We start from the raw sequence: 227,914 nt of genomic DNA, 5'->3' as shown, positions 1-227,914 counted from the left end.
AGGTCTCCATCGTCACGCCGTTCACGCTGGCGGGCGCCATGGCGCCGGTGACGATAGCCGGCGCGCTGACGCTGCAGAACGCCGAGGCGCTCGCCGGCATCGCCTTCGCGCAGATCGTCAGGCCCGGCGCGCCGGTGGTCTATGGCGGCTTTACGTCCAATGTCGACATGCGCTCAGGCGCACCTGCCTTCGGAACGCCGGAATACATGAAGGCCGCCCTGGTCGGCGGCCAACTCGCGCGGCGCTACCACCTGCCCTACCGCTCGTCCGGGGTCTGCGCCGCCAACACGGTCGACTACCAGGCCGCGCTGGAGACCACCCTGTCGGAATGGGGCGCCATCAATGGCGGCGCCAACATCATCAAACATGCCGCCGGCTGGCTGGAAGGCGGCCTCAGCGCCGGTTTCGAGAAATTCATCACCGACATCGACCTGCTTCAGAAGATCGCCGAATACCTGACCCCGCTCGATGTCTCCGAGGAAGCCCTTGCCGTCGACGCCATCCGCGAAGTTGGACCGGCCGGACACTTCTTCGGCACCGAGCACACCCAGGCCCGCTACAAGGACGCGTTCTACGCCCCGATCGTTTCCGACTGGCGCAATTACGAGACCTGGGCGGAGGCTGGCAGCCCAACCGCCTATGACAGGGCCAACATGCTCTACAAGAAGGCGCTCGAAGCTTATGAGCAGCCGCCGCTCGACCCAGCCATCGACGAGGAGATCTCCGCCTTTGTCGACAGGCGCAAGGCAGAGGGCGGCGCCCCGACCGATTTCTAAATTTTACCTCAGACACACGAAAAGCCTGCCAATCGAGAGCGGGCGGTTCCGGAGCGATTTTCATGAAAACCCACACCCAGGTTGTTGTCATCGGCGGCGGAGTAGTCGGCTGCAGCGTGCTTTACCACCTGACCAAGCTCGGCTGGAAAGACGTCACCCTGGTGGAACGGGACGAACTGACCTCCGGCTCGTCCTGGCACGCCGCCGGCGGCTTCCACACGCTCAACGGCGATCCGAATGTCGCCCAGCTGCAGAGCTACACCGTCGATCTCTACAAGGAACTGGAAGAGATTTCCGGCCAGTCCTGCAGCCTGCACCTGACCGGCGGCGTCATGCTGGCCGATACGCCCGAACGCATGGACTTCCTGCGCCTGGCCCAGGCCAAGGGCCGTTATCTCGGCATGGACCTGGAGCTGATCTCTGTGGCGGAAGCCAAAAAGATGTTCCCGATGCTCGACGAGAAACACTTCATCGGCGCGCTCTGGGATCCGATTGAGGGCCATCTCGACCCGTCCGGCACCACCCACGCCTATGCCAAGGCCGCCCGTGTCAACGGCGCCACCGTCTACCGGCACACCAAGGTGGAAGAGCTGGTGCAGACGCCCGACGGCACCTGGGACGTGATCACCAACAAGGGCACGATCCGTGCCGAGCATGTCGTCAATGCCGGCGGTCTGTGGGCCCGCGAATGCGGCCGCATGGTCGGCATCGAACTGCCTGTGCTTGCCATGGAGCACATGTATCTCCTGACAGACGAAATGCCGGAAGTCGTTGCCCACAACGAGGCGACCGGCAAGGAACTGATCGGCATTCTCGATTTCGGCGGCGAGATCTACACCCGCCAGGAAGGCAAGGGCATGCTGCTCGGCACCTATGAGCAGAACTGCCGTCCCTGGAGCCCGCGCCAGACCCCCTGGGATTTCGGCCACGAGCTGCTGGCGCCGGATCTCGACCGGATCGCGCCGGAGCTGGAAGTCGGCTTCGAGCATTTCCCGGCCCTGCAGAATGCCGGCATCAAGCAGATCATCAACGGCCCCTTCACCTTCGCGCCCGACGGCAACCCGCTGGTCGGCCCGGTGCGCGGCCTGCAGAACTACTGGGTCGCCTGCGGTGTCATGGCCGGCTTCAGCCAGGGCGGCGGTGTCGGCCTGACGCTCGCCAACTGGATGATCAACGGCGATCCGGGCTACGACATCTGGGGCATGGACGTCGCCCGCTACGGCACCTGGGCGACGCTCGCCTACACCAATGCCAAGGTGCAGGAAAACTACCGCCGCCGCTTCCGCATCCGCTTCCCGAACGAGGAATTGCCCGCCGCAAGGCCGCACCAGACCACCCCTCTCTATGACCGCATGCTGGCGCAGGGCGCGGTCATGGGCGACAGCTGGGCGCTGGAAACCCCGCTCTGGTTCGCGCCTGAAGGCGTCGAGGCCAAGGACGTCATTTCCTTCCATCGCTCCAACGATTTCGAGCATGTCGGCGCTGAATGCCGGGCCGTGCGCGACAGCGTCGGTGTGACGGAGACCGCCAACTTCGCCAAATACGAAATCACAGGTCCAGGCGCCGAGCAGTTCCTGTCTCACCTGATGACCAACACCATGCCAAAGATCGGCCGCATCATCCTGACCCCGATGCTGAACGAGAACGGTAAGTTGATCGGCGACTTCACCATCGCCCGCACCGGCGAACAAAAGTTCTACATGTGGGGCTCGTCCCAGGCCGAGATCTATCACATGCGCTGGTTCGAGAAACATCTGCCACAAGACGGCTCTGTGACGCTGCGCGCGATTAATCTCGGCTGGGTGGGCCTGTCGATTGCCGGCCCGAATGCCCGCAAGGTACTGGACAAGATCACCGGCGAGGACGTTTCGAATGAAGCCTTCCGGTTCATGGATTTCCGCGAGATGGACGTCGCCAACGCCCCCTGCAAGGTCAACCGGATCACCTATACCGGCGACCTCGGCTACGAGCTCTGGATGGCGCCGGAATACCAGCGCCAGGTCTATGACGCACTGATGAAGGCGGGCGAAGAGTACGGCATCGTCAATTTCGGCATGCGCGCGCTGCTCTGCCTGCGCCTTGAAAAGAATTTCGGCACCTGGTTCCGCGAGTTCCGGCCGATTTACGGCCCGTATGAAGCCGATCTCGGCCGCTTCGTGAAATTGTCGAAGGAAAGCTTCATCGGCAAGGACGCCGCCCAGAAGGAATTCGACGAAGGCCCGAAACGGCTGCGCGTCAGTTTCATGGTCGATGCCGGCGACGCCGACGTCATGGGCGACGAACCGATCTGGCATGGCGGCAAGGTGATCGGCTGGATCACCTCCGGCGGTTTCGGCCATCACGTCAACACCTCGCTCGCCCAGGGTTATGTGCCGGCTGAGCTTGCCAGGGATCTCGGCGACGGCGCCTTCGAGATCGAAATTCTCGGCGAACGCCGCAAGGCAACCATCAATCCGGAACCGCTGTTCGATCCGAAAGCGGAACGCATGCGCATGTAACAACCGTCCTGAGAGTCTGGCCCAAAAATGAAGTCGAAATGGCATGAGAAATGGCGAAACACCGATAGGAAGGGTGCGCGGAGCGGGCTTATTGCCCGGTCAAGCGCGCTGACGACACGGGGTGAGGCCATTTTCATGTCCTTCGGATTTGACCGACTTGGTATTCCTCTGCGTCGCGAAAGGCTTGAAAATGAACCACATTTCCTGCGCTTTCGCTCCTAGATGAAGACCAAGTCGCCTCAAACCATTTCAGCTTCATTTGTGGGCCAGACTCTCAAGAAGCGGCACCACAAGGGAGGAGTGTGGGCAGTCATGAATACGGAACATTTTGGCCGCCACCGGCGCAAGATCATGCCCGCGGTTCTGCCCGCGCATCCCGGAGATCTTGCCGATTACGAAACCCTCGCCGCCTATGCGATGGAAAAGGCAACGGTGCTCAACCGGCATGTGCTGGGCTATGGCGAACTGGCCGAGGCGGAATGGGCGGCGCTCGGCCTCGGCGCGCCCGACCTTGACACCATCCGCGCCTATCGTCTGCAGCGCATCCGCAGCCAGCTCGACCAGCGCGGTCTGTCGGCCGCGATCCTGTGCGATCCGCTGAATGTGCGCTACGCGACCGACGCCACCAACATGCAGATCTGGTCGACCCACAATGCCGTGCGCTACACATTCGTGGCTTTGGACGGTCCTGTGGTCGCCTTCGACTTCCACAATTGCGAGCACCTCGCCGCGCATAATTTTCTGGTCGACGAGATCCGCCATGGCGTGCCCTGGTTCTATTTCGAGGCCGGCCCGCGCTCACAGGAACTTGCGCAAAAATGGGCCGACGAGCTCGCCGACCTCGTGAAGCAATACGGCGGCGGCAATCACCGCATCGCCCTCGACAAGGCCCGCCGCGAAGGCGTCGCGGCACTGGAAGGCCATGGCATCTCGATCCATGACGGCGAAGAGGTGATGGAACTGGCCAGGGCGATCAAATGTCCGGACGAGATCAAGGCCATGCGCCGCTCGATCGCGTCCTGCGAAGCCGCCATGCACGAGATGGAAGCCGCGCTTCGCCCCGGCATGACCGAATGGGATCTCTGGGCGCTTCTTCATGCCGGCAACATCCGCCGCGGCGGCGAATGGATCGAGACCCATCTGCTGTCATCCGGTCCGCGCACCAATCCCTGGTTCCAGGAGGCCTCCGCCCGGGAGATCCAGAAAGGCGAGCTGGTGGCGTTCGACACCGACCTGGTCGGGCCCTACGGCATGTGCTGCGACATTTCCCGCACCTGGCTCTGCGGCGACGGCGTGCCAACCAACGAACAGCGCGTGCTCTACCAGATGGCGGTCGACCAGATCGAGGCCAATATCGGCATGCTGGCACCCGGCAGAACCTTCCGGGAACTGTCACACGATGCCACCAGCTTGCCGGATGAGTATCTCGCCAACCGCTATTCCGTGCTCTTCCACGGCGTTGGCCTGTGCGACGAATACCCGGCTGTGCCCTACCCGGCCGACTGGGACGCCGGCGGCTATGACGGCCTGCTGGAACCGGGCATGGTGGTCTGTGTGGAAAGCTATGTCGGCCGACACGGCGGCCACGAGGGCGTCAAGCTGGAGGAACAGCTGCTGATCACCGAGTCAGGCTACGAGCGGCTGAGCACCTATCCCTGGGATGCGCGGCTGATGGGCGGAGTGGTGCAAAGAGGCGAGCGTCCTACCAAGCTTCCTCGTCCTGCCATGGCTTGACCATGGCATCCATGCCGTTGCCTTGCCCCGCGAAAGGCATTGCGTGGGGCGACCGAAACGGCATGGATTGCCGGGTCAAGCCCGGCAATCACGAAGTGGTCGGGATTTCGCGCGGTGTCGGTGCCTCCCCGGTCCCGGCTCGCGCTGCGCTTGGCCGGGATGACGGTGGAAAGGCTTGGGCCTGTCTGCGTCAGCTTTTTGGGCCTATTTCAGCCGGATGATCTTCGCGCCGAGCTGGCGGGCGTAGTCGCCCTGGCTGAGGATGACCACGTTGGTCTCGGTGACCTCGGTCTGTTTCAGCTCCAGCGGGGTCTTGCCGTCCGGATTGACGATCACCTTGCGGGTCGGCGGCAGGCCGCGGAACACCAGCACGCCGGCTTCCTTGGTGACGATGGCGCCATAGGGCTCGTCATGGACGATGCGGGTGGTGCCGCTTTCGGCCTGTGCAGCAGCTCCGAGCACAAGGCTCAGACCGGCAGCCGCCAGCAGGGATGCGCAGATCGTTTTCATGGTCCGTCTTCCTGTTAAGACTTCATTTACCATGAATCGTAACCGCTCGTTAACTTTTGCGCCAGCCACCGCGTGACCGGCATCCCCTGAAAGCAAAGTTATGGTTAACGCGTCACAGGCTTCGTCCCGCGATGCGCGCCGGCTCGACAGCCGGCGCGCATCTTGTTCGGTGCAAAGAGACTTCAGGCTGCCAGTTTGGGATGGATCTCCACACCCTTTTCGACGAAGTCCGCATTCGCGGCGAGCAGCCCCGCCAGGTTCTCCCGGAATTGCATTTTCATCAACGGCACCATCAGCCGGCCGAGCGGCCCGAATTTGGGCGTGAACTCAAAGCGCATGGTCACGCGGCTTTCGGTCGCCGACAGGGCCTCGAAATCGAGCGTCACCCGCGCCTGCTTGAGCGGAACATTGGCTTCGAAAATATCGACCACCATGTGTTCCTCGGGCCTATAGCCGATGATCCGTTCCTTCAGATAGGTCTTGCCGTCGACATGCCTGCAGATCCGCTCGGCACCAAGACCTGAGGCAGCGCTTTTCGACAAGAGCGGCGACTGATGGATCACCGGATTGAACCGGTAGATTTCGTCGAATTGATCCCAGCTCCGCCAAAGCTCGGCAAGCGGGGCGTTGACGGTTCTGGACACGACCAGTTCAGCCATGATGACTTCCTCCTCCTGAAAAACCTCAAAGACGGCGCAGCCAGTCGGCAATGCCCTGGCCGATGACATGCGGATGTTCCTCTTGCAGGAAATGTGTGCCGGCGCCGACAAACCGGACTTCCAGGTTCGGCACGTTTGCGCTCAGGTACTCGACAACCGGCTTCGGCGCGATGGCGCCCGGCTCGCCGTAAAACATCAGCTTCGGGATTGGACTGGACAGCAGCCAGGCGCCATTGTCGGCGACCTCTTTGACCACACCGGCCGGCTTGCCGCCGATCGGCACTTCCCGCGGCCAGGCGAGCACCGGCTTCCGGCTTGCCGGGGTCGGGAAGGGGCGCCGATAGGCGTCCATTTCGGCTTCCGTCATGTTGCGCATGACACCCAGATTGGGCAGCACGTTTTCGACGAAGAAGTTCTTTTCCAGCACCAGCTCCGCGCCTTCATCGGTGTGCATCAGCCGGAAGAAATCCGCGATCGGTTCCGGCATGGCTTCATAGGACGGCGCTGGCATCGCCGGCGGCACGATGGCCTCCATGAAGACGAGACCGGCAATCCGGTCCGGATTGAGGCGCGCATAGCGCATGCCGAGCGCGGAGCCCCAGTCATGCACTACCAGGATCGCGTTGTTGAGATCCAGCTGATCCAGGAACGCATCGAGATAGGCGGCGTGGTCGGCGAAGCTGTAGTCGATATCAGGCTTGCCGCTGTCACCCATTCCGATCAGATCCGGAGCGATGGCACGATAACCCACAGGCAGATGCGGCAGCACGTTGCGCCAGAGGTAGGACGACGTCGGATTGCCGTGCAGATAAACGACCGGCACTCCCGCCCCCTCGTCGACATAGCTGATCGTTGACCCGCGCACCGCCGCCTCTTTCTTGGCAAACGGAAACTCCGCGGAAATCGGCACGCCGTAGGGCGCATTGGTCCCGGTGTCGGAAGCAGCCGTTTGCGCAAGCGCCGATACGGTCGGGGTCAGCGCGGCTGCTGCGGCCCCGGCAACGACGCCTTTCAGCAAGCCGCGCCGGTTGGTCTTCAGGTCTGGTCGGTCTGTCATCTTCAATCCATCTCGCTCTTGGGCCGGCGGACACCCGCCTTTGCTGAATTGGTGGATTGAATTTGAATTGGGAATACGCTGTTCTTGGCAGGGGTGGATTGAAATCAATCCACCTTCATTCGCGTGAATCCGGCAACAGTGAGCCCTATGAAAAAGACCCTGGACTGGGACCATCTGCGCATCTTCCTGATGGCCATGCGCACCGGCAGCTTCCGGAAGGCAGCGGAGAGACTAGGGGTCAACCATGGCACCGTGCACCGCGCGATCTCGGCCCTGGAAACAGATCTCGGCGCCCGGGTCTTCGACCGGACAACCAGCGGCCTTCGACTGACACAGTCGGGCGAAAGCCTGATCGGGCCGGCGGAAGAAATGGAGGCGCAGGCGAACAGCATTTCACGCAAGCTCTTCGGCCTTGATCTCAAACCCTCCGGCACGATCCGCCTAAGCCTGCCGCCGGCGCTCTCCCATGGCCTCCTGTCCGACATGCTGTGCGGCTTCACCGAAGCCTATCCGGAAATCTCAGTCCATACGATCGCCACCAACCGGATCTCGGATCTGCGCCGCCTGGAAGCGGACGTGTCGCTCCGGGTTGCCCGGACGGTCGACGAGGACGTTTACGGCCGCAAGCTGGTGAAATTCGTCCAGGCGGTCTTCGCGTCGCCCGGCTACCTGAAACGCCATCCCGACCTCCTGGGCTCACAAGGCATGGGTGCGCATTGGATCGCCTGGAGTGAGCACCAGGACTGGGTGGCGGTCAGCCCGTTCCCGAAGGCTGCCGTGCGCCACGTTCTGCCGGAGATTTCCATGCAGATCGAAGCCGCGGCGAAAGGGCTTGGACTGATCAAGATACCCGCCTTTGCCGGTGACGTAGACCCGCGCATTGTCCGTGTGCCGGACGTTCCCGTTCAGAGCGGGTATGACATCTGGATCCTTTATCACGGTGATCTGAGGCGCGTCGCCCGCGTGCGGGCATTTGCCGATTTCGCAATCGACTATTTCAAGCGCAACAGCACACTGTTTACGGCCTGACCCTCACGGTCAGGCCTGCACGCCGAGGCCCAGTTCCTTGAAGAATTCCTCGACATGTTCGGCAAAGGCATGGGTCGCCTTGCCGGCCTTGCCGCTTTCGCGCATGACGATGTGATAGTCGCCGATTTCGGGCAGGCCGTGACGCGCGTCAAGCACCTGCATCGGCGAAACCACGACGCTGGCCGGAAACGGCGCCACCGCAAGATCCGCCAACAGGGCAGCTTCCTGGCCGGCGCTGTGAAAGCTCGTATAGGAAATCCGGTAAGGCTTCTGGGCATCGTCCAGGGCAATGCGCGCGGCGCGCCGCCAGGGGCAGCCGGGCGTCGACACCGCCAGAGGCAGCGGGTCGCGTTCATAGGCAATGCCGCCCTCCAGACCGACCCAGACCAGCGGTTCGGTGAAGACGATCTCCCCGCCCTTGGCAAGACCGGTATCGGGCCGGGCCGTAAACAGGGCGAGATCCAGCTCGCCCTTGCGGATCTTCTCGTCCAGCATCGGGCTGCCGTCCAGATGCACATCCACGTTCACGCCCGGATGGGAGCGGGCGAAGCGGGACAGGATGTTGGGCAGAAAGCGCGTGCCGAAATCGGACGGCGCACCGAAACGGACCTCACCCTCGACATCGGGGTAAAGGAACAGGCCGACGGCTTCCTCGTTCAGCATCAGGATGCGCCTGGCGTACCCCAGCAAGGCTTCGCCCTCCGGCGTCAGCCGCACGCTGCGCCCTTCGCGCGCAAACACGGAAACCCCCAGAATGGTTTCCAGTTTCTTGATCTGCATGGAGACGGCTGACGGCGTCCGGCCGATCAGCTCCGAAGCCTTTGAAAAACTGGACGTTTCCGCGATCACAACGAAGGTGCGGTAAAGTTCCAGATCGATTAGCGGAATGCCCGCTCCTGGCAGTTTCTGCAAGGGATCACCCGACTTGAGTTCAGTTCAATTTTTTTGAACGACTAGATGAATACTATTCGTTTGATTGAATCGCAAAAAACGCCCATATGAGCAGCAACAGGCCCTGATTTTGAGCAGGGCCCACTCATTCTTCACAATCGAACAATTCAGGATCGGGATCGCCATGACCTATCTTGCACAAGCTCTCGGCACCAACCTCATGGGTGTTGTTTCCGGCCACACGGCAGCAGAACTGGCCCGCATGAACCAGGCTCTCCGCCTGCGCGAGACCGCCAAGGCCCGCAAGACCGGCCGCTAACAAAGCCTTTCGAGAGGTGCTTTAGGCCGTTAGGCGAGAGCCGGATAGCCCATCTCGGCCGCCTGCCGCTCCATGGCAAGGATGCCGTCATAGGCGCTGACGTCAAGTTTCGAAAAGCCGCGAATGCCCAGGCGTTCGCGGCTTTTTGCCGTTTCCGGCGCAGCAAAAACCTGCGCCACCGTCTCGCCGATCCGCGCCACTTCCGCGTCCGAAAACCGCAGCGACGTGATCAGCGGCAGCCCGGGCGCGGACGCCGTTTCACCGATTGACCTGAGATCTGCGGCCAGGTCGGGACATTCCCGGCAAGCCAGACCCCAGCTCACGGCGTCGATCGAGGCGATCTCCGCATCGCCGGCCGCGACCATCTTCATCGAATTCAGATGACCGCCGCTCTCGATCACATCCGAGAAGAACACCGTGCCCCTGCCGAGCCGCGCAATCGCGTGACGGAACGTGTTCATGCCGGACTGGCTGTCGGAACTGTTGAAGGCCGCCCGCCGGCCGCGCAGATCCGCCAGCGCCCGATAGGAACTGTTGCGGCGGACAACCAGCTGGCTGCAGTAGTTGGGACCCCGGCAGCCCGGCGCTTCGTAATGCGGGGTACCGATCAGGCGCACCTTGCCGGCAAGCGCATGGGTCAGGGGATAGCCGCATGTCTGGGTCAGAAGAACGTCCGGATCGCTCCAGACTGCGACGATTTCCGCCTCCTCGCTCCGCTCGCGAAAGGCCTTGTCTTCGATCCCCAGAACGGCGGAAAGCGCGCCTTGCAGCGCGCTCTCCAGGTCCGCGGTGGCGTCACGAACTTCCGGCCAGTCATACATCGGCAGACGGACCGGCAGATAGGACCGTCCCGTCAAGAAACCGCCTTTCCGGCTGTTTGCAGCGCGGCCGTTTCCCGGCGCCGGGTCGGATGCGCCACCGGCTCCTTCACCTTGAAGAGATACTGCTTCGCCAGGGCAAAATAACTGGAGAACACATAACCTTCATTGCGCTTCTGCCAGTCCGCGCGGGCCGCGCGGTAGATGCCGGGCAGCTGGTACCAGGGTGTGCGCGGATTGGCGTGGTGCACCACGTGAAGGTTGTTGTTGAGGAACAGCAGCGAAAAGATCGGACAGAACTCCACGATGATCGACCGGGCTTCGGCCTGCTCATGTGCGCGATGTTCGGCAAACGTGCGCAGCATCAGCATGCTCATGGCCGGATAGGACACGCACAGGAGATAGAGCCACAGAGGGATGCCGCCAACAAGAGTGATAAAGGCGATCACCGGAACGATGCCGGCCAGATGGTGCAGCCAGGCACGCATAACAACCCTGTCGCCGTTCGCCATCATCCGGAATTCAGCGCCCAGGAAGCCGACCATCGACACCGCCGGCCCGAGCATAAGACGGCCGAGCAGGGTGTTGTTGAGTGTCAGTACGAAGCGGATCGGTGCCGGCAGGTCCTGCCAGTCGGCCCAGGCCAGATAGAAGCTTTCCGGATCGTCGTACGGGTCCGTCAGACGGTCATTGTTGTGATGGCGCAGATGCAGCGACTTGAAGCGGCGATAGGGGATCCACAGACCAAGCGAACAATAGACCAGGGCTTCGTTGACCGCCGGGCTGCGGGTCGGGTGACCGTGCAGGACCTCGTGCTGCAGGGAGGATTGCAGCGTGACGGACAGCGCCGCCAGCGGAAAGACCACATAAGGCCCAAGCTCGGAATAAAAGCCGATCAACAGCATCCAGGTTACCGACGTGGCCAGTATGAGGGCCAATGTCGGCCATTCGCGAGGTATTGCGCGTGGCACGAAGGTCTCCAAATATTTGATAATACGGTACAAACCGAAGGACTGGCATGAGTATGACCGGCAGGTGAACCGGGTTCAATTTGAGACTTGGGAACAAATTCCACATGAGTTATCAAATTCAACAGATTGTTGAACTTTGAAAACTAACTTTGATTTTTATAAACATTTGAGATGGTATTCCGGAGCTGCACCGCCTTTCGATGGACCGGCGAACCGGACCTGTTAAAGCCCTGAATTGTCGTTGACCGGCCGCTTCCCGGAAAGCGTGTCGTCAGGACCCGCTAATCGCCCTTGGTCGAATCGGCAAAAACGGGGTAAGCAACCCGGGCACTCTTTGAAGGAACCTTTCCGTGGCCTGGTCCCCCCAACAAGATGACGCCCTGCAGCAAACCGCCGACTGGCTGAAGCGCGGCGACCGTCAGGTGTTCCGCCTGTTCGGCTATGCCGGCACGGGCAAGACCACGCTGGCACGGCATCTGGCCGAGGGCATTGACGGTGACGTCTGTTTCGGCGCCTTCACCGGCAAGGCCGCCCATGTCCTGCGCCAGAAGGGCTGTGAGGACGCCGGCACCATTCACTCGCTGATCTACCGTCCCCGCTCCGCCAAGGAGGAAGAGGAGACGGACGATGACGACGAGGACACGGGTCCGCAATTCGCCATCAAGCGCGACAGTGCCGCGGCGACCGCCAGCCTGATCGTCATTGACGAATGTTCCATGGTCGACGAGGAACTCGGCAAGGACCTCCTGTCCTTCGGCACGCCGGTGCTGGTGCTGGGTGACCCCGCCCAGCTTCCGCCGGTCAAGGGCGGCGGTTTTTTCACCGAGGCCGAGCCGGACGTGATGCTGACCGAAGTCCACCGCCAGGCGCAGGACAACCCGATCGTGCGCATGTCCATGACCATCCGAGACGGCGGCCAACTGGATTACGGCACCTTTGGCGAGAGCAAGGTCATTCACCGGCGCGAGATCGACAAGGACCAGATCCTCGATGCCGATCAGGTTCTGGTCGGGACCAACAAGACCCGCCGGCTTTATAATGGCCGCATCCGCGAGTTGAAGGAATTCGACACGCCGATGCCTGCCGTCGGCGACAAGCTGGTCTGCCTGCGCAACGACAAGACCAAGGGTCTGCTCAATGGCGGATTGTGGACGGTCAAACGCCTGCGGCCACCGCGCGGCAACACGCTGCGCTTCGATGTTGTCTCAGAGGACGAACTGTCCCGCACCGCCGTCAAGGTCCGGGTGCTGCCTGCCATGTTCGAGGACGGCGCGGAGGCCATTCCCTATGCCATCCGCCGCAAGGCCGATGAATTCGACTACGGCTACGCGCTGACCGTGCACAAGGCGCAGGGCTCGCAATGGGACAATGTGGTGCTGTTCGACGAGAGCTGGGCCTTCCGAGAGCACAAGAGCCGCTGGCTTTATACTGCGGTCACAAGGGCCGCCGAGCGGATCACTGTCGTAAGATAGGCGCGTTGCGCTCAGGCTCAGAAAACCCCGTCAGCTCGTCGCGCAGAGGCAACGCCTGCAGCCCCGTTTCCACGAAGGTTTTCAGGTCTCTCTCGCTGCAGCCGCCACGCCCGAGCAGGGCAATGGCCGAGAACTGGCCATCGAGAAAGGTCGCCACCCGGTCGATATCCGCGTCGTCGCGCAATTCACCCGCATCGGCAGCCTTCCGCAGGCGCTCACGGATGGCCGCGTAGCGGGAGTCCTTGAGACCGTGCACGACTTCCCGATGGCGCTCCGGGCCATAGGTGCAGTCCACCAGCGCATTGACCAGGAAACATCCTGCCGGCGTGTTCTGATCGAGGGTCAGATCGGCAATCGCGCCCAGAAAATCCCGGAAATCCTCGACAACGGATTTTCTGGCTTCCTTGAGCCGGGCGAAAACCGGCCCGCCATAGGTTTCGAAATAATGCAGAAGCGCTTTTTCAAAGAGGGCTTCCTTATCGCCAAAGGCGGCGTAAAGGCCGGGCTTGGCCATGCCGGACACTTCCGCGAGGTCGCTCATCGAGGTGCCCGAATAGCCGTTCTGCCAGAAGGCGACCATAACCGACTGCAGCGCGTCTTTGGTATTAACTTTTCTCGGCCGACCTCGTGCCATCGGTCTGTCCTCCTTCAACAAACCGTATGCCCAAGACCAGAAGGTGATTGAATAACCCGTGCCTGAGCGTACCCGCAGCGACTTTATCTTGTGTGCCAGCTTCCCACTCAGGCACCATACATCAAAACAATAGCGATTTCATCTGAACGCGAAATACGTAATTTGTTGCACATCGTTCACAAACTCGCCCTCTTTCAACTTTGAAGTGTATATCAACCCGATCTGATTGGAAAGATTTCCGCGTAAAGGTTTTAGGGTCAGGACTCTAGATTGGTCTCTTCGCAAGGTTCCTGCCGGCAGCTGACTGCAACATCCGCGATCAAATGCCAGTGGAAGGACGCATACGATCTCTTTTCCGCCCGATTGAGGGGGATTATCGTCTGCGGCTCAGAAGTCACCATTGAAAGCACCTGCGTATGGCAAGCGTCTCCACCTCCGACCTGACCTCCTCGACCCAGAAAGCCGCGTTGAGCGCGGAAACGGCGCTGCGCATCGCGCATCGGATCGCCGATGAAATCGGCTGCAAGGCCGGGCAGGTCAACACCACCGTGCAGATGCTCGACGAAGGCTCGACCGTGCCTTTCATCGCCCGCTACCGCAAGGAAGCGACCGGTGGCCTGGACGACAGTCAGCTGCGCAAGCTGGAAGAGCGGCTGATCTATCTGCGCGAACTGGAAGACCGGCGCACCGCCATCACAAAGTCGATCGAGGAACAGGGCAAACTCACCGACGGCCTGACAAAAAGCATCCAGGCGGCGGAGACCAAGTCCCAGCTCGAGGACATCTACCTTCCTTACAAGAAGAAACGCCGTACCAAGGCCCAGATCGCCCGCGAAGCCGGCCTGGAACCGCTTGCGGACCTGCTGCTCGCCGACCCGTCAAAAGACCCGGAAACGGAAGCAGCCGCCTATGTCGATGACGGCAAGGGCATTGCCGACACCAAGGCGGCACTCGACGGAGCCCGCCAGATTCTGATGGAACGCTTTGCCGAAAATGCTGAACTCGTCGGCCGCTTGCGCCGCCATGTCGAGGAACGCGGTGTTGTCCAGTCGAAACTTATCGACGGCATGGCCGAAAAAGGCGCTAAATTCGCAGACTATTTCGACTATTCCGAACAATGGTCGAAGATCCCGAGCCACCGGGCGCTTGCTCTTTTCCGGGGCCGCAACGAAGGCATTCTCTCAGTCGACCTCACCGTCGATGCCGACGATGTCTCGCCGGTTATGCCCGCCGTGAAGATGGTCGCAGATACCTATGGCCTTGCCGACCGCGGCCGGCCGGCGGACAAATGGCTGATGGACGTCGCCCGCTTTGCCTGGAAGGTCAAGCTGGCGCTGCATCTGGAACTCGACCTGATGGGCGTGTTGCGCGACAAGGCCGAGGAAGAGGCCATCCAGGTTTTTGCCCGCAATCTCAAGGATCTCCTGCTCGCGGCGCCGGCCGGGGCCCGCGCGACGCTCGGCCTCGATCCGGGCATCCGCACCGGCGTCAAGGTCGCCGTGGTCGACGAGACCGGCAAGCTGGTGGACACCGCCACCATCTATCCGTTCCAGCCGCGCAACGATGTCACCGGCTCCCGGGCGACACTGCTGGCGCTGATCGCCAAGCACAAGGTCGGCCTGATCGCCATCGGCAACGGCACGGCCAGCCGCGAGACCGACAAGCTCGCCGGCGACGTCCTCACCGACATCCCGGCTGGGCAGCGTCCGGTCAAGGTGATCGTCAACGAGGCCGGCGCCTCCGTTTATTCAGCGTCCGAGCTGGCCGCGAAGGAAATGCCGGATGTCGATGTCTCCCTGCGCGGGGCCGCCTCCATCGCCCGCCGCCTGCAGGATCCTCTGGCGGAACTGGTCAAGATCGAGCCGAAATCCATCGGCGTCGGCCAGTACCAGCATGACGTCAACCAGAGCAAGCTTGCCCGTGCGCTCGATGCCGTGGTCGAAGACGCCGTGAACGCGGTCGGCGTCGATCTCAACACCGCCTCGCCGGCGCTCTTGTCGCGAATCTCCGGCCTGTCGGACAGTCTTGCCAAGGCCGTCGTGGAACACCGCGAGGCCATCGGCCGCTTCGACAGCCGCTCGCAGCTGAAGGAAGTGCCGCGTCTCGGCGCCAAGGCGTTTGAACTCTGTGCCGGCTTCCTGCGCATCACCGGCGGCAAGGAGCCTCTCGACACCTCCTCCGTGCACCCGGAAGCCTATCCGCTGGCCAAGCGCATCGTGAAGGCCTGCGGCCGCGACCTGCGCCAGATCATGGGCGATGCCTCCCTGCTGAAAGGCCTGGAGCCGGGTGAGTTCACCGACGAGAAATTCGGCCTGCCAACCGTGAAGGACATTCTTGCCGAACTGGAAAAACCCGGCCGCGACCCGCGCCCGGAATTCAAGACCGCGGCGCTTCAGGACGGCGTTGAGGAGATCAAGGACCTGAAACCCGGCATGAAGCTGGAAGGCACGGTCACCAACGTCACCAATTTCGGTGCCTTCGTCGATGTCGGCGTGCACCAGGACGGCCTGGTGCATGTCTCGCAGCTCGCCGACCGGTTCGTCGACGATCCGCACAAGGTCGTCAAGGCCGGCGACATCGTCAAGGTGACCATCCTGGAGGTGGACGTCGCGCGCAAGCGCATTTCCATGACCATGAAATCCCAGGCCGATTACCAGGGTCAAAGGGAGCGTGGCCAGCAGCAGGATCGCGGTGGTCCAGGCGGTCGCGGTCCGGGTGGCAAGGGGCCGGGCGGACGTGGCCCCGGCGGCAATCCCCCGCGCGGTGGCAAGGGCGGCGCCCCCAAAAGCTCAGGTGGCGACGGCGGCAACAACGCCATGGCGGCGGCGCTGGCAGCGGCAATGAACAAGAAGCGCAAGTGATTTAGGCGAAGACTTCCGTGTCGACGACCGGGATCTCTCCGCGTTCGCGCAGGTCTTTCAGGTAGGCTCTCGCGAAAATCACATAGAGAACCGCTTCCCCGATAATGCCGAGTGCATTCGAAACGATCACGAGCAAGAAACTGAAGGTGTCGATGCTGCCAGCCGGTGTCACCGGCTGCAGCATCGTTGCGCCAAGAATGCCTTCGGCAATCATGAAAGGCACGAAATATCCAAGAAATCGCGGCAGCATGTAACCGCTTTGGCGTACCGTGTTGCACAGTCCTGCCCAAATCTGCCTTTGTTTGCCAACAATCTGCGCAGGCAACACTGTTCCAAAAAAATAGCTTGGGATGAGAATCACCAAAAGAGCGGACAGGAGAAAAGTGGACAGCCAAATTCCCTGATCTTGTGCTTCCGCAGAAAGCGAGCCGTAAGTCTCCGTCACGAGATAGATGCCGACTAGCACGATACCAAATCCGAGCAGGACGTAACGCAATGCAAAGCGCACAAACATCCTCAAATTTATTTCGCCTTGAGCCACCCCCAGAACTGAGCAAAAGAAGAAAAAACTGAAAATTGCTCCAAATGGCGCGTAAAGCAATAAAGTCGCCAAGTTATCTGGAAACCACGTCTCTACAATTGAAACCGCGCAATTCAACCCGAAATAGGCAAAAGTGAGTAAACGCAGTTCATTCAGAGTTTTGAAGCTTTGAGAAAACAGATTTCTGTTTTGATCCACGAGATCCATTCAACCTACTGATATTTTTACCAGTTGTTTGCCGCAAATTTCGGATGATTGCAACTCCAGCGGCAAGGGCGGCGCCCCAGGAAGCTCTGGCCGAAACGGCCGCAACAACACCATGGCGGCCACCCTGGCCGCGGCAATGAACAAGAAGCGGAAATAGAGCCTTTTCCGCTTAGATTGGAGCATTCTGTGTACCGTCCGGCGCGCGATTCGCGCGGAGGGAAACGAAGCCCTTAACAGAGCTATGGGCAAGCGGCCCGACAAATCAGGCTCCGCCGGACGGAAACCCGCAGGGCGGCGCCCGTTTGGTCCAATACCGTCCGGCTTCGCATCGACTGTGCGGCCAGCACGGCCTTGGTCAAGCCCCTCGGCCTTGAACCAAACCGGCTCCGGCAGAGTGCTTCAATCGAACCGGGAAAGTCTCTAGATAAACCGCCGGGGTCGACGCGATGCACTTGACCGGTCTCAGGAGCATTTTTCCTTGATCTGGCCAAGTTGCCCCCGGCCGCGCTTCAGCGCATAAGGAACCTTTCCGCTCGACAGCCGGAACAGGTCGCCTTTGCACGTCGACTTTGCCATCCGTTGCAATTTTGCCTTCGACTTGCAGTTCCAGTCACCAAGCTGCTTGTTCTTCACGGGGTCATAGGTATTGGCGGGATAACGGAAACAGATATGGCTTCCGCCGGAACTGTTTTTCCACTGGCCCCGAACACTGCGCGAGTTTCCCGGATACCAAAGGTAGGAACGACCACCGCGCGCATAGTATTCAACTTGAATACCGTGTCCTCCGCCATAGAAGACTAGCGTCCGGCCGGAAAACTCCAACGGCTGGGAACTCGCCGGTGAGAACATAAGAAAAACGGCAATGCAGAAAAACAGAATTCGAACTGTCACTGAAAACACCTCACATAATCCAGGATAAGCAACCAAAATTGCATAACAAACGCGCATCACGGGCTCAAGGTGCAGCCCGGCCGTTTCGGGGCGATTTTGAGGGCAAACTTGGAGAGATGGAGAGGGTTAAGTTGGCGATAGCCCGGCAACGGTTGTAAACGTCGCCGGGCTGCCCGTCACTGATACTCGTAACAGGTGTCGCTGCCCCAGGGCGCTTCGATGTAGACCTGTGCGCCCTTGCTGTGGATCGTATACGGGCCATCCGAATAGCGGGCACCCGACCCCGAGACGACCTGATCCAGCCTGTGGAGAGGAGCTCCGTCCATCGAAAAGGTCAGGTGACCGTTGCCGCTGTTCACGTAGTTCACGATCAGGGGAATACCTTCGGTGCAGGTGTATTTGACGGTGAGCGCGTTTTGCCCGGCCGGCTGCGGAAGTTCGCCGCCCGTTACCGGCTGGCCGCCGCGCGCCGGAAAAGCGTCCGTGATCGCATAGAGATCCGACTTGGGCCCGTTGCCCTGTCCATAAAGGACCATGCGCCGGTGCAGGTCCAGCTGCAGCGTCACGTTGCGGGACGCATCGTGGAGATAGACGGACCACTCGTCCCGGCCGAATTCCTGAAAATGAAAGCCGATGGTGCCATAGACATCCGTCTCCTGCCACTGGCCGCCACCGACATTGACAAAGCTGCCAGCCGAATGCCGGACGACACCGACATTAGTGCCATTCACCCCCGCGGTTGCCGGCGGCTGCACAGGGGGCTGCTGTCGCGGAGGACTGCCGACCTGAGGGCGCGGTGCACAGACCTGATAGATTCCCGGATAGGGACGCTCCGAGCAGAACAGTCCGCCCCAGTGGTATCCGGTCTGGCCATTCCGGTAGCGGATCTGGAACCATTCGTAACCGTTCATCATGACCCCGGTGCCGGAAAGGATCAGGATGGAGTCGCCCTGGTAAAGGCTGCCGCTCTGGCCATATTGAACGCCGGGACCACTGCGGACCTTGCCACCGTAGGATTGCCCGCTCTGGGGAAAATCAACGTCCGGAGACGCCAGGGACGCGGATCCCGGCATAAAGACAATCGCCACTGCGAGAAGAACTGCAAACCGTTGCATCTAAATACCTGCACTATTGAAACACGTGAAATCGAAATCCGGCTTTTTGCCTGATGCACTTTTCAGTTGCGGGGGTTACGATAGGTCATATGAACCGAGAATGAACGCTTCTTTCCGCTCTTCCGACGAAAGAATAATATGCCGGTGCCAGGGACGATGTAAGCGTCGCGCCTGCGGTACACCGAGAACCTGGCGTCAAGAAACACAAGTGCAGGCGATTTTGCTGCTTGCCATCCAACGTTCCGGAATAGTCCGGCAAGACCTGAAGCGTGACGATCACCCGTGCCCACTGCTCTTGTCTGGTCAAAACTGCCCCTCTGGTAAAGTGCGCGAACTGCTTTAACTTCATAGAAAAGAAGCATGGTCGAGGATCGGCAGATGCCGCAGAAAGATCAGGAAGAGCTCTGGCCCAAGCAGGACATCGAGTCCGGCACCCTGACAGCGCTTGCCCATCTCTACCGGGCGGAAGTGTTCCGCAGCACCCATTGGCGCACCCGTCTCGACAACACCACCAACTGGGCCGTGGTCACCACGGGCATTGCCCTGTCGGCAACCTTTTCCAACATCGACGCCTCGCCGCTGCCGATGGTGCTGGTTGGTCTTCTGGTCACCGTGTTCCTGATCTTCGAGGCGCGGCGCTACCGCTATTACAACATGTTCCGAGCCCGGGCGCGGCTGATGGAAACCGACATCTATGCCCCGATCCTCTATGGCCGGAAAGTGCCCTGGAACAGCGAATGGAGCCGGATGCTCGCCGACGATTACGAGATGCCCCATTACCATATCAGCCTGGCGCGGGCGGCAGGCCGCCGGCTCAGGTCGAACTATTCCTGGATCCTTGCCATCCAGGCGGTCGCATATTACGGCAAGATCGCGATTCATCCCGAACCGCTCGTCAACTTGTCCGAAGCCTTTTCGCGGGCCGCCATCGGCCCGATCCCGGGCGAGCTGGTCATGCTGGCCGGCATCGTCTTTCATTTGAGCTGGGTGATCTTCGCAATCGTCACCCTGCGCCTCGACAAGGCCTATCGCGAGCAGCGCAAGTCGCCAATGCAGGCAATTTGAGGCAGCAGAGGTCAGGAAAACCACATTCGTCGGCCATTGTGACACCCTCACCGCCGTCATTCCGGACGCAGCGAAGCGGAGATCCGGGACCGGGGAGCCTCAGTCTATCGAGTGAAATCTGCCGTTGAAGGCGAGGGTCGTGGCTCCCCGGTCCCGGCTCGCGCTACGCTTGGCCGGGATGACGATGGAAAGGGTATTGGCGGGGGCTGGCCTGCGTCCTTTTCAAAACCGATCCGCGCGAAAAGGCGCCGGATCGATCAATGGGCCTGTGCCGTCGATCATGTCGGCGATCAACTCGCCGGTGACAGCGGACTGGGTCAGGCCGTGATGGGCATGGCCGAAGGCATAGAAGATGTTCGCGTGACCGGATGCCGGGGAAATCACCGGGAGGCTGTCGGGAAGAGAGGGCCGGAAGCCCATCCAGCGCTTGCCGCCCTCGGTCTTGAGGCCTGGATAGAACAGCCGTGCCTTGGCAACCATGGCATCGACCCGTTTCCAGTTCGCCGGCAGGCTCAGGCCGCCGAATTCGACCGCCCCGCCGACCCTGAGGCCGGTTGACAGCGGAGACATGACGAACCCGTGGCCGGGCAGCATGATCATGCGCTTCACCGAAACACCGGGCTCCGGCACCGTTATGTTGTAGCCGCGCTCCGTGTCGAGCGGGATCCGGTCACCGAGCTGCCCTGCCAATGCCCTCGACCAGGCACCGCAGGCGATGACGAGACATTCGACGTCAGTTCGACTGCCGTCTTTCAAAAGAAGTTCGCAGCCGTTTTCCCGAGGCAGAATCTGCGCCACCTCGCCGGTTTCAAAATGCACGCCCTGGCTCTCCAGCCAGCTTGCGATTGTCAGGCACAGCTGTTTGGGCTCATCCACCTGGATCCAGCCGGGCACCAGAGCGCCGCCGACCACGCGCTCCGACAGGTCCGGCTCCAGCTCCCGAAGGCGCGCCGCAGTCAGTTCTTCGACCTCGATACCGTAGCCGCGCTGCTCGGCCCAGCCGCTTCGAGCATCCGACAGCGAAGCGTCTGTGTCGAAGAGCTCAAGGCAGCCGTCCCGGCGCACCTGGTTGTGGGTACCCGATGCCCGCCATAGGTTTTCCCAGGCCGGCAGCGCCGCACCGTTCAGTTCCACCAGCGCCTCGGTGCTGCGCGCCACCCGTTTGCGGCTGGACGCCGCCAGGAAGCGCAGCATCCAGGGAAGGATGGCAAGCGCATAGGCGGGCCGGATCGACAGGGGGCCAAGCGGATCGGCCAGCCACTTGATCGCCTGTTTCCAGAGACCGGGCGAGGCCATGGGCGCCACATCCGTCCAGGCGATGGCCGCCGCGTTGCCCTGGCTGGCACCGGCCGCCGGACCTTCGCGGTCCACAATGGTAACGGCGTAGCCGCGCTGCACCAGGCTGGCGGCCGTGGCCAGACCGACCACGCCGGCCCCGATGATATGGACATGTCCCTTGCTCATGATTTCCGAAAAGGTTCCTGCGAGGCTGACGCACCGTGGCGTGTTGTTGGCGCGCTGGTGGCGGATTGCGCTTCGGCCGTTGCCAACTCTGGCGGCGGCCCGCTCCATTCTGATGCCACAGGAGCCGGGCTCGTTCCAAGCGACAAAGTCTGATATATCAGAGATACATTTTAATAAGACAGAGCGGCTGTTCCATGCCAAGCGACCTCAGTCAATCCGCGCAGGCATATCTGCGCCTGGAAGAAGAAATCGTCACCTTGCGGCTGAAGCCGGGTGAAGCCGTCACCGAGGTTGGGCTGACCAAGCGCACCGGCCTCGGCCGGACTCCGATCCGGGAGGCCATCCAACGGCTCAGCTGGGAGGGGCTGCTTTCCATCCGGCCCCGCCTGGGCATCATAGTCGCGGAGATGAACCCGTCCGATTTCCTGAAGGTTCTGGAAGCCCGGCACGGACTGGAGCGCCTGGTCGCGGGTCTTGCCGCGCGGCTCGCCAGCAAGGACGACCGGCGCACGCTGGAGGCCTGTGCCGAGGATATGCGCGAGGCCGCCGCCCGGTCCGATGTCGAAGACTATCTGCGCCACGACAAGGCCTTTGACGACGTCGTCTCCGAGGCCGCCTGCAATCCATTCGCCACCAAGGCACTTGCGCCGCTGCAGACCCAGAGCCGGCGCTTCTGGTACCGGCATTTCGGCGAGGCAGACCTCAATCCGGCGGCCTGGAGCCATCTGGAAGTCATGCGTGCCGTCGCCAATGGAAACGAACACGCGGCCAGCGAACATGCCGACAACCTGATGCTTTATCTCCGCCGCCAGGCCACCAGCCTGGTCAGCGGACCGAGGTAGCGGCAGAGCGCGACGCGGTTTCGCTGCGGGTCTTCAGCAACCAGGTGAACAGGACCAGCGCAATTGCGGCGCCGATGAACTCCGCGACGATGAACCCCGGCAGATCGACCGGACGGATGCCTGCAAACGTGTCGGTGAAGGCACGCGCAATCGCGACCGCCGGATTGGCAAAAGAAGTTGAGGCGGTGAACCAGTAGGCCGCGGTGATATAGAGCCCGACAAGCCACGGCACGGCCTCGGCCTTGAAGCGAATGCCGGCAAGGATGCTCGCCAGCAGGCCGAAGGTTGCGACCACTTCGGCCACCCATTGTGCCTCGCCCGTGCGCACGGTCGTCGAGGCCTGCCAGACCGGCAGCTCGAACATGACATGAGCCGTCAGTGAGCCGCAGATGCCGCCGAGAATCTGGGACGCGATATAGGCCCCTGCAACGGCAAGTCCGAGTTCACGTTTCAGCCAGAAGACAAAGGTCACCGCCGGATTGAAATGCGCACCCGAGATCGGCCCGAGCATGGTGATCAGCACCACCAGGATGGCTCCGGTCGGAATGGTGTTGCCGAGCAGCGAAACAGCAACATCGTCGGACAGCTTGTCGGCCATGATCCCCGAGCCGACAACCGTACCCACAAGCATGGCGGTTCCGAGCGCCTCGGCAACGAGCCGGCGGGGCAGAGTGAAATCAGACATTCGAAGGATCCTGGCTGTCGGCATTGGCGCCAATGGCCGCGAGCCGCGCCTTGCCGTCCTCTGCGGTGAATACACTGTCGCCAAGCTCGAGCATCGCATTGATGCGGCGTTCCAGGCGTTCATAGGCAAGGTCGAAAGCCGCCGCTCTTGTGGCGTCGTCGCCCTCGACCCCGGCCGGATCCGGGATACCCCAATGAACCACGAGCGGGTGTCCGGGCCAGATTGGACAGGATTCCCCGGCCGCGCTGTCGCAAACCGTGATGATCAGGTCCATTTTGGGTGCGTCGAGGCCGGAAAACTCCTCCCAGCTTTTGGAGCGGAGGCCGGATGCCGGCAGGCCGTGGCGCTCCAGGCAGGCGAGCGCATCCGGGTTGACCGTGCCCCGCGGTGTCGACCCCGCCGAATAGCTCTGAAACCTGCCGTGCCCGAGAAACCGGATCAGCGCCTCTCCAAGGACCGAACGCGCGGAATTGGCCGTGCAGACGATAAGTACATTACGCATGTGAATTGAGCCCCACCATCGATCGCGCCGTCAGCACGATCCTTCCGTGTCGCAGATTTTGCCTGCCGCGATGCTGGCGATCGGAGCGCACAGCTCCGGATTGCCGCCGCAGCAGTCTTGCAGCAAATAGGTCACGAGAACCTGCATCGTCTGCAGGTCCGCGCGGTAACAGATCGAGCGCCCGTCCCGTTCGGCATGCACAAGGCCGGAGCGGGACAGAGCGCCCAGATGGGTCGACAGGGTATTCGGACGCACCTCAAGCGCATCCGAGATGGCGCCCGCGGTCATGCCTTCTTTTCCGGCTTTCACCAGCAGGCGAAAGACGTCGAGGCGGGTTTCCTGACCAAGGGCTGCCAAGGCGTTCAGGGCATCTTCTTTTTCCATAATTCGAGAATACTCGAAATAACGAATAATACAACCCCGCCCCTGAACTTTCACCCAAAAGAAAGGCCCTGCTCCAGGGGAACAGGGCCTTTGCTTCAAGCAGAGCTTTCCGAAACGGCTTAGGCGGCCTTCGCCGCCAGACGCTTGCGGATGCTCTCCACATCCGCCTGCGGCGTCGCGGCAAACAGAGTCTTGGTATAATCGTGCTTCGGGTTTCCGAAGACCTCGTCCCGGGTGCCGTATTCCACCACTTCGCCGAAATACATCACCATCACCTTGTCGGCGATGTAACGCACCACAGACAGATCGTGAGAGATGAAGACATAAGTGAGCCCCATCTCCTCCTGCAGGTCGGCCAATAGGTTCAGGATCTGTGCCTGGACGGAGAGATCGAGCGCGGAGACCGGTTCGTCCAGCACCAGCAGTTTCGGCTTCATCATGATCGCACGGGCGATTGCGATGCGCTGGCGCTGGCCGCCGGAGAACATGTGCGGATAGCGGCCGTAATGTTCCAGCTGCAGGCCCACCTTCTCCAGCATCTGCAGGGCAAGGTCGCGGCGTTCCGCGGCCGGCATGTCGGTGTTGAGCAGCAGCGGCTCTTCCAGCACATGTCCGATCTTCTGGCGCGGGTTGAGTGAGCCGTAGGGATTCTGGAAGACAATCTGCACCTTCTGGCGCATTTCCTTCGAGATCCCGGTCTTGGAGATATCCATCGACAGGCCGTCGATTTCGATCGAGCCCGACGTCTGAGCGTCGATCATGGTCAGCATGCGCGCGAGCGTGGACTTGCCGCAGCCACTCTCGCCGACCACGGCCAGTGTGGTGCCGCGTTCCACGTCCAGGTTGACGCCCTTCACGGCCGTCAGGGTGGAGGCCTTCTTGAACATGCCACCCTTGATGTCATAGGTCCGGTAGAGATCGCGGACCTTGAGGATCACATCGTCTGACATTTAAAATCCTCCCGCTTCGGCATAATCGCTGACGGTCGGCAGCCGGTCGCCAGTAGCATTTTCCGGCAGGGCCGAAAGCAGGGCCTTGGTGTAGGGGTTCTGCGGGTTCTCGAACAGATCGAGCACGCCGGCCTCCTCCATCTTGCGGCCCTTGTACTGCACGATCACGCGGTCGGCGGTCTCGGCGACAACGCCCATGTCGTGGGTGATCATGATCAGCCCCATGCCGCTGTCCTGCTGCAACTGGACCAGCAGATCGAGGATCTGCTTCTGGATGGTCACGTCGAGCGCGGTGGTCGGCTCGTCGGCAATCAGGAGTTTCGGCTCGCAGGCAATCGCCATGGCGATCATCACACGCTGGCACTGGCCGCCCGACATCTGGTGCGGAAAGGCATTGAGACGTCCGCCCGGATCGGGAATGCCGACGGATGTCATCAGTTCGACGATCCGGTCCTTGATCTGCTTGCCCTTCAGATCCGTGTGCACTTTCAAGGTTTCGCCCAGCTGGAAGCCGACGGTGAAACACGGATTGAGGCTGGCGATCGGCTCCTGGAAGATCATCGAGATGTCTTTGCCGATGACCTTGCGCCGCGCCTTGGCGGACAGGGTGCGAAGGTCAAGGCCCTCGAAATCCATCTTGTCCGCCGTGATCGTCGCGGTGTCCGGCAGAAGGCCCATGGTCGCCAGCATGGCGACGGACTTGCCGGACCCGCTCTCGCCTACGATGGCCAGGACTTCGCCCGCGTCGACCGTGTAGTCGACCCCGTCCAGGGCCTTGAAAGGGCCTTTGGCGGTGTCGAACTCGACTTTCAGGTTCCTGATTTCAAGAAGCGACATGGGCTCAGCTCCTCTTCAGCTTGGGATCGAGCGCATCGCGCAGGCCGTCACCGACCAGGTTGATGGCCAGAACGGTGATCAGGATGGCGAAACCCGGGAAGGTCACCACCCACCAGGCGCGCAGGATGAATTCCCGTGCCTCGGCGAGCATCGTGCCCCATTCCGGTGTGGGCGGCTGCGCGCCCATACCCAGAAAGCCAAGGGCGGCCGCGTCCAGGATGGCGTTGGAGAAGGACAGCGTCGCCTGCACGATCAGCGGTGCCAGGCAGTTCGGCAGGATGGTCTTGAACATCAGCCGCATGTGGCCGGCACCGGCCACCTTGGCCGCGACCACGTAGTCGCGCGACCGCTCCGACAGAACTGCCGCACGGGTCAGGCGCACGAAATGCGGTTGCAGGACGATGGCGATCGCGATCATTGCGTTGATCAGGCCGGGCCCGAGAATAGCCACCAGCACCAGGGCGAGCAGCAATGACGGGAAGGCCAGGATGATGTCCATCACGCGCATGATGAACGTATCGACCGCACCGCGCGTGTACCCGGCAACCAGGCCGAGCACGATGCCGCCCACCAGGGCGATGGAGACAACGACGACACCGATGAACAGCGAAAACCGCGCCCCAAAGATCAGGCGGGAAAGGATATCGCGTCCAACCGCGTCGGTGCCCAGAAGGAACGCGGCCTTGCCGCCATCCTGCCAGACCGGCGGCACCAGGAAACTATCGCGATACTGGACGTCGGGATCATGCGGCGCGATCAGGGGCGCAAACACCGCCATCAGCACCAGCAGCACGAAGATGACGAGGCCGAGAACGGCTCCCTTGTTCTGCGAGAAATAGTACCAGAACTCGATCAGCCGCGCCTTGGTGGCGTTGCGGCTTTCCTCTTCGAGCTTGGCGGTATCGGCCTTGGTGGCCGGGGAGGTATTTGTCATGTCTTATACCCTCGGCTCAATTGTGGCGGATGCGCGGATTGATCAGGCCGTAAAGCACGTCCACGATCAGATTGACCAGCATGATGATCCCGGCAATCATCAAAAGCCCCCCCTGAACCACGAAATAGTCGCGACGGGAGATGCTGTCGACGAGCCATTTGCCGATGCCTGGCCACGAAAAGATGGTTTCGGTCAGAATCGCACCGGCAAGCAGCACTCCGACCTGCAGACCGATGGTGGTGATCACCGGTATCAGGGCGTTGCGCAAGGCATGCAGGCCAATCACCGAGCGCGGCGGCAGGCCCTTGGCCCGTGCCGTGCGCACGTAGTCCTCACCGAGAACTTCCAGCATGGCCGACCGGGTCTGGCGGGCAATCACCGCGAGGGGAATCGTCGCCAGCACGATCGACGGCAATACCAGGTGACTGACCGCGGATGCGAAGGCGCCCTTTTCCCCGGAGAGCAGACTGTCGATCAGCATGAAGCCGGTCACGGAGGGAAAGAAATACATCAGCGAGATGCGCCCCGAGACCGGAGTCCATTGCAGGATGCCTGAGAACAGGATGATCAGCAGCAGGCCCCACCAGAAGATCGGCATCGAATATCCTACCAGCGCGGTGCCCATGATCGCCTGGTCAGCGACAGAGCCGCGCTTCACCGCGGCGAAGATGCCCGCCGGAATACCGATGCAGACCGCCAGGATGATGGCGCACAGCGCCAGCTCGGCGGTTGCCGGAAACAGCGTCATGAACTCGTCGAGAACGGGCTTCTTCGAGGCAAAGGATGTACCGAGATCGCCCTGAAAGACGCCGAGAACATAGTCGATATACTGCTGCCACAGAGGCTTGTCGAAGCCCATCTGCGCCATCAGTTCGGCCTTGCGCTCATCGGAGATGCCGCGTTCGCCTGCGAGCAGGTCGAGCGGGTCACCGGGCAGCAATCGGATGAAGGAGAAAGCAACGAGAGTGACGCCGATGAATGTCGGTATCAACAGGCCCAGACGGCCTAGAAGGAAACGGAGCATGTCAGGTTCCAGATACGAAGAACCAGTGGATACCGTCACTCAAACGCAAGAGCATCCACCGGTCTGAATGGTTGAAGGCGCCGGCATCGCTGCCAGCGCCTCCTTCAAGTTAGGCGGAATTACTCCGCAATGTCCACGCCGTCAAACCAGTGACCGCCGAGCGGGTCCATGACGTAGCCGGTGACCTTGGAGGACATCGGCATGAAGACGACGGAGTGAGCGATGGTTGCCCACGGAGCTTCTTCCTTGAAGACGACCTGCGCCTCCTCGTAGAGCTTGGTGCGCTCTGCCTTGTCGGTCACGGCTTTGGCCTTCTCGATCAGAGCCTGGAAGTCGTCGTTGCACCACTGCGCGCGGTTGGAACCGCCGACGCCATCACAACCGAGCAGAACGGCCAGGAAGTTGTCCGGGTCGCCGTTGTCGCCGGTCCAGCCCAGCAGCACGGCACCGTCACGATCGACATCCTTCGAACGGGAGAGGTATTCACCCCACTCGTAGGAAACGATCTCGACATTGACACCAACCTCGGCAAAGTCGGCCTGAATGACTTCCGCCATGCGGCGGGCATTCGGGTTGTACGGACGCTGCACCGGCATCGCCCAGACCTTCATGGACAGGTCGGACACGCCGGCAGCGGCGAGCATTTCCTTGGCCAGTTCCGGGTTGTAGTCGTCGTCCTCGATCGCGTCGTTATAGGACCACATGGTCGGCGGGATCGGGTTCTTGGCAGCCTGGCCGGAGCCCTGGAACACGGCGTCAAGGATAGCCTGCTTGTTGATCGCGTGGTTCAGCGCCTTGCGGACTTCCTTCTTGTCGAATGGAGCCACTTTGGTGTTGTAGGCGAGGTAACCGACGTTCAGACCCTGCTGCTCAAGGAGCGTCAGGTTGCTGTCAGCCTTGATGTCCGCGATGTCGGCCGGTGCCGGGTACGGCATGACATGACATTCGCCGGCTTTCAGCTTCTGCAGGCGGACAGCTGCGTCCGGGGTGATCGCGAAGATCAGGTTGTCGATGGCTTCCTTGCCGTTCCAGTAGTCGGCATGGGCGCCATAACGGATCACGGCGTCTTTCTGATAACCGACGAACTTGAACGGACCGGTGCCGACCGGCTGCTGGTTCAGCTGTTCCTTGGTGCCGGCAGCTTCGAGCTGAGCGGCATATTCAGCGGACAGCACGGACGCGAAGTCCATCGCCAGGTTGGCGATCATCGGAGCTTCCGGGCGGTTCAGCACGAACTTGACCGTGTAATCGTCGACCTTGACGATTTCCTTGATCAGGTCCGGCATGGACATGCCGTTGAAGTATTCCCAAGCGGTGCCCGGGGTATACTCGTGCCACGCATGGTCTTTCTTCAGCTGGCGATCGAAGGAAAAGACAACGTCGTCGGCATTGAAGTCGCGGGTCGGAGTGAAGAAGTCCGTGGTGTGGAACTTCACGCCCTTGCGCAGGTTGAAAGTGTATTCCAGGCCGTCTTCGGAAACTTCCCAGCTTTCGGCCAGGCCCGGAAGCACTTCAGTGGTGCCGCGCTTGAACTCGACAAGCCGGTTGTAGAGCGGCTTGGAGGAAGCATCAAACGTGGTGCCGGCGGTGTAGAGTGCGGTGTCGAAGCCTTCAGGCGAGCCCTCGGAGCAATAAACCAGGGTTTTTGCAGAAGCGCCGGTTGCTGCAATCACAGCAAGGCTGGCGCCAAGAAGGGTTGCCTTCAAGGTTTTTTGGAAATTCATCAAACTGTTCTCCCCTTGATGAAGAGCCAGGGCTTTGCATCGTTGGATCGTGCAAAGGAGTTGAGCCCAAGCCAGCGCAAACTAAGGCGTTTTTTTGGCAGAAAATCAACTGCCAACATATTTCTAATTTTGGGCTGGTTTTGAAATATTTTTGCTAGGTAAGAGATGCTGCCGTAAATTTTTAACGCAATGCGGTTTAATTTCTGGAAACAAATACCGCAACGGCAGCAATTTCCAAGCTTTCTCTAACCACCTGAAAACAAAAGGCTCTCGCAAATACGAGAGCCTTGTCAATATTCAATCCTGCGTGGTGCGGGTTCGTTTGACGGCATCCTGCCACCCGGCCAGCAAGCGGGAGCGTTCACTTTCTTGTAAGCGCGGTTCGAAGCGCTTTTCCAGTTTCCATTGGGACGAGAACGCGTCCGGCCCGGGCCAGATGCCGGCCCTGTAACCGGCAAGCCAGGCGGCACCGAGCGCCGTCGTTTCCGCGACGGTCGGCCGATCGACCGGCGCGCCCAGAATGTCGGCCAGAAACTGCATGGTCCAGTCGGACGCGGTCATGCCGCCATCGACGCGCAGCACCGGATGCCCGGCCTCCGGCCAGTCGGCATGCATGGCCTTAATCAGGTCGCTGGTCTGGAAGCCGACGCTTTGCAGCACCGCCCGGGCGATTTCCTTCGGGCCGGTATTCCGGGTCAGGCCGAAAAGGGCACCGCGCGCATCCGCATCCCAATAGGGTGCCCCAAGGCCGACAAAGGCCGGCACCAGATAGACGTCCTGATTCGGATCGGCCTGTTCGGCAAGCGACTGAGATTCGCCCGCAGACTCGATCAGGCCGAGCCCGTCGCGCAGCCACTGCACCGCCGCCCCGGCCACGAAGATCGAACCTTCCAGCGCATAAGTGGTCTGGCCGCCGAGCCTGTAGGCAATGGTGGTCAGCATGCGGTTGCTTGAAGCGACAGGCGCCTTGCCAGTGTTCATCAGGGCGAAACAGCCGGTACCGTAGGTGGACTTGACCATGCCAGGCTGGAAACAGGCCTGACCGACGGTCGCCGCCTGCTGGTCGCCGGCGACGCCCAGGATTGGGATCGCCCGGCCGAACAGCCCCACATCCGTCTCGCCGAAGTCATCGGCGCTGTCCTTGACCTCCGGCAACAGACTCAGCGGAATGTTCAGGTGCCGGCAGAGCTCTTCATCCCACGCATTGTCGTGAATGTTGTAGATCAGCGTCCGGGAGGCGTTGGTGGCGTCTGTCGCATGAACCTTGCCGCCCGTCAGATGCCAGATCAACCAGGTGTCGACCGTGCCGAAAGCCAGCTCGCCGCGTTCGGCGCGCGCCCTCACCCCGTCGACATTGTCCAGAATCCAGGCAATCTTTGTGCCGGAAAAATAGGGGTCGAGCAGAAGACCGGTCTTGGCAGTGAAAGCCGCTTCCAGGCCGTCGGCGCGCAGCTTCGCGCAGGTCTCCGACGTGCGCCGATCCTGCCAGACAATGGCTTCATAGACAGGTTCCCCGGTCGACCGGTCCCAGACCAGAGTGGTTTCACGCTGGTTGGTAATGCCGATGGCAGCGACACTCGCGCCACCGTCAGGTGCCTTTGCCAGCGCCTCGCGGCACACGGCCAGCGTGCTGGTCCAGATGTCGGACGGTGAATGCTCCACCCAGCCCGATTTCGGAAAATGCTGCGGAAATTCCTGCTGCCCCACACTGATGGGCTGAAAATCTTCCCCAAACACGATCGCCCGGCTGGATGTCGTGCCCTGGTCAATCGCCAATACCCCTCCGGACATGGCGCACCTCCCGTTTTTCTTGTCTTGTCATGGAAACTGCCGGCGATGCCGGCAGGTCTCGTGGTCCCGTTACTAAAAACTATGCCGCAGCGCCGGTCTGCTCCGCAAGATAGCCGGTCATATACGTCTCCAGGTCCGCCGCCTCCTCGCGGCTGAGCCGCAGGCCCAGCTTGGTCCGCCGCCACAGCACATCGGCGGCCGAGCGCGCCCATTCCCGGCTGATCAGCCATTTCACTTCTGCTTCATAAAGATTGTAGCCGAAGCATTTGCCGAGATCGTCCAGGCTGGCGGCTTCCCCAAGAATGAACCGGGCATCGGTTCCGTAAAGCCGCGTCAGGCGTGTGGCGAAAACAGCAGGCAGGAAAGGATAGTCTTTCTGCAGAGCTGCGACCTGCTCATCGAAGCCGGTCACCTTGAAATCGCCGCCAGGCAAAGGCGCATAGGCGGTCCATACGCCCCGCTTGAACGGCAGGAACGGCTCCAGCTTGGCCAGCACCTGCTCGGCGAGCTTGCGATAGGTGGTGATCTTGCCGCCGAAAACCGACAGGACGGCGGGTGTCTCCGCGCCTCCGTCCAGCTCCAGAACATAATCCCGGGTCGCGGCCTTGGCGTCCTTGGCGCCGTCGTCATAGAGCGGACGCACGCCGGAATAGGTATGCACCACATCGGCCGGCGTCACCGGCTTTTCCAGATATTCGCTGACCGCCTTGCAGAGGTAATCGATCTCGTCCTTGGAGATTTCCACCTTGCCGAGGTCGTCGGTGAAATCGACGTCCGTGGTGCCCACCAGCGTGAAATCGGTCTCGTAGGGGATCGCGAAGACAATGCGGCCGTCGCCATTCTGGAAAATGAAACAGCGGTCATGTTCGAACAGGCGCGGCACGATGATATGGCTGCCCTTGACCAGGCGGATCCTGGAGGTGTTGTTGGAACCGACCACGCCGGTCAGCATGTCGGCGACCCAGGGACCGGCGGCGTTGACGATCGCCTTTGCGGTAACTGTGCTTTCTTCGCCCGTTGAAAGGTTCCTGAGAACAGCGGTCCAGTGCTCGCCGTCCCGTCGCGCGCTGACACATTTGGTCCGGGTCTTGATGTCGGCGCCGCGGTCAGCGGCGTCGCGCGCATTGAGCACGACCAGGCGGGCATCGTCGACCCAGCAGTCGGAATACTCGAACCCCTTGTGAAACAGCTGCTTCAGCCCTTGCGAAAACGGCGCCTGGTCAAGACGCACGGTTTTCGTTGCCGGCAGCAATTTGCGACCGCCCAGATGGTCATAAAGGAACAGGCCGAGACGCAGCAGCCAGGCCGGCCGCAGATCCTTGTGATGCGGCAGGATAAACCGCAGCGGCCACGCGATGTGAGGCGCCATCCGCCACAGCACTTCACGCTCTTTCAGCGCCTTGCGGACCAGGTCGAACTCGTAATATTCCAGATAGCGCAATCCGCCATGAATGAGCTTGGTCGAGGCCGAAGACGTCGCCCCCGCCAGATCGCCCATTTCCACGAGCATGACCGTCGCACCGCGGCCAACCGCGTCGCGTGCAATACCCGTCCCGTTGATGCCCCCACCAATGATCAGAAGATCGTAATCAGCCGCCATACCCAGACTCCGGCTTGTGTGAAATCGCGCGCTTTGCTTTGAAATGAAAATAAAACGAAACTTTACGAAATTCAATCAACAAATGCGCCTCCCGGAAACGAAATCACCCCGGCCCCGTCATCGAACAGGGATCCGGGGTGACACTACAGGAAAGCTGCCACGAATCCGGCTTTGTCAGTTTTCTCCGTCGTCGGCTGGCGCGTCGTCGGCGATTTCCGTTGCGCTGGACGGCAGATCCTTGCGCTGTTTCGCTTTTGCCTGCCCTTCCACGAATGGCGGTGTCGCCGCATGGTATGTGACCTGCGGGAACGGAATTTCGATGTTGCGCTCGTCAAAGACCTGTTTGACGAATTCGTTGTACGCGCGGCCCACGCTCCACTGGTCGCCCGGCAGTGTCTTGATGCGCCCGCGGATATCGATCGAACTCGCGCCGAAATTCGTCACGCCATGCATTTCGAACTCGCCGATGATCTTCGGTCCGAATTCGGTTTCCTGGAGACGCCGGAAGGCCTCCAGCATTGCGTCCTTGGCCTCGCTGATGCTGGTGTCATAGGACACCCCGATCAACGCGACATGATAGGAGAACCCGCGCATGAAGTTGGACACCATGTCGACGGACGAAAACGGAATAATGTGGGTGGTACCGTCGATGTCGCGCATCCGCACCGACCTGACCGTCAGGCCCTCGACCGTCCCGGTGATGCCCGCAACGGTAACCACATCACCTTCGTTGATGGCGTTTTCGATCTGGATGAACGCCCCTGTGATGATGTCCTTGACCAGCGTCTGCGCGCCGAAGGAAATCGCCAGGCCGACAACACCGGCACCGGCGATCAGCGGTCCGATATCCACACCGATCTCCGACAGCGCCAGCAGGGTGGCCATGACGATGATCACGACCGTCGAGGCATTGCGGAACAGCTGGAACAAGGTTCGCTCACGGGCTGTGACAATGTAACCGGAACGGGCCTGCAGCCTGAGATCGACCCAGGACATCACCGCCAGCCACACCGTGAAGGCCACCAGCAGCACAAGGAACGCCGACCCGTAATTGCTGAGCAACTGCACGCCGGCTTCGCTTGCCAGCCAATCCAGCAGGCCGAGAACACCCCAGATTTCGAACAGCAGCAGCACCGTGACGAGGAAGACCGCGAACCGGATGATTTTCAGCAGTCGTGGCACAAAAGCATTCAACCTGTGCTGCAGCGCAGGCAAGGTCTTGTTGAGTTCCTCAGGCAGACGGATACCGCCCTTGATGGCCTTGGTCATCACAAGGGAGATCACCATGCCGCCCATGATGGTCAGAATGGAAAGACCCGTGGCGCGGATGATGATCGTGGTCGCATCGAAGGGACGGGTCACCCAGATGATGAACACGGCCGCGACATACCCAAGCGCCGCCAGATGCCACAAACGCCCAGCCACGGCCAACGCCTTGCGGGCGAGCGCACTCTGCAAATGCTGTGCATAGTCGTTGGCACCATCATGCACCCGTTGCCGGTTTCGCAGCACCAATACGACCAGATAGATCATGCCCAGCAGCACGACAATGAAGCGCAGGGCGTTGCCGAGCACGAACGAGACCGCAACATTGGCGATCGGAACCGCCAGGAAGACACCGTAGATGAGCCAGTACATGAACAGCCGGAGACGGCGGTACCAGTAAAGCGAACTCTCATCGGTGAAGGGCAGCAGACGCAGTTCGGGGCGCCCGGGCGCGAAGATGAAACGCAGGGCAACAAGGGCGACGCCGACGATGAAGAAGGCGTTCAGCGCAAGGCTTTCCTGCAGCGTGACACCGGAATCGAACCCGCCGTAACTGAGAAGCGCCGCGCCGTTGCCGACCGCCCAGCCGATGCCCACCGTGATCCCGTCGACCACTGAGGTCAGAATGAGAATGAAGGCACGCATGAAACCGCCGCCGTAACGCGCATAGACGGACATGCGCGGATAGAGCAGTTTGGCGGCGACCTGGCTGAGCAGGAACCCGGCATAGGCGGCAATCAGGACGAAGATCACCTGAACCACGATTTCCCGGGCACGGTCCCACTTGATCGGGATTTCGCCACGCGCAACCAGCACCAACCCGTTCAGGGACCGCATCGCCTGCTCCAGAAGGTAGCCGGTGTCGTCGACCAGGGTCCTCGTGTATTCGCCGACCCGAAGCGCGAAATTCTCCTGCAGCGCCGGCTGCGCCTGATCCTGACCCGGCGTTTCGGATGCCGCCGTCGCATTGGCGTCTCCTACCTGACCGTCCGACGCGCTTTTTTTCAAGAGCTCCAGGAACGCTGCACGGCTCTCGGGATCGTTCAGAACCTTGATCAGCGCTTCGTTGGCCCGCTCGATCTGTTGCGAGGAAGAAGACCCGGCGGACGCCTCCGGAGCGGCGGCCTGCTGCGCCAATGCAGGTGAAGCGAAGGCAAGAAGAAGCGCCACAAGGGCAAAAAGGCTGCTGCGAAAAGGGATCATGTCCAACTCATTCCGGGTCACTGTCGCTCGGGCAAACCGCCCTCGCCCGGACAATATGGAAGAACCGGCACGGTTGGAAAGGTCAGCCAGTCAACTTCGTGGATTTTTGCACCGCACAAAGAACTCTCGAACAAAAACCGAAGTTTTCATCAATCACATAATATGTAGCAGCGGATTCTTTCGCACTTATCAACTGAAACTGCAAAAATACGCAAGGTGACGCGGCGACATCACTGTTGTGAGTAACGTAATAATAACAATATGGGCGTCAGGTAGAATTCACGAGGAGGAAGGATGCCGCGGTCCTTGATCAAACTTGCCCTGGAAGGGACGGACGAAGCACGCCGGCGCCTGTTTGCGCAGGTGAGCGAGCTTGTCGTTGCCAACCTTGACCAGCGCACCGACCGCGAGCTCGCGATCTTCTCCGAGGTGATCATCAAGCTCTACAGCGTCGGCTCCGCAACCGACCGGGCGAGACTGGCGCAGAAGCTGGCCGCACAGCCGAGCACCCCCGTCGAACTGGCTCGCCAGATCGCCAAGGACGAAGTCAATGTGGCCATGCCAGTGCTCGCCCATTGCCCGGTCTTTACGCAGGAAGATCTGCTCGATTTTGTCGAACACCTTTCCAATGCCCATTTGCAGGTGCTTGCCCGCCGCACGGACCTGTCACCGGAAGTGTCGGATGTTATCGCCGAACGGGGGGACCGGCCGGTCCACCGCATTCTGGCCGGCAACCGGGAAATCCGCCTGTCGCGGGACGCCATGCTGAAGCTCGTGAAATTCGCGACAGAAGACCCGGTGTTGCGCGAGGATCTCTGCCTGCGCACGGATCTGTCTCCGTCCGCCTGCCGTACGCTGCTGCCGCTCGTGGACGATGACACCAAGAAACGGCTGCATCGCATCATTGAAGGGGCCTTGTCCCAGGAGCAGCTTGACCAGATTGCCCGCCTGAAAGTGCTCAGGCGCGAATTCGGCGATGCGCTTGAAAACACCGACATGAGCCTGCTCTGGCGGGAAGCCGAGCGGTCAGAGATCACCGTTAACGAGTTGATGATCCTGCTGCTGCAGGATGGCCGCTTCAACCATGCGATCGAATTGCTCAGCGCACGCGGCCGCACCGCACAGAAGTCCCTGAAAGACGCCGTCTATAACGGCAAGCAGGATCTGGTTCTGAGGTCTGCCGCAAAGGCCGAGCTGGAACTGTCGACCTTCGCCCTGTTCGCGAAACTGCGCTGCGACCATCTCAAGGTCCCGGCGACACAAGGTTCGGAATGGACGGCTGCATACAAGAAGTTTCTGGAAAGCCACGCCGTCACCAAACAGTCCCGCTGCGGCGATTTTCAGGCCAACCGGCGCACGAAGAAACCGCGCCAGGCCGGCAGCCGGGGCGCCGGCCTGGCGGCGATCTGACGGAAGCCGGTCTTCCGGGGTCAGTGTCTGGAACAGAGCGCAGCGGCGATGGCGGTCGACAAGGTCGCGGCGGCGTAGAACCACAGCCCCGGCAGGATTGCAGCGGCGGCTAGACCGCTGGTCTTTGCGGCGAACAGCACCAGGGCCACCAGCATCACATCCAGCATCGACCATTTGCTGACCATCGACAGCAGCGCAAGCGAGCGGGTCTTGGCACCGCTGAGCACCGCCACATGGATCAGCAGGATCTTGAGAGCGGGAAAGCCGATAGAAAACAGGGCAACGATGGCGGCCAGAGCGGCGTCGCCCTCAAGCCACAGGCCCTGCACCATTTCGATCAGGGTCGGCCGGTCCTCCAGGAAATAAAGGCGCTCAAACCGCATCAGCGGCTGGGTCAGCCCGAGCGCGAAGGAGAAGGTCGAAAGGGGGAGCAGCAGGGCCAGAAATAAACGCATGAATTCTGCCGGGTGGGCCTTCGATCTGTCGCATGTATGACAGAGCACCGGTCGCGGTGCCCGTCTGTCGTTCCCTATAGCATTCTGGTCTAAAAGCACAAAACCTGACCGCCGGAAGCTACGGTCAGGCATATAAGACTGCAATCTGTCCCGCGCCAGTCCCGCAACCGAGACCAGCCGAGTTTCTTTAGGGGCCGCGCTTGTTACCGAATGCGCGCCCTGGCGGCGACTTCGTCGAGCTGATCCTGTTCGGCCATTTCCTGAGCGGTGCGTTCACGCTGCTGGTCGCGCTCTTCAAGCTGCTCGAACTTCTTCAGTTCCTCAATCGCTTCACTGAGCTCGTCCTGGGCACGCTGGAGCTGGTCGTCCAGCTCATGGGCCGAATTGCGCAGATTGTCGCGCCGGTCCGCCGCGGCCTTGGCGAAGGTCGGATAGGCAAAATGAGTGACATCCGTAATGCCGACACGTTCCTGCTCGGATTTGATCTGATCGTCGAGCTCATCCGCCATGCGATGGAACTCGGCAATCATGCTCTCGATCTGAGCGAGCTGCCGCCGTTTTTCGTCAACTTGAAACCGCTTCAGACGGATCAAACTGTCTCGGGTTTTCATTACTCAATACTCCCCTAACACGGGCAGTCTACCCCGGAGTCATTTCCAAAAGGTTGGCAAGTTGCTGATACCCGTCAGAAAGTGACGTTGCTTCGTCTTTTCCCTGATTGAGGAAATCATCGATCATTTCAAACCGGTAGATCGCTTCATCCACCGTTGGATCGGAGCCTTTTCGATAAGCGCCCAGCCGGATGAGTTCTTCCATATCCGTATAGGTAGACAGCAACTGCCGTGCCTTGCGCAGGACCGGCAGATGTTCGGGCGGCACACAGCGCGGCATGGTCCGCGACACAGACTTGAGCACGTTGATCGCCGGGTAGCGCCCCCGTTCGGCAATGCCGCGCTCCATGACGACGTGCCCATCAAGGATACCGCGCACCGCGTCGGCGACCGGTTCATTGTGATTGTCGCCTTCGACCAGAACCGTGAACAGACCCGTGATCGACCCGGCCCCCTCCTTGCCCGGTCCTGCCCGCTCCAGCAGACGCGGCAATTCGGTAAAGACGGTCGGCGTATAGCCCTTGGAAGTGGGCGGCTCGCCCACGGACAGGCCGATCTCCCGCTGCGCCATGGCGAATCGGGTGACCGAATCCATCATGCACAGCACATTGTTGCCTTCGTCACGGAAATGCTCGGCGACCGTCATGGACAGGTAGGCGGCCTGGCGGCGCATCAGCACGCTTTCATCGGAGGTCGCCACGACCACAACCGAGCGCTCAAGGCCCGATTCTCCCAGATCATCCTCGATGAATTCCTGGACTTCCCGGCCGCGCTCGCCGATCAGGCCGATCACCGCGACGTCGCATTTGGTGTTGCGCGCCAGCATCGACATCAGCACCGACTTGCCGACACCGGAGCCGGCAAAGATGCCCATGCGCTGACCTTCGCAGCAGGTTACGAATGTGTTGAGGGCCCGGACACCGAGATCGAGCGGCGGCCCGACTCGTTTACGTTCGGAGGCCGGCGGCGGTGAACTTCGCAATTTGCGAGGCACTCCGCCATTTGGAAGGTCTCCTTTACCATCAATCGGTTCACCATGTGCGTTTACCACCCGGCCGAGCCAGGCATTGGCCGGATGCACAACGCTGTCGCGCGAAGCGATCACCGCCTTGCAGCCCATGCGCACCCCTTCGAGGCCGGAAAACGGCATGCACAACGCGTGACCGTGGCGAAAACCGACAACTTCCGCAGGGACCTTGGGGTTATCCTCACCGCTGTCGATCAAAAGCCGGGAGCCCACACTCATCTCGTGAATGGGTCCCGCTATCTCTACGAGAAGGCCCTGAACCGCCGTAACCCGGCCGTAAATTTCGGTCGGCATCAGCGAATCAATCTCGGCGAAAAGCGCCTTCACGTAAATTTCCTTTCCCCGTTAACGGATTCGGTAACTGTTCGTTTACGACTCTGGTTAATCTTAACCTTTGGAAGGCTGACAAGCGAGAGCCATTTCGAAGTCAATACGGCTTTGTTGAAAGGAATCTGAACGGAATCGGTTAGACCCGTTTCTTAAAGTTCAACATTAAGATTTGTGAATCCGGTTTTTTTCTGGGGATTCAACAAGTTGGCTGTTGTTCACAGTTTCCTCTCTTCGAAGCTTGCCGTTACGAATCAGAATTTGTTAACCATTAACCGATAGCTTTGAGTCGGGGTTAATTCAGTCCTTCGTAGCAGGCACCGACAGAGCCGTTGCGACTTGCCCAGGAAAGGCAGAACAAGGGGATTGGCATGCGTGTATTGTTGATTGAGGATGACAGCGCCACGGCGCAGAGCATCGAGCTGATGCTGAAGTCCGAGAACTTCAACGTCTACACGACAGATCTTGGCGAGGAAGGCATCGACCTCGGCAAACTGTACGACTACGACATCATCATGTTGGATTTGAACCTGCCGGACATGTCCGGTTACGAGGTTCTCCGGACGCTTCGCGTTTCAAAGGTCAAGACACCGATCCTGATCCTTTCCGGCAACGCGGGCATTGAAGACAAGGTGCGCGGCCTCGGCTTTGGCGCCGACGATTACATGACCAAGCCGTTCCACAAGGACGAACTGGTCGCACGCATTCATGCGATCGTCCGCCGCTCCAAGGGCCACGCACAGTCGGTGATCGTCACCGGCGACCTGAAGGTCAACCTGGACACCAAGACCGTCGAAGTCGGCGGCCAGCGCGTTCACCTGACCGGCAAGGAATACCAGATGCTGGAGCTGCTCTCGCTGCGCAAGGGCACCACGCTTACCAAGGAAATGTTCCTGAACCACCTTTATGGCGGCATGGACGAGCCGGAACTGAAGATCATCGACGTCTTCATCTGCAAGCTTCGCAAGAAGCTGGCGGCGGCCACCTCCGGCAAGAACTACATCGAAACCGTCTGGGGCCGTGGCTACGTGCTGCGCGAGCCGGACGTCGAGGCCGCCGCCTGATAGGTACCGGCGTCTTCGAACACATCAAAGCCCCGGCACTGCCGGGGCTTTTTGTTTTGAGCGTTTGTCTGGATCAGAGCGACAGCTGGTAGGACGCCGGCACGTAGCGGAAGCCCTCGCCGGCGGTCTCCACATATCCCACCGCCGGGAACGGCATGTGGTAGCCGACAAACGGAATCTTGTCCGCGGCCAGCATGCTGAACACCGACTTGCGGGTGGCGGCAGCCGCCTCCTTGTCCATGTCGAACCGGACTTCCCAGGTCGGGTGCGCCAGCGACCAGACATAGTGGTTCGCGGTATCGGCGGTCAGCGCGAGCTGCTTGCCGCCGTCCTCAAGCATGTAGATCATGTGGCCTGGCGTATGACCGTTGGCGGCCAACGCGGTGATCCCGCCAGTGACAGAACCGCCGTCGCCCAGGAAGGTCATCCTGTCGGCAAGCGGCGTCACGTTGGATGCCAGCAACTTGGTGACGCCGTTGGCCTCCTTGTCCATGGCCGCCCAGAAGTCGTATTCCTTCTGACCGGTCACGTAGCGCGCGTTCGGGAAAGTGGGTGCGCCGCCTTCCATCAGACCGCCAACATGATCCGGATGCATGTGGGTCAGGACAACAATATCGACCTGCGAGGGCGAATAGCCCGCGGCTTCCAGCGCGGACCGCATGTTGCCGCGCGCCGGACGTGCGCCTTCGCCATTGCCGGTGTCGAACAGGACCAGTTCGCTACCCGTGTTGACCAGGGTCGGTGTGAAGCTGATCTGGAAATTGTCGTTCGGCAGGAAGTTTTCCGCGTTGGTGGCAGCAAACGTATCCGCATCCACATTCATGGCGAAGGTTTTTTGCGGCTCCTGCAGGGACACGGCGCCGTCATGGAGCGTCGTCACTTCAAAGCCGCCGACCGAATAGCGGGCCACCGGCGCCGGCAGTGCCCCCTGTTTTTCAGCCGCGGCATGGACCGGCAGCGTACCGGCAAGACTTGCTCCGGCGAGCGCTCCACCAGCCCCCAGAAGCGCCGCGCGGCGCGTCAGTTCAACTTTAATCTCGGTCATGTTCCCGCTCTCCGATTATCTATTTGTTTCGCCGATAGGTCAGAAAATCGATTTTTCCGCTCTAGCACCTCGCCTTGAGAGATGGAGCAGATGCCTCTCCCGGCAAGGTTCCAAGGGGCCTTATCGGATAAACTTCTGGAGAGGGAATTAAGTTAATGAATTCAATAACCTGAAAGAGACAGCCAACCTCAGCGCTATCGAGCGGGGCATCACGAATTCGTGAACAAAAAAGGCGGCCGGAGCCGCCTTTTCAAATCCGCTTGAGCACAGCCTTAGCGCCTCAGGCCAATACCGCCACCGGCGCCGGCGCCGACAGCCACGCGCGGGCTGGAAACGGTACCGGTCGATGCCTGCACGGCCTGCTTCTTCTGGAACAGTCCGCGCTTTCCCGCAACCGGCTTGAAGGCATCGGTCAGACCGACGACCGTTTCGGCCGCGCCGAGCACCAGATAACCGTCATCCGGCAGTGACTTGGCAAGGCGGCCGAGGATCTCGGTCTTGGTCGCCTGGTCGAAATAGATCAGCACGTTGCGGCAGAAGACGATGTCGAATTCGCCAAGATGGGCGAAGCTTTCCAGGAGGTTGAGCTTCTTCCATTCGATCATCGCGCGCATGCCGGCATTGATCTGCCACATGTCGCCCTTTTGCTCGAAATATTTCAGCAGCATCTGAATCGGCAGGCCGCGCTGGACCTCGAACTGGCTGTAGAGACCGGTCTTGGCCTTCTCGAGCACTTCCTGACTGAGATCGGTGCCAAGGATCCGCGTCCGCCAGCCCCCCATTTTCGCGGCGTCTTCCTTCAGGCAGATCGCCAGGGAATAGGGCTCCTGGCCTGTGGAGGCGGCCGCGCACCAGATCTTCAGCTGCTTGCGTGTCGCACGGCTTTGCAGCAGCGCGGGCAACATGGTTTCCTTGAAGTGGTCGAACGGCGTCTTGTCGCGGAAGAAGAACGACTCGTTTGTCGTCATCGCCTCGATGACATCCGTTTCAAGCGCCCGGTTGGTACCGCGCTGCAGCTGCTGGATCACCGCGCTGAGCGTTTCCAGCTTGGAACTGCGTGCGATCGGCAGCAGACGGCTTTCGACCAGATATTGCTTGTCGTTCGAGAGGACCAGGCCGGACTTGGTCTTCAGGAAGTTTTTCAGGAACTCGAACTCGCTTGGGGTCATCTTGTGTTCCCCTTCAGAACGCGCGAGATCTTGGGTCCGATCTCCTTCAAGGGTAGAATGTCGCAACACATGCCTGTCTGCGCGGCGGCGCCCGGCATGCCCCAGACAACGCTGCTGGCTTCATCCTGCGTGATCACGCTGCCGCCACCGGCCGCGATGGTCTTCACACCGTCAGCGCCGTCGTGGCCCATGCCGGTCAGAATGATGCCGAGGGTCGCCGAGCCATAAGCCTTGGCGACGCTATCGAACAGAGGATCGACGGCGGGTTTGCAGAAATTCACCGGCGGGCCATCCGTCAGACGGATTTTCACCGCACCGGCATCCTTTTCCACGATCATGTGCCTGCCGCCCGGCGCGACATAGATATTGCCGGGTTTGAGCACTTCACCATCCTCGCCTTCCTTGGCCGGGCGCAGGGCGGCTTTGCCCATATGCTCCGCCAGAATGGCGGTAAAGGTCGGCGGCATGTGCTGGGTGATGACGACCGGGACATCGTTCATGGCCGTACCAACTTCCTTCATCACTTCCTGCAGCGCCTGCGGACCGCCGGTAGACGACCCGATGGCCAGAATCCGCGGCCGGGCCGAGGAATAGGGGCGCGTCTGGAATTTCGGCGCAGCCGCGGCTGCCGGCTGGGCAGCTCCACGAAAGCTTGCGCGTGTATCTGTTGCCGGGCGCGCGGTGACGGGCCTGACCGGCTGGGCCGTCCGGCCGGCGTTGGTTTCCGCACGCATGGTCCGGGCCGGTCCGCGCATGCGGATGGCGCGGGCGCCGAGCGCCTTGACCTTCTCGACGAGTTCGCGGCGGAAATCGATCGAGGTTGTCACTTCCGACGTGGATTCAGGCTTGGGCACATAATCGGCAGCGCCGAGCGACAGGGCCTTCAGGCTGATTTCCGCGTTCCGGCGGGTGAGCGTCGACGCCATGATGATGACGAGATCGCGCTTCTTGGCGAGCATGAGCGGCAGTGCCGTCATGCCGTCCATTTCCGGCATCTCGATATCCAGGACCACGACGTCGGGATTGCTTTTTTCGATATCTTCGACGGCAAGCTTGCCGTTGCGTTGCGAGCTTACGACTTTCAGACTTTTGTCTTCACCGAGCCAGCGTGTCAGGAGTCCGCGGATGACGACTGCGTCATCGACGACCATGACCTTGATGGGATCGCTGCCCGGACTCGTGCCCGCGGTTATACTTCTTTGCGCAAACGCCATTTAGACTGCCCAACTCGATACTAGATGAGACCGACTTCCTGAAACTTGGCTTCGACGATTTCGCGATCGAACGGCTTCATGATGTATTCGTTCGCCCCGGCGCGGATGGCCCGTGCAATGTGGGCGACGTCGTTTTCGGTGGTGCAGAACACGACGATCGGGTTTTCACCACCTTCTTCCGCACGCAGGCTGGTCAGAAATTCCAACCCGTCCATCACCGGCATGTTCCAGTCCAGCAGGATGGCGTCCGGCATGGTTTTCCGGCATTCGTCAAGCGCCTGTTGGCCATCTTCAGCTTCGGTGATCTCGAAATTCATGTCTTCGAGAATTCGGCGGGCGACCTTACGGATGACGCTTGAGTCATCTACTACAAGGCACTGTTTCATCAGGCGTAACTCCACTTAGGCGGCCGTTTCGGCCTACTTATGCTGCAGCCATGGGTTCGGTGAACATCGAGCCAAGCAGGCGATCCACATCGAGAATAACCATCAACTGGCCCTCCAGGCGGTGCACACCGCCGGAAATCTCAGCCCAGCGGCGATCCAGGTTTGATGGATTGGGCTCGGCCGATGCGGACGGCAGCGTCAGAACTTCGCCAACGGTGTCGATGACCAGACCGTAGCTTTCCTGCTTGTACTCAATGCCCACAGCCATCATCTGCCCATCTTTCAACGGAGGCAAGTGCAGACGGCGGCGCATGTTGATCGCCGTGACGATCCGCCCGCGCAGGTTGAGCACACCCTGGACCTCAGGCGCCGACTTGGGCACCCGCGTCACGCTTTCCGGCACGAACACGTCATGGACCTGGGAGATCGGCAGGCCGAACAGCTGCCCCCCGATCACGACGGTCACATACTGGATCATGTCGCTGGCGGTTTCCTGATCGTCAGGAAGTTTGTGTTCCAGCACACTCATGCTGCAGCTCCCATTTCACCGGAGAAGACATCTTTCAGGGCCGCAATCAGACCCGGACGGTCGAACTTGGCGACATAGTCGTCAAAGCCCGCCTGGCGCCCGCGCTCGATCGAGGCCGGCGTCACCATGGACGACAGGGCCAGGACCGGGATGTTGCGGAACCGCGGATCGCGGCGCAGCGATTCACAGAACTCGAAGCCGTTGATTTCCGGCATTTCGATGTCGCTGACGATCGCATGGAACTTGTCGCCGTTTTCCAGAAGCTCGAAGGCCTGCTGCGGACCGACACAGGTGGTCACGTCATAGCCCGCGGCTTTCAGGACCGGTGTCAGCATGTTGCGGAAGAACGAGCTGTCATCGACGAAGAGAACTTTCTTCGTCAGCGACGCAATGTCCATTTCCTTGCGCATGAACCAGTCTTCGAAGGCCTGCGGCAGGTAGAAGCCGAGATCGATGATCTCCGTCGCCCGTTCCTTGACCACAGCGGAGCCGAGAATACCCGGACGTTCCGAACCGACCTCGATGTTCATGCGGTCCTCGACAATGTCGACGATCTCGTCGACGACGAGGCCCATGGAGCGGCCGGCATCCGAGAACACCAGCATCGGCTGGGTGCCTTCGGTCTTGTGGCAGTCGCCCTCGTTGACATAGACCAGCGGCATCAGAGCACCGCGGTACTGGACCAGGTCGCGGCCGTTGGAGCGCTCGATCTTGGAGACCTCGAACTCTTCCAGGCGCGTGACCAGCGACAGAGGCACCGCTTTCGGCTCCGGCGCACCGGCGCGGAACAGAAGCAGCGAGATAGCGTTCTGGCCGGTCATGGCTTTGCGCTGCAGGTCCTCTTGTTCGTCTTCCTGGTTCTCGGCAACCGCGCTGGATGCATGGCTTGCCATGGCGCTGGCGATGCCGTTCGGATCGATGATCATGATCACCGAGCCGTCGCCCAGGATGGTGTTGCCGGAGAACATGTCGAGCGCACGCAGCATGGTCGACATCGGCTTGACCACGATTTCCTCCGTATGGAAGACACCGTCGACCACAACGCCGAAGGTCTGGCTGCCGACCTGCATGACAACGATGAAGCCGTTGTCGGAGTCGATCGCCTTCTCCACGTCCTCGCCTTCATAGATGTCCAGCAGCTGGGACAGGTGCACCAGCGGAAGCAGCTTGTTGCGCAGGCGCAGGACCGGCGTGTCCTTGATCCGCTCTATACGGTGCTCGGAATTGGTCTGCACCCGGACCAGTTCCACCACGGAGAGCTGCGGGATCGCGAAGCGGTCGCCGCTTGCCTCGACGATCAGCGTCGAGACGATCGCGAGCGTCAGCGGGATCTTGATGATGAAGCTCGAGCCCTTACCCGCAGTGGAGCGCAGGTCGACCGTACCGCCGATCAGCTCGATGTTGTTGCGGACCACGTCCATGCCGACACCGCGGCCGGACACGCTGGTCACCTTGGCGGCGGTCGAGAAACCGGCGGCGAAGATGAACTTGTGGATCTGCGCGTCCGTCATCTTGTCGACTTCGGCTTCGCTCGCCAGGCCGCGCTCGACGACTTTCGCCTTCACCCGGTCGACATCGATGCCTTTGCCGTCGTCGCGGACCTCGATGATAATGTGGCCGCCTTCATGGTAGGCCGCAAGGGTGATGGTGCCCTTCTCCGGCTTGCCGGCTGCGCGTCGGTCTTCCGGACGCTCCAGACCGTGGTCGGCGGAGTTGCGCACCATATGGGTGAGCGGGTCCTTGATCATTTCCAGGACCTGGCGGTCCAGTTCGGTATCCGCACCGATCATTTCCAGATCGATCGGCTTTTCCAGTTCCTGGCTGAGATCGCGCACAATCCGCGGCAGTTTCTGCCAGGCGTTGCCGATCGGCTGCATGCGCGTCGCCATGACGCCTTCCTGCAACTCGGCCGTCACATTGGACAGGCGCTGCAGCGGCACCTTGAATTCGCTGTCTTCATGCCGGCGGACGATTTCCAGAAGCTGGTTCCGGGTCAGCACGAGTTCCGACACCATGGTCATCAGATGTTCCAGCGTATCGACCGCAACACGGATGCTCTGGTTGGAAACTCCGCCACCCTTCTTCTTCTCGGGATCCTTGGCGTCCTTGACCTCGGTCTTGGCCTTGGCCTCAGCCTTGGGAGCCGCTGCGGCGGGAGCCGGCTCGGGCTCGATGTCTTCAACCTCGTCGTGAGCTTCGTCTACATCGATGAGCTCCGGTTCGGCCACTTCAACTTCGATCTCGGTTTCCTGGAAAGCCCGTTCCAGCTCGTCCAGGGAAACTTCACCCGGCCGGAGCGGACGTTCAAGCGCCTGGTCCGGTACGTTGATGTCCGGCTCCACCTCGGCAGCTGCTGCAGCGGGCTCTTCGGCAGGCGCGTCTTCCACGGCCTCCGCCGCGGGCGCTTCCTCTTCACCGCCGCCGGCCATCGCCGCATCCGCTTTCGCGGACATGTTTTCCAGCTTGCCGATCAACTCGCTGTCGTCACCTTCCGGCTCTTCGCCCTCGGCAGATTCCAGCTCGTTCAGAATTTCCTTGATCTGATCGATCGAGATCAGGATCAGCGACACGGCTTCCTGCGTCACAGGCGCGCCGTCGCGGAATTTGCCCATCAGCGTTTCGGCAGCGTGTGCAATGCCTTCTAGCCGGGGGAGACCAAGGAAACCGCAGGTGCCCTTAATGGTGTGCACCAGACGGAAGATGTTATCTAGAATGGTGGCGTTGTTCGGTTCCTGCTCGAATTTTACGAGCTCAACGTCGACAACATCGAGACTCTCGTTCGTCTCGGTAATGAATTCCCTGAGGAGGTCGTCCATGGCCTGCTCTCACCCGACTTGTTACTGGTTCCGCATCCCGGAAAGGATGTCTGGACCGAGAAGTCCATGAGAGCAGGTTGACCTCAAACAGTTAAGATACGCTGAAACAGCCGGAGACTTTTGATGACCCGATTTAGTCTGTCGGCAGGGCCGTAATTTTTACCAATTCTTCTTGTTTATCTATTGTTAATACCATGCCACTTTCACGTGCAAGCAGCAAAGTATAAATCGGCTGAACCGAATGGGCGTCGACGCGCTCCGGCTCCTCTCCGCCCAGAGTTTCCTTCATGCCGAGCGGTATGCGGGGGTTCAGCCCGCTGGCGTGAAGCGTAAAGGACGGCGACTGCGGCTCGCCTTCCATCTCGACCCGGATCTCGCCGCCGCGCGGCACACACTGATTGGCGATCAGAATGAGGTTAAGAAGCAGCTTTACGTAGTTCTTCGGCATCAGATGCCGGGTCAGTTGCCAATTTAGATCGGATTTTTCGTTTTCCATAAACCCGGTCGCAACAACCTGGGCATCGCCCAGGTCGATCTCGGCACCGGCCGAGCCTGCGGCACCGAATGCCAGCCGGGCGAATTGCAGTTTTGCCGAGGCCTGGCGAGCGCTCTTGCGGATCAGATCCATGGCGAATTCGCGCATGTCCTCCGATCCCTCTTCGTCGAGCACCTCTAGCCCGTTTGTAATCGCGCCGACTGGCGAGATGATGTCATGGCAGACACGGCTGGCCACCAGAGCGGCTAGATCAAGAGAGGAAAGCTCTTTAAGTGCGGACATGGCGGTGTTGGGCTCTTGTTGAGGATCTCGGCTAATGCTGATTCGCAGCGTTCCGGCAAGGGTTACACATCAGCAAAGCCGCTGCCAAGGCGACGCGGGGCCGCAACGCACGGTCATCCAGATGAAAGTTTCCCGGGGGAAGGCCCGAATTCAGCTCAGCGGATCGGCACGCAGCCGACCTTGCCGGCATTTTCGTCGGCCAGCTTGACCAGATTGGAACCGTTGACGACGAACAGGAACCGGTTGACCACCGAGTGGAAGAACACCAGGCGGCCATCGACAACCGCATAGATGAACGGATTGCCGGCCGTCGCAAAGCCCTCAGACAAGGCATAGCCGCCACAGCCGGCGAACATGGGCGCATAGGCTTCCGGATCGCGGGCGAAGGCCGCCATATTGCCTTCATTGACGAAGATCCACGCGCCGCCGCCCCATTTATACTCATGCTCACGCTTGCCCTTGCGCGGCTGGCCGTCCACGAAATAGCTCACCGGATCGTGACCGCCGATGGCATAGCCGGTGATCGGATCCGGCACAAAGACCTTGGGACGCGCGACGACTTTCCCCGCCAATACACAGAATAGCAGGATCAAAACGGCGGAAAGACACATCCTTGTCTTTTTTTCAGGCCAGCTTTGCATTGAGTCGGCTTATGTAAGATGCAAGATGACATGCGAATCAGCATGATATTGCGTCAGTTTAACATTGCGCTCCGACGAAGCCGCAACAGTTGGCGGTTCCGAACCTGTTTTGGGGAGAATTTGAATGACACAAAGTTCCTGGCGCGTTGCGTCTCTTTTTTCGGCCGCGTTCCTCGTCCTGTGTGCACTTGTCCTCTCCAGCCCGTCCCTCGCCCAGCAGTCCGGCAACGAACCCATTCCGCCGAACGCGACTTACGGTGAAGACGAGATCGTCAAAACGGGCCACCAGTTTTTCGGCTCGGTCTCCGGCGGACTTGCCTCGGTCGTCGAGAAGGCCTTTTCAAGATATGGCGAACCCAATGGCTATATCCTCGGCGAGGAAGGCTCCGGCGCGTTCGTGGCGGGAGCGCGCTATGGCGAAGGTCATCTCTACACACGCAACGCCGGCAACCACAAGGTTTTCTGGCAGGGGCCGTCCGTCGGCTGGGACTTCGGCGCGGATGGAGCCCGGGTCATGATGCTTGTCTACAATTTGCCGACGGTCAATTCGATCTATGACCGCTTTGCCGGCATAAACGGCTCGGCCTATCTGGTCGGCGGTGTCGGCATGACCGTTCTTTTGAAGAACGAAGTCGTGCTGGTGCCGGTGCGCGCCGGAGTGGGCGCGCGGCTCGGCATCAACATGGGTTATCTGAAGATCACCGACAAGGCGACCTGGAATCCGTTCTGAGGGACAGATGCAACCGGTCGGACAGAAGAGGGTGAACCTGTAGAAATGACGAGACTTGGCGTCAGGCCGGCACTCGTCTAATGATGAAGCGTGGGTTTTGGACCTGAACGGAGCCGGATTTGATTGAAGCAGCGATGTTTGTGGTTTTGGGATTTTGCACGGCCGGGCTGATTGGCCTGGCGATCCTGCCCGCATTCTATCGCCGGGCCGCCCGCCTCACCGAAGAAGCTCTGCGCGCCGTAAACCCGTCAAGCTATGCCGAAGTCAGAGCCGCGCAGGATCAGGAACGCGCCCGTTACGCCGTTGAGCTCCGCCGCGTGGAAACGCGGCTGGACAAGGAACGGGAAAAGGCGGCGAAGTTCCATCTCGAAGCCTCACAGTTGCGCTCCGAAGCCGAAGCACTGAAAAAGGAGCATGAAAGCCAACTGGCCGAATTGCATGCGAAACTGGCGGCGCAGTCGAGCGACCAGCATGCGGTCGACATGCTCTCCGCCGAAATCAAGACGCTGAAGGAAAAACTGTCGGAGTCCGAAAAGGCCCTGGCGGCCAGCTGGACGAAATCCGACGAAGCGCCCTCTTCAAGGGATGAGGTGTCCGCGGCCAGCGAGGCGGACGACGAGCGCGATTGGCTGCCGGCGACGGACACAATGGCGCTGGCCACCATTACCGGCCTGGAGGCCGAGGTCGCCACGCTCAAGGCCAAGCTTGCGCGCTATGAACCGACCGTTGCCAGCGAAGTGGAAGCCACGCTCAAGGATGCGTCCAAATCCCGTCTCGCCGAGCTGGAAGCCCAACTCGTCGACACCGAGAGCAAATACGTCGCCGCCCAAGCCGAAGCGACCCGTCTGTCGCTGCTGCTGGAAGCCGCCGGGTCCGCCGCGGCGAAACCCGACAAGCACCTGGAAGAAAGACTCAAGCAGCTGTCCGGTGAAATCGCGCGCCAGCAATCCGCGCTTCAGGAAAAGGAACGGGTGCAGAAACGCCTGGTCGGCCAGGTGCAGAAATTGCGCGCCGATCTTGAAGTCACTCCGGAGTTGAAAGACCTGCGCAGGGATTTTCGGGCCCTGTCGCAAAGGCTGTCGGCTGCAAGTTCGATCACGGTCACGCCTGTCACCGCCTCGCCTCCGCCGCAGGAACTCAGCCCCCAGCGCAGTGGACAAGCAGCGACCCAGCAAAAAACCGAGGCTTCTGCGCAGAAGGTGAATGGAGCACGACCTGTCGCCACGCCAAGCCCGGAACAGCGACCCGAAAGCCAGGTGCCTGTCGCCGAGTTTCAGGACCCGGGCCAGGCAACCCCGCAGAGCCCGGCCCAAACTTCGGCTAAGTCCGCCGACATAGCCTCGGCTGCCGAAGCACTGGTCAGCCGCATCGTGGCGTCCAGCCGCAACAAGTCAAAGAGCGCAGTCGACAGTGACGCGGCTCCGGCCGCGGCTCCTTCCAAACCCGACACCGGCACACCGAAAAAGTCCAAGTCGGCAAAACAAAAAAAGCGAGATGTGGCTTGATCCGGGTACGCCCCGCCGCTCTACTGGCCGGACCGAAAAGCGCATCCCCCGAATGTGAATCAGAGCAATTTCCGTAGATGTTGATTGAACGCCACAATGCCATCCTGGAACTGGCCCGCCAGCTCGGCCGGGTCAGCGTAGACGACCTCGCCAAGCGGTTCGATGTCAGTCCGCAGACCATCCGCAAGGATCTCAACGAACTGTGTGAGCGGCGCCTTCTGGCCAGAACCCATGGCGGCGCGCTCCTGTCATCCGGCATCGAGAATGTCGGTTACGAGGCACGCAGGATCATCTCCAGCCGGGAGAAGGCGGATATCGGCGAGCAGGTCGCCGCGCTGATCCCGGACAACGCATCCATCTTCATCAACATCGGCACGACCACGGAAGCCGTCGCCCAGGCCCTGCTGCAGCATCGCGGGCTGATGGTGATCACCAACAACATCAACGTCGCCAGCCTGATGCGCGGATACTCGCAGATCGAAGTGGTCATCGCCGGTGGTGTGCTGCGCCATTCGGACGGCGGCATCGTCGGCGAGGCGGCCGTCGATTTCATGCGCCAGTTCAAGGTGGATTTTGCCGTCATCGGCGCCTCCGCGATCGATCCGGACGGCTCTCTGCTCGACTACGATTATCGGGAAGTGAAGGTCACCAAGACCATCATGGACAATGCCCGCCATGTCATTCTGGCCGCCGACAGCACCAAGTTCGAGCGTACGGCGCCTGTCCGCGTCGGCCACCTTTCCCAAGTCAGCACCTTCGTCACCGACCATTGTCCGACACCGGGCTTTGCCCAGATTGCTAGGGACGCGGAGGTCAAGCTGATAGAGACGGGACTGCAGGAGCGCGAGGACATCGGCTGACGGTGCTTGGCCGCGAACGGTCCATGACAACCTGTGGAAAGGTTGTAGAAATCTTGTGCACAATCTTTGGAAAAGAATGGCACGCCCAACGGGACTCGAACCCGTGTTTCCGCCGTGAAAGGGCGGCGTCCTAGACCGCTAGACGATGGGCGCGCGGTGCTCGGAGGCGTCTGCCTCTAGCCGAGGTCCGTGCGTATACGGCTGCTCGGCTAAAGACGCAACCCCTATTTTTCATTTTTTTGACATCGGCCCCGAAAACACGCTGCCGCCGGCAAGATTTCCAGCGGAAAACGCGATGTCGCTATCGAGCGACAAAGTCGGTCCGGCCGAGCTCTTTGCCTGTCACCGGATCTAACCGCAAGAGGGCAGTCTTGCTGCCTTCACGCACGAGAACCAGCAACATGCCTTCGCCCGTGCTGACCTGCAGGATGTCTGCATCAGCGCCGACAGCGATCGTCGCGGCAAACGGCGCATCCGACAGATCACTCTTGTTGCTATTGATCTTGTAGAGAATTGCTGCAAAGACAGCGATAAAGCCCGCGATCATGACGAGGGAAGAGCCGAGCAACAGGCGCTTCAACTTTGCCTGGATACGTTGGGCTTCCGGATCGAGCGGCGCCTCACCCGGCCCTCCATCCCGATTTTCAGGTTGTGACATGACAGACAATTCCCTCGATGATCCGGCCGAGCAGGACCAGGATTTCACGTTAACAGTTGATGCAGCCGATGCCGGGAAACGGCTGGATGCGGTTTTGGCGGCGCATCTGGACGCCCTCAGCCGCAACAGGATCCAGTCCCTGATCAAGTCCGGAGACGTCACCGTCGGCGGCGCGAAAATAGTGGAGCCGAAATACCGGGTCAATGAAGGTGATGCCTTGTGCCTCACTTTACCCGAGCCGGAAGACCCCGAACCGCAGGGCGAGAACATTTCGATTGCCGTGGTCTTCGAGGACGAGCACCTGATTGTCGTCGACAAGCCGGCCGGCCTCGTTGTTCATCCGGGCGCCGGCAACTGGACCGGCACGCTGGTCAACGCCCTGATCCATCATTGCGGCGACAGCCTGTCGGGCATCGGCGGCGTCAAGCGCCCCGGCATCGTTCACCGGATCGACAAGGACACGTCCGGTCTGCTCGTGGTGGCCAAGACCGACCAGGCCCACAAGGGCCTCGCCGCGCAATTTGCCGACCACGGCAAGACCGGCCCTCTGGAGCGGGCCTATTCCGCTCTGGTATGGGGAACGCCCTCGGCGCTCAAGGGAACCATCAACGCCAATCTGGCCCGGTCTCAGGCAAACCGGCAGAAAATCGCCGTCGTCAAGACAAGCGGCCGCCATGCGGTCACGCACTGGCAGGTCAAGGAGCGCTTCGGCAATGACGATCAGCCTGCCCTCGCCTCCTTGATGGAGTGCCGCCTGGAGACCGGCCGCACGCACCAGATCCGCGTGCATATGGCCCATGTCGGTCACCCGCTGATTGGCGACGACGATTACGGCGCGGGTTTCAAAACCAAGGCCAACCGTCTGGACGAGCCGCTCAAGGGCCTGATCCAGGGCTTCAACAGGCAGGCGCTGCATGCCGGTCTGCTGGCGTTCGAACATCCGGCAAACGGTAAGACTTTGCGCTTTGAGAGCCCATATCCGGCTGATTTCGCAAATCTTTTGTCAGGATTACAAAAATTTTAGGATCAGTTTCCGATTTCCTGTCATGTAATTGGCCAATTTGAACCTATATTAGGTGCCTTGTGTGCCTGAACGGACACTATTCTGCGTCCGACCTTCCTCCCAAATGGCTTGCTTGCGTATCTCTGCGGGGCAGCGGGAGGAATTGGAACGCAAACTTGACGAAAGGGGGTGCATCACATGGCCCAGAACGTACCGACGCTCACAGCCGGGGAAGGCGGTCTCAGCCGCTACCTGGACGAGATTCGCAAGTTTCCAATGCTGCAGCCGCAGGAAGAATACATGCTCGCCAAGCGCTACAAGGAGCATGAGGACCCTGAGGCCGCCGAGCGGCTGGTGAATTCCCACCTGCGCCTTGTTGCCAAAATTGCCATGGGTTACCGCGGCTACGGCCTGCCGATCGGAGAAGTCGTCTCCGAGGGCAATGTCGGCCTGATGCAGGCGGTCAAACGCTTTGAGCCGGACAAGGGCTTCCGGCTCGCGACCTATGCCATGTGGTGGATCAAGGCCGCCATCCAGGAATACATCCTGCGCTCCTGGTCGCTGGTCAAGATGGGCACCACCGCCAACCAGAAGCGCCTGTTCTTCAACCTGCGCCGCCTGAAAGGCAAGATCCAGGCACTGGATGAAGGCGATCTGAAACCGCATCAGGTGACCGAAATCGCGACCAAGCTCGGTGTCAGCGAAGAAGAAGTGATTTCCATGAACCGCCGCCTCGGCGGCGATGCCAGCCTGAACGCGCCCGTGCGCGCGGAAGCCGATGCCGGCGAATGGCAGGATTGGCTGGTCGACGAAAGCGACAGCCAGGAAACCATGCTCGCCAAGCAGGAAGAGCTGGACCTGCGCCGCAAGATGCTGAGCGAGGCCATGGATGTGCTCAATGAGCGCGAGCGCCGCATCTTCGAGGCCCGCCGCCTTTCGGAAGATCCGATGACGCTGGAAGATCTGTCCGGCGAGTTCGGCGTCAGCCGCGAGCGTGTCCGCCAGATCGAGGTCCGCGCCTTTGAAAAGGTGCAAAAGGCCGTGCGCAACAGCGCCCGTTCGCTGGACCAGCAGCCGTCGGCCTGACGCATTCTGTACCGGAAAAACAAAAAACGCTGGAGCCTCGGCTCCAGCGTTTTTTGTTTTTGGGAAGCCATCCCTCAGTACGAATCTGACTTAGCGGATCTCGACCGCGTAGCTGTCTACCCGCGGCACCTTGCTGATCAGGCCCGCTTCGGCCATGAACTCGGCGAAGCGCTGGTAGCGGCCTTCGTCCAGGGCGGCCGGACGCTTGGCGAAACGCGGCAGCGTGTCCGCCCAGGCGCGCTTGTTCAATTCGTCATTCAGATGCGGATAGGCCTCGATGAAGGCGTTCCAGGCCTCGTCCGGATGGTTGGTCAGATAGACGGTGGCTGCCTCGACCGCCGCCAGGAACTTCTTGAACCTCGGGTCGTCGGTCTTGTCCTTGTTGACCACGTAGATCAGCTCGTCGAACACCGGAACGCCGTTTTCTTCCGGGAAGAAGGCCTTGCCCGGCTTGCCTTCGATCTCAAGCTGGGTCAGCTCGAAATTGCGATAGGCACCGATCACCGCATCCACCTGGCCCGACAGCAGCGAGCCGGACAGCGCGAAATTGACATTGACCAGCTCGACATCGTCCATGGTCAGCCCTTGGGAGCGCAGCATCTGGCCGAGCATGGCGTCCTCGAAACCGGACACCGAGAACCCAATCGTCTTGCCTTTCAGATCCTTGAGCTCCTTGATGGGACCGTCCTTCAGAACGATCAGCGAATTGAGCGGCGTTTCCACCAGCGTGCCGATCCACTTCAAGGGAAGTTCTTCCTCGATCTGGGCGTGCAGCGTCGGCTGATAGGACACAGCGATATCGCCCTGCCCCGCCGCCACCAGTTTGGGCGGCATCGCGGGATCGGCCGGTTCGATGATCTCAACATCCAGACCTTCCGCCTCGAAGAAGCCCTTGGCCTGAGCGGTGACCAGCGGCGCATGGTCCGGGTTGACGAACCAGTCCAGCAGCAGGGTCAGCTTGTCGGCCGCATGGGCCGGGGCCGAGGCCAGCAGGCCGGCGGCAAGCGCGAGGGAAAGGAACTGTTTTTTCATGGACGTCCTCCATTGGGCAGTCGTCAGGTGACGGCCTGCCAGGGCACTAGATATTGGGTGAGACGATTGACGACGAAGCGCATGATCAGCACCATCGCCGCCAGAAGAATAAGGGCCGCGAACATCAGGTCCGCCTGCATGCGGTTGCTGCTCTGAAGCATGATGAAAGCAAGGCCGCCCTTGGCGCCGGCCCATTCGCCGATGATGGCGCCCATGGGCGCGAACACCGCGGCAACACGCAATCCCGAGGCAAAGGCCGGCAGGCCGGACGGCAGCCGGAACAGCCACAATTCACGCAGCCGCGACACACGGTAGAGCCTGGCCAAATCGCCAAGCCCCGGATCGAGTCTCTGCAGACCGTCGAAAAAGGTCGATGTCACGGTGAAGAAAATCACCAGGATCACGACCACGATCTTGGAGGCAAGACCATATCCGAGCCACAGCACCAGGATCGGCGCGATGGCGAAGACGGGCAGGGCCTGGGTGACGAGGATCGGCGGCATCGCCAGCCGGGCGGCAACAGGGAACAGCCACAACATCACCGACAGCGCGGCCCCGGCCAGGGCGCCGAGCCCAAATCCAAGCACCGTCTCGTAGGCGGTGATCCCCGCGTGCTGAAGCAGAAAACCGGCATTTTTGACGAAGGCGGCGGCGACCCGTTCCGGACCGGGCAGGATATAGTGCGGGGTATCGAACACCACGACGATCGCGGCCCAGAGTGCAACGGCAAGCGCCAGACCCGCTAGGGTCCTCAGGAGCGGCATCAGGAAAGGCATCATCGTTCCCGGCCTTTCTGCCCGCCTCTTTTGGCGGAGGCAGGGGCAGGACCTGAAAACGGCACCGACATCAACTGCCGCAATGGCAGATAAAAACGCATAGGATCTCCCGTCTTCGGCCAAGGCCGAAAGTGACACTGGAGATCCGGGAATAGGCTAAAGGTTTCCGTCCCTTCGCCGGCATGACCCGGATCAGGTTCTAAGGGTTCGGCGGTTGCCATCTCAGTTCCGGATACCGGAACACCCCTCGGACCAAGCGGGACCATGCCTTCTTGAGCGGAAAAAGGCAAGCCGCTGATTTGCGGCTTTTTCAGTTTTACGGAGAGACGTTACGGCTCAGAGCGTTTCACGATTAGACTGAAGCCTTCTGTTTGACGTCCGGCGAGACGCATGCGCGGAGGGTTGCGAAACCCATAGCGGGGCTATGGGTGAGCGGCACGACAAAGCAGACGTCCGCCGAACGCGAACCCGGAGGGCCGGGCCGGTTTGGTCCAATGCCGTCGGTCTTTGTCTCGACCGTGCAGGCAGCACGGCCTTCGACAAAGCTCTCGGCCTTGAACCAAACCGACCACGGCAGAAGGTGTCAATCTAACCGCGAAACGCTCTAACCGGCTTGCCAGGCGGTGATGGCCTTCTCGACGGCGTCCTCACCGGCGGCGCCTTTTTCGAGGGTCAGGATGCCGCGCTTGCCGTTCTCATAGAGCATGGGAATGTCGATCCAGCCGCGTTCGCGCAGGAGCGCAAGATTGCGTTGCTGTTCGTTCGGCAGGCTGGACAAGGCGATCCAGAAGAAGCCGGGCGACACTTTCACGGAGGCTCCGATCAGGGCGTCGCCACGGGCTTCCTCGGTCGGCTTCATGACCAGACCGGGCACGTTCACGACATCGCCGGCGGCAAAGCTTTCCGGGAACTCGTATTTGATCTCGACCAGATGGCTCGCCGGCAGCGAGGTGTCGTCATTCGGCTTGATGCGGATATCGACCTTGACATCCCGTTCCGGAATTTCGATGGCGGCGGTCAAAACGGCCTGAGATTCGCCCTCGAGATTGGTTTCCTCCTCGAGGGACCAGACAACAGCACCCTGAGCTGCAGTCCCCGCGCCACCGGCTTCCTCGCCTTCCTCGTAGAGGATCGAGCGTTGCACGCTGTTGTCCGTCGCAACAGCCGTATCGGACGGTGCGGTTTCCTCGGGCGAGATGGCGGCAAGATTGTCTTCCGGCACGGCGACGGGCGGTTGTTCCGGCACCGCCGGCGCACCGTCCGGAGCGGTTTCGCTGCCAGCCGAACTGACAATCGAAGGCTGCGTCGGCACTACGGGCTCGGTCTGCGGCGTGATCGTCGTCGTCGTCACCGTCCGGGCATCGGGGGCGACCACATCACCAGTACCGTCATTGAGCAGTCTGTCCGTGTTCTTGGAGGTATCCTCCGCAGGCGTATCGGTCGCCGGCGCGGCCGGCTCCGGCTGCGTGTCTGGCTGAAGGGCCGTTGCGGTCTGCGTATCTTCGGCCGGTGCGGACGGACCGGAATCGGCGGTCTGGTCTCCGGACGGCAGCAGGAAATAGGCGCCAGCTCCAAGAAGCAGGACCATCAGCACGGCAGCCGCAGCAATCAGCGGGATCTTGTTACCGGAGGATTTCTCCCGCAAGGCATCCGACGCGCTCGGTTTCGACCGGCGGCCGCGGCCGGTTTTCTTGGCCGCCTGGTCCGGTTTGTTTTCGGCCTGCAGCCCGCTCCCCGTCGCGTCCTCCGCGATGGTCGCCGTTTGCGGCTCCGGTTCAAAAAGACCGTCATCCGCCTTGGCCGGGCTGCCGAAAGCCGGCTCCTGCCGGACAGGCGCGGCTTCGACGGCGGGTTGCTCTGCCCTGGGCTCGACCGCATCCCGCGCATTTTGCGTTGCCTGACTGGCGGCCGATCCCAGTGTTTCGGCTTCCGCAAGCGTGTCTTTCAGGGGAGACGGAGTTGCCTCGGCGGGTGCTGCGGCGGCCGGTTGTTCAACGACAGGCGCGGGTGCCGGTTCGGGCGCGGCCGGTTCGGTCTCTGAAACGGGAGCGGCAACCGTCGGAGCCGGTTCAGGCGCCGGAGCCGGCGGCTCGGGTTTCACGACAGGCGCCCCAAGGCCCAGGCTCTCGCGCGCGGCTTCGGCCTCGACCTTGCGGATGGCTTCTTCCAGGCGCAGCTGCTCCGCCGTGATTTCGGACGGAGCCAGCGGCGGTTCGTAGGCTTTCAGCTGGTTGACGATGGCATTGCGGGCACGGCTGTAGACGCTCCGTCGCGCAGCACCATTGTTTTCAGGCAAAGACGCGATCGTTTTCTTCAGAATTGAATAGTAATCAGCCATCTTCCTGCCTACCGGCCGACTGTAAGGAACTGGTACGCGGCCTGAAAAGTCCATACGGTCTCAGGCTTATATCAAGTTTTCGATGAACGGTGCGAATTCTTCAAGGCGTTTGCACCGGCAATCGTCCTTACAGCACTCCTTCCTACTAAAATACAGTCAAGCGGATCTCAAGCGATCCCCCAATGGTGATTGTGCGCCGAGATGATTCGCAGCGCACAGCCGTATTTCTTAATATTGGCCTTTAAAAGACAAATATCTCAATCCTGGAAGGGATTCTGCACAAGAATTGTGTCGTCCCGCTCCGGGCTTGTCGACAGCAGCGCAACCGGCGCACCGATCAGCTCCTCGACGTGACGGACATATTTGATCGCCTGTGCCGGCAGATCCGCCCAGGTGCGGGCACCTTCGGTAGATTCCTTCCAGCCCGGCAGGCTTTCATAGATCGGCTTGACCCGCTCCTGCGCGCCCTGGGACGCCGGCAGATAGTCGATCTTTTCGCCATCCAGCTCATAGCCGATGCAGATCTTGATTTCGTCAAGACCGTCGAGGACGTCCAGCTTGGTCAGCGCAATGCCGTTGATGCCGGACGTGCACACCGTCTGGCGCACCAGCACCGCATCGAACCAGCCGCAACGGCGGCGGCGGCCGGTGACGGTTCCGAATTCATGTCCGCGCGTTCCGAGGAATTCCCCGACCTCGTCGTTCAGCTCGGTCGGGAAAGGACCTTCGCCGACGCGGGTCGTGTAGGCCTTGGTGATGCCGAGCACGTAATTGACCGAACCCGGGCCAAGACCAGAGCCGGTAGCGGCCTGGCCTGCCACCGTGTTGGACGAGGTCACGAACGGATAGGTGCCATGGTCGATGTCCAGTAGCGCACCCTGGGCGCCCTCGAACAGGATCCGCTTGCCCTGACGGCGCAGATCGTCGAGCAGATACCAGACCTTGTCCATATAGGGCAGCACCTTGTCGGCGACGCTGGCCAGCTCGTCATAGATCGCTTGCGCGGACACTTCTTCCTGGCCCAGACCGCGGCGCAGCGCGTTGTGATGGGTCAGCAGCCGGTCGATCTTGGCCGGCAGGGTCGTGAGGTTCTTCAGGTCCATCAGGCGGATCGCCCGGCGGCCGACCTTGTCTTCATATGCCGGACCGATACCGCGTTTGGTCGTGCCAATCCGCGTGCCGGTGTTGGAATTCTCGCGCAATGCGTCAAGTTCGCGGTGCAGGGACAGGATCAGGGTCGCGTTCTCCGCCACACGCAGGCTTTCCGGCGTGACCACCACACCCTGTTTTCCGAGCCGTTCGACTTCGTCGGCCAGCGCATGCGGGTCGAGGACGACGCCATTGCCGATCACGGACAGTTTGCCTTCGCGGGCAACACCGGACGGCAGCAGCGACAGCTTGTAGCTGACGCCGTCAATGACGAGCGTATGACCGGCGTTGTGTCCGCCCTGGAACCTTACGATGACATCGGCCTGTTCCGACAACCAGTCGACAATCTTGCCCTTGCCCTCGTCTCCCCACTGCGAACCGACAACAACCACATTCGCCATTTAGACTTCGCTCTCCTGAAGCAGCTTCCCGGCAGCCCGGTTTCATGACCAAGGCGCCAACACGACAAGCCCCGGCAACCGGACCGGGGCAAACGGCGCGGACTATAGACAGGTTTGCGAGCGCAGGCGAGTCTCCCCGCGCGATTTGAGACCCGCGCAGAGGATTTTTTTGCGCCCGTCTCCGCAGCTTGCGACAAATAACCGCCGCAGCCACTTTCCGGACAGACTCCGCTCCTGTCCGGCTCAGCGCCTCCACGATTGCGGACCGGGGCGCCGGTTATTTGTCTGGCGGCCTTTCGTCCTCCGGCCGGTCGTTGCGGGCAAGCCGGAAAATCATTGGCGACGTCCTGAGCAACCAGACGAAACGATGGCGCCGGTCCGCCGGCACGGCTTCGCGAACGAAGATCCGGACCAGGATAAAGACAACCAGCAGCAGATGCAGGCTCGCGGTGTAGACGAAGAATGCAGACGCCCCGTAGCCGGCCATCACCACCGACGCCAGGAACGGACCCGCCATCGCACCGACCCCATAGGCCAGCGTCAACCCCGCGACCACGTCGACAAACTGACCCGGCTCGGCATGATCATTGGCATGGGCCGCACAAAGCGAATAGAGCGGCAAGGCGAAGCCGCCGAACAGGAACACGCCGGCGAACAGCTCAAAGCGCCCCGACGATCCGGAGATGAACAGGCAGGACAGACCCGCCCCGACCGTAAAGACACTGAGCACCACGCGCCGGTCGAACCTGTCGGAGAGCCATCCGGCCGGGAACTGGAACACGGCCCCGGCAAAGACCCAGATAGCGATGAACGCGGCGACCGTTTCGAGGCCCAGACCGACCTCGTCCACATAGATCGGCCCAACCATGCGGAAGGCACCGTTGGTAAGACCGATTGTCAGGGCGGTTACCAGGGCAACCGGCGACACCCGCCAGAGCATCAGTGGATCGATGAGCCGGGCGGGCGGCGCCTGCGGATTGCGCTCGCTGGTCAGCGAGATCGGCACCAGGGCAAGACAGAACAGGATCGCCAACACGATCAGGATGTCGGGTCCGAGCGGCCCGAAGGCGGGTAGAAGGAACTGGCTGCCCATCACGGCCGTCATGTCGACGATACGATAGACCGACAGAATCCGCCCGCGCGAGGCGTTCGAGGCAATGGAATTGAGCCAGCTTTCCAGCACCATGGTGGTGCCGCAAAACGCCGCGCCGCCAACAAGCCGGATCAGCATCCAGCCCCAGCCCGCGGGCGTGAACGAAATGGCCAGGACGGCAATGGCGCTGATGGCCGCCAGCGTCGAGAAGACGCGGATATGCCCCGCCCGCGCGATCAGGAACGGCGTCAGCAGCACGCCCAGGATCATGCCGCCGAAATAGAAGGATCCGAGCAGACCGACCATCGCATCGGACAGGCCCTCGGTTTTTGCCCGCACCGAAATCATCGTGACGGCAACCCCGTTCGCGCCCAGTAGACAGGCGGCGGCGACCAGAAGCGGGGTCAGGCGTCCGGCGAGCGGTCTTGTTGCCACGGCCGGGGCAGGCTGGGTCATGGGTAAAGAACTCTTGGAAACGCCGAAGCAACCCCTCCGGCGAACCCTCAGCCTTGCCGGACAAATGCCGTCGCGCAAGTCCGTAACGCTCGCTTTTCGGGTGTCGTCCACGCTGGCGTGGTGTTATCCGAAGAGACTTCGAAACCGGAGACAGGAAATGCCACTTAAAAACTGGATCATGCTTGCGGTGCTTGGCGCTATCTGGGGTGGATCGTTCCTGTTCGCCAAGGTTGCCGTTGCCGAGATCCCGCCGCTTGTCCTGGTGTTTTTGCGGGTGTCGATCGCCTGCGCCGTGCTTCTTGCGGTGCTCTGGTATCGAGGTCTGCTCGGCCGCCTCGAAGCGCGTCTCGCTGCCCCGTTCCTGATCATGGGGTTCCTGAACAACGCGGTACCGTTCTCGCTGCTGTTCCTGGGTCAGACCGCGATCGGCGCAGGTCTGGCTTCGATCCTGAACGCCACCACCCCGGTCTTCACCGTCATCGTCGCCAGTCTCCTGGTTCGCCAGGAAACCTTGCGCGCCCACCGTGTCGGTGGCGTCATTCTCGGGGTCGCCGGTGTCGCCGTGATGCTGTCGAGCAGCCTGTCGGGCCTGGCGACGGATCCGGTCTGGGCACAGCTCTGCTGCCTGGGCGCCGCCATCTCCTATGCCTGCGCCGCAACCTTCGCCCGGCGCTTCAGGGACGTACCCGCGCAAGTGGCGGCCACCGGCCAGCTGATGGGCTCCAGCCTGATCATGCTTCCCGTAGCGCTTTATGCAGGCGCGAACTGGTCGCCCCTGGCACCGAGCCTGACCGTCTGGGCCAATGTGATTGCACTTGGAATTCTGGCGACCGCCCTCGCCTATCTGATTTACTTTCGGCTGCTGTCGGAAGCCAGCGCGACCAATGCCTCACTGGTCACGCTGATCGTTCCGGCCAGCGCGCTCTTCTTCGGCTGGCTGATCCTGGGCGAAAATCTCAGCCCGCTGCAGTTCGGCGGCTTCGCGATCCTGTTGATCGGACTTGTCGTTCTGGACGGCCGGATCCTGAAGTGGCGGGGACAGAGCCTCGCGTGACGGCAAGCCCGGCGGCAGGCTGTTCGCCGCCGGGTGCCTGTCCGGCGCTCAGAATCTGAGCGCCTTGACCTGCTTGACGTGGCTGACTGCTTCCAGGCGGTTCATGACCTCGACCGGCACTTCACCATCGACTTCAACCAGACAGATCGCATCGTCGCCCGCGGCCAGGCGGCCGAGATGGAACGTTGCGATATTGACGCCGTTGTTGCCGAGTTCCATACCGAGATGACCGATGAAGCCTGGCTTGTCCTCGTTGGTGATATAGAGCATGTGGGAGCCGAGCTCGGCTTCCATGTTGATGCCCTTCACCTGGATGATGCGCGGTTTGCCGTCGGCAAAGACAGTGCCGGCAACGGAGCGCTCCTGGCGTTCGGTGATCACGGTCAGGCGGATATAGGTCTCGTAGGCGCCCTGCTTTTCGCGCCGGATCTCCTCGATCTTCATGCCGCGCTCCCTGGCCAGGATCGGCGCGGAGACCATGTTGACCGTCTGCAATAGCGGGGTCAGCAACCCGGTCAGCGCGGCAGAGGTCAGGGCCTGGACATTCATCTCGGCCACGGCACCGGCATATTCCAGCCGCACCCCTTCGATCCCGCTTTCGGTCAACTGACCGGCGAAGGAGCCGAGCTGTTCGGCGAGACGCACGAATGGCGCCAGTTTCGGCGCTTCTTCCGCGGAGATCGACGGCATGTTGAGCGCGTTGCGAACGGCACCGTCGAGCAGGTAGTCGCACATCTGTTCGGCCACCTGCAGAGCGACATTTTCCTGCGCTTCCGCGGTGGACGCGCCAAGATGCGGTGTCGATACGAAGTTGGGCGCACCGAAAAGCACGTTCTCCCTGGCCGGTTCCTCGATAAAGACGTCGAAGGCAGCGCCCGCCAAGTGTCCGGTCTCGAGCGCGGCGCGCACCGCTGCCTCGTCCGCCAGACCTCCGCGCGCGCAGTTGATGAGGTAAGCCCCCTTGCGCATCTTCGCGATGGCGTCCGCATTGATGATGTTGCGGGTCTTGTCGGTCATCGGCGTGTGCAGCGAGATGAAATCCGACCGGCACAGGAGCCCGTCCAATTCCACTTTCTCAACGCCGAGCGCGACTGCCCGTTCCGGGGTCAGGAAGGGATCATAAGCGATCACCTTCATCTTGAGGCCAATGGCCCGGTCGGCGACGATTGAACCGATATTGCCGCAACCGATCAGCCCGAGCGTCTTGCCGGTCAGCTCCCGGCCAATAAAGCGGGATTTTTCCCATTTGCCGGCCTGGGTCGAGGCATCGGCGGCCGGGATCTGGCGGGCCACCGCCATCATCATCGAGATTGCGTGTTCCGCGGTGGTGATGGCGTTGCCGAACGGCGTGTTCATCACGATGATGCCGCGCGCGGTTGCTTTCGGGATATCGACATTGTCGACGCCGATCCCGGCCCGGCCGATCACCTTGAGCTTGTCCGCCGCGGCGATGATCTTCTCCGTTGCCTTGGTGGCGGAGCGGATTGCCAGGCCGTCATACTGGCCGATGATCTGAAGAAGTTTTTCCTTGTCCTTGCCGACATCCGGCAGGAAGTCCACATCGATGCCGCGATCCTTGAAGATCTGTACGGCTGCGTCCGACAACTTGTCGGAAATCAGTACCTTGGGAGCCATTTGAGCCTCTCCTTGAACAGTCACTACGACCGGGCGGCGGTCCGCCCGGGATGGTTTTGTTTTTGGAGAAAATGCTCAGGTGGCCTGAGGCAGTTTCGCTTTCTGGGCCTGATAGGCCCAGTCGAGCCAGGCGGTCAGGGCCTCAAGATCGGAGGCCTCGACCGTGGCACCGGCCCAGATCCGCAAGCCGGACGGCGCATCGCGGTAGGCGCCGATGTCATAGGCGACACCTTCCGCATCGAGCGCACCGGCAAGACCCTTGGCAAAGGCGGCCTGATCGTCGGCGCTGAGCGCCTGGATGCCGGGATCCGTCACCTTGAGACAAACGGATGTGTTGGACCGGATTGCCGGATCCTCAGCAAGAAAATCCACCCAGTCCGTGCGCGCGACCCAGTCAGCCAGAACCTTGAGATTGTTGTCCGCACGGGCGCGCAGTGCCGTCAACCCGCCGAGGCCATCGGCCCATTTCAGCGCGTCGAGATAGTCCTCGACACAGAGCATCGAGGGCGTGTTGATGGTCTCGCCCTTGAAAATACCCTCGATCAGCTTGCCGCCCTTGGTCAGGCGGAAGATCTTCGGCATCGGCCAGGCCGGCGTGTGGCTTTCGAGGCGCTCGACGGCGCGCGGGCTCAGGATCAGAACACCATGCGCGGCTTCCCCGCCCAGCACCTTCTGCCAGGAGAAAGTCACCACATCGAGCTTGTCGAAGGCAAGATCCTGGGCGAAGGCGGCCGAGGTCGCGTCGCAGATCGTCAGCCCCTCGCGGCTGGCCGGGATCCAGTCGCCATTCGGCACGCGCACGCCGGACGTGGTACCGTTCCAGGTGAAGACAACGTCATTGGCGAAATTGACCTCGGAAAGATCCGGCAAGGTGCCGTAAGGCGCTTCCAGCACCCGGGCATTGTCGAGCTTCAGTTGCTTGATCACGTCGGTGACCCAGCCGGAGCCGAAGCTTTCCCAGGCCAGCATGTCGACGCCACGGGCGCCGAGCAGCGACCACAGAGCCATTTCCACGGCGCCTGTGTCGGAGGCCGGCACGATTCCGATCCGGTAGTTCGCCGGAACGTTCAGGACTTTGCGCGTCAAGTCGATGGCTTCGGCAAGTTTTGCCTTGCCAGGCTTGGCCCGGTGGGACCGGCCGAGCGGCGCATCGGCCAGTTGGTCTAGCGACCAGCCGGGACGTTTGGAACAGGGACCTGAAGAGAAATTGGGATTGGCCGGACGCAGGTCCGGCTTCGCGGTAAGCTCAGTCATATGTATCTACCCTCACAGATAGGAGCCCCTCGTTGGGGAGGGGTGGCCCACCTATGGGAATAAGGCGTTCCTGACCTTTGGTCAATTCAAATTCGGTAGGAACGCAAAAGGCCGGTCGAATGACCGGCCTTTCCGTCTAGCTGATCGGAAGATCAGAAATTGCTGGTGATCGGGCCCTGCGGCTCGTAATAGACCGGACCGGCCGGGGCCGACGTGGTGTTGAAATTGTAGCGCACGCCAAGGCGGATCTCATGGGCGGTCAGATCGTCCCATTCGACTCGGGTCTCTCCGGTGCCCGCGTCATGCAGCTTCACAGTGGCCGCATCCCCAAGGTCACGATACTGGTAGCCCGCGTCGATCGACCAATTGTCGTTGACGGCATATTCGGCACCAGCCATCAGCGCCCAAGCGAAGTTCCACTCGCTGTGTTTGCCATCGTAGTTGGTGCGGCCGGTACCGCCCGGGTTGATCGAATAGGTGTTGTCGGTCGTCACGTAAGACGCACCGATACCAGCACCGACATAGGGTGTGATCCGGTTCCAGGTGCCGAGATCGACATAACCGTTCAGCATGACGGTCCAGACGTCGACATCCGTGGACTCTGTCGAGAAACCACCCGTACAGGTTCCGCAGACCGCGTAGCCCTTGATGTTGGCCGAGGTTTCGTAGTCCAGCGTCACGTCCGTGCGCAGGTAGTTGTTGATCTGGTAACCGACACCGACGCCGACCATCCACGCATCATCCATGGACTCACGCTGGAACCGCAGATCGCCGATCACCGGATCGTTGAAGCTGCCGCTCGGATCGTTCCAGAATTTGTAGCCGATATCGCCGCGCAGGTACAAACCACCCGCCACGGGAACCTGCGGCACATGTTCGATGACCGGGGTTGGCAGATCCGCAGCGAAGCCCGCAGTGGAAAGCACAACAGCAAAGCCGGTCAAAGACAAACGCTTAAAGAAATTGTCCATGTCCTCGTCCTCTTCCAGTGAGCGCCCGCTTAACCAATGGTCGGACACATCAAACTTGAAAGCATACTGAGGGGAATTCATTAATTGTGACTTAACTCTGTTCTTTAACCCCGTTTTTTTACCTTAAGAAAGGATTAACAGAACTCGGCCTGTTTACCTGACATTAAAAAACCGCCCCTTCCGGGACGGTTTCCTGCAAGTATTTGTCAGATTTTATGCTGCAGAGCTTGCGACCACGCCGGCAATGTCATTGACCACCTGCTTAACGAGATCGGCATCGTCACCTTCCGCCATGACTCGAATCAACGGCTCCGTGCCCGACGCCCGGATCACCAGGCGGCCGGAACTCCCGAGACGGGCTTCGCCATCCTCGATCGCCGATTTAACAAGATCTTGCTCCAGGGGAGCGCCGCCCTTGTATCGCACGTTTTTCAGGATCTGCGGTACCGGCTCGAACCGGCGGCAGACCTCCGACACGGGCTTGTCCTGATCCTTGACGCAGGCCAGAACCTGCAACGCGGCGATCAGGCCGTCGCCGGTGGTGGCGAAATCGGACAGCACGATATGGCCGGACTGCTCGCCGCCGACATTGTAACCGTTGGCACGCATATGCTCGACCACATAGCGGTCGCCGACCTTGGTCCGGGCCAGACCGAGACCGAGATCCTGAAGATACCGCTCCAGTCCGAGATTGGACATCACCGTTGCCACGATACCCGGTGCCGACAGGCGGTCATGGGCCTGCCAGGATTGGGCAACCACCGCCATCAGCTGGTCACCGTCAATCACGGCACCGTTCTCATCGACGATGATCACCCGGTCAGCATCACCGTCCAGCGCGATGCCGATATCGGCGCGCACTTCATGGACCTTGCGCGACAGGGCACCGGTCGACGTTGAACCGCAGTCCTGGTTGATGTTGAAGCCATCCGGCGTCACGCCCATGGTGATCACATCGGCGCCCAGTTCCCAGAGCGCTTCCGGGGCCACCTTGTAGGCCGCGCCATTCGCACAATCGATAACCACGCGCAGGCCTTCCAGGCTCATTTCACGTGGCAGAGTACGCTTGGCGAATTCGATATAGCGTTGCTGGGCGCCGTCGATGCGTTTCGCGCGGCCGAGATCACGTGTGCCCGCCAGACGCGCGCTCACGTCGCTCTCGACGAGTCCCTCGATGGTCTTTTCGATCTCGTCGCTGAGCTTGAAGCCATCCGGACCGAAAAACTTGATGCCGTTGTCCTGGTAGGGATTGTGGGACGCGGAAATCATCACTCCGAGATCGGTGCGCAGCGACCTTGTCAGCATGGCCACAGCCGGTGTCGGCATCGGCCCGAGCAGGAACACGTCCATGCCGACGGAGGTGAAGCCGGCAACCAGCGCGGTTTCCAGCATGTAGCCGGAAAGACGCGTATCCTTGCCGATCACCACCCGGTGCCGGTGCCCGCCATTCTTGAACACCAGCCCGGCGGCCATACCCACTTTCAGGGCCATCTCGGCTGTCATCGGAAACTTGTTCGCCTGACCGCGAATTCCGTCGGTCCCAAAAAACTTACGCATCAATCATGCCTGTCCGGGTTTATTCAGTGCGCCCTTATTAGCGCAATTGAAGCCAATAACGATTCAAAATATGTGAGCAATTGTTACCATTCACAGGCACGTCCGATCAGCTGGAACGACAGAAGCCCGGCACAAGCCGGGCTCCTTTTCGTCAAATCGGCGCTGATCAGGACGGCTGGGGTTCCATGCCGCCGCTGGCTTCGTCGCCGCCGCGTTTGGCACCGGCGGTCGGAACCGCGGAGGACCGTCCGACCGGCTGGTCGTCGTCGGTGTCGCGCACCGGTGGCTTGCCCTTGAGGAGATCCTTGATCTCGTCGCCCGAAAGCGTCTCGTATTCGAGCAGCCCCTTGGCGATCGAATGCAGCTCGTCCTCATGGTCGCCCAGGATTTTCTTGGCAGTCTCATAGCCCTGGTTGACGAAGGACTTGATTTCCGCGTCGACGATCTTCTGGGTTTCGTCGGAGACATGCTGGTTCTTGGCAACCGAGTGGCCCAGGAAAACCTCTTCCTGGTTTTCGCCATAAAGCAGCGGACCGAGCTTGTCGGACATGCCGAACTGTGTCGCCATTGCGCGAGCCAGCTTGGTGGCCATCTGGATGTCACCGGACGCGCCGGACGTGACTTTCTCGTAGCCGAAGATCATTTCCTCGGCGACACGCCCCCCCATGGCAACGGCCAGATCGGCCTTGCACTTGGCACGAGTCAGGGACACCTGGTCCTTCTCCGGCAGGCGCATGACCATGCCGAGCGCGCGACCGCGCGGGATGATCGTCGCCTTGTGGATCGGGTCGGAGGCTTCCTGATGCAGGGCGACCAGAGCATGACCGGCTTCATGATAGGCGGTCAGTTTCTTTTCTTCCTCGGTCATCACCAGGGTGCGGCGCTCCGCGCCCATCATGACCTTGTCCTTTGCGTCCTCGAATTCGGCCATGGTGACCAGACGCTTCGACCGGCGGGCGGCCAGCAGCGCGGCTTCATTGACGAGGTTCATCAGGTCGGCACCGGAGAAGCCCGGGGTGCCGCGCGCGAGCGTCCTGACGTCGACATCCGGCGCCAGCGGCACCTTGCGCATATGCACCTTCAGGATCTTCTCGCGACCGGTGATGTCCGGGTTCGGCACGACGATCTGGCGGTCGAAACGGCCCGGACGCAGCAGCGCCGGATCGAGAACGTCCGGACGGTTGGTGGCAGCGATGATGATGATGCCTTCATTCGGCTCAAAACCATCCATCTCCACCAGCAGCTGGTTCAGGGTCTGCTCGCGTTCATCGTTGCCGCCGCCGAGACCGGCGCCGCGGTGACGGCCGACCGCATCGATTTCATCGATGAAGATGATGCAGGGCGCGTTCTTCTTGGCCTGTTCGAACATGTCGCGGACACGGGACGCGCCGACACCGACGAACATTTCCACGAAATCCGAACCGGAAATGGTGAAGAATGGCACATTGGCCTCACCGGCCACCGCACGGGCGGTCAGCGTCTTACCTGTGCCCGGAGGGCCAACCAGCAGCACGCCGCGCGGAATGCGGCCGCCGAGGCGCTGGAATTTCTGCGGGTCGCGCAGGAATTCGACGATTTCCTGGAGGTCTTCCTTGGCTTCGTCGATGCCGGCGACGTCCTCGAAGGTCACGCGGCCATGGGCTTCCGTCAGAAGCTTGGCCTTGGACTTGCCGAAGCCCATCGCCTTGCCGCCGGAGCCTTGCATCTGGCGCATCACGAAGATCCAGATGCCGAGAATGATCAGCATCGGCAGCCATGAGAACAGGGCGCCCAGAAGCGGCGAGCTTTCCGCCGGCGGCCGGGCGTTCACCAGGACGCCTTTCGAGCGCAGCTCGGGCACATATTGCGCCCCGTCCGGCGCATAGGTCTGGAAGGCACCGCCGCTGTTGTAGATGCCGGTGATCTTCTGTTCCTGGATTGTTACGGATCTGACTTCGCCATTATCGACCTGCTTCATGAAGTCCGAATAGGCAATGTCATTGGTCGCACCATGCTGTGCCGGGCTCTGAAACAGCTGGAACAGGGCGATCAGCAGCAATGCGATGATCACCCAAAGAGCAAAGTTGCGAAAATGTGCGTTCATTTCGTTTCCTTAACCGCCCAACGCGACTTAACTCACGCGGTCTCTTTTCGTTACAGCGAACATAGGTCGCCGAAAGGCCGCTGCCAAGGCGGTGCGCCATAGTTGCGCAGATGCGCTGACTATTTTGTTAAGCCCGGACCTCTATCAGAACTTCCCCACGGGGAAAACTCTAGTTTTCTCCAGGGCCGTTCCCATCGTCTACATAGTTACCGGGCAATTTAGCTTGGAATGGCAGGCGCTCCAATTCCAATTCCTGAAAACTGCGGGAAGTGCTTAGGTCGATATCGGTAGACAGGAAGGGAACCAGCAGCACATCCCCACCCGTCCACACAACCGGCGCGCAGTGAAAGGCTGCTTTTGGCCAGCCCGTCGGCCAATCGACCTGTTTCGACGTGAGCGGCGCCGCGATCATCGGTCCGAGACAAAGACTTTGCGGTTCACCGCTCTCCAGAGGTTGGGGCACCACATAGCTGTAGCGATCGTCCCAGATGCCACTGCCGCTCAGGCCGGACAGTGTTTCAGGCGGTCTGCGTCCCGGCTCTTTCCAGCAGGTGAGCACCGAGGGTCCGCCATCGAACATCGCGCCGCACAGCGTCAGCCGGCACGGCCGGTCGCCGGCAAGCATCCTGTCCAGGCCGGCAAGATTGCGCAGCCTGGGGCGCGGCGCCTGGCCGGTCACCCGGGACATCATCCAGGACAACATCCTCAGCCGGAGCTCTTCGGGCAGGGAGCGGAAGACCAGACGGTCCAGTTTCAGAGGCCCGGCCGGGTGCTCGACAAGATGTTTTTGCATCAGATCGTGCAGAATCGCATCCAGCGCCTCGTCCGCCCGGCGCATATTTGCAGCCGTCCCGGCAAGCCGGTCCGCGGTCAAGCCTTCCTGCGCCAGATGCGGCAAGAGCTGTCGCAGCCGGCTGCGCTTGTATTTCCTGTCGCGGTTGCTCGGATCGGTACACCAGGTCAGGCCGCGCGCGCGAAGACTTGACTCAAGTGCGTGTTTCGAAACGGACAGAAGCGGCCGCACCAGCCGCAGGCCTTCCGGTCCGTCCAGCTCATCCGCCGCCATGGCGCTCAAGCCTGCGACCCCGCTGCCGCGGGTCAGTCTGTCCAGAAAGGTCTCGGCCTGGTCGTCCAGATGATGGGCGAGCAGCAGCGCCTCCGCGCCGGTGTCCTTCATATGCGCCGCCATCAGCCGGTACCGGGCGCGGCGCGCCTCTTCCTGCACATTGCTGGCAGGCTTGGGACCGGACCAGTGCAAAACCGCGCTGGACAGGCCGAGGTCTTTCGCCGTGGCGGCGACAAAGTCAGCCTCGGCGGCGCTTTCCGTCCGCAGGCCATGATCGACCGTAAGGATGTCGATCCGGCCGGGCCAGGCCCGGCGCGTTTGCCATTCGGCCAGGAGCACCATCAGACACAGAGAATCGGCACCGCCCGAGACGGCGACAGCCAGTTGGGAAAAGGATTTCAGCCGGGAAAAGAGAAAATCGACGTGATCGTCCGGGAGCCCGTCAGGCTCGACCGGATTGTCAGGAACATTGGGCACGGCGGCGTTCATCCCGGGCCTGGGTCAGAACGGCGGGCGCGGCATTCGGAAACTTGTTCAGGAGTTCGGAAAACGTGGCGCAGGCTGCCTCGGCTTCCCCCAGGCCGCGCAATGACATGCCGAGCTTCAGGAGACTGTCCGGGCTTTTTTCGTTACCGGGATGCTTGGTGTAGGTCTTCAGGAAGGCATCGGCCGCTTCGCGGTAATTCTGCTGGGCCAGCAGGCTTTCGCCGAGCCAGTATTGCGCATTGGCCGTAAGCTGGTCGTCCGGGTAATTTTCCAGGAAGGTTCTGAAGCCGTGCTCTGCCCCGGCATAATCCCCGTTGACCGCGAGGGAATAGGCTTCGTTGTAGTCCGTCTGCGGATCGCCGCTGCCGATGATGCCGGCAATCTGGTCGTCGTCAGTGGCAAGGCCCGGGTCCTGTGAGAACGTGTCGCCGGTGCCCGGCACGTTTTCAAGCCCGTTGGCCAGCGCCGACAGGTCGATCGGACCGTCCGTCGGCAGGCCATTCTCGTAGCCGCCAGACTGGTCCCAATTAGCATCGCCGGATCCGTCCGCGGGCAGCTGGGCGAGCTCGCCGCCCGGTGCCACCAGGCTCCCCGACTGCGGCACGCCATTGGCGTCGAGGCCCGGGGCGCCCGACCCGGGCGCGATGTCGGACCGTTTGCCCGGGGTTCCCCCTTCCAGCTGCTGGAAGCGGTATTCGTTGTCTTCCTGCATGCGGCGCATCTGGTCCTGCATTTCCCGCAGCTGGAACGACAATTGTTCGATCTGGCCGGTGAGCGCCCGGATCCGTTCTTCCAGCTGACTGATGCGCACGGCGGATTCGTCGTTGCGGCGGCCAAACAACTGGGCTTCGGACGGTGTGGCCGCGGCGATCATGACAATCGCCAGAACGAGACCTGCCAGTCCCTTGAAAATGTGCATTCGTTCCTCCGGTTCGGAAACTCCGTGAACGCCTTGCCCACGGTTCCTTCCGCATGAAGTCTTATCATGACCGGCTATCTACTCAAGTGCAGAAGAGCGCTCCGACTTCGGCCAAATTTTGACGTTTCCGAATGAAAACGAAACGTTTTTGGCACGCCCAATGCCAATCCTGCCGTCATTATTCCGAACGCGGCACAGCGAAGATCCGGGGTCGGGGCGCCAGAGGCCCGCGGAAAGAGCGCACTTCACGACACAGAGATTTCTGGCTCCCCGGGCCCGGCTCGCGCTGGCCTGGCCGGGAAGACACACTGAAGGACTGAACAAAAAAGGCCGGGCTGTTTGCCCGGCCTTCTTCTGCACTGAGTTTTGACGTCAGTTCGTGGCGTTGTTCAGGACCGTCACGGCGCGGCGGTTCTGGGACCAGCAGCTGTTGTCGTTACAGACCGCGACCGGCCGTTCCTTGCCGTAGGATATCGTCCGGATCCGGGAGGCATTGACGCCCTGCGACACCAGATAGTCGCGGGCGGCCTGGGCGCGCCGCGCGCCAAGCGCGATGTTGTACTGGCGCGTGCCGCGCTCGTCCGCATGGCCTTCGACGGTGATCGTGTATTGCGAATACTTGTTCAGCCACTGTGCCTGTTTGGCAAGGGTTGACTGGCCCTGCCCGTTCAGCACGGACTGGTCTTCCTCGAAGAACACCCGGTCGCCGACATTGACCACGAAGTCCTGGCCGGTACCTGGTTTCACATTGCCCACCGGCCCATCGGTCCGTGTCTGGGCACAGGCCGCCAAAAACAGCACGGCAAAACAGACCGCGATCCAACGCGCGCCGGCCACCGCATTTACTCGTTTAAACATTCCAGTCTCCTAAACCCCAGCCCGCAAACCCTGGTTCCGGACCACCCGGTTCTTGGTAAACGCTTTCTAGCCAAAACCGGTAAAAAACGTCTTTTCAAAGATGGTAAGCGAAATCTTAACACGGCGCCCGATGCGCCGTGTCCCCGTTTTCGAAATTCTAGTCGATCAGCGGCGACCAGGACGGGTCCGATGCAAAGGCGGGCGTTGCCAGCCGCTGCTCGTTGTACCCGGTCAGGTCGACCGTCCAGACCTGCGGACCGCCATTGGCGCCCGGCGTGTCGCGGAAAAACACCAGAACACGGCCGTTGGGCGACCAGGCAGGACCTTCATTGTGATAGCCCTCGGTCAGGATCCGCTCGCCCTTGCCGTCCGGCCGCATGACGCCGATCATGAACCGGCCCTGATGCTGTTTGGTGAAGGCGATCAGATCGCCGCGCGGCGACCAGACAGGTGTGGAATAGCGGCCGGGCCCGAAGGAAATCCGCTGCGCCTCACCACCGCCCGCGCTCATCACGTAGAGCTGCTGGGTGCCGCCACGGTCGCTCTCGAAGACGATCCGGGCGCCGTCCGGCGAATAGGACGGGCTGGTGTCGATCGCCGCCGTGTTGGTCAGACGCGTGGTCCGGCGCGAGCGCAGGTCCATCTTGAAGATGTTCGCATTGCCGCCCTGCTGCAGGCTCATGACAACGCTCTGACCGTCCGGCGAGAACCGGGGCGCGAAGGTCATGCCCGGGAAATTGCCGACGATTTCGCGCTGGCCGGTTTCGATGTTGAGAAGATAGACGCTCGGATCGGCCCCGCCATAGGACATGTAGGTGATTTCCTGGCTGGTCGGCGAGAAGCGCGGCGTCAGCACGAGATCGTCGCCCCGGGTCAGGTAACGCACATTGGCGCCGTCCTGGTCCATGATCGCCAGTTTCTTGACCCGTTTGTCCTTCGGACCGGTTTCATCGACAAATACGATGCGGGTGTCGAAATAGCCCTTTTCACCGGTCAGGCGCTCATAGATCGCGTCGGCGATGATATGCGCCAGGCGGCGCCAGTTTTCCGGCGTGGTGTAGAATTGCTGCCCCAGCATCTGTTCGGACGCGAACACGTCCCAAAGGCGGAACTCGGCTTTGAGACGCCCATCCGGCTGCTTGATCACCGTTCCGGTCACCAGCGCCTGGGCGCTGATCTGGCGCCAGTCGCCGAAGCGCGGCGTCGAATTCACACTCATGTTCTTCTGGATGAAGCTGGCCGGATCCAGCGGCCGGAACAGGCCGGAGCGCTTCAGGTCGGCGGCGATGACATTGGTCATGTCGCTGGCCAGCTTGCTGTCGCCGCCTTCGGCGGAAAAGGAGGGCAGCGCGATCGGCAGCGGTTCGATATTGCCCTGGGTGATGTCGATTTCGACCAGCGCCGCGGCCGGCTGCACTGAAAAGACAGCCAGGATCGCGGCGACAAAAGCGAGCCCCAGCGCCTTTCGGCCTGCAAGAACAGAAAGTCTTTTGAAAATTCCGCGCATGAGCAAAACAGCTCCCTTATCGACTTGGGTCCGGTTCGACCGGACTATCCCCCGAGCATCTCCCTCGGGTCAAAATTGATGATCACTTCCTGCCATGCCTCATACTTGGCAATGGGCAGAGAATATGGCTGGCAGCGCATGATTGCACGTGTCGCACTGCTTGCGGCGGCCGAGAACGCCGGGTTGCCGCTGGAATTCAGGATCTCGGGTGCGCCCGTGACCTCCCCGTTCTGGGACAGGTTGAAGCGCACGCGCACCTTCAGGTCTTCCGCGCCGACGGCGCCGACGGGCGGGTTCCAGCACTGGGAGACCTGGCCCCGCAGGGCGTCCAGTTCCGACTGGGTCATGCGGATGTTCTGCGCACCGCTGCGCGAGCCGAGCGACGCCGGTTGCTCAGAGGCGTTGCCGGCCTGTTTCGCAGGATCCGTCTTGTTGAGGAGGGCCGCGATCGTTTCCGTGTCGAGATTCTCTCTTGGCGGTTCCGGCGTCCGGCGCGGCGGCGTCGGCTTTGAGCGCGGGGCCACACTGGTGATGATCGGCTGTGGCGCGGGGGCCGCTTGCTGCTGCGGCGCAGGTTCCGGGGCCGGTTCCGGCTCGGCGGCCGGCGCGGGTTCCGCGGCCGGTGCCGGTGCGGGTGCCGGCTCGGGCTCTGCCACAACAGGGGCAGGCTCTGGTTCCGGAGCGGGCGCGGGCGCAGGCGTCGGAGCCGGAGCAGGTGTCGGCGGCGTCGGCTGCTGAACCTGGCTGTCGCCCGGCTTCTCCGCGGGCTCAGGCGGCTCCTCCGCCGGTGTCTCGCTCGGCTGAACGGCGGCGACATCGCGTATTTCGGCGGTTTTCTCGCCAAGGCGCAACTGCGTGAATTCCTCGACCGGGATCAGGTCGACCGGCAGGGATTCCACCTGCGGCACGGTAAAGCTCTCCGCGTCCGGAAAGGCGATCAAGCCCCAGAGCAGGAGGGCCGAATGACCGGCCAAAGACGCGATGAGACCAGCGCGCATGACGCTTTACGAGTCCCGTTCTTCCAGAGTGACCAGACCGAGCCGCTTGAACCCGGCCGCGCTTATCCGGCCCATGAGACGCATCATGGTGCCGTAATCCGCATCCTGATCGCCGCGCACATAGATGCGTTCCTCGTAGCCGTTCTCGGCAATCGCCTCGAGTTTCGGCACGATTTCCTCGATCGTGATCGGCGTATCCTGAATGAAAATCTCACCGGCGGAATTCACCGAGATCGTGATCGGCTCCGTGTCGCCTTCCAGCGCCTTGGCGCGCGTCTCGGGCAGATCGATCGGCACGCCGACCGTCAGCAGCGGCGCGGCAACCATGAAGATGATCAGGAGCACCAGCATGACGTCCACGAAGGGCGTCACGTTGATTTCGCTCATCGGCGCATGCCGCCGCCGGCGCCGTCCGCGGCGCCCGCCTGCTTGCCCGGAACCGACCTGCATGGCCATGGTCAGCCCCTCTCGTCGATCTGGCGCGACAGGATGGCCGAGAATTCATCGGCAAAGCCTTCCATCCGGGCCACGGCCTTGGCGACATCATTGTTGAACTTGTTGTAGGCGATCACGGCCGGGATCGCGGCGAGCAGCCCCAGCGCTGTTGCGAACAGGGCTTCGGCAATGCCCGGCGCGACCACGGCCAGGTTGGTGCTTTCCGACGCGGCAATCGCCTGGAACGCCGTCATGATGCCCCAGACCGTGCCGAACAGGCCGATGAACGGCGCCGACGATCCGACGGTTGCCAGGATCAGCAGCCGGTTTTCAAGCCGCTCGGCCTCGCGCTGGATGGTGACATCCATCACCCGGTCGATACGCTGCTGCAGGCTGCCGATTGCCGGGCGCGCGCCTTCATGGCTGCGCTTCCACTCGCGCATGGCCGCCACGAACAGCGCCGCCATGGAATGGTTCACCCGGTTGTGCAGCGTGTTGTAGAGCTCTTCCAGAGACTGGCCGGACCAGAACACGGTCTCGAACCGGTTCATCTGCCGCCTTGTGCGGCCGACCAGCATGACTTTGTCGACAATAATCGCCCAGCACCAGATCGAGGCGCTGAGCAAGCCAAGCATCACGATCTTGACGACGATATGTGCCTGCCAGAACAGCGCAAAAAACGAAATGCCGCCGTCCGGCGCTCCCAATGTCGATTCGACAAGTGTTTCCATAAGTTCAATGACCCCTGGGTCGGCTGCCGCGGAATGCGTTCAAGGTTCAAAAACGGCAGCGAGGAACCGGAATCGCTCGACCGGTTCTTATGACCAGTCGCCTCTCTGACGTTTGAATTTGTCAAAACTGGGACGTTTCCTGCTGAAGAAAGCCCCACACTAAAGGAATCAATTAAGGTTACTGCAAGATTAACGTCGAATTTTGTTTTGAAAGTATTTTACGTCCGTCAAGCGGCCTGCCCGCCATTTAAGCGGGCAAGGTCTTCAATTGTCGGAACTTTCTCCCGGTGCATGGCTCAGAAGTTTTTCCGATAGCATCGGCGGCAGCCGTGTCGGACGCCCTTCGGACGTGATCACCGCAACGGTCACCGCGGCGGAGACCAGCAATTCGTCGCCCCGGTGGATCAGCTGGTCGAGCCGGATTCGCGCGCCCTTGTATTCGGCCAGGCTGGTATGCACCTCGAGGACGTCGTCGATCCGGGCCGGTTTCTGGAAATCCAGCGTCATCGAGCGGACGGCGAAAGCCAGTGTGGCGCCGTGGGTGCCGGCGGCCATCTCCGCGTGATGGATGCCCATCAGGCGCAGGAAGTCGGAGCGGGCCCGCTCGAAGAAACGCACATAGGCGCCGTGATAGACGATCCCGGTAAAGTCGGTGTCCTCGTAATAGACCCTGACGGGGAGAACATGCCCCCCCTCTTCCAGGCGCCCCGACAGATCCGGCCAGTCAGACATGATGAAATCCCGTTTCAAGACAAGAAAAGGCCGCCCGGTCTTACGACCGGACGGCCCGACTGTTCCATACCTATGAGCGCGGTCAGGCGGCCGCAACCTCGGAGAGGAATTTCTCGACGGAAGCGCGCAATTGTTCGGCCTGCTGCTTCATCTCGATCGTCGCCGTCAGCATGTCGCCGACCGCCTGCGAGTTTTCCGCAACGCCTTCATTGAGCGAGGCCACCGTGTTGGCGACGCTGCGCGTGCCTTCTGCGGCTTCGGCAACGTTGCGCGAGATCTCGCCGGTCGCCGCCCCCTGCTGCTGAACAGCATCGGAGATAGTGGCCGTGTAGGAATTGACCTCCTCAACCGATTCCGACACCCGGGCGATCTCGTCGACCGCTTCGGTGGTGGACGCCTGGATCGCCGCGATCTGGGCGGAAATCTCTTCGGTTGCCTTGGCGGTCTGCCCCGCCAGCGACTTCACCTCCGACGCAACGACCGCGAAACCCTTGCCGGCATCGCCGGCACGAGCCGCTTCGATGGTCGCGTTCAGCGCCAGCAGATTGGTCTGTTCAGCAATCTCGGAGATCAGAGACACCACATCGCCGATCTTGTTGGCAGCTTCCGCAAGGCCGGAAATCTTGGAATTGGAGCTCTGCGCCGCGGTCGTGGTCTGGGCCACGATGGAGGCCGTCGTCTCGACCTGCCGCGAGATTTCCGAAATGGAGGCGTTCAGCTCCTCGGTGGCCGAGGCCACCGCCTGGACGTTGGAGGAAGCGTTTTCGGAGGTGGACACCGCCGTCCGGCCCTGCTCGGAAGCCGACGCAGAGCGCTGGTTGAGCGCGGAGGAGACATCCTCGACCCGGGCGATGTTGGTTTCCACCAGTTCGAGCACGGTCTGGGATTCGGCCCGGAAGGCGGCAATCAGCGAATCGATCAGCTTCTCGCGTTTTTCGCGGGCAATGTGACCCACCTTGCGTTCCGACGCCAGGCGTTCGCGCTCGACCGAATTGTCCTTGAAGACCTCGATGCATCTTGCCATGCGGCCGATCTCGTCATGCCGCTCAGTCGCCTCAACCGCAACCTCCAGGTCGCCGTCGGCGATCTTGCGAGCTGCCTCGGACAGACGCTCCATCGGAGCGAACATGCGCCGGGTCACCCACCAGATAAGGCCGACGATCGGCACCAGGCAGAGGAAACCGGAAATGACCGCACCGTAGGTGATCCGGTCCGCGGCAGCGGACAGTTCCGTCTGTTTCACCGCGGCAATCACACCAAAGGGCGCGCCGATAAAGGTGTTGCTGGCTTCAGCGAACCGGTAGACACCATCGTCGAGCTGGATCAGGCGATCATCTACCCGGATATCGGTCATGGCATGGACGGCGGCAGCCTCTCCGCCATCGCCGAGCTGAACCAGTTTACCGGCCGCATCTTCGAGAAAAACCTGCTCGCTTTCGCCAAGCCCGGTCTTTTCGTTCAGGAGCACCGCCAGGTGCTTCATGTCGACGGTGAAGGCGACCGCACCGAAGAACCGGTCGAGATAGAACACCGGCGCGGCAAGCACCGCCGTAACACTGCCGTCGTCGGAGGTCACAAAACCGGAGGAATAGATCTGCCCCCCGGCCAGCGTTTCCGCCTTCGAAGCTGCGAACAGCTTGCCCATGGCAATCTGGACCGGGTTACCCGCGATTTGCGCATCGTCCACGTGGAAACCGAATTCAGGCCCCTTGCGGTAGGTGTAGGTGATGAAGCCTTCCGGATTGGCGAGCGCCGCGTCCGAGAACAGACCCTGGCCGATCAGATCCTGATAGATCGGATGCACGACCTTGTGGTTGTTCACGTAATAGTTGGATTCCGCAGGCTCGACCAGGAGATGCCGTTCGTTCGGGTGCGGATTGTCGTCGACAAAGATCTTGCGCAAAAGCGCCGTCTGGCCTTCTTTCAGGTTTTTCCAGCCGACCATGGTCTTCATCAGGCTGTCCTTGGCCCCTTCCAGGGTGACAAAGAAGGCCGCGCTGTCCTTGACCTGCCCAAGCGACAGCTCAAGCACCTTCTGCTTCGCCTTGGTCGCGCTCTGCAGTCCGGCATCCGCCTGGCCGTTGGCCACATCCCGGGAAATGATTGAAGTCACGGTTACGATGGCAACGCACATTGTCAGTGCGCCCGCCAGAAACATCAGAGCCAGTTTAGAAGAAAGCCGCTTCCGCATGGTGTCCCCCACATAGTTAACGGGACAATAGGCGCGGATTCGCCAATAAATGCTTAATCGCTCAACAAGCCTGGCCAGTTTTTACGAGGCGGTCTTTTATTTGCTCTACGGAAGCCTAATCACTGTCTGAAAACAAACCCATTTGCGGCGCGTCCGGCCGTGCCGGCGCCGCCAGGCCGAGATGCTCGAACGCCATCGGGGTCAGGATGCGGCCGCGCGGGGTCCGCTGCAGGAAACCGTTCTGGATCAGATAGGGTTCGACAATCTCTTCGATGGCGTCCCGCGGCTCCGAAAGCGCCGCGGCGATGGTTTCGATGCCGACCGGGCCGCCGCCGAAATTGACGGCGATCTGATTGAGATAACGCCGGTCGAGACTGTCGAGGCCAGCGCCGTCGACTTCCAGCTGCAACAGCGCCTTGTCGGCCAGCGCCCGGTCGACCCGTTCGGCGCCGTCGAAAACGGCAAAGTCGCGCACCCGCCTGAGCAGGCGGCCGGCGATGCGCGGCGTGCCGCGCGAGCGCTTGGCAATCTCGCGGGCCCCGTCTTCCGCCATGCCGATGCCGAGAATCGAGGCGCCGCGCTTGACGATATGTTCCAGCTCCGGGACCGTATAGAATTGCAGCCGCACCGGAATGCCGAACCGGTCGCGCAGCGGCGTCGTCAAGAGGCCGAGCCGGGTCGTCGCCGCCACCAAGGTGAATTTGGCCAGGTCGATCTTGACCGAACGTGCCGCCGGGCCTTCGCCGATGATCAGGTCGAGCTGGAAATCCTCCATTGCCGGATAAAGCACTTCCTCAACCGCCGGATTGAGCCGGTGGATCTCGTCAATGAAGAGCACGTCACGCTCTTCCAGATTGGTCAAAAGCGCCGCCAGATCGCCGGCCTTGGCGATCACGGGCCCGGACGTTGCACGAAAATTGACGCCAAGCTCACGCGCCATGATCTGGGCCAGCGTGGTCTTGCCGAGGCCCGGAGGCCCGACGAACAGGACATGATCGAGCGCCTCGCCCCGTGCCTTGGCCGCGCCGATGAAAACCTTCAGATTGGCGCGCGCCTGGGCCTGGCCGACAAAATCGTCCAGCGCCTGGGGGCGCATGGTGCTGTCGATTTCATCGCCGCGGATCTCCGGCGTCACGATACGGCTGTCATCAGACATAACTTACGACCACAAACAGAAGCACCAGAAGCCCCAGGGAATAGGCCACACGAAGCGCATAGAATTTCTTGTACTGGCGCAGCACGAACGGATCGTCCGTCTCGATTCGCCGGCCATTCATCGAGAACGGCCGATCACCCACTGCCTGGCTGAACCGGTGATCGAGATACATGATACCGCCGAGACCAAGCGTCACAAAGACAATCGCGATGACGGCGTAGGTCACGGCGATCATGCCGACAATTCCTTAAGCCCCAGGCGGATCAACTGTTCCGTGGTTGCCTCCTCGCCGGCGGATTGCATTGCCTTGGCCACCGCCGCGCTTGCTTGCGCCTGGGCATAGCCGAGGTTGGTCAATGCCGAGACGGCCTCGGCAACCGGCCGTGCGGCCACGTTGTCGGCCACATTCTGCGAGACGGCAATCGTGCCGGCATCGACCGTCGCAAGACCCGGCGCCTTGTCCTTCAGTTCGGCGACGATGCGTTCGGCAACGCGCTTGCCGACCCCGGGCGCCCGCGTGATCACCGCCTTGTCGCCAAGTGCGATGGCATTGGCGACTTCGCTCGCCTTCAGGATCCCAAGAATGCCGAGCGCGACCTTGGCGCCGACGCCCTGCACGGTCATCAGGATGCGGAACCATTCACGCTCCGCCTCGGCGGCAAAGCCGTAAAGCCGGATCATGTCCTCGCGCACAATGGTCTCGATGAAGAGCACCGCCGCTTCACCGGCCCGTGGCAGCCCTTGCAGGATACGTGAGGGGCAATGGACCTGATAGCCGACGCCGTGCACGTCGAGGATCACGTGATCCTCGCCATAGCTGTCGACCGTGCCTTTGAGTTTTCCGATCATGCAACACCCATTGCAGCCAGCCGCGCTGTCCCGCTCGCCCGGTGCTGGGCATGGCAGATGGCGATCGCCAGCGCGTCCGCGGCGTCGTCCGAGTTGAAGGTCGCCCGTGGCATCAGAACCTTGACCATCGCCCGGATCTGTTCCTTTTCCGCATGGCCTGTGCCAACCACGGTCTTCTTGACCAGGTTCGGCGCATATTCGGCCACCGGCAGACCGGCAAGCGAGGGCACCAGAAGCGCGATGCCGCGGGCCTGCCCCAGTTTCAGCGTTGCTCCGGCATCCTTGTTGACGAACGTGTGCTCGACCGCCGCCTCGGCCGGATCGAAGCCGCGCACAACCTCGCTGAGGCCGTCATGAAGCTGCACCAGCCGCTCGGCCAAGCTCTTCTTGTTGTCGGAGGTCACGGTGCCGGAGGCAATGAAGGACAGCCTGTTGCCGGCCGCCTCGATCATGCCCCAGCCGGTGCGCCGCAGACCCGGGTCGATGCCCAGCAATCGAATCGCATGTGTCATGGAACAAATCGGTAACAAAACTTCCCCGTTGACGCCAGCCAAAGCGCGGCTTACCACCGGAAAGCCTGTCCATAACATGCCAGAACGGCAGGTCTCGCCGGCACTCCAAGGCCTATCCCACGCTCGGCCGGCCGCCTCACCATCGGGCGGAGCCCTCGTCCAGCCGCACACCCGAAAGCCCATGTTCGACATCTTCAGCTCGTTTCCGCCCTATCTTCTTGTCTTTCTCGCGGCTGTCCTGTTCGTGGCGGGCTTCGTGCGTGGCTTTTCCGGATTTGGCGCAGCGATGATCTTCATGCCGGTGGCAACCAGCGTCATGGTGCCGTCAACGGCGGCGGCCGCGTTCCTGTTCGTTGACGGCATCGTCGCGCTGCCGCTTGTCATCCGGGCGTTCCGGATCTGCAACTGGTCGACGGTCCTGCCGGCGGTGCTCGGCTCGATCGTGTTCGTGCAACTGGGGGCATGGCTGTTGGCAACCTCGGACGTGCTTGTCCTCAGATGGGCGATCTTCATCATCGTCACCGGCCTGTTGCTGCTGCTGATTTCCGGTTGGCGCTACCAGAGCAAGCCCACCAAGCCGGTCTCCTTCGGCGTCGGTGCGGTCGCCGGCATTCTCGGCGGCGTATCCCAGGTCGGCGGTCCGCCCGTGGTCGCCTTCTGGCTCTCCAGCGCAAGGGAACCCGCGATTGTCCGCGCAAACCTGATCGTCTTCTTCGCGCTGGCCAGCATCGGCACGTTCGTCGCCTACACCCTGAACGGCTTCTTCACGCTCGAAGTCCTGCACCTTTTGGTGATGGCCATCCCGGTCTATGCGCTGGCGATTTTCCTCGGCTCCAACGGCTTCAAAAAGGCCGATCCCGGTCTTTACCGCAAACTGGCCTACGGCCTGATTGCCCTCGCCGCCCTCAGCAGCATGCCGGCCCTGGATTCCCTGTTCCGGTAGTCTTGGATTTATCAGTCAGAGCGTTTCACGGTGTCAACCGATGACACCGGAAGCTTTTCCTGCCACTTGGCGCATTTGTCCGCCATCAACCGGTTGAGCTCGGCCTCAAACTCCTCCCGGCTTTCCGAAGCTTGCGCAAGAATGCTCAGCGCCACTATTGCCGCGTCGGCAGCCTCCTCACGCACGTCGGCCAGGTCGTGCCCCTTGTATTCACTGCCCGGTGCCTTGGTCACCGACAGAACCGCCTGCGCCAGTTCCCCGGCCTCCTCGGCCAGTTTCAACGCCCGCTCCTGCAAGGTCTTCGGGTCTTTTTGAGTCAGGTCGTAGATGTTGAACATACCGGTCTCCACGAGGGTGAATTTTTCTCTGCCCCTCTCGATCGTCATCCCGGACGCAGCGCAGCGAAGATCCGGGACCGGGGAGCCGAGGTCTCTGGTTTACCGTTCCGGCAAGCACTTCTGGCTCCCCGGTCCCGGCTCGCGCTGCGCTTGGCCGGGATGACGAAGGAGAGGGCGTTCAAGCAAACAAAAACCCCGGCCGGGCCGGGGTTTTCAATTGAGGTGATCCTTCAAGGGATCAGGACGCAAGCGCCGCCATGGTGTCTTCGTCGACATCGAAATTGGTGTAGACGTTCTGGACGTCGTCGTCGTCTTCGATCATGTCGATCAGCTTCATCAGCGTCTGGGCCTTGTCCGCGTCGACCGGCGTCAGGTTCTGCGGCTTCCAGATGATGTTGGTGCTGTCCGCTTCGCCCAGTGCGCTTTCGAGCGCGGTGGAGACGTCGTTCAGGTCTTCAAAGGCGGTGTAGATAGTATGACCGCTTTCGTCGGACTGGACGTCTTCGGCACCGGCCTCGATGGCTGCTTCCAGAACCGCGTCCGCTTCACCGGCTTCCGGCTTGTAGACGATCTCGCCGACCCGGTCGAACATGAAGGACACCGAGCCGGTTTCACCCAGGGAGCCGCCGCATTTGGTGAAATAGGAGCGGATGTTGGAGGCCGTGCGGTTGCGGTTGTCGGTCAGCGCCTCGACGACCACGGCAACACCCGCCGGGCCGTAGCCTTCGTAGCGGATCTCTTCGTAGTTCTCGCCATCGCCGGTCTGCGACTTGTTAATCGCGCGCTGGATGTTGTCCTTCGGCATGGACTGGGCTTTGGCGTTCTGGACGGCCAGACGCAGGCGCGGGTTGGAGTCCGGATCCGGGTCGCCCATCTTGGCGGCGACGGTGATTTCCTTGGACAGTTTGGAGAACATCTTGGAACGGGCCGCGTCCTGGCGGCCTTTGCGGTGCATGATGTTCTTGAATTTTGAATGGCCTGCCATGGCTCTTCTCGGTTCTCTGCGGATGATGTCGGTCAAAAACTGCGCCGCTTATAGGCAAGTTGGCAGCGAAAATCCAGTTCGGTGAATTTCTCGAGTGATGCCCTCAAGAACCGCCGTTCCAGAACGGCGGCACCACCGGCTCCAGCCGACCGCCGATCCGCAGCGGTGCGATCCGCTCCGCCAGACCCGTGCGGTCGTCCGTTTCGATGGCGACGCCGCAGACGGTCGGATCGCCGGAAGCCGGCGTGAACCGCGAGCCCGGGATCTTGCGCTGGAACCGGTTGACCGGTTCTTCCTTTTCCATGCCGAGCACGCTGTCATAGGCACCGCACATGCCGGCATCCGACATATAGGCCGTGCCGTTTTCCAGGATCTGGTGATCGGCAGTCGGCACATGGGTATGCGTGCCCACGACAAGGCTCACTCGGCCGTCGAGGAAATGCGCCATGGCCTGTTTTTCGCTGGTGGCTTCCGCGTGCACATCGACGATGATGGCGTCGGCGACATCCCCGAGCGGGCAATCATTGACCGCCCTGTCGATGGCGGCGAAGGGATCGTCGAGCGAATCCATGAACACCCGGCCCATGACATTGGCGACCATCACCCTTGCGCCGTTGCGCGCCGTATAAAGATGCGCGCCCCGGCCGGGCGTGCCGGCCGGATAGTTCACCGGCCGCAGCAGGCGGTCCTGGCGTTCGATATAGACAAGCGTGTCGCGCTGGTCCCAGACATGGTTGCCCGTTGTCACCACATCGGCGCCCGCGTCCAGCACATCCTGGAGAATGGCCTCGGTGATGCCGAAGCCGGCAGCGGCGTTTTCGCCGTTCACAATCACGAAATCCAGCTGGTTGTCTTCCACCAGACCGGGCAATTCCTCAATGGCGGCGGTCCGGCCGACGCGGCCGACCAGATCGCCCAGAAACAAAATACGCATTCGTCCCCTCGGACATCAGCCGAACGCGCGATAGCCACGTTCGGTCAGGATTCCAGTCAAGGGCTTGTCATGCGCTTCCACGGGCACGCGGTCAACCTCCTGGATCGCAAAGGCAAGGCCGATACGCAGAACCGGGCCGGTTTTTTCAAGGCTGGCGATGGCATTGTCGTAGAACGCCCTGCCATAGCCGATGCGGTTGCCCTGGCTGTCGAAACCGGCCAGCGGCATCAGCAGCACGTCCGGTCGCAGCTCTTCGGCCTCTGGTCCAGGCTCCATGCAGCCGAAGCCGGCCGGCACCAGCTCCGTGTCCCGGTCCAGGCGCCGGAAAATCAGGTTGGGCCCAACCATCACCGGCAGGCACAGGGCATGGCCCTTCTGACGCAACCGGTCCAGAAGCGGTCTGGCGTCGATCTCGTCCCGGATCGGCCAGAACCCGGACACCATGGCACCACCGGGCAAGGGCAGATCGTCGGCGTGATCGACCAGCTGCAGGCTGCGTTCGATACGGTCGGTCACCGGCATGGCGCTCCGGCGCGCAAGCACGTCCTTGCGCAGCGCCGCTTTTTCATCTGCGGGTGAAAGGAGATCGGTCATGGGCCCTCAAAATGTTTCACTACGGCCCGCGTCCTGAAAAAGGAACGCGCGGCCGCCCGACCGTTGGATCTGCAATCCCGGAGAACCTACAATGTAGGTGGGCGCCGTATGCAACGGACCACGGCCCAGAGCAGGGACAGCTCCCGAAGGAATGCGTAAGGCCCCGGGGATAATGTTCCTGACGTATCGGGCAGCCGCAAGTACCGCATATAATCCGGCCTTGCCGCAATTACCAGAGCGGCATGGATTTCGTCACAAACGAATTCGAAAGAGACTTGGCAGCAAATTGGATGCCTAAGAGACGTCCGACGCCTTCAGGCTCCTGGACAGGCTGTCGGCGAGGCTTTCGATGCGGGCGGCCGCGGTGTTGACGGCCCTTGAAAGCTCTTCCTCGTTCTGGCTCATGTCGTCGAGGGCGGCGACCTGCTGTTTTTTCGCCTCCGCCAGATCCTCTTCCAGACGGGCGACCTTGCGTTCGAGTTCAGACACCTGGTCGGTGGCCATGATGCCGGCCATGACCGTCAGGCGCTGGTCGCCGATTTCGCCGAAGGCGCCGCGCAATTCGTTGATCCAGCCGTCGAAGCGGGCGGCCAACCCCTGGAGACGCTCTTCCTCGCCATCGTCGCAGGCCATGCGGAAGGATTTGCCGTTGATGGTGACCGTGATCTGAGCCATGTGCGCCTATCCTCCGTGCGCGTCGAGCACGCTGCGAATGGTTTCCATGGCTGAGACAAGACGTCGCGAAACATCACGGTTGGCTTCTTCCAGCCGTGAGGCGCGGGCTTGGCTTTCATCGAGGGAGGCGGCAAGCTGGGAGCGGTCTTCCCCCATTCTTTGCAAATCGTCCTGCATGGCATTGAGGGACCGGTCCGCGTCCATGCGTCTTTGCACAGCGGTTTCCAGCTGGCCGACAGCCTGATCCAGGCGTCTTACCGCATCAGCAAGGCTGGTCTTTTCCATGCAGTCGATTTCCGCCATTAATTACGTTGTCCCAAGTGTTTTTGCGGCGGCCCGCCCATCCTTTTCAAGCATCAGACTGGAGATTTGGCGCTTTCACCCTGACGTCTCGTGCATAAATCTTGTGCAAACAGAACCGTGGTCCGCAGTGCATGCATGACGGCGAAAAAGCAAATCTTTATCAGGGCGTCGAGCTTAGGCACCGCAACTTCTCCCAGTCAATGCCGCCATTGGCAGAATCCTCAACCTTCTAACCCGTGGCCGGAAATTTTCTTCCCCAAACAGAAGACTTCGTGATGGGTGCTGCTTTGTTGACTCGGGTGCGGTTCCTGATATTTGTCTGGCGCCTGATCGAAATTGACGATAGTTAACTTTTGAGCAACGTACCTCAAATCTACCTGAACGAGCGTTCTGCTCGGATCAAGGGGCTCCAAAGCAAGCAACGGGAAGAAGATGACCGATCTTGACAAACACCAGCGCATGGCAAATGCGATCCGCTTTCTTGCCATCGATGCCGTGGAACAGGCCAAATCCGGTCATCCCGGGCTGCCGATGGGCGCTGCGGATATCGCAACGGTGCTGTTTACCGAATTCCTGAAATTCGACCCGACGGCGCCGAACTGGTCCGACCGGGACCGGTTTGTCCTGTCCGCCGGTCACGGCTCCATGCTGCTTTACAGCCTGCTGTACCTGCTCGGCTATGAAGACTTCTCCCTTGAAGAGATCAAGAATTTCCGCCAGCTCGGCGCGCGCACGGCCGGCCACCCGGAATTCGGCCACGGCGCCGGCATCGAGACCACCACCGGCCCGCTCGGCCAGGGGCTCGGCAATGCCGTCGGCATGGCGATCGCCGAGCGGCTGCAATCGACACGCTTCGGCGGCGACCTTGTCGACCATTACACCTACGTTCTTGCCGGCGACGGCTGCCTGATGGAAGGCATCAGCCAGGAGGCCCTCTCGCTTGCCGGCCACCTGAAGCTGAACAAGCTGATCGTCATCTGGGACGACAACGGCATTTCCATCGACGGCAAGGTCGAGATCACCGACAGCACCGACCAGCAGGCCCGTTTCGCCGCGTCCGGCTGGAACACGCTCAGCGTCGACGGCCACGATCCGGTTGCCATTGCCGCCGCGATCCGCCAGGCCCAGGCCAGCGACCGCCCGACCCTGATCGCCGCCAAGACCACCATCGGTTTCGGCGCCCCGACCAAGGCCGGCACCGCCAAGGTGCATGGCGCCCCGCTCGGCGCAGAAGAAATTGCCGGCACCCGTGCCGCCCTCAACTGGCCTCATGAGCCGTTCGAGGTTCCGAGCGACATTCTGGACGCCTGGCGCATTGCCGGACTGCGCTCCGCCTTGGCCCACAAGGACTGGCAGAAGCGCTTCGCCGAAGCCGATGCGGAGACCCGCGCCGAATTCGAACGCCGCAACCGCGGCGACCTGCCGGCCGGTTATGCCGCTGCCATGATGGACTACAAGAAGAAGCTGGCCGAAGAGCAGCCGACCATGGCAACCCGCAAGGCTTCCGAAGCGGTGCTTGGTGTCATCAACGAGGTTGTGCCGGAAACCATCGGCGGCTCCGCCGACCTGACCGGTTCCAACAACACCAAGACCGCGCAGACCGCACCGGTCACCCCGGACGATTTCTCCGGCCGCTACATCCATTACGGCATTCGCGAACACGGCATGGCCGCGGCCATGAACGGCATCGCCCTGCATGGCGGTCTTGTACCGTACTCCGGCGGCTTCCTGATCTTCTCCGATTACTGCCGTCCGTCGATCCGCCTCGCCGCCCTGATGGGCCAGCGCGTCATTCACGTCATGACCCACGATTCCATCGGTCTTGGCGAGGACGGCCCGACCCACCAGCCGGTGGAACATTTCGCCGCTCTGCGCGCGATCCCGAACCTGAACTTCTTCCGTCCGGCCGACATCACAGAGACGCTGGAATGCTGGCAGCTGTCGCTGGAAAACCGCAACGGTCCGTCCGTGCTGGCGCTCACCCGCCAGAACCTGCCGTCCCTGCGCAAGACCTTCGAGGAAGACAATTTCTGCGCCAGGGGTGCCTATGTCTTGATCGACAGCGAAGACGATGCCGCGGTAACGATCTTCGCCTCCGGTTCGGAAGTCGAAATTGCCGCGGACGCCCATAAGGAACTGACCGAAGCCGGCATCGCCGCCCGTGTCGTCTCCGTCCCGTCCTTCGAGCTCTTCGAAGCCCAGTCCGACGACTACAAGGCTGCCGTGATCGGCACCAGCCCGGTCAAGATTGCCGTTGAAGCCGGTATCCGCATGGGTTGGGACCGCTTCATCGGCAACGACGGCGTGTTTGTCGGCATGACCGGCTTCGGCGCAAGCGCCCCCTACAAGCAGCTCTACGAGCATTTCGGCATCACCAAGGAAGCCGTTGTCGCAGCCGCCAAGGAAAAGCTCGGCGCTTAATCGAAATCAATTCCCGGCACCAAGACTTCCTCCTATGGTGCCGGGCCTTCGGGCACAAATGTGCTCATCAAGCGACCACTAGATGTGGTTTTTAAATCGGTTTAGCCTCGTGTGAGGCAAACTGAAGATTGCGGGAGTGGATTATGGTAACCAAGGTAGCAATCAACGGATTTGGACGCATCGGCCGCAACGTGCTGCGCGCCATCGTCGAATCCGGCCGCACCGACATTGAAGTCGTTGCAATCAACGATCTCGGCCCGGTCGAGACCAACGCCCATCTGCTGCGCTATGACAGCGTGCACGGCCGGTTCCCGGCAGAAGTCACCGTTGACGGCGACACCATTTCCGTGGGTGGCGGCAAGCCGATCAAGGTGACCGCGATCCGCGACCCGAAGGACCTGCCCTGGGGCGAGCTCGGCGTTGAAATCGCGATGGAATGCACCGGCATCTTCACCGCCAAGGAAAAGGCGGTGGCGCACCTGGAAGCCGGCGCCAAGCGAGTGCTCGTCTCCGCACCGGCGGACGGCGCCGACAAGACCATCGTCTATGGCGTCAACCACGATGCGCTGACAGCGGACGATCTGGTCGTCTCCAACGCCTCCTGCACCACCAACTGCCTGTCCCCGGTTGCCTATGTTCTCAACGAGACTGTCGGCATCGAAAAAGGCTTCATGACCACGATCCATTCCTATACCGGTGACCAGCCGACCCTGGACACCATGCACAAGGATCTCTACCGCGCCCGCGCCGCGGCCATGTCGATGATCCCGACCTCCACCGGCGCCGCCAAGGCCGTCGGCCTGGTGCTGCCGGACCTAGCAGGCAAGATGGACGGCGTCGCCATCCGCGTTCCGACCCCGAACGTGTCCGTGGTCGACCTCAACTTCATCGCCAAGCGCGCAACCACCGTTGAGGAAATCAACGACGCCATCCGCGCCGCCGCCAACGGCAAGCTGAAGGGCATCCTCGGCTACACCGACGAAAAGCTGGTTTCCATGGACTTCAACCATGACAGCCATTCCTCGGTCTTCCACACGGACCAGACCAAGGTCATGGACGGCACCTTCGTGCGCATCCTGTCCTGGTACGACAACGAATGGGGCTTCTCCAACCGCATGGCCGACACGGCCATCGCAATGGCGAAGCTGATCTAAACAAGACTTCTGAAGACGCCGGCCCCGGTCCGGCGTCTTTTCCCGGCCTCACCGCTGAACCTGTCTCGAATTCAACGGCCAGATATCATTTCAGGCTGACCTCCGCTAAACTTGTGATGCCAGGGTCCTGCCCCTGAGCGCGGTTCAATTTCGGAGGCACTGCCATGACCGCTCTTTTGGTCATTATCGGGTCGTTGTTCGCCGTGGGATGCCTTGTCGGCTTTTACTTCTACAGGGCCGATCTTTCTGAGGAACAGCAACGGATCCCGTCCGATCAGGACTGGGAACCGGATCTCGGCGAGCCCCCAACCGAGGCTTTCACGCACCGGGAAAAGCGGGCCGGAAAGACATGAACCGATGAGAAGAAGCTGGCAATGACCTCATTCGCTGTTCTCATTCCTCTCGTGATCCTCGTCGGGGTGGGCTTCTACGTTCTGGACCGCTCGAAGGAACGCCACAATAAGTCGCACCATCGTTGGCAGCCCGATGTTAACGCCATCAAGGCTGAAACGATAAACCTCGAAACGCCATCCGACCATTAAGCCCTCGCCTTCCGTTCCCGCATTTCCTAAGCCGTGGAGTTTACGTGCTCGAACTTCTCACCGTCATTTCGCTGACCGTTGTGGTCGCCATCGTCCCGGGTCCCGATTTCGCTGTCGTGCTGCGCAACGCGCTGATCGGCGGACGCCTCGCCGGCATCATGACCGCGCTCGGCATTGCCCTGGCGCTCGGTGTCCATGTGACCTACGCGCTGGCCGGCATCGGCCTGATCGTCTCCCAGTCGATCCTGCTCTTCAACGCGCTGAAGCTGATCGGCGCCGCCTACCTGATTTTCCTCGGCGTGACCATGTACCGGACGGCGTCGAAGGAGATGCCGTCCGGCGACGCCCTGACCGGCATGCCGCCGCTCAAGGCGCTGCGCTGGGGTTTCCTCACCAACGTGACCAATCCGAAGGCGACCATGTTCGCGCTCAGTGTGTTCCTGCAGGTCACCTCTCCGGCGACGCCGCTCTGGACCCAGATCGGCTATGGTGTGATCATGGCCGGCGGCGTCTTTCTGTGGTTCGTTCTGGTCACGATGTTTTTCACCTTGCCGGCCGTCCGGCTGCAGTTCATGCGCGCCAAACTCTGGATGGAGCGCTCTTTCGGTGTGCTGCTGACGCTGTTCGGCATCGGCATCGCCGTCACCACCAATTCGACCCGCCCCTGACGACAGGTGTTCTTCCATGGCTTTCAAAACTCTCAACGACCTGACTGACATTGCCGGCAAGCGCGTTCTGGTCCGTGTGGACCTGAACGTGCCGATGGATGGCGGCAAGGTCACCGACACAACCCGCATCGAGCGCGTCCTGCCGACCATCCGGGAACTCTCCGACAAGGGCGCCAAGGTCGTCCTGCTGGCTCATTTCGGCCGGCCGAAAGGCGAGCGGGTCGCCGACATGTCGCTGGCCCCGGTCGCCCCGGCAGTGTCCGCCCTGCTCGGCAAGCCGGTCGTCTTCGCCGATGACTGCATCGGCCCGCTTGCGGAAGATGCGGTCAACGAACTTTCCGACGGCGAGGTCCTGCTCCTGGAAAATACCCGCTACCATGCGGGCGAGGAAAAGAACGACCCGGATTTCGCCAAGGCGCTTGCCGCCAATGGCGACATCTACGTCAATGACGCCTTTTCCGCCGCGCACCGCGCTCATGGTTCCACCGAAGGCATCGCCAGATTGCTGCCCGCCTATGCCGGCCGCACGATGCAGGCCGAGCTGGAAGCGCTCGGCTCCGCCCTCGGCGAACCGGTCCGCCCCGTGCTCGCCGTGGTCGGCGGCGCCAAGGTGTCCTCCAAGATCGACCTTCTGGAAAATCTTGTCTCCAGGGTCGACATGCTGGTGATCGGCGGCGGCATGGCCAACACGTTCCTGGCGGCCCAGGGCGTCAATGTCGGCAAGTCCCTGTGCGAACACGACCTGGCCGACACCGCGAAAAAGATCATGGCCGCTGCCGACAAGGCCGGCTGCGAGATCGTGCTTCCGGCGGACGCCGTCGTCGCGAAGGAATTCAAGGCCGGCGCGGACAATGAAACCGTTGCGCTCGATGCCATCCCCGCAGACGGCATGATCCTCGATGTCGGCGCCGCCTCCATTGAAACCGTAAAAGGCAAGATCGACGCCGCCAAAACCCTGGTCTGGAACGGCCCGCTCGGTGCCTTCGAGATCGCGCCTTTTGACACGGCAACCGTCGCCGCTGCCAAGCACGCCGCGGCAAACACAAAAGCGGGCAAGCTGAACTCCGTGGCCGGCGGCGGCGACACCGTTGCCGCGCTCAACCACGCGGGCGCGGCCGACGACTTCTCCTATGTCTCGACCGCGGGCGGGGCTTTCCTGGAATGGCTCGAAGGCAAGGCGCTTCCGGGCGTCCAGGCACTCGACGCCTGATTGGCACCGGGAGGCGGATATGCTGCGTCAGTTCACCAACATCCTGACCGAGGAGGTCGCCGCGACAGCGGCCTTCTACCAACAGCTGCTTGGCCTGACGCCGCAGTTTTCCTCCGATTGGTTCGTCAATCTGGTCGATCCCGAGACGCCGGGGCTTGAACTCGGCATCCTCAACCAGACCAGCGACATCGTCCCGGCTCGCGCCCAGAAGGCGCCGGCCGGGGTCATCCTCACCTTTGTCGTCGCCGATTGCGACGCCGTCTACGAGCGCGCCCGCACCCTCAACGCGGTCATCGTCGAAGCCCCGCGCGACATGGCCTACGGCCAGAGACGCATGATCCTGCGGGATCCGGCAGGCACCTTTGTCGACATCAGTTCGCCGGTTCAGTAACGGTCCTGTGGACACATACGCCTTTCAATTAATTCGAATATCGAATTAAATAAGCTTGGTTCTTTTCGGGCAGGTCCCTGTATTTAAATTGATTTAAGCGGTCGCGAGCCTCTTTCCCTACCGGAAAATCTTGTTAGAACCACCGGGGATTGACGCACCGCAACAGTGGTGACGTGAAATTTTGATAGCGTTCACCCTGATACGCTTCACGCGACAGGATCCGGACCTTCGGGAGATACTTGATGGCACGCATTACCCTCCGCCAGCTTCTAGACCATGCCGCCGAACACGATTACGGCGTTCCGGCGTTCAACATCAACAACATGGAGCAGGCACTGGCCATCATGGCGGCAGCGGATCGAACCGATTCTCCCGTGATCATCCAGGCGTCGCGCGGCGCCCGCGCCTATGCCCATGACGTCATGCTGAAGCACATGATGGATGCGGTGGTCGAGATCTACCCGCATATTCCGGTCTGCGTCCATCTGGATCACGGCAACGCGCCGCAAACCTGCATGACCGCGATCCAGGCCGGCTTCACCTCGGTGATGATGGACGGCTCGCTCGAAGCCGACGGCAAGACCCCGGCCGACTGGGCATATAATGTCGGCGTCACCAAGACCGTGACCGACATGGCCCATCTCGGCGGCATCTCCGTCGAAGGCGAACTCGGCGTGCTCGGCTCGCTGGAAACCGGCATGGGCGACAAGGAAGACGGCCATGGCGCGGAAGGCAAGCTCAGCCACGACCAGCTGCTCACCGATCCGGAAGAGGCCGTCAAGTTCGTCAAGGAAACCAAGGTCGATGCGCTTGCCATCGCCATGGGCACCAGCCACGGCGCTTACAAGTTCACCCGTCAGCCGGATGGCGAGATCCTCGCAATGAACGTGATCGAGGAAATTCACCGTCGCCTGCCGGACACCCATCTGGTCATGCACGGCTCTTCCTCGGTGCCGCAGGATCTGCAGGACATCATCAACCAGTATGGCGGAGAAATGCCGCAGACCTGGGGTGTGCCGGTCGAGGAAATCCAGCGCGGCATCAAGAACGGCGTGCGCAAGGTCAATATCGACACCGACAACCGCATGGCCATGACCGGCCAGATCCGTCGGATCCTTTCCGAGAATCCGGGCGAATTCGATCCGCGAAAATATCTGAAGCCTGCGCGCGACGCGATGGAAAAGCTCTGCGGCGCCCGTCTTGAGGCGTTCAACACGGCCGGCCAGGCATCCAAGATCAAGAAAATCGCGACCCTGGCCGACATGGCCGCACGCTACCAGGCCGGCGAGCTGGATCCGAAAACCGCCTGATCGGCACCGCCGCGGCGTTGATCGCGGGTCCGGTTTCAGTCACTTTGTTGAAAGAGGGGCCTTGCGTCCCTCTTTCGCCGTCTTTAGGGACAAGAACCGCTTAGACCGAAGAGATCAATCAGGACCGACGACGTGAACCGCCCCCGCCTCTTTCTCGTGACGCCCCCGGCGTTTGACACGGCCGACATCGCCCAGAAGCTGCAGCAGGCCTTTAGGGGCGGCGACATCGCTTGCGTGCTGATCTACATGCCCGGCGCCGGCACCAAGGACGTCCAGGCGACCGCCGACGTGCTGGTCCCCATCATCCAGGCGGGCGGCGCGGCCGCCATCGTCTATCGGGACACCCAGGCGGCGGGTCGCAGCGGCGCGGATGGCGTTCATGTCGACACGTCTCTGGAAGACCTCAAGCTGGCAGTCGAAAGCTTCCAGCCCGACCGCATCGTCGGCACGGGCGGCACCAAGCTGAAACATGACTCCATGGAATGGGCCGAGACCGGGGTCGACTATCTCTTTTTCGGCAAGCTGGACCTTGCCGAGAAGGACTGCGCCCATGACAAGACGCTGCGCAATGCGTCCTGGTGGGCGGAACTGTTCGAAACCCCTTGTGTCGCGATGGCCGGCAACTGTCTCGACACGCTCGGCGATGTCGCCGCGACCGGTGCGGATTTTGTCGCCCTGAAGGACGCCATCTGGCAATCCGACACGGAGATTTCATCTCTCATCGCACACGCCAACACGATCCTGGAAGCCCATCCGTTTCCGGAAACCGAATAGATCTGGAGGCCAAGCAGGACCGATGCCGAAAAAAAGGACGCGCCTTTCCCACCACAAGCGGACCGGTCATCTTCTGGCCGCAACGCTGGCCGCCGCCTTGTCCACCACTTCGGTCCTCGCCCAGCAGACAGACAGCACCGCGCCGGCCGCCATCGAAACGGCTGAGCCAGAGAAAGCCAAGCCTGCGATCGACGTACCGGTGCCCGCGCTGGTTGACGTCACCACACGCGACAAGACTCTGCGCAGCATCGTCGATGCCGGTCCGCCCAAGCTGGAAGAGGGCCAAAAAGCCGTCGCCGATACGGCATATGACGCTTTTCAGCGCGGCTGGTTCCTGACTGCGCTCGGTCTGGCCACGCCCCTCGCCGAACAGGGCGACAAGGCCGCCCAGGCCTTGATGGGTGTCTTGCATGAAGCCGGCCTCGGCATTCGCCAGGACAAGGCCAAGGCCGCTGACTGGTATCGACTGGCCGCCGCCAGCGGCGATGCCGGCTCGGCCATGCAGCTCGGTCAGCTTTATCTGCTCGGTACGGGCGTCGATACCGACAAGAAAAAGGCGGCCGACTATTTCCAGCAGGCCGCCGACGCGGGCAACGCCTCGGCGCTCTACAATCTCGCGCTGCCCTACCAGGAAGGCGAAGGCCGCCCGTTCGACGAGGCCAAGGCCCGGGAACTCCTCGAGGAAGCTGCGAAACGGAACGACCCGGAGGCACAATACGCCCTTGGCCTGTCTTATCTGGAAGCCCAGACCGGGCTGAACGATCCCGGGCAGGGCGCGTTCTGGATAGGCCGAGCCGCCCGGCGCGGCCACACCTCCGCGCAGGTTTACTACGGCATCCTCAGGTTTCAGGGCAAAGGCGTCGACCCGAACGAGGCGGAAGCGGCGGACTGGTTCGAGCGGGCCGCGACCGGCGGCAATCCGGTTGCCATGAACCGGCTGGCGCGGGTCTATGCCTATGGCCGCGGCCGTGAACAGGATTTTGCCGCTGCCGCCGGCTGGCACCTCATTGCCAGAACGCTCGGCGTTTCCGACTTCAACCTCGACCGGATCGTGGAAAGCCTCGACGAAACCACGATGGAAGAAGCGCGCAAACTGGCTGAGCAATATTCGGCAACGTTGATGGCGCCCTCGGAAGATCCGGCACGCGAAACTCCGTAATCCTCGCGAGGACTGCCGGTTTCGTAAGGCTGTTTGCCTTTTTTCCTTGAATTCACCGGGCTTTTGTGGTGGACAGGCGCGAGCAAATTTCCGGCGCCCTGCCCCCCGGCCGCGCCGCTCAAGATCCTAACAATATACAAAGTCGGTCGTTCCATGAAAATCAACGGAAACGAAATCAAGCCCGGTAACGTGCTTCAGCACCAGGACACCCTCTGGGCGGTTGTCAAAGTCCAGCACGTCAAGCCGGGCAAAGGCGGTGCCTTCGCTCAGGTCGAAATGAAGAACCTGATCGACGGCCGCAAGCTCAACGAGCGTTTCCGCTCCGAAGACAAGGTCGAGCGCGTCCGCCTGGAACAGAAGGACTTCCAGTACCTTTACACCCAAGAAGACATGCTGATCTTCATGGACACGGAAACCTACGAACAGCTGGAACTCCAGGCGGATTTCGTCGGCGACCGCGCCGCTTTCCTGCAGGACGGCATGATGGTCACCGTGGAACTGCATGAAGAGCGCCCGATCGGCATCACCCTGCCGCAATTCGTGACCCTGGAAATCCGGGAAGCCGATGCGGTGGTCAAGGGCCAGACCCAGTCTTCGTCCTACAAGCCCGCCCTGATGGAAAACGGCGTCCGCGTGATGGTGCCGCCGTTCATCACCGCCGGCGAAAAGATCATCGTCGACACCGGCTCCCTGGAATATGTCCGCCGCGCGGACTGATCCGGCGCACGCGATACCCTAATTTGGCACGCCCGGATGCGTCCGGGCGGCCCAACAACAAGTGACGACCCATGGCCCGCACAGCTCTCCTCAACGTGATGACCCAAGCCGCGATCAAGGCCGGACGCTCGCTCGTCCGCGATTTCGGCGAAGTGGAAAATCTTCAGGTCTCCCGTAAGGGGCCCGGCGACTTCGTCTCCGCGGCCGACCGCAAGGCCGAGGAGATCGTGCGCGCCGAACTGACCAAGGCCCGGCCGACCTTTGGCCTGGTCATGGAAGAAAGCGGCGAGGTCGAAGGCAGCGACGGTCAGCACCGCTGGCATGTCGACCCCCTCGACGGCACCACCAACTTCCTGCACGGCATTCCGATCTTCGCCACTTCGATCGCTCTGGAGCGAGCCGGCGAGATCGTTGCCGGGGTAATCTACAATCCGGTCATGGACGAACTCTACACCGCCGAGCGTGGCCGCGGCGCCTTCCTGAACGACCGCCGTCTGCGCGTTGCCGGCCGCTCCGACCTGCATGACATGGTCTTCGGCACCGGCCTGCCCTTCATCGGCAAGGGCGACCACGGCCGCACCCTGCGCGAGCTGCGCTACATCATGCCGGAAGTCGCCGGCATCCGCCGGTGCGGCGCTGCCGCCCTCGACCTTGCCTGGACCGCCTCCGGCCGCCTCGACGGCTATTGGGAGCGCAGCCTCAATTCCTGGGACATCGCCGCGGGCATCCTGATGGTGCGCGAAGCCGGCGGTTTCGTCAGCGACCTTCAGGGCAAGAACAAGATGCTCGACAACGGCGACATCGTTGTCGGCAACGAAGACGCCCACAAGCAGCTGCTGCGCCTTTTGAAACAGGCCGAAGCCCCGGCTCAGGGGTAACAGCCGCCCATTTACCAACAAGCTTCCTGCACATTCAGCGTCATCCTGAGGAGCCGCGCAGCGGCGTCTCGAAGGATCCAGCCACTTGTTTTGGACCGTGCGGCCGATCCTTCGAGGCGGACCTGTCGGTCCTCCAAAGGATGAGGCGGTGTGTTGGCTAACCGTACCGAATTCGGCCTTTCCAGACTTAATTGTCCCCTCAACGGCTATAAGAGGTTTCCAAGGCGTTAAAAATCACGCTATCAATCGGTTACGTCTGAAACAGGTGACTGATTGAGCGATATGGCCCGAGAATTTGATCCCTACAGCCTGTCCAGCCCGAGGGCCTATCTGACCTTCATGATCATCTTCCTGGTGATCGTCGCTTTCATCGCCTTCATTCTGTTTCCGCAGATATCGACCGCCTTCATGAGCAATCCGGGCCTCAACGGCCTGATCGTGCTCGTCGGCGTCTTCGGCGTACTGCTCCTGTTCGGCCGGGTCATCCGCCTGTTCCCGGAAATCACCTGGGTCAATTCCTTCCGCATCGGCGACCCGGCGCTCGACACCCGCTCGCCGGTGCTGCTGGCGCCGATGGCCGCGCTTCTCGGCAACAAGGCCGGCGACATGGCCCTGACGCCGACCACCGCCCGCTCGATCCTCGATTCCATCGGCATGCGTCTCGAGGAAAGCCGCGAGATGTCGCGCTACCTGACCGGCCTCCTGGTGTTTCTCGGCCTGCTCGGCACCTTCTGGGGCCTGCTCCAGACCGTCAGCTCGGTCGGTGCCACCATCCAGTCGCTGGATGTCGGCTCTGGCGACGCCAATGTCATTTTCGAGGATCTGAAGGCCGGCCTGGAAGCACCGCTCTCCGGCATGGGCACCGCATTCTCGTCCTCGCTTTTCGGTCTGACCGGCTCGCTGATCCTCGGCTTTCTCGACCTGCAGGCGGGCCAGGCCCAGAACCGGTTCTACAACGAACTGGAAGACTGGCTCTCCACCGTCACCGACATTGCCTCCGAAGAAGGCCTGTTCGACGCGTCGGATTCGCCCGGCGTGGAACAAATTCAGGCCTCAATCAGCGCACTACAAAAGAGTGTCGAGGACGGCGGCGGCAAGAACGCCAACCAGGCCATGGCCAATCTCGCCGAAGGCATTCAGGGCCTGGTCAAGCATGTGCGCTCCGAGCAGCAGATGATGCGTGACTGGGCGGAATCCCAGGGCGAGCAGCAGAAGCGGATCGAGGGTCTGTTGACCTCCATCGCCGCCGCCTTCGACCGCGCCAAGGAATAACAGGAGCGTTTCTGAAATGGCAGGAGGACTGCGCGCCCGCCGAAGGGGACAGCAAACCGACTACTGGCCCGGCTTTGTCGACGCCATGGCAACGCTCCTGCTTGTCATCATCTTTCTGCTGTCGATCTTCATGATCGCGCAGTTTTTCCTGTCCCAGCAGCTGTCCGGCCGGGATACCGTGCTCAACCGCCTCAACGCCCAGATCAGCGAACTGACTGAACTCTTGGCGCTGGAACGCGCCAATTCCGGTGAGCTGGAAGACACGATCCTGGGCCTCCAGGCGAGCCTCACGGACGCCGAAGCCGAACAGAGCCGTCTGCTCGGCCTCTTGGAAAGCAGTTCGGGTGCCGCCGATGCTGCGGGCGGCAAGGCAACGCGCCTTGAGAACCTGCTCGACGACGAGCGCCAGATCAGCCAGGAAGCGCTGGCGCAAGTTGAACTGCTGAACCAGCAGATTGCCGCGCTCCGCCGCCAGATCGCCGCCGCCAATGCCGCGCTGGAAGCCTCCGAGGCCAAGGAAGAGCAGAGCCAGGCCAAGATCGCCAGCCTCGGCAAGCGCCTCAACGCGGCGCTGGTGCAACGGGTGCAGGAGCTGTCGCGCTACCGGTCCGACTTCTTCGGCCGCCTGCGCGAGATCCTGTCCCAGCGCTCCGACATTTCCGTTGTCGGCGACCGCTTCGTGTTCCAGTCCGAAGTGCTGTTCGACAGTGGCCAGGAAGACATCAACCCGGATGGCGAGCAGGAGCTCGACAAGCTCGCGGAAGCGATCCAGGAACTGAGCGCGCAGATCCCCGAAGAAATCAACTGGGTCCTGCGTGTCGACGGCCACACCGACGCCCGCCCGCTGTCGGGCACCGGCCGGCTGCGCAACAACTGGGAACTCTCCGCGGCCCGCGCCATTTCCGTGGTCCGCTATCTCATCGAAAAGGGCGTCGATCCCAAACGCCTTGTCGCCGCCGGCTTCGGCGAGTTCCAGCCGCTGGAAGACGGCGAGACGCCCGAGGCCCTGGCCAAGAACCGGCGCATCGAGCTGAAGCTTACGGAGCGGTGATCGACAATCCATACAGGAATGATAATATTTCACTGCAGAAGAATGATTTGTATCTATTGACCGTCTTTCCTGCTATTTAGGTTGTCTTGGATCCGCCGAATAGAACGTCAGCGCCCCAAGTTTTTTCGTTCCAAAATTCAAGTAATGCTGGTCGGACTTTGACCGCGAACCTGGAATCCGGGTTGTCGCGGTTGTGGGGGCTTGGCACTCGAGCCTGCCGGCAGAACCGCAATGCGGCAAATTCCGGCCACACGCCTGAGGCGCCTGGAGCACAGCCATTGAACCGCTGAACGGAAGAACGAGGCCGCTGTAATCCTCTATCGACCGCAGATCTCAGACCAGCAATTGACGCGGACGAAAAACCGGACCGCACGATTGTCAAGCCATCAGACCGGTTCATGAAAGAGGCAATCAGATGTCAAAAGGCGACAAGAGACGCGGGAACCGCGAGCAGAAAAAGCCCAAGAAGATAAAAGAAAAGGTCTCCGCGACGGCTGACTTCAGCAAAGGCAAGACCCTGCCGCTTCTGGGAGAAAAGAAGGCAAAGTGATCCATCGGGGTGTCGGTTTCCAGGTTCGACACACCGTCGAATCTATGTGACACCCCTGTCCCCGGAATTCGTCGGCGCAGGCACCTGCAGGCAGGTAACGTTGAAGTGGCTGGCTTGCTGTCCTGGCGTGGACCAGGAAGGGAAATTCAGAACCATGACAGGCGATATACGATTCGTTTGCCAGACATACCGGCGCGTGGAGCGTGGCAGAGGGGCTGCCAAAAAACCTGTCCTCGTTCAAGCAGCTGCGATCGAATGCAAGACCTCTTCCGAGGCGGAAGCCCGCGCGCACCGGATGTTTGATGGCGGCTCATACGCCGGGGCCGATGCTTACTCCATCGAAGTTGATGTCGATCTTGGCGATTACAGTGATCCGACCTTCATCGTCCGCCTTGGAGACGTGCCACCGTTGGAAACATGAACCAGGGTGTTTTCCAACGCTGGTCTCGAAAAATACCGGCCACTATTAATCTCCTGCGGCACGGCTGGACGCGGTTCCACGCCAGGATCGAAGGCGCTCAACCGCGTCACGAACGGGTTGGACAAAGTCACCTCGGACGTGTTGATCCAAGTGGTCTTGGTGCGGGTGTAATCCAGCACCGCCTCCCGGCCGCCCTCGCGGACGAAGCCGACGCGATGGCAAGGATGCGCGCCATGCTCTCGGTGGAATCGGGCGAGCTGCTGTTGGAGCTTTGGCATGAATACGAGACCTGCGAGACCCCAGAAGCGAAGTTCGCTCGTGCCCTAGACAAGCTGGAAGTTCAGCATCAGTACAATCCGGCGGATCTGAAAACCTGGACGGAACAGGAACTGGGACTGGTCTATTCCAAGATGGACCGGGAATGCGCCCATGACTCATCCTTGAGCGCGCTTCTTGCGGTCTTCAGAGCGCGCGCCGAAATGAAAATGGTGCAGGCGGGCGTCGATCCCGCAGCGGTCAAGGCACGCGCGGGTTGACAGCAAAAGGCGTTTGCCAAGCTGGAGCTGGATCGAACGACGCACCCCGGTTCTATTTTTTTCTTCAACCAACACTCCTCTCACCACGTTGACAGCAGGCCTGTGGTTCTTAAGGGCTCTCCGAACGAACGAAGGAAAGCTCCGATGAAGAGAACACCCGTCAATCCCTGGGCCTGGTCGCTGAAGCTGGGGTACCATCAGGCCGAAATCCTGGAGGGCGGACACCGGCAGCTGGTCTGCGCCGGCCAGACGGCCGTCGATGCCGAGGGCAATCCGCAACATCCCGGTGACATGCGTGGCCAGATTGCCCTTGCCCTCGACAATCTCGAAGCCGTGCTCGGCGCAGCCGGGATGAACCTGGCCAACGTGACGTCCTTGAGGATCTACGCCACGGATGTGGACGAGGCCTTGAAGAATTTCGATCTCATGGGCATGCGCTTCGGACCGGTTGACGCCGCGCCGCCGATGACCCTAGTTGGGGTGACCCGTCTGGCGCTTGCCCCGCTCCTGTTCGAGATCGAAGCGACGGCCGCCGACTAACCCCAGGCGTTCCTCGCAACGAACCTGGCCGGCAACAGAAAAGGCACAGAATGCGACGCGCGGAACGCCTGTTTCGAATCCTCAACGAGATGCGCACCCGCGATGTGATCCGGGGCAGTGAGCTCGCCGAACGGATGGAAGTCAGCCTCAGCACCATCTATCGCGACATCGCCCATCTTCAGGCCTCCGGCCTTCCCATCGAAGGGGAGGCCGGGATCGGCTACCTGCTGCGGCCGGGCTTTGAGCTGCCCAACATGACCTTCACCCACGATCAGGTCGACGCCCTGGCGATCGGTCTTGCCTTTGTCGAGCGCACCGGCGATCCGATGCTGGCCACCGCCGCGCAGGAAGCCCGCGCCAAGATCCAGGCGGGCCTGCCCAACCCGGAAGACCGCAAGCTTGCCGATGCGCCCTTTTACAGCCTCCAGATCCAGAACAGCGCCCCGCCCACCGTCAGCCTTGTGCGCGAGGCGATCCGCCAGCGTCTCATCGTCGAAATCGACTACCGGGACGGCGAAGGCCAGTCCTCTGAGCGCAGCGTCCGGCCGCTTGTGCTCTGGAATCTGACGGACGGCTGGATGTTTTCCGCCTGGTGCGAGCTGCGCCGGGATTTCCGCACGTTCCGCTTCGACCGGATCGAAAAACTTGCCGTCACCGGCACGGTCTTCGAGGACGACGACACAAAGGGCCTGCGCGCCTTCCTGGCGACCGAGCCATGTGAAGGCGATTGACCTTCAGGGGTCTGACCGGAGTTCCACCTGGACCAGATGATAGCTAGCGCATCACGAAGGGATTGGACATCGGCGCCCCGGACGTGTTGATCCAGGTGGTCTTGGTGCGGGTATAGTCCAGCACCGCCTCCAGGCCGCCTTCCCGTCCGTAACCTGACTTGTTGTAACCACCGAAGGGCGCGATCGGTGAAATCGCCCGGTAGGTGTTCACCCAGCAGATGCCGGCATGCAGCCGTTCCGAGACCCGATGTGCACGAGCGACATCGCTGGTGAAGAGCCCCGAGGCAAGGCCGAACTCCGTGTCATTGGCAAGGGCAATCGCTTCCTCTTCGGTGTCGAAGGGCATCAGCGACATGACGGGACCGAACATCTCCACCTTCAGCGTTTCGATTTCCGCCGTGGGACACTCCACCAGGGTCGGCGCCATGTAGTTGCCCGGCCGGTCGAGCAGCGCGCCACCGAAACGGATTGTCGCTCCCTGAGCCTCCGCCTTGGCAAGCGTCTCGCGGATCCGTTTCACCTGGGCCTTCGTGCAGAGCGGCCCGACATGGGTCGCGGCCTCCAGTGGATCGCCGACGCGGATACCGGCCGCCTTATCCGATATCCTTGCGACCAGCTCGTCGAAAATCTCCCGCTGCACCAGACCGCGCGAGCCGGCGACACAGCTTTGCCCCGACGCGCCGAAATTCCCGGCGATCAATCCGTTGGCGGCGCTCTCCAGATCCGCATCGGCAAACACCAGCACCGGCGATTTGCCGCCGAGCTCCAACGACGTGACGGCAAAATTCTCCGCCGAATTGCGCACCACATGCTTTGCGGTCTCCGGCCCGCCGGTAAAGGCGATACGGTCGACAGCCGGGTGACGGGTGAGCGGAATGGCGCAGTTTTCCGCATCTCCCGTAATGACCGAGACGACGCCGGGCGGGAAGCCCGCCTCTTCAACCAAGGACGCGAATTCGAGCATCGGCACCGGCGCCATTTCGGAGGCTTTCAGCACCACCGCGCAGCCGGCGGCGAGCGCCGGTCCGAGCTTGGTGGCGGTCAGGAACATCTGCGCGTTCCAGGGCACGATCGCCGCGACCACGCCGATCGGCTCGCGCCTTGTAAAGGCATGCATGCCGGGCTTGTCGATCGGCAGCACGGCGCCTTCGATCTTGTCGGCAAGGCCGCCGTAGTAGCGGTAGAAATCACCGACATAGCCGGTCTGGCTCAGCGTTTCGGCGAGCAGCTTGCCGCTGTCTGCCGTTTCCAGACGGCCGAGTTTCTCCGCGTTCCGTTCGATCAGCTCCGCCAGCCGGAAGAGCAGCTTGCCGCGCGCGGTCTGGGTCATGTCCCGCCAGGCGGGATCTGAAAGCGCGCGCCGTGCGGCCGCCACGGCGGCATCGACATCTTCAGGCGCGGCGCAGGCGAAGCTCGCCCAGGCCTCGCCGGTGGACGGGTTTTCGGTGGTCATGACCTGACCATCTGCCCCTTCCCTCCGCTGACCGTCGATATAGAGCTGGTAATGCTGCATGTTTCCCCCTCAGCCGAAGGCCGGCATGACGTCTTCGATAAACCGGGTCAGCGACGCCTTTTTGCGTTCATGACTCATGCCGCTGTCGATCCAGAACGAGAATTCATCATAGCCAAGATCCTCGTAGCGCCTGATCCGGTCAATGACCTCTTGCGCCGTGCCGACAGTCAGGTCCCGGGCCATGTTTGCCGGCGCCATCATGGCATTGGCCGCCAACTCCTCTTCGGAAAGCGCCGCGATCAGGCCCTGGCTCACCGGCCGCTTGTTCTGAAACCAGGCACCGAAATAACAGTAGAACCGCGACAGTTCCCGGGCTGCCAGGGCCGCATCCTCCACGTCGCTGGCCACATAGGTGTGGTGCAGCAGCATGATTTTCGGGCGTGGCCCATCATGGGTGGCGCAAGCAGTATTGAACCGCTCCATCAGCGTCTCGACTTCACCCATGCCCTGCCAGAGTGGGGTCACCTGGATGTTGAAACCGTTGTGGACGCCGAATTCATGGCTGTTCGGATCCCGCGCCGCGATCCAGATCGGCGGGCCGTTTTCCTGCAGCGGTTTCGGCGCAGAAGTCGTCGCCGGAAACTGGTAATGGGCGCCCTCGTGCGCACAATCGCCGCGCCACAGTTTCGGCAGCAGCGGCGCTGTCTCGCGCATGCGCTGGCCGGCCTCCCAGGCATCCATGCCGGGCATCAGGCGCTCGTATTCGTAGGAATAGGCGCCGCGTGCAATGCCGAGTTCGATCCGCCCGCCCGTCATCAGGTCGGCCGCCGCCGCCTCGCCCGCCAGCTTGATCGGATGCCAGAACGGCGCGATCACGGTGCCGGTGCCAAGGCGCGCATTCTTTGTGTGATGGGCGAGATCGACCAGAGACAGGAACGGATTCGGCGCGATGGTGAATTCCATGCCGTGATGTTCGCCGGTCCAGATCGCCCGCATGCCGCCGGCATCGGCGAGGCGGCAGAGGTCCAGGAACTCCTGATAGAGCTTGTCATGGGGCTGGTCCGGGGTCAGCCGCTCCATATGGGCAAACAGCGAAAACTCCATGGCTCAGGCTCCCATGCTCAGGGTCTGTGTCTGACCGGGCCGGAAGAACTGCCCGCCGACATAACCGAGCCCGGCGGCCTCCGTCTGATCAAAGGCGGTCACCTCGCCGATCAGGAGGGCATGGTCTCCGGCCGGCACGATCTGGTGCGTGCGGCAGGAGAACTGCGCGACGGCGCCGGTAAGCAGCGGCACGCCGTGCGCATCCCGGATGTGGGGAACCTGCGCAAAACGATCTCCCTTGAACCCGGCAAAGGTGTTCGCCGCCGCCTTCTGGTCTTCCGACAGCACGCTGACGCAGAACCGCTTGCAGGCGGCAAAGGCCTGGTAGCTCGACAGGAACTTGCCCGGACAGACCAGCAGCAGCGGCGGGTCGAGGGAGACGGAGGAAAATGAATTGGCGGTGAACCCCACCGGTTGGCCGTCAGATCCCAATGTTGTCACCACGGTCACCCCGGTCATGAACCGCCCGAAGGCATCACGCAGCGCGCGCGGATCAAGATCGCTCATTTCAGGCACTCCCTTGCAAACTCCTTCAAGATCGCCGTGACCGCATCGGCATGGGTCATCGGCATCATGTGCGCCGCGTCCTCGATCACCGCGGCTCGTCCCTGCGGCGCAAGACCGGCCATCGCCCGCGACATCGCGGGCGTGGAATTCGGCTCCAGGCCACCGGTCAGGAACAGCGCCGGACAGGTAAGCCCGGCAAGTTCCTCGCCGGACGGCCCGTCTTCGGCGGCGAAAGTCCGGTAGGCGGTCCGGTAGCCGAGCGGATCGGTGGATGTCAGCCAGCTGGCACAAGCCTGCCGTTCGGGCGTGGGCTCGTTGCCGAACCAGCGTTGCAGCGTCGGCTCCGGATCGGGCGCCGTTCCTCCGTCGAGATTGTCGGCGCGCTTCTGGACGGCTTCTTTTGCAGCCTCCGTCCTCCGATAGATGGCATTCAAGGCCGCAACGCCGACGACGTGGTCCGGAAAGCGGATCGCGAGATCAAGGGCGATCATCGCGCCCATGGAATGGCCAATCACCACCACCGGCCGGTCGAGAAACCGGGCAAGGCTGTTGCTGAAATCAGGTAATCCCGGCAGGCCTTCAAGCCGCGCGCTGACACCATGACCGGGCAAGTCCGGCGCGGTCACTTCGAAATCCTTCGCAAGGCCTGCAATCTGCCCGTTCCAGGCCTCCGCCCGGAGACCGACGCCGTGCAACAACAGCAACCGGGGGCCCTCGCCTTCTTGCACAAAGGCGATGCCGCCCGCTTCAGACCGCGGCCGGGTTGTCCAGGTCATGGCCCATCTCTTTCAGATCCTGGTAGCGGTCGCCGATACGGTGGAACGGCCGGCCGGAGGTCGCCCCGCCAAGCACGACGGCAATCTCGTCTGCCCGCGGTGCGTCGGGGATCGCAAACTGGATCGTCAGGTAGTGGGATCGCCGCCCGGCATCGTTCTTGTCCATCAGCGGCACCATGATCGGTGCATTTGCGCCGCCGCGGGTGTTGGTGAAGGCAAGATAGGACTTGGCTCCGACGGCCTCGCGGTAGTGGTTGCCGAACCGGAGCGTGTGGATCAGCGCGGAAGCATGCTCGATCTCTCCGTCCAGCCCGACCACAGCCGCCTTGCCATAGGCCTCGATGGCATCGCCGCTGCCGCCCAGCCGGATCATCCGCTCGGTCAGCAGCGCGCCAAGCTCCGGTCCATAGGCTGCGATCTCGGGCGTCAGATCCTCGACAAACCGGCCCGCCCAGGGATTACGAACGATCGCGGCCACCGCAAACATGCGCCACGGGACCTTGGCCTTTCGGAAGCCCTCGATCAGGGTTTCTTCCTCATAGGTGACGATCTTTCTGATGTCCGGCTGCATGCCTGTCTCCGTTCGCGCGCCCTTAATCCTGGTGGAACTATCCGGCGGCTTGACTTTGTGCACAAACGAATGATTTTGACCCTCTGACATTAGTCAAACTTATGGGTAGATTGCAGATGACTCAAAAGCTGCCGCCGCTGAACTGGTTCAGGGCCTTCGAAGCCGCTGCCAGACACCTGAGCTTCACCGCTGCGGCTGAAGAAATCGGAATGACCCAGTCCGCCGTCAGCCAGCAGATCAAATCGCTTGAGGTGCGTTTGGGTGTGCCCCTCTTCGAGCGCAAACCGCGCGGGCTTGCCCTGACCGATCACGGACGGCGCCTGCTGCCTCAGGTGGATTCCGCGCTGGACACGCTCGCGGCCGCCACAGGGGCTTTCTTTCCCGACCAGCCGTCGAAACTGCTGACCGTGTCGGTTTCGATCAGCGTGCTGCAATGGGTCATCTCCCCGGCCTTGCCCGCGTTCCGAAAAGCCCATCCGGACATTGCGCTCCGCTTCATCAGCGCCATCTGGCCCGACGAGTTCAGCCGCACCATCGCCGATGTCGAGATCCGTTTCGGTTCGAAGAAACAGGCGGGCCCGAAGGCCGTTCTCCTGGGTTCCAACAAGCTGATCGCGCTCAAACCCAAGGACGGGCCAACACGCGCCGAAGACCTGCCGCTGATCGAGGCCGTCGGCATCTCCGGTGGTTGGTCCACCTGGAGCAAGGCGGCGGGCCTGCCCCAGCTGACGCCGTCGATCTATGTCGACAGCTACGGCGCGGCCCTGGACCTGGCTGTGCGCGGCAATGGCGCCTGCCTCGTCAACGAACTCCTGTCTCGCCAGCCGTTGCAACATGGTCTGGTTGAACCTGTCGAGCCGCTCATGATCGACGCCAAGGAAGGCTATTTTCTCTCAATCAATGGCGAAGAGGCAGAGGCGAAGGCCTTCGCAGATTGGCTGGTCAAGATCGCACGTTCCGAGACCGCCGCAGTCTGACCGCCGCTTGACTTTGCCTTCCCGGCAGGGCCCTGTCATGCCATGCAGATCCTCAAGGGCCATTGGCAACTCATCCTGATCACCTTCGTGCTGTTCCTGTTCTGGAACACGGCGATTGTCGTACCGCTCAAGATCCTGGTGGTTTACCTGCACGAATTGTCCCATGCGCTGGCCGCGATCCTGACCGGTGGTTCCGTCGTAGAGATCTCGCTGTCGCCCTATCAGGGCGGTCACGCCATTACACGCGGCGGCAGCCGGTTCCTGACGCTGACCGCAGGATATCTCGGCTCGCTTCTGTTCGGTGTAACGCTGTTGTTGCTTGCGCTGAAGACTGAGGCCGACCGCATCATCCTCGGGTGTCTCGGCGCGTTCACGCTTGTGGTGACGGCGCTCTATATCCGCGACTGGTTCGCCCTCGCCTTCTGCCTCGGCACCGGCGCCGCCATGCTGGCCGCCGCGCGCTATCTCAGTGTCGAGGTCAATGACCTGATCCTGCGGGTGATCGGCCTCTCCAGCATTCTCTATGTGCCCTACGACATTTTCGACGACACCATCCGCCGCTCCGGAATTCGCTCGGACGCCTATATGCTGGCGGAAGAATTCGGCGGCCCGACGATTTTCTGGGGCGGCCTGTGGCTGGCGGCGAGCCTCGCCATCATCTATTTCTGCCTGCGTCACGGCCTTGGCGACAGCAGCAACATGCATTTTGGCAAACGCGGGCAACAATCCTGACCGGCTGCGGCTTGACCCGAACCACCGCCGGGTTTCAAATCCTGAATCTCACATCAAAACGGGAAGACGCCATGCTGGATCTGCGCCCCAATTGCGAATGCTGCAACAAGGACCTGCCGCCCCAGTCGGAAGAGGCCTTCATCTGCACCTTTGAATGCACCTTCTGCGCGGACTGTGCCACGCATGTCCTGAAAGGCACCTGCCCCAATTGCGGCGGCAACTTCCAGCCCCGGCCGATCCGGCCGGACAGCGCGCTCCAGCGCCACCCGGCGTCGACGGAACGGATCTTCAAACCGGAAGGCTGCCACCCCGCGCCGACCGACGCAGCGTCATAGCAGGCCGCCGCCGACAAAAATCACCACCAGCCCGGCCAGGGTGGCGAGCAGCTTCTGCCAAGGCATCTTGAAACCGATCAGGCCGAAGGAAACCAGCGCCAGACCGACGCCGATCTTTGCGGCGGCGATGACCGCGGCAAACGGCGTGGCGGCAAGCTCGATCACGGCGGGATTGGCGATCATCGCCAGCGGGATGACATAAAGACCCACGCCGAGCGCCATCGCGGTCATCGCCACTTTCAGCCAGTTCTCCCCGACCATGCCCGCGGCAATGAAAACCGCGCCACAGACCGGCGGTGTGATGGTCGAGATCAGCGCGAACCAGAAGACGAAGAGGTGCGCCTGTAGCGGTTCCAGCCCCTGCTGGATCAGGGCTGGGCCAGCCACCGAAACGCAGATGACATAGGCTGCCGTCGTTGGCACTTCCATCCCGAGGAAGAGACAGGCCAGCGCTGTCAGGAACAGGGACGGCCACAGATAGCCGCCGGAACCGGACAGGATGAGCGAGGTGATCTTGACCCCGAGCCCGGTGATGGCAAGGACGCCGATAATGATCGAGGCGCAGACGATGATCGCGGCGATCACGGAAACCTGGCGCGCCGCCGTCAGAACGGCGCTTTCCATCCGGCGCAGGATTTGCCCTGCATCGAACGTGCCGCTGGCGTTGAAGAACAGCAGCACGAAGCCCGCGAGAATCGCAAGGCAGGCCGCGTATTGCGGCGTGTAACGCACGACAAACATGCCATGTAGCAGCACCAGGAACGGCACCATGAAAAACGCCGAAGTGATCAGAACCTGCTTGAGCGACGGCTGATCGCCCTGGTCGATCGCGGCGAGATCGAACCGGCGTGCATAGGCATTGATGCCGACCCAGACGGCAAAGAAATAGAGCACGGCCGGCAGCAGGGCCGCCGCCATGATCTGGGTGTAGGGCACCCTTGTGAGTTCGACCATGACAAAGGCACCCGCCCCCATCAGCGGCGGCATGATCTGGCCGCCGGACGAGGCCACCGCCTCGACCGCGCCGGCAAGCCGCTTCGGATAACCGAGCTTCGTCATCGCCGGCAGGGTGATCGCGCCTGTAGAGGCGACATTGGCGGAGGCGGAGCCGGAGATGGAGCCGAACAGGGCGGAGGACAGCACCGAGACCTTTGCCGCCCCACCCTTCAGGCGCCCGGCAGCGGCAGCGGCGACATTCATGAAGCCCTGACCGGCTTCGCCGGCATTCAGCACGGCGCCGAAGATCACGAAGATCGCGACCACATTGACCGACACGCCGGTCAGACTGCCCCAGATGCCGCCTTCGGCAATCGTGAGCGTGCCGAGGAAACTGGCAGTCGGCGTGCCCGAATGGCCGAATTCACCCGGAATATGCTGACCAAAGAGGCCGTAGGCCAGTGCCAGGGCGGCAACGATGGGCAGTGGCCAGCCAATGGCGCGGCGCGCGCCTTCCAGCACCGTGATCAGAAGAACGATGGCGATGACCAGCTGCAGGTCCCCTTCCAGGAACCCGTATTGGTCCGACAGCATCGACTGGTTGAGCGCGACCCAGAAGCAGGCAGCAACCCCGGCGGCACAAAAAAGGGCGCCAGTGATGCGCTGAACAACAGGGCCGCCGGCAAACAGAAAGATCCAGGGCAACGCCAGTGCCAGATGTACAGGACGGCTAACCAGATTGGGTACGAGACCGGAAAAGATCAGCCCGAGATGGAAGACAACGAGCACAATGGCCGACACAAGCATCGCCGTGCGCCAGAGCGGAGTAGAGGCTGGTTCGCCGCGAATCATGATGTTTTGCGTTTTTCAAAGAGGAGCGGTGGGCGCCGCCGGTCTCGAACCGGTCCTGCGCAAAATCCGGCGCGCGGTCCGGTCAGATTCGGAAAGCCGCGCGCCGCAGACGATGGAAAAGAAGCTTACTTCTGGGCGTCCGTCAGAGGAATGCCGGCTTCTTCGTAGTAGCGCACTGCGCCGGGATGGATCTTGCCGGTGATGTTGGCCATCAGGCCCTGGTCAACCCCGTTCCACCAGGGGGCTTCCTCACCCATCTTGGCCTTTTCTTCCCAGAAGGTCTTGGTCAGCGCATAGGCCGTATCGTCATCCATGGCGGTGGTCGTGAAGGCCGCGACCGGCAGAGACGTGGTGACGATATCCGCTTCCTGGCCCGAATAGGTACCGGCCGGAATGACCAGCTTGGTGCGCTTGGTCTCGGCGATCTGATCGTCGGAAAGCGACAGAACATTGACGCCGGTCGAGGCGGCCGCCTCGATCACGTTGGGCGCCGGCCAGGAACCGGCAGTTACGAAGCCGTCGATCTGGCCGTTCTTCAAAGCCGCGACGGCGTTGGAAAGTTCCACTTCGGCCAGGTTCACCTTGCCTTCGAGCCCAAACAGCTTGAGGTATTTCTCGCCTTCATTGGCCCCGAACGAGCCCTTGCCAAGCAGGATCGTCTTGCCTTCCAGACCGGCGAAGTCCGTGACGCCGCTATCCGCCGACATGACAAAATGCATGGTCAGCGACGGGATCGGAAACAGGGCGCGGATCTCGTCGAACTTGGGATCGCCCTTGCCTTCGAACATCGCCTTGCCGCCCTGGGCCAGGGACACGAGCACCGGCGGCGTCGTGAACACATAGTCACCCCCACGCGCGCGCGCTTCCATGACGTTCTGGACGGACCCCTGGCTCTCTTCGACGGTGACGATCATCTCGCCATTGCTGCCGGCCTTTACGGCCTCAGCGATCTGAACGCCCATCTGGTAATAGGACGATGCGGATTTCGCGGATTTATAGGTGATGCGCGTTTCGGCCTGCACCTGTGTGATACCCAGGGCAAGCGCCAGGGCAAAGCCCAGCTTCAAAAGACTGTTTGACATGATGTTCTCCCAGAAAGTCTGGAAGACTATGCCGGGTTCAAAGACGTGGCAACGCGTTTTCACCTCGATCCGGTACGCCCACCAGAACGCCTTCCGAGCAATGAGGGTCATTTGACCGAGACGCGCTGGAAACAGAAAAGCCGCCGGCTGGGTCCAGCCGGCGGCTCTTGATCATGGTCCCGGACAGGGCGGCCTATTTGGTGTCTTCTTCGTCCGCGTCGCCGGTTTCGGCAGTCTCCGCATCTTCATCGGCTTCATCAGCACTTTCGCCGGCATCAGCGTCAGCGGCCGCGTCTTCGCTCTCGCCGCTTTCGAAGACGGAACCGGCATCCATATCGGCAGCCTCTTCTTCAGCAGGCGCGGACTTCAGGGAACCCAGGTTGGCAAAGACGGCATCTGCATCGATTTCCTCTTCTTCCTCGCGCTTGATCGGCTGGCTCGGATCGAAGGAGAAGGCGGCTGCAATCGCATCGTCACTGGTCGTGTCCTCGACCGGCATCAAGGTCTCTTCCGCGCCGGCGACCGGCTGCGGCAGGTTCTTGGCGCCTTTTTCGACTTCCATGTCCAGTTCCAGCTGGCTGCAGAGGCCGAGTGTCACCGGATCGGACGGCGTCAGGTTGGCCGAATTCCAGTGGGTGCGGTCACGGATGGCGGCGATCGTCGGCTTCGTCGTGCCGACCAGGCGCATGATCTGCGCGTCTTTCAGTTCCGGATGGTTGCGCACCAGCCACAGGATGGCATTCGGGCGGTCCTGACGGCGGGACACCGGCGTGTAGCGCGGACCTTTGCGTTTGGTTTCCGGCACCACCACCTTGGAGCCCTGCAGCTTCAGCTGATAGTTCGGATCCTTCTGAGCCTTTTCGACTTCTTCGCGGGTCAGCTGGCCGGTCAGGATCGGGTCGAGGCCCTTGATCCCCTGCGCGGCTTCGCCATCGGCAATCGCCTTGACCTCAAGCGGGTGCAGCTTGCAGAAGCTGGCGATCTGCGTGAAGCTCAGCGCGGTGTTGTCAACGAGCCAGACGGCGGTTGCCTTCGGCATCAGCGGCGTGTTCGCCATCGGATAAATTCCTCTCGTCTGCTCCATCGCCCGGCAGGGCGAAAAAGCGGTGTTCCATAGTCAGTTTCCTGGGAAGTGGCCGGAATATAGGAGAAATCCGGGGGAAACGCAAATGGCAACGCACAATTTGCGTTTCCCCCGTTTCAGCCCGCGATCAGACCTCCACCGTCAGGACGATTTTGCCAATATGGCCAGAGCTTTCCATGCGCCGGTGCGCCTCCGCCGCCTGCTCCAGCGGAAAAGTCGAATCCATCACCGGACCGACCTTGCCCGAATCGATCAGCGGCCAGACCTTGTCGCGCAGGCTGTCGGCGATGGCCGTCTTGAAGGCGTCGCTGCGCGGCCGGAGCGTGGAGCCCGTATGGGTCAGCCGCTTGACCATGAGGCGGGAGAAATTCACGTTCTCGGAAATGCCGTTCAAGGTTGCGATCTGGCAAATACGCCCCTCGACCGCCGCCGCCTTCCAGTTCCGTTCCACATAGTCGCCGCCGACCATGTCGAGGATCACGTCGACACCTTCGCCACCGGTGATCTCCAGGATGACTTTCTCAAAGGCCGCCTCCCGGTAATTGATCGCGTGATCCGCACCGAGTTTCCTGACCGCCTCCGCCTTGTTCTCCGAACCGACGGTGGTGAACACCTCCACACCGAAGGCCTTGGCCAGCTGGATCGCCGTCGTGCCGATCCCGGACGTGCCGCCATGCACCAGGAAGCGTTCACCGGCCTTCAGCCCGCACCGGTCGAAAACGTTGGTCCAGACAGTGAAGAAGGTTTCCGGCAAGGCTGCGGCCTCGACCATGGTGAGGCCTTGCGGGATGGGCAGGGCGTGACCCTCGGGCACCTTGCAAAATTCGGCATAGCCTCCGCCGGGCGCCAGCGCCGTGACCCGGGTGCCGACCGGATGGCGCGCCGCGCCTTCGCCGCACGCCACCACCTCGCCGGAGACTTCGAGCCCGGGCAGGTCGGACGCGCCCTTGGGCGGCGGATAAGCCCCCTTGCGCTGAAGCACGTCCGGCCGGTTCACGCCCGCGGCCGCCACCCGGATCAGGATCTCCCCCGGTCCCAATTCGGGAATCGGCCGCACCTCCGGTTTCAGGACGTCCGGCCCGCCCGGGGCCGAAATCGCGACAACCGTCATGCTTTCCGGCAGTTTTTGCATGGGGGCGCTTCCTTTTTGGTTCATTTTGGGACTGACTAGGCGAACTGTGCCTGGCATATGGTAAACTGTCACCTATCTATCTGCCGGAAACCGGACCGGACAGGCAAGCCGTTCAGGACCTGCCTGACACATGCTTGGGAACGAGACAATGAGCCTATTTGATGATGATGTCCCCAGAAAATCCGCGGGCGGTGCCGTCACCGTAGGGGAAGATTTGTCGCGCCTGTCCGAGGAAGAGCTGTCGGAGCGGATCGAGGCTTTGAGTGCGGAAATTAACCGTACGCAGAAGGAACTTGAACAACGCGGCACTATTCGCAATGCAGCCGATGCGTTCTTCCAGAAATAACCTGTAAATTGTTACGAGATTTATGCAATTTGAGCCAATTTGGCACTGATCACAGTAAACGAGGTAGGTAAAAATTTACTCGTTTACCTCTTATTAATCTTTCCAAAGTATAAATTTAGCTATCCAGTCATCTGGATGTGAGTGGCTCCTGTCCACTCTGTTTGACGCCTCCCTGTTAAAGACTCAGAGCCGCAACCGTGCGGCTCTTTTTTTTGCGCTCGCCTCATAGTATCTTGTCAAAGCTCTGGTTAACGGCCGAGTTTCCAGCTGTCTGGCACGCGCTTTGCTGGATATAGGCCATGAAGACCTGCATCGTTCCAAAAAGGGACACCTTTCACGGGATGTCGTATCCCGGGACAGTTCAAGAAGAGATGCAGGGGCAACCGGAAGAGTAACTGAGGCGTAGCAATCCAATGACGGAAGACACGAACAAAGCCGGTGAACACGTTGGCGCTGTGCATATCGCGCATCATCTTGCCAGCTCGGACAACTTCCAGAGCCTGTTCCAGGAGGGCATGTCGCTGGTCGAGGAGACCGCGATGTATCTGGACGGCGAAGGCCGCGACGAAGCAAAGCAGCTGCCGCGCCCGGCCTCCCTGGCCTATGCGACCGAATCCATGCGCCTGACCACCCGTCTGATGCAGCTCGCCTCCTGGCTCTTGCTGCAGCGCGCGGTCAACGAAGGTGAAATGTCCCGCGAACAGGCCGGCAGCGACAAGAACAAGGTGCGCCTCGACAAGCTTTCCAGCGCGACCGGCGGCCCGGTCTGGGACGAACTGCCGACAACCCTGCGCGAGCTGGTCGAGCGCTCCACACGCCTTCAGGAACGGGTCGTGCATCTCGACACCATGCTCTACCGCAAGTCCGAGGAACAGGCCGAGGAAGCTACCAACGACAACCCGGTTGCCTCCCAGCTCAACAAGCTGCACGCCGCCTTCGGCCAGCTCGGTTGAGACCGGAAAGAACCTTCCGAATTCTTGAAAAGCCGCCGCCAGGCGGCTTTTTTGTTGGTCACATGCTTGATGATAAGCGGTTGCCCACCCCTCTTCCACTGGGCGTCAAGACCGGCGACTTGGCAGAGCAGATTGCACGGGTTGCCGACATTTTTGCGGCCGACGCAGTATACCCCCACCCCTACCCCCTCCCCACAAGGGGGAGGGGGATCAAGCTGTGCCAAGTCGCTCGCAACTGAGAACATTGCGCGTGGTGACTTGGCCTCCCTTCGGGTGCGCGCTGCCTGCGTCTCCCTCCCCCTTGTGGGGAGGGAACAAGGGTGGGAGTCAGCGGCGCAGCCGCCACATCGAAGCCAAATGAGCCCAACTTGCCTCCGGTCCGGACAGCTTGGAAGCGAGCTCTTTTGCGCACCAAATCCGAACCACAAACACAAAAAACCCGGCCGCAAGGCCGGGTTCTTCGTTTGAAGCTGTCGAAGGCTGGAGCTTAGGAGCCCAGGAAACCTGCGAACTTGTTCTTGAACCGGGACACGCGGCCGCCGCGGTCCATCAGCTGACGGTCGCCGCCGGTCCATGCCGGGTGCGACGTCGGGTCGATGTCGAGCGTCAGGGTGTCGCCTTCCGCGCCATAGGTGGAGCGGGTGGTGTATTCGGTGCCATCGGTCATGACGACCTTGATGGTGTGGTAGTCGGGATGGATATCCGCTTTCATGGCCGGTCCTTTCAAACGCCCCGCAACCGTCTTTCCGGGAAAGAAGCTGTCTGGCGCAAAACGAAATGAAGGGCCGCCGATCCGGATGCGGACGCCGCCCTCAGAAACATGAGGCGGGGATATACCCCAAGGCAGCCTGCAAGACAAGGGGCATTTTCCGCCATTTTTACCCCTGTCCAGCAAAGGAATTCCGTGACGGCTCCTGCACTCTGTTTCCGGCGCTCCACAAAAGTCAAAGACATTGAGCGTTCCGGCGAACATGGTATGAGGGGACACAAACAACAAGGAGAGCCCTGTGGCCGACGCGTCTGCTTCCAACGCCCAGACCCAGAACGGAAAAACCCGCAAATCTCTGCGGCCACTGACCCGCCTTCTACCTTACCTCGCCCGGCACAAGGTCATGGTGGGCGCCGCGATCGCCGCCCTGTTCTCGGCAGCACTGATCACGCTGGTGCTGCCGGCGGCCGTCCGCCGCATGATCGACTATGGCTTTGGCGCCGACGATCCGGCGCTGGTGAATTCGTATTTTGCCGTTCTGATCGTGGTCGTCTGTGCGCTCGCGACCGCCAGCTCCGTGCGCTATTTCCTGGTCATGTGGATCGGTGAACGGGTCGTATCGGAAGTCCGCTCCGATGTCTTCGCCCATATGACAAGGCTCAGCGCCTCTTTTTACGACGGCGCCAAATCCGGCGAGATCCTGTCACGGCTGACCGCCGACACAACTCAGATCAAGGCCGCCTTCGGCGCCAGCGCCTCACTCGCCATGCGCAACCTGATCATGTTCATGGGCGCTGCCGTGATGATGGTGGTCACCAGCCCGCGCCTCTCCGTGATCGTGCTCGCCGCCATTCCGGTCATTCTCATTCCCATTCTGGGATTCGGCCGCCAGGTGCGCAAACGCTCTCGCTTCGCCCAGGATACGCTCGCTGATGCGTCCGCCTATGCCAGCGAGATGCTTGGCTCGGTCAAGACCCTTCAGGCCTTCACCCATGAGGACAGAAGCGCCGGGCGCTATGCCGCTTCCGTCGAGGCCGCCTTCCAGGCCGCGCGCAAGGCGATCATGGCGCGGGCGGCGCTGACCGGCTTTGCCATCATGGTGATCGGCGCCAGCATCGTCGCCGTCCTGTGGATCGGCGCCAGCGACGTGTTCTCCGGCCGCATCACGGGCGGCGAACTCAGCCAGTTCCTGCTCTATTCCATCCTGGCTGCCGGATCGCTCGCCGCCCTCTCCGAGGTCTGGGGCGAACTGTCACAGGCGGCCGGTGCCGCCGAGCGCCTGTCCGAACTGCTCGACATCGAGCCGGAAATCGCCGCGCCCGCCCATCCGGTCGCCCTGCCGGAAACACCGCGCGGCGCCATTCACTTCGACAAGGTTTCCTTCGCCTATCGCAATGCCGAGCACATGCCGGTGGTGCGCGACCTCGACCTCAGCATCGCCCCTGGCGAGACCGTTGCCGTGGTCGGCCCGTCCGGGGCCGGCAAGTCGACCCTCTTCAGCCTGCTGATGCGCTTTTACGACCCCGTCTCCGGTGCCATTCGCCTGAACGGCGCCAGCCTGACCGATCTTGACCCGCAGGACCTGCGCCGGCATATCGCCCTGGTTCCCCAGGACACGGCCATCTTCGGTGCCAGCATTGCCGAAAACATTGCCTATGGCCGGCCCGAGGCCAGCCGCGAGGAGGTGGTCGCGGCCGCCCGGGCCGCCCTTGCCGCACCCTTCATCGACGCCATGGCGGATGGCTATGACACCATGGTCGGCGAACGCGGCGTAACGCTCTCCGGCGGCCAGCGCCAGCGCATCGCGATTGCCCGCGCAGTCCTGAAGGACGCACCCGTGCTGCTTCTGGACGAAGCCACCAGCGCCCTTGACGCGGAAAGCGAACGGCTGGTGCAACAGGCGCTCGACAAGCTGATGGAGGGCCGCACCACGCTGGTGATCGCCCATCGCCTGGCAACCGTGCTCAAGGCCGACCGGATCGTGGTGATGGAAGACGGCCGCATCGTCGAGACCGGCACCCACGCCGACCTCAGCGCAGCCGGTGGCCTCTATGCCAAGCTCGCCCGCCTGCAGTTCGGCGCGGAAAAGGAAGCGGCGGCGGTTTAGAGCGTTTCAGGGAAAGCGCAGCAAGCTAGCCATCAAGGATCGGTCCGGCACAGCCTGATCCCCCTCCCCCTTGTGGGTGTACAGACCGGGGACAAGGTGGACGGAGACGCAAGTAGCGATCTGCGTTGGCGGATGCCAAGTCATCATGCGCCGCTCCTTCCCGCCTGAAGCGACTTGCGCGGTCTGCTTCCCTCTCCCCGCTTCGGGAAAGGCGACAGCCGCGCAACCGGCAAAGGATCCAGGCGCACGCTTGACCAAAAGCGCTAATTCGCCTCAAACGTCGTCGGGAACCGCGACGGTGTAGTTGAGCGGCATGCGGCCGCCGTCGGCGAAGATGGTCTGGCCGGTGACGTAGCTTGCATCGCTGGAAGCCAAAAACGCGGCGACGCCGGCGATTTCGGACGGCTCGCCGATGCGCAGCATCGGAGTGCGCGACATGATCCGGTTCTTGGCGGCCGGATCGGAATTCACCGAGGCCAGCATCTCCGTCATGATCGAACCCGGGCCGATGGCATTGACGCGAATGCCGTATTGAGCGAGCGACAGAGCCGCGGTCTTGGTCAGCTGGGTCAGGCCACCCTTGGAAACGCAGTAAGGCACCTGGTTCGGGATCGCCAGGACGGAATTCACCGAAGACATGTTGATGATGCAGCCCGGCGCACCGCCGCCCTGCACTTTTTCGACCATGTGCCGCGCGACCGCCTGGGCGCACAGAAACGCGCCCTTCAGGTTGATCGACAGGACCCGCTCGAAATCCTCTTCTTCCAGATCGAGGAAATCGGCGCCGACAACGATGCCGGCATTGTTGACCAGGATGTCGATGTCGCCATAGGCGTTGAGGGTCTCCGCCACCAGATTGCGCACGTCAAGCCGCTCGGAAACGTTGCAATGGATATACATTGCCTCGCCCTGGCTTTTCAGATCTTCCGCGGCGGCTTCGCCGGCATCGTCATCGACATCGGCAATGACGACTTTTGCCCCATCGGCGACAAAACGCTTGGCAACGGCAAACCCGATTCCACGGGCTGCGCCGGTGATGATGGCGACCTTATTCTCCAAAGACACGGAAACCTCACGGCTGCTAGAGTAATCTCGTCCGCGCAAAACGGCGCGGGCCGCGCTGCGGCGGCCCGACCATAAGTGGCAAAATCGGCTCTGTCGATGGCCCTTGTGGGACTCCAGCAACGTCACCTGGGAGTGTTATGCCGAAATTCCGTGGGATTTCAGGGCGTCGCTGATTTCATCCAGAATCGCTGGATCGTCGATCGTTGCCGGCATCTTGTAGCTTTCTCCGTCCGCAATCTGGCGCATGGTGCCGCGCAGGATCTTGCCGGATCGTGTTTTCGGCAACCGATCCACCGTGATCGCGATCTTGAAGGCGGCCACCGGGCCGATCTTCTCACGCACCAGTTTCACCAGTTCCTTCTCGATGTCGTCGTGGGATCTTTCGACACCGGCCTTCAGCACCACGAAACCGCAGGGCAGTTGGCCTTTCAGCTTGTCGGCAATACCGATCACGGCGCATTCGGCCACGTCCGGATGGGTGGCGAGCACCTCCTCCATGCCTCCGGTCGACAGGCGGTGGCCGGCGACATTGATGATGTCGTCGGTGCGCGCCATGATCGACAGGTAGCCGTCGTCGTCGATCACACCGGCATCCGCGGTTTTGTAGTAGCCTGGGAATTCTGCCAGATAGGCGTCGAAGAAGCGCTTGTCCGCGTTCCAGAGCGTCGGCAGGCAGCCCGGCGGCATCGGCAGCTTGACGACAATGTTGCCAAGTGTGTTCGGGCCGAGCGGATGGCCGGCATCGTCGAGCACCTGGACGTCATAACCGGGCATTGGCACGGTCGGCGAGCCGGGCTTGACCGGCAGCGCGCCGAGGCCGAGCGGATTGCCGACGATGCACCAGCCGGTTTCCGTCTGCCACCAGTGGTCGATCACCGGCACCTGCAGCTGGTCGATCGCCCAGTTGACCGTTTCCGGATCGGCGCGCTCGCCGGCCAGGAACAGGGAGCGAAACTGGGAAAGATCGTATTTCTGGATCAGTTCGCCATTCGGGTCTTCCTTGCGGATCGCCCGGAAGGCCGTCGGCGCAGTGAAGAGCGACACCACGTTGTGGTCGGAGATCACCCGCCAGAACGTGCCGGCATCCGGCGTTCCCACCGGTTTTCCCTCGAACACGATGGTGGTGCAGCCATGCAGCAGCGGCGCGTAGCAGATATAGGAATGCCCGACCACCCAGCCGACATCTGAGGCTGCCCAGAACACCTCGCCCGGCTCGACGTCGTAAAGGTTCTTCATCGACCATTTCAGCGACACCATGTGGCCGCCATTGTCGCGCACCACGCCCTTGGGCTGGCCGGTCGTGCCTGAAGTGTAAAGAATATAGAGCGGGTCGGTCGCCTTGACCGGCACCGGCGCGATCCGGCGCCCGGCGGCAACCGCATCTTCCACAAGCTTGCCGAGATCGTGGTCGCGCGCCTGCCCAAGGTCCGCGGCCAGCTCCTCCCGCTGGAACACCAGGCAGCTTTCCGGCTTGTGCTTTGACAGTTCGATGGCCTTGTCGAGCAGAGGTTTGTAGGCGATCACCCGGCCCGGTTCCAGACCGCAGGAGGCAGCGATGATCGCTTTCGGCGTGGCGTCGTCTATGCGGGTCGCCAGCTCGTTGGCGGCAAAACCGCCGAAGACGACGGAATGGATCACGCCGAGGCGGGCGCAGGCCAGCATGGCCATCACCGCCTGCGGGATCATCGGCATGTAGATGATGGCGCGGTCGCCCTTCTGAAGGCCCTGATCGGCCAATACACAGGCAAAGGCCTCGACCTCTTCCAGCAGTTCCGCGTAGGTGTAGCTGGCGGTCTTGCCGGTGATCGGGCTGTCATAGATCAGCGCCGGTTGACCCGGACGGCCGCGTTCCACATGCCGGTCGAGACAATTATAGCAGGTGTTGCATTCCCAGTCGGGAAACCAGCGGCCATATTGCCCCTGGTCCGGATCGAACACCTTGTCGGTCGTCGAGACCCAGTCGATCTCGCCCGCGGCCGATTTCCAGAACCCGAGCGGGTCGTCTTTCCAGCCCTGATAGACCTCGTGATACCGGCTTGCCATGATGTGTCCTCCCAAACAGCCGACCGGGGGATCGCGCCCCGGCATTTGCGGCCTAGAGTGCTGTAAGGGAACCTGAAAAGGCAAGCCTAGCCGTTTAGACAATTAGACGGTCGGGACTTTACGTAAGCCCTCTGGCGTGATTGTCTGCCGGTCCCTTCTAGGGTCAGGACCCATTAATTTGGGTAAAATGGTAGGGATGAATTTGTTCGGATACGAGGCGCAAAGCTGCAGGAAACCGTCCGGTTTCCCAAGATTTGCAACGACGTTGCCGGGCAAATTCACCCTATCCCGGAGGGACGCAAAACGGCTTTGATTTGCTGCGTCAAACCGCTTAACCGGGCATGAAGCCCGCTTTTCGCGATTTTCCTTGCAACTCGAAGCCGCTTGTTGCGCCATTTCGATCAGATTAGTGAGTCCTGACCCTAAGTTTTCCGTCACGACAGCCTGCCCATGACCCCAATTGCCGATCCCTGGTTTTATGCGGCCGCCATTCCGGCGGTGTTTTTTGTCGGCCTCTCCAAGGGCGGCTTCGGCGGCACCTTCGCCATGCTCGGCGTACCGATCATGGCGCTCGTCATTTCGCCACTTCAGGCCGCCGGCATCATGCTGCCCATCCTGATCGTCATGGATATCGTCGCGCTGCTTGCCTATCGCGGCCGTGCCGACTGGAAATGCCTGAGCATTCTGCTGCCCGCCGCGGTTCTCGGCATCGGCATCGGCTGGGCCACGGCTGCCTATGTCAACGACGCCTTCGTGCTTTTTCTGATCGGCGTCATGTCGCTGACCTTCGTCGCGGATTACCTCTTCAAGCAGCGCAAAGTCACCAGCGCCGCAGCGCATAATCTGCCAAAGGGCACGTTCTGGGGCACGGTTGCCGGCTTCACCAGCTTCATCAGCCACACAGGCGGCCCTCCATTCCAGATGTATATGCTGCCGCTGCGGCTGGCGCCCATGCTGTTCGCGGGCACCGCTGTCATCTTCTTCGCCGCCGTGAACGCCATCAAGCTGGTGCCCTATTTCCTGCTGGGCCAGTTCGACAGCACCAACCTGTCGACCTCGGTGACCCTGTTCCCGGTTGCCCTTGTGGCGACCCTGGTGGGGGTCTGGCTGGTTCGGGTCGTCAAGGCGGAAACGTTCTACGCCATCATCTACATCTTCATGGGACTGATCGGCGCCAAACTGACCTATGACGGGCTGATGGGACTGCTGGCATGACGGTTTTGACGAAAAGCTGACCGCAAGGCGAATTGCACCAGCGACCGTTTCCGGCTTTCATGTCCGAAAAGGATCCGGGAGGATGATCATGGACGCTGCCGCCAATCCGTTCACGCAGGGGCTCGACAAGACCACGGCCAATTACGCCGCGCTCAGCCCGCTCAGCTTTCTGGCGCGCGCGGCCGATGTCTTTCCGGAAACCATTGCGATCGTGCACGGCGAACAGCGGACCGACTACCGCACCTTCTATGCCCGCGCGCGCCGTCTCGGCTCGGCCCTGACCAGGCTCGGAATCGGCAAGAACGACACGGTCAGTGTCATGCTCTCCAACGTGCCGCCGATGCTGGAGGCCCATTACGGTGTCCCGATGGCAGGCGCGGTGCTGCATTCCATGAACACGCGGCTCGACGCGGCGATCATCGCCTTTCAGCTGGACCACGCCAACTGCAAGGTGCTGATCACCGACCGGGAATTTGCCCCGGTGATCAAGGAGGCCTTGACGCTCGCCAGTCTCGATCCGGTGGTGATCGACTATTCCGATCCGGAATTCCCGCAGGACGGCGAGCGTCTCGGCACGCTCGACTACGAGGAATTCGTGCAGACCGGCGACCCTGCATTTGCCTGGGCTCTGCCCGAAGACGAATGGGACGCGATCTCGCTCAACTACACCTCCGGCACGACCGGCAACCCGAAAGGCGTCGTCTATCACCACCGCGGCGCCTACCTGCTGGCCCAGGCCAATGTCATCACGGCGTCCATGGCCAAGCACCCGGTCTATCTGTGGACCCTGCCGATGTTCCACTGCAATGGCTGGTGTTTTCCCTGGTCGCTGTCGCTCGTCGCCGGCACCCATGTGTGTCTGCGCTGGGTGCGGCCGCAGACCATGTGGGACCTGATTGCCGACGAGGGCGTCACCCATCTGTGCGGTGCGCCGATCATCATGTCGACGCTGCTGAACGCTGCCCCGGACCAGAAGCGCGACCTTGACCGCGAGGTCGAGTTCTTCACCGCCGCAGCCCCGCCGCCGGAAAGCGTGCTGGCGGCCATGAAAACCGCCGGCTTCAACGTCACCCACCTCTATGGATTGACCGAAGTCTACGGCCCCGCGGTCGTCAATGACTGGAAGAGGGAATGGGACACCCTTTCGGCCACACAGCAGGCCCAGAAGAAAGCCCGCCAGGGTGTGCGCTACGTTGCCCTGGAGGACCTGACCGTCCTGAACCCGGAAACGCTCGAGCCGGTGCCGGCCGATGGCGAGACCCTTGGCGAAGTCATGTTCCGAGGCAACGTGGTCATGAAGGGCTACCTCAAGAACCCGGAGGCTACCGACAAGGCCTTCAAGGGCGGCTGGTTCCATTCCGGCGACCTCGGCGTCCTGCACCCGGACGGCTATATCCAATTGAAGGACCGGTCCAAGGACATCATCATCTCGGGCGGCGAAAACATTTCCTCGATCGAGGTCGAGGAGGTTCTTTACAAACATCCCGACGTGACGGCGGCGGCCGTGGTCGCGCGGCCGGACGAAAAATGGGGCGAAACCCCATGCGCCTTCGTGGAAATGAAATCCGGTTCGACGGTGAGCGAAGCCGACCTGATCGCCTTCTGCCGTGAGCATCTGGCCAGTTTCAAGGCTCCCAAGACCGTTGTTTTCCGCGAGCTGCCCAAGACCTCGACCGGCAAGATCCAGAAATTCGAGCTCCGCGAACAGGCCAAGGCGCTTTAAGGGAAGAGACTTGGCTCGGCCTTCGCTGAAACCTTAAGCGTCATCCTGAGGAGCCGCGTCAGCGGCGTCTCGAAGGATCCGCAACTTGTTCCGGTCCTCGTGGCCCATCCTTCGAGACGGACCTGACGGTCCTCCTCGGGATGACGATGAGAGTGTTGACAGGTTTTCGACTTGGGTCTGCCGGCATTGGAAGAAATCCGGCCAACCGTTCAAAACCTCTGCCCCTCAATAAAACAAAAACGCCGCGCTGAGCGCGGCGTTTCGAATTCACGGGTTCAAGCGTCAGTGGAGTGTTACATCCTGGCGTATTCGCTCGATCTCGTCCTTGATCTTCAGTTTTTGTCGTTTCATGTCAGCCAATTTCAGGGAGTCAGTACTCGGATGCAACTGAGCGTCTTCGATCTTGCGTTCCATTTCCTGATGACGGCGCTCGAGTTCTGCGAGATGCGACTGCATTGACATGGAAAAACCTCCTGTCTGTTGGCTCAACATTTTCATCGTGCCACAGAAAATCCGGCCTTGTCGATTGTTGAATCCGCATACCTGAAGCGTTTCGCCGTCAAATAACGCATTCTCGCCGATATCCTTAGGAAACCCTGAAAAAGCGCCCGGAATTAACCAGTTCTAAACTCACGAAAAATCCCCTTGAAAGATTTGCCAGTTCACAAGTTTTCCAAGCCGGACTTTTTCTGAACCGCTTATCCGGCCTTCAAACCGCCCATGCGGGTGAAAGCCGACATCGGGCTTGCCAAAGATGCTATCTTGCCCGGCATCGGCAAAATGGATTAGGACTCAGGGTCAGGACTTATCAATTTGAATGAAATGGTAGGGATGAATTTGTTCGGATACGAGGCGCAAAGCTGCAGGAAACCTTTCGGTTTCCAAAGTTTTGCAACGATGTTGCCGGGCAAATTCACCCTATCCTGGAGGGACGCAAAAACGGCTTTGATTTGCTGCGTCAAACCGCTCAACCGGGCATGAAGCCCGCTTTTCGCGCTTTTCCTTGCAACTCGTCGCCGTTTGTTGCGCCATTTCACTCAAATTGATAAGTCCTGACCCGAAGTCCGTTTTGGGGGACATGCATGGCGCAACAGGACAGTGAAGCATTGCGGATGGAGCTGGCGCAGCTTCGTCAGGAGCACAGGGATCTTGACGTCGCCGTCGAAGCGCTGGCGGCGACATCGAACCACGATGCTTTGCAGTTGCAGCGGCTTAAGAAAAAGAAGCTGATGATCAAGGACCGGATCTCGGTTCTTGAAGACCAGTTGTTTCCGGACATCATCGCCTGACGGGATCTTTGCCGAAAAGATTCCAAGCCAATTCAAAAAGCGGCTGTTTTCCGGCGATTCGCGCTTGCGATGTGCGGCTTGCTGCCTATACTCCGCGGCTCTTCTGAGCCGGCGGGAAATTGGAGCGCGAAATGGCACAAGCGGATGTCGCAATCATCATGGGCAGTCAGTCCGACTGGCCGACTATGAAACACGCGGCCGACACGCTCGATCAGCTGGGCGTCAGCTACGAGGCGCGCATTGTCTCCGCCCACCGCACGCCGGACCGCATGTACGACTTTGCAAAAAGCGCGAAGGCAGAGGGTTTCAAGATCATCATCGCAGGTGCCGGTGGCGCAGCTCACCTGCCGGGCATGACGGCGGCGCTGACCCCGCTGCCGGTTTTTGGCGTGCCGGTGGAAAGCCGGGCCCTCTCCGGCGAGGACAGCCTCCTGTCGATCGTGCAGATGCCGGCCGGCATTCCGGTTGGAACACTTGCCATCGGCAAGGCGGGGGCCACCAATGCCGCGCTGCTGGCGGCTGCCGTGCTCGGCCTGACCGATGAAGCTGTTGCCACGGCGCTGGACAGCTACCGCGCCGAACGCACCGCCGCGGTTGCCGATACGCCAAGCGACTCCGATTGAGGCCGGACAGACCCGGCAGGAACAGGATTGCCCACGATGAGCGAAAAGACCCGTCTGCGCCCAGGCGACACAATCGGCATTCTCGGCGGCGGCCAGCTCGGCCGCATGCTGGCCCAATCGGCCGCCAGCCTCGGCCTCAAGACCCACATTTTCTGCCCGGACCCGGCAAGCCCCGCTTTTGACGTCAGCGACACCTTTACCGTCGCGCCTTACGAGGACACGGACGCGCTCGACCTGTTTGCCGGCGCGGTCTCTGTGGTCACCTACGAATTCGAGAACGTTCCCGGCCCGACAGCGGCGCATCTCGACGCCAGGGTGCCGGTGCGGCCGGGTGTGCGTGCCCTGGAAGTTTCCCAGGACCGCCTGTCGGAAAAACAGTTCCTCTCGAGCGCAGGCGTCGCCATCGCCGGTTTTGCGGACATCAACAGCCAGGCCGATCTTGACGCCGCGCTGGAGCGTCTTGGCGGCAAGGGCGTCCTGAAGACCCGCCGCTTCGGGTATGACGGCAAGGGTCAGCAGATGATCCGCGCCGCGGGCGACGCAGAAGGCGCTTTCGACAAGCTGGGCGCCGTGCCGGCGGTGCTGGAACAGCTGATCGCCTTTGACTGCGAGGTCTCGGTGATCGTTGCCCGGGATGTCGACGGCCGCACCGCCTGCTACGACCTTGCCCGCAACCACCATGAAAACCACATCCTGAAAACCTCGACCGTCCCGGCTGGTGTCTCCGAATCGACGGCCTCGGCCGCCCGCGCCATGGCGGAACAGATCGTCACCGGTCTCGATTATGTCGGTGTGATGGGTGTCGAGATGTTCCTGGTGCGCGACGGAGACGGCGAACGGCTTTTGGTCAACGAGATTGCCCCGCGCGTGCACAATTCCGGTCACTGGACCCAGGATGCCTGCCTCTGCTCGCAGTTCGACCAGCACATCCGCGCGGTTGCGGGCTGGCCGCTCGGTTCGGCGGAGCGGCATTCCGACGCCGTCATGGAAAACCTGATCGGCGAAGACACCAATTGCTGGGAGCGGGTTCTGAACGAGGCCAACGCCCGGCTGCATCTTTACGGCAAGGCGGAAATCCGCTCCGGCCGCAAGATGGGTCATGTCAACCGGATTTCGCCAAAGGCCGGCTGAGCAATCAGCCGGTCACCAGTCCGAGTTTTTCGCGTCTGGCAAAGCGCAAATTGGCGAGCACGGCGACGGACGCAAGGCCGCCCGCCAGACCGCACCAGACGCCGACACCGCCCCACCCGGCCAGGAAGCCGAGGCCGAGCGACAGGCTGATGCCGACCACCCAATAGCCGAACAGCGCGTAGAACAGCGGGATGGTGGTATCGCCAAGACCGCGCAGATTGTTGACGCCGATGATCTGGCCGCCATCGGCCAGCTGGAACAGCGCCGCGACCAGCAGGAACGAGACCCCGTAGCTGAGGACCTCCTGCGCCTGCGGATCGTCAAGGTCGAGGTAGAAGCCGATAAGGGTTTCCGGAATGGTCCAGAACAAGACGGCAAATGACCCCATGAAAAGGACGGTCACAACGAGTGAGGTCCAGCCCGCGCGGCCGACACCGGCATGATCTCCCCGTCCAGCGGCCAGGCTGACCCGGGTCATGGCGGCCACCGAAAGGCCAACCGGCACCATGAAAGTGATCGAGGCGATCTGCAGGGCGATGCCGTGACCGGCAAGCGGCAGGGTGCCGAGCCAGCCGATCATGATCGCGGAGGCGGTGAACAGCGACCCTTCCGCGATGATGGTCAGTGCGATCGGCGTCCCCATGCGAACGATCTGGAAGAAGACCGGCCAGTCCGAGCGCCAAATCCGCCCGAGAATATTATAGCGCCGGAGCTTGGGATGCAGCAGCGCATAGGCGAACAGGAACAGGCATGTGGTCGCCGCGCTGAACACCGAGGCGATGCCCGCACCTACCAGCTCGAGCCTCGGAAAGCCGAACTCGCCGAAGATCAACAGGTAGTCCAGGATCGCATTGACAATGGCCCCGGCGATCGTCGCCAGCAGAACCACCTGCGTCCGCTCCATGACAGTCAGAAAGCCGCGCACCGCCATGATCAACAGCGCTGGCAGCATCGTCCATTGCAGAAAGAGCATGTAGACGCCCGCGAGTTCCGCGAGCTTGGGTTCCTGACCAAGGGCCACCAGAATCGGTTCGATGAACAGCAGAACGATCCAGACCGGGAGACAGAACAGGACGGACACCCAGAAGCCCATGCGGACCGCACGGCGCAGGTCGCGCGGCTTGCGCTGTCCGCGTGCCCTGGCCGCAAGCGGGATCACCGCCTGCAGCACGCCCATACCGAAGAACCACAAGAGCATGTAGAAATTGAAGGCCAGCACGGACGCCGCCAGCTCTTCCGCGCCCAGGCGTCCAATCATCAGGACGTCGGTGGTGTTGATCGCCATCTGCGCCAGTTGCGCACCGGCAAGCGGCAGGCCGAGTGCCAGGGTCGGCAGGATGTCGCTCCGCCACAGCGAAGCGCCCTTGTCCGAATCGGACACCCTTGACGCGGACTGCGCCATCGTTTCCTCCAGCAATGTGGGCGAGACCCGGCATTTCTTTTAAATTTTTACGGCCGGGGTGGGACACCCACCACTAAAGGTGATAAACGTTGAAGTCCACTCCGTTTTCGCTGGCGCCCTGACGGCAGATTCTGGCGCAAAGAGTCCGAATTCTTCGCGAATGACTGTGGACACATCAAAAATGCTCTGGTATTAAGCCCGCCAATAGTGAGCGACGCGTCAGCGGCGATTAGGTTCCTGTACACATGTGAACGCACGGTACATCGAGAGTTTCGGTGAGTGTTGACTGCGTGTCTTGGGGAGCAGTCGCACGGATCGTTGGCCAGACCTCGCTTAAATCAAAGTCCATTCTGGCTGCGGATCCTCCGCGGCGCATCGAAAACGGGAAAAAACGCGTGCAGGTTCTGGTTCGCGACAATAATGTCGATCAAGCGCTGAAGGCGCTGAAGAAAAAGATGCAGCGCGAAGGCATCTTCCGTGAAATGAAACTTCGCGGTCACTTTGAAAAACCGTCTGAAAAGAAGGCACGCGAAAAGGCTGAAGCCATTCGCCGTGCGCGCAAGCTGGCTCGCAAGCGGGCACAGCGCGAAGGTCTTCTCCCGGGCAAATCCGCTCGCCGCTAATCCGGCTTGAGTGTGCCCGGCGGCTTGGGCCGCCACTCTCGACAAGAATGCCCTGAGGCCGACCGACATCCCGGTCGGCTTTTGGCGTTTGGCCGAGAAGGCTCAGCTAAGGGCGCGAACGCTCGAACAAGGCCACATTACCGCCCAATTGGAGGCAGATGAACGGCATGTCCAATCGCTTGACTGTTGTAAGAGATCGTCTGTGCCGCATGCGCAAATTTCTGCCTCACGCCACCTTGTTCAGCCTGGCTACCCTTCTGGCTGCCTGTAACACAGCGGGCGTCTATAACGATGTTCCGGTCAATACCTCCGCTGGGTCATCGACGAACATCGCCTCATTGAGTGCGGTGATCGAGGCAAATCCGTCGGATGCCAACGCCTATAGCACGCGCGGCATCGCTTACGGCCAGGCAGGCAAGCTCGACAATGCCGTCGAGGATTTCAATCGCGCGCTGCAGCTCAACCCGCAGTCCTACCAGACCTACGCCAACCGGGCGCTGGTCTACCGCCGGATGGGCCGGACTCAGGAGGCCATCGCCGACTATACCCGCGCGATCAACATCAAGCCGGACTATGACGTCGCCTATGTCGGCCGCGGCAACATCTATCGCCAGCAGGGCAATTACAGCGCCGCCCTCGCCGATTTCAATTCGGTCATCGCCCGTGACAGCTCCGATGCCCGCGCCTTCTACAATCGCGGCCTGATCTACCAGGCCCAGAACCAGGACCAGCGCGCAATCGAGGATTTCGCCACCGCCATCGGCCTCAACCCGAAGGCCAGCGCGCCCTACATTGCCCGCGGCATTTCCTATCTGGCAGTCAACGATCCGAATGCGGCATTCTCAGATCTGTCCATGGCCGTGAACCTGGACCGCGAAAGCTCCGTCGCCTGGGCCAATCGCGGCGTGGCGCTCGAGAAGCTCGGCAAGGCCACCGACGCGCGCCGCAACTACACCCGTGCGATCACCCTGGACAATTCCAACCAGGTGGCCCGCGACGGCCTCGGCCGCCTCGGCCGAGGCTGATCAGAACGGGCAGCCTGCCTGAAAGCGGACTCGCTCTCCCCCAAGCGGATGATGCAGTTCCAGGCTTTCCGCATGTAGTGCCAGCCGGTCCGATGCCGCGAGCGCCTCTCCGGTGGCATAGAAACGATCTCCCACAATCGGATGTCCAATCGCCAGCATGTGCACCCGGAGCTGATGCGAGCGCCCGGTATGCGGATACAGCCGGACCCGGGTGATACGGTCTCCGCGCTCGATCACCTGCCAGCGCGTCAGTGCCGGTTTGCCGAATGCGTGGCTGACCATCTGTTTTGGCCGGTTTGGCCAGTCGCAGATCAGCGGCAGGTCAACCTCTCCGGCGTCCTGCACGGGGCTGCCCCAGATATTCGCGACATATGTCTTTTGCGTCTTGCGGCGCTCGAATTGCAGGCCAAGATGGCGGTGGGCAGCCGGGTTCATGGCCAGAACCATGACGCCGGACGTGTCCATGTCGAGCCGGTGCACGATCCGCGCCGCTGGAAACCGCTTCTGCGCGCGGCTTTCAATACAGTCCGAATGCTCCGCCGCCTTGCCGGGAACGCTCAGCAGACCGCTGGGCTTGTCCAGCACCAGAAGGTCGTCATCCGCATGCAGAACCTGGAGATAGGGTACTAGCGGCGGCGCGTAGAGGAATTCGCTGGGCGCAGGCTGGTTCATAACGCTGTTTCTAAACTTGCCCCCGACAAAACAAAAGGCGCGGCCAGGACCGCGCCTCATCCCTTTGACGGGAATTCTCTGACCAGAAGGATCAGACCGTCAGAATGGCCAGAACACCGGTCAGCACAAACACCAGCGCGGGTGGGATCCAGCCGGAAGCGCCCAGGGCCAGGCCGATGGCGGAAGAAACCAGCATGGCAATCAGCATCAGCCAGCCGAAGACGGTGGCAGCCGTGCCGCCAAAAGCGAACATGATCAGGCACAGCACGATGGTCAGACACGCAATGGTGCCGACCTTGGAGAAGTTGATGAACCCCTCGTAAGTCTGCTCGTGAGCGTCATAGTCCATTGCGGGCGCGGTATCGTCAGACATGAAGTCCCCCAGGAAATTTCGTAAGTTGGCAGCCTTCATACAATAAAGCCAACCGGTTCGGCAATGACCGGAAGCGCAGTTTCAGCCCTTCCGGACGCGACTTTTTGACAGCCGACACTCTCTGCGCCCGATTTCAAAGGCGACCAGACCGCATTTGCCGGACAACGCCCCCCAGTCACGCCGCGTTTGAGGCGCCGGCAAGCCCAGCAGTGCTCAGAACCGCGTCCTGACGGCTTCGCACGATTTTGGCATCGAAACCCTCGATCTGCTCGTTGAACAACTGAAAGAAATTGAGTTCCGCCCGCAGATGCAGGAACACCCCGCCAAGCCCGATGGCGGCCCGGTCCATGAAGACGAATTCCTGCGGAACCGTCAAAGGTCCGAGCGCCTTCAGCGCCGAATGCACCCGGAACGCTTCCTTGCGGCCATATTCAGCCGCCGACACTCCGTCGGCGATCGAGCGCACCCTGTCGGTGAGAAGCGGCCCGTAGATGAAGCGGGCCCAGATGTTGAGCACCTCGATGACTTCTTTCTTGAGATCCTTGAAGCCCCAGCGCTCATAGGCCGCGACCACCCGGTCGTTGTCATCTTCGAGCAGTCCGCGATAAAGCTTGACCACGCCCTCGACAAAGGCCTCCGGGAACACCCGGATGCAGCCATAATCCAGGAGGTTGATCCCTGCCGGCGCACCTCCCTCCTCGAACACCGTGTAATTGCCGAGATGCGGATCGCCATGGATCACGCCGAAATGGCTGAAGGGATGCCACCAGGCGTGGAACATGGTGCGAGCCAGATGATTGCGGTCGTCCTGGCCGTGCTCCTTGAAATCGAGCAAGGGCCGGCCGGTCAGCCAGCCCATGGTCAGGAGCCGCCTGGTCGAGAGCTCCGCGATCACTTCGGGAACGCGGATGGCGTCGGTGTCTTTCAGGATCTGCTGATAGACTGCGATATGGGCCGCTTCGCGGGCATAATCGAGTTCCTCGCGCACCCGGGCGCTGATCTCCTTGGCGATTTCACGCGTGTCGATCGCCGGGCTCATGCGCCGGTGCAGCGAAAACAGCATTTGCAGCTGCTTCAGGTCCGCTTCGACGGCCGAGGCCATGTCAGGATACTGCAGCTTGCAGGCCAGAACCCGGCCGTCATGCCCGGTTGCCCGGTGCACCTGGCCGAGCGAGGCCGCCGCTGCGGGTTCCCTGCCGAAGGCTTCGAAGCGCTTTTGCCAGTCCGGGCCGAGTTCGGCGCGCATGCGCCGCTTGACGAAGGCCCAGCCCATCGGTGGTGCGCTCGCCTGCAGCTTCGCCAGCTCGGTCGTGTATTCGGGCGGCAGCGCATCGGGAATGGTGGACAGGAGCTGCGCCACCTTCATCAACGGCCCTTTCAGGCCGCCCAGCGCCTCGGCCAGTTCCGCCGCGTTCTTGGCATTGTCGAGCTCCATGCCGAACAGCCGTGCCCCGGCCACCTTGGCGGCGATCCCGCCCATGTTGGTGCCGACCCTGGCGTAGCGCCCCATCCGGGCGCTGAAGCGGTTGCTTTCGCGGTCTTTCGGCTCTGGCATGAACGGCGTTGCTCCCTGAAGGCACATGCTGCGGGTCCGTACCCTAGATAGGCGTTACGGCATCGAGGTCCAGTCGGTCCAGCAGCCAAAGCGCCGCAGGTCAATTGGCAAGCGCCTCGAGCGCGTCCGCCAATGCATTCCGTGTCGGTCCCAGGCCCTTATAGGCCAGTTGATCCGCGTCGAGCGCCAGCAGCTGCCGTCTGAGGCCGGCCGCAAGCGTTGCCCGGTCTTCCTGGCGCTCCAACGCGCTGAGTGGATCGTGGTGGATCTTGATCGTGAACAGGATGTCGCCGGAGCCAGGCAACCGGCGCAGGGTCTGGCGTTCCACCCGCAGGAACAGGCGTGCGAGAGCGCCGTCCTCGATCTCGACGCGGATCTGCTTGGGCTGGGGATGGTGCAGGTCGCCATCCGGATAGATCGACCAGTTGAACCGCTCCAGCAGCTGACCGGCTTTGAGATTGTCGAAGATCCGCGCCACCATCTGGCCCATGCGGCCGCCGTTGAAGCCGGGCACAGTGTCATGAATTCCGGTCATCGACTGGCCGAATTTCTCCGCCAGCGACCAGGAGGACGGAAAACACAGCGAGGCCGCCGCGAGCCGGTAGCCGTCCGGTCCGGGGCGCATCAGGACAAGATCCTCCTGCACCAGCCGGGAGGCGGTCAGAAGCGCAGGCTTTCCGGTCAAAGAAATCTGCCGGCCGCTGTCACGCAGGAGCACAGCATTGTCTGAGACAGCGTGGCTCGCGGTCTGGCAGCGCCTCAGGTGTTCCAGGACAAGTTCCAGCACCTCTTGCTGCGCCTTAGCCGTTTCCGGCTCTTCCCGGAACACGACGTCGAGACTTTCCGCAAACAGCCGCTCCTTTTCCGCCAGATGTCGGTTCAGGAACGGGTCCGGTTCCAGCCATGTCCCTTCATCGATCGGCTTGAGGCCGACGGTGAAGGGCTGGCTCGACCCGTCATAGGGCGTGTGCTGAAACGGCGGCTGCGGCATGGACCCTAGGCCTGCTCCAGCGCCTCGAGCTCGTCGATCAGGCCTTCGATCACCGACAGGCCCTTTTTCCAGAAATCCGGATCCGTCGCGCTGAGACCGAACGGGGCGAGCAGCTCGGAATGGTGCTTGGTGCCGCCAGCCTTCAATAGATCGAAATACTTGTCCTGGAAGCCAGCCTCCGCCTCCTCGTAGACCGCGTATAGCGAATTCACCAGACAGTCGCCGAAGGCATAGGCATAGACATAGAAGGGCGAGTGGATGAAATGCGGAATATAGGTCCAGAAGGTTTCATAGCCCTCGCTCAGCTTGATTGCCGGGCCAAGGCTTTCCTCCTGGACGGAGAGCCACAATTCGCCGATCTTGTCCGCTGTCAGCTCGCCGTTGCGGCGCTCGGTGTGGACCTTGCGCTCGAATGTGTAGAAGGCGATCTGCCGGACCACCGTGTTGATCATGTCCTCGGCCTTGGAGGCGAGCATGATCTTGCGCCGCTGCGGATTGTCGGCCTTGGCCAGCATCGACTTGAAGGTCAGCATTTCGCCGAAGACACTCGCGGTTTCGGCGAGCGTCAGCGGCGTCGGTGCCATCAGCGCCCCGTTCGGAGCCGCCAGAACCTGGTGCACGCCGTGGCCGAGTTCATGCGCGAGCGTCATCACGTCCCGGGTCTTGCCCTGGTAGTTGACCAGAACATAAGGGTGCGCGCTCGGCACGGTCGGATGGGCAAAGGCGCCCGGCGCCTTGCCGGAACGGGCGGGTGCATCGATCCAGCCCTTGTCGAAGAACCGGCCGGCAATCTCGGCCATGTCGGGCGAAAAGGTGCTGTACGCCGAAAGCACCGTGTCCTTGGCCTCGTCCCAGGGGATCACCCGCGTGTCGGCGTCCGGCAGCGGCGCGTTCCGGTCCCAGGTGTTCAGCTGGTCCATGCCGAGCCATTTGGCCTTGAGCTTGTAATAGCGGTGCGACAGGCGCGGATAGGCGTCGCGCACGGCCGCCACCAGGGCATCGACCACCTCGCGCTCGACACGGTTGGCCAGGTGCCGGCTGTCGGCGATATCGGAAAAGTTCCGCCAGCGGTCGGAGATTTCCTTGTCCTTCGCCAGCGTGTTGGTGATCAGGGTGAAGGTTCTGAGGTTGTCCTGAAACGTCCTGGTCAGCGCCTCGGACGCCTTTCGGCGCGTCTCCGGCGAGGCATCGACCAGGAGATTGAGCGTCGGCTCGATCGACAGCTGCTCACCGTCGACATCGAAGGTGAGCGAGGCCATGGTTTCGTCGAACAGGCGGTTCCAGGCGCCAGCGCCCGTGACCGACTTCTCGTGAAACAGCTGCTCGACCCGGTCTTCCAGCTGATAGGGCTTGCCTTTCCTCAGATCCTCGATCCAGGGCCGGTAATGGCCGAACTGCGGATCCTGAAGCGCCGCTTCCACGATGGCATCGTCGATCTTGTTCAGCTCCAGCGTGAAGAACAGCAGATGCGAGCTGGCGGTTGTGATCTGTTCCTGGACATCGCCATAAAATTTCTGCGATTCGGGCCGGATGGTGTTTTCCGCATAGACCAGTCCGGCAAAGGAAATCAGCCGCCCCATGAGGTCTTCCAGATCTTCATAGGCCCGAACAGCGGTCACCAGCGCCGGGACATTGTTTTCGGCGAGATCCGCAAGGCGGCCCTTGTAGGAAGCCTCGAAGGTCTTCGACCGGTCCAGAATTTCCTTCAGATCGGCGGCGACTTCCGGTGCGTCGACGGCCGGATATAGATCGGTGAGGTCCCATTCCGGCAGGTTGCCGAGCGCGGCGGATCCGGAAGACTGAGGGGCAAAAACGGGATTCGGCATGGAAATGTTCTTCTCTGATCACCTGGAACCGGAACAAAACCGGTCTGTCTACGACTTTATGAATTAGTAGGCCGGGGAGCCGCGGACCCGCAATCTGTCTGTGAAAACTTTTTTGTCCCGGCCTGGACAATTTGTTTACTCAATTGCGACCAGAATGGCTCGAAACGAGACAATTCGGGACGAGCGAAGCGAACCATGCAGGCACTCAGCGGCAAGATTCTCATTGTTGACGACGATCCGATCCAGCGCAGGCTGCTCCAGGAGGCGGTCAAGAAGTTCGGATACCGCTCGAAAACCGCCGAGAACGGCGCGGAAGCCGTACGCATCATGACCGGGCCGGAAGCCGGTGAAATCGATCTCATCATTCTCGACATGGTCATGCCGGAACTGGACGGCCTCGGCGTCCTGGAAAGGCTGCGCGGTGACAAGATCGCAACGCCCGTGATCGTGCAGACCGCCCATGGCGGCATCGACACGGTCGTCAATGTGATGAATGCCGGCGCTCAGGATTTTGTGGTCAAGCCGGTTGCCCCGGAACGGCTGAACGTCTCGATCCGCAATCTCTTGAAGACCTCGGCGCTCGAAGGCGAGATCACGCGCATCCGCAGCAAGGCCTCCGGTACGCTGACCTTCAACGATATCATCACCCATTCCGCGGCGATGGAACGGGTCATCAATCTGGGCAAACGTGCCGCCGCCTCCAACATCCCCATTCTGATCGAGGGGGAGAGCGGTGTCGGCAAGGAAATGATCGCCAGCGCCATTCAGGGCTCCAGCGACCGCAAGTCCAAGCCAATGGTCACCGTCAACTGTGGCGCGATCCCCGACAATCTCGTCGAATCGATCCTGTTCGGCCATGAGAAAGGCGCCTTTACCGGCGCGGTCGACAAGCATGTCGGCAAGTTCCAGGAAGCCAATGGCGGCACGCTGTTTCTCGACGAAGTCGGCGAATTGCCGCAGGAAGTTCAGGTCAAGCTGCTGAGAGCGCTCCAAGAAAGCGAAATCGACCCGATCGGTGCCCGCCGCCCGGTCAAGGTGGATTTCCGCCTGATCTCGGCGACCAACCGGCGCCTGATCGACCAGGTCAAGGAAGGCGTGTTCCGTGAGGATCTCTATTACCGCCTGAATGTGTTCCCGATCTGGATCCCGCCACTGCGCGACCGTCGAGAGGATATTCCCGCGCTCACCCGCCATTTCCTGGCACGCTTTGCCGCGGAGGAAGGCAAGCCGAAGGTCGCCGGCGTGACCACCGACACGCTGGCCATGCTGCAGGACTACCATTGGCCCGGAAACATTCGGCAGCTCGAAAACGCCGTCTTCCGTGCGGTGGTGCTGTGCGACGGACCGCAATTGACCATCCATGATTTTCCGCAGATTGCCGCGGCAACCGATCAGCCGGCCGTTCCGGTTGCGGCCCCGGCGCCCCCTGTGGCAGGCAGCGCGCCTCAGGAAGCCGTGGCACCGGCCCCTGCCGCCGTGGCGGGTTTGGCCGAGCCGATGGCCGCCGCGCCTGCGGGTTTTGAGCAGTCCGCGCCCTTCGGCTTCATGCGCAACATGGATCAGGAAGGTCATATCCGCAAACTCACCGATATCGAGGAAGAGTTGATCCGGGCTGCAATCAACCATTATTCCGGCCGGATGACGGAGGTCGCCAAGCGGCTCGGAATCGGACGCTCCACGCTTTACCGCAAGCTCAAGGAGTACGGCCTGGAAGACGGCAGCAAGGAAGACGCGGCCTGAAACGGGCCTTGTGAGTGTTCACTGTCCTGACGTTTTCGAGCCTCAACAGTCTCAACACGGCCGGAGCCATTGGCACGGCCGTGTTTTTGCCGTTCGAATTGAGGCAGATCATGGCGGAAAAGCTGGAATCCGACGATATTTTGACGCATTCTCCGGTTATCCAGCGCGCACGGAGAAATTTGCTCTGAAGACCTTGCGGCGTTGCAGTTCTGCCACGATTATCAAGCAAGTGAAATTAGGGTAAAAACTTCTTAACTAGAAGCGACTAAGGTTTGTTTCCTGCTGGGGAGCACGGGATGGGCGAAAGCCCTCGGAAACGGCGAGATAGAGATTGCGTAAACGGTTAGTTGATTTCGACGCCGTCGGAAGGCTGAAACGTGCGGCAACAGCGATTTGCGCACTTGCGATCGGCTGTGTCTGCCTGAGTGCAGCTGCACAGGCCGAGACCCGCACGCTCAAGCTTTACAACACCCACACCAAGGAACGCGTGTCCATCACGTTCAAGAAAAATGGACGCTACATTCCCGAAGGTCTGCGCGAGGCCAACCGCTTCCTGCGCGACTGGCGACGCAACGAAATCATCAAGATGGATCCCGAGCTGTTTGATCTTGTCTGGGAAGTCTACCAGAAGGTCGGGGCGCGGCAGCCCATCCATGTTGTGTCCAGCTATCGCTCGCCGGCAACCAACAACATGCTGCGCAAACGCTCGCGCGGCGTTGCCAAGAACAGCCAGCACACGCTCGGCAAGGCGATGGATTTCTATATACCGGGTGTGAACCTGGCCACGCTCCGTGCGACAGGTCTTCGCAAGCAGGTCGGCGGTGTCGGTTATTATCCCCGTTCCGGCTCGCCATTCGTGCATATGGATACAGGCCGCGTCCGCCACTGGCCGAAGATGAGCCGCTCCGAACTGGCAAAAGTTTTCCCGGATGGCAAGACGCTGCACATTCCTTCCGACGGCAAGCCACTCAGCGGCTATAAGGTCGCGCTTGCCCAGAGTAAGTCCGGTTCGTCCCGCAACACGTCCCGGCCGACGATCGTCTCCTCGAACAGCCGGTCCACAGCGCTGAACACACGTGACCAGAGCCTGACCCGCCCCGGCAAGCCGATACCGGTCGCCGCGCCGGCGGAGGCAAAACCGTCCGGCGGCGGCAATCTCTTCGCCAGCCTGTTTGGCGGCGGGAATGCGAAAGACACCGAGACCCGGCGCCCCGGCGCTGTCGGCACCCAGCCACCGGCGAACGTGACCGCCGAGGCCGCGCCGCTCTTCGAGAGCCCGCCGCCCGTGCCCGGCCGAAAAATTATCGAGACCGACCCCGTGGCACCAGCCAGCGAGCCGATTGCGGTTGCCAGCGCAGAACCTGTGTTGAAACCGCGGACCGAACCGCCGGCTCTTGTTGCAAGTGCGGCACCGCCGCCGGCAGCAAACACGCTTGACGCCCAGCGGGTTGCGCTTGAATCCGGTCAGCCGGCTCTGCCGAACCAGACCCTGGACAGCCGGTTCCAGGTGGCGCGCGCACCTGCCCACAAACCCAACACCGGTCTGAGCGCCGCCGCGCAGGAAGCCGCGGCAACGCTTGGCCAATCGGGCTCCATACCGGTTCCGGCAAGCGCTCCGACGGATGACCCGGTCGCCGCCATTGCCGCGGCAACGGGCACTGCCGTGCCCTCACCGACACCGGCCCCGCGTCCGGAGACAACGCTCGCCTATGCGTCCGCAACCGCGACGCCACCGAGCCTGAACCGGTCGCTGCGTCCGTCGCTCAGCGCGGAGCAGCCCGCACCGGCAGCTCGTCCCGGCAGCGCAGCGGCAGCCGTTGCCCAGAAAACGCGCGCCTCCGTTTCGGGCCGCATCCCGCGTGACCAGATTGTCGATCCGCTCGCCGGCTTCGCGAGCCTGCCGGACAAGTCGGCACCGGCGCTGCTTTCCGGCGCAGGCACCACACGACATCAGGCCTTTGCCTGGCTGAGCCACCCCAATCAGCGCGCTCTGACGAATGTCATGGCGCCGGGCAACCGGTTCGTGTCGGCGAGCTTCGACACAACGCCCTATAGCGGCCTGCGCACGGACAGGTTCGACGGCGGCCCGGCCGTGGTCGTCCTGCCGGTTCGCTTCGCGCGCTAAAAGTTGTTGCCACGACAAACAAAAAAGAGCGGCCCCTGAGCCGCTCTTTTGCGTTTTATGCCGGTGCCACGCCTGTGGCTCAGCTTTCCGGCGCTGCCGCTCCGGCCATGCCAAGCGCGTGCATGTAGAGGTCCAGAACCGCCTCTTCCTCTTCACGCTCATGCGGCTGTTTTTTGCGCAGGCTGACGACCTTGCGCAGGATCTTCACGTCGTAGCCGTTGCCCTTGGCCTCCGCGTAGACATCCTTGATGTCGTCCGCGATGACTTTCTTTTCTTCTTCTAGGCGCTCGATGCGCTCCACGAATGCCCGCAGCTGATCGGCTGCCACTCCACCCGGATCGGACATGTATTCAAGATCTCCTTGTTGTTTCTTCTTTGCAGTCGGATAGCGCGGGCCCGCCCGGGAGCCGCGCTTAAGGGAATTCAGAACAGCTCGGTGCCGTGCCAGACTCGACGGGAGCCGTCAAGCAACCGCCTGATCAAATCCGCCGCCTTTTCAGTGCTGCGGCTTGTTTTTCTCAAAAGCGGCCTTCTGGTCGGCGGTCGCTTCCGTCTGATATTTGGCTTTCCAGTCGTCATAAGGCATGCCGTAGACGATTTCGCGGGCGTCCGCCTTATCGAGCGGCAGCCCCTTTTCCGCAGCCGCGTCCTGATACCAGTTGGACAGGCAGTTCCGGCAGAAGCCGGCGAGGTTCATCATGTCGATGTTCTGAACATCGGTCCGGCCGCGCAAATGGTCTACCAGGCGCCGGAACACGGCCGCCTCCAGTTCCAGCTTCGTCTGTTCATCCATGACCAATAGGTCCTCTTATCTGTCGCCTCATCACCGCGGGCGCTCATTCCGGGTCGCTGCGGGATTTGAACCGCTGAATACGCCGGCAATCCAGGTTGCTGGCAATGTCTTTCAGGATCGGCTCCAGCCGGTCCGCCCATTCCAGCGCGCCCCGCTCATCGGCGATCAGGTCCTGGCGCAGTTCAAGCAGAACATGCGCCAATCCACGGCTGGTGGCGTGCCGGTACATTGTGTCGTTTTTGAGAGCCCCGTCATAGGGTTCGTTGTCGCCCACAACAAGATCGTCCTGCGCTCTCAGACCGTCCAGCATCGGCCGGACGGCACGCGGGTCGCTGTCCCAAAGCACGGTGACATGCCAGGGCCGCGGCACGCCGCGCCAGACCGGCGTGAAACTGTGAATGGAAATGATCACGGGCGGCGGCGCCTTGGCGATCATGACGTCAAGCGTCCGGTCGATCAGCTCATGATAGGGCTTGTGGAAGGTATCGACCCTATAGGCCCGCTCCGCCGCATCCACGCGTGCATTGCCGGGCACGACCGCCCCATCGGACAGGCGCATGACCAGGGTCGGATCGTCTTCGCCGCGGTTGGGGTCGATGAGCAAACGCGAATAGGTCGTCAGGCAGGCCGGCGCCTTCAGACGTTTCGCGAGTTCCGTGGTCACCGCGCGCGCGCCGATGTCATAGCCAATGTGGCGTTCGAACTGCTCGGCGGGAACGCCGAGGTCGCCATAGCCCGGGGGAACCGTATTGCGGGCATGGTCGCACAACAGCAGGAGACCGGTGTCCGTATCTCCGGGGATGTATTCAGTTGGCTGAAAAGCCACGCCGGTTTCGGCAGCAGTTTTTATCATCTCGTCTTCGTGGAAATTCGCGCGGCAGACAATGTGCAGGCGGTCAGGTTTACGTCAATCGGCAATCGGAACCAAGAGCCAATTCATCCTCCCGCGTTGGAATGGGAACAGTTTTTCCGCTCCGGGAAAAAAGATCGCCGAAGGCAGGCAGGTATTTTTGCCAAGGGCGGCACAACGCTGTATACGCTTTATTGACAGCGAAAAACACTGAAGCGCGGCTCGGCCATGATCCCGCCCCATTTCTGGCGACATAGGGATAGGGGCCGCGTTTGGGCGACGATCATAGCGGTTTGGGAAACAAGTTTGGGCGAAAGCTTCCGGATCCTGTTAACGACGTTGACAAGTTCCCCTTGTCCACGCAAAAAGCAAATGTCTGTGAAGCAGCAAAGTGAACGACTGCATATGTTTAAGGTTGGGGAACGGTACCAGGGCGGGTCTCGGGCACGTATGAGCGCGCCTACGAAAACCGTCTGTGCCGGTGCCCTTGCCCTGCTGCTTCTTTCCGCCATCAGCGATGAGGCAAAAGCCGATCTGCGTCTGTGCAACAAGACGGACAGTCAGGTCGGGGTTGCCATCGGTTACAAGGACAAGACCGACTGGGTGACCGAAGGCTGGTGGAACCTCGCATCCAACTCGTGCGAGACGCTCGTGCCAGGCTCACTGGTGTCACGGTACTATTACATCTACGCAGTTGATTATGACCAATTCGGCGAATGGGGTGGCCGGGCCTTCATGTGCACCCGTGAAAAAGAATTCACCATTCGCGGAATTGAAGACTGTGTGGCTCGCGGATTTGAGCGGACAGGCTTCTTTGAAATCGACACGGGCGAGCAGAGCAGCTGGACGGTCCAGCTGACCGAACCCGTGCAACAGGGGACAGGTGGGCGATGAGGCGTAACCGACGAGTCAAGATACTGGCAACTCTCGGACCCTCCTCCTCAGAACAAGACATCATCGAAAAACTGTATTGCTCAGGTGCGGATGTGTTCCGCATCAACATGAGCCATACAGATCATGATCGTCTGAAGATGCTCGTTAGCCGCATCCGTTCTGTTGAGGAGAAACTTGGGCGGCCGATTGGCATTCTTGCCGATCTGCAGGGACCGAAACTGCGTGTGGGCACCTTTGCCGACGGTCCGGTGATGCTGGAGAACGGCGCGACCTTCACGCTTGATGCCGACACATCCGGCGGCAACGTCAACCGGGTACACCTGCCGCATCCCGAAATTCTTCAGGCGCTGGAACCCGGTCATCGGCTGCTGCTCGATGACGGCAAGGTCCAGCTGAAGGTCGTCAAGGCCAGCGCCACCAAGGCGGTCACGGAAGTGGTCGTCGGCGGAAAGCTCTCCGACCGCAAGGGCGTCAGCGTCCCTGACAGTGAAATCAAGACCAGCGCAATGACCGAGAAGGACCACAAGGACCTGATCGCGGCGCTCGACCAGAATGTCGACTGGGTGGCCCTGTCCTTCGTGCAGCGTCCGGACGATATTGCCGAAGTGCGCAAGATCACCCGCGGCCGCGCCGGCGTTCTGGCCAAGATCGAAAAGCCGCAGGCCATCGGCCGGCTGGACGAGATCATCGAACTTTCCGACGCCATCATGGTTGCCCGCGGCGATCTGGGCGTTGAACTGCCGCTGGAACAGGTTCCAGGCCTGCAGAAGCGCATCACCCGTGCCTGCCGCCGCGCCGGCAAACCGGTGGTGATCGCCACGCAGATGCTGGAATCGATGATCACCGCACCGGTGCCGACCCGCGCCGAGGTGTCCGATGTGGCCACCGCCGTCTTTGAAGGCGCCGACGCAGTGATGCTGTCCGCCGAATCTGCCGCTGGCGACTTTCCGATCGAGGCTGTCGCCACGATGGACAAGATTGCCCAGCAGGTTGAGCAGGACAGCAACTACCGCAACATCATTTACGCCCAGCGGACCGAGCCCGAGGCAACCGGTGCCGACGCGATCTCCGCCGCCGCGCGCCAGATCGCCGAAACGCTCAATCTGGCCGCCGTCGTCTGCTACACCACGTCTGGAGCCACCGGCCTGAGAGCGTCCCGTGAACGGCCGGCTTCCCCTGTGATCGTTCTGTCGCCGGTTCTGGCAACCGCGCGCCGCCTGTCCCTCGGCTGGGGCCTGCACTGTGTCGTCAGTGAGGATGCCGCCAACGAGGAAGACATGATCGACCGCGCCTGCCGCATTTCCTTCACTGAGGATTTCGCCAAGCCGGGCCAGCGCATCATCGTCACCGCAGGCGTGCCCTTCGGCACCCCCGGCTCCACCAACATGTTGCGGATTGCCTTTGTCGGCAATGACGGCCAGGGCGGCATTTGAAGATCTAATCGGTTGAACTAATCGATTGAAGAAAGGCGGCCGCGGGGCCGCCTTTTTTATGCCGGCTGCAGGGTCTCCGGCGCGCCTTTGGACAGGCCATCAGCCTCTTTGGCCGTTACCCGCGTCACAAGCCTGTCCAGGGCGGCGCAGATATCCGTTGTGTGCGTGTGGTGGGGCATGTGACCGGCCAGGTCCAGCAGGAGCGTTTCCACGTCCGGAAGGTCGCGGATCAATCCCTCGCAATGGATCGACGGCCAGACCACCGTGTCCTCCGTTCCTGTGACCACCAGCGCCGGCTGGCTCAGCTCGACATAGCGGGCGGCCTGCGTGCGCACCGCTTCCTTGACGCTGCAGATCTGCTCGGCATTCGCCCGAAAACTGTGCGGCCGGAACAGAAGCGGCAGCCGGATGGCGCCAGCATAGTCCGGCACGGCAGGATCGGGATGAAACACATTGCGCATCATCGCCGGTGCCAATCGTTCGCCCACCGGCAACGTCAGCGTCCAGACAAACAGCCAGCCGATGACCGGCAGCGCAGCGAGCGAATAGTACCAGTTGACGCCGCCCGGCCAGACATGGGTGACAGGCGCCAGAAAGGCCAGGCCCTTGACCCGCTCCGGCGCGGCAAGCCCAAGAGCCGTGGTTACGGATCCGGCCAGGGAATGCCCGACCACCACCGCCGTTTCGATCTCCAGCTCATCCAAAAGCCCGGCAATCAGATGCGCCTGCCCGGCCGGCGGCACGTGCTCATCCCGGCCGCGCTCGGAGAATCCCAGGCCGGGCCGGTCGACAAAAAGCACCGGGCTGCGTCCGCGATAGATCGCCTCGAAGGCCAGGCGCGTGTCATAAGCGCTGCCGCTGGCACCGTGCAGAAACACCAGAACGGGGTCTGACTGCTTCTGGGTCGGCACCCGATGGTAGTGATAATGCAGCCGAACCCCGTCAACAGTTGCAAAAGCGCCATCCGGCGCCAAACTGCGGGCCATCAGCCGGGTTCGGACAAGTGAATAGAGGGCGAGTAAGAGCACCAGCGCCAAGACGCAAACAACAATCCAGATCATAGGGCGGACATAGCATTGCCCTGGCGGCGATCAAGTGCACTGCCTGCTGGTATGTGCAAGAAAATGGAAATCAGGTCGGTTCGCCTTCGGCGTCCTTTTCCAGGTCCTCGATCGCCTTGGTGGCGTTTTCAAGACCGGGATTGACCTCCAGGGCACGTTTGAAGGTTTTCAGCGCGTCGTTCTTTAAGCCAAGACGGCGCTGAATGATCGCAAGGCCTGACAGAGCCCCCCAATGACGCGGCTCCAGCGCCAGCGTGCGCTCGATATCGACGAGCGACTTACCAAAATCCTCGCGCATGTAATGAACGGTGGCGCGCCGGTTCCAGCCCTCGGCAAAGGACGGCTTCAGGATCACGACGACATCCAGAAGATCGAGCGCCAGCCCGTGATCCTCGGCCTGGATGGCCTTGCCCGCCCGCGACATCAGGACGTCCACAGTGGGGCTGCCGGATTCCATCCACATGATCTGGATATCCCGCGCGATGCGCTCGGCCGCCTTAGGGGTCTCTGCCTCAGCGAGCCCGGCGAAAAGGTCATCCAGTCGGTCTTCCTCTTCGTCCGGGTCGCTTTCCTCCACGACGACCTGCCCCCCCTCTTCCGGCAGGTCCTCCGGCAGGGGATTGAAGTCCTCGGCAGATGGCGGCTCGGCTTCCGGGCCGAGATCCGGCACGGGCTGCGCGCCCGCGACAGCCGGGCAGAGAATGAAAAGAAGGGCAAACACAAAAATCCGCATGCAGCGATTATGGGTCGCTGCATGCGGCGGTCAATCCGGGAATTTGACACATCTTCGTGCGCCGGTCCTGCAAAGTTGAAAAAGCTCCACGAAGAAGCGGGCTAACCGCTTCTCAATGCGAGCGTTTTCAGTCTGCAGCCAACCTTTGGCGCAGCAACAGGATCAACCCTGGCGTGCTTTGAAACGCGGGTTTTTCTTGTTGATGATGTAGACGCGGCCTTTACGGCGAACCATGCGGTTGTCGCGGTGGCGGGTCATCAGCGCTTTAAGCGAATTCTTGATCTTCATGTCACTGTCCCCCTTGAGGGCCCTGCTTCTTTAAACCAAATGAGCGCCAAAGGCGCTCACATTCGATGGATCGTCCTGGAAGCAGCGGCAACAGATGCGCCTGTCTTCAGATCAATCCGCGCTGCCTGAAACCAACAACCAGCGCAATAATGGTGGGCGTGACAGGGATTGAACCTGTGACCCCTTCGATGTCAACGAAGTGCTCTCCCGCTGAGCTACACGCCCGAATTTCTCGGTAGTCCGGCGCCCCAACGCCGTGGTGGAGTGCGATATAACGGGGAACGGCAAACTGTGCAACCCCCCTTTTTCATCGAACCGTCAAAAATTCCCCAGTCCGTTCCGCCACCCCAACGGGCCCCTTGGTCAGGTCCGCTTTCGCGCGGCCTCAGGCCGCCAGCATCCGCTCCACTTCCTGCACCAGATCCTTCAAATGGAACGGCTTGGACAGGACCTTGGCATCCTTGGGCGCGTCCGATTCCGGATTGAGGGCAACGGCGGCAAAGCCGGTGATGAACATCACCTTGAGATCCGGATCGAGTTCCGTCGCCCGGCGTGCCAGTTCGATCCCGTCCATTTCCGGCATCACGATATCCGTCAGCAGCAAAGAGAACGGTTCCTCACGCAGCCGCTCATAGGCGCTTTTGCCATTGTCGAACGACACGACGTCGTATCCGGCATTTTCCAGCGCCTTCGCCAGGAAGCGGCGCATGTCATTATCATCTTCGGCAAGCAGGATACGCGGCATTGTTATCGACCATTTCCCTTTTGTTTGGTGACGGTACGTTCTTGTTGCCGGTTATAGCTCGAATTCCACAGAATGATAGGGAGAATTGGTTCTCCTGAGGTTTTGATGGCGCCACTGTGGACTGCGTGTTGATTCCTTGGCACCATAGGCAATCAGCCGAACCGGGCGACAAACGGGAACCATAATTTGACGGACGATCAGAAGCCTTCCTCGCACGCCGCCTTTGAAGCCGATTTCAACGGCTTGCCGGCTTTCGACGTTCTATGCCCCGCCGATCAGCGGGTTCCGTTCGTTTTCAACTCTCCCCATTCCGGTCGTCAGTATTCCAGGACTTTTCTCGCCTCGTCCCGCCTGGACGAACGGGCCATCCGGCGTTCGGAAGACGCTTACGTGGATGATCTGTTCGCTCATGTCGTCCCGCTTGGCGCGCCCTTGCTCAGGGCCCATTTCCCCAGGGCCTATCTGGATGTGAACCGCGAGCCCTATGAGCTCGACCCCAAGATGTTCGACGGCCGGCTGCCGACCTACGCCAATATCCGCTCGATCCGGGTGGCCGGCGGGCTTGGCACCGTGGCGCGGATCGTCAGCGAGAATCACGAGATCTACCGGCATAAGCTTCCCGTGGAAGAGGCTCTCAACCGGGTCGAGGAAATCTACAAACCGTATCATTCGACGCTGCGCCGCCTGCTCGCCCAGACGCATGTCACCTTCGGTCACGCGGTGCTGATCGACTGCCACTCGATGCCTTCCAGCGTCAAATGCCAGACAACCGACACACGGCCCGATTTCATCCTCGGCGACCGCTACGGCACCAGCTGCAGCAGCGACCTGACAGATTTCGCCTGTTCCGTTCTGAAGGACATGGGCTACAGCGTCAGCCGCAACAAACCCTATGCCGGCGGTTTCATCACCGAACATTACGGCCGCCCGGCCAGCGGCCTGCACGCCCTGCAGATCGAAATCAACCGGGGCCTCTATTTGGACGAGACCACCCAGGAGCCGTCCGCCGGCTTCGGCGATCTCTTCCACAATCTGCGCAATTTTGCGCGCGAACTGACCTCCATGCCCGACGCGGCCCTTCCGGCCGATTCCATCGCAGCGGAATAAAAAAAAGGCCGCGCTCAAGAATGAGGCGGCCCGAGTCTAGGGAGGAAACGCCCAAGGAGGGCGATGCGACACAACGTATCGCACCGCAATAAAATCGCATTGCACCGCACAAAGGTCAAGCCGTCAGCGGTCCTCAAACTGAACAAAGTATGAGCAGTTAGTCAGGTTTTGCCGATCCTTTTTTTTGCAGAACGGGTTATACAGGCGGCGATTCGAGATTGACCGTTTGCGGGCGGCATGCCGCCCGGTGGAGGATATTGATGTCGCAGCCTGTTTTCAGCTCCCACGCATTTGCCCCTTTCCTGGACCGGCTCGCCGATGCCGCAAGCCACGCGATCATGCCGCATTTCCGGCAGGGATTTGACATCGACAACAAGTGGGAGACCGGCTTCGATCCTGTGACTGTCGCCGACAAAAACGGCGAGACCGCCATGCGCGAGCTGATCAACAGCGCCCATCCGGAGCACGGCATTCTGGGAGAGGAGCACGGACCTGAAAATCTTGATGCCGAACATGTCTGGGTGCTGGACCCGATCGACGGTACCCGCGCCTTCATCACCGGCTTGCCGACCTGGGGCACGCTGATCGGCCTCAGCACAGACGGCAAACCCAGCCTCGGCATGATGGTCCAACCCTATATCGGCGAACGGTTCGGCGGCGATTGCTCCACGGCCTGGTATCGCGGTCCACTCGGCACCAATCAGATCCGGACAAGATCGTGCGCCCAATTGGAAGAAGCGACCATCTTCACCACGACACCAGCCCTCTTCAACGACGCGGAGCGGCCCGCCTATGACCGGGTCGAAGCCAAGGTGCAACTGTCCCGTTACGGTACGGATTGTTATGCCTATTGCATGGTCGCCGCCGGGCACGGCGATGCCGTGATCGAGGCGGGCCTGCAGGCCTATGACATCGTCGCCCTGGTGCCGATCATCGAGGGAGCGGGCGGTGTCGTGACCACCTGGACCGGCGGCGCGCCGTCCGAGGGCGGCCAGATCGTCGCCTCGGGCGATCCCCGGCTGCACGACATCATCTTGAGAGAACTGGCAAAGGGCTGACGCGCTTACCGCAGGCCTATTGCGCCTGCGCGCGCAGCAGGTCCTGTTCGACCTCGTAGCCGGGCACAAACGCGTCGAAGGCGGCCCAGAACTGATCCCGGTAAACGTCCTGCTCCGTCATCAGCTCATGGGCAGCGCCTGCGATTTCCACATAGGCTGCGGCCTTTGTCCGTGAAACGAAATCCTCGATCATCGGCGTCGACACGATCCGGTCGTCGCCGGCGGCCAGAACCAGGCAGGGCAGTTTGATCTTCGGTCCGGCCTCCCGGCGCCGCAAGGGCATCACCGTCCGGCCGACGGCGGCAAGCCAGCCCAATGTCGGCGAACCGATTCCAAGCTCCGGCGCTTTTGCCAGCACCTTGTTGAAGCGTTCGAAGCGGACCCGGTCCGACGTCTGACGGTTCTTTTCAAATGAAACGAACAGTTTGCCGTTACCGCCCGGAACATAGAGCCGGCCAAGGCCGATCAGCGAGAACAGCCGTGCCAGCGGAAACGCAACCCGGTCGATCAGCCAGGACGTCTTCGGTGCCTGGGCCCTGAGCCTGCGCCGGCCGAGCAGTCCGAGGCTCAGGATCCGCAACAAGCCCCGTCCCTTTCCCTGAAGCGTGGGGGGTAAGGCATTTGACGACAATCCGAGCAGCGGCGAGGTGAGCACCGCCCTGTCGAGCATGGTGCGCAGCCGGTCGGTGTCGGACAGGAGCACCAGGGCGCCTGTGGAATGGGCCAGGGCAAAATGCGGTCCGGGATAAGTGGCCAGCGAGACTTCCCTCAGAACCGTTCTGAGATCGATCCGGAATTTCTTGAAACTGGAGACATGGCCGCGTCTCGGATTGCGGGTCAGGCGCTGCGAGCCGCCCTGGCCGCGCCAGTCGAAGGTGACGACTGCGAAACCGCGACCGCGCAGATCCTCGATCACCTCGAAATATTTTTCGATGAATTCAGCGCGGCCCTGCAGCAAGGTCACGGTGCCCTTGCGCGGCACCGGGCCGGCCGGCCAATGGGCGTAGCGGATCTTCTTGCGGTCCGGCGTCACGACGAAACCGCACCGGGCACCTTCCGGCACCGGATTGTCCGGAAGATCGATCAGCGCGGCAGGCGCGCTGTCTTGCGTGGTTTGTTTCCGTTTCTTGGCCAATCGGATACCTGTTTTCCTCAAGACGACTTCTGGTCGGCCCCGATCTTATATCATCTTGAAGCAGAATAACTTACAGGCAAATTGTCCTGTGCCTCTGCCGTGCACTGCCCACAAAAAGTCTGGCCGGCCTCCCGGGGAAGCCGACCATGAAAAACCGAACAGGCGAGAGATCAATACCAGGGACCATGCCAGCCGCCGTTCCAGCCGCCGTTCCAGCCGCCATTCCAACCGCCGTGCCGACCACCACGATGACCGATCGGATGGCTGCGCACGATCTGCGCGTTACGGCTGTCGACCACCAGGCGGAATTTCTGACCGCCCCAGGCACGCGCCTTGACGATGAACATCGGGCCGCGGCGGTCGAGAATGCGGATCTTGTGATAGCCGCGGTGACGCAGGCTGCGTCGGATCTGCTTCGGACCCATGGCGTGGTGCCGGCCACCATGTCTACCGTCCCAGTTCTGGTGACCGTGGCCACGGCGATGGTCGACCTTGACGACCAGCTCCGAAGCCGGCGTCTGCAGTTTCAGGTTCGAAGCCTGCGGCGCGGCGGAGGCAGTGGTGGCGAAACCGACGGAGGCCAGCAGAATGACGCCGGCGATCGGGGCGGACAATTTCGAAACTTTGTTGAGCATCTTGGTCTCTCCTGTCTGTTCCGCCAGCGCCGTGCTGACGTTGGAGAGACATTGCCCCGGACCACTTGAACGCAACCGGAAGGCGCCGTTCATGTGGCGTTCATTTTTTGAATTGCCGGCCCGCAAGGCCCTCTTGAAATGAAAAAACGGAATTCCCAAATCTCAGGATGCAGGCGCCAATGATGGGTCTGCACCGCTATCCTGTCCCGCCAGACCGGGGGACGCCGGAACGCACAAAACAGTGAAGTATCAGTTGCTCAAAGAGAGGACAGACATATGCGTCACTTCGACTTTTCTCCGCTTTACCGCTCCACCGTCGGTTTTGACCGGCTTTTCTCGATGCTGGATTCCGCCGGCAGCGAAGCCCCGAGCTATCCCCCCTACAACATCGAGCGCACGGGCGAAAACGCCTACCGCATCACCATGGCCGTTGCCGGTTTCACCGATGACGAGCTGAGCGTAGAAGCCAAGGAACACGTGCTCACCATCAAGGGTGAGAAGGCTGAAGAAGATGCCGGCCGCGAGGTTCTGTACCGCGGCATCGCCGCGCGCACCTTCGAACGCCGCTTCCAGATCGCCGAACATGTCCGTGTGGAAGGCGCGAGCCTTGAAAACGGCCTGCTTCATGTCGATCTCGTCCGGGAAATCCCGGAAGCCATGAAACCGCGGAAGATCGAAATCACCAGCGGCGGCACCAAACAGATCGAAACGACGGCGCACTAAACGCCGAACACCGCGACTGCGGTTGACGACTACAGGGTGCCTGGGCAACCAGGCGCCCTTTTGATGTTGGCTTGCTGCGCACCGATTGGACATCCATAGACGGTGCAACGAACAGAAGTGTCACCCCGGACGACCGAAGGGAGATCCGGGGCCTACTCGGTTCCAGAGCGCCGATGCTTATATAAGCGGGTCAGCGAGTGGGTCCCGGTCTACACTGCGCTCCGTCCGGGATGACACCGGGGATGACGTAATTCCCGTATCAATATGGAAATTCAAACCGTCCCGGCGAGCACCTTCAGGAACGCATCGACATCCTGATCCGGTGTGGCGAAGCTGCAGACCATGCGGAAGCAGACTTCGTCCTCGGCGGGGGCGTGATCCGGTTCCAGATCCTTGGCCGGCCATTCATAAATCATCGCGCCGGCGGCCTGCAGGGCATTGAACTGGCTGCGTTTCAGGATCGGAAACAGCTCATTGGCTTCGACCGGCCAGGCCGTCCGGCCGCCAGCTTCGCGGATACCCTCGGCAAGCCGGGTCGCCATGCCGTTGGCATGGGTCGCTGTTTCAAGCCAGTTGCCGTCCTCGAAATAGCCTTCGAGCTGGGCGGCGACGAACCGGCTTTTTGAGAAGAGGTGCCCGCCGCGTTTTCGGAAATACTCGAAGCCCCTGGCCGCTTCCGGATCGAAAAACACCACCGCTTCGGCGCACCAGCAGCCGTTTTTGGTCGCGCCGAAGGAGAGCACGTCGACACCGGATTTCCAGGTCATTTCGGCCGGCGTACAGCCGAGCGTCGCCAGAGCATTGGCGAAACGGGCGCCGTCCATGTGCAGCGGCACGGAGCGGGCCGTGCAGACTTCCTTGAGGGCCGCAATTTCGTCGAGCGAATAGACGGTGCCGCTTTCCGTTGCCTGGCTGATCGAGACCGTCGCCACCTGACCGTGATGGACAACACCGTCCGGAAAAGCCGCCATGGCCTTTGTGAGGCCGTCCGGCGTGATTTTGCCGTTGGCGCCGGCAACGCTCACCAGCTTGCCGCCGGCCGTCATGAATTCCGGGCAATTGCATTCATCCACCTGGATGTGCGAATCGCGGTGGCAGAAGATGGCACCGCCCGGCTTCGCGTAGGCCGCCAGCGACAGCGCATTCGCCGCCGTGCCGGTCGCCACGAAATAGACGGTCACCTCGCGTTCGAAGATCTCGTTGAAGGTCTCGGCGACGGCCGCGGTCAGCGGATCCGTGCCATAGGCCGGCGAAAAGCCGGTATTATGGCGGGTCAGCGCCGACATCACCGCCGGAGCCGCACCCGCCCAGTTGTCACTGGCAAAATTCATGATCCGGTTTAAGCAGTTGGCGCGAAACCCGGCAACCCGAATTTAGTCGTAATACATTTCCCGGCGTCGGTAGGACCGGCCGAGCAGCCAGTCGAGCGAGACGACGCCCGGGCCTTTCAGGGTCGGCACCAGCAGCAGGAAGATCCACAACAGGCGGTCATCGGCGATGATCGCGTAAGGCTCGCCGTCGAACAGCGCACCGATCGTCTTGGCATCCGCGCCGTGGCCATAAATGTCGACATAGGTCATCACGCAGATGAAGACGATCATGCCGAGGCTGGCAAACCGCGTGAACAGGCCGACCACCACGAGAACGGGCAGGATGAACTCCCCCCAGGTTCCCAGGAGAACCATAAGCCCGTAGGGAAAGAAGGCGATCTGGCTGGTGTCGTAGCTGACCTGCTCCATCAGTTTGGGCAGCATCTGCGCATAGGCACCGGCCGTCGGCGTGAAGATGTTCATGATATTGCCGCCGATTTTGGTCAGCGCCGAATTCCAGAAAAACTGCAGCAGGACGGCGGCAAATATGAACCGGGCGGCAAGACCGAGAAGCCAGCCGTTGGTCAGCCGCTCCAGGGCCCCGAAAACCATTGTGTACAGGCGTACGAAAAATCCGATCAAAGCACCCATCTCTTATCCCCTTTCCCGGTTTTCTGTCTCGCCGGGTTCAGTCTGTCTGGTTTACAATTAGCTGTTCAAATACGCCGTTGGAAAGACAATCCGAAAGACTGTCGGACAGCGAAAAGTCTGCACTGTGTTGCTGCGCATGGAAAGCCGCTTCCCCCAGGGTTTCCCCGTTGAACAACGCCTGCAGGAACACATCGGCTCCGGGCCGAAGCATCATGAGCTCCACATCGAGTTCGGGACGCGACACCAGAACAGATTGCGGTGTCGCGAGATCAATCACGATATCCGTGCCCGGTTCAAACCGGTTGACGCGCAGAAGATCCCAAACGGGCCAGTCCGATGACAAGACCCATGCCGCCGGATGTTTGGCAAAGCACGCGCCGCCGATGGCGTCCGGCGGCAGCGCGCCCAGCTCGGCCGGATCCAGTGGCTTGGCGTCCGCAGCGTGATAGGCCTGCAGCCAGGCCCACTCCACCCGCGCGACATCGGCGAGATAAGGATAGGCGGCCAAAGGCGGAAACGCCTCGACGAAATCGGGAAATTTGCCGCCATACCAGATCAGAACCGGTGAGGTCGGAGGATGCGCCAGGACGAACGCCCGCGCCAGCGCGTTGAAATAGTCCTCGCCAAGGAGCGTCTTGATCGCCGGAAAACTGTCGGCAAGCGCGTCTCTCAGGCTGACGATCACATTGTTGCGGTAAACGTTGAACCGCTTCGGCGCGTGCTTTCCGTCCGGCCCAACGAGACCGGCCGGGGCCGGCCGCTCCGGATCCAGCAGCGCCGCGCCGAACGCATTCCCGTCAACAGTGTCGGAAAAAGGGTTGGAAGCCATGTCAGCCTGCATGCCTGATGCCGGATGGGTGAACGCGGGCCAGAATATTATCGGCCGCCTGCGCCTCGGCCAACAGCACTGGCCAGGCGGGAATGTCGCTGTCCCATTCCACCAGGGTCGGCAACGGACCATGAGCGAGGATCAGCCGTTCGTAAAGAGCCCAGACGGCGTTGTCGACGGCCCGGTCATGCGCATCGATCAGAAGCGGCCGCCCCGTATCATCGACATCGGGCGCATGACCGCCCAGATGGATCTCGCCGACGGCCTCCATCGGAAATCCGGCCAGATAGTCTTCAGCGGAACGCATATGATTGGTGCAGGAGACATAGACATTGTTGACGTCAAGCAGCAGCCCGCAACCGGTCCGCCGGGTGATTTCGCTCAAGAAATCCAGCTCGCTCATCGTGCTCTGCGCAAAGGCGACATAGGTCGACGGGTTTTCCAGCAACATGCGCCGGCCGACAACCTCCTGAACCTCGTCGATGTGATCGCAGACGCGGCCGAGCGTCGCAGCGTCATAGGGGACAGGCAGGAGATCGTTGAAATAGGTCGTGTCGTGGGTCGACCACGCCAGGTGTTCTGAAAAGAGCCCCGGTTCATAGCGCCGGTTCAGGTCGGCCAGGCGTTGCAAATGCACCCTGTCGAGCGACTGTTCGCCGCCGATTGACAGGCCGACACCATGCAGGGAGACGGGATAGTCACGCCGGATCGCTTCCAACCGGTGATGCGGAGCCCCGCCTGCCCCCATGTAGTTTTCGGCATGCACCTCGAAAAACGCGATCGGCGCATTGGTGCTCAGGATCTCGGCGACATGCTCGGGCTTCAGTCCCGCCCCGGCGCGCGCCGGAATGTCCGTCGGCGCCCGTGGCGGATTGTCTGGATTGGTTTGGGCACTCATGGCTGTTTCCGGGCTGTCCTTCACCCCTGTAACAGGAAAAGCAGGCGGTTCGGGTCCGCCTGCCTGAAATATCAAGTGACTTTTCGGGCGGAGGTCCGCGCCTCAGGCTTTCGGCAGGTCCCGGTCAAGCGCGGTCAAGGAACCGGTACGCCCATCCGGCAGTTCCATCGTGGTGCAGGTGCCTTTTGGCACCAGGGTCCAGGCGTTGCCCTGATAGTCTATGGTCGAGGTACCGGCACAGGTGGTACCCGGTCCTGCCTGGCAGTCGTTCTTGCCTTTCAGCGACACGCCATAGCACTTTTCCTTGGCTTGCGCCTGAGCCGGTGCCGTGGTCGACAACCCGGCGACAGCCGTTGCCACCGCGCCGGCGACGATTGCTGCGGACATGGCCTTATGCTTCATCTCGTTCTCCTCTGGTCGAGTCTGATGTCATCTCTCGGCCATCGCACATCGCAATGTGCGCGGCTCAGCCCGAAAGTGAGCATATTGCCGATAAATAGGAAATCAAACGGCTGTGACTGTTTTGCGAGCAGCCCGTGCAAAGATTAACAAACGAAAGATTCTTACCCAAAAACCGGCGGAAATGACCAATCCGGACGAATGGAACTTTTTGTGCGAAACATTTATAATACCCAAGGACAGAAACACTCTTGCTCCTGTCGGCGAAATCTGTCATGTTCGCGCCGCCCGGAATAGGACAGGGATACTGTCCCAATTACTGGAGGGCGCCAGGGCAACAGCCAGGGCGGACGTGGTAGACGGGCTGACCGATCGGCGGATCCAGGGAGGATCCGCGTGGAAGCGAAACGGGACGTTTCGGCAGCGGAGTGACCGCTGCGTCAATGCGGCGGTTTGTTTTGACGGACCGCTGCGGTTAATACAACAACAGAGCCGGGGCATATTGAGCCAGGGTTCGCCGAGCCGCATTCTTGATGGGATGCGACCCGAACGGAACCGGACGCTTCAAGCCACGGCGACACTGGGGTTAACAGTGAGGGCGCACATGACGAGACGAGAGCTGACGACCAGCACAGCCATGCAAGCCGGGGAGGATGTTATGACAACAACCGCCACCACCCGAACGCTTGCCGACCGACTGGGCACGGCCGCCGACAAAGGGCTCTACGATCCGTCGCGCGAACACGATGCCTGCGGTGTCGGCTTCATCGCCCATATGAAAGGCGACAAGTCCCACAAGATCATTTCCGACGGTCTGCAGATTCTCGAGAACCTGACGCACCGCGGCGCGGTCGGCGCAGACCCGTTGATGGGTGACGGCGCCGGCATGCTTGTCCAGATCCCGCACACCTTCTTTGCCGAGGAAATGGCGAAGGCCGGCACGCCGCTGCCCGAGGCAGGCGAATACGGTGTCGGCTTTATCTTCATGCCGCAGGACGCCGCACTGCGCGCCAAATGCGAAGGGATCATCGAGCGCATCATTGCCGAGGAAGGCAAGGAGCTGATCGGCTGGCGCGACGTGCCGGTCGACAATGCGACGCTCTCCAAGGCACCGGACATTGCCGCCACCGAACCGGTCTCGCGCCAGGTCTTCATCAGGAATGCCGGCGGCGACCAGGACGCCTTCGAGCGCCGCCTCTATGTGCTGCGCAAGGTGATTTCCAACCAGGTGCGCGCCGAATCCGACGCGGTTTCCAAGGGCTTCTACATCGTTTCCCTGTCGAGCCGCACCATTGTCTATAAGGGCATGTTCCTGGCTTATCAGCTCGGCGCCTATTACGCCGACCTGAAGGACGAGCGTTTCACCTCCGCTCTGGCCCTGGTGCACCAGCGTTTTTCGACCAACACCTTCCCGTCCTGGGACCTGTCCCATCCCTACCGGATGGTCGCCCATAACGGCGAGATCAACACCCTGCGCGGCAACGTCAACTGGATGGCGGCCCGTCAGGCCTCCGTCTCCTCGACCCTGCTCGGCGACGACATTTCCAAACTCTGGCCGATTTCCTACGAAGGCCAGTCGGACACGGCCTGTTTCGACAACGCGCTCGAATTCCTGGTCATGGGCGGCTATTCGCTCGCGCATGCGGCGATGATGCTGATCCCGGAAGCCTGGGCCGGCAACCCGCTGATGGACGACAACCGCCGCGCCTTTTACGAATACCACGCGGCCCTGATGGAGCCGTGGGACGGCCCCGCCGCCGTGGCCTTCACCGATGGCCGCCAGATCGGCGCGACGCTGGACCGCAACGGCCTGCGTCCGGCCCGCTACATCGTCACAGACGACGATTATGTCATCATGTCTTCCGAAGTCGGCGTGCTGCCGGTGGAAGAAGAGCGCATCGTCCAGAAGTGGCGCCTGCAGCCCGGCCGCATGCTCCTGATCGATCTCGACAAGGGCGGCATCATCTCCGACGACGAGATCAAGCGCCAGCTGTCGACCGCAAATCCCTACAAGGACTGGCTGCACCGCTCCCAGATCGTTCTGGAAGATCTGCCGGGCGTGCGCCAGCGCGCGCCGGTGGCCGGCGAGAGCCTGCTCGACCGCCAGCAGGCCTTCGGCTATTCCCAGGAAGACATCAAGCTGCTGATGACCCCTATGGCCACCGTCGGCCAGGAGGCCATCGGCTCCATGGGCACCGACACGCCGATCTCGGCCCTGTCGGACAAGTCCAAGCTGCTTTACACCTATTTCAAGCAGAACTTTGCCCAGGTCACCAACCCGCCGATCGATCCGATCCGCGAAGAGCTGGTGATGAGCCTGGTCTCCTTCATCGGTCCGCGCCCAAACATCTTCGACCTGGAAGGCCTGTCGACCTCCAAGCGTCTGGAAGTGCGCCAGCCGATCCTGACCAATGAGGATCTGGAAAAGATCCGCGCGATCGGCGACATCGCCGACAACCAGTTTTCCGCCAAGACGCTGGATATCACCTACAACTCCGAAAAGGGTGCCGGCGGTATGGAAATGGCGCTGGAGGAACTGTGCCAGCGGGCCGAAAAGGCCGTTCTCGACGGCTACAACATCATCATCCTGTCCGACCGCCTGATCAGCCGGTCGCGGATTGCGATCCCGGCCCTGCTGGCGACCGCGGCCGTGCACCATCACCTGATCCGCAAGGGCCTGCGTACCTCAGTCGGTCTCGTTGTGGAAACCGGCGAAGCCCGCGAGATCCATCATTTCTGTGTCCTCGCCGGTTATGGTGCGGAAGCGATCAACCCGTATCTCGCCTTCGAGACGTTGCTCTCCATGCATATGGAGATGGACTTCCCGGAGGAAGTCGATCAGTACGAAGTCGTCGGGCGCTATATCAAATCGATTGACAAGGGCATTCTCAAGGTCATGTCCAAGATGGGCATCTCGACCTACCAGTCCTATTGCGGCGCCCAGATCTTCGACGCTGTCGGCCTTTCGTCCGACTTTGTGAAGAAGTTTTTCTTCGGCACCGCCACCATGATCGAAGGCATCGGCCTTGCCGAAGTCGCCGAGGAAACGGTCCAACGCCACGAGGAAGCCTTCGGTGACGTCGCTATCCTGCGCCGGTCGCTGGATGTCGGCGGCGAATACGCTTTCCGGACCCGCGGCGAAAGCCACATGTGGACGCCGGACAGCATTGCAACCCTTCAACACGCGGTCCGCTCGAAGCTGCCGGACATGTACCGCGCCTTCGCCAAGCACGTGAACGAGGAAAGCGGCCGCTATGCGATCCGTGGCCTGTTCCGGGTGAAGTCCGCCGAGGAACTTGGCCGGGCGCCGATCGACATCGATCAGGTCGAATCCGCAGAAGCGATCGTCAAGCGCTTCGTCACCGGTGCCATGTCCTTCGGCTCGATCTCGCGCGAAGCTCACACGACGCTCGCCATTGCCATGAACCAGATCGGCGGCAAGTCGAACACCGGTGAGGGCGGCGAAGAGCCGGAGCGTTTCAATCCGCTGCCCGACGGGTCCCAGAACCCGCAACGGTCCGCGATCAAGCAGGTCGCCTCGGGCCGCTTCGGTGTGACCACGGAATATCTGGTCAACTCCGACATGATCCAGATCAAGGTCGCCCAGGGTGCGAAGCCCGGCGAAGGCGGCCAGCTGCCCGGTCACAAGGTGGACGCGGTGATCGCAAAGGTGCGTCATTCGACCCCGGGTGTCGGCCTGATCTCGCCGCCGCCGCATCACGACATCTATTCCATCGAGGATCTGGCGCAGCTCATCTACGATCTGAAAAACGTCAATCCGGAAGCCGATATCTCGGTCAAGCTGGTGTCGGAAGTCGGCGTCGGCACGGTTGCGGCCGGTGTCGCCAAGGCGCGCGCCGACCACATCACAATCTCCGGCTATGACGGCGGCACCGGCGCGTCGCCGCTTACATCGATCAAACATGCCGGCAGCCCCTGGGAGATCGGTCTCGCCGAGACCCAGCAGACCCTGGTGCTGAACGGCTTGCGCTCGCGCATCGCCCTGCAGGTCGATGGCGGCCTGCGCACCGGCCGGGACGTCATCATCGGCGCCCTGCTCGGCGCCGACGAATTCGGCTTCTCAACCGCGCCGCTGATCGCGGCCGGCTGCCTGATGATGCGCAAGTGTCACCTGAACACCTGCCCGGTCGGCATTGCCACCCAGGACCCGGTCCTGCGCAAGCGTTTCAAGGGGACGCCGGAACACGTCATCAACTACTTCTTCTACGTTGCCGAGGAAGTGCGTGAACTGATGGCCGGTCTCGGCGTCACAAAACTGGACGAGCTGATCGGCCGGTCCGATTTTCTCGACAAGAACGCGGCCATCGAGCACTGGAAAGCCAAGGGTCTCGACTTCTCGCGGATCTTCTTCCAGCCGGAAGCGGCCCCGGAAGAAACCCGCTGGACGGCGCGTCAGGATCACCCGATCCACGACATTCTCGACCGCCGCCTGATTGCCGCCGCCGGTCCGGCGCTGGAGAAGAAGGAACCGACGGTCATCGAAGAGACCATCTGCTCGGTCGACCGCTCCGTCGGCGCCATGCTGTCGGGTGAAGTCGCCAAGCGATATGGCAACAAGGGTCTGAAAAAACCCGACACGCTGAAGATCAACCTGAAAGGGACCGCAGGTCAGGCCTTCGGCGCCTTTGTTGCCCGCGGCGTCACCATCAACCTGGTCGGCGATGCCAACGACTATGTCGGCAAGGGCCTTGCCGGCGGCAAGCTGATCGTGCGGCCGCCGGAAAATGCCCGGATCGTCGCCGAAGACTCGATCATCGTCGGCAACACGGTGCTGTACGGCGCAACGGAAGGCGAATGCTACTTCCGCGGTGTCGCAGGCGAGCGTTTCGCCGTACGCAACTCCGGCGCAATCGCTGTGGTGGAAGGCGTTGGCGACCACGGCTGCGAATACATGACCGGCGGCGTTGTCGTCGTCATTGGCCAGACCGGGCGCAACTTCGCGGCCGGCATGTCCGGCGGCATCGCCTATGTGCTCGACGAAGACGGCACCTTCGGCTCGCGCTGTAACCTCGCGATGGTCGATATCGAACCGGTCACCGAAGAGGACGACCTTCTGGAGAAGCTCCATCACCATGGCGGCGACATCGAGCACAAAGGTCGCGTGGACCTTTCCTGTGACATGACCCGGCACGATGACGAACGTCTGCGCCAGATGCTGGAAAAGCATGCGGACTATACCGGCTCGACCAAGGCCAGAACGATCCTCGACGATTGGGCCACCTACCGGCCGAAATTCGTCAAGGTCATGCCGGTTGAATACCGCCGCGCGCTGAAGGAAATGGAAGAGCAGCGTCTCGGCATGGTCGCGGCCGAATAACCCGGCACTTGAACAACAGGGCTCTCGGCCGCGTGGCGGCCGATCGAGCCACCTTGTGGACAGATTAGTTTGAGGAGGTCGCCTTGGGTAAGGTAACCGGATTTCTGGAAATCGACCGGCAGGAACAAAAGTATCAGCCTGCCTCCGACCGCATTCGCCATTTCCGCGAATTCACCATTCCGCTGAACGACCAGGAAGTCACCAACCAGGCGGCGCGCTGCATGGATTGCGGCATCCCGTTCTGTCATGGCCCGGACGGCTGCCCGGTCAACAACCAGATCCCCGACTGGAACGATCTGGTCTATCAGGGCGACTGGGACATCGCGCTCCGCAACCTGCATTCCACCAACAACTTCCCGGAATTCACCGGCCGCATCTGTCCGGCGCCCTGCGAGGAGGCCTGCACGCTCAACCTGGAAGACGTTCCGGTCAACATCAAGAGCGTTGAACAGGCGATTGCCGACAAGGGCTTCGAGAACGGCTGGATCGTTCCGGAACCCTCCGCCACCAAGACCGGCAAGGCCGTTGCCATCATCGGTTCCGGCCCGGCTGGCATGGCGGCCGCCCAGCAGCTGGCCCGTGCCGGCCACACGGTCCATGTCTACGAGCGCGAGCCCAAGGCCGGCGGCCTGTTGCGCTACGGCATTCCCGACTTCAAGATGGAAAAGCACTACATCGACCGCCGCGTGCAACAGATGGAAGCTGAAGGCGTAACCTTCCATTACGGCGTCAATGTCGGTGTCACCGTCAGCATGGAAGAACTGACGGCGCGCCACGACGCGGTGATCCTGTGTGCTGGCGCCGAGCGTCCGCGCGATCCGGGCGTCTCCGGCATGGAACTGGAGGGCTGCCATTGGGCAATGCCGTATCTGGTCCAGCAGAACCGCCGGGTCGGTGGCGAGCCCGATGGTGACGAGGCTCCGATCTGGGCTGGCGGCAAGCATGTCGTCGTCATCGGCGGCGGCGACACCGCCTCCGACTGTGTCGGCACCGCGTTCCGCCAGGGCGCCCTGTCGGTCACACAGCTCGACATCCGCCCGATCCCGCCGCTGAAGGAAGACAAGATGACGGTCTGGCCCTACTGGCCGACCAAGTTCCGCACCTCTTCCAGCCAGGCCGAAGGCGCCGAGCGCGAATTCTCCGCCGCAACCCTCGCGCTTGTTGGTGAGGACGGCAGGGTTACCGGCGTCAAATGCGCCCGGGTTGACGAGAAACGCCGTCCGATCGAAGGCACGGAATTCATCCTGCGCGCCGATCTGGTGCTGGCGGCAATCGGTTTCTCCGGTCCGCTGCTGGACACCTATATCGCCGAAGCCGGCGAAGCCCTGGAGCTCGACGGCCGCACCAACGTCAAGGCCAATACCGAGGACTACAAGACATCCATCGACAAGGTCTTTGCCGCCGGCGACGTGCGCAAGGGCCAGTCCCTGGTCGTCTGGGCCATCCGCGAAGGCCGCCAGGCCGCCCGCGCCGTCGATCTCTATCTGACCGGCGAAACGGACTTGCCGAGGTAAGCCGGCAGCAGCCAAAATACAAAAGCCCGCTTGGTCAAACCCAGCGGGCTTTTTTCATACTGGCGACTTGAAGCATCACTCCCCCGGCGGCTGCAGCGTCACGGAGACCCGAGAAGATCCATTTGTCGACGGCGCCGCGGACAAAGGGCCGCGGAGGTCCCTCAAGGACGGTGCGCGGGGCTCGCCGGTTTCCGCGTCCAGCGCCGGGGCCTGTTCCGCCACCTGCAGGCGCGGGTTGTCGACGCGCCCGCGCATCGGCTGCAGCGGCTCGCCATTGACGAAGAAACGATAGGCACGGCTGTTCGGGTCCATGGCCTCGTCCTCCTCGCCGCCGAGAAGCAGCGCTTCGGGCGATGTCGTCCGTCCCGTCAACACGATGAAATTGGGATCGTCCTCAACGCCTTCGAAGGCCAGCCCGCCATAGCCGCCGAGCAGGCGTAGCAGCTCGCGCTCAACGAAAAACGCGACCTTGCGATAGCCCGCCCAGGTAAACCCGATGCGATCGTTGGTTCGGAGCCGGGCATTCTTGCCGTCGACATCCGGCCCGAAGGACGAGTAGGTGCCGTCCTCGGCCAGAAAGATGTCCCAGATATCGACATAGCGCACGCGCCGGTCTTCCGAAACGCCTTGAAAGATCGAATTCAGCTGGGTGAAATCGGCGTTGACCAGCTCATTGTTGGTCGGCGGCAGTCCCGCCCATACCAGCGGTTTTTTCTCCTGACGGACAACGCGCACCAGCGCCGCGACCTTGTCACGATAGGTGTTCAGCCAATCCTCGGTCATGAACTCTACCGGTGGCTCGCCCGGAAATGTCTTGCTCAGATCGTTCTGCCCGATCATCACCACAACGGCCTTCACATCGCCTCCCCGGATCTTGGAGAGGACCTGTGTTGCCCAATCGGTCGTTTCACCGGTGAAGCCGGCCTTGTCGTCGGTGATGGGCTCGACCCGGATCTGCGGCTTTTCCGACAGCATGAATTTCAGACCGTCGGCAACGCCGCGCGCCATACGGTCGCCGACAACAACGATCAATCCGGCATTGGGATCCTTTGGAACGCTTTCGAACTTGGGCGGTGCGCCGGCCGGCCGGCTCACCCGGGGGCGTTGTTGGGTTTGCTGTTGTTTCGGATTGCGACGCTCACCACCGCCGAACAGCCGTTGCAAGGGAGCAAACGGGTTGAAGCCGCGAAACGGACCGTTCTGGGCAACAACGATTTCCTTGCCGGGAACCGTTTGCGCCAGACTTTCCTCAGCTGCTTCAGACAGCAGCGCGAGGCACAGGAGCGCCGAGAGCGCCAAACGCCAGAGCGCCGGTCTCAGGAAACCCGTGTGTCTGTTCTGGATGCGCAATCACAGCTCCCAACCGAAAACGGTATCCAGGTCAGCTTACCCGTCCAGCTTCAGCCGTGCCAGCAAAACCACGGAGGCATAGCCATCGGGGATCATGCCGCGGGACTTCTGATAGGCGCGGATACCCCGGCGGGTCGCCGGGCCGATCTTGCCGTCCGCGGTGCCGACCGAAAAACCGTGCCGGTTCAAAAGCGCCTGCATTTCGGCCGTCTCGGAGCGGCTGAGCGGCAGGTGCTCGCGTGACCAGTCGCCTTCGAGCGGGCCACCACCGATCAAACGGTCCGCGAGATGACCGACCGCGAGGGCATAAGCGGTGGCATTGTTGTACCGCTTGATCACGTAGAAATTCTTCAGCATCAGGAAAGCAGGTCCGCTGGCGCCGGCCGGCAGAACCAGGATGGCATTGTCAGAGGGGCGCGGGAAGTCCTTGCCGTTCGACCGGCGGATACCGTACCGGCCCCACTCGCCCAGGGACAGTGTCTTGTCGCCATCGGCCAGATGATAGTCGAACCCGGCCGGCAATTTGACCTCGTAGCCCCAGGTCTTGCCGGTTTGCCAGCCGTGTTTGTTCAAATAGTTGGCAGTCGAGGCGAGCGCATCCGGAATGGACGTCCAGATGTCGCGCCGGCCGTCGCCGTTATAATCCGCCGCATAGGCTTTCCAGCTGGACGGCATGAACTGTGTGTGGCCCATGGCACCGGCCCAGGAGCCTTCCATGTCCTGAAAACGCACATGGCCGGCCTGGACGACGCCGAGCGCGGTCACCAGTTCCTTTTCCCAGAAGCTTTTCCGGCGCGGCGCGGCATAGGCGAGTGTCGCCAGCGCCTGGATGACGTTGTGCTTGCCCATGAAGCCGCCGTAATTGGTCTCCATGCCCCAGATGGCCAGCACCGCCTCCCGGTCGACACCGTAGCGGGCCTCGATCTGCTGCAGCACAGCCCCGTATTCGCGCAGCATTTCCCGGCCTTTCTCGACACGGGTGTCGGAGACGGCGCTGTCGAGATATTCCCAGATCGGTTTGACAAATTCCGACTGCTTGCTCATCAGCCGCAGCGTGTCGTCATCCGGCTGCATCCCCGTGAAAACGGCATTGTAGGTCTGCGCCGAGACACCCGCAGCCTGCGCCTTGGGCCAGAAGCCGCGCACGAACCTGTCGAAGCCCGGGTCGGCCTCGGCCGGCAGGCTGGCGGTGATCAGAACGGCAGCCGCCGCCACAGTCCCGAGAACCGCCGGTTTCAACCGTCTGCAAACACTGTTCATCTGATTTCCAAATCGGGGCAACGACATGATTCCGTCGGCAGTCCGCCGTTCAAAGCTTCGCATCAGGGCCTCCTTGACGCCCAGGTCCGTGTCTCTTCTGCCCCCGCCCATGAATGGTCTTGATTTGGTTACCGTAAAGTTAATGCCGGAATCTGAGCCCGGCTTCAACCGCGTTCTCGGTATAATCGCTGCCATCCTGCGAACTGTCGAAGCGTCGATGGGTGTAATCGGCCGTCACCGCGATGTTCTGGGTCAGAGCAAAGGTGACACCGCCGAAACCGGTCAGGGTCCGCTCCTCGATCGACACGCCTTCATAGGTCCTGTAGCTGTAGCCAAGTCCCGTTTCCGCGACGAACCGGTCGCTGAAGCCATGGGCCAGCCTCAGGTCACCGGAATAGATAATCGATCCGCTTGCACCGTCAATGTCGGTCGCCTCGAAACTGGTGCCAAGCCCTGCCGTGACAGTCGTCAGGCGGCTCGGCGACCAGACCAATGAGGCATCGACGACCAGGCCGGACAGGGCATCCAGCCGATTGTCCTCGATATCCTCGATCCGCCAACCCGCGCCGAGTTCGCCAGTCACCTTGGGGCCGGAGGCGATGGTGACGCCACCCTTGACCTCATAGCCATTGGCATCGCGTTTTTCGCACAGGCTGTCGCTGCAGGTCTGATCGTAACGCCGGAGCAGCAGCGCCCCCTCGACAAAGGGCGAGAACACGCTGTCGGTGTTGCCGCCGAGGCGCAGCCCGGCGGAATAGAGCGTGTTGTCGCGGCCGCTCTGCGAACCGCCGCCGTCGGAAGTGTAGACATTGCGATCCGCGCCGACGGTCGCGGTGGCGGCGACGATGCCGAGCGCGCGCGTCCCAGCGACGCTTGCGGCAAATTCCTGATCGTAATCCGTACCGGAGCCGGAGGATTCCGCACTGCCATCGTCTTCCTGCGAATAGGAATAGGAGATGGTGGTTGTAACCCGGGTCGCTTCCGTTACGTCCAGGCGCAGGCTGCCTGCCGCGAACACTGTGCCTTCATTGTCGTTGCTGTCACCCGGATAGCCCGTGTAGGACCCGCGCAGGGACAGATCCAGTTCATGCCGCGACCAGTCCGACGTCAGCGACAGATCCGGTGAAATCCGGTACAGCCCGCCGGATGTGCCGGTAGAAGATTGCGACCGGTTGTCGGTGTAACCTCCGGACACCGTCACCTGAGGGGTGAACGTGAACGAGCCCAGGCGGATGCCTTCAGCGGCATCGAAAGTCGTGTCACCGCCGAAAACGCTGTCGTCTATGCCGCTGCTGCCCAGCGGCACCGCCCTGTCAACGGCGGCGATCCGGTCGGAAAACGGCCGGACAGGCGTCACGCGCCCATTCGTGCCAAGGCCGGTCGACCCGGTTTCCGCGGTGGCCGAATTGAGGGTGCTGCGCAGGGAGAAGACATTGGCTTGGGTCGGATTGGTTTCGGTCGGAGTTGCCGCCGCGTCGGCCGCTTCCTCGGACTGCGTCACAGATCCGGGATCGCTGCTGCCGCGCAAATCGCCCAGAGCCGTTTGCGCAGCCGCGGGAACGGTCTGCAACACGGCAAAACTCAACAACAGGGGTAGAAGGCGAAGCATGAAAGTCCGGAACCAGTCGACGTCTTGTTCCCTTTCAAATTGACCAAGCTTGGTTAATGCTTCGTTTCTTTTTCGCAAATTGATAGGTTACACGGTGTTATATAAAGTCAGGCGTTCTAATCGATTTAATCAATCACGGGTCCTTGATCCGGGTGACCGTCTAGCCTAGAGCTGATCCATCAAGAACAATAAAGTTTTAAATCCATGGCAATCTCTCCTACCGACTTGTCCACCGAGGACGAATTCGACATGACATCTCAATGTCTTGTATCCGCCGAACGCACGCTCGAGACAGAGATTGCCGGTCTGAGCGCTGTGCGCGCTGCCTTGAAAAACGGGCTCGCTGCTCCGTTTCAGCAGACCTGTGAGCTTATTCAGAAGAGCCCGGGCCGTGTGATTGTGACCGGGATCGGCAAGAGCGGCCATATCGGCACCAAGATCGCCGCCAGCCTGGCGTCCACTGGAACCCCCGCCTTTTTTGTGCATGCCAGCGAGGCAAGCCACGGCGATCTGGGCATGATCACCGAAAATGACGTCGTGCTCGCTCTGTCCTGGTCCGGAGAGACGCAGGAGCTTGCCGGGATCGTCAGTTATACGCGCCGTTTCAAGGTGCCGCTTGTCGCGATCACGTCCCGCAAGGACAGCACGCTTGGCCGGGCTGCCGACATCGTGATGAAGCTGCCCAGTGTTGCCGAAGCCTGCCCGCATGGGCTTGCACCGACCACCTCCGCCCTGATCCAGCTGGCCATCGGCGATGCCCTCGCGGTTGCCCTTCTGGAAGGCCGTGGTTTTACCGCCCAGGACTTCCGGGTGTTCCACCCGGGCGGACGTCTCGGAGCCAGCCTCAAATCCGCCAAGGACATCATGCATTCCGGCGAGCGCATGCCGCTGGTTTCCGCCAACACGTCAATGAGCGAGGGCATCGTGCTGATGACCCAGCGCGGCTTCGGCGTCCTCGGCGTGACCGACGAGTTGCACCAGCTGATCGGCATCATCACCGACGGTGACTTGCGCCGCCATGTGTCCTCCAATCTTCTCGACAAAACCGCTGGCGAGATTATGACCAGGTCCCCGAAAACCGTTACACCGGACACGCTGTCGGCATCCGTCCTGGAACTGGTCAACAGCCTGTCGATCACCTCGGTCTTCGTCATCGAGGATGGCCGCCCGGTCGGCATCGTCCATCTCCACGACCTGTTGCGGATCGGCGCGGCCTGAGATTCGCGCTCCCAAATGCGCTCACTTTTGCGTCACGACAGGAAAATTCGTTACTTTCCGGCGCCGAACCCAACCGGCATTAGGATTTGATTAGCCATAAGCCTCTTACACTGCACCAAAGTTTCCTTGGCCCGATGGCCACAGACCTTGGTGCGTGTACAGAATGGATCTGGCGACATTAATCGGCATCATCGGCGCATTCGGCGTTGTGATCACCGCTATTTTTCTGGGCGGCAGCTTCGGTCAGTTTGTCGACATTCCGTCGATTCTGATCGTGTTCGGTGGTGGTCTCGCCGCCACCCTTATCCGGTTTCAGCTCTCCGACATGATCACCGCCTTTATCACGGGCTTCAAGGTCGCGCTCTCGGGCAAGGGCGCCAATCCGCGCGACCTGATTTCGGAAATCACCAACCTGGGTGAGATCGTGCGTAAGTCCGGCCCTCTGGGCCTGGAGAATGTCGATGTCTCCGATCCGAACCTCGCCAAGGGCGTTCAATACATCGCCGACGGCTACGAACTGGAGTTCATCAAGGAATCCATGGAGCGCGAGCGCGATCTGCAACTGTCGCGCCTGTCGGAAGGGAGACGCGTCTTCAAGGCTCTGGGTGATTCCGCTCCGGCCTTCGGTATGATCGGGACGCTGGTCGGTCTGGTGCAGATGCTCGCCAACATGGATGACCCGGCCGCCATCGGTCCGTCCATGGCTGTCGCCCTGCTGACGACCCTTTACGGCGCACTGGTGTCAAACATCCTGTGTCTGCCGTTGGTGGACAAGCTGGACGCCAAGTTCGATGTCGACGATCTCAACCAGACCCTGATCATCGACGGCATTTGCCAGATCCGCGAATCCAAGAGCCCGGCCCTGATCAAGGAAATGCTGATCGCCTATCTGCCGGAAAAAATGCGCGCTGAGCTGGCCGACGCGGCCTAACGAGTAGAATTAAACAAAGCGGACGAATGTCATGGCCAAGAAACAAAAAGCGCAAGGCGGCGGCGCCCCGGACTGGCTGGTGACGTTTGCCGACCTGATGTCCCTGCTCGTGTGTTTCTTCGTTCTGATCATCTCCTTCTCCATCCAGGACAAGGAAAAGCTGCAGGTGGTCGCCGGTTCCATGCGCGAGGCCTTCGGCGTCAAGGACACGTCCCGCAAGACCGGCATCATCGAAGTCGAGGGCATTCCGATCCGCGACTACATGAAGGATATCAGCCAGGTCGAGCAGGAAATGGATTCCGATTTTTCCCAGGAGCGCCATGAGAAGCGGCGCAAACAGGGGCCGGAAGCCAACACCCATGACACGCTGGAAGCCGACATTGAAAAGCCGCGCCAGTTTGCGACCGCCGCGGCGTCCCTGCGTCAGGCCTGGCAGGAGATGCCGGAAATCACCGAGATCTCAAGCAACATCATCCTGGAGGAGAACGACGAGGGTCTCAACATCATGCTGGTCGACCAGGATGGCCGGTCGATGTTTCGGGAAGGATCAAAATATCCTTATGAAACAACGCGCCGCCTGATCGCCAAGATGGCACCTGTGCTCGCACAGATGCCCAACCGCATCGAGATCACCGGCCACACAACCGCGGGCCAGCTGTCTGCCAATCCCGACTACACCGGCTGGGACCTGTCAAGCGAGCGGGCCAACATCGCTCGGCAGATCCTCGCCGAATATGGTGTGCCGGACGACCAGATCTTTGCCGTTGTCGGCAAGGCGGACACCGAGCCGCTGTTTCCGAACGACCCCTATCTGGCCGCCAACCGCCGCGTCGGTATCCTGCTCAAGGCCGAGGCGCCTCCGCTGCCCTTGGGCCACAAGCCCTAGATGTGGAGCCTCACTCAGCCGCTCTGACCACCAGCCGCGCACCGTCAATGGACTCCACCCGCACCTTGGTGCCAGCGGGGAGGTCCGGGCCGGTGATGCGCCAGATCGTGTCATCGATCGAGAGATTTCCTGCGCCTTCGCTGAGCGGGGCGGCGAGCGTGAATTCACGGCCGACATATCGGCTACCGCGTTGATTGAGACCCGGATCGCCTTTTTCGGACGCCAGGCGCTGCATCAGGCGGCGGCCAATCAGCAGACTGGCCAGCGACAGCACCAGAAACAGGCTGACATCGATCTGCCAGGCAAAATCGAAGACCAGCGAGACAAGGCCGACCACCAACGCGGACAGGCCGAACCACAGAAAGATGGTTCCAGGTGCCAGGATCTCCAGCCCCAGGAGAATGAGCCCGAGAACAAACCAGCTCCAGGGCCCGAGCGCCTCAATCGTGCTTTCAATCAGGCTCACCGTTCAGGCCCTCCCTCGCCCGGACCGGTGTTCGGAATGCCGGAAGATGTCCGTGAACCGCCCTTGTCATCGCCGAAGGCTTCCTTGGCGATCTCGCCAATGCCCGAAAGCGCGCCAAGCAGCGAGGTGGCTTCCATCGGCAGGATCAGGGTTTTCTGATTGCGCGAGTTTGCCAGTTCCTTGAAGGCCTCGACATATTTGTTGGCGACGAAATAGTTGATCGCCTGAACGTTGCCGGCGGCGATGGCGTCACTGACCATCTGGGTCGCCTTGGCTTCGGCTTCCGCCTCGCGCTCGCGCGCCTCTGCGTCCCGGAAAGCGGATTCTCGCCGGCCTTCGGCTTCCAGGATGAGCGACTGCTTTTCGCCTTCGGCCTTCAGGATTTCCGACTGACGCTTGCCTTCCGCTTCCAGAATATAGGCGCGCTTCTCGCGTTCCGCCTTCATCTGCCGCGCCATGGCGTCAACCAGATCCCGGGGCGGATTGATGTCCTTGATCTCGATGCGGGTGATCTTGATGCCCCAGGGCTCGGCTGCCGCGTCGACCACACGCAGGATCTTGGCGTTTATCTCGTCGCGGTTGGACAGGAGATTGTCGAGGTCCATCGAGCCCATCACCGAGCGGATATTGGTCATGGTGAGGTTCAGGATCGCGTTCTGCAGGCCGAGCACCTCATAGGCCGCCCGCGCCGCATCCAGCACCTGGTAGAAGGTCACACCGTCGGCACTGACGGTGGCGTTGTCGCGGGTGATCACTTCCTGGGTCGGAACGTCGAGCACCTGCTCCATCATGTTCAGCTTGTGGCCAACGCGGTCGATGAAGGGAATGATGAAATTGAGGCCCGGCGTCAGGGTCTTGCGGTACTTGCCGAACCGCTCGATCGTGTAATTGTACCCTTGCGGGACGGTCTTCACCCCGGCGAAGAAGATCAGGATGACCAGCACCACAAGGCCGATCAGGACAATATCCAATCCCGCTATAGGCATGAACGTCTCCCGTAATTCTTTTGAATCGAGCGGCCACTATGCTCTGAATTGTGGCCCCGTTCCAGCGCAATTGACCGGGAATGTAAATACACACACCGCAGCACTGCCTGTGACCCAAATCAGCCACGGACTCAGTCTGAAACGGCCCTATTGATATAGGAATTATTGTCGGAATTTACGAGGTGGAAACGCGGGAAGCCGTGTCTCAGACCCAGCCGCCAAGCTCCCGCCGGACCACATGGGCAATGACCTCCATGCCCAGATCGCTGTCGTTGAGGCAAGGAATGTGGCTGAAATTCTCGCCGCCATGTTCCTCGAAGATCTCGGCCGCCTCACCGGCGATTTCCTCCAGCGTCTCCAGGCAATCTGCGACAAAGCCCGGGTTCATCACCGCGACATTCTTGACGCCGTCCCTGGCGAGTTGTTCCACGGTCTTGTCCGTATAGGGTTGCAACCATTCCTCCGGACCGAAACGGGACTGGAACGTCACCCGGAGCTTCTCCTTGCTCCAGCCCAGCACATCCCGCATCAGCCGTGTCGTCTTCATGCAGTGGCAGTGATAGGGGTCTCCGCGGCGGAAATAGGATTGCGGAATGCCGTGATAGGAAGTCAGCACCACATCCGGCTCGAAATCGAGCGTGGCCAGATGCTGCTCGACGGATTTCGCCAGCGCGGTCACATAGACCGGATCGTCGTGATAGGGCGGCACCGTGCGGATCGCCGGCTGCCAGCGCATCTTGAGCAGCGTCCTGCAGACGACATCGTTCACCGTCGCCGTTGTCGATGCCGCATATTGCGGGTAGAGCGGGAACACCAGAATGCGGTCGCAACCCGCTTCTTTCAGGGTCTTGAGCTTGTCCGGGATCGACGGCTGGCCGTAGCGCATCGCCCAGTCGACCATCAGCTTGCCGTCGCTGTCGCCCATCATCTCAGCGAGCTTGTCCGACTGGCTGCGCGTAATGGTCCTGAGCGGCGACTCGTTTTTCTCGTGGTTCCAGATTTCGTCGTAGGCCTTGCCGGACTTGCCCGGACGGGTCATCAGCACAATACCGTAAAGGATCGGATACCAGATCGCCCGCGGCCACTCGATCACGCGCTTGTCGGACAGGAACTCGCGCAGATACCGGCGCATCGGCCAGTAATCCGTCGCGTCCGGCGTGCCCAGATTGACCAGCAGAACCCCCACCTTGCCGGCTTTGACCGACGGATGGTCGCTCGGCAGCTGCAGTTTCCGGAAATCGGCTTCCTGGGTCGCGGTCACGGGGGTGGACGGTTGAACGGTCATGTGCTGGGCAATTCCTTGAGCGCGTTTCTTGACTTCCGCCTTACATAGGCCATGCGGAGCCGCTGGCCAATGCGGCAATTGTCATACGCGCCTCAATCGTGCTGGATCATGTTGGAACCAGCAGATGCCAAACAAGACCTCAGCCAGGGGGGAGGCCAACTTACTCGCGTCTCGAGGGGGGCTCGGCACGTGGCTCATGCTTCGAGGCGCCGCTTACACGACGCCTCAAGAGGAGGTCAGAGCATGCTCAACCGTATTCCCGCTCGTCCGAAATGACCTTGCCGTCATTGGGCAGCCCTCCCGGCGGGACCAGCTGCACATCCCCCTTCAGCCGGGTCACCTCGCGCAGGGTTTCCGCAACCCGGTCGGAGAGGCCGTTGCCGAGAGCCTCGGTTTCCACGGTCAGCGTCATCGCATCGGCTTCGCCCTGGCGGCTGACCGCGAGACGGGCCTTTTTGACTTCCGGATGCGCTGCCACGATCTGGGCGATCTGCGCCGGATCGACGAACATGCCCTTGACCTTGGTGCGTTGGTCGGCCCGGCCCATCCAGCCGGCAAGGCGCATGTTGGTGCGCCCGCAGGCCGATTGGCCCGGAACGATCCTGGAGAGATCGCCGGTGGCAAAGCGGATCAACGGATAGAGGCTGTTGAAATTGGTGACCACCAGCTCGCCGACCTCGCCTTCGGCCACCGGTTCGCCGGTACCCGGCCGCACGATCTCTACGATATAGTCCTCGTTGACCACCATGCCTTCGCGGGCCTCGGTCTCATAGGCGATGACGCCGAGATCGGCGGTCGCATAGCACTGGCCGACGGTGATGCCCTGGTCCTCATATTCCTGCCTGAGCGACGGGAAAAGAGCGCCGCCGGAAACAAGGGCTTTCTTGATGGAGGAAACATCTTTCCCCTGTTCCCGGCCGCGGTCCAGGAGGACCTTGAGATAGTCGGGCGTGCCGACAAAGGCGGTCGGCTTCAGCACCTCGATCGCTTCCACCTGGGTGTCGGTGTTGCCGACGCCCGCCGGAAACACGGTGCAGCCGAGCGCGATCGCGCCCTGATCCAGAATGAACCCGCCCGGCGTCAGATGATAGGAAAAGGCGTTGAGGACGATATCGCCCTTGCGCAGGCCCGCGGCGAACAGGCTGCGCGCGCCATTCCAGGGATCGAGCCCCGGCGCCTGCGGCTCCCAGATCGGGCCGGGCGACATGAACACCCGCGCTGCGCCCGTCAATTCGCCGGCCAGAAAGCCGCCAAAAGGCGGGTGGGCCCGCTGCTTTTCCATCAGGTCGGATTTTCTCAACAGAGGCATCCCCGCCAGAGCCTGCCGGCTCGTGATCGCGCCGGGATCCTGCCCTTCAAAATGCGCCGCCCAGCCCGGTGCCCTTTCGACCGCATGGGCGATCAGGCCGGGCAATTTGGCAAAAAGATCCTGTTCGCGCTGAGCGGGGTCCTGCCGCTCGCGCGCGTCAAACTGCGTGTCGCTCATGGTCGTCTCCGCGTTATGAGGCCTTGGGGTTAGACCCCGGTCAGGCCAGCCAGCGCTTCCTTCGTTTGTAGTGTTTCACGTTCCGGAACGAGCGGCGGCCCTCGCCGCCGACGCCCAGGTAGAATTCCTTGACGTCCTCGTTTTCACGCAGCGCCTTGGCGTCGCCATCGAGCACGATGCGCCCGGATTCAAGAATGTAGCCATAGGTGGCGTATTTCAGCGCCACGTTGGTGTTCTGCTCCGCCAGCAGGAAGGACACACCCTCGTTCTGATTGAGCTGGCGCACGATCTCGAAGATCTCTTCCACCAGCTGCGGCGCGAGCCCCATGCTTGGTTCGTCCAGGAGGATCATCTTCGGCCGGCTCATCAGGGCGCGGCCGATCGCGCACATCTGCTGCTCGCCGCCCGACGTGTAGCCCGCCTGGCTCTGGCGCCGCTCGCGCAGGCGCGGGAAATATTCATAGACCATCTCAAGGTCGGCCTTGACCGCGCCATGCCCGTCCTTGCGGGTATAGGCGCCGGTCAGCAAATTCTCTTCGATCGACAGATGGCCGAAACAGTGCCGGCCCTCCATCACCTGGATGCAGCCGCGCCGCACGAGGTCGTTCGGCGACAGTGCCTGAACTTCCTCGTTGTCGAACAGGATCTTGCCCTTGGTGACTTCGCCGCGCTCTGCCCCCAGCAGATTGGAGACCGCCTTCAGCGTCGTGGTCTTGCCGGCGCCATTCGCGCCCAAAAGGGCCACAATGCCGCCCTTGGGCACGGTCAGCGACACGCCCTTCAGGACCAGGATCACGTGGTCGTAAATGACCTCGATATTGTTCACCGACAGGATCGTTTCCGCCGTATCCGTGGCGGGTGCCGAACCGGGCTGTTCTACATCCAAAAGTGCCATTCCGTCCTCTCCTGAGAGACCCCGCCGCACAAGGGCGCGCGGCGGGGCAGACTGCCTTCTTAGTTCGGGCAGGGTTCGGTGCGCGCCGGCCACGGCGCGTTCTTCTCGGCGTATTCAGCAGCTGCGGCTTCCAGCAGCGGACGGACCAGATCGGTCATCGGCTCGATCCAGCCGGAGGCCTGGCGCCACTTCTTGCCGTCCCATTCCTGGATGAAGACCGGGTGGCTGCCGGCATGGTCGTCGCAGGTGACCTTCATCGGATGCGCAAAGCCCTTCAGGCCAAGCTCCGCCAAGCGAGCTTCGTCAAGATTGAGCGCTTCCAGGCCGAGACGCATGTCTTCGCCGGTGATGACCTTCTTGCCGGTCAGCTCCTGCGCGGTGCGGATGCCTTCGGCGATGATCACGGAGTTCAGGACACCGCGGTTATAAAGGGTACCGCCGATGGTTTCCGCGTCCGTCGAGGACAGACCCGCATCGATGACATGCTTCTTGATGTCGTCGAGAGCCGGGAAGTCGCTGCCGACGCCGGAGAAGTTCATCGCCTTGTAGCCCTTGGCGCCTTCGCCACCGGCAGCCGCGTCGTCATCGCCTGCGGACCACCAGACACCGATGAACTTGTCCATCGGGAAGCGGATCTTGACCGCTTCCTTGATAGCTGTCGGGTTCATGGCGCCCCAGCCCCACATGACCATGTAGTCGGGACGGTCGCGGCGTACATTCAGCCACTGCGACGACTGGTTCTGCATTTCAGCGCCCGGCACCGGGTACTGCAGCAGCTCGAAGCCGTATTTTTCAGACAGCTGTTCCAGAAGCGGAATCGGCTCACGGCCGTAACCGGCATCCAGGAAGATATAGCCGATCTTCTTGCCCTTCAGGTTTTCCAGGCCGCCTTCCTGCTCACCGATATACTTGATGACGACCGAAGCGCCGTCCCAGTAAGTGTCCGGCACGTTGAAGATCCACGGAAAGGTCTTGCCGTCGGCTGCAGCCGACAGGCCGTAGCCCATGGACAGAACCGGGATCTTGTCGACGCCGGCCTTCGGGATCAGCTGCAGGGTGATACCTGTGGAATACGGGTTATAGACCAGCGCGCCCTTGCCCTTGGTGGCTTCGTAGCACTCGACGCCTTTCTGGGCGTTGTAACCGGTTTCGCATTCCTCGGTGACCAGCTTGACGCCGCCAATGCCACCGTCGCGCTCGTTGAGCATTTTCAGGTAGTCGTGCATGCCGTTGGCGATGTGGATACCGGAACCGGCATAAGGCCCGGTGCGGTAGGTCAGCAGCGGCACATAGTTGGCGTCCTGGGCCTGAACCGCTGTCGTCATGGCGCCGGTGAGACCGACCCCGAGGGCAACGGCGGTTCCCAGCGCAAGTTGCTTGAAGTTCCTCATGTTTTTCCTCCCATGCGGGCCGGGCAATCCGACACCGCCAGACCGGTTGCGCCATTCCTCACCGGATCGGTCCTAATCCGGATGGCGGGCGAAAAGGCTGGCAGCCCCCTAGTAGGGGAACGGCCAGACCCTGAGCTTCTGCTTCGCGATCGCCCACAGTCGGGCAAAGCCGTGCGGTTCGACGATCAGGAAGAAAATGATCAGCGCGCCGACGATCATGAAGGTGGCGTGCTCGATGGTTTCCGCGGCGAGATCTATGCCCATCAGACCCGGCACGAATTTCAGGATGACCGGCAGGATCCAGATGAAGGCCGCGCCCATGAAGGCACCGCTGAGGCTGCCCAGACCGCCCAGGATCACCATGAACAGGATCTGGAAGGACAGCCGGATCGAATAGGACGACGGCTCGGCCGCGTTCAGCCAGAAGAACACCATCATCGCGCCGGCCACGCCGCAGATATAGGACGACACGGCGAAGGCCATCAGCTTGGTCCGGAGCGGGCGGATACCCATCAGCTCCGCGGCGATGTCCATGTCGCGGATCATCATCCAGGACCGGCCGATGCGGCCGCGCAGCACGTTGGCCATCAACAGCGCGATGAAGACGGTGATGCCAAGCACGATGAAGTAGCGGGCGAGCGGGGTCGCTTCCGCGCCGGAAGCGACGATGCCGAAGACCTCACGATGCGGCACTTCAATGGCGCCCGAGGCGTTGTAGTTGTAGAGCCACGGAATGCGGATAAAGCACCACTCGAGAAAGAACTGTGCCGCCAGCGTGGTCACGGCCAGGTAGAGCCCCTTGATCCGGAGGCTCGGCAGACCGAAGACGGCCCCGATCGCGGCAGAGAACACGCCGGACAACAGCACCATCACGATGACATTGGCATCGGGAAAGATCGAGGTCAGCTTGTAGGCCGCATAGGCGCCGACGCCCATGAAGGCCCCGGTTCCCAAAGACAGCTGACCGCAGAACCCGGTCAGGATGTTGAGCCCGATCGCCGCCAGCGAGAACACGAGGAACGGGATCATGATCGAGGTCAGGAAGAAGTCATTGGCAGTGGCCGGAATGACGGCAAAGGCAATGATCAGGATAACGGCCAGACCAACCCGGTCCTGGAGGATCGGCATGAGCGCCTGATCCGCCTTGTAGCTCGTCTTGAACTGGCCAGCTTCGCGATAAAACATGTGCTAAAGCCCTACCCTTAAATCCGCTCGATGATGCGTTCGCCGAAGAGGCCCTGCGGCCGGAACAGCAGGAAGACCAGCGCGATGATATAGGCCAGCCAGCTTTCGATGCCGCCGCCGACCAGGCCACCCCAGTAGAGCTCGCCGATCTTCTCGCCGAAGCCGATGATCAGCCCGCCGACAATTGCGCCCGGGATCGAGGTGAAGCCGCCCAGGATCAGCACCGGCAGAGCCTTGAAGGCGACGATTTCCAGTGCGAAGGAAACGTCCGAACGCGCGCCCCACATGATCCCCGTTGCCAGCGCCACCAGACCGGCGGCGAACCAGACGATCGCCCAGATCTGGTTGAGCGAAATGCCGACCGACAGCGCCGCCTGGTGGTCGTCGGCCACCGCGCGCAGCGCCCGGCCGATGCGGGTCTTGTTGAAGAAGATGCCGAGGGCCGCGACCATCAGCACCGCGATCACCGCCGCGGCAATGTCGATATGCTGCAGGATGACGAGGCCGCGCTCGCCGATTTCGAAGGCGGTCGAGCCCGTCGGCAGCCCGAGCTGCTCGGTGATCATCTGTTTCGGCTCGCCGCCGAAGACGAATTCACCGAAGCCGACCAGGAAATATGTCAGGCCGATGGTCGCCATCAGCAGGATGATGTCGGGCTGGTTGACCAGCGGCCGCATCACCACCCGTTCCACGCCGTAAGCAAGCACGCCCATCACGCCGATCGTCAGGATCAGGGCCAGATAGGCGGGCACCCCGTTTTCATTGAGGCCCACCAGAGTCAGGCCGGCGAACACCACCATGATGCCCTGGGCAAAGTTGAAGACGCCGGACGCCTTGAAGATCAGCACGAAACCGAGCGCGATCAGCGCATACAGAATCCCGGCGACGAAACCTTCCCACAGAACCTGCAGGAAGAAATCCGGCATGTCGTACATCTGCACGAAGGGATCGATGAAAATGTCGTAGAGCATTGTTTTAATCCCCCCGTTAGTGGCTCACGCCGAGATAGGCATCGATGACGTCCTGGTTGGCTTGCACCTCTTCCGGCGGGCCATCGGCGATCTTCTTGCCGTAGTCGAGCACGACCACGCGATCGGAGAGATCCATCACGACGCCCATGTCATGCTCGATGAGAGCGATCGTCGTGCCGAACTCCTGGTTCACATCGACAATGAACCGGCTCATGTCTTCTTTTTCTTCCAGGTTCATGCCCGCCATCGGCTCGTCGAGCAGCAGCAGATCCGGCTCCATCGCCAGGGCCCGTCCAAGCTCCACGCGCTTCTGCAGGCCGTAGGGTAGCTTGCCGACCGGCGTCTTGCGGATCGCCTGGATTTCGAGGAAATCGATGATCTCCTCGACCTTCTTGCGATGTTCGATCTCCTCGTTCGCCGCCGGGCCGTGCCACAGGAGCTGCCAGAAGAAGTTCCTGTGCATCTTCAGGGAGCGACCGGACATGATGTTGTCGAGCGTGGTCATGCCCTTGAACAGCGCCACGTTCTGGAAGGTACGGGCGATGCCGTTGCTGGCGGCCTCGTAGGGCTTCATCTTGCGGCGGACCTTGCCCTGCCAGGTGATGGTGCCTTCCTGCGGATGGTAGAAGCCGTTGATGACATTCAGCATCGAGGTCTTGCCGGCACCGTTCGGCCCGATGATCGCCCGGATCTCGCCCTTCTGGATGTCGAAGGAGATGTCCGTGATCGCTTTCACGCCGCCGAAGGACAGCGAGACATTGTCGACCTTGAGCAGGACCTCACGCTTGGCGGTCTCGGCAGCCGGCTCCGGAGCCACCGCCTTTTCCTTTACAATGGCATTCATTCGGCGGCCTCCTGCATGCCCTTGCCGGCGTCGTAAGTGGTCATGTCCCGGATTTCGACAGTTGCCTCGATCGCGCCCTTGCGGCCGTCCTCGTAGGTCACTTCCGTGCGCACATGCTTGGAGGTCGAGCCGTCATAGAGCGCGTCGATCAGCGGTTCATACCGTTCGGCGATAAAGCTGCGACGCACCTTCTGCGTCCGGGTCAGCTCACCGTCATCGGCGTCCAGTTCCTTGTGCAGGATCAGGAAGCGCTTGATCTGCGCGCCGGCCATCATCGGCTCCTGCGCCAGGTCCCTGTTCACCTGGTCGACATGGCTTTCGATCATGCCATAGACGTCCGGATGCGCGGCGAGTTCCTGGTAGGAGGCGTAGTTGACATTGTTGCGCTCCGCCCACGAGCCGACGGCGGTCAAGTCGATGTTGATGAACACCGCCACCATGTCCCGTTCGTGACCAAAGGCGACCGCTTCCTTGATGTTCGGGAAGAACTTGAGCTTGTTCTCGATGTATTTCGGCGCAAACAGGGACCCGTCATTAAGTTTGCCGACATCCTTGGCCCGGTCGATGATCTTCAGGTGACCGTTCTCGGCGATGATGCCGGCATCGCCCGTATGCACCCAGCCATCCGGCGTCTTGGTGCTGGCGGTGGCCTCGTCGTTCTTGAAATAGCCGACAAAGACGCCCGGCGAGCGGTACATGACCTCGCCGCTCTCGGCGATCTTCAGTTCGACATCCGGGGCCGGCTTGCCGACCGTATCGCCGAAGATCTCGCCGTCGGGCTGCAGGGTGATATAGACGCTGGCTTCGGTCTGGCCGTAGAGCTGCTTCAGGTTCAGCCCGAGGGAGCGGTAGAAGCGGAAGATCTCCGGACCGATCGCCTCGCCGGCCGTGTAGCCGACCTTCATGCGGGTCAGGCCCATGCGGTTCTTCAGCGGCCCGTAGACCAGGAATTCGCCAAGGCTGTAAAGCAGCCGGTCTTTCAGGCCGACCTGTTCGCCGTTCAGGATCTTTTCGCCGACCTTGTTGGCGACACCCATGAAGTAGTCGAACATCTTGCGCTTGGTTTTGCCGGCATCCTCCATGCGCACCATGATCATGGTCAGCATGTTTTCAAAAACGCGCGGCGGCGCGAAGAAATAGGACGGTGCGATCTCGCGCCGGTCGACATCGATCGTGTCCATGCTTTCCGGGCAATTGACGCAATAGGCCGCCGTGAAGGCCTGGGCGAGCGAGAACACATGGTCGCCGATCCAGGCCATCGGCAGATAGGCGAGCACTTCCTCGGTCTCGTCGAGATGATCGAAGGCGTTGCCGTTGCGCGCCGAGATGACCAGATTGTCGAAGGACAGCATCACGCCCTTGGGACGTCCGGTGGTGCCGGACGTATAGAGCATCACGGCAATGTCCGAGCCCTTGCCGCCGGCAAAGCCCTTCTCCCATTCACCGGCGAGCGCCGGCGACTTGGCCAGCTTGTCCCGGCCGGTCTGCTGGACCGACGCATAGTCGTGCAGATGGGTGTGGTCGTAGTCCCTGAGGCCGCGCACCTCGTCATAGATGATGTGTTTCAGCGACGGCACCTCGTCGGACATGGAGAGCAGCTTGTCGACCTGCTCCTGGTCCTCGACGATGGCGAAGGTCACTTCCGCATGGCCGAGCACATAGACCATTTCCTCCGCGACGCTGTCCGCATAGACCGGCACCGGCACCGCGCCCAGCGCCTGGGCGGCGACCATGGCCCAATAAAGCCGCGGCCGGTTGGCACCGACAATCGCGATCTTGTCACCGGCCGAAAGGCCGAGCGACTGCAGTCCGATGGAAAATGCGCGGATTTCTTCCGACACCTCGGACCAGGTCCAGCTTTGCCAGATCCCGAAGTCCTTTTCCCGGAACGCCGTCCGGTCACCGAAGACTTTCGCATTGCGCAAAAGGATCTTCGGAAAGGTGTTCTCCCCGCGCGGTGAAGCGCTGGCCGACCCTACCATATGATGTTTCTTCCCTTTAGAAGGCGCCCCGGTTGTCCGGGATCGTTCCCTGAAGGCTATGAAACGCTCTGCCGGACCAACCTTCAACCCGTAAATTGTTAAAGGCGAACCGGCAGGCTGTCCCAACCCGTTAAAATCAGGCTAGGACGCCGCGTTTGCAGCAATATGTTTCAATCATGTCGAAATGTTTCAATTGCGCTGCAGGTGCGAAGGGCTTGTTGATTTCGTCAATTTTCACGCCAGCTTGAGCAACTTAGAGGCGATTGTTCCAGCCGCACTCAGTCGGCATCGATCAACACGCCGGCTAGATGCAACTGCATTTTCTATTATACATTTCAAGAAATCGACAAATCACTCTAAAAAACCAAATTAGTTCGCACCAATTTGGCTGCTCAACCCTAGAGAGTTTTCATGCCCAATCAATTAAAAGCTATAGCGTTACAATTTTACAGAGGAATTGGCGCAGAAGAGCAAATGGCAGGTCCATTTTCAGGAATAAATCTATTTATTGGCGCAAACAATGCCGGAAAATCAACTATCCTTAGCTTCATCAGGGATAGATTGCCTTATTCAAAAAGCACAAAATTAGATCAGCCTCTTGGACCCGCAGAAGAATTTAGAGGGGAGATTACTGGTAAACTGACTGCGTCTGTAGGAATCGAAGTGGAACACTTTGTATCTGAAATAAATTCAAAAATTCAACAAAATGCTTTGTCTAGAATTGGCGGAATAAGTAAAATCCAAGAAATTGCTAAAAAAATCAGCCGAAATGGCTTCATTTGGGTCAGACCAACCAAAGGCAACTACGGACTACAATACGCTACAGAAATCAACACACCAGAAGTAAAAGAATTACTACATATTAGCTTATGGCAGTTTCTTCTACAAAACACAACTAATTACAGCTCAGGCGGAAATCCAGATCAATGGGTCGAAAGAACACTTAACTCTTTCCTACAAATACAACAATTATCTTTTCCAGATGTCGCTCACATTCCAGCTGAACGCAATATAGGCGAAAGTGCGCGTGGCTTTGAAGTCCGGACAGGGAAAACTCTAATTGATGAACTGGCGCAATTGCAAAGCCCAGACCACGACCGGCGCGAAGACAGAATATTGTTCGATAAAATCAATAAATTTGTGAGTGAAGTTACCGGCAAATCAGACGCTGTGATTGAAGTCCCTCACGACCGAAATCATATTTTAGTCCACATCGATAACAAAGTTCTCCCCCTATTCCGACTCGGCACTGGCATTCAAGAAGTAATACTGATCGCGTCATTCTGCACGATTCACGACAATATGATTGTATGTATGGAAGAGCCTGAGATTCACTTACACCCAATACTACAAAGAAAACTTATTAGATATCTAAAACAGAACACAAAGAATCAATACTTCATTGCAACACATTCAGCCTCTTTTATCGACACCCCCGACGCATCAATCTTTCGCGTGCAAAATGATGGCGACCAGACAAGAATTGCTCAGTCAATCTTCCGTGGTGATAAGAAAAAGATTTGCGATGATCTAGGATATAAAGCATCTGATATCCTTCAGTCCAACGCAGTTGTTTGGGTCGAGGGTCCGTCAGATAGGATTTATATTAGGCATTGGCTTAGCGCACAGAACTCGGATCTGGTCGAAGGGATCCATTATACAATAATGTTTTATGGCGGAGCTCTGGTTAAGCATCTAGGAGGAGCCGAAATAACTTCAAAAGAAAATATAAAAGAATTTATCGATCTAAAGTTACTAAACCAGAACATGGCCATTGTTCTCGACAGTGACAAAGACTCTCCCAGAGCAAAACTCAAACCAGCGGTTGATAGAATAAATAAAGATTTTTCAGACAAAAAAGAAAACTCCATGGTCTGGATAACTAAAGGCCGGGAGGTAGAAAATTACGTTAATCCAGATGTTTTACATGATGCCTTAAAAAGAACTCACCCAACACTTTATAAAGGCCCTACTCAGTTTGGGCCGTATGACAATTCATTTCATTTTGAAAGGAACAAAGCAGATAAGGATGGTTGTAAAATTTTTAAGAAAGCTGACAAGGTAAAAGTTGCAGAACTAGTTTGCGAGAGCCCTGCTTATCTTGATGTTCTTGACCTTAAAAAGAGAATATCTGAGTTATCTGCGATGATTGAAAAAGTGAACTTGCTGTAGCTCCTTAATAGTTTCAGAAGCAAGAACTACAAATAGCTCAGTACCCATTGCAATTCCCATTGCCTGAAAAACACACTTGACCTCACCTTAACTTGAGGCCGCACCTTTCAACTCATGAGATTCTGCAGACATTTGGAGACGGAAATGGATTTGAACCAGGTCACACTCGAGGCAATGGATTTCGACGCATCGGTGGATTTTTACAAGCGCCTTGGCCTGCGTCTGATCGTTCTGAGCGAAGGCCGCTACGCACGGTTCGAACTGCCGTCCGGCTCCAGCACGCTGTCGCTGCATAAGAGCGAGCAGCCGGTTGCTCCGGGCGTAATGCTCTATTTCGAAGTCGAGGATGTCGACCGGAGCTACCGCGAGCTGGTCGAGAATGGCGTGACCTTCGACACGCCGCCAACGGAAGAAAACTGGCGCTGGAAGGAAGCCCGTTTCACCGACCCTTCGGGCAACAGGCTCTGCCTGTTTCACGCCGGGCCTGACCGACGGTTTCCACCCTGGCGGCTGGAAAAACCAACGGGAACGCCGGACTGAAACCTCAGTTTCGAAGCAACGCCGTGCTCTTGCGCACCACCAGCCAGGGTTCCAGCTGAGCGCTTGCCGCTTCCGGCGGATGGTGGCCCTTGAGCAGGCTCAACAGCAGCCTGGCAGCCTGTTCGCCGACCGCGCGGCGGGGCTGGTGGACCGTGGTCAGCGGCGGCACGAAATGGGCGGCAATGTCGATGTCGTCGAAACCGACCACCGAAACATCCTGGGGCACACGCAGGCCGGCCTCGTCCAATGCGGAGATGAAGCCGAAGGCGCACCGGTCACTGGCGCAGAACACCGCGGTCGGCCGGTCCTCAAGGGCGAGCCATGCGACGGCGGCCTTTCTGCCTGCCTGGAGCGTGTAGTCGCCTTCGAAGACCCAGGCACCTTCAGCGTCCAGACTGGCTCCCTTCAGCGTCGCCCGGAAACCGTCGCGCCGGTCCCGCCCGGGCTTGTGCGTCAAAAGGCCGGTGACATGGCCGATATTCCGATGTCCGAGGTCGAGGAGATGCGTGACCGCCAGCTCGGCGCCGTGCAGATTGTTGACGACGGCAATCGGAACATCGGGCGTGTCGCTCCACTCTCCCGCGGTGACAATCGGCGGCAAGGTCGGGTTGGACGCCCGGATCTCGGCAATCGAGAAGTGTCCGTCCAGAATGACGATGCCGTCGCAATTGTTGCGGGAGAAGAAATCGCTGAGGTTCGAGCGCGCCATGGACGGCTTGCGCGTGTCCGCGATCAGCACCTTCAGGTTCTCTTCCGCGCAGACCGTCTCGATGCCCTGCAGGATGTTGGAAAAATGCGAGTTGCCGATGTCGGGCACCAGGGCAACGATGGCGCCAGTGTCCCGGCGGCGCAGGTTACGCGCCGCGTGATTGAGCACGTAACCGGTCTTCTCAACGGCTCTGGCGACCTTGTTGCGGGTCTCCTCCGACACCCGGTCCGGGCTCGACAGCGCGCGGCTGACCGTTGCCGTTGAAACACGAGCAGCCTTGGCAACGTCCTGAACCGTTGGGTTTCTTTTTTTGAGATCCGACCTGTGCATTCTCTGAGGTTAGCCGATTAAGATCCGTCTGGAAGCATTAATCCACGCTGGAAAAAACAACAAGAATCCCATTTGCCGGTGTTGACGGGGCACCCCACCTGCGTTGCAAATCTTTTCCTTCGGGACGACCAAGAGCAAAGGAACAGAACATGCCAGACACGCTGCCGATGGATGTCTCGTCCGTCGCTCCACCCGAGAGCTTCTCGCCCCCGCTGAAGGCACTGTGGTGGCTGAAGAAAGGCGGGCTTGATCTTGGTTCGGACTGGGACAGGGCCCACAGCATTTGCCAGGAGGCGGAAGGCGAGCCGGCCCATGACTGGGTGCATGCGCTGTGCCACCTGATCGAGGGCGATCAGGGCAATGCGGCCTACTGGTTTCGGCGCGCGGGAAAATCTCCGGCTGGAACCGATCCGCAAAGGGTCTGGGACGAAATCGCCGCATCGCTGAGCTGACCGCGGACCTCCTCCATTCGGACTAACCTTCTGCAGTTCAGTCCGAAACGATTTTGAACTACTCTGCCGCCATGGAGGAGACACAACAGCTCAAGACGCAGCTTGATCTGATGCAGGCGGCGCTCGACCACATCAATCAGGGCTTTTCGGTGTTCGATGCCGACCTCAAGCTGGTCGCCTGGAACCGCGGCCTTTGGGAGATGCTCGACTTTCCGCAGACCCTGGCGCGGCGCGGCACGCATCTGGAAGCCTTTCTGCGGGTCAATGCCGAACGCGGCGAATACGGGCCCGGCGATATCGAGGGCAAGATCCAGCGCCGGCTGGCACGCGCCAAGCTGTTCGAGCCCCATTATTTCGAGCGAATCCGCCCGAACGGCCAGGTGATTGCCGTGTCCGGCACGCCACTGCCCCAGGGCGGTTTCGTGACCACCTATTCCGATGTCACGGAGGACCGGCGCCGCCAGGAGAAGCTGGAGCGCACGGTCGAGGAGCGTACGCGCGCCCTGCAACAGTCGGAAGACTGGCTGCGGCTGGTGACCGACAACATTCCCGCGCTGATCGCCTATCTCTCTCCTGGCCCGGTGTTCCGCTTCGCCAACCGCCGTTATGCCGACTGGTTCGGCCAGTCCGTGACCTCGATCGCCGGTCGTCCCGCGCCGGAAGTCGTCGGCGAGGACCTGTTCAGGGAGATCGCGCCCCATATCGAACGGGCGTTCGAGGGCAATGCCGTCAGCTACGAATATGAACGCACCCGGCCCGACGGCACGCTGGCCTATATGCGCTCGACACTTATCCCGGACATGACCAAGGACGGTCGCACGCTCGGCATCTTCGTGCTGTCGCTCGATGCCACCGACCAGAAACAGGCCGAGGCTGCGCTGGTTCAGTCCCAGCGCATGGACGCGGTCGGCAAGCTGACCGGCGGTCTTGCCCATGACTTCAACAATCTGCTCGCCATCCTCATGGGCAACCTTCTGACCCTCGGCCGGATGGAGGATCCGGTGTCCAAGGAAATCCTGGACGCAAGGCTGTCGCCGATGCTGGAAGCCACCAAGCGCGGTTCCGACCTGATCCAGCGCCTGCTCGCCTTCAGCCGCGGCAAGGCCATCGATCCGCAGACCGTGTCGCTCGCCGGGATCGTTTCCAGTGCCGGCCGCTTGCTGGACGGGTCCCTGCCTTCCTCCATCGAACTGACAGTGCGCGGTACTGATGAGACCATCGCCGCCCGCATCGACCCGACGCAGATGGAAACCGCGTTGATCAACCTTGCCTTCAACGCCCGCGATGCCATGCCGGACGGAGGCACATTGACAATCGCGCTGGACGAAACCCGCCTGGACGAGCTGGAAGCAAAAGATCTCGGAATTGCGCCGGGCGCCTACGCCCGGATCGCGGTCGGCGACACCGGCAGCGGGATGGATGCCGACACCCAGCTGAAAGTTTTCGAACCGTTCTTCACCACCAAGAGCTTCGGCACGGGTAGCGGGCTGGGCCTCTCAATGGTCTATGGGTTCATCCGTCAGTCCGGCGGCGCGATCCAGATCAGCAGCGCGCTTGGCGTTGGCACCTGGCTGACGCTTTATCTGCCGCTGGTCCGGCTCAAAGCCGTGCAATCCCCGGCAACGCAATCCGGACAGGCGGCAACGTTGAAACGTGGCCAGGGTGAGTTGCTGCTCCTCGTGGAGGATGATCCGGATGTCGCCAACACGGTCACGGACCAATTGCAGAATCTCGGCTACAGCGTGCTTCTGGCGGAAAGCGCGGAGGATGCGCGCACGCTGGCCCTGGAGCTCCCCGAGCTGCGCGGCGTCATCAGCGACATCATCATGCCGGGCCAGGTCAACGGGCTCGCGCTGGCGCGGGAAATCCGCGGCAAGCGCGGCGATCTGGGCATTGCGCTGATGTCCGGATACGCGGACTGGTCATCGTTGTCCGGCCAGGACCGGTCCTGTGAATTTCCGGTCTTGGCGAAGCCTTTCGCGGATGATCAACTGGCGGACACGCTGCAGCAGATTCTCATGAAGGACAGGTAGGAACCCTTGCAGACACATGCAGTCCCATCCCCGAGACGCAAGGTTTTCATCGTCGACGACGAGCCGGAGATCGGTAACCTGCTGCTGGACGCCATGCTGCAATTCGACATGGAGGGCAAGGTGTTTTCAACGGCCCGGCAAATGCTGACGGCGCTGGAGCTTGAAACACCCGACGCCTGCATTGTCGATCTCGGCCTGCCCGACATGGAAGGCATGGCGCTCATCAATGAAATCCGGCGCCGGTCTTCCGTACCCATCATCGTGCTGTCGGCGCGTGGCCATTCCACGGACCGGGTCATGGGGCTGGAACTGGGCGCCGACGACTATGTGGTCAAGCCGTTCGATCCGCGCGAGGTTGTTGCCCGCATCCGCTCCATCCTGCGCCGCGCCTCCGAGCAGGCTCCGGTGCAAGCGCGTGAGGACCTTGCCCGGTTTGAGGGCTGGACCTACCAGCCGTCGTCCCACTGCCTGACCTCGCCAGAAGGCGAGGAGACGTTTCTCTCGACCGGTGAAGCCACGCTCCTGGAAGCCCTTTTGCGCGCGCCTAAGCGTGTTCTGACCCGCGACTATCTCCTGGAACATGGCGGCCGGGACGAAAGCCTCGACCGGTCTATCGACGTACGCGTCTCTCGCCTGCGAAAGAAGCTCACCCGCAAGGGCGAACCGGAAGTCATTCGCACCATCTATGGCTCGGGTTACATGTTCGCGACCGGCGTCAGCTGGAGCGGATGACGTCGCTCATGTGCTTCAGCGCTTTCTGAAAGTTTCCATGAACTCCGCGCCGGTCATCTGATTGGTGTCGTTGGCGAAGGCATAGCAGTCCGGCTTCTGGTCTATGAAAAATTCGGTCAGAAACGGCAGTCCGGTCTGATCGTCGAACAGGCCGAGCGGGATGCCGTGCAAGCCGCTGCCCTTGGGATGGAAATAGAGGCTGGATCCGCAGTTGCCGCAAAAGCCGCGCTCGAAGCCTTCAGATGACTGATAGCGTTTGACCGGCCCCTGGAATTCCGCATGGTCACACGGTACCGCCATGAACGGACCGCCAACCCATTTCCGGCACATCGCGCAGTGACAGGCCTGCAGGCGCGGCCGCGCCTCTGCCGAGAAAGTCGCTTGACCGCACAAACAGCTTCCGGTTCGTCTCATTTGCTTCTCTGCACGTCGCAACGTCTCTTCAGTTCTATCCGGGATCAGCATATGCCGACCGTCAGCCAAAAACAAAACGGGGGGCTTTTGCCCCCCGTTTGCCGATTGCTTGTTTTCCCGGATCAGAAGCTCAGGGAAATGTCCCTGTGATCCGACAGACAGCCGGCGACATCGAGCGCCATGTCCGTCGGCAGACGGTCCTGCGCACGCAGGCCGATATTGTTGATCACCGCCGCGTCATAGGCCTCCAACTGCGGCAGGATTTCCTCCGCGCCCTTGCGGCGCCAGGCGAGATCGGCGTCCAGAGCGGCGATCGACTTGTCGATCTCCGCGATTGCCTCGTCCGCGTTCGGCGTCTTGCTGCGCATGATCTTGCGGGCTTCACTGAGGCCGTCGCGGATATCGCTGGTGCCTTCGGCATCGCCGACCTTGGACCGCATGTCGGCAATTGCATCGACAGCCGCGTCCGGCTCAAGCTGGGCGACCTGTTCCTTCAGAGCCTCCAGTTCCGGCTTGAAGCTGGCGACGAGATCCGCATCCCCCAGGATTGCCTTCAGCTCGAGCACCGGCTCATAGGCCTGATCGACCGTCCGGCGATACGAAAGCCGCGCGGTGTTTTCCGCTTTCTGGATCTTGGCGAAGGTCTGGTAGGTGTCCTTCCACGTGTCCGGGATCTGAGCCAGGATCGCATCATGTTGCGCCGTCAGCTCGTCGATGCGTGCCTGGGCGCGCGCCCCCTGCTCCGCCGTGAAGACCGCGCCCTCGCCGGACCGGTCGACGATGACTTGCAGTTCTTCGATCCGTTCGTCGAGACGGCGGGCATCCCGCTCAAGAGCGCGAACGTCCACATGGACCGGCCTGTAGTCGACCGCCGCAGCCTCGACCGCTTTTTCGGCATCCTTGATCGCCTGCATCTGGGGCAAAGCCTCGCGGGCTTTTTCAAAGCCGCCGGCCATGTCTTTCTGCAGATCTTTCGGCAGGTAGCTCATGTCAATCGCCTCGGCCTTACCGATGGCCGACAGGATGCTGTCGCTGTTCGCCTGGAAGTCCGCGTAGACAAGCTCTTCCATGCAGTATTGCAGGCGCGGGTTCTTCGGCGGCGGCGCGGTTTCCGACAGCAGAGAGGACCGGTTCGGCAGATAGTTCACCAGCTGCGGATAGAGGCCGACAATGCCGAGGGCCACCAGCTGCAGACAGATAAACGCGATCACGCCCTTGTACATGTCGATGGTCTTGACCACAGCCGGTGCGACACCGCGCAGGTAGAACAGCGCGAATCCGAAGGGCGGCGTCAGGAACGAGGTCTGGATGTTCAGGCCGATCATCACACCGAGCCACACCGCGGTCACGTTGGCGGACGGGTCCGCCAGCAGGATTGGCGCAACGATCGGTACCACCACCACGGCAATTTCAATGAAGTCCAGGAAGAAACCTAGAACGAAGATCACCAGCATGACGATCAGGAACTGGGCCCAGAACCCGCCCGGCAGACCTTGCAGGAAGTTCTTGACCAGCTCCTCGCCGCCGAAGGCGCGGAAGGCCGACGTCAGCATCGCTGCGCCGAGCAGGATGATGAACACCAGCGCGGTCGTCTTGGCGGTTTCCACCATGACGCCGCGCAGGGTGTTTTCCAGCGTCAGCGTGCGCCAACCGGACCAGAAAATGGCGATCAGCAGCAGCGACACGGCGATCAGTGCCAGGATCAGAGCCACAAGATCGTCGCTGGTCTGGATCAGCTTGATGTTGACCGAGCCGAAGAAACTGATGACGACCGCCAGGCCGAGCAGCGCCAGGATCGCAATGATCGCGGGCGAATAGGCGCCACGCTTGCCATCGCGCAACCGGTAGCCGGCCATCACCATGGCACCGACGGCACCGATGGCGCCGGCCTGGTTGACCGTCGCAACGCCGGCAATAATCGAACCGAGCACCAGGAAGATCAGCGCCAGCGGCGGCACAAGAGTGATCACCACCTTGAGCGCGAACTTCCGGGTGAATGTGCCTTCTTCATGAACGGCCGGCGCGGATTTCGGATTGAGCAGCGCGAAGCCGAGAATGAACAGCATATAGAGGCCGACCAGGACAATGCCCGGCAGGAAGGCCCCGAGGAACATTTCGCCTGCGCTGGTCGAGACAACGGAGAAATCCGAGGGCATCGACAATTCGCCGGTATTGGCCTTGTAGAGCGTCTGGCGTAGGGAGCCGGCCTGGTCGACGGCACTGGCCAGCTGGTCGGCCAGGATGATCAGCACGATCGACGGCGGAATGATCTGACCGAGCGTGCCGGAAGCAGCAATCGTGCCGGTTGCCAGGGGCACCGAGTATTTGTTGCGCAGCATGGCCGGCAGCGAGATCAGGCCCATGGCCACCACGGTGGCGCCGACAATGCCGGTGGTTGCCGCAAGCAGCGCGCCCACGAACACCACCGAGATACCAAGGCCGCCCGGCACCGGGCCGAACAGCCGCGCCATGGTCACCAGCAGGTCTTCGGCGATCTTGGACCGCTGCAGCATGATGCCCATGAAGACGAAGAGCGGGATGGCGATCAGCGTATCTCGCTCCGCCTCCCAGTAGATGCCCCGGAAGTTGGTCACCCCGGCGCTGAGCCATTGGCTCGGCCCGCCATGGGAGAAGAAGGCGTCCGGGTCACCGGCAAAGAGATAGCCGGAGCCGGCGGCGATGCCGATGGTCAGAATAGCGGACCCCGGCAGCGCGAAGGCCACCGGAAAGCCTGAGCCGAGCGCGAACGCCATCAGCATCACAAGAAGAAGAAGGAAAAAGAGTTCCATGTCCGTTGGTCTCGTCAGGCTCTATTGAACAGTGTGGCTGTCATGATCCCGGCCGCCCGGTTCGCCGCGAATATCGGCGACCGCGTCCAGGAAATACGACACGAACTGGATCAGCATGGAAACGGCGAACACGCCCAGGAACCCTGCCATCAGATATTTCACGTAAAGACCGAAGCCGGCCTGCGTGACCTCATAGGTCAGGATCGGGCTGTTGATGATGTTCTGTTTGCCGCCCATGCCGATGACGAGAATGACCGTACAAAGGCTCATGCCGAGGACCACCGATCCGATGGCGTTGACATAGCCCTTGGTCTTCGCCGACATGCCGGCATAGAAGACGTCGACCCGTACATGCCCTTCCTCCAGAAGGGTATAGGCGCTGGCAAACAGGAACAGGGCGGCGTACCAGAAACGGACGAGGTCCGCGAGGAAAGCCTGTTCATAGGAAAAGACAAACCGGCCGATCACGATCAGCAGCTCCGCGCCAACGACCAGCAGCGCCAGCCAGGTAAATCCGAGCGTGCGCGTGAAGGCGGCGATGACGACCGACAGGCCGATCAGCGGCATGTGCACATAGGCGCCGCGGAATCTCGACTTGCCCAGATCCTCGGCCAGTTGCGCGCCGACGATATCCGGCAGAAATCCTTCGATTCGCAGAAACGAGATCGCGCTGTCCACCAGGCCGACAATCAGCACCGCGAAGAAGGCGGCGCGGATCAAGAAGGCATTGATGTTGCTGATCCGCTCGCTGTCCTCGCGCAGCGTCCTGTCCGTTCGCAGCACATAGGCGACGGCCCACAGGACCAGTGCCGCGTAGAGCGCCATCTGCAGCCAGGACCACAGGATCGGCAGGGATCCGTTGGCGGGCTTGCCGAAGATTGGGTCGATCCCTGGAAGATCTTGCCAATATGTCAGGTAGTTGTTGAGCAGATACGCTGCCATGACCGCAAGGATGATCCAGCCGAACAGGCGGAATTTGCGGGAGCCGCCGGGAGCATGGGCATCACCGGAATTCATGGCAGGCGAGCCGTCTTGAACCGCGTCCAAGGCCGTCATCGTGGCTGTGCCTTTTTATCTTGTCGAAGCAAAGAGGGACGGGATTGCTCCCGTCCCTTTGTCCCCCAGACCGCTGTTAGGACGGAATGCCCAGAACGCGGTTGCGCTTGTTGCTGTAGGCAATGTCGGAGATCGCCATGTAGCTGCCGATTTCCTGGCGCGCCTGAATGAAGCTTTCGAAGATCTTCTTGGAGAGCGGGGAATGGTCCATCGCTTCTTCCAGAACTTCCTGAGCGGCTTCACCGAAGCTGTCATAGATCTCGTCGGAGAACTCACGCAGCTCGACGCCGTGCTCGTTGATCAGGCGGTTGAGGTAGGCACCGTTGTTGGCGTTGGTTTCCGCCATGGTGTTGGAGTTCTCTTCCGCGCAGGCGGCGATGATGATCTGCTGGTCGACCTTGTCGAGACCGTCCCAGAAAGCCTTGTTCATGCCCATCGCGAGCATGGCGCCCGGCTCGTGCATGCCCGGGAAGTAGTAGTACTTCGCGGCCTCGTAGAACTTCATGAAGTAGTCGTTGAACGGACCAACCCACTCGGTAGCATCGATGGCGCCGGAAACGAGGTTTTCGTAGATCTGGCCGCCCGGCAGGGACACCGGAGACGCGCCGAGTTTCGCCATGACGTCGCCGCCCTGACCCGGAATACGCATCTTCAGACCCTTCAGGTCGTCAGCGGTTTCGATTTCCTTGTTGAACCAGCCGCCCATCTGGACACCGGTGTTGCCCATGGCAACGTTCTTCAGGCCGAATTCGCCAGCCAGTTCGTCCCACAGCTCCTGGCCGCCGCCGAACTTGATCCAGGCGTCCATTTCAGTTGCGGTCAGGCCGAACGGCACTGCGGTGAAGGCTGCCCAACCCGGATGCTTGCCTTTCCAGTAGTAGTCAGCACCGATATAAGCCTGAGCGTTACCGGAAGCGACTTCGTCGAAGGAGTCAAAGGCGCCAACGCGTTCGCCGGCGGCGAAGTACTGAACGTTGAGACGGCCTTGGGTCAGCTCGGCGATGCGGGCGGCAAGACGCTGCGCAGGAATACCCAGACCCGGGAAGTCCCGCGGCCAGGTGGACACGATCACCATGTCCTTCACACCCTGGGCAATAGCCGGAGCAGCCAGGGCAGAGCCAGCAGCGATACCACCGGCGCCAATACCAGCCTTTTTGATAAACGAACGACGATCCATTAGTTTCCTCCCTAATCGGACCCGATAGCGGACCGGGTACACACTTGCACCGATCTCGGCGTATGTCTAGTTGACCCAAGGGGCTCAGCGCTATTCGTGGTTCTGCGCAGCTTCTCAGTAATACTACCGAGACTGACGCAACAGAAATGCGGTGCGGCATTGCCTCGCGCAACAAGAGGGCGAATTTGGTGACGTTCAAGACAAAATTGCTGCTCATCACGATCCTGCCATTGGTCGCGGTGTCGCTGCTGATCGGCGGCGCCACCTATTACCAGTCGAGGGAGCTGATCAACGCCCAGACAAGGGAAGTGGAACAGCGCATCCTGTCGGCGAAACGCCAGGAAATCCGAAACTATGTCAGTCTGGCCCTGACTTCGATCGAACAGATCTACAAGGAAGAGCCCAACGGCCGGGAAGCCGCGCAACAGGAAGTCAAGGAAATCCTGCAGAACCTGACCTTCGACTATGACGGCTATTTCTTCGTCTACACGCTGGACGGTACCAACATCGTCCACCCCAAGCTGCCCCATCTTGTCGGCGGCAACTGGTGGGACCTGCAGGACGACAATGGCGACCATGTCATCCGCAACCTGATCGCTGCGGCCAAGGACGGCGGCGGCTTCCACCAATATGTCTGGCACAAGCCCTCCACCGGCACGATCGAGGAGAAGCTCGGCTACGCCATTCTGCTCGACAAGTGGGACTGGATGCTCGGCACCGGCCTTTACACCGACGACATCGCCCGCGAGGTCGCCGCCATTCGCGCCGACTTCGCCCGCTCGATCCGCCAGACGCTGTTCGTGATCTTCATGATCACACTTGCCGCGATCATCATCGCGGGAACGCTGATTGCAGGTGTGCGCTTTTCCGAGCAGCGTTTCGCCGACAGCAAGCTGAAGGAACTGACCAACCGGATTTTCCAGGTCCAGGAACAGGAGCGCAAACGGGTCTCGACCGAACTGCACGACAGCATCTCGCAGCTGCTTGTCTCGGTCCGATATGGCGTCGAACTGATCCACAGCGAGGCCAACCGCGAACCAGATCTGCAGGCCCAGGCCGCCAAATGCCTGAAAACCCTGGACGGCACCATCGCCGAAGTCCGGCGGATCTCGCGCGACCTCAGGCCCAGTGTTCTCGACGACATGGGCCTTGCCGCCGCCCTCGGCAGCCTTGGCAAGGAATTTCAGAGCCAGTCGGGCATCATCGTCAATGTGACCGCCGAACAGTGCCACAGCCGCCTGTCGGAAGGGGCCAAGACCGCGCTTTATCGCGTGGTTCAGGAATGCATGACCAATGTCGCAAGGCACGCGCATGCCAGCGAGGTCACCATCAGCCTCAAGGTCGGCCTGCAGCATCTGGTTCTGTGCGTGGAAGACAATGGCGTCGGCCTGCCGCGGCCGATGCCCAAATCCACCGGTCTCGGCTTCCGCAACATGCGCGAGCGGATCGAGACCTACGGTGGTAAACTGACCCTGAGCCGGCGCGCAGCCGGTGGCACCAAGATCCGGGTCCAGATGCCGCTCGACAATCTGGCCGCAAAAGCGGCATGATGGGTTTATGACAGTGCATTCACCTTCCCCCAGATCCTTCACCAGACCCATCAGGGTGCTTCTTGCCGACGACCATGAGCTGGTGCGTGACGGCATACGCGCCAGATTGCGCAAGGTGCCGGAGCTGGAAGTCGTCGGCGAAGCGACCAACGGACGCGACGCTCTGGCGCTGGCCGAGGAACTGCGGCCGGACGTGCTCCTGATGGATGTCTCCATGCCGGTGATGAACGGCCTGGAAGCGGCCACCCAGATCCGCAAGACGCTGCCGCAGGTCGCCGTCCTGATCCTGTCCGTCTATGACAATCCGGAATATGTGCGCGGCGTTGTCCAGGCCGGTGCGCGCGGCTACATCCTGAAGGACATATCCGCGGCGGAAATGATCACCGCGATCACCAGCGTCGCCAATGGCGGCTATTATTTTTCTTCCGCCGTCGGCCCCACCCTGGTCGGCTCCGGCACCTCCGCGCCGGTGGAGGACCCTTACGGCCTGACGGACCGGGAACGCCAGGTCCTGACAGCGATCGCCAAGGGCCAGCCCAACAAGGAAGTCGCCAAGGAGCTCGGCATCTCCGTGCGCACGGTGGAATCCCACCGTCTGAACCTGCGCGAAAAGGTCGGCAACAAGAATGCCGCCCAACTTTACAAGGTCGCGCAGGATCTGGGATTGCTGGACTGACAAAAGCCCTCTATTTTGTGATCACATTCTAATTTCGAGACCTGATTCTCACTTCTCCGCAGGCTTCCAAATGACCAAACCGCTCGTCCTGGTAACCGCCGATGTGAAATCCATCGAGGGCTATAACTGGCATGCCGCCACCTCGACCTATCTGCAGGCCGTCGTGAAAGGCTCGGACGCCATTCCAATGATCCTGCCGTCCCTCGGCGCCGACCTGGATCTGGACGCTGCGTTGGATCAAGTCGACGGCGTTCTGGCGACGGGATCCCGTTCCAATGTCAATCCGGAGCTCTATGGCGAAGCACCGACGGAAGAAAACGGTCCCTACGATCCTGCCCGCGACAGCACGACGCTTCCTCTGCTGAAACGCGCTGTCGAACGCGGCATTCCGGTGTTTGCCATCTGCCGGGGCATGCAGGAGCTGAATGTCGCCCTGGGCGGAACGCTTCATACGGAAATCCAGGACCTGGAGGGCCGGAACGACCACCGCGCGCCGACCTCCGACCAGCAGGACGAGCGCTTCCGCATTGCCCATCCGGTGGAAGTGAGCAGCGGCGGCTGCCTCGCAGCCGTGCTCGGCGAGGAACCGTTTGAGGTCAATTCCCTGCACCGGCAGGCCGTTGGCGTGCTTGGCAACGCATTGACAGCCGAGGCGGTCGCGGAAGACGGCACCATTGAGGCCGCGTCCATTCGCGACAGCGCCGGCTATGTGCTCGCCACCCAATGGCACCCGGAATATTGGGTCATGACCGATGGGCCGTCGAAGAGACTGTTTGAAGCGTTTGGCGACGCCGTGCGCGCCTACCGGGTCAAGCGGCTCGGGCTGTAATTCGTCTTCAGCCCCAGCCGACCGCCGCGATCAGCAGCGTCAGTCCGAGTAGGAACACCACGGCCGCCCCGACGATTTCGATGGTCCTGTGAATGCGGTTGGCCATCGGGCTGCCTTCTCCGAAGAGCCGGACAGAAAGGTCCTTGGCACCGACGGCAAGTCCGGCCAGCAGCGACACCGTGATGCCCGTGCCGACGGCCATGGCAAGCGTCGAGGCGATGCCGGCCGCGATCATGCCCTGGGACAGGGCAAAGACCAGAACCACGAGTGCGCCGGTGCAGGGACGCAGCCCGACCGCCAGAATGATGGATGCGGCCCGGGCCAGGGTGATCTTGCCCTGGATCATGTCCGGTGTCGGCGCATGCGCGTGACCGCAGGTCGAACAGACCCCATCCGGTCCGATTTCATGGTCATGATGGTGATGCCCATGACTGTGATCATGGTGGTGATGGTGGCCGTGAGAATGACCATGGCCGGCACCGGCGAACGCCAGGCCCTCGTTGGCGGCGCTTCCGGCGAAGCTGGACAACAGCGGTCGTGCCGCTTTCTGCCACAGCAGCCAACCGCCAAGGGCCGTGATCAGCACATAAGATCCGATCTCGAACCAGAGTGCTGTGTCCTGGATGGCGATGCTGGTCAGGTTGAACACCACCGCGAGCCCACCCACCAGAACGATGGCGGTCACCGCCTGCGCGAAGGCGGAGGCGAAGGACAGAACAATGCCCTTGCGCAGCGTTTCATTGTTCGCGACCACGTAGGACGTAATGATCGCCTTGCCGTGACCCGGCCCCGCCGCATGGAAAACGCCGTAGGCAAAGGACAGGCCCATCAGCAGCCATCCGGCATTCGGGTTGCTCCGGAACGTTCTCAGACTGGCGACCAGCGCCTGGTAGAAGTCCTTCTGCTTGGCGGCGATCGTGCCGAAAACCTCATCAAGGAACCCGACCTGCACCGCCGGCTGGTTCACGCCGTCGATAACGACGAGATCCTGTTGAACGGCGGCGGTGACATCGTCCGCTCTTTTCTGTTCGGCGTTTGACATTCCGGGGGCCTCGGGATCGGACGTCGCCGCCGCGATTGCCTCGGCAGCCGTCGTTTTCGGTGCTGCGCCCGCAGGCGCCGCGGTGGCGGCGCAGGTCACGATCATCTGGTTGATCTGGGTCGCGGCCGCTGACTGCAGCTCCGGCGGCAGGTCGCGCTGGTCCGGACCGATCTGGGAAAGCGCATAGGCCGTGGCATCATCGAGCGGCGGCGGCTCATTGCGTGTGACCCTGCAGGTCCCAGGCGCGTTTACGGTGCCGACGGCGTCCGCTTCCTGACCGAAGCGGAAATCGACGTAATAGGTCGGGTCATAGACATCAAGCGTGATCGGCTGGTCGGCGTCGCTGGCGTCCTTGAGCGGCAAGGTGAAATGCAGCTCGAGCAGATCCACCGTTTCCGGCATGGAACCGCCGTTCATGTCGACGTCTTCCCGCATGGCTTCGAAGTCTTCCGGCTTCATCGCCCAATAGTCTTTCAGCGGCACCGTGGCCACTTCGAGCCAATAATCCGTCGGCGCCTTGAAATCGAGTTCGATCCTGGTGTTGTCGCCGAAGGTGAAATAGCCGAAATCGGCCATGCTCTCGATATTGACCTCAGCCAATTCGCTCAACTCTTCGCGCGAATAGACCCCGTCATTGTTTTTGTCGAAACCCTGAATGGCAAAGGCCGTGAAGGCATCGTCGAACCGGAAAACATGGCGGACTGCGACGGCGTCGCCGGCATCGTCGAACACCAGCTTCGAGCGCGCCTCGACAAAGACATGCGGATGCGCCGCAAGCCCGGCCACAGTGGCCAGCAGGACAGCAAGGCCCAGAACCAATCTGCGACCCAGTTTCAGACAGAACCAGTTCAACGGAGCAATTTGGAACCGCACGATCAACGCTCTTCGATTGGAAATGTAATATGTTTACATGGCACGTTCGGCAAGCCATGGCCAGAGAAGACGGCAGGAAGATGACAGGCCGTGTTTCGCGGCGCAAAATCTCGAGGGAATGATTTTCGTTCCTTTCAGCTGATTCAGGAACATTTCAGCCTAGGTATGACGGGAAATGAGGAGAATAAAGACATTATTCCCGGATCTCGGCGTAAAATATTCACAACAACAACCACCTTACTGAGCCAGCTATGAACGCCTTGCACACATCTGTTTATCACAGCGCGGTTTTCGACCATCCGGAAATGAACGGCCATGAAGACGTGGTTTTCGTTCAGGACACGGACACCGGTTTGCGCGCGATCATTGCCGTCCACGACACCACCCTGGGCCCGGCCCTCGGCGGTTGCCGTGTCTGGCCCTATGAGAAGCCGGCCGACGCCCTGACCGACGCCCTGCGCCTGTCCCGCGGCATGACCTACAAGAATTCCCTGGCCGGTCTCGATCTCGGCGGCGGCAAGGCGGTGATCATCGCGGATCCACGCAAGGACAAGACCCCGGCCCTGATGGAAGCCTTCGGCCGGCATGTCGAGCGCCTGTCCGGCACCTATATCACCGCGGAAGATGTCGGCGTTTCTCCGGACGACATGGAAACGGTCGCCCGCCACACCGATCATGTGCGCGGCACCAGTGCCACTGGCCTCGGTGACCCCTCCCCCTACACCGCGCTCGGCGTCTTCGAAGGCATCAAGGCCTCGGCCAAACATGTATTCGGCAGCAGCGATCTCGACGGCAAGACAGTCTCCGTCCAGGGTCTCGGCCATGTCGGCTACGACGTTGCCCGCCAGTTGCACGCCGCCGGCGCCAGGCTGATTGTCTCCGACATTCATGCCCCGGCCGTCTTGAAGGCGATCGAAACCTTTGGCGCCACGGCCGTCGATCCGGGCGAAGCCCATATGGTCGACGCGGACATCTTCGTGCCCTGCGCGCTCGGTGCCGGCCTGAACGCCCGGACCGTTCCGCACATCCAGGCCAAGATCGTCGCAGGAGCCGCCAACAACCAGCTGGAAACCCCGGCGGACGGTATCGCCCTGCGCAAGCGCGGCATTCTTTACGCACCCGATTATGCGATCAACGCAGGCGGCGTGATCTCCATTGCGCTGGCAACGCCCGAAGGCGGCGACAACCTGGTGCGCCAAAAGACCTTTGCCATCGGCGACACCCTGACCACCATCTTTGAGCGGGCCGCAAAAGAAGAGACCACGCCGGAACAGGTCGCCGACACCATGGCGGAAGAGCGGCTGGCCAAGGCCAAGGCCGCCTGACGCATCCCTCAAGAGCCGAAACAGAAAACGGCGGTCAAACCGCCGTTTTTTTGTTGCTGAGAGAAATTTTCAGGAGAGCTGCCGCTCGTTCGCGGATTTGAACATCTGGCGCACCAGCAGCTTGGCGTCCTCGACCGCAGTCTCGCCCATTTCAGCATAGCAGGCGGTCACGCCCTCATGAAGCAGGTATAGCTGGGTCGCGAACTGGTCCTTGCCGGCAAGTTCGCCGAAAAAACGCAGCAGCTCGCCCTTGTGGCGCTTGACCATCGCCTCGATGTCGCCGCTGTCCGGATTGGCCGCCAGTGCCTGACGAAACAGACATTCCTTGCCCTCGGTCATGCGCATCCAGCCACCCAGCTTGTCGAAAAGCTGTTCGGCGGCCGCCAGCCCGGGCTCGCGAACGCCTTCACGCACATATGTCAGGTAGCGGCGGTGGCGGTGTTCCAACGCGCCCAGCACCATGGCTTCCCGGGAGGGGAAATGACGGTAGAGCGTGCGCATGCTGACGCCGACACCGGCCCTGAGTTCGGGCACACTCGGCTCCGCGAACCCCCGGCTCCAGAACACCTGCTCAAGACGAGCCGCAATTTGTTCCTGAGCGTCATTCATGTTTTGACTGTGGGTGTTGCCGAGACAATTTTCAAGTTTTACCTTCGCCTGGAAAAAATATTCTAGAACGATCTAAGTATAACCACGGACTTGGCGCCTACTCCCGGTACGCCCCGCCGTCACGTGCCTGCCTGGATATGGCAGCCGGTGTGCTTTTCAACATCGCAAAAACATGCGAGCCGCCCTGAGAGCAAAGGAATGCTCACGGCGGGGCCGTCAGCACTTGGGTTTGTCCGCATACCACTCCACCAGGAAGTCGACAAAGGCCCGCACCTTGGCGCTCAGGTGGCGTCGATGGGGATAGACCGCGTATATCCCGCGCATCGGCTCTTCATACTCTTCCAGAAGCGTCACCAGCCGGCCGCTGCCTATGTCTTCGGAGACAAAGAACAGCGGCGTCCTGAGAAACCCAAGATCGCACAAGGCAGCCTCGCGGGCGGCGGCGGCGCTGTTGACTTCCAGCGGCCCCTTCACGGCCACCGACTGCCGCTCGCCCTTGTCGTAAAAGGCCCAGTTCTGCTTGTAGCGGTAGTTCGTGTCGATGATGCAGGGACGGGTGGCAAGGTCCTGGGGCACGCCGGGCGCGCCAAAACGCTCGATTGCCGCGGGGCTGGCGCAGACCACCGTCCGGAACGGTGCGATCTTGCGCGCGATCAGGCTGGAATCATCCAGCTGCGTCACGCGAACCGCCAGATCGAAACCTTCCTCGACCAGGTCCACAAACCGGTCCTCCAGCCGGAGATCCAGGTTGATTTCCGGATATCTGACCAGAAAATGCATCATCGCCTGGTTGAGCAGATCATCGCCCATGGAGCGGGGCGCGGACACCCGCAACCTGCCGCGGACTTCCTGATGCGAGGATTGAACGGAGGCCTGAAGGTCGTCGATCCGCTGCAGGATCTCGACCGCTTCCTTGTAATAGGCCTCGCCGACTTCGGTCAGCGACACCTGGCGGGTGGTCCGGTTCAACAGCCGGACACCCAGTTCATCTTCAAGCTCGCCGACATATTTTGAGACCAGCGCCTTGGAGCGGCCCATTTCCCTGGCAGCCGCGGAAAATCCGTTTGAATCGACAACTTGAATGAAGCAGCGCATCCGCGTAATCGCATCCATTCGGCTTCCTTCCCTGACCACTTTGGAGACGTTTGCTTAGCGTACTTTTCGCGCGACCGTCAAAGACCTTCGGCGACCATGGCTCACGGTTTGGGCGGCTCACGGGTTGCGCGGCTTGCGTCTGCGCCCCAGACGACCGATGGCGACCAGGATGCGCATCACCAGGAGCCCGGCCAGCGCACCGATGCCGGCCGCGGCAAAGCCCGTCGCTGTCACCGGCACAGCAGGTTCGTAATCTTCGGCCGTGGCCTGGGCCAACTGCGGATCGAAGCCGCGCGCAAAGATCATCAGCCGCTGAACCGGCCCGGCGGTTTCCAGCTCGCTCTGCTGCTGCTTCAGCCGGCTCAACCGGATTTCGGCATTGATCATGCTGTTGCCCCGCGCCTGGATGAAAGGGTCCTCGGAGGCCTTCTGGCGCGCGATCGCCTCGGCGGAACTCAGACCGTGCGCCGCCGCGTCCCTGTTGAAATCCGCCAGGATCTCCTCCAGCGCGTCAATGGCCCCGCCCAGGCGCTGGCGGTATTGCTGGGAAAATTCCGGCAACTGGGAAGTGGCCGTTCCGCTCATCAGCATGACGATCAGCATCAACACCCGCGCCAAACGCCCCTCCTCCCGTCCCCTTTACTCAGTCCCTGAGACTGACAATTCCGGCTTCGCCCGCCTCGGTGCCAAACACAAGGCGGTCGCCCGCCATGTCCCAGTCCATGCTCGACACCGGCCCCTGGCCGGGCCGCCGGAGCAGGACCTCGGCATTGTCGGCAAACCGGCACATCAGGATCATGCCATCCTGATAACCGACCGCAACCACCTCCTCCTGCGGATGGCAGGCAACCGCGCTGACCAGATTGTCTCCGCGCGTGCCCAGTTGCAGCGGCGTCTGGCCCATCGGACCGGTCTTGCCGAAGAACGGCCACAGGATGGCGGCATTCGCTCCGGACGTCGCCAGATACTTGCCCTTTTGCGACCAGCTGAAGGACTTTACCTTGGCCGGATATCCGGTCATGCGCATGTCCTGGCTATCGGAAAGCCGCCAACCATGCAGGGCATTTTCCTGCATGGACGTGACAAGATATTTGCCGTCGGGCGAAAAACTGACGCCGAGATGGGCGCCCTTCCATCTGAGGTCCACAGGCGCGCCGTCGGTGCCCGCCCACCACAGTGTCGCGCCGTCATAGCGGGAAACCGCCAGGCGCATGCCCTTGGGCGCGAAGGCAAGCCCGCCAACGGCGCGCTCATGGGCGAATTCCTTCTCGCGGCCGTCGCCGAGCCGCACCCAGGCGGTGCGGCCGCTGGCAAAGGCCACGGCGCCGGACGGGCCCGCCGCGATCAGGTCGATCCACTTGCGCGGCCGTTCCGCCACAAGTACGGAAGATCCGTCTCCCGCAGTCCTGTAGATGCAGCCATCGTCCCCGGAGGTGATCAGGCCGGTCGCGTCATGCGTGCATTCCGCAGCGAGCAATCCCGCCTTGTGCGGCCGGCACCGGGTTTCTCCCGTCCCGGAAAAGGCGATCTCGCCCTCTCCCGTGGCAAACCAGGCGCTGTCTTTCAAGAAGCCGGCGCGGACGACGAAGCCGTCCACGTCGATAGGTGCAATTGTCGGCAAGGCGGTCGATCCCTATTGCGCGGCGCAGGCCTGGAAACTGTCTTTCAGCACATCCCAGTTGAGATCGCGGCCGATGAAGACGAGGCGGCTTTCGCGCGGCTCGTCCGCCTTCCAGTCACGCTGATGATCGCCTTCGACGATCATGTGCACGCCCTGGATCACATAACGCTGCGGGTCGTCCTTGAAAGCCAGTATGCCTTTCATGCGCAGGATGTTCGGTCCCTGGATCTGTGTGACCTGGTTGATCCAGGGAAAGAACATGTCCGGGTTGAGATCGCCGGCCCTCAGCGAGATGCTCTTCACCGAATGCGGATCTTCTTCGTGGTGATGATGCCCGTGCCCGTGATGATGGTGGTGATCGTGGCCGTGGTCATGATCGTGGTGGTGATGATCATGGTCGCAGTCCGGACCGCATTCTTGCTCATGATGGCCATGTTCCAGGAAATGCGGGTCGAGCGACAGGATCCGGTCGAGATCGAAGGCGCCTCGGTCGAGCACCTTGGCGATGTCGACACCGCAGCGCTCGCTGCGGTGAAGCACGGCATAGGGGTTGATCGCCTTGATCCGCGCTTCGACGGTGGCGAGTTCTTCCACGCTGACCAGGTCGGTCTTGTTGATCAGGATGACATCGGCAAAAGCCACCTGGTCCTCGGCTTCCTCGGTGTCTTCCAGGCGCTGCAGCACATGGCGCGCGTCGACGACAGCGACGACGGCGTCGAGCTTGGCCGAGGCACGGACGTCGTCATCCATGAAAAAGGTCTGGGCGACCGGCGCCGGATCCGCCACACCGGTGGTCTCCACGATGATGGCGTCGAAGGCGTTCTTGCGCTTCATCAAATTCTGGACGGTGCGGATCAGGTCGCCGCGCACCGTGCAGCAGATGCAGCCATTGTTCATCTCGAAGATTTCTTCGTCCGATTCGACCAGAAGATCGTTGTCGATGCCGACTTCGCCGAATTCATTGACGATCACCGCATAGCGCTGGCCGTGGTTTTCGGTCAGGATCCGGTTGAGAAGAGTGGTTTTTCCGGCTCCGAGATAACCCGTCAAAACGGTAACGGGGATCTGGGCCGGCGCGTCCTGGGTCGCAGTCATTGCGCAACTTCCTGGCGTGAGGGTGGTTTGCTGGCCTGCCTGGCAGGCCTCTTGGGCGCGAATATAAGCATATCGATGGCGCAATGGGAGAGCCGCCGGAAAATTTCCCGGCTTTGCATGCCAGCGAACCATTAGACGGCTTGAACGCCTTTCCAAAAGCTTCGCGCAAGCTTTACCTTCAAACTGTTTGAGACATCGCAGGAGAGCCGCATGCTGCACACGATTGCCGGATTTGACCGGATCGGCGAGGAAAACGCCTTCGCTGTCCTGGCGCGGGCAACGGAACTCGCGGCAAAGGGCCGTGACATTATCAATCTTGGCATCGGCCAGCCGGATTTCAAAACCCCGGAACATATTGTCGAGGCGGCGGTCAAGGCGCTCAGGGACGGCCATCACGGCTACACCCCCGCCACCGGTATCGCGCCCTTGCGCGAGGCGGTCAGCGCGGATCTGCACACACGGCACGGGGTCGCAACCGACCCGGACAATGTCCTGATCGTTCCGGGCGGCAAGGTCACCATGTTCCTGGCGATCCTGATGTTCGGCGAACCGGGCGTCGACATCCTGTATCCGGACCCGGGATTTCCGATCTATCGCTCGATGATCGAGTTCACCGGCGCCCTTCCCGTGCCGGTGCCGATCCGCGAGGAGAACGACTTTGCCTTTTCGGCCGAAGAAACGCTTTCGCTGATCACTGACAGAACCCGGCTTTTGATCCTGAATTCCCCCGCCAACCCGACCGGCGGTGTGACACCGCGTGCCGAGATCGAAAAGCTGGTCCAGGGGCTTGAGCGCCATCCAGACGTCGCGATCCTCTCCGACGAAATCTATTCGCAGATGACCTATGATGGCATAGAGCACGTCTCCCTTCTGACCTTCGAAGCCATCAGGGACAGGCTGATCCTGCTCGACGGCTGGTCAAAGACCTACGCCATGACCGGCTGGCGCATGGGCTTTTCATTGTGGCCGGACAGCCTGATCGACAAGGCCCGCAAGCTGGGCGTCAACGCCTGGTCCTGCGTCAACGCGCCGGCGCAATACGGTGCCCTTGCCGCACTCACCGGGCCGCAGACAGCCGTTCAGGACATGGTCCGTGAGTTTGACGGCCGCCGCCAGGTCACGGTCGACGGCCTCAACGCCATCGACGGCGTCGGCTGCCGGACACCGCTCGGAGCGTTTTACGCTTATCCGAACATCAAGGCCACCGGCTGGAAATCCAAAGAACTCGCATCCGCTCTTCTGGAAGAGGCGGGTGTTGCGACAATCGGCGGGCCGGACTTTGGCGTCCTGGGCGAGGGATACATCAGATTGTCCTATGCAAATTCGACGAAAAACATTGAAGAAGCCCTCAAGCGCATCGGTGATTTTCTTGATGAAAACCCCAAGACATGAACCCTACGTAATATTTACGATTACAATGACAGATAAAATCAGATCAAAGACGCTTCCCGCCCTGTTTCTTCCGTTACGTATCCCTTTTATTAAACTTTTATTGTCTTGAATATATCCGATGCTCGATCAAAGGCGTGACTGCGGGGATGGAAATGGCTGAATGCATAACCCTGGATCTTGAACAATCGTTCGGCGACCTCAACGAATGTGTGCTTGTCACCAATTCCGAGCGAACGATCACCTTCGTCAACAAGGCCATGGAAGAGCTCCTGCGCGCCAGTCGCGACGAGCTTGTCGGCTCGACCACCGAACGTTTTTTTACCGACCCCACGCAATTCGAAAATATGGGCGAGCTTTACAAGTCGCCTTCAGATCAACGCCACCGCAGAGCCTATGATCTGGAGTTGATGCTTGGCAACGGAGAGACCGCCTCCGTCGAGGTTGTCAGCGCGCCATTGTTCGACACCGAGCACAAGTTGAGCGGTCTCCTTTTCATTGCCCGCGACCAGGCCGAGCGGAAAGCGCTGGAATCCAAGCTCAGCGATATCGCGCTCACGCTGGAAGACGCGCTTGAAGCCATCACCGAAGGCTTTGCGCTGTATGACAGCGAAGACCGGCTTATCATCTGCAACGATCAATATCGCGAGATTTACGCACACTCCGCGCCAGCGATGTTTCCGGGCAACAGGTTCGAGGATATCCTGCGTTTCGGTCTGAACAGAAACCAGTATGACACAGACGGTCAAACAGACGAGGAATGGCTCGCCGACCGACTGAACCGCCACCATGCAGCGGACGGTGCGGTCCTCGAGCAGAATCTTGCCGATGGCCGCTGGCTGCGGGTTTCTGAAAGACGAACGAGAAACGGTGGTATCGCCGGCATTCGCGCCGACATCACCGAACTAAAGCAAGCCCGCGCCCAGGCCGAGAACGCCTACCGCAATGTCCATCTCATGGCAGACAACATTGACGCCAGCATCACGGAGGTCGATCCGGACGGGTACTGCGTATTCATAAATAAGACCGGCTGCGAATGGTTTGCTGACGCACCCGAGAATCTCGTCGGCACCCGTCTGCGCGACCGCCTGCCGTGGAAAGAACGCGAAAACGTAAGGGCCATCTTCGAAAAGGCCTCGAAAGGTAAAAAAGTATCCTCGGAAGTCAGTTTTCATTTTCCCGACGGCGTTCATCGTGAGTGTCTGATGAACTGCAATCCGCGCCTTTCCGAGGACGGCTCAGTCGAAGGTATTGTCGTGCTGATCTCGGACAACACCGACCGCAAGAAGACGGAACGCACGCTCGCCGAGCTTTATCAGATCACGTCGACGCGCGAACTTGGCCACGAGGACAAGATCGCCGAAATCCTGCGTCTGGGCACGGAGCATTTCGATCTGCCATTTGGCATCATCAGCCACGTGATTGACGACCACTATACCATCACCCACGCGCACAGCCCCGCGGGCGAACTCGTGCCCGGCACGTCCTTCCCGCTGGAGGACACCTATTGTGTCTTGACACTTAAGTCCAACGAGCCGCTTGCAACCTCGAGCGCCGAAAACTCGGAATTCGTGAAGCACCCCTGCTACGAGATCTTCAAGCTGGAAAGCTATATCGGCGCGCCGCTGCTGGTCGACGGCGAGGTTCACGGAACCATCAATTTCAGCGGACCGGACTCGCGCAAGCGTGCCTTCACGCCGTCGGACATCCAGATCGTACGCCAGTTCGCCGACTGGGTCGGGCACGAAATCGCCCGCCAGCGCGACCACCAGGCCCTGATGGATGCCAAGATCAATCTGGAGCGGGTCGCCAGCATCGACGACCTCACCCAGATTCTCAACCGCCGTGCCTTCCTGGAACGTGCCAACACGGAAGTACAGCGCTTCCGCCGGACCAAGCGCCCCTTCACCGCTGTGATGATGGACATCGACAAGTTCAAGCAGATCAACGACCTGCATGGTCACGCCACCGGCGATGAGGTTCTCAAGCTGTTTTCCGATGTCGTCGGCGGCGCCCTGCGCGCGGTCGATGTCTTCGGCCGTGTCGGCGGCGAGGAATTCTGCATGATCCTTCACAACACCAACATGGACGACGCCATGCTTGTCTGCGAGCGGCTGCGCCTCAAGATCATCGAGGAATGCCAGCTGGCTCAAGTCGATCAGACGGTCACGTGCAGCATGGGTCTCGCTGCCGCCGCCCGTGAGGATGTCGAGTTCTCCACGCTGATGCAGAAGGCGGACACGGCCCTTTACGAAGCCAAATCCACGGGCCGCAACAAGTGCGTTGCCTTTGTGGGGGAGCCTGAGAGGGCTGTGGCTCTCTAGTCACCCGAATCTGAAGTTCGTCTTATTTCCCGGCACACTCGGAACGAGCTTCAGATTCCAAAGGGTGACTAGCAAGCATATGTTTCTAGTGTGGTTTTCGAATTTGAAATTCGCTTCGATGGTCGCTGCAACAATGAGGCGAATTTCAAATTCACAACACTAGCCCCCAAGGACATTCCGACGCTCCCGGGACCGAAATCCGTCGCGTCCCGAAGGGGTTTGGCACGGATCAAGGCCAAATCCCAAGTCCCCATAGCCCCAAACACCCCGAGCCAAAGCTCAATTCCGAGTGCTGACAGGCGCATGTGTCGCCTGACAGCACCATATTGCCGTTCTTTTGACGCAAGCGCCCCTCCATGCAACAGTACCGTTAGTCGGGCGGAGTGATTTCAATAATCGGAACATAAAACAAAACTAAAATAGCGAACTCTCCGCAGGATCACCTCACCGGCTTGACTTGTCATTTCTTGCCGAAACAGACCTGGGAGGGACATTTGTTCAAAAAAATACTCATTCCAATTGACCTAAGTCATGCGGATAAGCTGGAAAAGGCTGTTTCGACAGGCGCTTATCTGGCGAAGCAGGACAATATCCCGGTGGTTTTTGCCGCCGTGACAACTGCCGCACCGAGTCCCCTGGCACACACGCCGGATGAATTCCGGAAAAAACTTGATGCCTTCGCCGCCGAACAGGGCTCGAAACTCGGTATGCAGGCCTCGGGCCACGCCGTCTTCACCCACGATCCGTCCATCGACCTCGACGACGGGCTTCTGAAGGCCGTTCACGAGACCGGCGCGGATCTGGTGGTCATGCAGACGCACATTCCCAACATCGCGGATCATCTCTGGCCGTCCAATGGCGGACGTCTCGCAAGCCATGCGGATGTCTCGGTCTTCCTCGTCAGATAATCATCGCGAACACAAGGAACGCGCCATGAGCGACAGCACAAGCAACCAGGGCATCCCGGATCCTGAAGGGGATGCCAACATCATCGACACCGAATACGAGATCGGCCAGGACAATATCGAAACCAGCGTCGGTCCCTTCAGTCTCGACATCCACAACCCTGTCTTCCTGGTCTCGGGACTGGCCATCGTCGCCTTCGTCTTCTTGACCCTTGCCTTTCAGACGGAGGTCGGCCCTGTCTTCGACGCCATGCGCAAGTGGCTGACATCAAATCTCGACTGGTTCTTCATCATCTCCGGAAACATCTTCGTTCTGGTCTGCCTGGCCCTGATCGTGACGCCGCTCGGCAATGTCCGTATCGGCGGCAAGGATGCCGATCCGGACTACACCTATTTCGGCTGGTTCGCGATGCTGTTCGCCGCCGGCATGGGCATCGGCCTGATGTTCTTCGGCGTTCTTGAGCCGGTCTATCACATGGCCTTTTCCGAACCGATCGGCGTTCCAAAACCGTTCGACGCCGAAGGCAATCTGATCCCGGAAAATGTCGCCGCCGCGAAAGCGGTGGGCATGGCGGCCACGATCTTCCACTGGGGCCTGCACCCCTGGGCGATCTATGCCGTTGTGGCGCTGGCGCTGGCGCTGTTCTCCTTCAACAAAGGGCTGCCGCTGACGATGCGCTCGGTGTTCTATCCGATCTTCGGCGAACGCACCTGGGGCTGGCCGGGCCACATCGTCGACATCCTTGCCGTGTTCGCCACCCTTTTCGGACTGGCAACGTCGCTCGGCTTCGGCGCCCAGCAGGCCAATGCAGGCCTCAACTTCGTCTTCGGCATCCCCGTCGGCAACACCGCCCAGATCGTTCTGATCATCGGCATCACCGCGATTGCGCTGATCTCGGTGCTGCGCGGCCTCGATGGCGGCGTCAAGGTTCTGTCCGAAATCAACATGCTGATCGCGGCGCTGCTGCTGGTCTTCGTCATCTTTGCCGGCCCGACGGCACAGCTGGCGTCTGACTTCGTCTCCAACCTCAGCGCCTATGCCCGGGATATCGTTCCTCTGTCGATGCCCTTCGGCCGGGAAGATGACGGATTCCGCCAGGGCTGGACATCGTTCTACTGGGCCTGGTGGATCTCCTGGTCGCCGTTTGTGGGCATGTTCATTGCCCGGGTCAGCCGCGGCCGCACCGTGCGCGAGTTCGTGGTCTGCGTGCTGATCATCCCGACCATCGTCTCGGTTATCTGGATGACGGCCTTTGGCGGCACCGCCATCGAGCAGGTTCTGGCCAAGGGTGCCGACAGCCAGGTGCATCAATATGTGATCGCCAGCTACAGCCCGGAACTGTCGCTGTTCGGCATGCTCGCCGATCTGCCCATGGCGTCGATCACCTCTTTCATCGCCATCATCCTGGTGATCGTGTTCTTCGTCACCTCGTCGGATTCCGGCTCCCTGGTGATCGACACGATCACTGCGGGCGGCAAGGTTGACGCGCCGGTGTCCCAGCGCGTGTTCTGGTGCACCTTCGAGGGACTGGTCGCCATCGCCCTGCTGCTCGGCGGTGGGCTTGGCGCGCTGCAGGCCATGGCGGTTTCGACGGGCTTCCCGTTCACCATCGTGCTGCTTCTTTCCTGCTACACCATCATCAAGGGCCTCATGGACGAGCCGCGGTGACGCGGATCAACACCTCGGAAAACAAGAACGGGCGGCCGGTGGCCGCCCGTTCTTCATCTGTGATGCCGGATAAGGCTAATCAGCGAGTTTTGGCGCAAGGCGCACGCCCGGCGGTGGCGAACTTTCCCGGATGCGCGCCTCCGGCTCGATCACGATCGGTGTGTTCGGCACCCGGTCACCGGCGATCTGGCGCAGAAGCGTCAGAGCCGCCAACCGTCCGATCTTGTCCGGCTGGGCGGAGACGGTGGTCAGTGCGGGCGTGCGCGCATCGGCTCCGTCGATGTCGTCATAGCCGGTGATGGCAATGTCCGGTCCCGGTTCGATCCCGGCACGGCGGAACGTGGTCATCAACCCGAGCGCGACCAGATCGTTGAAGGCGACAATTGCCGTCGGCCGTTTCTTGGCCTCCAGGATTTTCGGAACGGCGGCCCGGCCGTCGGCCTGGGTCATCAGCTCCGGCAGATCGAGCTGGTCGTCAGGGTTCATGCCGGCATCTTCCAGCGCCTTGCGCCAGCCCGCGTTGCGAAAACGTCCGGTCGAACTGTCCCGGCGGCCGCCGACCATGGCGATGTCCTTGTGGCCCTGCTGGATCAGGTGCTTGGTCATCTGGTAGGTACCGCTCATATCGTCACCGCGCACGCAGGGCGCCCAGACGCCGGGCACTTCACGCGCGACCAGCGTGACCGGAATGCCCTGGTCCACCAGGCGGTTGATCTCTTCCGCGGACGTGCCGACAGACGGACACAGGATCAGCCCGTCCGCACGGTGCTGCAGCAGCGTGTTCACGAAGGCACGCTGGCGCTTGACGTCGTCCCGGTGGTTGCTGATGAAGATCATCTGCCCCTGCTCCTCCAGAACGTCTTCCAGCGCGGAAAACACTTCGGCGAAATAGGGATTGAGAATGTCATGCACCGCGACGCCGACAATCTGGCTGCGCGCGGTGCGCAGGGAGGCCGCGGAGCGGTTGTAGATATAGCCGATTTCCTGGGCGGTCTGCTTGACCTTCTCCCGGGTCTCCTCGGCAACCAGCGGGCTGTCCCTGAGCGCCAGCGACACTGTCGCCGTTGAGATGCCCAGCTGGTCGGCGATATGTCCAAGCGTCAGCCGCTTGCCGGGTTTGGGTGGAAGGTCCGGCATGGCAGGCTTGGATCCGTTGTCTTCAGACATTCATTTTTCTCGGTAACCGCGGCGGCGATGGGAGGAACCGTTATAGCCCCCGGCCACCGCGGTAAACAGGTTTTTCAAGTTTTGTGACGATTGGCGATCAACGGTTACCGCTTCGCCTGAGGTGCGGATTCGTCGAATTCCTCTCTCAGGTTGACAACCACCCTGCGGTTCTGAGACTGGCACGTCACCTCTTCGCAATCGGTGACCGGCCTTTCCACGCCATAGCCTTTGACCCACATGCGCTTCGGATTGACGCCGAGTTTGACCAGCGCCGCCATGACCGCATTCGCCCGCTGCGTCGACAGGGTCTTCTGGGCGGCCTCGCTGCCCGGGTCATCCGCGTGCCCCTGGATCTTGACCAGCCACTTCCTGTTGTTTTTCAGCCAGCGCGCCTGGTTCTCGATGGTGATCGTGGCTTCGTCGGTAATCACCGCCGAGCCTTTTTCGAAATAGACGCGCCGGCCAACGTTGATGATGAACTCTTCTTCCGAGCCGGGCGAAATGGTGCCGAACCCGGCCGCAGGCGCGTTGGTGACATTCGGCGACGAGATGCCGGAGCTGTTGCACCCGGCCAGTGCAAACCCGATGAAGAGCGCAATTGCCGCGCCCTGGCCAAAGCGGCCGAAACGATTATCCAAGGAAGCCCCCACGGTCCTTTGTTGTTGTTTTCCTGAAGGCCGGCCTCAGCCGGCATTCGCCCCCAAGTGCTCCAGCACCAATACCCCGGTGCCTTTCGGACAACGCTGATAGAGATCGATCACGTCTTCCGGGAACATGCGGATGCAGCCGCTCGAGACGTCGTGCCCGATGCTCCAGGGTTCCAGGGTCGAATGCAGCCGATAGCCGAGATCCCGCCCGTCCCGATAAAGATACAAGGCCCGCGGTCCGAGCGGATTGTTGGCTGCTCCGCCCTCGACCAGACGAGGCAGGTCAGGTTGACGCTGCAACATCTCGGGCGGCGGCACCCAGCGCGGCCACATGGCCTTACGATCGATCCGCGCACGGCCGAACCACTGGAAGCCTTCCCGGCCAACACCGACGCCATATCGAAGCGCCGTATTGTTTTCCCAGACCCAGTAGAGAAAGTGGTTGTTGGTATCCACAACAACGGTTCCGGGCGGCTCGTCGCTGAAATACTTGACCATCTGGCGGTGCCAGACCGGATCGATGCGTTTGAAATTGGTCCGGCGGTACTGAAAGCCGCCATCAGGCTGGTAGCCGTTGAAATAGGCATTGGCCGCGGCATTGGCCCGGGCCACATGCGGCAGGGCGAGCGTGCCTGCGACGGCTGCCGCGCCACCGAGAAACATTCGTCGGTTCAGTTCCATGCCATCCCCCCTCAGACAGGCCCCTCAGACAGATTGGTGACCTTGCTGACTGGCGGTAGACCGCCAAAGGGGTATTAAGATGGGAAGACGGCAAACCCGTCAACCGCCCTGCTGAACGGAATGGGGTCGGATCGCGCGGCTCAGATGCCCTTCACCCGTTCCCGGTAAAGGATATAGAGCCCCGAGGCCACCACGATCGCCGCGCCCAACACTGTCGTGAGGGTCGGCACGTCGGCGAAAATCAGATAGCCGAGCGCGATCATCCAGACGATCTGGATATAGATGAAGGGCGCGAGGACAGGCGCCGGTGCGATCCGGTGGGCCATGATGAACAGGAAATGGCCGCCCGCGCCAAAGACGCCGGTGGAGAGCAGCAGCATCCAGGTCCAGGCGTCCGGCGGGGTCTGCCATACGGTCAGGCCTGCGGGCGCCATGGCCACCGCGGCGACGATCCCGGAGATGATCAGCAGTCCGGCGGAACTGTCGGTTGCCGTCAGCATCCGGGTCAGCAACGCATAAAGCGCATAAAACGTCATCGCCGCGACGGAGTAGATCGCCGCCCAGTGCATGCCGCCGATCCCCGGCTGGGTGACCACAAGAACACCGATGAACCCGACGATGATCGCGGCCCAACGGCGCATGCCGGCCCATTCCCCGAGCAGCGGCCCGGCGAGCGCGGTGATGACAAAGGGGCCGGCAAACATGATCGCCATGGTTTCGGCGAGCTGCAGATACCGGACGGCCATGAAATTGCAGATTGTCGTGCCGAGCAGGCAGCAGGCCCGCACGATCTGCAACACGGGCCGCTTGGTTGTCAAAAGGGACGGCTTTTTCCAGACCTGAAACAGAACCAGCGACAGAAACACGTGGCTGACAAAGCGGATCCAGACAATCTGGAGTGTCGGAAGACTAGCGGACAGGTATTTTGCAGTCGCGTCCAGAACCGAAAAACTGAGACATGCCAGAACAATCAGGCCGATGCCCGCAATCGGAGCGGCAGCGGCGGGCACACCGCCGCCAGGCTGTTTCTGAGTATCACCCGCCATCGGGATCAGGCCTTTTGCTTGCTTATCCGCAGATGCCGGACAGAGACAGGTCGATCCCGCGGGATTGGCCTGTTGCGATTGGAACGGCCAGCCATTACCTCAGGTGAAAGACAAGCGGGGGACCGGCATGCCTGTAGCAACTCTTCAAACCTGGCTGGGGCGCCTGTCGATTACCGAACGTGACAGCGCGATCACCCAGATACAATGGAACGGGCCGCCAAGCCAAGACAAAACACCTTTGCTCGACGAAGCCACCCGACAGATCGAGGCCTATTTGGCCGGAGACCTGAAAGAGTTCGATCTGCCGCTGGCGCCAAAGGGCGGCGAGCTGCACCAGGCCGTGTTCAAGGCGATGCTGGCGATCCCCTATGGCCAGACCCGCACCTATGGCGACCTGGCGAAAGAGCTGGACACGTATGGACAGCCGATCGGCCAGGCCTGCGGCGCCAACCCGATCCCGATCGTCATTCCCTGCCACCGCATCCTGTCGGCCAACGGCCTTGGCGGCTATTCCGGCGACGGCGGCACGGAAACCAAGATCGCGCTTCTGAAACTGGAAGGCGGTTATCCGTTCCTGGTCTGATGCCCGGTCGTTCTGTCCCGGAATTCGATGGTCACAAACACCAGGTCTGTCTCACCGATATTGCTGAGGTCATGCACGAAGGCCTTGGCGGGCGACAGGTCGGGGAAATGCCGGGTCTCGCCAGCCTGATAACTGACCTCCCGAATGCCGCCGTCCCCGTCGCGCGACCGGGCCCGGCCATCCGTCAGGACGGTCCAGAAATACGGGCGGTCATGGCGATGAGCCGGTAGCGTTTCGCCCGGCGCGAGGCGCAAGTGCCAGATCCTGACGCCTTGCGCCTCGGAGACCAGTTCGCTGCCGATCCGGTCTCCCGCCGCTTCAATCTCCGACTCGGTGAGTGGTTCAATCATGCCGCCACCGGATAGGTCGTATAGCCCTCGGCAGAGCCGCCGAAAAGCGTGCCGCCGTCGAACGCGGCGAGCGGCACCCCGTTGGCCAGGCGGTGCGGTAAATCCGGATTGGCGATGAATGGCCGGCCGAAGGCAACGAGGTCGGCATAGCCCTTTTCAAGAATGCGGCCCGCTTTTTCCTTCGTATAGCCACCCGCGACTATCACGGTCCCCGAACAGGCGTCGCGCAGCGCGGCCCGGAAGCTCTCCGGCGTCTCCGGCGCGTCGTCCCAATCGGCCTCCGCCAGGTGAACATAGCCCAGGCCCATCCGGTCCAGTTCCCGTGTCAGGGAGAGGATCGTGCCGGGCGCGTCCGGATCGTCCATGCCGCGTTGGGTGATGTACGGCGAGAACCGGATACCGGTCCTATCGGCGCCGAGGACACTCGCCACTGCTTCGCAGACCTCGAGCGCAAAACGCACCCGGTTGACGGCGCCGCCACCATAGCGGTCGCTTCGCCTGTTGGAAGAGGCACGCAGGAATTCATCGATCAGGTAACCGTTGGCAGCATGGATCTCGCCGCCGTCAAAACCCGCCTCTTTGGCGTTCTCGGCGGCGCGCCGGTAGTCTGCAACGATGCCGGCGATTTCACCGGTCTCGAGCTCCCGCGGCACCGGGCATGCCACCATGCCGCCCTCGTTGGTTTCCGGATCCACCATCCAAATCGCGGCATCCGGCGCCAGGGCCGACGGAGCAACGGGCAGGTTCCCGCCATGAAAGTCCGGATGGCTCATCCGGCCGACATGCCACAGCTGCAGAAAGATGCGCCCCCCCGCGCCGTGAACGGCATCGGTCACCTTGCGCCAGCCGGCGATCTGGTCAGGCGCATGGACGCCGGGCGTGAAACTGTAGCCCTGGCCCTGTTGCGAGATCTGCGTCGCTTCGCTGACGATCAGGCCGGCGCTTGCCCGCTGGGCGTAATAGTCGGCCATCATGCCATTGGGAACATTGCCCGGCTGCGTGCTGCGCGAACGCGTCATTGGTGCCATCACGATGCGCGACGGCAGATTGAGCGGGCCAAGGGAATATGTGTCGAAAAGATCGGTCATTTTTGCCTCTGTCATCGTGGAAGAGCATCGCGACCAGCGCGCCTTACTGTCGACGAAACAGATAGAGCTTGCGCCTCAGGCAGATTATTGAGACATTTCCAGAAACCAACTTCGGAAATTCCGAATAATGCTCCTGGAAAATCTCAAGCTGTTTCTGCGCATTGCAGACAAGGGCGGCATCGCGGCGGCCGGGCGCGAGCTGGGATTATCGCCCGCGACAACGTCCGAACGGCTGGCCGCGCTGGAAGGACACTATGGAGTCCGGCTTTTCAACCGCAGCACAAGGGCCATCAGCCTGACCGAGGAAGGTCGGGATCTGCTTGATGGCGCACGTCGCCTTGTCGCCGACAGTCAGGTTCTGGAGGATCGCCTGAAACGGGGCGTCGACAGCATCGCGGGCCCCATTCGCCTGTCCGCGCCACTCGATCTCGGGCGCGCCCGCCTGCGCGCCGCGCTCGACACTTTCCTGGATGATCATCCTGATGTCACGGTCGACCTGCATCTGAGCGACGGCTATGCCGACATCGCCGCTGCGGGCTTTGACCTTGCGATCCGATATGGCGATCTGAAGGATTCGTCCCTGATCGTGCGCAAGCTTGCCGACAATGCCCGCATTCTCTGCGCTTCCCCCGGCTATCTTGACCGATATGGCGCGCCGGAGCATCCGGACGATCTGGCCGCGCATGACTGTCTGCTGATGCGGTTCGGCGAGGACACCGACCGGTTCTGGCCCTTCCGTGTTGACGGCACCGTCAGGCGCTATGCCGTAACCGGCCGGCGGACCGCCAATGACGGCGGGCTCGTGCGCACCTGGTGTCTGGAAGGCCGCGGCATTGCCCGCAAATCCGAGTGGGATATTGTCGGCGATCTGGCCAGCGGCCGTCTTATACCTCTCCTGAGGGACTTCGAACCGCCCGCGGTCGGTCTGCAGGTGGTGTTTCCCAAGGGCAGGTCGCACGTCCGGCGGGTGCGCGCGTTGCTTGAGGCCCTGCAGTCGGAATTCCGAAAAGGCTGATGCCGTCCAGGCAGCAAACGCGGCCCGATCAGAAAATCAGAAACCCGATGAACATGACCACGGCCGCCAGCATGCTCCAGCCGAGAAACTCCTGCAACTGGGCGCGGCGCGACCGGTTGAAGCCATGGGAGCGGCCCGCCGGTGCCGGGCGCAAGCCGAAAGACGGCCGGCCGAAGGAGGTGTTCGAGACATGTGCGAACCGGCGGCGCAACTCAGCGGCACGGCGGGCGCCCCGATTCTCGTTGATCGATTGGGTCTGTGTTGCCATTTCCAGTCTCTCCGCGTGTCTTCGGATCTCGCGGAGAGATGGGTTTGGCTCAAAAAGAATTCAAATGAGCAATTTGTAATGTTTTGCGGAGAACCGCTTCTGAACGGTGCAGCCGGGATCAGGCCGCCGACAGCTCCTTGGACTTCTTGCTGTCCTCTTCGGCCTTGTCGTCGTCGGTATCGAGGTCGGCTTCGTGCTCGGGATCGTCGTCGATGGAGATCGACAGGTTCTTCTCCACCTGACGCAGCAACTTGCGCAGCTTCTTGCGGTCCTTGTCGTCGAGGCCGGACATGGCTTCGCGCTCGAGCCGTTTCCAGGCCTTGTCGACGGACAGGACAAGTTCGCGGCCGACGTCGGTCAGATAGACCCGGGCAAGACGGCCGTCGGAATCGGACACCTGGCGGCGGACATAGCCCTGACTGGACAGGCGGGTGACCATCTTGGTGACGGTGGGCGGCTGAACGCCGAGTGCCAGGGCCAGCTGGCTCATAGTGCGGCCATCTGTATCCGCGAGCACTTTCAGCACCAGTTCCTGGCCCGGATGCAGCCCGATCCGCATCAGATGCGAGCCGGACCGGGCCCGCTGCGCTTTCGCGGCCTGAACCAGTCGAAACGTTATGCTTTTCTTGTAGTTGAAAGCCATCGACACATCCTCGTCCTCAATCAACCCGAATCACGTTTACCTGCGACGCGCGGAACCCTAGCGGGAGTATTTAACCGACGAATGACACTGCCGGTGCTTCTTTTGAAAACCTTGCAGTTATGACAACTTGGCTCCAGTTAGCCCGCTAAGCGGCAGGACGAAAACGGACAGACCTCGAAGGAATTCCGGCTGCTGCCTCCTTGCTGTCGTCTACATCCCGTCCATGGGCACCATGGCGCTCTCCAGCGCGGCCGACACGTCGCGGCAACGCGCGCTGTAATAGGGCGAGGTCCGGAAGCCGTCCTGCCGTGGCCGGGGCGCCTCGATGGCAAGGTCCTGGATCACACGTCCGGGCCGGGCGGCCATCACGACCACACGACTGGACAGATACACCGATTCAAACACCGAGTGGGTCACGAACAGGATCGTCCAGCCGAAACGCTCCTGCAGCTGCAAGAGGTCGTTATTGAGTTTGAAGCGGGTGATTTCGTCAAGCGCGGCAAACGGTTCGTCCATCAGCAGCACTTTGGGCCGGGTGATCAATGCCCGGGCAATCGACACCCGCATCTTCATGCCTCCGGACAGTTCCTGTGGCCGGTGGCCGGCAAAGTCCTCAAGCCCGACGGTGGCAAGCGATTCCATCACCCGGTCACAAGCGGCCGATTTGGAAACCCCCTTCGCCCGCAGGGGCAGCCAGACATTGCTGAAGACGCTCGCCCAGGGCATCAGGGTCGGCTCCTGGAAGACGAAGCCAAGTTCGTGCTGGAGGCCGGCCGCGTCCGCCATCGGCCAGTCGACCGTGCCGGAACTCGGCTCCGACAGGCCAGCGATGATCCGAAGCGCACTGGACTTGCCGCAGCCCGAGGGCCCCAGCAGCGAGACGAATTCGCCTTGCCGCACGTCGAGCGAGAAATTCTCCAGCGCCGTGGTGCCGTTCTCGAAAACCTTGCGGACATGTTTCAGCGAGACGGTCACAGGCGACGTTGCGTTGGCCGACATCAGTTTGTGTCCTGTCCCAGTGGTGTGTGCATGCCCATGCCCTGTCGTTTCCCTGACATCAGGCCCGGACCCTGAGTGCGCCGGCCAGGAGCGGGATCGCCAGCGTCAGGAGCGCGACGGTAGCAAAGGACGCCCGAAGCGACAAAAGATCGCCGACAAACCCGAGCAGCGGCGGACCGAACAGGAAGGCGCCATAGCCGAGCGTGGCAACGGCGGCCAGGGCAGAACCCTTCGACATGTGCGGATCGCCTGCCGCCCGCGACATGGCTAGCGGAAACAGCACCGCATAGCCGAGCCCCATGACAAAACTGCCCGCCCACACCGTCCAGATGTTCAGCCCCGAAACCAGCAGACCGCAACCGAACAGCGCGACAAAGCCGCTCATCCGCGCCACCAGGACCGGGCCGAAGCGGGCAATGACCCGGTCGCCGGCCAGACGCATGATCACCATGGCGATTGAAAAGACGGTGAAGGCGGTTGGCGCCAGCGATTCCGAATAGCCAAGATCCTCGATCTGGTAGAGCGCCGCCCAATCGGTCATCGCGCCTTCGCCGAGTGCGGCCACCAGCGCCATCAGCCCGACCAGGATGAGCCCGCCTTTCGGCAAGGCGAACAACGGCGCCTTGTCCTCCCCCGCCGGCGCGCGCTCCTCCGGCCAGACCTGCCGCCAGAACCAGATCAGGAGCGGCGCCACGACAGCGCTCCACAGGGCAAAATGAACCGCAACGCTGAGACCGAGTTCGATGGCGAGGCCACCAACGAGCGCAGCGGCGCCCGCGCCGAGGCTGAACAGCCCGTGATAGGACGACATGATCGGCTTTCCATAGGCGGTTTCCACTTCCGCTCCCCAGCCGTTCATGGAAATGTCCAGGGCGCCGAAGGTGAAGCCGGCGAAAAACAGCGCCAGTGTCAGGATCGGCACCGAAGGCGCCAGCCCGACCAGCAGAAAAGCGATCACATTGGCGCTTGCCAGGATCTTTGTCATCGGCGCGGCCCCCATCCGGTCTATCAGCATGCCGGTCAGGGGAAACGCGACAAAGGCACCGCAGGCCATCACCAGCAGCAACAGGCCGAAACCGCTCTCGTCCAGTCCGGTCGCCTCCTTCACATGCGGGATCCGCGAGGCCCACATGCCGATAAAGGTGCCGCACATGAAGAAGATGGCCGAAACAACCCGGCGCGCCGCGGAAGCGTGGTGCTTGAGAGCATCTGACATGGATCGAACTGCTTGGAAAGCGGAGGAAGGGGAACGCCTTCTTCTCATGCCTCCGGCCGGGACACAAGCACCGCGGCATTTAAACGGCAGCTGTCTTTGAAAGGTTCAACGTTTGGCGGCGGGAAGCAACTCGTTCACAAGCCGGGTCAAGCGTAAACTGCGCCGCTGGACGAACGGTTGTCCGACGCACGCTGGGAGGCCGACTGGTAGGCGGAAATCGCCGCCGCGCGTTCGGACCGCTGTTCGTCTTCCCCGTTCCGGCCGGCGCCGGCATCGGACGCCCCCGTGCCGGCAGGACCGTTCTCCTCCGGCGCTCCGCCGTCGGGGCCAGTGGCCTCGGCACCCGGCGCGCCGTCCTCGCCGTCACCGCCGCTCAGTTCCTCGGCCTGCTGCGCCCGCAGCTCGGCCTGGGCGTCCGCAAGCTGCGAGCGGGCCTGCTGCGCGACCTTCAGGTCCTGGGAGGACGGTTCGGCCGGCGCGGTGGCCGCGCGGATGACAATCTGCATCTTGCGGATGGTGGCTTCCGGCGTGCGTTCGGCCGCAGTGTCGATCTGCACCTCGCCGCCAACGGCATAACGCTTGCCGTCCGGCCCCTGCTGGAAAGTATAGCTGGGGGCACCGGCATAGGCGCCGCCAACACGGGCATGGGCCTGCTCATGCGCCCGCACTTCCTGGTCCCGCTGCTTCAGCTCCTGGACCTGCTTTTCCTCGGCCTCGTCAAGGCCGTCTCCATCGGAATCCCCTTCCTCTTTCTCCTGACCGGCGGCCGCCTGTCCCTCCTCGGCAGCGGCCTCGTCCTCGGCCGCGTTGACAGGGGTCTGGACAGTGTCGCCTTCATCTTCCGTTACGGTCGCTTCGCCGGCCCGGCCGGCTGAATCGCCGGAACCTTCAGCCTGCTGCAGCGCGACCACGGCTTCGGGGGTCAGGGGCGGTGCGCTGCCGGCGCGTACGGTCACGGCCCTGGAGCTGGCCAGACTGTCGCGCGCAGCAAGCTGCTCCCGTCCGGGAGCATCATCTCCCGTGGCAGGTTCCGAAACACCGGCGACACCATTGCTCTTCAAGAGGTTCGCCGGCGCGTTGGACAAAAGCGCACCGATCATGACCCGAATTGTCCCTCAAGGGAGTCAGCAAAGTCCTAACGCGGGTTAAGAAATGCGCATCATTTCCTCGTGATCGCGCGGATTTCCGCCTTTTCGACCGGCTGCCCTTGCCCGTCCGCATGCTTTGTGCAACTGAAGTCGGACGGTGAATGCAACAAACGGATCGACATGACGCTGCCCCGCCGCATCTGGCAAGACATGACCACGCTCGATTTTCAGGCTGACGGCCGTGACGGCTGGATCGCGGTCCTGCCCGTGGCGGCGATCGAACAGCACGGTCCGCATCTGCCCGTCTCCACGGACACCACCATTGCGGAGGGCCAGATCCGGCGGGTTCTTGAATTGCTGCCGCCGGACCTGCCGGCAACCTTCCTGCCGGTCCAGGCGGTCGGCAAATCGGATGAGCACCTGTCCTATCCCGGCACGCTGACCCTCACCTGGGAAACGGTCACGCGGGCCTGGCTGGAGATCGGCGACTGCGTCGCCCGGGCCGGTATCCGCAAGCTTGTCCTGATCAATTCCCATGGCGGCAATGTACCCATTCTCGACATCGTCGCCAGGGAACTCAGGGTCCGGCACGGCCTGTTCGTCACGGCCACCAACTGGCTGCGCTTCGGCCAGCCGGACGGGCTTTATCCACCGGAAGAATTCGCCTACGGCATCCATGGCGGCGACATAGAAACCTCCCTGATGCTGCATCTGCGCCCCGACCTCGTGCGCATGGAACTGGCCACGGATTTTCCGTCGGAGCAGCAGCGCTACCTGGCGGAATTCAAACACCTGCGCGGCCACGGCAAGGCACAATATGGCTGGATGTCCGAAGACCTCAATCCGGCGGGCGCCCTTGGCAATGCCGCCCGCGCGACGGCGGAAAAAGGGCGTTTGTCTCTGGATCACGCGGCGCGCGGTTTCATTGAACTTCTGCAGGATATCGACGCGTTCGACCTTGCCCGGCTGGGAACTTCCAGCGCCTAGGTGTGGAATCCAATCAGCGAAACTGGCCAAGTCTTCGCCAATATCACAGCTTCCGCTTACGGCTGCGGAAGCACTTCAAAATGATTTTTCCATCTTTAATTACACCAACTCTAGTAAAAACCGACGATACACAAAACTCGATTTCCTTAAGAAGAGTTCACGGAGCCGAGTGTTGACCTTTACCTGAATAGGCGACACATTATTCAATTCAACGTCTGGGAGGGGCGGGCCGCGCGATCACATGAATCTGTCAATTCGGCAATTGGCGACCTTTCGTGAGGTCATGCGCAGCGGCTCGATCTCGGAAGCCGCCCGAACGCTTGGCAGAACGCAACCCGCAGTCAGCTCCACCATCGCCGGCCTGGAAACGGAACTCGAACTGAAACTGTTCGTGCGCGAACAGGGCCGGCTTGTGCCGACCCCGGAAGCGGAATTCTTTCTGGAAGAAGCCGAAGCGATCCTGAAGCGGCTCGAGATTTCCAAGCGCACCCTGCGCGGCCTTGCCAACCGGGAACACGGCCAGCTGCGCGTGGCCGGCATTCCGGAAGCCACCGCCGATTTCCTGCCCAACAGCCTGTCGCGCTTTCTGGCCGACAAGCCAAGCGTCAAGGTCGCTCTCGCCAGCCGGACATCGGCGGAGATCGAGGAACTGATTGCCGCGCAGCAATTCGACATCGGCTTTGCCGAGACCCCTCGAGCCCGCAATTCCTTCGACCAGGTGGATTTCGACCTGGAATGCATGTGTGCCATACCGGCGACCGATCCGCTCGCCTCCAAGGAAGTGATCACTCCTGCCGAACTGGACGGCTACCCGCTGGCCCTGCTGCATTCCGAACACCGCAGCCACAAGCAGACGCTGGCGCGGTTTCGCGATGCAGGCGTCGGCTTCAACCAGCGCTTCGAACTGCAGACCGCATCACCTGGTCTGCGTTTTGTCGAAGCCGGATTGTGTGCGCTGATCTGCGACATGATCACGGCCTATAATGCTCAGGAGAAAGGACGTAGCGGTCTGGGGCCGCCGATGATCGTGTTCCGGCCGTTCCGGCCGCGCGTTCAGAACAGCCTGTCGATTCTGACACCGACCCATCGGCCGATATCGATCGTCGCCAAGGATTTCTGCGATTTCCTGTCCCAGGAAGTCGCGGCGGTGCGCAACGCGATGATCAAGCGCAGCGCCGTCACCTGAAACGGGAAGAATCCCTTAGAGCTTATCGCTGCTCGGGATTTATGCGCGTCCCTTTTGGGTTTCTAGCGCGTGGGCGATGGGGCCAGTGTGCACGGATTGGCTGAACCGGCGACCGGTCAGCCGGCTGCGTTCTGGAAGATCGCGCTGTTGGCCGCGACAATGGCAACAGCGTTGGTTCTGTTTTTGGCGCCGAGACGCGTGATCGCGTTGCGGATATGCGCCTTGACCGTGGCGATCGAGACATCGAGTTCGTAAGCGATCTGCTTGTTCACCTTGCCCTCACACAGCTTCAGAAGGATTTCCAGCTGGCGCGGCGTAACCAGGTCGGTCAGGTTGAGCGGCCAGCGGATGCCGTTTGTCGGACGCGTCGTCATGCCGTCGTGAACAGGGCTATTTTGAAGGGCAAAATGGGCAGTCATGGCTGTGCTCCTCGGGGTTTCAGTCAAATCCGGATCAGCAGTCGATTACTCCCATCCGGGAAACCTCGGCCGATCGATCTTGAAACGGAGTGCATCTTGCGGGTCCTCCGCCCGCAGGATGCAGGCAGGACTTTTCATCATTATCCGGCTATTGTAAAATGTTAAAATGCATACTGCATATTGCAAAATATTTGCAATATGATTTCGGAGAATACCAGCGTGAGCAAGAAACTCTTTTCCGGTCACACCTTGCGGCAGATTCGCGCTGATTTCGGCCTGTCCCAGGTGGAATTCGCCAAGAAAATCGGACTGTCCACGGCCTATGTCAATCAGATCGAAAACAACAACCGGCCGGTCACCGCCTCCGTCCTCCTGACGATCAACCGGATCTTCGGCGTCGATCTGTCGGCCTTCGAGAAAAACGATCTCGACCGGGTTGTTCAGGATTTGCAGGAAATCTTTACCGACACCCAGTTCCACAGCGCGTCCGTCGGCCGTCAGGAAATCCATGAGCTGGTCACGCGGGCCCCCGCCGTCACTCAGGCGATCATGGATCTCTACGGCGCTCTGCGCACCTATCATGACCGGGCCGCAATCGCGGACGATCTGGTGCAACAGGGGGCCTCCGACGAGGATGGCCACACCCCAAAACAATCCGCCTATGACGAGGTTCGGGATTTTTTCCACTACACGGACAATTACGTCGACCCGCTTGACCGGGCCGCCGAAAAACTGGCCCTGGACATCGGCCTGAGCCGGGCCGCCTCCAAATTCGACGCGTTGACAGGCTGGCTTGGCGACCGGTTCGGCCTGAAGGTGACCCAGTTCCCGGAATATGAAGGCACGCTGATCCGGCAGGACGATTATGCGCGCACCATCTCCCTCTACAGCGCCGTGCCGCAATCGACCAAGAGCTTCCTGCTCGGCTCCGTGATCGCCGAACTCTGCGTCCGCGACCTGATTTCCGATGTTGTGGAACGGGCCCGGTTCAAGACCAAGTCCGCCGAAGGCATCGCCCGGCTGGCGCTCAGGAACTATTTTTCCGGCGCGCTGATCCTGCCCTATGACGATTTCCTGAAAGCGGCCGCCGCCTGCCGGCATGACATCCAGCTGCTCTCCAACCGGCTGGACGCCAGCATCGAAACCGTTTGCCACCGCCTGTCGACGCTGCAGCGCCCCGGCGCCATGGGCCTGCCGTTCTATTTCGTCAAGATTGACCGGGCCGGCAATGTCGTCAAACGCCACAGCGCCACCCGGTTTCAGTTCGCCCGCTTCGGCGGCTCCTGCCCGCGCTGGAACGTGCATCAGGCCTTTGAACAGAATTCCAACAAGTTCACCTCGCAGATTGCTCAGATGCCCGACGGCGTGCGCTATCTCTGCGTGGCGACCAGCATCACCAAACATCAACCGGAATATCGAAGCGGTGAGCGCCGTTACGCGCTTGGGATCGGCTGCGAGGTCAAATATGCAGATGCCGTCGTCTATGCCGACGGCCTGGCGGTCGAGGAAATAGCGTCGCCGGAACCGATTGGCGTCAATTGCCGCATCTGTCCCCGCGACGATTGCGACCAGCGCGCCTTCCCGGCTCTCGACAAGGAACCGGTGATCGACACCGGCCGCCGCGGCATCGTGCCTTATCAGGTCAAGGCGGCGGATTGACGGGGGCTGACAATCGGGAGGGATCAGGCCTAAACTGTCCACATGCTTCGGCCGCATCCAACCGTGTGGCATCCTATAATATATCCGCTGATTGCTGACGGCCTCAAGGTTTCAAAATGTCCGTTAAAGCTATTGTCTTTGCGCTGTCCGGCGCCATCCTCGCACTCCTCCACGGGGCCGCTGCCGCAGAAGACTTCGGCTATGTCAGTGACAATCACAGCTGGTCGCTGTCCTGCAACAAGTCGGGCTATGTCCTGCGCTCCCAGTATCCGGTAACGCGGTTCCGCGAGGCGGGTGCTGCCTCGCAAATTACCAGGGAGCGGGAAACGCTCTATTTGGGCCGATCCTGCGACGCCACAAGCAGCGTCTTGGGCGACGGAAAATGGTGTTGGGCAAATGGCGGATTTTTCGCGGAGTTCAATTCGGCCAGAATGGGTTTTCCGAGGCAGGAACTGATATGTCCAACCCCGGCGTTCGACGTACCCGGGTGCCGGTGCTAGACAGACGGTCTGCGATCTACAGATGGCCGGGTCGGTTCACCGTTGACCCGCACCGTTCCATTCCGACTAAGTGGCAGAAGCGCTAGTCACCCGAATCTGAAGTTCGTCTTATTTCCCGGCACACTCGGAACGAACTTCAGATTCAAAAGGGTGACTAGCAAGCGTATGTTTCTAGTGTGGTTTTCGAATTTGAAATTCGCTTCGATGGTTGCTGCAACAATGAGGCGAATTTCAAATCAACCACACTAGGCTGGCACCTCCAGATCCGGTTCGACGAAACCCGCAAGCACCTTCGCGACAATCTCGAAAGACTTTATGCGGGCGGAATGATCGTGGATCATGCCAGTCACCATCAACTCGTCCGGCCGGTGTTTCTCAATGATCTCGCCGAGTTTGCGCTTGACGGTTTGCGGCGAACCTGTTGCGGAAAAAGACAGCGCCAGATTGACCTGTGCCAAAACCTGATCCGGGATCTCCCGGGACAGATCCTTGACCGGCAATGGAAGCTTGCCGGGGGTGCCGCTGCGAAGGCGCGCGAAAGCCAGGATCTGCGAGGAACGCAGGAAGGCCGCCTCTTCATCCGTCTCGGCGGCACAGACGCCGGCTGCGACCATCGCATGGGGTGCGTCAAGCCAGGGAGAGGGACGGAAGGTCTGCCGATAGATCGCTAGGGCTTCTTCAAGCATTTGCGGTGCGAAATGAGAAGCAAAGGCATAGGGCAGTCAGAGGTGGCTCGGTTTGTCTGAACAGTTCAGGGCGTTTGCTAAGTGGATTTCCGCCTGGATTATGCCGCCGCCATCATCGGCGTCAGCGCGTTGAAGTAGGCCTGATCCGGCGTCTGCCGGT

213 protein-coding genes, 2 tRNA genes, 1 other RNA gene, 1 pseudogene and 1 riboswitch (1 of these 218 cut by a window edge) are annotated in these 227,914 nt (G+C 61.4%); of the genes and pseudogenes, 81 read left to right on the top strand and 136 right to left on the bottom strand.

Going from position 1 to position 227,914, the window contains the following annotated elements; genetic code table 11:
• The 3 genes from M0H32_RS13805 to M0H32_RS13795 all read left to right on the top strand — a co-directional run.
• Positions 1–776, top strand: partial view of a trimethylamine methyltransferase family protein gene (locus M0H32_RS13805; RefSeq protein ID WP_248154894.1) — the end only. Its footprint begins 802 nt before the window's first position; only the last 776 of its 1,578 coding nucleotides appear in the window; its start codon lies off the left edge, out of view; it ends in the stop codon at positions 774–776.
• Between the two features lie 62 nt (positions 777–838).
• Positions 839–3,274: a GcvT family protein gene (locus M0H32_RS13800; protein WP_248154892.1), complete on the top strand. Its 2,436-nt coding sequence runs from the start codon at positions 839–841 to the stop codon at positions 3,272–3,274.
• 312 nt (positions 3,275–3,586) lie between these two features.
• Entirely contained in the window at positions 3,587–5,008 is a 1,422-nt protein-coding gene (locus M0H32_RS13795; protein WP_248154890.1) for a M24 family metallopeptidase, read from the top strand.
• A 204-nt stretch (positions 5,009–5,212) separates the two neighbouring features.
• On the opposite strand, the gene M0H32_RS13790 is transcribed toward M0H32_RS13795, so the two are convergent.
• The 3 genes from M0H32_RS13790 to M0H32_RS13780 form a co-directional block, all read right to left on the bottom strand.
• On the bottom strand, positions 5,213–5,518 hold the full coding sequence (locus M0H32_RS13790; RefSeq protein ID WP_248154888.1) for a hypothetical protein: 306 nt from the start codon (positions 5,516–5,518) through the stop codon (positions 5,213–5,215).
• Positions 5,519–5,700: 182 nt separating this feature from the next.
• On the bottom strand, positions 5,701–6,177 hold the full coding sequence (locus tag M0H32_RS13785; RefSeq protein ID WP_248154886.1) for an SRPBCC family protein: 477 nt from the start codon (positions 6,175–6,177) through the stop codon (positions 5,701–5,703).
• Positions 6,178–6,202: 25 nt separating this feature from the next.
• Entirely contained in the window at positions 6,203–7,234 is a 1,032-nt protein-coding gene (locus M0H32_RS13780) for a haloalkane dehalogenase (protein WP_248154884.1), read from the bottom strand.
• A gap of 147 nt (positions 7,235–7,381) precedes the next feature.
• On the opposite strand from M0H32_RS13780, the gene M0H32_RS13775 reads away from it, so the two are divergent.
• A complete protein-coding gene (locus tag M0H32_RS13775) occupies positions 7,382–8,263 on the top strand; it encodes a LysR family transcriptional regulator (protein ID WP_248154882.1) in 882 nt (293 codons plus the stop codon).
• Between the two features lie 9 nt (positions 8,264–8,272).
• On the opposite strand, the gene M0H32_RS13770 is transcribed toward M0H32_RS13775, so the two are convergent.
• Positions 8,273–9,175 carry a LysR family transcriptional regulator gene (locus M0H32_RS13770; RefSeq protein WP_248154880.1) on the bottom strand — a complete coding sequence of 301 codons (903 nt, stop codon included), beginning with the start codon at positions 9,173–9,175 and terminating at the stop codon, positions 8,273–8,275.
• Positions 9,176–9,338: 163 nt separating this feature from the next.
• Here M0H32_RS13770 and M0H32_RS29490 point away from each other — a divergent pair, with 163 nt between their 5' ends.
• Positions 9,339–9,473, top strand: a complete 135-nt coding sequence (locus M0H32_RS29490) for a hypothetical protein (protein ID WP_282449360.1) — start codon at positions 9,339–9,341, stop codon at positions 9,471–9,473.
• A gap of 29 nt (positions 9,474–9,502) precedes the next feature.
• Here M0H32_RS29490 and M0H32_RS13765 read toward each other — a convergent pair whose 3' ends face one another.
• Both M0H32_RS13765 and M0H32_RS13760 read right to left on the bottom strand, forming a co-directional pair.
• A complete protein-coding gene (locus M0H32_RS13765; RefSeq protein WP_248154878.1) occupies positions 9,503–10,330 on the bottom strand; it encodes a phosphate/phosphite/phosphonate ABC transporter substrate-binding protein in 828 nt (275 codons plus the stop codon).
• A complete protein-coding gene (locus tag M0H32_RS13760; protein ID WP_248154876.1) occupies positions 10,327–11,262 on the bottom strand; it encodes a fatty acid desaturase in 936 nt (311 codons plus the stop codon). Before M0H32_RS13760 ends, M0H32_RS13765 begins: the two co-directional genes overlap by 4 nt.
• A 350-nt stretch (positions 11,263–11,612) precedes the next feature.
• On the opposite strand from M0H32_RS13760, the gene M0H32_RS13755 reads away from it, so the two are divergent.
• Positions 11,613–12,734 carry an ATP-dependent DNA helicase gene (locus M0H32_RS13755; protein ID WP_248154874.1) on the top strand — a complete coding sequence of 374 codons (1,122 nt, stop codon included), beginning with the start codon at positions 11,613–11,615 and terminating at the stop codon, positions 12,732–12,734.
• On the opposite strand, the gene M0H32_RS13750 is transcribed toward M0H32_RS13755, so the two are convergent.
• Positions 12,718–13,368 carry a TetR/AcrR family transcriptional regulator gene (locus M0H32_RS13750; protein ID WP_248154872.1) on the bottom strand — a complete coding sequence of 217 codons (651 nt, stop codon included), beginning with the start codon at positions 13,366–13,368 and terminating at the stop codon, positions 12,718–12,720. The genes M0H32_RS13755 and M0H32_RS13750 overlap by 17 nt on opposite strands.
• A 416-nt stretch (positions 13,369–13,784) precedes the next feature.
• Between M0H32_RS13750 and M0H32_RS13745 the strand changes: the two genes are divergently transcribed.
• Positions 13,785–16,229 carry a Tex family protein gene (locus M0H32_RS13745; RefSeq protein WP_248154870.1) on the top strand — a complete coding sequence of 815 codons (2,445 nt, stop codon included), beginning with the start codon at positions 13,785–13,787 and terminating at the stop codon, positions 16,227–16,229.
• 1 nt (position 16,230) lies between these two features.
• Here the strand turns inward: M0H32_RS13745 and M0H32_RS13740 are convergent, their stop codons facing one another.
• The 3 genes from M0H32_RS13740 to M0H32_RS13730 all read right to left on the bottom strand — a co-directional run bounded on the left by M0H32_RS13740 (position 16,231) and on the right by M0H32_RS13730 (position 18,983).
• Complete coding sequence (locus M0H32_RS13740; RefSeq protein WP_248154868.1) at positions 16,231–16,977, bottom strand: hypothetical protein; 747 nt, start codon at positions 16,975–16,977, stop codon at positions 16,231–16,233.
• A gap of 462 nt (positions 16,978–17,439) precedes the next feature.
• A complete protein-coding gene (locus tag M0H32_RS13735) occupies positions 17,440–17,925 on the bottom strand; it encodes a hypothetical protein (protein WP_248154866.1) in 486 nt (161 codons plus the stop codon).
• A 119-nt stretch (positions 17,926–18,044) separates the two neighbouring features.
• On the bottom strand, positions 18,045–18,983 hold the full coding sequence (locus M0H32_RS13730) for an MliC family protein (protein WP_248154864.1): 939 nt from the start codon (positions 18,981–18,983) through the stop codon (positions 18,045–18,047).
• 378 nt (positions 18,984–19,361) lie between these two features.
• On the opposite strand from M0H32_RS13730, the gene M0H32_RS13725 reads away from it, so the two are divergent.
• Entirely contained in the window at positions 19,362–20,048 is a 687-nt protein-coding gene (locus M0H32_RS13725; RefSeq protein ID WP_248154862.1) for a DUF2270 domain-containing protein, read from the top strand.
• A gap of 222 nt (positions 20,049–20,270) precedes the next feature.
• Here the strand turns inward: M0H32_RS13725 and M0H32_RS13720 are convergent, their stop codons facing one another.
• Complete coding sequence (locus M0H32_RS13720) at positions 20,271–21,512, bottom strand: NAD(P)/FAD-dependent oxidoreductase (protein ID WP_248154860.1); 1,242 nt, start codon at positions 21,510–21,512, stop codon at positions 20,271–20,273.
• Between the two features lie 194 nt (positions 21,513–21,706).
• Here M0H32_RS13720 and M0H32_RS13715 point away from each other — a divergent pair, with 194 nt between their 5' ends.
• Complete coding sequence (locus M0H32_RS13715; RefSeq protein WP_248154858.1) at positions 21,707–22,354, top strand: GntR family transcriptional regulator; 648 nt, start codon at positions 21,707–21,709, stop codon at positions 22,352–22,354.
• Here the strand turns inward: M0H32_RS13715 and M0H32_RS13710 are convergent.
• The 11 genes from M0H32_RS13710 to M0H32_RS13660 all read right to left on the bottom strand — a co-directional run bounded on the left by M0H32_RS13710 (position 22,338) and on the right by M0H32_RS13660 (position 35,254).
• Positions 22,338–23,039 carry an aquaporin gene (locus tag M0H32_RS13710; RefSeq protein WP_248154856.1) on the bottom strand — a complete coding sequence of 234 codons (702 nt, stop codon included), beginning with the start codon at positions 23,037–23,039 and terminating at the stop codon, positions 22,338–22,340. The genes M0H32_RS13715 and M0H32_RS13710 overlap by 17 nt on opposite strands.
• Complete coding sequence (locus tag M0H32_RS13705) at positions 23,032–23,541, bottom strand: arsenate reductase ArsC (RefSeq protein WP_248154854.1); 510 nt, start codon at positions 23,539–23,541, stop codon at positions 23,032–23,034. Before M0H32_RS13705 ends, M0H32_RS13710 begins: the two co-directional genes overlap by 8 nt.
• Positions 23,542–23,571: 30 nt before the next feature.
• Positions 23,572–23,925, bottom strand: coding sequence for an ArsR/SmtB family transcription factor (locus M0H32_RS13700; RefSeq protein ID WP_248154852.1), 354 nt, complete (start codon positions 23,923–23,925; stop codon positions 23,572–23,574).
• A gap of 119 nt (positions 23,926–24,044) precedes the next feature.
• Positions 24,045–24,875 (bottom strand): dipeptide ABC transporter ATP-binding protein, encoded by an 831-nt coding sequence (locus M0H32_RS13695; protein WP_248154850.1) that lies wholly within the window; start codon positions 24,873–24,875, stop codon positions 24,045–24,047.
• Positions 24,876–25,712 carry an ABC transporter ATP-binding protein gene (locus tag M0H32_RS13690; protein ID WP_248154849.1) on the bottom strand — a complete coding sequence of 279 codons (837 nt, stop codon included), beginning with the start codon at positions 25,710–25,712 and terminating at the stop codon, positions 24,876–24,878. It lies immediately after the preceding gene.
• Between the two features lie 4 nt (positions 25,713–25,716).
• On the bottom strand, positions 25,717–26,646 hold the full coding sequence (locus tag M0H32_RS13685) for an ABC transporter permease subunit (protein WP_248154847.1): 930 nt from the start codon (positions 26,644–26,646) through the stop codon (positions 25,717–25,719).
• Between the two features lie 16 nt (positions 26,647–26,662).
• Positions 26,663–27,670 carry an ABC transporter permease subunit gene (locus M0H32_RS13680; RefSeq protein ID WP_248154845.1) on the bottom strand — a complete coding sequence of 336 codons (1,008 nt, stop codon included), beginning with the start codon at positions 27,668–27,670 and terminating at the stop codon, positions 26,663–26,665.
• A 119-nt stretch (positions 27,671–27,789) separates the two neighbouring features.
• Complete coding sequence (locus M0H32_RS13675) at positions 27,790–29,394, bottom strand: ABC transporter substrate-binding protein (RefSeq protein WP_248154843.1); 1,605 nt, start codon at positions 29,392–29,394, stop codon at positions 27,790–27,792.
• 297 nt (positions 29,395–29,691) lie between these two features.
• Positions 29,692–31,185 carry a glycerol kinase GlpK gene (gene glpK, locus M0H32_RS13670; protein ID WP_248154841.1) on the bottom strand — a complete coding sequence of 498 codons (1,494 nt, stop codon included), beginning with the start codon at positions 31,183–31,185 and terminating at the stop codon, positions 29,692–29,694.
• A 79-nt stretch (positions 31,186–31,264) separates the two neighbouring features.
• Positions 31,265–32,785 (bottom strand): glycerol-3-phosphate dehydrogenase, encoded by a 1,521-nt coding sequence (gene glpD, locus M0H32_RS13665; protein WP_248154839.1) that lies wholly within the window; start codon positions 32,783–32,785, stop codon positions 31,265–31,267.
• A gap of 174 nt (positions 32,786–32,959) precedes the next feature.
• On the bottom strand, positions 32,960–35,254 hold the full coding sequence (locus tag M0H32_RS13660; RefSeq protein WP_248154837.1) for a mechanosensitive ion channel domain-containing protein: 2,295 nt from the start codon (positions 35,252–35,254) through the stop codon (positions 32,960–32,962).
• A 294-nt stretch (positions 35,255–35,548) separates the two neighbouring features.
• Here M0H32_RS13660 and M0H32_RS13655 point away from each other — a divergent pair, with 294 nt between their 5' ends.
• A complete protein-coding gene (locus tag M0H32_RS13655; protein WP_248154835.1) occupies positions 35,549–36,664 on the top strand; it encodes a DUF2336 domain-containing protein in 1,116 nt (371 codons plus the stop codon).
• A 20-nt stretch (positions 36,665–36,684) separates the two neighbouring features.
• On the opposite strand, the gene M0H32_RS13650 is transcribed toward M0H32_RS13655, so the two are convergent.
• From M0H32_RS13650 to fliI, 3 genes are all read right to left on the bottom strand, one after another.
• Positions 36,685–37,119 carry a paraquat-inducible protein A gene (locus tag M0H32_RS13650; RefSeq protein WP_248154833.1) on the bottom strand — a complete coding sequence of 145 codons (435 nt, stop codon included), beginning with the start codon at positions 37,117–37,119 and terminating at the stop codon, positions 36,685–36,687.
• A 203-nt stretch (positions 37,120–37,322) separates the two neighbouring features.
• Positions 37,323–37,730, bottom strand: a complete 408-nt coding sequence (fliJ, locus tag M0H32_RS13645; protein WP_248154831.1) for a flagellar export protein FliJ — start codon at positions 37,728–37,730, stop codon at positions 37,323–37,325.
• A gap of 28 nt (positions 37,731–37,758) precedes the next feature.
• Positions 37,759–39,084 (bottom strand): flagellar protein export ATPase FliI, encoded by a 1,326-nt coding sequence (gene fliI / locus M0H32_RS13640; RefSeq protein ID WP_425607318.1) that lies wholly within the window; start codon positions 39,082–39,084, stop codon positions 37,759–37,761.
• 371 nt (positions 39,085–39,455) lie between these two features.
• Here fliI and ctrA point away from each other — a divergent pair, with 371 nt between their 5' ends.
• Complete coding sequence (gene ctrA / locus M0H32_RS13635) at positions 39,456–40,148, top strand: response regulator transcription factor CtrA (RefSeq protein WP_031270498.1); 693 nt, start codon at positions 39,456–39,458, stop codon at positions 40,146–40,148.
• 73 nt (positions 40,149–40,221) lie between these two features.
• On the opposite strand, the gene M0H32_RS13630 is transcribed toward ctrA, so the two are convergent.
• From M0H32_RS13630 to M0H32_RS13595, 8 genes are all read right to left on the bottom strand, one after another.
• On the bottom strand, positions 40,222–41,193 hold the full coding sequence (locus M0H32_RS13630; RefSeq protein ID WP_248154830.1) for an MBL fold metallo-hydrolase: 972 nt from the start codon (positions 41,191–41,193) through the stop codon (positions 40,222–40,224).
• A gap of 272 nt (positions 41,194–41,465) precedes the next feature.
• Positions 41,466–42,362: a CheR family methyltransferase gene (locus M0H32_RS13625; RefSeq protein ID WP_248154828.1), complete on the bottom strand. Its 897-nt coding sequence runs from the start codon at positions 42,360–42,362 to the stop codon at positions 41,466–41,468.
• On the bottom strand, positions 42,359–43,576 hold the full coding sequence (locus M0H32_RS13620; protein WP_248154826.1) for a protein-glutamate methylesterase/protein-glutamine glutaminase: 1,218 nt from the start codon (positions 43,574–43,576) through the stop codon (positions 42,359–42,361). The genes M0H32_RS13625 and M0H32_RS13620 overlap by 4 nt, the downstream gene beginning before the upstream one ends.
• Positions 43,577–43,596: 20 nt before the next feature.
• Positions 43,597–43,962 carry a response regulator gene (locus M0H32_RS13615; protein ID WP_006932059.1) on the bottom strand — a complete coding sequence of 122 codons (366 nt, stop codon included), beginning with the start codon at positions 43,960–43,962 and terminating at the stop codon, positions 43,597–43,599.
• A gap of 37 nt (positions 43,963–43,999) precedes the next feature.
• On the bottom strand, positions 44,000–44,491 hold the full coding sequence (locus tag M0H32_RS13610) for a chemotaxis protein CheW (RefSeq protein WP_248154824.1): 492 nt from the start codon (positions 44,489–44,491) through the stop codon (positions 44,000–44,002).
• Positions 44,488–47,307, bottom strand: coding sequence for a hybrid sensor histidine kinase/response regulator (locus M0H32_RS13605; RefSeq protein WP_248154822.1), 2,820 nt, complete (start codon positions 47,305–47,307; stop codon positions 44,488–44,490). The genes M0H32_RS13610 and M0H32_RS13605 overlap by 4 nt, the downstream gene beginning before the upstream one ends.
• A 133-nt stretch (positions 47,308–47,440) precedes the next feature.
• Entirely contained in the window at positions 47,441–48,085 is a 645-nt protein-coding gene (gene chpT / locus M0H32_RS13600) for a histidine phosphotransferase ChpT (protein WP_248154820.1), read from the bottom strand.
• Between the two features lie 155 nt (positions 48,086–48,240).
• Complete coding sequence (locus M0H32_RS13595) at positions 48,241–48,696, bottom strand: YHS domain-containing (seleno)protein (protein ID WP_248154818.1); 456 nt, start codon at positions 48,694–48,696, stop codon at positions 48,241–48,243.
• A gap of 154 nt (positions 48,697–48,850) precedes the next feature.
• Between M0H32_RS13595 and M0H32_RS13590 the strand changes: the two genes are divergently transcribed.
• The 3 genes from M0H32_RS13590 to M0H32_RS13580 all read left to right on the top strand — a co-directional run bounded on the left by M0H32_RS13590 (position 48,851) and on the right by M0H32_RS13580 (position 51,821).
• Positions 48,851–49,456, top strand: coding sequence for a DUF1134 domain-containing protein (locus M0H32_RS13590; RefSeq protein WP_248154816.1), 606 nt, complete (start codon positions 48,851–48,853; stop codon positions 49,454–49,456).
• Between the two features lie 134 nt (positions 49,457–49,590).
• Positions 49,591–50,961, top strand: coding sequence for a coiled-coil domain-containing protein (locus M0H32_RS13585; protein ID WP_248154814.1), 1,371 nt, complete (start codon positions 49,591–49,593; stop codon positions 50,959–50,961).
• Between the two features lie 77 nt (positions 50,962–51,038).
• Entirely contained in the window at positions 51,039–51,821 is a 783-nt protein-coding gene (locus tag M0H32_RS13580) for a DeoR/GlpR family DNA-binding transcription regulator (protein ID WP_248154812.1), read from the top strand.
• Positions 51,822–51,898: 77 nt separating this feature from the next.
• Here M0H32_RS13580 and M0H32_RS13575 read toward each other — a convergent pair.
• Both M0H32_RS13575 and M0H32_RS13570 read right to left on the bottom strand, forming a co-directional pair.
• A tRNA-Glu gene (locus M0H32_RS13575) sits at positions 51,899–51,974 on the bottom strand.
• A gap of 148 nt (positions 51,975–52,122) precedes the next feature.
• A complete protein-coding gene (locus M0H32_RS13570) occupies positions 52,123–52,479 on the bottom strand; it encodes a hypothetical protein (RefSeq protein ID WP_248154810.1) in 357 nt (118 codons plus the stop codon).
• Between M0H32_RS13570 and M0H32_RS13565 the strand changes: the two genes are divergently transcribed.
• Positions 52,478–53,503: an RluA family pseudouridine synthase gene (locus M0H32_RS13565; RefSeq protein WP_248154808.1), complete on the top strand. Its 1,026-nt coding sequence runs from the start codon at positions 52,478–52,480 to the stop codon at positions 53,501–53,503. The genes M0H32_RS13570 and M0H32_RS13565 overlap by 2 nt on opposite strands.
• A 177-nt stretch (positions 53,504–53,680) precedes the next feature.
• Entirely contained in the window at positions 53,681–54,568 is an 888-nt protein-coding gene (gene rpoH, locus M0H32_RS13560) for an RNA polymerase sigma factor RpoH (RefSeq protein ID WP_248154807.1), read from the top strand.
• A gap of 90 nt (positions 54,569–54,658) precedes the next feature.
• Here rpoH and M0H32_RS13555 read toward each other — a convergent pair whose 3' ends face one another.
• The 5 genes from M0H32_RS13555 to M0H32_RS13535 form a co-directional block, all read right to left on the bottom strand.
• Positions 54,659–55,600 (bottom strand): ABC transporter substrate-binding protein, encoded by a 942-nt coding sequence (locus tag M0H32_RS13555; RefSeq protein ID WP_248154805.1) that lies wholly within the window; start codon positions 55,598–55,600, stop codon positions 54,659–54,661.
• 23 nt (positions 55,601–55,623) lie between these two features.
• Entirely contained in the window at positions 55,624–56,379 is a 756-nt protein-coding gene (locus M0H32_RS13550; protein WP_248154803.1) for an ABC transporter permease, read from the bottom strand.
• Positions 56,380–56,528: 149 nt separating this feature from the next.
• Positions 56,529–56,634, bottom strand: a riboswitch (TPP riboswitch).
• Positions 56,635–56,980: 346 nt separating this feature from the next.
• Positions 56,981–58,714 carry a hypothetical protein gene (locus M0H32_RS13545; RefSeq protein ID WP_248154801.1) on the bottom strand — a complete coding sequence of 578 codons (1,734 nt, stop codon included), beginning with the start codon at positions 58,712–58,714 and terminating at the stop codon, positions 56,981–56,983.
• 257 nt (positions 58,715–58,971) lie between these two features.
• Entirely contained in the window at positions 58,972–60,264 is a 1,293-nt protein-coding gene (locus M0H32_RS13540) for an adenylosuccinate synthase (protein ID WP_248154799.1), read from the bottom strand.
• 277 nt (positions 60,265–60,541) lie between these two features.
• Positions 60,542–61,813 (bottom strand): MFS transporter, encoded by a 1,272-nt coding sequence (locus tag M0H32_RS13535; protein WP_248154797.1) that lies wholly within the window; start codon positions 61,811–61,813, stop codon positions 60,542–60,544.
• A gap of 157 nt (positions 61,814–61,970) precedes the next feature.
• On the opposite strand from M0H32_RS13535, the gene M0H32_RS13530 reads away from it, so the two are divergent.
• Complete coding sequence (locus M0H32_RS13530; protein ID WP_248154795.1) at positions 61,971–62,867, top strand: DMT family transporter; 897 nt, start codon at positions 61,971–61,973, stop codon at positions 62,865–62,867.
• 48 nt (positions 62,868–62,915) lie between these two features.
• Here M0H32_RS13530 and serA read toward each other — a convergent pair whose 3' ends face one another.
• From serA to ruvC, 18 genes are all read right to left on the bottom strand, one after another.
• A complete protein-coding gene (serA, locus tag M0H32_RS13525; RefSeq protein WP_248154793.1) occupies positions 62,916–64,502 on the bottom strand; it encodes a phosphoglycerate dehydrogenase in 1,587 nt (528 codons plus the stop codon).
• A 75-nt stretch (positions 64,503–64,577) separates the two neighbouring features.
• Positions 64,578–65,756, bottom strand: coding sequence for a phosphoserine transaminase (locus tag M0H32_RS13520; RefSeq protein WP_248154791.1), 1,179 nt, complete (start codon positions 65,754–65,756; stop codon positions 64,578–64,580).
• Between the two features lie 152 nt (positions 65,757–65,908).
• On the bottom strand, positions 65,909–66,727 hold the full coding sequence (locus M0H32_RS13515; RefSeq protein WP_248154789.1) for an outer membrane protein: 819 nt from the start codon (positions 66,725–66,727) through the stop codon (positions 65,909–65,911).
• A 213-nt stretch (positions 66,728–66,940) separates the two neighbouring features.
• Positions 66,941–68,284 (bottom strand): phosphoglucosamine mutase, encoded by a 1,344-nt coding sequence (gene glmM / locus M0H32_RS13510; RefSeq protein ID WP_425607317.1) that lies wholly within the window; start codon positions 68,282–68,284, stop codon positions 66,941–66,943.
• A 166-nt stretch (positions 68,285–68,450) separates the two neighbouring features.
• Positions 68,451–70,367: an ATP-dependent zinc metalloprotease FtsH gene (ftsH, locus tag M0H32_RS13505; RefSeq protein WP_248154784.1), complete on the bottom strand. Its 1,917-nt coding sequence runs from the start codon at positions 70,365–70,367 to the stop codon at positions 68,451–68,453.
• A 169-nt stretch (positions 70,368–70,536) separates the two neighbouring features.
• Positions 70,537–71,910, bottom strand: coding sequence for a tRNA lysidine(34) synthetase TilS (gene tilS, locus M0H32_RS13500; protein ID WP_248154782.1), 1,374 nt, complete (start codon positions 71,908–71,910; stop codon positions 70,537–70,539).
• A complete protein-coding gene (gene ybgF / locus M0H32_RS13495) occupies positions 71,894–72,838 on the bottom strand; it encodes a tol-pal system protein YbgF (RefSeq protein WP_248154780.1) in 945 nt (314 codons plus the stop codon). Before ybgF ends, tilS begins: the two co-directional genes overlap by 17 nt.
• Positions 72,839–73,210: 372 nt before the next feature.
• Positions 73,211–73,696 (bottom strand): peptidoglycan-associated lipoprotein Pal, encoded by a 486-nt coding sequence (gene pal, locus M0H32_RS13490; protein ID WP_248154778.1) that lies wholly within the window; start codon positions 73,694–73,696, stop codon positions 73,211–73,213.
• A gap of 157 nt (positions 73,697–73,853) precedes the next feature.
• Complete coding sequence (tolB, locus tag M0H32_RS13485; RefSeq protein WP_248154777.1) at positions 73,854–75,203, bottom strand: Tol-Pal system beta propeller repeat protein TolB; 1,350 nt, start codon at positions 75,201–75,203, stop codon at positions 73,854–73,856.
• Positions 75,204–75,247: 44 nt separating this feature from the next.
• On the bottom strand, positions 75,248–76,201 hold the full coding sequence (locus M0H32_RS13480; RefSeq protein ID WP_248154775.1) for a TonB C-terminal domain-containing protein: 954 nt from the start codon (positions 76,199–76,201) through the stop codon (positions 75,248–75,250).
• Positions 76,202–76,207: 6 nt separating this feature from the next.
• Entirely contained in the window at positions 76,208–76,657 is a 450-nt protein-coding gene (gene tolR, locus M0H32_RS13475) for a protein TolR (protein ID WP_248154773.1), read from the bottom strand.
• A gap of 2 nt (positions 76,658–76,659) precedes the next feature.
• Complete coding sequence (gene tolQ / locus M0H32_RS13470) at positions 76,660–77,367, bottom strand: protein TolQ (protein ID WP_248154771.1); 708 nt, start codon at positions 77,365–77,367, stop codon at positions 76,660–76,662.
• A gap of 264 nt (positions 77,368–77,631) precedes the next feature.
• Positions 77,632–78,099: a tol-pal system-associated acyl-CoA thioesterase gene (gene ybgC / locus M0H32_RS13465; protein WP_248154768.1), complete on the bottom strand. Its 468-nt coding sequence runs from the start codon at positions 78,097–78,099 to the stop codon at positions 77,632–77,634.
• A gap of 82 nt (positions 78,100–78,181) precedes the next feature.
• Complete coding sequence (locus M0H32_RS13460; RefSeq protein WP_248154767.1) at positions 78,182–80,290, bottom strand: methyl-accepting chemotaxis protein; 2,109 nt, start codon at positions 80,288–80,290, stop codon at positions 78,182–78,184.
• 115 nt (positions 80,291–80,405) lie between these two features.
• On the bottom strand, positions 80,406–81,446 hold the full coding sequence (gene ruvB / locus M0H32_RS13455; RefSeq protein WP_248154765.1) for a Holliday junction branch migration DNA helicase RuvB: 1,041 nt from the start codon (positions 81,444–81,446) through the stop codon (positions 80,406–80,408).
• Positions 81,439–81,681, bottom strand: coding sequence for an endonuclease (locus M0H32_RS13450; protein ID WP_248154763.1), 243 nt, complete (start codon positions 81,679–81,681; stop codon positions 81,439–81,441). The genes ruvB and M0H32_RS13450 overlap by 8 nt, the downstream gene beginning before the upstream one ends.
• On the bottom strand, positions 81,678–82,295 hold the full coding sequence (ruvA, locus tag M0H32_RS13445) for a Holliday junction branch migration protein RuvA (RefSeq protein ID WP_248154762.1): 618 nt from the start codon (positions 82,293–82,295) through the stop codon (positions 81,678–81,680). Before ruvA ends, M0H32_RS13450 begins: the two co-directional genes overlap by 4 nt.
• Entirely contained in the window at positions 82,292–82,807 is a 516-nt protein-coding gene (gene ruvC / locus M0H32_RS13440; protein WP_248154760.1) for a crossover junction endodeoxyribonuclease RuvC, read from the bottom strand. Before ruvC ends, ruvA begins: the two co-directional genes overlap by 4 nt.
• A 181-nt stretch (positions 82,808–82,988) precedes the next feature.
• Between ruvC and M0H32_RS13435 the strand changes: the two genes are divergently transcribed.
• Positions 82,989–83,750, top strand: a complete 762-nt coding sequence (locus M0H32_RS13435) for a sulfite exporter TauE/SafE family protein (protein WP_248154758.1) — start codon at positions 82,989–82,991, stop codon at positions 83,748–83,750.
• An 11-nt stretch (positions 83,751–83,761) separates the two neighbouring features.
• Here the strand turns inward: M0H32_RS13435 and M0H32_RS13430 are convergent, their stop codons facing one another.
• From M0H32_RS13430 to M0H32_RS13400, 7 genes are all read right to left on the bottom strand, one after another.
• Positions 83,762–84,088, bottom strand: coding sequence for a MazG-like family protein (locus M0H32_RS13430; RefSeq protein ID WP_248154756.1), 327 nt, complete (start codon positions 84,086–84,088; stop codon positions 83,762–83,764).
• A gap of 238 nt (positions 84,089–84,326) precedes the next feature.
• Complete coding sequence (locus tag M0H32_RS13425) at positions 84,327–85,073, bottom strand: YebC/PmpR family DNA-binding transcriptional regulator (protein ID WP_248154754.1); 747 nt, start codon at positions 85,071–85,073, stop codon at positions 84,327–84,329.
• Between the two features lie 103 nt (positions 85,074–85,176).
• Positions 85,177–86,007, bottom strand: coding sequence for a TIGR00282 family metallophosphoesterase (locus tag M0H32_RS13420; RefSeq protein ID WP_248154752.1), 831 nt, complete (start codon positions 86,005–86,007; stop codon positions 85,177–85,179).
• Between the two features lie 15 nt (positions 86,008–86,022).
• Positions 86,023–86,601, bottom strand: a complete 579-nt coding sequence (locus M0H32_RS13415; protein ID WP_248154750.1) for a 5-formyltetrahydrofolate cyclo-ligase — start codon at positions 86,599–86,601, stop codon at positions 86,023–86,025.
• 45 nt (positions 86,602–86,646) lie between these two features.
• A non-coding RNA gene (gene ssrS, locus M0H32_RS13410) (6S RNA) lies at positions 86,647–86,801 on the bottom strand.
• Positions 86,802–86,895: 94 nt separating this feature from the next.
• The gene (locus M0H32_RS13405; protein WP_248154748.1) at positions 86,896–87,276 is read right to left on the bottom strand and encodes a cell division protein ZapA; all 381 of its coding nucleotides are present in this window, start codon (positions 87,274–87,276) and stop codon (positions 86,896–86,898) included.
• Between the two features lie 6 nt (positions 87,277–87,282).
• Positions 87,283–87,579, bottom strand: coding sequence for a DUF4164 domain-containing protein (locus M0H32_RS13400; protein ID WP_248154746.1), 297 nt, complete (start codon positions 87,577–87,579; stop codon positions 87,283–87,285).
• Between the two features lie 432 nt (positions 87,580–88,011).
• On the opposite strand from M0H32_RS13400, the gene tkt reads away from it, so the two are divergent.
• The 19 genes from tkt (at position 88,012) to M0H32_RS13310 (ending at position 103,904) form a co-directional block, all read left to right on the top strand.
• Complete coding sequence (gene tkt / locus M0H32_RS13395) at positions 88,012–90,000, top strand: transketolase (protein ID WP_248154744.1); 1,989 nt, start codon at positions 88,012–88,014, stop codon at positions 89,998–90,000.
• 143 nt (positions 90,001–90,143) lie between these two features.
• On the top strand, positions 90,144–91,154 hold the full coding sequence (gene gap / locus M0H32_RS13390; RefSeq protein ID WP_248154742.1) for a type I glyceraldehyde-3-phosphate dehydrogenase: 1,011 nt from the start codon (positions 90,144–90,146) through the stop codon (positions 91,152–91,154).
• A gap of 164 nt (positions 91,155–91,318) precedes the next feature.
• Complete coding sequence (locus M0H32_RS13385) at positions 91,319–91,507, top strand: hypothetical protein (protein WP_248154739.1); 189 nt, start codon at positions 91,319–91,321, stop codon at positions 91,505–91,507.
• Between the two features lie 21 nt (positions 91,508–91,528).
• A complete protein-coding gene (locus M0H32_RS13380; protein WP_248154737.1) occupies positions 91,529–91,696 on the top strand; it encodes a hypothetical protein in 168 nt (55 codons plus the stop codon).
• Between the two features lie 44 nt (positions 91,697–91,740).
• Positions 91,741–92,364, top strand: a complete 624-nt coding sequence (locus M0H32_RS13375) for a LysE family translocator (RefSeq protein WP_248154735.1) — start codon at positions 91,741–91,743, stop codon at positions 92,362–92,364.
• A 16-nt stretch (positions 92,365–92,380) separates the two neighbouring features.
• On the top strand, positions 92,381–93,574 hold the full coding sequence (locus M0H32_RS13370; RefSeq protein ID WP_248154733.1) for a phosphoglycerate kinase: 1,194 nt from the start codon (positions 92,381–92,383) through the stop codon (positions 93,572–93,574).
• A 19-nt stretch (positions 93,575–93,593) separates the two neighbouring features.
• A complete protein-coding gene (locus M0H32_RS13365) occupies positions 93,594–93,965 on the top strand; it encodes a VOC family protein (protein ID WP_248154731.1) in 372 nt (123 codons plus the stop codon).
• Between the two features lie 242 nt (positions 93,966–94,207).
• A complete protein-coding gene (gene fba / locus M0H32_RS13360; RefSeq protein WP_248154729.1) occupies positions 94,208–95,275 on the top strand; it encodes a class II fructose-bisphosphate aldolase in 1,068 nt (355 codons plus the stop codon).
• 132 nt (positions 95,276–95,407) lie between these two features.
• The gene (locus M0H32_RS13355) at positions 95,408–96,049 is read left to right on the top strand and encodes a thiamine phosphate synthase (RefSeq protein WP_248154727.1); all 642 of its coding nucleotides are present in this window, start codon (positions 95,408–95,410) and stop codon (positions 96,047–96,049) included.
• Positions 96,050–96,071: 22 nt separating this feature from the next.
• Positions 96,072–97,208: a tetratricopeptide repeat protein gene (locus M0H32_RS13350; RefSeq protein WP_248154725.1), complete on the top strand. Its 1,137-nt coding sequence runs from the start codon at positions 96,072–96,074 to the stop codon at positions 97,206–97,208.
• A 153-nt stretch (positions 97,209–97,361) separates the two neighbouring features.
• Positions 97,362–97,925 (top strand): elongation factor P, encoded by a 564-nt coding sequence (efp, locus tag M0H32_RS13345; protein WP_148631915.1) that lies wholly within the window; start codon positions 97,362–97,364, stop codon positions 97,923–97,925.
• A 71-nt stretch (positions 97,926–97,996) separates the two neighbouring features.
• Positions 97,997–98,803: an inositol monophosphatase family protein gene (locus M0H32_RS13340; RefSeq protein ID WP_248154723.1), complete on the top strand. Its 807-nt coding sequence runs from the start codon at positions 97,997–97,999 to the stop codon at positions 98,801–98,803.
• 282 nt (positions 98,804–99,085) lie between these two features.
• Positions 99,086–100,075 (top strand): flagellar motor protein MotA, encoded by a 990-nt coding sequence (locus M0H32_RS13335; RefSeq protein WP_248154946.1) that lies wholly within the window; start codon positions 99,086–99,088, stop codon positions 100,073–100,075.
• 16 nt (positions 100,076–100,091) lie between these two features.
• The gene (locus tag M0H32_RS13330) at positions 100,092–101,126 is read left to right on the top strand and encodes a peptidoglycan -binding protein (protein ID WP_248154721.1); all 1,035 of its coding nucleotides are present in this window, start codon (positions 100,092–100,094) and stop codon (positions 101,124–101,126) included.
• A gap of 415 nt (positions 101,127–101,541) precedes the next feature.
• The gene (locus tag M0H32_RS29485; RefSeq protein WP_282449358.1) at positions 101,542–101,676 is read left to right on the top strand and encodes a hypothetical protein; all 135 of its coding nucleotides are present in this window, start codon (positions 101,542–101,544) and stop codon (positions 101,674–101,676) included.
• A gap of 154 nt (positions 101,677–101,830) precedes the next feature.
• A complete protein-coding gene (locus M0H32_RS13325; protein WP_248154719.1) occupies positions 101,831–102,097 on the top strand; it encodes a hypothetical protein in 267 nt (88 codons plus the stop codon).
• Between the two features lie 233 nt (positions 102,098–102,330).
• The gene (locus tag M0H32_RS29635; RefSeq protein WP_248154717.1) at positions 102,331–102,633 is read left to right on the top strand and encodes an HD domain-containing protein; all 303 of its coding nucleotides are present in this window, start codon (positions 102,331–102,333) and stop codon (positions 102,631–102,633) included.
• Between the two features lie 144 nt (positions 102,634–102,777).
• A complete protein-coding gene (locus tag M0H32_RS13315; protein WP_248154715.1) occupies positions 102,778–103,173 on the top strand; it encodes a RidA family protein in 396 nt (131 codons plus the stop codon).
• Between the two features lie 50 nt (positions 103,174–103,223).
• A complete protein-coding gene (locus M0H32_RS13310) occupies positions 103,224–103,904 on the top strand; it encodes a helix-turn-helix transcriptional regulator (protein WP_248154713.1) in 681 nt (226 codons plus the stop codon).
• 43 nt (positions 103,905–103,947) lie between these two features.
• On the opposite strand, the gene M0H32_RS13305 is transcribed toward M0H32_RS13310, so the two are convergent.
• Genes M0H32_RS13305 through M0H32_RS13285 form a run of 5 tightly spaced genes read right to left on the bottom strand, consistent with a single transcriptional unit; the run spans position 103,948 to position 108,315 of the window.
• Positions 103,948–105,417: an aldehyde dehydrogenase gene (locus M0H32_RS13305; RefSeq protein ID WP_248154711.1), complete on the bottom strand. Its 1,470-nt coding sequence runs from the start codon at positions 105,415–105,417 to the stop codon at positions 103,948–103,950.
• 9 nt (positions 105,418–105,426) lie between these two features.
• On the bottom strand, positions 105,427–106,461 hold the full coding sequence (locus tag M0H32_RS13300) for an LLM class flavin-dependent oxidoreductase (RefSeq protein WP_248154709.1): 1,035 nt from the start codon (positions 106,459–106,461) through the stop codon (positions 105,427–105,429).
• 3 nt (positions 106,462–106,464) lie between these two features.
• Positions 106,465–106,968: a flavin reductase family protein gene (locus tag M0H32_RS13295; protein WP_248154707.1), complete on the bottom strand. Its 504-nt coding sequence runs from the start codon at positions 106,966–106,968 to the stop codon at positions 106,465–106,467.
• On the bottom strand, positions 106,965–107,744 hold the full coding sequence (locus M0H32_RS13290; RefSeq protein WP_248154705.1) for an alpha/beta fold hydrolase: 780 nt from the start codon (positions 107,742–107,744) through the stop codon (positions 106,965–106,967). Before M0H32_RS13290 ends, M0H32_RS13295 begins: the two co-directional genes overlap by 4 nt.
• Positions 107,716–108,315 (bottom strand): amino acid synthesis family protein, encoded by a 600-nt coding sequence (locus tag M0H32_RS13285; protein WP_248154703.1) that lies wholly within the window; start codon positions 108,313–108,315, stop codon positions 107,716–107,718. The genes M0H32_RS13290 and M0H32_RS13285 overlap by 29 nt, the downstream gene beginning before the upstream one ends.
• A 116-nt stretch (positions 108,316–108,431) precedes the next feature.
• Between M0H32_RS13285 and M0H32_RS13280 the strand changes: the two genes are divergently transcribed.
• The 3 genes from M0H32_RS13280 (at position 108,432) to M0H32_RS13270 (ending at position 110,359) form a co-directional block, all read left to right on the top strand.
• Positions 108,432–109,292: a LysR family transcriptional regulator gene (locus tag M0H32_RS13280; protein ID WP_248154701.1), complete on the top strand. Its 861-nt coding sequence runs from the start codon at positions 108,432–108,434 to the stop codon at positions 109,290–109,292.
• Positions 109,293–109,334: 42 nt separating this feature from the next.
• A complete protein-coding gene (locus M0H32_RS13275) occupies positions 109,335–110,024 on the top strand; it encodes a M50 family metallopeptidase (RefSeq protein ID WP_248154699.1) in 690 nt (229 codons plus the stop codon).
• A gap of 71 nt (positions 110,025–110,095) precedes the next feature.
• A complete protein-coding gene (locus tag M0H32_RS13270; RefSeq protein ID WP_248154697.1) occupies positions 110,096–110,359 on the top strand; it encodes a DUF1272 domain-containing protein in 264 nt (87 codons plus the stop codon).
• On the opposite strand, the gene M0H32_RS13265 is transcribed toward M0H32_RS13270, so the two are convergent.
• From M0H32_RS13265 to M0H32_RS13250, 4 genes and pseudogenes are all read right to left on the bottom strand, one after another.
• On the bottom strand, positions 110,354–112,147 hold the full coding sequence (locus M0H32_RS13265) for a TRAP transporter permease (protein WP_425607316.1): 1,794 nt from the start codon (positions 112,145–112,147) through the stop codon (positions 110,354–110,356). The two genes, M0H32_RS13270 and M0H32_RS13265, sit on opposite strands and share 6 nt — an antisense overlap.
• A gap of 125 nt (positions 112,148–112,272) precedes the next feature.
• On the bottom strand, positions 112,273–113,229 hold the full coding sequence (locus tag M0H32_RS13260) for a TAXI family TRAP transporter solute-binding subunit (RefSeq protein ID WP_248154696.1): 957 nt from the start codon (positions 113,227–113,229) through the stop codon (positions 112,273–112,275).
• 334 nt (positions 113,230–113,563) lie between these two features.
• Positions 113,564–114,286: pseudogene (locus M0H32_RS13255) on the bottom strand (DUF1013 domain-containing protein); the annotation flags it as partial.
• Positions 114,287–114,440: 154 nt separating this feature from the next.
• The gene (locus M0H32_RS13250) at positions 114,441–115,445 is read right to left on the bottom strand and encodes an NAD(P)H-quinone oxidoreductase (protein WP_248154694.1); all 1,005 of its coding nucleotides are present in this window, start codon (positions 115,443–115,445) and stop codon (positions 114,441–114,443) included.
• Between the two features lie 148 nt (positions 115,446–115,593).
• Here M0H32_RS13250 and M0H32_RS13245 point away from each other — a divergent pair, with 148 nt between their 5' ends.
• Positions 115,594–115,791, top strand: coding sequence for a DUF1192 domain-containing protein (locus tag M0H32_RS13245; protein WP_248154692.1), 198 nt, complete (start codon positions 115,594–115,596; stop codon positions 115,789–115,791).
• A gap of 413 nt (positions 115,792–116,204) precedes the next feature.
• Positions 116,205–116,744: a protease adaptor protein RcdA gene (gene rcdA, locus M0H32_RS13240; protein WP_248154690.1), complete on the top strand. Its 540-nt coding sequence runs from the start codon at positions 116,205–116,207 to the stop codon at positions 116,742–116,744.
• Between the two features lie 487 nt (positions 116,745–117,231).
• On the opposite strand, the gene rpmE is transcribed toward rcdA, so the two are convergent.
• Positions 117,232–117,456: a 50S ribosomal protein L31 gene (gene rpmE, locus M0H32_RS13235; protein WP_006932159.1), complete on the bottom strand. Its 225-nt coding sequence runs from the start codon at positions 117,454–117,456 to the stop codon at positions 117,232–117,234.
• Positions 117,457–117,751: 295 nt separating this feature from the next.
• On the opposite strand from rpmE, the gene M0H32_RS13230 reads away from it, so the two are divergent.
• Complete coding sequence (locus M0H32_RS13230) at positions 117,752–119,560, top strand: ABC transporter transmembrane domain-containing protein (RefSeq protein ID WP_248154688.1); 1,809 nt, start codon at positions 117,752–117,754, stop codon at positions 119,558–119,560.
• 273 nt (positions 119,561–119,833) lie between these two features.
• On the opposite strand, the gene M0H32_RS13225 is transcribed toward M0H32_RS13230, so the two are convergent.
• Together M0H32_RS13225 and M0H32_RS13220 are read right to left on the bottom strand one after the other, a co-directional pair.
• Complete coding sequence (locus tag M0H32_RS13225; protein WP_248154686.1) at positions 119,834–120,625, bottom strand: SDR family NAD(P)-dependent oxidoreductase; 792 nt, start codon at positions 120,623–120,625, stop codon at positions 119,834–119,836.
• Between the two features lie 135 nt (positions 120,626–120,760).
• Positions 120,761–122,668 (bottom strand): propionyl-CoA synthetase, encoded by a 1,908-nt coding sequence (locus M0H32_RS13220; RefSeq protein WP_248154684.1) that lies wholly within the window; start codon positions 122,666–122,668, stop codon positions 120,761–120,763.
• Between the two features lie 450 nt (positions 122,669–123,118).
• On the opposite strand from M0H32_RS13220, the gene M0H32_RS13215 reads away from it, so the two are divergent.
• Complete coding sequence (locus tag M0H32_RS13215) at positions 123,119–123,883, top strand: sulfite exporter TauE/SafE family protein (protein WP_248154682.1); 765 nt, start codon at positions 123,119–123,121, stop codon at positions 123,881–123,883.
• A gap of 82 nt (positions 123,884–123,965) precedes the next feature.
• Complete coding sequence (locus M0H32_RS13210; RefSeq protein WP_248154680.1) at positions 123,966–125,606, top strand: acyl-CoA synthetase; 1,641 nt, start codon at positions 123,966–123,968, stop codon at positions 125,604–125,606.
• A 282-nt stretch (positions 125,607–125,888) separates the two neighbouring features.
• Here M0H32_RS13210 and M0H32_RS13205 read toward each other — a convergent pair whose 3' ends face one another.
• Entirely contained in the window at positions 125,889–126,068 is a 180-nt protein-coding gene (locus M0H32_RS13205) for a YdcH family protein (protein WP_248154678.1), read from the bottom strand.
• Positions 126,069–126,688: 620 nt separating this feature from the next.
• Between M0H32_RS13205 and M0H32_RS13200 the strand changes: the two genes are divergently transcribed.
• The 3 genes from M0H32_RS13200 to M0H32_RS13190 all read left to right on the top strand — a co-directional run bounded on the left by M0H32_RS13200 (position 126,689) and on the right by M0H32_RS13190 (position 128,649).
• Positions 126,689–126,895, top strand: a complete 207-nt coding sequence (locus M0H32_RS13200) for a YdcH family protein (RefSeq protein WP_248154676.1) — start codon at positions 126,689–126,691, stop codon at positions 126,893–126,895.
• 131 nt (positions 126,896–127,026) lie between these two features.
• Entirely contained in the window at positions 127,027–127,518 is a 492-nt protein-coding gene (purE, locus tag M0H32_RS13195) for a 5-(carboxyamino)imidazole ribonucleotide mutase (protein ID WP_248154674.1), read from the top strand.
• A 36-nt stretch (positions 127,519–127,554) separates the two neighbouring features.
• Positions 127,555–128,649, top strand: a complete 1,095-nt coding sequence (locus M0H32_RS13190) for a 5-(carboxyamino)imidazole ribonucleotide synthase (RefSeq protein WP_248154672.1) — start codon at positions 127,555–127,557, stop codon at positions 128,647–128,649.
• 4 nt (positions 128,650–128,653) lie between these two features.
• On the opposite strand, the gene M0H32_RS13185 is transcribed toward M0H32_RS13190, so the two are convergent.
• The gene (locus M0H32_RS13185) at positions 128,654–130,051 is read right to left on the bottom strand and encodes an MATE family efflux transporter (protein WP_248154670.1); all 1,398 of its coding nucleotides are present in this window, start codon (positions 130,049–130,051) and stop codon (positions 128,654–128,656) included.
• A 395-nt stretch (positions 130,052–130,446) separates the two neighbouring features.
• Here M0H32_RS13185 and rpsU point away from each other — a divergent pair, with 395 nt between their 5' ends.
• Positions 130,447–130,674 carry a 30S ribosomal protein S21 gene (gene rpsU / locus M0H32_RS13180; RefSeq protein ID WP_008188883.1) on the top strand — a complete coding sequence of 76 codons (228 nt, stop codon included), beginning with the start codon at positions 130,447–130,449 and terminating at the stop codon, positions 130,672–130,674.
• A 209-nt stretch (positions 130,675–130,883) separates the two neighbouring features.
• Entirely contained in the window at positions 130,884–131,699 is an 816-nt protein-coding gene (locus tag M0H32_RS13175; protein WP_248154668.1) for a tetratricopeptide repeat protein, read from the top strand.
• Here the strand turns inward: M0H32_RS13175 and M0H32_RS13170 are convergent, their stop codons facing one another.
• The 5 genes from M0H32_RS13170 to M0H32_RS13150 all read right to left on the bottom strand — a co-directional run bounded on the left by M0H32_RS13170 (position 131,700) and on the right by M0H32_RS13150 (position 137,116).
• Positions 131,700–132,371: a pseudouridine synthase gene (locus M0H32_RS13170; RefSeq protein WP_248154666.1), complete on the bottom strand. Its 672-nt coding sequence runs from the start codon at positions 132,369–132,371 to the stop codon at positions 131,700–131,702.
• 91 nt (positions 132,372–132,462) lie between these two features.
• The gene (locus M0H32_RS13165) at positions 132,463–132,744 is read right to left on the bottom strand and encodes an aa3-type cytochrome c oxidase subunit IV (protein WP_248154664.1); all 282 of its coding nucleotides are present in this window, start codon (positions 132,742–132,744) and stop codon (positions 132,463–132,465) included.
• A gap of 175 nt (positions 132,745–132,919) precedes the next feature.
• A complete protein-coding gene (locus M0H32_RS13160; RefSeq protein ID WP_248154662.1) occupies positions 132,920–134,299 on the bottom strand; it encodes an ABC1 kinase family protein in 1,380 nt (459 codons plus the stop codon).
• 100 nt (positions 134,300–134,399) lie between these two features.
• A complete protein-coding gene (locus M0H32_RS13155; RefSeq protein ID WP_248154660.1) occupies positions 134,400–135,290 on the bottom strand; it encodes a heme-dependent oxidative N-demethylase family protein in 891 nt (296 codons plus the stop codon).
• A 5-nt stretch (positions 135,291–135,295) separates the two neighbouring features.
• Positions 135,296–137,116, bottom strand: a complete 1,821-nt coding sequence (locus tag M0H32_RS13150) for a M3 family oligoendopeptidase (RefSeq protein ID WP_248154658.1) — start codon at positions 137,114–137,116, stop codon at positions 135,296–135,298.
• A gap of 195 nt (positions 137,117–137,311) precedes the next feature.
• Here M0H32_RS13150 and M0H32_RS13145 point away from each other — a divergent pair, with 195 nt between their 5' ends.
• Both M0H32_RS13145 and mepK read left to right on the top strand, forming a co-directional pair.
• Positions 137,312–138,856, top strand: a complete 1,545-nt coding sequence (locus M0H32_RS13145) for a sigma-54-dependent transcriptional regulator (protein ID WP_248154656.1) — start codon at positions 137,312–137,314, stop codon at positions 138,854–138,856.
• A gap of 391 nt (positions 138,857–139,247) precedes the next feature.
• The gene (gene mepK / locus M0H32_RS13140) at positions 139,248–140,981 is read left to right on the top strand and encodes a peptidoglycan L,D-endopeptidase MepK (protein WP_425607319.1); all 1,734 of its coding nucleotides are present in this window, start codon (positions 139,248–139,250) and stop codon (positions 140,979–140,981) included.
• 79 nt (positions 140,982–141,060) lie between these two features.
• On the opposite strand, the gene M0H32_RS13135 is transcribed toward mepK, so the two are convergent.
• The 3 genes from M0H32_RS13135 to M0H32_RS13125 all read right to left on the bottom strand — a co-directional run bounded on the left by M0H32_RS13135 (position 141,061) and on the right by M0H32_RS13125 (position 142,627).
• Positions 141,061–141,327 carry a DUF2312 domain-containing protein gene (locus M0H32_RS13135; RefSeq protein WP_248154652.1) on the bottom strand — a complete coding sequence of 89 codons (267 nt, stop codon included), beginning with the start codon at positions 141,325–141,327 and terminating at the stop codon, positions 141,061–141,063.
• A gap of 150 nt (positions 141,328–141,477) precedes the next feature.
• Positions 141,478–141,774, bottom strand: coding sequence for a DUF1244 domain-containing protein (locus tag M0H32_RS13130; RefSeq protein WP_248154650.1), 297 nt, complete (start codon positions 141,772–141,774; stop codon positions 141,478–141,480).
• Positions 141,775–141,817: 43 nt separating this feature from the next.
• The gene (locus M0H32_RS13125) at positions 141,818–142,627 is read right to left on the bottom strand and encodes an N-formylglutamate amidohydrolase (protein ID WP_248154648.1); all 810 of its coding nucleotides are present in this window, start codon (positions 142,625–142,627) and stop codon (positions 141,818–141,820) included.
• Between M0H32_RS13125 and M0H32_RS13120 the strand changes: the two genes are divergently transcribed.
• The 3 genes from M0H32_RS13120 (at position 142,532) to pyk (ending at position 144,951) form a co-directional block, all read left to right on the top strand.
• Positions 142,532–142,822, top strand: coding sequence for a hypothetical protein (locus M0H32_RS13120; RefSeq protein WP_248154950.1), 291 nt, complete (start codon positions 142,532–142,534; stop codon positions 142,820–142,822). The two genes, M0H32_RS13125 and M0H32_RS13120, sit on opposite strands and share 96 nt — an antisense overlap.
• A 252-nt stretch (positions 142,823–143,074) precedes the next feature.
• Positions 143,075–143,518, top strand: coding sequence for a DUF1036 domain-containing protein (locus M0H32_RS13115; protein ID WP_248154646.1), 444 nt, complete (start codon positions 143,075–143,077; stop codon positions 143,516–143,518).
• Positions 143,515–144,951: a pyruvate kinase gene (gene pyk / locus M0H32_RS13110; protein ID WP_248154644.1), complete on the top strand. Its 1,437-nt coding sequence runs from the start codon at positions 143,515–143,517 to the stop codon at positions 144,949–144,951. The genes M0H32_RS13115 and pyk overlap by 4 nt, the downstream gene beginning before the upstream one ends.
• A gap of 56 nt (positions 144,952–145,007) precedes the next feature.
• On the opposite strand, the gene M0H32_RS13105 is transcribed toward pyk, so the two are convergent.
• The 5 genes from M0H32_RS13105 to cpdR form a co-directional block, all read right to left on the bottom strand.
• A complete protein-coding gene (locus M0H32_RS13105) occupies positions 145,008–145,937 on the bottom strand; it encodes an alpha/beta fold hydrolase (protein ID WP_248154642.1) in 930 nt (309 codons plus the stop codon).
• Between the two features lie 145 nt (positions 145,938–146,082).
• Positions 146,083–146,733, bottom strand: a complete 651-nt coding sequence (locus M0H32_RS13100; protein ID WP_248154640.1) for a tetratricopeptide repeat protein — start codon at positions 146,731–146,733, stop codon at positions 146,083–146,085.
• A 174-nt stretch (positions 146,734–146,907) separates the two neighbouring features.
• Positions 146,908–147,033, bottom strand: coding sequence for a type B 50S ribosomal protein L36 (gene ykgO, locus M0H32_RS13095; RefSeq protein WP_006932207.1), 126 nt, complete (start codon positions 147,031–147,033; stop codon positions 146,908–146,910).
• Positions 147,034–147,183: 150 nt separating this feature from the next.
• A tRNA-Val gene (locus M0H32_RS13090) sits at positions 147,184–147,258 on the bottom strand.
• A gap of 160 nt (positions 147,259–147,418) precedes the next feature.
• A complete protein-coding gene (gene cpdR / locus M0H32_RS13085; RefSeq protein WP_068409675.1) occupies positions 147,419–147,778 on the bottom strand; it encodes a cell cycle two-component system response regulator CpdR in 360 nt (119 codons plus the stop codon).
• Between the two features lie 243 nt (positions 147,779–148,021).
• On the opposite strand from cpdR, the gene M0H32_RS13080 reads away from it, so the two are divergent.
• Positions 148,022–148,885, top strand: coding sequence for an N-formylglutamate amidohydrolase (locus M0H32_RS13080; RefSeq protein ID WP_248154942.1), 864 nt, complete (start codon positions 148,022–148,024; stop codon positions 148,883–148,885).
• 260 nt (positions 148,886–149,145) lie between these two features.
• Positions 149,146–149,943, top strand: a complete 798-nt coding sequence (hisN, locus tag M0H32_RS13075; RefSeq protein WP_248154638.1) for a histidinol-phosphatase — start codon at positions 149,146–149,148, stop codon at positions 149,941–149,943.
• Positions 149,944–149,959: 16 nt separating this feature from the next.
• Here the strand turns inward: hisN and M0H32_RS13070 are convergent, their stop codons facing one another.
• Both M0H32_RS13070 and M0H32_RS13065 read right to left on the bottom strand, forming a co-directional pair.
• On the bottom strand, positions 149,960–151,078 hold the full coding sequence (locus tag M0H32_RS13070; protein WP_248154636.1) for an alpha/beta fold hydrolase: 1,119 nt from the start codon (positions 151,076–151,078) through the stop codon (positions 149,960–149,962).
• Positions 151,079–151,248: 170 nt separating this feature from the next.
• Complete coding sequence (locus tag M0H32_RS13065) at positions 151,249–151,713, bottom strand: hypothetical protein (protein WP_248154634.1); 465 nt, start codon at positions 151,711–151,713, stop codon at positions 151,249–151,251.
• A gap of 276 nt (positions 151,714–151,989) precedes the next feature.
• Between M0H32_RS13065 and M0H32_RS13060 the strand changes: the two genes are divergently transcribed.
• The gene (locus M0H32_RS13060) at positions 151,990–152,436 is read left to right on the top strand and encodes an Hsp20 family protein (RefSeq protein WP_248154632.1); all 447 of its coding nucleotides are present in this window, start codon (positions 151,990–151,992) and stop codon (positions 152,434–152,436) included.
• Between the two features lie 272 nt (positions 152,437–152,708).
• Here the strand turns inward: M0H32_RS13060 and M0H32_RS13055 are convergent, their stop codons facing one another.
• The 5 genes from M0H32_RS13055 to M0H32_RS13035 form a co-directional block, all read right to left on the bottom strand.
• On the bottom strand, positions 152,709–153,767 hold the full coding sequence (locus M0H32_RS13055; RefSeq protein WP_248154630.1) for a threonine aldolase family protein: 1,059 nt from the start codon (positions 153,765–153,767) through the stop codon (positions 152,709–152,711).
• 42 nt (positions 153,768–153,809) lie between these two features.
• Positions 153,810–154,397, bottom strand: coding sequence for a DoxX family protein (locus M0H32_RS13050; RefSeq protein WP_248154628.1), 588 nt, complete (start codon positions 154,395–154,397; stop codon positions 153,810–153,812).
• Positions 154,398–154,434: 37 nt separating this feature from the next.
• A complete protein-coding gene (locus M0H32_RS13045; RefSeq protein ID WP_248154626.1) occupies positions 154,435–155,226 on the bottom strand; it encodes an HvfC/BufC N-terminal domain-containing protein in 792 nt (263 codons plus the stop codon).
• Between the two features lies 1 nt (position 155,227).
• Positions 155,228–156,124 carry an MNIO family bufferin maturase gene (gene bufB, locus M0H32_RS13040; RefSeq protein WP_248154624.1) on the bottom strand — a complete coding sequence of 299 codons (897 nt, stop codon included), beginning with the start codon at positions 156,122–156,124 and terminating at the stop codon, positions 155,228–155,230.
• A gap of 102 nt (positions 156,125–156,226) precedes the next feature.
• Positions 156,227–156,526: a BufA1 family periplasmic bufferin-type metallophore gene (locus M0H32_RS13035; protein ID WP_248154622.1), complete on the bottom strand. Its 300-nt coding sequence runs from the start codon at positions 156,524–156,526 to the stop codon at positions 156,227–156,229.
• Between the two features lie 601 nt (positions 156,527–157,127).
• Between M0H32_RS13035 and gltB the strand changes: the two genes are divergently transcribed.
• Positions 157,128–161,861 (top strand): glutamate synthase large subunit, encoded by a 4,734-nt coding sequence (gene gltB, locus M0H32_RS13030; RefSeq protein WP_425607315.1) that lies wholly within the window; start codon positions 157,128–157,130, stop codon positions 161,859–161,861.
• An 83-nt stretch (positions 161,862–161,944) separates the two neighbouring features.
• The gene (locus M0H32_RS13025; protein ID WP_248154619.1) at positions 161,945–163,375 is read left to right on the top strand and encodes a glutamate synthase subunit beta; all 1,431 of its coding nucleotides are present in this window, start codon (positions 161,945–161,947) and stop codon (positions 163,373–163,375) included.
• Between the two features lie 75 nt (positions 163,376–163,450).
• Here the strand turns inward: M0H32_RS13025 and M0H32_RS13020 are convergent, their stop codons facing one another.
• The 3 genes from M0H32_RS13020 to M0H32_RS13010 all read right to left on the bottom strand — a co-directional run bounded on the left by M0H32_RS13020 (position 163,451) and on the right by M0H32_RS13010 (position 167,558).
• A complete protein-coding gene (locus M0H32_RS13020; protein ID WP_248154617.1) occupies positions 163,451–164,725 on the bottom strand; it encodes an SGNH/GDSL hydrolase family protein in 1,275 nt (424 codons plus the stop codon).
• 36 nt (positions 164,726–164,761) lie between these two features.
• Entirely contained in the window at positions 164,762–165,985 is a 1,224-nt protein-coding gene (locus tag M0H32_RS13015; RefSeq protein WP_248154615.1) for a lytic murein transglycosylase, read from the bottom strand.
• A gap of 139 nt (positions 165,986–166,124) precedes the next feature.
• The gene (locus M0H32_RS13010; protein WP_248154613.1) at positions 166,125–167,558 is read right to left on the bottom strand and encodes an outer membrane beta-barrel protein; all 1,434 of its coding nucleotides are present in this window, start codon (positions 167,556–167,558) and stop codon (positions 166,125–166,127) included.
• 240 nt (positions 167,559–167,798) lie between these two features.
• Between M0H32_RS13010 and M0H32_RS13005 the strand changes: the two genes are divergently transcribed.
• From M0H32_RS13005 to M0H32_RS12995, 3 genes are all read left to right on the top strand, one after another.
• Positions 167,799–168,812 (top strand): KpsF/GutQ family sugar-phosphate isomerase, encoded by a 1,014-nt coding sequence (locus M0H32_RS13005; RefSeq protein ID WP_248154611.1) that lies wholly within the window; start codon positions 167,799–167,801, stop codon positions 168,810–168,812.
• 163 nt (positions 168,813–168,975) lie between these two features.
• Positions 168,976–169,743 carry a motility protein A gene (locus M0H32_RS13000; RefSeq protein ID WP_248154609.1) on the top strand — a complete coding sequence of 256 codons (768 nt, stop codon included), beginning with the start codon at positions 168,976–168,978 and terminating at the stop codon, positions 169,741–169,743.
• 31 nt (positions 169,744–169,774) lie between these two features.
• Positions 169,775–170,629, top strand: coding sequence for an OmpA/MotB family protein (locus M0H32_RS12995; protein ID WP_248154607.1), 855 nt, complete (start codon positions 169,775–169,777; stop codon positions 170,627–170,629).
• 10 nt (positions 170,630–170,639) lie between these two features.
• On the opposite strand, the gene M0H32_RS12990 is transcribed toward M0H32_RS12995, so the two are convergent.
• From M0H32_RS12990 to M0H32_RS12945, 10 genes are all read right to left on the bottom strand, one after another.
• The gene (locus M0H32_RS12990; protein WP_248154605.1) at positions 170,640–171,095 is read right to left on the bottom strand and encodes an NfeD family protein; all 456 of its coding nucleotides are present in this window, start codon (positions 171,093–171,095) and stop codon (positions 170,640–170,642) included.
• Entirely contained in the window at positions 171,092–172,075 is a 984-nt protein-coding gene (locus M0H32_RS12985) for an SPFH domain-containing protein (RefSeq protein ID WP_248154940.1), read from the bottom strand. The genes M0H32_RS12990 and M0H32_RS12985 overlap by 4 nt, the downstream gene beginning before the upstream one ends.
• A gap of 211 nt (positions 172,076–172,286) precedes the next feature.
• Positions 172,287–173,366, bottom strand: coding sequence for a ferrochelatase (gene hemH / locus M0H32_RS12980; protein ID WP_248154603.1), 1,080 nt, complete (start codon positions 173,364–173,366; stop codon positions 172,287–172,289).
• A gap of 247 nt (positions 173,367–173,613) precedes the next feature.
• Entirely contained in the window at positions 173,614–174,852 is a 1,239-nt protein-coding gene (locus tag M0H32_RS12975; RefSeq protein WP_248154601.1) for a phenylacetate--CoA ligase family protein, read from the bottom strand.
• A 40-nt stretch (positions 174,853–174,892) separates the two neighbouring features.
• On the bottom strand, positions 174,893–175,747 hold the full coding sequence (locus M0H32_RS12970; RefSeq protein ID WP_248154599.1) for an ABC transporter ATP-binding protein: 855 nt from the start codon (positions 175,745–175,747) through the stop codon (positions 174,893–174,895).
• Positions 175,748–175,806: 59 nt separating this feature from the next.
• Positions 175,807–177,138 carry an ABC transporter substrate-binding protein gene (locus tag M0H32_RS12965; protein ID WP_248154597.1) on the bottom strand — a complete coding sequence of 444 codons (1,332 nt, stop codon included), beginning with the start codon at positions 177,136–177,138 and terminating at the stop codon, positions 175,807–175,809.
• A gap of 108 nt (positions 177,139–177,246) precedes the next feature.
• Positions 177,247–178,323 carry a branched-chain amino acid ABC transporter permease gene (locus M0H32_RS12960; protein ID WP_248154595.1) on the bottom strand — a complete coding sequence of 359 codons (1,077 nt, stop codon included), beginning with the start codon at positions 178,321–178,323 and terminating at the stop codon, positions 177,247–177,249.
• A gap of 17 nt (positions 178,324–178,340) precedes the next feature.
• On the bottom strand, positions 178,341–179,294 hold the full coding sequence (locus M0H32_RS12955; protein WP_248154593.1) for a branched-chain amino acid ABC transporter permease: 954 nt from the start codon (positions 179,292–179,294) through the stop codon (positions 178,341–178,343).
• A gap of 16 nt (positions 179,295–179,310) precedes the next feature.
• Positions 179,311–180,138 (bottom strand): ABC transporter ATP-binding protein, encoded by an 828-nt coding sequence (locus M0H32_RS12950; RefSeq protein WP_248154591.1) that lies wholly within the window; start codon positions 180,136–180,138, stop codon positions 179,311–179,313.
• Positions 180,135–182,120, bottom strand: coding sequence for an AMP-binding protein (locus tag M0H32_RS12945; RefSeq protein WP_248154589.1), 1,986 nt, complete (start codon positions 182,118–182,120; stop codon positions 180,135–180,137). Before M0H32_RS12945 ends, M0H32_RS12950 begins: the two co-directional genes overlap by 4 nt.
• Positions 182,121–182,531: 411 nt before the next feature.
• On the opposite strand from M0H32_RS12945, the gene M0H32_RS12940 reads away from it, so the two are divergent.
• Together M0H32_RS12940 and M0H32_RS12935 are read left to right on the top strand one after the other, a co-directional pair.
• On the top strand, positions 182,532–184,292 hold the full coding sequence (locus M0H32_RS12940; RefSeq protein ID WP_248154587.1) for an AAA family ATPase: 1,761 nt from the start codon (positions 182,532–182,534) through the stop codon (positions 184,290–184,292).
• Between the two features lie 144 nt (positions 184,293–184,436).
• Positions 184,437–184,832 carry a VOC family protein gene (locus M0H32_RS12935; protein WP_248154585.1) on the top strand — a complete coding sequence of 132 codons (396 nt, stop codon included), beginning with the start codon at positions 184,437–184,439 and terminating at the stop codon, positions 184,830–184,832.
• 4 nt (positions 184,833–184,836) lie between these two features.
• Here the strand turns inward: M0H32_RS12935 and M0H32_RS12930 are convergent, their stop codons facing one another.
• Positions 184,837–185,871, bottom strand: a complete 1,035-nt coding sequence (locus M0H32_RS12930; RefSeq protein WP_248154583.1) for a LacI family DNA-binding transcriptional regulator — start codon at positions 185,869–185,871, stop codon at positions 184,837–184,839.
• A gap of 149 nt (positions 185,872–186,020) precedes the next feature.
• Here M0H32_RS12930 and M0H32_RS12925 point away from each other — a divergent pair, with 149 nt between their 5' ends.
• The 3 genes from M0H32_RS12925 to M0H32_RS12915 are packed head-to-tail and all read left to right on the top strand — an operon-like array spanning position 186,021 to position 189,088.
• Positions 186,021–186,323, top strand: a complete 303-nt coding sequence (locus M0H32_RS12925; RefSeq protein WP_248154581.1) for a hypothetical protein — start codon at positions 186,021–186,023, stop codon at positions 186,321–186,323.
• A gap of 53 nt (positions 186,324–186,376) precedes the next feature.
• Complete coding sequence (locus M0H32_RS12920) at positions 186,377–188,356, top strand: PAS-domain containing protein (protein WP_248154579.1); 1,980 nt, start codon at positions 186,377–186,379, stop codon at positions 188,354–188,356.
• 6 nt (positions 188,357–188,362) lie between these two features.
• Positions 188,363–189,088: a response regulator transcription factor gene (locus M0H32_RS12915; RefSeq protein ID WP_248154577.1), complete on the top strand. Its 726-nt coding sequence runs from the start codon at positions 188,363–188,365 to the stop codon at positions 189,086–189,088.
• Between the two features lie 15 nt (positions 189,089–189,103).
• Here M0H32_RS12915 and M0H32_RS12910 read toward each other — a convergent pair whose 3' ends face one another.
• The 4 genes from M0H32_RS12910 to M0H32_RS12895 all read right to left on the bottom strand — a co-directional run bounded on the left by M0H32_RS12910 (position 189,104) and on the right by M0H32_RS12895 (position 194,524).
• A complete protein-coding gene (locus tag M0H32_RS12910; RefSeq protein ID WP_282449365.1) occupies positions 189,104–189,502 on the bottom strand; it encodes a GFA family protein in 399 nt (132 codons plus the stop codon).
• Positions 189,503–189,624: 122 nt separating this feature from the next.
• Positions 189,625–192,291: a TRAP transporter large permease gene (locus M0H32_RS12905; protein WP_248154573.1), complete on the bottom strand. Its 2,667-nt coding sequence runs from the start codon at positions 192,289–192,291 to the stop codon at positions 189,625–189,627.
• 21 nt (positions 192,292–192,312) lie between these two features.
• Positions 192,313–193,347 (bottom strand): TRAP transporter small permease subunit, encoded by a 1,035-nt coding sequence (locus M0H32_RS12900; RefSeq protein WP_248154571.1) that lies wholly within the window; start codon positions 193,345–193,347, stop codon positions 192,313–192,315.
• A gap of 76 nt (positions 193,348–193,423) precedes the next feature.
• The gene (locus M0H32_RS12895; RefSeq protein WP_248154569.1) at positions 193,424–194,524 is read right to left on the bottom strand and encodes a TRAP transporter substrate-binding protein; all 1,101 of its coding nucleotides are present in this window, start codon (positions 194,522–194,524) and stop codon (positions 193,424–193,426) included.
• Between the two features lie 188 nt (positions 194,525–194,712).
• Here M0H32_RS12895 and M0H32_RS12890 point away from each other — a divergent pair, with 188 nt between their 5' ends.
• The 3 genes from M0H32_RS12890 to M0H32_RS12880 all read left to right on the top strand — a co-directional run bounded on the left by M0H32_RS12890 (position 194,713) and on the right by M0H32_RS12880 (position 197,579).
• Positions 194,713–196,074: a cache domain-containing protein gene (locus tag M0H32_RS12890; protein WP_248154567.1), complete on the top strand. Its 1,362-nt coding sequence runs from the start codon at positions 194,713–194,715 to the stop codon at positions 196,072–196,074.
• A 7-nt stretch (positions 196,075–196,081) separates the two neighbouring features.
• On the top strand, positions 196,082–196,750 hold the full coding sequence (locus M0H32_RS12885) for a response regulator transcription factor (RefSeq protein WP_248154565.1): 669 nt from the start codon (positions 196,082–196,084) through the stop codon (positions 196,748–196,750).
• A gap of 70 nt (positions 196,751–196,820) precedes the next feature.
• The gene (locus M0H32_RS12880; protein WP_248154563.1) at positions 196,821–197,579 is read left to right on the top strand and encodes a gamma-glutamyl-gamma-aminobutyrate hydrolase family protein; all 759 of its coding nucleotides are present in this window, start codon (positions 196,821–196,823) and stop codon (positions 197,577–197,579) included.
• Positions 197,580–197,586: 7 nt separating this feature from the next.
• Here the strand turns inward: M0H32_RS12880 and M0H32_RS12875 are convergent, their stop codons facing one another.
• Positions 197,587–199,494 carry a HoxN/HupN/NixA family nickel/cobalt transporter gene (locus M0H32_RS12875; protein ID WP_248154561.1) on the bottom strand — a complete coding sequence of 636 codons (1,908 nt, stop codon included), beginning with the start codon at positions 199,492–199,494 and terminating at the stop codon, positions 197,587–197,589.
• A 251-nt stretch (positions 199,495–199,745) separates the two neighbouring features.
• On the opposite strand from M0H32_RS12875, the gene M0H32_RS12870 reads away from it, so the two are divergent.
• A complete protein-coding gene (locus M0H32_RS12870; protein ID WP_282449353.1) occupies positions 199,746–200,819 on the top strand; it encodes a Glu/Leu/Phe/Val dehydrogenase dimerization domain-containing protein in 1,074 nt (357 codons plus the stop codon).
• Positions 200,820–200,888: 69 nt separating this feature from the next.
• On the opposite strand, the gene M0H32_RS12865 is transcribed toward M0H32_RS12870, so the two are convergent.
• The 5 genes from M0H32_RS12865 to M0H32_RS12845 all read right to left on the bottom strand — a co-directional run bounded on the left by M0H32_RS12865 (position 200,889) and on the right by M0H32_RS12845 (position 205,239).
• Positions 200,889–201,428 carry a TetR/AcrR family transcriptional regulator gene (locus M0H32_RS12865; protein ID WP_282449352.1) on the bottom strand — a complete coding sequence of 180 codons (540 nt, stop codon included), beginning with the start codon at positions 201,426–201,428 and terminating at the stop codon, positions 200,889–200,891.
• A gap of 216 nt (positions 201,429–201,644) precedes the next feature.
• Complete coding sequence (locus tag M0H32_RS12860) at positions 201,645–202,541, bottom strand: LysR family transcriptional regulator (protein ID WP_248154557.1); 897 nt, start codon at positions 202,539–202,541, stop codon at positions 201,645–201,647.
• 99 nt (positions 202,542–202,640) lie between these two features.
• Entirely contained in the window at positions 202,641–203,132 is a 492-nt protein-coding gene (locus M0H32_RS12855; protein ID WP_248154936.1) for a DUF2937 family protein, read from the bottom strand.
• A 34-nt stretch (positions 203,133–203,166) separates the two neighbouring features.
• Entirely contained in the window at positions 203,167–204,144 is a 978-nt protein-coding gene (locus M0H32_RS12850) for a WD40 repeat domain-containing protein (RefSeq protein ID WP_248154555.1), read from the bottom strand.
• Between the two features lie 12 nt (positions 204,145–204,156).
• On the bottom strand, positions 204,157–205,239 hold the full coding sequence (locus M0H32_RS12845) for a CobW family GTP-binding protein (protein WP_248154553.1): 1,083 nt from the start codon (positions 205,237–205,239) through the stop codon (positions 204,157–204,159).
• A gap of 210 nt (positions 205,240–205,449) precedes the next feature.
• Here M0H32_RS12845 and M0H32_RS12840 point away from each other — a divergent pair, with 210 nt between their 5' ends.
• The 4 genes from M0H32_RS12840 to M0H32_RS12825 all read left to right on the top strand — a co-directional run bounded on the left by M0H32_RS12840 (position 205,450) and on the right by M0H32_RS12825 (position 211,526).
• On the top strand, positions 205,450–206,631 hold the full coding sequence (locus M0H32_RS12840; protein WP_248154551.1) for a pyridoxal phosphate-dependent aminotransferase: 1,182 nt from the start codon (positions 205,450–205,452) through the stop codon (positions 206,629–206,631).
• A 152-nt stretch (positions 206,632–206,783) separates the two neighbouring features.
• Complete coding sequence (locus M0H32_RS12835; protein ID WP_248154549.1) at positions 206,784–208,952, top strand: diguanylate cyclase; 2,169 nt, start codon at positions 206,784–206,786, stop codon at positions 208,950–208,952.
• Between the two features lie 494 nt (positions 208,953–209,446).
• Positions 209,447–209,860: a universal stress protein gene (locus tag M0H32_RS12830; RefSeq protein WP_248154547.1), complete on the top strand. Its 414-nt coding sequence runs from the start codon at positions 209,447–209,449 to the stop codon at positions 209,858–209,860.
• A gap of 25 nt (positions 209,861–209,885) precedes the next feature.
• The gene (locus tag M0H32_RS12825) at positions 209,886–211,526 is read left to right on the top strand and encodes a BCCT family transporter (protein ID WP_248154545.1); all 1,641 of its coding nucleotides are present in this window, start codon (positions 209,886–209,888) and stop codon (positions 211,524–211,526) included.
• 75 nt (positions 211,527–211,601) lie between these two features.
• On the opposite strand, the gene M0H32_RS12820 is transcribed toward M0H32_RS12825, so the two are convergent.
• The 4 genes from M0H32_RS12820 to M0H32_RS12805 form a co-directional block, all read right to left on the bottom strand.
• Positions 211,602–212,693, bottom strand: coding sequence for a LacI family DNA-binding transcriptional regulator (locus tag M0H32_RS12820; RefSeq protein ID WP_248154543.1), 1,092 nt, complete (start codon positions 212,691–212,693; stop codon positions 211,602–211,604).
• A 104-nt stretch (positions 212,694–212,797) separates the two neighbouring features.
• Complete coding sequence (locus tag M0H32_RS12815; RefSeq protein WP_248154541.1) at positions 212,798–213,331, bottom strand: OmpA family protein; 534 nt, start codon at positions 213,329–213,331, stop codon at positions 212,798–212,800.
• 45 nt (positions 213,332–213,376) lie between these two features.
• Positions 213,377–214,021, bottom strand: a complete 645-nt coding sequence (locus tag M0H32_RS12810) for a L,D-transpeptidase (protein WP_248154539.1) — start codon at positions 214,019–214,021, stop codon at positions 213,377–213,379.
• 140 nt (positions 214,022–214,161) lie between these two features.
• On the bottom strand, positions 214,162–215,067 hold the full coding sequence (locus M0H32_RS12805; RefSeq protein ID WP_248154537.1) for a DMT family transporter: 906 nt from the start codon (positions 215,065–215,067) through the stop codon (positions 214,162–214,164).
• Positions 215,068–215,194: 127 nt separating this feature from the next.
• On the opposite strand from M0H32_RS12805, the gene M0H32_RS12800 reads away from it, so the two are divergent.
• Positions 215,195–215,650, top strand: coding sequence for a methylated-DNA--[protein]-cysteine S-methyltransferase (locus M0H32_RS12800; RefSeq protein ID WP_248154536.1), 456 nt, complete (start codon positions 215,195–215,197; stop codon positions 215,648–215,650).
• On the opposite strand, the gene M0H32_RS12795 is transcribed toward M0H32_RS12800, so the two are convergent.
• Positions 215,632–216,000 (bottom strand): cupin domain-containing protein, encoded by a 369-nt coding sequence (locus tag M0H32_RS12795; RefSeq protein WP_248154534.1) that lies wholly within the window; start codon positions 215,998–216,000, stop codon positions 215,632–215,634. The two genes, M0H32_RS12800 and M0H32_RS12795, sit on opposite strands and share 19 nt — an antisense overlap.
• Positions 215,997–217,088, bottom strand: coding sequence for an alkene reductase (locus M0H32_RS12790; RefSeq protein WP_248154532.1), 1,092 nt, complete (start codon positions 217,086–217,088; stop codon positions 215,997–215,999). The genes M0H32_RS12795 and M0H32_RS12790 overlap by 4 nt, the downstream gene beginning before the upstream one ends.
• 127 nt (positions 217,089–217,215) lie before the next feature.
• Here M0H32_RS12790 and M0H32_RS12785 point away from each other — a divergent pair, with 127 nt between their 5' ends.
• Entirely contained in the window at positions 217,216–218,103 is an 888-nt protein-coding gene (locus M0H32_RS12785) for a LysR family transcriptional regulator (RefSeq protein ID WP_248154530.1), read from the top strand.
• A gap of 28 nt (positions 218,104–218,131) precedes the next feature.
• On the opposite strand, the gene M0H32_RS12780 is transcribed toward M0H32_RS12785, so the two are convergent.
• The 5 genes from M0H32_RS12780 to M0H32_RS12760 all read right to left on the bottom strand — a co-directional run bounded on the left by M0H32_RS12780 (position 218,132) and on the right by M0H32_RS12760 (position 222,329).
• Positions 218,132–218,371: a hypothetical protein gene (locus M0H32_RS12780; RefSeq protein WP_248154528.1), complete on the bottom strand. Its 240-nt coding sequence runs from the start codon at positions 218,369–218,371 to the stop codon at positions 218,132–218,134.
• Positions 218,372–218,489: 118 nt separating this feature from the next.
• Positions 218,490–219,014 carry a MarR family winged helix-turn-helix transcriptional regulator gene (locus M0H32_RS12775; RefSeq protein ID WP_248154527.1) on the bottom strand — a complete coding sequence of 175 codons (525 nt, stop codon included), beginning with the start codon at positions 219,012–219,014 and terminating at the stop codon, positions 218,490–218,492.
• Between the two features lie 210 nt (positions 219,015–219,224).
• A complete protein-coding gene (locus M0H32_RS12770) occupies positions 219,225–220,013 on the bottom strand; it encodes an ABC transporter ATP-binding protein (protein ID WP_248154525.1) in 789 nt (262 codons plus the stop codon).
• Between the two features lie 58 nt (positions 220,014–220,071).
• Positions 220,072–221,229 (bottom strand): MFS transporter, encoded by a 1,158-nt coding sequence (locus M0H32_RS12765; RefSeq protein ID WP_248154523.1) that lies wholly within the window; start codon positions 221,227–221,229, stop codon positions 220,072–220,074.
• 146 nt (positions 221,230–221,375) lie between these two features.
• Positions 221,376–222,329, bottom strand: a complete 954-nt coding sequence (locus M0H32_RS12760) for a putative metalloprotease CJM1_0395 family protein (RefSeq protein ID WP_248154521.1) — start codon at positions 222,327–222,329, stop codon at positions 221,376–221,378.
• A 168-nt stretch (positions 222,330–222,497) separates the two neighbouring features.
• Between M0H32_RS12760 and M0H32_RS12755 the strand changes: the two genes are divergently transcribed.
• Positions 222,498–223,304 carry a creatininase family protein gene (locus M0H32_RS12755; RefSeq protein WP_248154520.1) on the top strand — a complete coding sequence of 269 codons (807 nt, stop codon included), beginning with the start codon at positions 222,498–222,500 and terminating at the stop codon, positions 223,302–223,304.
• A 241-nt stretch (positions 223,305–223,545) separates the two neighbouring features.
• Positions 223,546–224,490, top strand: coding sequence for a LysR substrate-binding domain-containing protein (locus M0H32_RS12750; protein ID WP_248154517.1), 945 nt, complete (start codon positions 223,546–223,548; stop codon positions 224,488–224,490).
• A gap of 116 nt (positions 224,491–224,606) precedes the next feature.
• Here the strand turns inward: M0H32_RS12750 and M0H32_RS12745 are convergent, their stop codons facing one another.
• Positions 224,607–224,909 carry a helix-turn-helix domain-containing protein gene (locus M0H32_RS12745; protein ID WP_248154515.1) on the bottom strand — a complete coding sequence of 101 codons (303 nt, stop codon included), beginning with the start codon at positions 224,907–224,909 and terminating at the stop codon, positions 224,607–224,609.
• 219 nt (positions 224,910–225,128) lie between these two features.
• On the opposite strand from M0H32_RS12745, the gene M0H32_RS12740 reads away from it, so the two are divergent.
• Positions 225,129–226,568 carry a helix-turn-helix domain-containing protein gene (locus tag M0H32_RS12740; protein WP_248154513.1) on the top strand — a complete coding sequence of 480 codons (1,440 nt, stop codon included), beginning with the start codon at positions 225,129–225,131 and terminating at the stop codon, positions 226,566–226,568.
• 745 nt (positions 226,569–227,313) lie between these two features.
• Here the strand turns inward: M0H32_RS12740 and M0H32_RS12735 are convergent.
• Entirely contained in the window at positions 227,314–227,754 is a 441-nt protein-coding gene (locus tag M0H32_RS12735; protein ID WP_248154512.1) for an LLM class oxidoreductase, read from the bottom strand.
• Positions 227,755–227,914 lie beyond the last annotated feature (160 nt).

Origin of the sequence: Roseibium sediminicola, assembly GCF_023156505.1 — a bacterium.
Classification (GTDB): domain Bacteria; phylum Pseudomonadota; class Alphaproteobacteria; order Rhizobiales; family Stappiaceae; genus Roseibium; species Roseibium sediminicola.
The sequence above is the reverse complement of the archived record's forward strand: the minus strand, read 5'-3'. Positions and strand labels throughout refer to the sequence as shown.

What these genes read in the sequence shown, in the direction of transcription:
- M0H32_RS13800 (WP_248154892.1), top strand. Translation starts at nt 839, where the DNA reads ATGAAAACCCACACCCAGGTTGTTGTCATCGGCGGCGGAGTAGTCGGC.
- M0H32_RS13795 (WP_248154890.1), top strand. Translation starts at nt 3,587, where the DNA reads ATGAATACGGAACATTTTGGCCGCCACCGGCGCAAGATCATGCCCGCG.
- M0H32_RS13790 (WP_248154888.1), bottom strand. Translation starts at nt 5,518, where the DNA reads ATGAAAACGATCTGCGCATCCCTGCTGGCGGCTGCCGGTCTGAGCCTT.
- M0H32_RS13785 (WP_248154886.1), bottom strand. Translation starts at nt 6,177, where the DNA reads ATGGCTGAACTGGTCGTGTCCAGAACCGTCAACGCCCCGCTTGCCGAG.
- M0H32_RS13780 (WP_248154884.1), bottom strand. Translation starts at nt 7,234, where the DNA reads ATGACAGACCGACCAGACCTGAAGACCAACCGGCGCGGCTTGCTGAAA.
- M0H32_RS13775 (WP_248154882.1), top strand. Translation starts at nt 7,382, where the DNA reads ATGAAAAAGACCCTGGACTGGGACCATCTGCGCATCTTCCTGATGGCC.
- M0H32_RS29490 (WP_282449360.1), top strand. Translation starts at nt 9,339, where the DNA reads ATGACCTATCTTGCACAAGCTCTCGGCACCAACCTCATGGGTGTTGTT.
- M0H32_RS13750 (WP_248154872.1), bottom strand. Translation starts at nt 13,368, where the DNA reads ATGGCACGAGGTCGGCCGAGAAAAGTTAATACCAAAGACGCGCTGCAG.
- M0H32_RS13745 (WP_248154870.1), top strand. Translation starts at nt 13,785, where the DNA reads ATGGCAAGCGTCTCCACCTCCGACCTGACCTCCTCGACCCAGAAAGCC.
- M0H32_RS13740 (WP_248154868.1), bottom strand. Translation starts at nt 16,977, where the DNA reads ATGGATCTCGTGGATCAAAACAGAAATCTGTTTTCTCAAAGCTTCAAA.
- M0H32_RS13735 (WP_248154866.1), bottom strand. Translation starts at nt 17,925, where the DNA reads ATGCGCGTTTGTTATGCAATTTTGGTTGCTTATCCTGGATTATGTGAG.
- M0H32_RS13730 (WP_248154864.1), bottom strand. Translation starts at nt 18,983, where the DNA reads ATGCAACGGTTTGCAGTTCTTCTCGCAGTGGCGATTGTCTTTATGCCG.
- M0H32_RS13725 (WP_248154862.1), top strand. Translation starts at nt 19,362, where the DNA reads ATGCCGCAGAAAGATCAGGAAGAGCTCTGGCCCAAGCAGGACATCGAG.
- M0H32_RS13720 (WP_248154860.1), bottom strand. Translation starts at nt 21,512, where the DNA reads ATGAGCAAGGGACATGTCCATATCATCGGGGCCGGCGTGGTCGGTCTG.
- M0H32_RS13715 (WP_248154858.1), top strand. Translation starts at nt 21,707, where the DNA reads ATGCCAAGCGACCTCAGTCAATCCGCGCAGGCATATCTGCGCCTGGAA.
- M0H32_RS13710 (WP_248154856.1), bottom strand. Translation starts at nt 23,039, where the DNA reads ATGTCTGATTTCACTCTGCCCCGCCGGCTCGTTGCCGAGGCGCTCGGA.
- M0H32_RS13705 (WP_248154854.1), bottom strand. Translation starts at nt 23,541, where the DNA reads ATGCGTAATGTACTTATCGTCTGCACGGCCAATTCCGCGCGTTCGGTC.
- M0H32_RS13700 (WP_248154852.1), bottom strand. Translation starts at nt 23,925, where the DNA reads ATGGAAAAAGAAGATGCCCTGAACGCCTTGGCAGCCCTTGGTCAGGAA.
- M0H32_RS13695 (WP_248154850.1), bottom strand. Translation starts at nt 24,875, where the DNA reads ATGTCAGACGATGTGATCCTCAAGGTCCGCGATCTCTACCGGACCTAT.
- M0H32_RS13690 (WP_248154849.1), bottom strand. Translation starts at nt 25,712, where the DNA reads ATGTCGCTTCTTGAAATCAGGAACCTGAAAGTCGAGTTCGACACCGCC.
- M0H32_RS13685 (WP_248154847.1), bottom strand. Translation starts at nt 26,646, where the DNA reads ATGACAAATACCTCCCCGGCCACCAAGGCCGATACCGCCAAGCTCGAA.
- M0H32_RS13680 (WP_248154845.1), bottom strand. Translation starts at nt 27,670, where the DNA reads ATGCTCCGTTTCCTTCTAGGCCGTCTGGGCCTGTTGATACCGACATTC.
- M0H32_RS13675 (WP_248154843.1), bottom strand. Translation starts at nt 29,394, where the DNA reads ATGAATTTCCAAAAAACCTTGAAGGCAACCCTTCTTGGCGCCAGCCTT.
- glpK (WP_248154841.1), bottom strand. Translation starts at nt 31,185, where the DNA reads ATGTCCGGAGGGGTATTGGCGATTGACCAGGGCACGACATCCAGCCGG.
- glpD (WP_248154839.1), bottom strand. Translation starts at nt 32,785, where the DNA reads ATGGCGGCTGATTACGATCTTCTGATCATTGGTGGGGGCATCAACGGG.
- M0H32_RS13660 (WP_248154837.1), bottom strand. Translation starts at nt 35,254, where the DNA reads ATGATCCCTTTTCGCAGCAGCCTTTTTGCCCTTGTGGCGCTTCTTCTT.
- M0H32_RS13655 (WP_248154835.1), top strand. Translation starts at nt 35,549, where the DNA reads ATGCCGCGGTCCTTGATCAAACTTGCCCTGGAAGGGACGGACGAAGCA.
- M0H32_RS13650 (WP_248154833.1), bottom strand. Translation starts at nt 37,119, where the DNA reads ATGCGTTTATTTCTGGCCCTGCTGCTCCCCCTTTCGACCTTCTCCTTC.
- fliJ (WP_248154831.1), bottom strand. Translation starts at nt 37,730, where the DNA reads ATGAAAACCCGAGACAGTTTGATCCGTCTGAAGCGGTTTCAAGTTGAC.
- ctrA (WP_031270498.1), top strand. Translation starts at nt 39,456, where the DNA reads ATGCGTGTATTGTTGATTGAGGATGACAGCGCCACGGCGCAGAGCATC.
- M0H32_RS13630 (WP_248154830.1), bottom strand. Translation starts at nt 41,193, where the DNA reads ATGACCGAGATTAAAGTTGAACTGACGCGCCGCGCGGCGCTTCTGGGG.
- M0H32_RS13625 (WP_248154828.1), bottom strand. Translation starts at nt 42,362, where the DNA reads ATGACCCCAAGCGAGTTCGAGTTCCTGAAAAACTTCCTGAAGACCAAG.
- M0H32_RS13620 (WP_248154826.1), bottom strand. Translation starts at nt 43,576, where the DNA reads ATGGCGTTTGCGCAAAGAAGTATAACCGCGGGCACGAGTCCGGGCAGC.
- M0H32_RS13615 (WP_006932059.1), bottom strand. Translation starts at nt 43,962, where the DNA reads ATGAAACAGTGCCTTGTAGTAGATGACTCAAGCGTCATCCGTAAGGTC.
- M0H32_RS13610 (WP_248154824.1), bottom strand. Translation starts at nt 44,491, where the DNA reads ATGAGTGTGCTGGAACACAAACTTCCTGACGATCAGGAAACCGCCAGC.
- M0H32_RS13605 (WP_248154822.1), bottom strand. Translation starts at nt 47,307, where the DNA reads ATGGACGACCTCCTCAGGGAATTCATTACCGAGACGAACGAGAGTCTC.
- chpT (WP_248154820.1), bottom strand. Translation starts at nt 48,085, where the DNA reads ATGTCCGCACTTAAAGAGCTTTCCTCTCTTGATCTAGCCGCTCTGGTG.
- M0H32_RS13595 (WP_248154818.1), bottom strand. Translation starts at nt 48,696, where the DNA reads ATGTGTCTTTCCGCCGTTTTGATCCTGCTATTCTGTGTATTGGCGGGG.
- M0H32_RS13590 (WP_248154816.1), top strand. Translation starts at nt 48,851, where the DNA reads ATGACACAAAGTTCCTGGCGCGTTGCGTCTCTTTTTTCGGCCGCGTTC.
- M0H32_RS13585 (WP_248154814.1), top strand. Translation starts at nt 49,591, where the DNA reads ATGTTTGTGGTTTTGGGATTTTGCACGGCCGGGCTGATTGGCCTGGCG.
- M0H32_RS13580 (WP_248154812.1), top strand. Translation starts at nt 51,039, where the DNA reads ATGTTGATTGAACGCCACAATGCCATCCTGGAACTGGCCCGCCAGCTC.
- M0H32_RS13565 (WP_248154808.1), top strand. Translation starts at nt 52,478, where the DNA reads ATGACAGACAATTCCCTCGATGATCCGGCCGAGCAGGACCAGGATTTC.
- M0H32_RS13570 (WP_248154810.1), bottom strand. Translation starts at nt 52,479, where the DNA reads ATGTCACAACCTGAAAATCGGGATGGAGGGCCGGGTGAGGCGCCGCTC.
- rpoH (WP_248154807.1), top strand. Translation starts at nt 53,681, where the DNA reads ATGGCCCAGAACGTACCGACGCTCACAGCCGGGGAAGGCGGTCTCAGC.
- M0H32_RS13555 (WP_248154805.1), bottom strand. Translation starts at nt 55,600, where the DNA reads ATGAAAAAACAGTTCCTTTCCCTCGCGCTTGCCGCCGGCCTGCTGGCC.
- M0H32_RS13550 (WP_248154803.1), bottom strand. Translation starts at nt 56,379, where the DNA reads ATGATGCCTTTCCTGATGCCGCTCCTGAGGACCCTAGCGGGTCTGGCG.
- M0H32_RS13545 (WP_248154801.1), bottom strand. Translation starts at nt 58,714, where the DNA reads ATGGCTGATTACTATTCAATTCTGAAGAAAACGATCGCGTCTTTGCCT.
- M0H32_RS13540 (WP_248154799.1), bottom strand. Translation starts at nt 60,264, where the DNA reads ATGGCGAATGTGGTTGTTGTCGGTTCGCAGTGGGGAGACGAGGGCAAG.
- M0H32_RS13535 (WP_248154797.1), bottom strand. Translation starts at nt 61,813, where the DNA reads ATGACCCAGCCTGCCCCGGCCGTGGCAACAAGACCGCTCGCCGGACGC.
- M0H32_RS13530 (WP_248154795.1), top strand. Translation starts at nt 61,971, where the DNA reads ATGCCACTTAAAAACTGGATCATGCTTGCGGTGCTTGGCGCTATCTGG.
- serA (WP_248154793.1), bottom strand. Translation starts at nt 64,502, where the DNA reads ATGGCTCCCAAGGTACTGATTTCCGACAAGTTGTCGGACGCAGCCGTA.
- M0H32_RS13520 (WP_248154791.1), bottom strand. Translation starts at nt 65,756, where the DNA reads ATGACTGAGCTTACCGCGAAGCCGGACCTGCGTCCGGCCAATCCCAAT.
- M0H32_RS13515 (WP_248154789.1), bottom strand. Translation starts at nt 66,727, where the DNA reads ATGGACAATTTCTTTAAGCGTTTGTCTTTGACCGGCTTTGCTGTTGTG.
- glmM (WP_425607317.1), bottom strand. Translation starts at nt 68,284, where the DNA reads ATGCGTAAGTTTTTTGGGACCGACGGAATTCGCGGTCAGGCGAACAAG.
- ftsH (WP_248154784.1), bottom strand. Translation starts at nt 70,367, where the DNA reads ATGAACGCACATTTTCGCAACTTTGCTCTTTGGGTGATCATCGCATTG.
- ybgF (WP_248154780.1), bottom strand. Translation starts at nt 72,838, where the DNA reads ATGCACATTTTCAAGGGACTGGCAGGTCTCGTTCTGGCGATTGTCATG.
- pal (WP_248154778.1), bottom strand. Translation starts at nt 73,696, where the DNA reads ATGTTTAAACGAGTAAATGCGGTGGCCGGCGCGCGTTGGATCGCGGTC.
- tolB (WP_248154777.1), bottom strand. Translation starts at nt 75,203, where the DNA reads ATGCGCGGAATTTTCAAAAGACTTTCTGTTCTTGCAGGCCGAAAGGCG.
- M0H32_RS13480 (WP_248154775.1), bottom strand. Translation starts at nt 76,201, where the DNA reads ATGCGCGCTGGTCTCATCGCGTCTTTGGCCGGTCATTCGGCCCTCCTG.
- tolR (WP_248154773.1), bottom strand. Translation starts at nt 76,657, where the DNA reads ATGGCCATGCAGGTCGGTTCCGGGCAAGCAGGCGGGCGCCGCGGACGG.
- tolQ (WP_248154771.1), bottom strand. Translation starts at nt 77,367, where the DNA reads ATGGAAACACTTGTCGAATCGACATTGGGAGCGCCGGACGGCGGCATT.
- ybgC (WP_248154768.1), bottom strand. Translation starts at nt 78,099, where the DNA reads ATGTCTGACTGGCCGGATCTGTCGGGGCGCCTGGAAGAGGGGGGGCAT.
- M0H32_RS13460 (WP_248154767.1), bottom strand. Translation starts at nt 80,290, where the DNA reads ATGCGGAAGCGGCTTTCTTCTAAACTGGCTCTGATGTTTCTGGCGGGC.
- ruvB (WP_248154765.1), bottom strand. Translation starts at nt 81,446, where the DNA reads ATGTCTGATGACAGCCGTATCGTGACGCCGGAGATCCGCGGCGATGAA.
- M0H32_RS13450 (WP_248154763.1), bottom strand. Translation starts at nt 81,681, where the DNA reads ATGATCGCCGTGACCTACGCCGTCATCGCGATTGTCTTTGTGACGCTT.
- ruvA (WP_248154762.1), bottom strand. Translation starts at nt 82,295, where the DNA reads ATGATCGGAAAACTCAAAGGCACGGTCGACAGCTATGGCGAGGATCAC.
- ruvC (WP_248154760.1), bottom strand. Translation starts at nt 82,807, where the DNA reads ATGACACATGCGATTCGATTGCTGGGCATCGACCCGGGTCTGCGGCGC.
- M0H32_RS13435 (WP_248154758.1), top strand. Translation starts at nt 82,989, where the DNA reads ATGTTCGACATCTTCAGCTCGTTTCCGCCCTATCTTCTTGTCTTTCTC.
- M0H32_RS13430 (WP_248154756.1), bottom strand. Translation starts at nt 84,088, where the DNA reads ATGTTCAACATCTACGACCTGACTCAAAAAGACCCGAAGACCTTGCAG.
- M0H32_RS13425 (WP_248154754.1), bottom strand. Translation starts at nt 85,073, where the DNA reads ATGGCAGGCCATTCAAAATTCAAGAACATCATGCACCGCAAAGGCCGC.
- M0H32_RS13420 (WP_248154752.1), bottom strand. Translation starts at nt 86,007, where the DNA reads ATGCGTATTTTGTTTCTGGGCGATCTGGTCGGCCGCGTCGGCCGGACC.
- M0H32_RS13415 (WP_248154750.1), bottom strand. Translation starts at nt 86,601, where the DNA reads ATGACCGATCTCCTTTCACCCGCAGATGAAAAAGCGGCGCTGCGCAAG.
- M0H32_RS13405 (WP_248154748.1), bottom strand. Translation starts at nt 87,276, where the DNA reads ATGGCTCAGATCACGGTCACCATCAACGGCAAATCCTTCCGCATGGCC.
- M0H32_RS13400 (WP_248154746.1), bottom strand. Translation starts at nt 87,579, where the DNA reads ATGGCGGAAATCGACTGCATGGAAAAGACCAGCCTTGCTGATGCGGTA.
- tkt (WP_248154744.1), top strand. Translation starts at nt 88,012, where the DNA reads ATGACCGATCTTGACAAACACCAGCGCATGGCAAATGCGATCCGCTTT.
- gap (WP_248154742.1), top strand. Translation starts at nt 90,144, where the DNA reads ATGGTAACCAAGGTAGCAATCAACGGATTTGGACGCATCGGCCGCAAC.
- M0H32_RS13385 (WP_248154739.1), top strand. Translation starts at nt 91,319, where the DNA reads ATGACCGCTCTTTTGGTCATTATCGGGTCGTTGTTCGCCGTGGGATGC.
- M0H32_RS13380 (WP_248154737.1), top strand. Translation starts at nt 91,529, where the DNA reads ATGACCTCATTCGCTGTTCTCATTCCTCTCGTGATCCTCGTCGGGGTG.
- M0H32_RS13370 (WP_248154733.1), top strand. Translation starts at nt 92,381, where the DNA reads ATGGCTTTCAAAACTCTCAACGACCTGACTGACATTGCCGGCAAGCGC.
- M0H32_RS13365 (WP_248154731.1), top strand. Translation starts at nt 93,594, where the DNA reads ATGCTGCGTCAGTTCACCAACATCCTGACCGAGGAGGTCGCCGCGACA.
- fba (WP_248154729.1), top strand. Translation starts at nt 94,208, where the DNA reads ATGGCACGCATTACCCTCCGCCAGCTTCTAGACCATGCCGCCGAACAC.
- M0H32_RS13350 (WP_248154725.1), top strand. Translation starts at nt 96,072, where the DNA reads ATGCCGAAAAAAAGGACGCGCCTTTCCCACCACAAGCGGACCGGTCAT.
- efp (WP_148631915.1), top strand. Translation starts at nt 97,362, where the DNA reads ATGAAAATCAACGGAAACGAAATCAAGCCCGGTAACGTGCTTCAGCAC.
- M0H32_RS13340 (WP_248154723.1), top strand. Translation starts at nt 97,997, where the DNA reads ATGGCCCGCACAGCTCTCCTCAACGTGATGACCCAAGCCGCGATCAAG.
- M0H32_RS13335 (WP_248154946.1), top strand. Translation starts at nt 99,086, where the DNA reads ATGGCCCGAGAATTTGATCCCTACAGCCTGTCCAGCCCGAGGGCCTAT.
- M0H32_RS13330 (WP_248154721.1), top strand. Translation starts at nt 100,092, where the DNA reads ATGGCAGGAGGACTGCGCGCCCGCCGAAGGGGACAGCAAACCGACTAC.
- M0H32_RS29485 (WP_282449358.1), top strand. Translation starts at nt 101,542, where the DNA reads ATGTCAAAAGGCGACAAGAGACGCGGGAACCGCGAGCAGAAAAAGCCC.
- M0H32_RS13325 (WP_248154719.1), top strand. Translation starts at nt 101,831, where the DNA reads ATGACAGGCGATATACGATTCGTTTGCCAGACATACCGGCGCGTGGAG.
- M0H32_RS29635 (WP_248154717.1), top strand. Translation starts at nt 102,331, where the DNA reads ATGCTCTCGGTGGAATCGGGCGAGCTGCTGTTGGAGCTTTGGCATGAA.
- M0H32_RS13315 (WP_248154715.1), top strand. Translation starts at nt 102,778, where the DNA reads ATGAAGAGAACACCCGTCAATCCCTGGGCCTGGTCGCTGAAGCTGGGG.
- M0H32_RS13310 (WP_248154713.1), top strand. Translation starts at nt 103,224, where the DNA reads ATGCGACGCGCGGAACGCCTGTTTCGAATCCTCAACGAGATGCGCACC.
- M0H32_RS13305 (WP_248154711.1), bottom strand. Translation starts at nt 105,417, where the DNA reads ATGCAGCATTACCAGCTCTATATCGACGGTCAGCGGAGGGAAGGGGCA.
- M0H32_RS13300 (WP_248154709.1), bottom strand. Translation starts at nt 106,461, where the DNA reads ATGGAGTTTTCGCTGTTTGCCCATATGGAGCGGCTGACCCCGGACCAG.
- M0H32_RS13295 (WP_248154707.1), bottom strand. Translation starts at nt 106,968, where the DNA reads ATGAGCGATCTTGATCCGCGCGCGCTGCGTGATGCCTTCGGGCGGTTC.
- M0H32_RS13290 (WP_248154705.1), bottom strand. Translation starts at nt 107,744, where the DNA reads ATGACCTGGACAACCCGGCCGCGGTCTGAAGCGGGCGGCATCGCCTTT.
- M0H32_RS13285 (WP_248154703.1), bottom strand. Translation starts at nt 108,315, where the DNA reads ATGCAGCCGGACATCAGAAAGATCGTCACCTATGAGGAAGAAACCCTG.
- M0H32_RS13280 (WP_248154701.1), top strand. Translation starts at nt 108,432, where the DNA reads ATGACTCAAAAGCTGCCGCCGCTGAACTGGTTCAGGGCCTTCGAAGCC.
- M0H32_RS13275 (WP_248154699.1), top strand. Translation starts at nt 109,335, where the DNA reads ATGCAGATCCTCAAGGGCCATTGGCAACTCATCCTGATCACCTTCGTG.
- M0H32_RS13270 (WP_248154697.1), top strand. Translation starts at nt 110,096, where the DNA reads ATGCTGGATCTGCGCCCCAATTGCGAATGCTGCAACAAGGACCTGCCG.
- M0H32_RS13265 (WP_425607316.1), bottom strand. Translation starts at nt 112,147, where the DNA reads ATGATTCGCGGCGAACCAGCCTCTACTCCGCTCTGGCGCACGGCGATG.
- M0H32_RS13260 (WP_248154696.1), bottom strand. Translation starts at nt 113,229, where the DNA reads ATGTCAAACAGTCTTTTGAAGCTGGGCTTTGCCCTGGCGCTTGCCCTG.
- M0H32_RS13250 (WP_248154694.1), bottom strand. Translation starts at nt 115,445, where the DNA reads ATGCAAAAACTGCCGGAAAGCATGACGGTTGTCGCGATTTCGGCCCCG.
- M0H32_RS13245 (WP_248154692.1), top strand. Translation starts at nt 115,594, where the DNA reads ATGAGCCTATTTGATGATGATGTCCCCAGAAAATCCGCGGGCGGTGCC.
- rcdA (WP_248154690.1), top strand. Translation starts at nt 116,205, where the DNA reads ATGACGGAAGACACGAACAAAGCCGGTGAACACGTTGGCGCTGTGCAT.
- rpmE (WP_006932159.1), bottom strand. Translation starts at nt 117,456, where the DNA reads ATGAAAGCGGATATCCATCCCGACTACCACACCATCAAGGTCGTCATG.
- M0H32_RS13220 (WP_248154684.1), bottom strand. Translation starts at nt 122,668, where the DNA reads ATGGCAAGCCGGTATCACGAGGTCTATCAGGGCTGGAAAGACGACCCG.
- M0H32_RS13215 (WP_248154682.1), top strand. Translation starts at nt 123,119, where the DNA reads ATGACCCCAATTGCCGATCCCTGGTTTTATGCGGCCGCCATTCCGGCG.
- M0H32_RS13210 (WP_248154680.1), top strand. Translation starts at nt 123,966, where the DNA reads ATGATCATGGACGCTGCCGCCAATCCGTTCACGCAGGGGCTCGACAAG.
- M0H32_RS13205 (WP_248154678.1), bottom strand. Translation starts at nt 126,068, where the DNA reads ATGTCAATGCAGTCGCATCTCGCAGAACTCGAGCGCCGTCATCAGGAA.
- M0H32_RS13200 (WP_248154676.1), top strand. Translation starts at nt 126,689, where the DNA reads ATGGCGCAACAGGACAGTGAAGCATTGCGGATGGAGCTGGCGCAGCTT.
- purE (WP_248154674.1), top strand. Translation starts at nt 127,027, where the DNA reads ATGGCACAAGCGGATGTCGCAATCATCATGGGCAGTCAGTCCGACTGG.
- M0H32_RS13190 (WP_248154672.1), top strand. Translation starts at nt 127,555, where the DNA reads ATGAGCGAAAAGACCCGTCTGCGCCCAGGCGACACAATCGGCATTCTC.
- M0H32_RS13185 (WP_248154670.1), bottom strand. Translation starts at nt 130,051, where the DNA reads ATGGCGCAGTCCGCGTCAAGGGTGTCCGATTCGGACAAGGGCGCTTCG.
- M0H32_RS13175 (WP_248154668.1), top strand. Translation starts at nt 130,884, where the DNA reads ATGCGCAAATTTCTGCCTCACGCCACCTTGTTCAGCCTGGCTACCCTT.
- M0H32_RS13170 (WP_248154666.1), bottom strand. Translation starts at nt 132,371, where the DNA reads ATGAACCAGCCTGCGCCCAGCGAATTCCTCTACGCGCCGCCGCTAGTA.
- M0H32_RS13165 (WP_248154664.1), bottom strand. Translation starts at nt 132,744, where the DNA reads ATGTCTGACGATACCGCGCCCGCAATGGACTATGACGCTCACGAGCAG.
- M0H32_RS13160 (WP_248154662.1), bottom strand. Translation starts at nt 134,299, where the DNA reads ATGCCAGAGCCGAAAGACCGCGAAAGCAACCGCTTCAGCGCCCGGATG.
- M0H32_RS13155 (WP_248154660.1), bottom strand. Translation starts at nt 135,290, where the DNA reads ATGCCGCAGCCGCCGTTTCAGCACACGCCCTATGACGGGTCGAGCCAG.
- M0H32_RS13150 (WP_248154658.1), bottom strand. Translation starts at nt 137,116, where the DNA reads ATGCCGAATCCCGTTTTTGCCCCTCAGTCTTCCGGATCCGCCGCGCTC.
- M0H32_RS13145 (WP_248154656.1), top strand. Translation starts at nt 137,312, where the DNA reads ATGCAGGCACTCAGCGGCAAGATTCTCATTGTTGACGACGATCCGATC.
- M0H32_RS13135 (WP_248154652.1), bottom strand. Translation starts at nt 141,327, where the DNA reads ATGTCCGATCCGGGTGGAGTGGCAGCCGATCAGCTGCGGGCATTCGTG.
- M0H32_RS13130 (WP_248154650.1), bottom strand. Translation starts at nt 141,774, where the DNA reads ATGGATGAACAGACGAAGCTGGAACTGGAGGCGGCCGTGTTCCGGCGC.
- M0H32_RS13120 (WP_248154950.1), top strand. Translation starts at nt 142,532, where the DNA reads ATGGTCGCACAACAGCAGGAGACCGGTGTCCGTATCTCCGGGGATGTA.
- M0H32_RS13125 (WP_248154648.1), bottom strand. Translation starts at nt 142,627, where the DNA reads ATGATAAAAACTGCTGCCGAAACCGGCGTGGCTTTTCAGCCAACTGAA.
- M0H32_RS13115 (WP_248154646.1), top strand. Translation starts at nt 143,075, where the DNA reads ATGAGCGCGCCTACGAAAACCGTCTGTGCCGGTGCCCTTGCCCTGCTG.
- pyk (WP_248154644.1), top strand. Translation starts at nt 143,515, where the DNA reads ATGAGGCGTAACCGACGAGTCAAGATACTGGCAACTCTCGGACCCTCC.
- M0H32_RS13105 (WP_248154642.1), bottom strand. Translation starts at nt 145,937, where the DNA reads ATGGCCCGCAGTTTGGCGCCGGATGGCGCTTTTGCAACTGTTGACGGG.
- ykgO (WP_006932207.1), bottom strand. Translation starts at nt 147,033, where the DNA reads ATGAAGATCAAGAATTCGCTTAAAGCGCTGATGACCCGCCACCGCGAC.
- cpdR (WP_068409675.1), bottom strand. Translation starts at nt 147,778, where the DNA reads ATGCCGCGTATCCTGCTTGCCGAAGATGATAATGACATGCGCCGCTTC.
- hisN (WP_248154638.1), top strand. Translation starts at nt 149,146, where the DNA reads ATGTCGCAGCCTGTTTTCAGCTCCCACGCATTTGCCCCTTTCCTGGAC.
- M0H32_RS13065 (WP_248154634.1), bottom strand. Translation starts at nt 151,713, where the DNA reads ATGCTCAACAAAGTTTCGAAATTGTCCGCCCCGATCGCCGGCGTCATT.
- M0H32_RS13060 (WP_248154632.1), top strand. Translation starts at nt 151,990, where the DNA reads ATGCGTCACTTCGACTTTTCTCCGCTTTACCGCTCCACCGTCGGTTTT.
- M0H32_RS13055 (WP_248154630.1), bottom strand. Translation starts at nt 153,767, where the DNA reads ATGAATTTTGCCAGTGACAACTGGGCGGGTGCGGCTCCGGCGGTGATG.
- M0H32_RS13050 (WP_248154628.1), bottom strand. Translation starts at nt 154,397, where the DNA reads ATGGGTGCTTTGATCGGATTTTTCGTACGCCTGTACACAATGGTTTTC.
- M0H32_RS13045 (WP_248154626.1), bottom strand. Translation starts at nt 155,226, where the DNA reads ATGGCTTCCAACCCTTTTTCCGACACTGTTGACGGGAATGCGTTCGGC.
- bufB (WP_248154624.1), bottom strand. Translation starts at nt 156,124, where the DNA reads ATGAGTGCCCAAACCAATCCAGACAATCCGCCACGGGCGCCGACGGAC.
- M0H32_RS13035 (WP_248154622.1), bottom strand. Translation starts at nt 156,526, where the DNA reads ATGAAGCATAAGGCCATGTCCGCAGCAATCGTCGCCGGCGCGGTGGCA.
- gltB (WP_425607315.1), top strand. Translation starts at nt 157,128, where the DNA reads ATGACGAGACGAGAGCTGACGACCAGCACAGCCATGCAAGCCGGGGAG.
- M0H32_RS13015 (WP_248154615.1), bottom strand. Translation starts at nt 165,985, where the DNA reads ATGAACAGTGTTTGCAGACGGTTGAAACCGGCGGTTCTCGGGACTGTG.
- M0H32_RS13005 (WP_248154611.1), top strand. Translation starts at nt 167,799, where the DNA reads ATGGCAATCTCTCCTACCGACTTGTCCACCGAGGACGAATTCGACATG.
- M0H32_RS13000 (WP_248154609.1), top strand. Translation starts at nt 168,976, where the DNA reads ATGGATCTGGCGACATTAATCGGCATCATCGGCGCATTCGGCGTTGTG.
- M0H32_RS12995 (WP_248154607.1), top strand. Translation starts at nt 169,775, where the DNA reads ATGGCCAAGAAACAAAAAGCGCAAGGCGGCGGCGCCCCGGACTGGCTG.
- hemH (WP_248154603.1), bottom strand. Translation starts at nt 173,366, where the DNA reads ATGACCGTTCAACCGTCCACCCCCGTGACCGCGACCCAGGAAGCCGAT.
- M0H32_RS12975 (WP_248154601.1), bottom strand. Translation starts at nt 174,852, where the DNA reads ATGAGCGACACGCAGTTTGACGCGCGCGAGCGGCAGGACCCCGCTCAG.
- M0H32_RS12970 (WP_248154599.1), bottom strand. Translation starts at nt 175,747, where the DNA reads ATGGCACTTTTGGATGTAGAACAGCCCGGTTCGGCACCCGCCACGGAT.
- M0H32_RS12965 (WP_248154597.1), bottom strand. Translation starts at nt 177,138, where the DNA reads ATGAGGAACTTCAAGCAACTTGCGCTGGGAACCGCCGTTGCCCTCGGG.
- M0H32_RS12960 (WP_248154595.1), bottom strand. Translation starts at nt 178,323, where the DNA reads ATGTTTTATCGCGAAGCTGGCCAGTTCAAGACGAGCTACAAGGCGGAT.
- M0H32_RS12955 (WP_248154593.1), bottom strand. Translation starts at nt 179,294, where the DNA reads ATGCTCTACGACATTTTCATCGATCCCTTCGTGCAGATGTACGACATG.
- M0H32_RS12950 (WP_248154591.1), bottom strand. Translation starts at nt 180,138, where the DNA reads ATGAATGCCATTGTAAAGGAAAAGGCGGTGGCTCCGGAGCCGGCTGCC.
- M0H32_RS12945 (WP_248154589.1), bottom strand. Translation starts at nt 182,120, where the DNA reads ATGGTAGGGTCGGCCAGCGCTTCACCGCGCGGGGAGAACACCTTTCCG.
- M0H32_RS12940 (WP_248154587.1), top strand. Translation starts at nt 182,532, where the DNA reads ATGCCCAATCAATTAAAAGCTATAGCGTTACAATTTTACAGAGGAATT.
- M0H32_RS12935 (WP_248154585.1), top strand. Translation starts at nt 184,437, where the DNA reads ATGGATTTGAACCAGGTCACACTCGAGGCAATGGATTTCGACGCATCG.
- M0H32_RS12930 (WP_248154583.1), bottom strand. Translation starts at nt 185,871, where the DNA reads ATGCACAGGTCGGATCTCAAAAAAAGAAACCCAACGGTTCAGGACGTT.
- M0H32_RS12925 (WP_248154581.1), top strand. Translation starts at nt 186,021, where the DNA reads ATGCCAGACACGCTGCCGATGGATGTCTCGTCCGTCGCTCCACCCGAG.
- M0H32_RS12910 (WP_282449365.1), bottom strand. Translation starts at nt 189,502, where the DNA reads ATGAGACGAACCGGAAGCTGTTTGTGCGGTCAAGCGACTTTCTCGGCA.
- M0H32_RS12905 (WP_248154573.1), bottom strand. Translation starts at nt 192,291, where the DNA reads ATGGAACTCTTTTTCCTTCTTCTTCTTGTGATGCTGATGGCGTTCGCG.
- M0H32_RS12900 (WP_248154571.1), bottom strand. Translation starts at nt 193,347, where the DNA reads ATGACGGCCTTGGACGCGGTTCAAGACGGCTCGCCTGCCATGAATTCC.
- M0H32_RS12895 (WP_248154569.1), bottom strand. Translation starts at nt 194,524, where the DNA reads ATGGATCGTCGTTCGTTTATCAAAAAGGCTGGTATTGGCGCCGGTGGT.
- M0H32_RS12885 (WP_248154565.1), top strand. Translation starts at nt 196,082, where the DNA reads ATGACAGTGCATTCACCTTCCCCCAGATCCTTCACCAGACCCATCAGG.
- M0H32_RS12880 (WP_248154563.1), top strand. Translation starts at nt 196,821, where the DNA reads ATGACCAAACCGCTCGTCCTGGTAACCGCCGATGTGAAATCCATCGAG.
- M0H32_RS12870 (WP_282449353.1), top strand. Translation starts at nt 199,746, where the DNA reads ATGAACGCCTTGCACACATCTGTTTATCACAGCGCGGTTTTCGACCAT.
- M0H32_RS12865 (WP_282449352.1), bottom strand. Translation starts at nt 201,428, where the DNA reads ATGAATGACGCTCAGGAACAAATTGCGGCTCGTCTTGAGCAGGTGTTC.
- M0H32_RS12860 (WP_248154557.1), bottom strand. Translation starts at nt 202,541, where the DNA reads ATGGATGCGATTACGCGGATGCGCTGCTTCATTCAAGTTGTCGATTCA.
- M0H32_RS12845 (WP_248154553.1), bottom strand. Translation starts at nt 205,239, where the DNA reads ATGACTGCGACCCAGGACGCGCCGGCCCAGATCCCCGTTACCGTTTTG.
- M0H32_RS12840 (WP_248154551.1), top strand. Translation starts at nt 205,450, where the DNA reads ATGCTGCACACGATTGCCGGATTTGACCGGATCGGCGAGGAAAACGCC.
- M0H32_RS12835 (WP_248154549.1), top strand. Translation starts at nt 206,784, where the DNA reads ATGGCTGAATGCATAACCCTGGATCTTGAACAATCGTTCGGCGACCTC.
- M0H32_RS12825 (WP_248154545.1), top strand. Translation starts at nt 209,886, where the DNA reads ATGAGCGACAGCACAAGCAACCAGGGCATCCCGGATCCTGAAGGGGAT.
- M0H32_RS12820 (WP_248154543.1), bottom strand. Translation starts at nt 212,693, where the DNA reads ATGTCTGAAGACAACGGATCCAAGCCTGCCATGCCGGACCTTCCACCC.
- M0H32_RS12810 (WP_248154539.1), bottom strand. Translation starts at nt 214,021, where the DNA reads ATGGAACTGAACCGACGAATGTTTCTCGGTGGCGCGGCAGCCGTCGCA.
- M0H32_RS12805 (WP_248154537.1), bottom strand. Translation starts at nt 215,067, where the DNA reads ATGGCGGGTGATACTCAGAAACAGCCTGGCGGCGGTGTGCCCGCCGCT.
- M0H32_RS12800 (WP_248154536.1), top strand. Translation starts at nt 215,195, where the DNA reads ATGCCTGTAGCAACTCTTCAAACCTGGCTGGGGCGCCTGTCGATTACC.
- M0H32_RS12795 (WP_248154534.1), bottom strand. Translation starts at nt 216,000, where the DNA reads ATGATTGAACCACTCACCGAGTCGGAGATTGAAGCGGCGGGAGACCGG.
- M0H32_RS12790 (WP_248154532.1), bottom strand. Translation starts at nt 217,088, where the DNA reads ATGACCGATCTTTTCGACACATATTCCCTTGGCCCGCTCAATCTGCCG.
- M0H32_RS12785 (WP_248154530.1), top strand. Translation starts at nt 217,216, where the DNA reads ATGCTCCTGGAAAATCTCAAGCTGTTTCTGCGCATTGCAGACAAGGGC.
- M0H32_RS12780 (WP_248154528.1), bottom strand. Translation starts at nt 218,371, where the DNA reads ATGGCAACACAGACCCAATCGATCAACGAGAATCGGGGCGCCCGCCGT.
- M0H32_RS12775 (WP_248154527.1), bottom strand. Translation starts at nt 219,014, where the DNA reads ATGGCTTTCAACTACAAGAAAAGCATAACGTTTCGACTGGTTCAGGCC.
- M0H32_RS12770 (WP_248154525.1), bottom strand. Translation starts at nt 220,013, where the DNA reads ATGTCGGCCAACGCAACGTCGCCTGTGACCGTCTCGCTGAAACATGTC.
- M0H32_RS12765 (WP_248154523.1), bottom strand. Translation starts at nt 221,229, where the DNA reads ATGTCAGATGCTCTCAAGCACCACGCTTCCGCGGCGCGCCGGGTTGTT.
- M0H32_RS12760 (WP_248154521.1), bottom strand. Translation starts at nt 222,329, where the DNA reads ATGATCGGTGCGCTTTTGTCCAACGCGCCGGCGAACCTCTTGAAGAGC.
- M0H32_RS12755 (WP_248154520.1), top strand. Translation starts at nt 222,498, where the DNA reads ATGACGCTGCCCCGCCGCATCTGGCAAGACATGACCACGCTCGATTTT.
- M0H32_RS12750 (WP_248154517.1), top strand. Translation starts at nt 223,546, where the DNA reads ATGAATCTGTCAATTCGGCAATTGGCGACCTTTCGTGAGGTCATGCGC.
- M0H32_RS12745 (WP_248154515.1), bottom strand. Translation starts at nt 224,909, where the DNA reads ATGACTGCCCATTTTGCCCTTCAAAATAGCCCTGTTCACGACGGCATG.
- M0H32_RS12735 (WP_248154512.1), bottom strand. Translation starts at nt 227,754, where the DNA reads ATGCTTGAAGAAGCCCTAGCGATCTATCGGCAGACCTTCCGTCCCTCT.